Origin of the sequence: Rhodococcus sp. KBW08, assembly GCF_003852455.1 — a bacterium.
Taxonomy (GTDB): domain Bacteria; phylum Actinomycetota; class Actinomycetes; order Mycobacteriales; family Mycobacteriaceae; genus Rhodococcus_F; species Rhodococcus_F baikonurensis.
In genome coordinates this window covers 55835-233237 of record NZ_QAJJ01000008.1, presented here as the reverse complement: position 1 = coordinate 233237, position 177403 = coordinate 55835, and the positions used below count along the sequence as shown (strand labels likewise).

Here is a 177403-nt window from a genome sequence, read left to right as displayed (position 1 = left end):
GCTCCCGCAACAATCACAGTGGTCGTGTCGGTCATGCCAGTTCAACTTTCAGTTCGGTGCCGGTTGCGGCGACTACGTCTTCGACGCTGACATCGGGGGCGAGTTCACGCAGGACGAGTGGGCCGTCCTCACTCACGTCGATGACGGCGAGGTTGGTGATGATCCGATTCACCACGCCCTGGCCGGTGAGCGGCAGTGTGCAGGCGTCGACGATCTTCGGGTTACCGTCGCGGTCGTTGTGCTCCATGACGACGATGACACGACGGGCACCGTGGACCAGGTCCATCGCGCCGCCCATGCCCTTGACCATCTTGCCGGGGACCATCCAGTTGGCGAGGTCACCGGTCTTCGATACCTGCATGCCGCCGAGGACCGCGGTGTCGATGTGTCCGCCGCGAATCATCCCGAACGAGAGGGCCGAATCAAAATATGCCGCACCGGGATTGACGGTGACCGTCTCCTTGCCGGCATTGATGAGGTCAGGATCGACGTTGTCCTCGGTGGGATACGGTCCCGTTCCGAGAATTCCGTTCTCGGAGTGCAGGACCACGCGAACGTCCGAGCCCAGGTATCCGGGAATCAGTGTGGGAAGACCGATTCCGAGGTTGACGTACTCGCCGTCGATCATCTCGGCAGCCGCCCGTGCTGCCATCTGCTGGCGCGTCCAACCCGTCACTGTCACTGGTGCGGTCATCGTGTGGTTCCTTCCGAAGCGCTGACGGTTCGCTTTTCGATTCGCTTGTTCTGAGGTCCGGTGTGGACAACGCGCTGGACGAACACCCCAGGTAGATGCACTGACGCCGGGTCGATTTCACCGGGTTCGACGAGGCGTTCCACCTGCGCGATGGTGATGCGACCGGCCATGGCAGCGAGAGGGTTGAAGTTCATTGCGGTCTTGTCGAACACGAGGTTGCCGTCGGTGTCACCGAGAACAGCGTGCACGAGTGCGTAGTCGGCGTTGATCGCCTCTTCCATCACGTAGCGCTTGGTTCCGAAGACGCGAGTCTCCTTCGGAGGCGATGCAATAGCGATCGAGCCGTCGGCGTCGTAGCGCCATGGCATTCCGCCGTCGGAGATGGGGCTACCCACGCCGGCCGGTGTGAAGAACGCCGGGATTCCGGTTCCGCCGGCGCGCAGACGCTCGGCGAGCGTGCCCTGCGGCGTCAGTTCCACTTCGAGTTCGCCGGCCAGGTACTGCCGTGCGAACTCCTTGTTCTCACCGACGTACGACGCGGTCACCCGCCGGATACGTCCCGCGCTCAGCAAGATTCCGAGACCGTGATCGTCGACGCCGCAGTTGTTGGAGAACACTTCGAGGTCGGTTGCGCTCGTTGCTGCGATCGCGTCGATCAGTACGTCGGGTATGCCGCACAAACCGAATCCGCCGACGGCCAGCGTTGCGCCGTCGACGATGTCGGCGACTGCGTCCGCTGCGGACTCGTACACCTTTGCTGTCATGTTCTCTCCCTACCAGGCGTTCATTGAGTAGACACTCACTCACTTCGGTATCCAGTGAACTATCTCCAGTTCACAGGTTCAAGGATTCTCGACTATCGACACAGATCTGATCGGCTACTGATCATCTGAAGACATTTCGTTCACTCAATGAACGCTAGGATTGCTGCATGCCAACTCGTGAGCAATCGCCGGCAATGGTCGCACGGGTGGCGGCACTTCTGCGAGCTCTCGGCGCGTCCGAGCCAACGGGTGCTTCCACCACGGAATTGGGCAAGGCCACCGGCCTCGCTCGCCCCACCGCGCATCGGCTCCTCACGTCTCTGGCTGCCGAAGGACTGGTCGACCGTGATGCGAGAACCGGTCGGTGGTCTCTCGGTCCGGAGTTGTACCTGTTGGGGGCGGCGGCGGGAAACAGGTACGACATCACCGACCGCGCTCGCGACGTCGTCGACGAACTTGCCCGGGTCACGGGGGAGAGCGCATTCCTGTCGGCACGTCGAGGTGACGAGACAGTCTGCGTCCTGAGTCAGGAAGGCAGTTTTCCGCTGCGATCCCACGTGTTGCACGAGGGGAAGCGATTCCCGTTGGGAGTCGCGTCGGCCGGCCTTGCCATCTTGAGTCACCTACCGACGCGGGACGTCGACGACTATTTCGTCCGAGTGAATCTGGAACCGGAATGGGGCGAGATCCACAGTGAGACGTCAATCCGCGAGCGAATCGAGTCGACGCGTGTCACCGGCTACGCCGTCAATCCGGCCCTCATCGTCGAAGGAAGCTGGGGGATGGGTGCCGCGGTGTTCGACCGCAACGGTCGCCCGGCCTGGGCGCTGAGCCTGACCGGAGTGGAAACTCGCTTCCGGCCCGCACGCCATGCCGAGTTGGGAACGCTACTCCTCGAGCACGCTCATACACTGTCGAACCGACTGAAAACACATGCAGTGAACTAGCTTTCGTGAACCAGGTCTTGTGTAGTAGTCGTTTTCGCCTTCGTGCGCACATGCGCCTTCTCGCCTTGCGGGCCGAACAGATGCAAGATTTCCACCACCTGTTCATCGGCGGGCCCGAACCAATGGGGCTCGGCAGTGTCGAACTCCGCGACCTCACCGGGGTGCAGGACAACCTCGTTCGTACCCAGAATGAGACGCAGATTCCCGGCGAGGACGTAGAGCCATTCGTAGCCGGCGTGGGTGACGAGCTTCGGCGGACGTGGACCGATCACCTGCTTGAACACCTGCACGCGTCCGGGATAACGCGTCAACGGAACGACGGCACTGCCGTTCTTGCGTCGACTCGGAGTGAGGTGAACCCGGGGATCGCCCGTAGCGGGAGCGCCGACGAGTTGGTCCAGTGCAACCCGATGAGCCCGCGCGAGCGGTAACAGCAGATCGAGGGTCGGACGACGGTTACCCGATTCGAGGCGTGAGAGTGCGCTGACGGAGATACCGGTGGCCTCGGACAGCACCTCGAGAGTCAACCCGCGATCGCGTCGAAGCGTGCGCAGCCTCGGTCCGATATCGGCGATCAACTGCTCGAATTCAGCATCCATGCTGTCCATCTTTGCAGTTTCTGCAAGTTTTCTAACGGGTTCGCAGGTGTGCGGGTGACGATCCTCGCGGCAGTCGAGCACGGCAGAACACTTCGAGAGATGGAGTCCGACCATGAAACCTTCGAGCGGGACCGACGAAACGCAAGTGATCGGACTTGATGCAGGGCGGCGATGGGGAGTCCTGGCGATCTGCTGCACGAGTCTGTTCGTCGTCGGGTTGGACACGACCATCGTGAACGTGGCCCTGCCGACGATCGGGGAGGGATTTCGTGTCGGAACCCGTGGTCTCGAATGGGTCGTCAACGCGTACACACTTGTGTTGGCGAGCTTGCTGATTTCGTCCGGAGCGGTGGCCGATCGTTTCGGCAGGAGACGAGTTTTTCAGATCGGCCTCGTTGTCTTCGGGGTGGCGTCGATCGCCTGCGCACTCGCTCCGTCCGTCGGGGTGCTGATCGTTGCGCGGATCTTCCAAGGCGTCGGCGGGTCGATGCTCAGCCCGGTTGCCCTCGCGATCGTGGTCAACGTGATGACCGACCCGAAGGAGCGTGCCAAGGCGATCGGGGTGTGGGCTGCCGTCTTCGGCCTGAGTATGGCGGCAGGTCCGATCGTCGGCGGGGTGCTCATCGAAAGTTTCGGTTGGCGATCGGTCTTCTGGATCAACGTGCCCGTGATCTTGGCCGTGCTCGCCCTGACTGCTGCGTTCGTACCGGAGTCCCGAGCGCAGCAGTCGCGACGTCTCGATCTTCCCGGTCAGCTGTTGCTGGTGATTCTTGTCGGCGGTGCGGTTGCCCTTCTGATCGAGGGTCCGCGAATCGGTTGGTTCTCTGCCGCGGCGACGGCCGGGTACGTCGTCGTCGCTGCAGCGTTGGTCGCGTTCATTCGCGTCGAATCACGAAAGCACGAGCCACTCATGGATCTCGCACTGTTTCGCCGACGGCCGTTTTCGTCGGCCGTGATCGGCGCGGTCGTGGTGTTCGTCGCCTTGAACGCGACGCTGCTGCTCGGCACGTTCTATCTCCAACACTCCCGCGGTATGAGTCCGGCCCTGGCCGGTGCGATCACCCTCCCGATGGCTGTTGCAGCAACGGTCTGCGCGCCGTTGTCCGGAATTCTCGTCGGGCGCTTCGGTCCGCGGCGGCCGCTACTGATCGCCGGTAGCTTCACGACACTCGGCGGGCTGTGCCTGGTCGCGCTCGACAACAACACGGCGATTCCGACGCTGTTGGCCGCCTACCTGTTCCTCGGTATCGGATTCGGGTTCTCGAATGCCCCCATCACCAACACTGCCGTCAACGGGCTGCCGAGATCGCAGGCCGGGCTTGCCGGTGGAATAACCTCCAGTGCACGCCAATTCGGCGCCGCTCTCGGTGTGGCGCTGGCGGGAGGGATCATCGGTGGCAGCGCCCCGGTGGATGTCGCGCAAGCATCGAGGCCGGGATGGATCCTGGTTGCCGGGTGTGGGCTCGCGGTCCTGGCGATTGCACTTGCATCTCGAAATTCCGAGGAACCGAACGGATAACCACCGAGCGTCCGCTCGAGCTTCACCCTGCGCGGGTGATTCCAAGTGTGTTCGCACCCGATACAGATGATGGGGTATCTGATCGACTCGTATCCGAGCGGGGAGTGCCATGTGCCAGACACCTAAGGACGCAACACCGGCCACGGTCACGGCGAATCGCGAAGCGCTTTCGCGGTATGCCATGGAGGACCGGCAAGATTTTGCCGATGCCGATCGCGGTCTGATCGCCCCGTTGCCGGGCAAGGTGGTGGCCGACGACGGGCACGTTGTCTTCGACCCCGAGGCAATGGCGTACATCGGTGACGACGTTCCGGCACCCGACACCGTCAATCCGAGCCTGTGGCGCCAGGGTCAACTGATGCGTCGCGGAGGGCTCTACCAGGTAACGGATCGTCTCTATCAGGTGCGAAACAACGATCTGGCCAATTTGACGGTTGTCGAAGGTGACGAGGGGCTGATCGTCATCGACTGCATGGCAGGGGTCGAATCGGCACGGCAGGGCATGAAGATGATTCGCGAGCACGTCAGCGACAAGCCTGTCGCGGCAATCATTTACACGCACACACATATCGATCACTACGGCGGCGTCAAAGGGATCGTCGACCTCGACGACGTGACGTCGGGGCGAGTGCCGATCATCGCGCCGGGCACGATCGCGTCGTTCGACAAGTTTGCAATCGGTGAAAACGTCGTCGCGGGAAATGCCATGGCGAGACGGTCTTTCTACGCATTCGGCGGGTTGCTCGACCTCGATGCCAAGGGGATGGTCACGTGCGGCATCGGCACGATCAGTACTCGAGGTCCACTGATTTCGTATATTTCTCCCACTGACAGCATCACGGAGACCGGAACCAAGCGCGAGATCGCCGGTCTGGAGTTCGAGTTCCTGTACGCCCCTGATACCGAGGCGCCGGAGGAGATGCACATCTGGATTCCGGAACTCGCGGCCCTGACGTGCGCCGAGAACGCCAACCACTCACTCCACAATATTCAGACGTTGCGTGGCGCGCGCACCCGCGACGCTCGGAACTTCGCTCGCTATCTGGACGAGACTCTCGAACGGTGGGGCGACGAAGCTGCGGTTCACTACGGACCGCACACCTGGCCGGTGTGGGGCAACGAGAACCTGGTTCCGTTCATCGAATCTCAAAGGGACACTTACAAGTACATTCACGATCAGGCGCTCCGCCTCGCGAACAAGGGGTACACGCCGCTCGAAGCCGCCGAGGTGATCGAACTGCCGGACGAGCTCGCGCGCAAGTGGTACAACCGCGGATACCACGGAACTCTGCACCACGACGTGCGCGCCGTGTACACCAAGGAACTGGGAATGTGGGACGGCGATCCGGTGACGCTTCATCCACATCCGCCGGTTGAATCGGCGAAGAGGTTCGTCGATCTCCTTGGCGCGCAGAAGATCCTGGACGAGGGTAAACGGGCCTTCGAGGCTGCGGACTACCGATGGGCGGCGGAGATTCTGCACAAGTTGGTTTTCGCGCAACCGGAGAACACCGAAGCGAGGAATCTCCAAGCCGACGTCTACGAGCAGATGGGTTATCAAGCCGAAGGGCCTCAGTGGCGTGGAATCTATCTCTCGGCCGCCCTGGAACTACGCGAAGGTGCCCAGCCTGCCCCGTATGTCACGGCGAGTCAGGACAGTGTCCTCGCGATGCCCATCGACATCCTCTTCGACTTCGTCGCAATACATCTCATCGGCGAGAAGGCAGCCGACGCGGACCTGCGCATCGATTTCGTGTTCACCGATCACAGCGACGAGGCATGGACCGTGTGGGTCAAGCGCGGCGTTCTCAACGCACGTAAGGGCGCGTCACCGAACACACCACTGACCGTCTCCGGTCCGAAAGCCGCACTGGTAGGTGCACTTCTACAGCCGGGTGCCGCCGCCCAACTGGCCAAGGTGGGGAAGATTTCGCTCGACGGAGACGGATCGGCGCTGGAGACGCTGGGAGGGTTACTGGACACTTTCGATCCCAGTTTCAATATCGTCACACCGTAACGAAGGGAGAGCTCTCGATGTGCACACGCTTGGTCTACCTGGGGCCCAACGACACTGTGATCACGGCTCGATCGATGGATTGGAAGGTCGACCTCGGAACGAACCTCTGGGCGTTCCCACGCGGCATGACCAGAGAGGGTTGCGCGGGTCCGAACTCGATCCAGTGGACGTCGAAATACGGAAGTGTTGTCGCGACGGCCTACGACATGTGCACGACCGACGGCGTCAACGAGGCTGGGTTGTCGGCCAATCTCTTGTGGTTGGTCGAGTCCGAGTATCCGACGTACGACGGTTCGAGCCCGGGATTGTCGATCGCGGCGTGGGCGCAGTACGTCCTGGACAGCTTTGCGACAGTTCGGGAAGCGGTCGAAGTGCTGTCGTCGGAACCGTTCACGGTGGTGACCGCTGCCGTTCCGGGCGAAGACCGCCTCGCCACGCTGCACATGTCGCTTTCGGACGCTGGGGGAGACAGCGCGATCATCGAGTACATCGGTGGACGTCCGACGATTCACCACAGCCGCGAGTACCAGGTGATGACCAATTCACCCATCTTCGATCAGCAACTCGCCGTCAACGAGTACTGGAAGCAGATCAACGGAACCGTCATGCTGCCCGGAACCAACCGTGCCGCTGACAGATTCGCCCGGGCGTCGTTCTACGTGGATGCGATACCGCAGACGGACGATCCCCGATCGGCCTTGGCATCCACTTTCAGCGTCATCCGGAATGTTTCGGTACCCCTGGGTATTTCGACTCCCGACGAGCCCAACATCTCGTCGACCCGATGGCGCACGGTCGTCGACCACAAACGTGCGCTCTATTTCTTCGAATCCGCGATGACGCCGAATACCTTCTGGGTGGACGTGGCGTCGATGGATCTCGGCGAAGGGACTGCCGTTCGAAAGCTCGGGTTGGGTCCGAACGAGAGCACCGTCTACTCCGGCGACTCCACTGACCGGTTCGAACGGGCGGAGGCATTCACCTTCGCAGGTGCATAGGGATTCGGGACCCACAAAAACCCAGTTGTGAAACTTCTTGACATTTCTACTCCGTTAAGATGAAACTTTGTTGCATATTCGGGTTTCGTCAACGGAGGACGGCATGGGCATCACAGTGCAGACACGGAACGATGGTGCGCAGCTCAAACGGCGCAGGGCGCTCGTCGCCGGCTCCGTCGGAAATTTCATCGAGTGGTACGAGTTCGGTGTGTACGGGTTCTTCGCGACGATCATCGCGTCGAACTTCTTCAGCGCAGACGGCTCCGGCGACCTCGAAAGCCTGATCAAGACCTATGCGTCGTTTGCGCTGGCGTTCTTCTTCCGCCCAGTGGGTGCCGCACTGTTCGGTCGACTCGGTGACCGCATCGGCCGACGCCCCACCTTGGTGATCGTCCTTCTGTTGATGTCGGGTGCGACGACTCTGATCGGCGTGCTGCCCACCTACGAGAGCGTCGGAATTCTGGCACCGCTGCTCTTGACGGTCCTTCGAATCCTCCAGGGATTGTCGGCGGGCGGTGAGTTCGGTGGTGCTGTATCGGTGATGACCGAGTTCGCTCCGCCCGGGCGACGTGGGCTGTACGGCTCGTGGCAGTCGTTCACCGTCGCACTCGGACTGCTCGCCGGTGCGGGTATCGCGGCACTCCTCGCCACCGTGCTCGACTCGGGACAGCTCAGTGACTGGGGCTGGCGCATCCCGTTCCTCCTTGCACTTCCGATGGGTCTGGTTGCCCTGTGGCTCCGGCTCCGGCTCGAGGAAACGCCGTCGTTCGAGCGTGCTCGATCGGTCCAGTCAGAACCGACAGCTGAAACAGCGGTGCCGGTAGTGCAACCGTCTGTCGGGGAGACTGCCAGAGCGATCCTGCTCGGAATCGGGCGGTTGATGGGGTGGTCTGCTGCCGGTTACACCTTCCTCGTGGTGATGCCTACCTATCTTCAGAGTTCGCTCAACGCGACCTTCCATCAGGCGCTGGTTGCTTCCGTGCTCGCCAATGCGGGCTTCGCGGTGACCATTCCGATCGCGGGTGGACTCAGCGATCGCATCGGACGACGCGCGGTCATGCTCACCGGCACCGTGATAATTCTGGTCTTGGCTCTGCCGCTGCTCAACGTCCTGCAGAACGAGCAGACGTCTCTGACCGCCAAGGGATTTGCAGTCTTTGCCGCCGGCGCCGCAGTGGGACTCGTTGCCGGACCCGGACCTGCGATGCTCTCCGAGATGTTTCCCACCTCGGTGCGGTACACCGGATTGGGACTCGCGTACTCCCTGTCCAACGCAGTCTTTTCGGGCTGTGCCGGTCTGATCATCACGTGGTTGATCAAGGAAACCTCCAATCTCGATATTCCGGCCTACTTCGTGATGGCGACATGCGCCGTCAGCGCGATCGCCTTGAGTACCTTGCGAGGTAATGCCCACAAGCGGGCACTCGTCGACTGACCGCAACTTTCCCGAATGCCGAAACAATCCGAGTAAGGGATATTTCATGAGAGTCATCGGCCTGATGTCCGGTACTTCGTACGACGCTATCGATGCTGCCGCAGCAGACATCCGGATCGACGGGGACACTCTTGTGCTGACCCCACTGGGGATGGTCAGCGAACCATATTCCGGTGAGTTGCGGGCAGCGGTGGCTGCTGCGGTACCGCCTGCGTCCACCACTGTCGGTCAGATCTGCCAACTCGATACCGAGATCGGACAGGCATTCGCGGCGGTGGCCGCACGGGCGAACGCGGAATTGTGCGGTGGCAGTGCGGAATTAATCTCCTCACATGGTCAGACGATGTTCCACTGGGTCGAAGGATCGCAAGTAAGGGGCACTCTTCAACTCGGGCAGCCGGCCTGGATAGCCGAGGAGACCGGGTGCACAGTCGTGTCGGATCTGCGCTCTCGTGACGTGGCGACGGGTGGTCAGGGCGCACCACTTGTCAGCGCCTTCGACGTATTGTGGCTCAACGGAAGAACTTCGGGCTCCGTCGCGCTCAATCTCGGTGGCATCGCGAACGTCACTGCTCCAGGTGGCACCCCGACGTCGACGGCAGACGGTGCCGCGGAACCGATTGCCTTCGACACCGGCCCGGCCAATGCGCTGATCGACGCTGCGGTAAGCGAATTCACGGCGGGGGAGCAGTGGTTCGACCTCGGTGGTGCTCTGGGTGCAGCAGGCACCCCGAACGTCGATCTGCTCGCGCATCTACTGAGCGAGCCGTATTACGCGCAGCCCGCTCCCAAGAGCACCGGCAAGGAATTGTTCCATCGAGATTATCTACTCGCCGCTCTGCGTGGTTACGAATCCTTGTCCCTGGCCGACATCGTCGCGACACTGACTGCACTGACCGCCCGAACCGTCGCCGATTCCGTCAAAGGGCTTGCTGCGACCGAAGTGGTGGTATCAGGTGGTGGTACTAAGAATCCGACGTTGATGGCGATGCTTCGCGACGAACTCGGCGACATTGCGCTCGTCTCCTCGGACGAACTCGGGGTCACCTCCGACATCAAGGAAGCATTGGCTTTCGCGGTACTCGGCTTTCTCACCGCGCACGGATTGCCTGGCAGCATTGCTTCGTGCACCGGTGCGTGTCACGCCAGTGTGCTCGGATCCTTGACGCCGGGAAGCCGTGGGCTGCCTAGAATCACATCGGTGCCGTCAGCTCCGAAAACGATGCGAATCGAGGCGTTATGACTTTGGACCGGAGTGTTCCGGCGTCCGTCGACCTGCTTGCCCGTATTCGCGCATCGTTGAGCAGCCTCTCGCCTGCCGAGCTGCGGATCGCGGAAATCATCGAAGCCGACCCCAGCCTGGCCTCCACGCTGACGGTCAACGATCTCGCCGAGCGAGCGTCGACAAGCACGGCGACAGTGGTCCGCACAGCCAAAAGGCTCGGCTTCGAGGGCTATCCACAGCTTCGTCTCGCGCTGGCGGCGATCAGCGGGTCCAGCGCCGGCGACACGATCCCACTCGGTGTGGACATCGTTGCTGCTGACTCGGCCGGCGAGGTGATGGCCAAGCTTGCCGAGTTCGAGTCCGAACAACTCAAGGGCACGGCGCAATTGACAGATCCTGCCGCGCTCGAAGAAGTTGTCTCCCGGATTCGATCCGCCCGCCGGGTCGAGGTGTACGGTATCGGCGCGTCAGGCATCGTCGCGCAAGACCTCACATTGAAGCTTTCGCGTATCGACGTCAACTGCCGGGTTCATCTCGACCGAGACGCGGCGATGGTGAGCGCCAGCTTGCTCGGACCGGACGACATCGCAGTGGGGATCTCACATTCAGGTGAGACGTCCGATGTCGTCGAACCACTCGCCCTTGCCCGTCGTACCGGGGCATCGACGGCTGCGATCACCGGTGGAGCGCGTTCGACGCTCGCCGTGCAGTCAGACCACGTACTGCTCACTGCCGGTAGAGAATTCGGTTTCCGTTCGGCTGCGATGGCAAGCCGAACCGGCCAGCTGTTGGTAGTGGACACAATTTTCGCGATGGTGGCGCACTCGCTGCCCAGCGCACTCTCTGCTCTGCAACGAAGCCATGACGCCATTGCTTCGAAGCGGCACTGACGAGGAGTCGTCGCTGTGAATCTGACGAGGAGTCGTCGCTGTGAATCCGACGAGGAGTCGTCTAATGGAACTTGATCGAGGAGGACTCGCCACAATGCACTTGGAAATGCTCTCCACCGAGAGACCCAACCCTCTCACCCGCGATCTCGACGTCATGTCGGTGTCGGATCTGCTGACGGTGATGAATCAACAGGACGCGATCGTGGCCGACGCGGTCGCGGCGGTACTACCTGCCATCGAAGCCGCAGTCGACTTGATCGTCGCGGCACGGGCGCGAGGTGGTCGACTGATCTACCTGGGAGCGGGGACAAGTGGCCGTCTGGGGGTTCTCGACGCAGTGGAATGCCCTCCGACCTTCGGGACAGATCCGGGCGAGGTGATCGGCATCATCGCCGGTGGTCCGGGAGCGTTTCTGAACGCCGTCGAGGGTGCAGAAGACGATCCGCGAGCGGCTGGGGTCGACCTCGACGCAATTTCGTTGAACGCCACGGACGTCGTGGTGGGTTTGGCGGCCAGCGGTCGTACTCCCTACGTCATCGGGGGACTTGACCATGCCCGCGCACTCGGCGCCGCAACAGTGGCAGTCTCGTGCAACCGAAATGCGGCAATGAGTTCGCACGCCGGAGTGGCCATCGAAGTGGAGACCGGCCCCGAGATCCTCACCGGATCGACCAGGCTCAAGGCCGGGACTGCGCAGAAGATGGTGTGCAACATGCTCTCCACGGCCAGTATGGTCCGCTCCGGGAAGGCATTCCACAATCTGATGGTCGATCTTCGGCCGACCAATGCCAAACTTGTCGATCGTGCAAACCGCATCGTCGCGGCAGCCACCGGAGTCGATACCGAGATCGCTGCGGAGACCATCGAAAATGCCGACGGTCACGTGAAGGCAGCGGTCGTCATGTTGTTGGCCGAATGCGACTTCGCCGAAGCGGCCGAATTGTTGGACCGCGCCTCGGGTTCGGTACGTGAGGCCATCGTCGGAGCCGGCAAGAGCAGTGAGGAAGTCTGAATGGAAATCGTCATAGTTCCAAGTCCGGAAGACGGCGGACGAATCGCTGCCGATATCGTGTGCGGCGCCATCGAAAACGGAGCGCGGACGCTCGGCCTCGCGACGGGATCGTCACCGCTGCATACGTATCGGGAGCTGATCAAGCGGCATCGAGAATCTGGAGTGTCGTTCGCGGCGATGAGTGCGTATCTTCTCGACGAGTACGTAGGTCTCACGCCCGATCAGCCGCAGTCCTACGCGCACACCATCCGCACGGAACTCGTGGATCATCTCGACATCGACAATGCGCGAGTGTTCAGCCCCGACGGCGGAGCCGCCGATCCCAGTGAAGCTGCCCGACGCTACGACGCAGCCATTGCCGAAAACGGTCCCATCGACCTGCAGATCCTCGGAATCGGCCTCAACGGGCACATCGGTTTCAACGAGCCCTCCTCCTCGCTCGCCTCGCGCACCCGAGTGAAGACCTTGACCGAGAGGACCCGCGCCGACAACGCACGGTTCTTCGCTGACCCGGCTGACGTGCCGCATCATGTGATCACGCAGGGGCTCGGAACCATCAGTGATGCACGGCATCTCGTTCTGATCGCGGACGGCGCCCGTAAAGCGCCCGCGGTCCGGGCGGCGGTCGAGGGTCCGGTCTCGGCATTCTGCCCGGCATCAGTGTTGCAACTGCATCCACACGTGACCGTCATTGTCGACGAGGCAGCTGCCGGCGAACTCCAACTAGCTGACTTCTACCGCTACACAACCGAGCACAAGCCGGCTGCGCAGGGCTACTGAACGGCGTGTTACTGAAAGCGTGTTCGTGTTACTGAAAAGCGAATTTGATCTCTAGTGCAGTTGAGCCCCTAGCCTCGGGGCATGATCAGTGCGAGAGGTTCAGAGGTACCCCCGCTTGCGTCGCCCCGGTTTTTCTCACCACCGCTCAGTGTTGCGATCGTCGGGGCGGGTCCGGCGGGAATCCACGCCGCGGGCGCTCTTGCTGAACTGGCACCAGGCACCAAGACAGACGTGTTCGAGCGTCTACCCACGCCGTACGGACTGGTGCGCTACGGTCTCGCGCCGGGGCATCCCGAATCCGAAAAGTTCGTCCACTCTCTGCACGCCACGCTGGCCGCCAGTGACTTCCGGTTGTTCAGCAACGTCGAGATCGGCAAGGACCTTTCCGTCGAGGACCTACGCTCTTCCTACGATGCCGTGATCATTGCAACGGGTGCGCCACGGGATGCGCTTCTCGACATTCCCGGCGTCGAGCTTCCAGGTTCCTTCGGCAGCGCCGAGTTTGTCGCCTGGTACAACGATCACCCGGACAGTTCGCTGCAGTGGCCGCTGAACGCCGAATCGGTTGCGGTGATCGGAGGTGGCAACGTCGCACTCGATGTCACCCGAATGCTTCTCGCCGAGGCGAAATCGCTGCAGGCCACGGACGTATCGGCCGAAGTTCGGGAAGGGATGGCAGGCAGTCGTGTTCGCGAAGTGCACATCTTTGTCCGGCGCGGACCAGCCGACGCTCGCTTCTCCCCGAACGAGTTGCGCGCTCTCGGTGAACTGCCAGGCGTCGATGTCGTCGTCGACGCTGCCGATGTCGCACCGGACCGGCATATCGAGCGGATGGCAAAGCAGTCGGTGCACACCCGACTGGCAGTCGAGGCACTCCGCACCTTCGCGGACCCGTCTGCCGACCGAACTTCTCACCGCCGCGTTCACCTGCACTTCTACCGACAGCCGACGGAGATTCTCGGCAGTGGGAAAGTCGAAGCACTCCGCGTCGAGCGGACAGTCCCGGACGGCTACGGTCACGTCACCGCTTCGGGCACCTGTACCGACTATCCGGTTCACGCTGTGTACCGGGCAATCGGATTCCTCGGAACGCCACTTGCCGGGGTGCCTTTCGATCACGGGCGCGGCACCGCTGCGCACCGGGGCGGCGCTGTGGTCGACGAGAGCGGCTCACCGGTTGCGGGCTTGTTCGTGACCGGGTGGATGAAGCGAGGTGCCGCCGGGCTGATCGGCGCGGCGCGGCCTGATGCTCGCCAGACCGTCGAAACGATGCTGCACCAGCTGGATTCGGTAGGCGAGCGGCGAGCAGACCGAAGCGGGATCGCGAGGCTCCTCGGGGCCGGCAACGTCGTGTCCGTCGATTGGGACGGATGGCTTCGCATCGATGCCGCCGAACGTGATCTCGGTGTGAAGTATGGGCGTGATCGCGTCAAGATCAAAGATCGCGAAGTACTTGTCGGTATCGGCACGAATCTGCCGGTTCACCCCCAATAGTTTCGCTGGGGTCTGGGGTACCGCCGGGGTTACGCTGAAGTGAGTCACCCCGATTCATCGTGATCGAGGTGCGGAACAGAAGTGTCATGAATGAACGTGGTGCGCAGGCCGTTGACGCGACAATCGCGAGCGGGCCCCTGACCGAACGGGGCACCGTCACCGAGTTGCGCCCGTCCGCACCGCCGGTGGTGCGTGACCGACAGAACGGTGCCGACGGCCTCGGGCGACTTGTCGGGGATTGGGAGGAGGGACGAACCCCGTCCGACCTGAGCGACTATCTGCCCGATCCGGCCAAGATTCGTCGGGCGGCGTTGATCGAATTGGTCGGGATCGACATGGAGTATCGCTGGCTGAAAAATGATCGCCCGAAACGACTCACGGACTACTGTGCCGAGTATCCCGAACTACTCGAAGAACCACTTCCGGCCGAGCTCCTGTACGAGGAGTTCCGGCTGCGGAAGCAGAGTGGGGAGAACGTCGTAGCAGCCGACTATCTCAGCGAGTTCCCCTTGCAGGCAGAGAGTTTCGAGCGGTTGTTCGACCGTGATTCGATGGCCGGACGCGAAGATGTCATGATGTTGGGACTCTCGGGTTTCGACGAGTTCGAGATCGGGCAGCACCTCGACGATTTCGAACTGGTGTTGGAACTCGGGCACGGAGCGTTTGCCCGAGTGTTCCTTGCTCGGCAACTTTCGATGCAGCGGTGGGTCGCATTGAAGATCTCGCGCAACGTCGGGGTCGAACCGCAGACTCTCGCCCAACTCGACCATCCCAACATCGTTCGCGTCTTCGACCAACGACTGCTCGAAGAACGTGCACTGCGAGTTCTGTTCATGGAATACGTGCCAGGCGGGACCCTGCTCGACGTGGTCAAACTTGTCCGCGTGACACCGCAGGCGCAGCGGTCCGGACAACTACTTCTCGACGCCATCGATCACACCCTGGCGAAGAAGGGAGAGATGAAGCCGAGCGAGACGAGCCTACGGAGCGAGATCGCGGCGATGTCGTGGCCGGAGACCGTGGCCTGGATGGGAATGAGACTGGCCGACGCCCTCGAATACGCGCGTGAGCACGGCGTACTACATCGGGACATCAAGCCGGCGAACGTACTTCTCAGTGTCGAAGGCATTCCCAAACTCGCCGACTTCAACGTCAGTTCGAGCGAGGAGGTGTCGACCGAGGATGCAGCATGTTTTGTCGGAGGCTCGCTTGCCTACATGTCTCCGGAGCAGTTGGAGGCCTGTTCTGTGGGGGCGCCCGGCACACTCGACACCCGTAGCGACATCTATGCGCTCGGCGTGATGCTGTGGGAACTCCTCACCGGGAGTAGGCCTTTCTTGGGCGACGGCACGGGAGAGAACCCGCCGTCGCCCAAGAAGGCGCTCGAGACCCGCCGGCGTGGAGTGGATCCTGCGGCCGAGGCTCGGTTACCGGACGACTGTCCGCCGGCGCTGCGCCGAGTGCTGGTGAAGTCTCTCTCGCCCGAGCGAGACGGACGGTGGTCTGGCGGACGAAAGCTGGCTCGTCAGTTCGCTCTGTGCCTGGACCGGTCGGCCCGCAATCTGGTGGACCCACCGGAAGGGAGCCCACGGTCGACGCTGTGGAAGTGGGCACTGCCGATTCTTCTGGCCGCGATCGGAATTCCGAATCTCCTGGCGGCGGGCTACAACTACTACTACAACAAGATGCTGATCATCTCGGGACTCTCGCCGCAGGCCCAGCAGCACCTCGAGCAGGTTCATCTGGTCATCGGGGTGGCTGCGTTCTCTCTCGGCGCCGCAGCGATCCTGTATTGGTGTCGGCTCGCCCTCACCGTGCCTCACGGACTGCGCAACGGTCAGACGTACAGCGCGGATGTCTTGAACAAAGCGCGTACCGCGACGCTGAACGTCGGACACCGCGCGGTGGTGATCGCATTCGGTCTGTGGGTTCTGGCCGGTATCGCATATCCGGTTGCATTGCAGATTGCCGCCGGCGGAATTCCGCAGCGAGCCTACGTGCACTTGATGTCGTCGCTGGCGGTGTGCGGCGCCGTCGCAGTCGCGTATCCGTTCTTCATCCTGACGTATTACTCGGTTCGATGTCTGTATCCGATCTTGTTGTCACACGGGGAGTTACGGAGCGACGACGGACGCGATATTCGCTCGCTGGGCCGGAGCAGCACGCGTTACCTCGCGGTGGCGGCATCGGTTCCACTGGTGGGAATCGCGGGGCTCAGTTTTGTCGGTTCCGGCGCCGGCGAGGAACTCAACGCAACAGTTCGTGCGTTGTGTCTGGGCGGGATCGCCGGATTCATCGTTGTGTATCAACTGTTTCGACGGATCGAAAGTGATCTCCGAGCACTGCTGCGCGTTGTGTCTCTCGAGGTGTCGGCGTCTCCGTAACCACCTGACAACCGTGTTCGCGACGAGTTACTTCGCAGTGCTCTTGCGCGGTCGGCTGCGACGAACTGCTTTGGCGGGCGTCGGAGACTTCACTTCTGATTCTTCCTGAGGGTCGTCGCGCCAGTGAATCTCGATTTCTATCTCGACTTCGTTGCCGTCGACTTCGATCTCGAGTTCCCACCGAACCTGTTCCGGAACACTGATTTCGATCGAGTCCCCACCCGACCCCAGCTCCACTTCGGATCCGCTGGCGAGGGCTTGGCCGAGGGCGATGAGTCGGTCGGCGACTTCCTGCCGTGAGAGTTCTGACTTCCTCTTGATCTCCAGTTTGGGCACGATCACTCCTGACCTCGGCGGATTCTCTCTTTCACGGTAGTTGGACGAAGGGGAGATTGTCGTAGTTTGTGGAACCACGCAGCAGGACGCGCCGACGCGCAACACGCCTGAAGGCGCTGTGGGGGCGCCAGAAAAAGCGAGGAATCCGGCTCACTCCTAGTACGGACGAATCGGTCGGGAGGGCCCTGTCAGCGATGATTTTCGCGAAAGTCTGGGTTCAGTCCAGAAGATTGCGCAATAGTGGAAAGGTGCCTTCGACGCCGGATTATGCAGCCCAACTGCGTAACGCTGAGCTTCGCGTGACTCGTCCCAGAGTCACGGTGCTCGAGGTTGTGCATGCACGCCCACATGCAGCCACCGAGACGATTTTCGATGGTGTGCGGGCAGTTCTGCCGGGGGTATCTCGGCAGGCGGTCTACGACGTGTTGCACGCTCTCACCGACGCCGGGCTGATACGGCGGATCCAACCGTCCGGATCGGTGGCGCTGTACGAATCCCGCGTCGGCGACAACCACCATCACGTCGTCTGCCGGTCCTGCGGGGTCGTTGCCGATGTCGACTGCGCAGTCGGAGAGGCACCGTGTTTGACGCCGTCGGCGCGCAACGGCTTCGTCCTCGATGAAGCCGAGGTCATTTACTGGGGCCTGTGTGCCGACTGTTCGACAACTCAGAGTTTGCGATCACACCCGTGATCGAAGTCCGTTCTACTCGCTCATGGAGGGATTACCGTGTCCGATAGTTGCCCGGTTGCTCACGATGGAAACACCGAGAGCACCAGCGAAAGTGAAAACCCCGCAATCCCGTCTCCGACACCTACCGGGAATCGTCCGAGAACGAACAGTGACTGGTGGCCCAATCAGCCGGATCTCTCTGTCCTGCATTCGCATTCGTCGAAATCCAATCCCATGGGTGCCGACTTCGATTACGCCCAGGAATTCGCCAAACTCGATGTCGAGGCACTCAAGCGCGACGTCATCGCGTTGATGACGGCGTCGCAGGATTGGTGGCCGGCCGACTACGGGCACTACGGCGGACTCTTCGTGCGTATGAGCTGGCATGCTGCCGGCACCTATCGCATCGCCGACGGTCGCGGCGGCGGAGGTCAGGGCGCTCAGCGTTTCGCCCCGCTCAACAGTTGGCCGGACAACGCCAGCCTCGACAAGGCGCGGCGCCTGCTCTGGCCCGTGAAGCAGAAGTACGGAAAGCAGGTTTCCTGGGCCGACCTCCTGGTGTTCGCGGGCAACTGCGCCTTGGAGTCGATGGGGTTCAAGACGTTCGGCTTCGGCTTCGGTCGAGAAGACATCTGGGAGCCGGAGGAGATCTACTGGGGTCCTGAGGACACCTGGCTCGGCGACGAGCGCTACAGCGGAGACCGCGAGCTGTCCGGGCCGCTGGGCGCAGTTCAGATGGGCCTGATCTACGTCAATCCCGAAGGGCCCAACGGCCAACCGGACCCGGTAGCGGCCGCCCGCGACATTCGCGAAACCTTCGCTCGCATGGCGATGAACGACGTGGAAACGGCCGCACTGATCGCCGGCGGCCACACCTTCGGCAAGACGCACGGCGCCGGCCCGGCCGACCTCGTCGGACCGGAACCGGAAGGCGCACCCATCGAGCAGCAGGGATTGGGCTGGAAGAGTGCCTTCGGTACAGGAGTGGGCAAGGACGCGATCACCAGTGGTCTCGAGGTCGTATGGACGCCCACTCCGACGAAGTGGGACAACACTTTCCTGGAGATCCTGTACGGCTACGACTGGGAGCTGACCAAGAGCCCGGCGGGTGCCTGGCAGTGGATTCCGAAGGACGGCGCGGGGGCGGGCACGATCCCGGATCCGTTCGATTCGTCGGCCGGACGCACTCCGACGATGCTGACGACCGACCTCTCCCTACGCCTGGATCCGACGTACGAGAAGATCACCCGGCGCTGGCTCGATCATCCGGAAGAATTCGCCGAAGAGTTCGCCAAGGCTTGGTACAAGCTCCTGCACCGTGACATGGGACCGGTCACGCGCTACTTGGGGCCGTGGGTTCCCGAGCCGCAGCTGTGGCAGGACCCTGTTCCCTCGGCGGAGGATCAGCTGATCGGGGACGCAGACATCGCGATCCTCAAGAGTCGACTTCTCGACTCCGGGCTGTCCATTTCGCAGTTGGTATCGACGGCGTGGGCGTCGGCTGCGAGCTTCCGCAGCACCGACATGCGCGGCGGCGCCAACGGTGCGCGAATCCGCTTGGAACCGCAGAAGAATTGGGAAGTCAACGAGCCCGCAGCTCTCTCCGCGGTGCTTCAGACTCTCGAGCGGGTTCAGCAAGACTTCAACCAGGCAGGTGGAGCCAAGGTTTCGCTCGCCGACCTGATCGTTCTGGGTGGTACAGCGGCCGTTGAACAGGCTGCGAAGAACGCCGGACAGGACATCACGGTCTCGTTCACTCCGGGACGTACGGACGCAACGCAGGAGCAGACAGACGTCGACTCGTTCGAGGTACTCGAACCCCGGGCCGACGGATTCCGGAACTATCTCAAGGGTGGGGAGAAGATTCCGGCCGAGATTCTGCTGGTCGACCGCGCGTACATGCTGTCGCTGACCCCGCCCGAGGTGACAGTGCTGGTCGGTGGACTTCGCGCGCTGAACGCGAACTTCGGCAAGACCGGTCACGGAGTGTTCACCGACCGCCCAGAGACGTTGACCAACGATTTCTTCGTCAACCTTCTCGACATGGGTACCGAGTGGAAGCCGTCGAAGACGGACGAGAACGTCTACGACGGCGTTGATCGTGCGACGGGCGATCCGAAATACACGGCAACTGCGGTCGATCTCGTTTTCGGATCGAATTCGCAACTGCGTGCACTCGCCGAGGTGTACGCCAGCGAAGACGCCAAGCAGAAGTTCGCCGAGGACTTCGCCGCTGCCTGGACCAAGGTGATGGACCTCGACCGGTTCGACGCCCGCTGATCCAGCAGATCAACCGACGGCGCCCCGCGAGCTTTGTTCTCGCGGGGCGCCGTCGCTTCTGCACACGATAGCGTGGTCGTGTGGCCGATCAATTTGCGCTGGTACCAGCGGTGTACGGTCAGCTCGCACCCATCCACAGCTACGGCTTCTGACCGGTTGAGGATCTGATTCAGACTTCGCTCGCAACGATGACCGGGCAATGAGCTTTTCGAATCATCGTGCTGCTGGTCGTGCCGAGACCGGCGTCGTCGAACGAACCTCGCCCACGCCGACCCACGACGAGAAGCCGTGCCTCGGTAGAGAGTTGTTCAAGAATGGCAACCGAGGGGCCGTCGAACTCGATCTGACGGATGGCGACGCCAGGGTAGAGCGTGGCCCAACCCGATAGTTGCCACGTCAGCGGCGTCGAGTGCTGGGGCGCGTGCCCGGATGCGAAGTCTCGACGCAGTTCGCCCTCTGGCGGGGAGGCGTGCACGACGACCAGTTCGGTGTTCGCTGCCTCTGCTTCTTTGAATGCAATAGCCAAAGCGCTTTCACTGTGGGCGCTTCCGTCCAAACCGACGACAACGGGCAAGGCTGCCGCAGCGATGCTTTCACGCGGTCTTCCGACTTTTGCGAACGAACACCTCGGGGCAGGGGCAGCGAGATCGTCCTGTGGTGTGACGATCAAGGCGGCCTCAGCGGTCAGCGCGGTGAGAATTGCGGTGTTCTCCCCGGATATCAGATCGGTCCGGATCCGAAGATCTGGCGACACCGACTCGGCGATCTGAATGGCTTTCATGAACAGGGCGGTCGGTGACGCCGAGGTGTTCGGATCGGCGGTGATCGGAGCTGCGAAAACAATTCGCATCCAGAGACTGTGGCGATGCGCGAACTCGGCCGCCCACGTGATCACGTCAGGGCGCAGAGGGGATTCGTCGATGCACACGACGACCGCTCCGTCCGCGGACCACTCAGAGGTGACGAGGTCAGTCGATAGTTCGGGCTTCATCGTGAACTCCTCGAGCTGCGTCTGTCGAATGCGAACTGGCTTGCAGGACAGTGCCGAACAGCAATCCTGCGACGACTATCGAGCATGCGGCAGTCGTCAAGGGCAACCACACGAGCGTCGTGACCGCGAACATGAGCACGAGCAACGGCGCGAGAAGATGACGGGGTTTCGCTCGGCGTTCGTGTTGCTGATCTTCTGCCCAGGCTCGGTACTTCGTCCCGTCATTCATGTTGTTTCACCTCAGTTCTTACGTCGGAAACCGACTTGTGGCCAAGCAGTCCGACATGCGCCTCGTCGCGCATTCGTTCGACCATGTGGGGGTAGTGCAGTTCGAATGCCGGCCGCTCACTGCGGATTCGGGGGAGTTCGGTGAAGTTGTGCCGTGGTGGTGGGCAGGACGTCGCCCATTCGAGCGAGTTTCCGAAGCCCCAAGGATCGTCGACTGTCACAATTCGGCCGTACCGGTAGCTCTTGAAAACGTTACAGATGAACGGAATCGTCGAGGCTCCGAGCACAAACGCGCCGACGGTCGAGATCGTGTTGAGAAGAGTGAAATTGTCCGACGGCAGGTAGTCCGCGTACCGCCGAGGCATACCCTGAGCGCCGAGCCAATGCTGGACGAGAAATGTCGCGTGAAAGCCGATCAGAGTCAACCAGAAGTGGATCTTGGCGAGCTTCTCGTCCAACATCCGGCCGGTCATTTTCGGGAACCAGAAATAGATTCCGGCGTATGTCGCGAACGCGATTGTTCCGAAGAGGACGTAATGGAAATGCGCGACAACAAAGTACGAGTCGGTGACATGAAAGTCCAAGGGCGGGCTGGCAAGGATGACGCCGGAGAGTCCGCCGAACAAGAATGTGACCAGGAAGCCGACGGAGAACAACATCGGGGACTTGAAGGTCAACTGTCCCTTCCACATCGTGCCGAGCCAGTTGAAGAACTTGACGCCGGTCGGAACTGCGATCAGGAAGGTCATGAACGAGAAGTACGGGAGGAGAACGGCGCCGGTTGCATACATGTGGTGCGCCCACACAGCGATCGACAGTGCTGCAATTCCCAGTGTTGCGTAGACCAATCCGGTGTATCCGAAGATCGGCTTGCGGCTGAAGACGGGGAAGATCTCGGAGACTATGCCGAAGAACGGCAGTGCAAGAATGTAGACCTCGGGATGGCCGAAGAACCAGAACAGATGCTGCCACAACATGACTCCACCTGTAGCGGGGTCGAACAGGTGCGCTCCCAGGTGGCGGTCCACCCACAATCCGATCAAGGCAGCAGCGAGCAGCGGGAAAACGAGAAGGATCAGCATGCTGGCGACCAGCGCATTCCACGTGAAGATCGGCATGCGGAACATCGTCATACCCGGGGCGCGCAGGCAGACGATCGTCGAAACGATGTTGACTGCGCCGAGGATGGTGCCGACGCCGCCGAGAGCGAGACCGATGATCCACAGGTCGGCGCCCATTCCGGGGGAGTGGAGTTCGCTGGTGAGCGGCACGTAGGCGGTCCAGCCGAAATCTGCCGCACCACCGGGTGTTACGAATCCGGCGGAGGCGATCAGGCCGCCGAAGAGGTACAACCAGTAGCTGAAGGCATTGAGTCGCGGGAAACACACGTCCGGCGAGCCGATCTGCAGTGGCATGAGGTAGTTGGCGAATCCGAAAAAGACCGGCGTCGCGTACAGCAGGAGCATGATCGTGCCGTGCATGGTGAACAACTGGTTGTACTGCTCGTTGGACAGGAATTGCATTCCCGGAACGGTCAATTCCATCCGCATGAGCAGCGCCATCAACCCGCCGATCAGGAAGAACGCGAACGATGTCACGATGTACATCAGGCCGATCATCTTGTGATCGGTGGTCCTGAGGATCTCGACCAGTTTCGAACCCTTCGGAGCGGTTCGGGGAGTTGCGCCGACGTGGATATCAACCTCGTCGACCGGCCGGGGTGCGAGATCAACCACGACGGCCGCCTACGCGCATCGACGTGACGAAATACCGAGAATGCTTGGGACTGTGGAACATAAACGCAATGATCGTGGCGGTTACGACCTCGGGCGAGGGGAAAAGGTCCCGAGGACCGGACAGGGCGGCATGGCGTAGATCACGTGGTCCGGTACGGTCGAGAGAGTTGTCTTCACGAGCGGAAAGAAAGCGAGATGGTCATGGCATGTCGTATCAGTGAACTGGTGCTCGGTTGCCGGGAACCCGAGGTGCTGGGCCGGTTCTGGTGCGAGGTCCTGGACTTCGTCGTGCTCGATCGAATGGACGACGGTTCGCTGGAGATCGGCCCACGCGAAGGGTTCGGCGGTCCACAGCCCACGATCATCCTCAGTCGTAGAGACGAGCCGGAGAAGGGTAAGCCCCGCCTGCATATCGATGTCAACGCCACCGACCGCGATCAGGAAGCCGAACTCGAACGCCTACTGGCTCTTGGTGCGCGCCCGGCCGACATCGGCCAGACAGGTCAGGAACAGTGGCATGTCCTGGCCGATCCCGAAGGGAACGAGTTCTGCCTGCTCAAGGCCCAACTGGATCCGCTCTGACGCTCAACGGCCAGAGCTTGGTATCGGACTTCGCCTGGGGCTCAGCGGAACCCGCCACACCAGTTCGGTGACACCGTTCTCGCTGGTGATGTTGCTCGAGCCTCCGCACTGACGGGCGCGGGTCGACAGGTTGTCGAGACCGTGGATTCTGGTTGCCTGGTCGATACCCACGCCGTCGTCGACGATGCTGATGACGAGTTCCTCGGTGGCCCGGATGGTGACGTCGATGGCATCGGCATGAGCATGTCGCAGCGCGTTGCTCAAACCTTCGCGCACAACGGCTTCGGCGTGCAGGGCGAGTCGAGCCGGGACGGAACTGTCGATGGTTCCTTCGAAGGTGACGCTGGGAGTGATCGACGAGTGGCCGGACAGACCGTTGACCGCGTCGAGTAGGCGGCGCCGCAGGCTTGTGGGAGTAGACATCTCGCTCGTGTGAAGGTCGAAGACTGCGGTGCGGATTTCACGGACTGTTCGATCGAGTTGATCGACAGAGGTGTCCAATACGGTTCGAACGGTGTTCTCGTCACCTGGATGTTGCAGTACCCCTTGTAGGCTCAATCCAGTGGCGAACAGCTGTTGAATGACGTGGTCGTGGAGATCGCGCGCGATTCGGTCGCGATCTTCGAGGACGTCGACCAGTCTTTCTTTCCGTTGCTGTTCGGCGAATTCGACAGTGACAGAAGCGATGTCTGCCATTGCCGTCAGTTGCTCGATCTCCTCGGCGCCCCACGGGCGGTCGCTGCGGCGGGACGCGAACAGAACGCCGCCGCCGAACGAGGTTCCGGAGAGGGGGAGCGCGACCACCGAATCGTCGCCGGAAACATTCAGCGCCGGAACGGAACTGCCACGTAAGGCAGAGATCGGCCGACGACTGCGCGCAGCGTCGTCGATCACGGTCCCGGACAGATCGACGGCTGAGCCGGTCGCCGTGAAAGGCTGGGAATCGGCAGCGTCCGCGACGTGAACTACTGGCTCTCTGCCCAAGTCGTAGCGAATTATGCACACCAGATTGCCGTCGGTGAGATGGCGCGTCGTGCGTACGAGTTCGGCCAGCGTCTCGTCGCGCGATCCGCCGCTGAGCAGACGCGCGTTGACGGCGGCGACGGCTTTGAGCCAGGCTTCTCGCGTCCGGGATTCCTCGAACAGGCGCGCATTGTCGATGGCGATGCTCGCAGCGTTTGCCAAGATCTGGAGTACGGCCTCGTCGCGGTCGTCGAATGCAGTCCGGTCCGAACTGTCCGCGAGGTAGATGCTTCCGAATACTTCGCCCCTGACGAAGATCGGAACTCCGAGAAACGTATCCATCGGCGGGTGATTGGCTGGAAACCCCGCCGAGGACGGATGCGAGGAAATGCGCTCGGTTCGAACGGGACACGGTTCTTGAACGACCAGGCCCAGTAGTCCGTGACCTTCTGGAAGATGCCCGATCTCGGCGACCTGCCCCTGATCCAAACCGGAGTGGATGAATCGCGACAAGCGTCCGTCGGGGGACTTCACGCCGAGCGCACCGTAGTCCGCTTCGAGGAGGTGGCGCGCGACGTCGACAATTTGTTGCAGGGTTTCGTCGAGCTCGAGGGTGGACCCGACAGTCAATACGGCACTGAGCAGCTTGGGAATCGCGGTCGGGTTGAGGGCAGTCGCCTCGGCGCTTCCGGCGATATCGCCGAAAAGGCTGAGCATGAGCGCGTCGCGGCTACCTGGCATGGTGTGTGCCCGTAGTGGCGGAGAATGGCGAACCTGACGGAGTCAGCAAGTGAGTGGTCGCCTGTCCGGAAGGATCCGGGTGAGCAGTGCCCGCACGAAGCTTTGTCGCCAGAACTGCGGCCTGAGTTCGACGCTCGAGACCCAGTTTTTCGAGGATGCGGGAGACGTAGTTCTTGACTGTTTTCTCCGAGAGCTCCGCGTGCGTGCTGATCTCTCGATTGCTCAGCCCCTTGCCGATCAACTCGAAGATCAACAGTTCCTGATCGGTCAACAGTGCTGCCGCAGTGCCGGACTCCTGCTCGGATCGGATGCGCCGAACCAAACCGATGACTGCCTGAGTGTTCAACAGGGATTTGCCGGTGGCGACCGTACGGATCGCCGAAACCAGGTCGTGGCCGCGGATGTTCTTGAGGACGAATCCGCGTGCGCCCGCGATCATGGCGTCGAGGAGGGCGTCGTCGTCGGAATACGACGTGAGCATCAAGGTGGCCGCTTCCGGATAGGTCGACGCCAGTTCTCGGCACAGTTCCACACCGTTGCCGTCGGGAAGCCTGACGTCCATGACAACCACGTCGGGTCGGCATGCGGGTATGCCGGTCGAGGCTTCGCGAACGCACGACGCCTCGCCCACGACATTGAATCCCGATACCCGATTCAACAGGTCTGCCAATCCACGACGAACGATCTCGTGGTCGTCGACCAGATAGATGCCGATCGTCACGGTGGTCACCTCTTCCAGCTCACGCCTGCCATCGATGTTACCGGACGGTAATGTCCCGACAGGATCGGGTTGTCCGACCGATGGTCGACAAGAAACCCGCGTCGAAGGGTGCGAGACCGGGTGTCGATTGCACAGAGTCAAAGGTCCCGACCGTCACGAGATCTGAATCACCCCGATGCCACCACGTGGTGGGTGTGAGCTGAATGTGATTGCGCCGGTGGCGGTTCGATTCGTTCAGTCGACGGGAGCGAGTTCGACCGAGACGTAGACGCCCTTTCCTTTTCGGTGTGCGAGTGCCTCACCCGGGCGATCGATACCGTCCAGTTGGAGAATGATCGGTCCTTGTTCCGGATAGAAATTGCGCCACCAACTCTTCTTGTCGGGCATGGCAACGCCGATCGTCACATGGTCGCCCTTGCGCTTGTAGGAGACGGGCGCGCTGAAGGTGCGTCCCGACTTGCGACCGACATAGGTGATGACGGTCATCGAACGGCCGAGAAGCTTGCCCACGATCGGGGCACCGATCAGTGGTTGGACCACTACGTTCACGGCGGCGGACATACGTTGGAAAGTGTTCACAAGAAGCCCTTTCACATCGACTACTGCACGAAATCGAATCCTGCACGGAAATTGCTGCGTGCAGTAGTTCTATCCTGCTCGACGGGGATTGTCGCGCGGGCAGAAATTGGTACAAACCGGTGCGCCGAAGCGAGTAGCGTTGGGTAGGTCGAGGGTCATTCGAATATGCGCGGTCAAGCCATGTCGTCCTCGACGCCAACCCGGTCCGTGGTCGAACGGCCGAGAACTGGAGCGCCTGTATGGCGTCGAACCCGTCCGACGTGTCGAATGCACCAGGGCAAGCCGAGTCGACTGACGCGGATGAGAAAGCATTGTCCATCTGTCCGGCATGTCAGCACAGTATGGAATCCCACGATCCGCTCGGAGTTCGGTTCTGCGCGGTGACTGCCGACCGCGGTCTCGACCGAAAGTGCATCTGTGCCGCCGATCGCGAGGAAATGCAGCACTACTCGCGATATTGATCCGCCTGGACGTCACGTCCATTCCTTCGTCAGGATTCGACTACCACCCGCGTGATGCTGTCGTCGCCGCTGAATCGCGCCGCGGGGGCTATGTACTGAGGGCAGGATTCAGCGTCGTCGCGACCATCTGTCGCGCAGAAGCATCAGTGCGGTAAGGGTTAGCCCCCATCCGATTGCAGACAGCGCAACGCCTACGCCCGCTTGGCCGGTGACATCAGTACTAGCGCCGATGCTGAAAGCTGTGGTGAATCCTGCAGCCGTGCCGGCAGCTGCAGTCAGACCTCCCGACTTGATCCATCGCGCGCAATGTGCGGAAACGAAACACGCGAGAATTACCGTTAATCCGCAGGCGAGGACCTGCCAGGTCGGAAACTGCGTTGGGGCAGGCAGGCCGGGGCCGCGGAATCCGCCTTTGTAGTCGGCTGACCAGCTGAGCCAGCCCACGCAAGACAGAACGCCCAGCGCAAAAGCCAACAGGCCAGTGCGCCACAGTCCGAGTGAGCCCGACCCTGTGAGCCCGGAACCGGGGGCGGTTGTGGAATGCTCCAGGTCAAGTCGTTCCGAACGCCAAATCGTCCAGATGAAGCTCGCACCGACAGCCGTGGGCACGCCGACGAAGATGAATACGATCCAGAGAAACTGCGGCCAGGAAAACTCGAGATCGACGGTCATGAATGGAGTATGCGCGTACTACCAACCCTGCGTGGCCACCGTTCACTGTGCCGAGTCGTCGCTCAACCTTCAACGACCTTCTCGACGTGTGTGTTGGTCGGGTTCAGGTCGATTTTCCGTGCATTGACCAGTCGGAGTCCGGGTACCGGGTCTCCCGTGGTGTCGTCTATCAACGTCGAATGGGGTTCACCGTCATCGAACGCATGGCGTTCACCCCACTGTCGCAGGCTCGTGATCACGACGAACAGATCCATGCCACGTTCAGTCAATACGTACTCGTTGCGGGTCCCTTGCACGTTTGATCGAACCTCGAAGATCCCTTGCTCGACAAGGGCTTTGAGTCTGTCCGTGAGAATGTTCTTTGCGATGCCCAGGTTTCGTTGAAACTGACTGAATCTGGATGCCCCGTCGAAGGCGTCTCGCACGATCAACAACGACCATCGATCGCCGATGATGTCGGCCGCTCGGGCCGTCGGGCAGTGCGAGTCCGTCCACTGTGCGCGATCAGGCATTGAATTCCTCATTGGTTGCGTTTTGAAACCGAATTGACGTAGCCTTCAAATGGTATCAAAATGCAACCAAGTTGAGGTGGAAGTGTCCGAACGTCATGCACTCACGATCGCACCGGTAGGGCCGAAAATGCCTCGTGGACTTCGCCTGTTGCTCGCCGTGCTCTGCGGTGTCTCGGTGGCGAACATCTACTACGCGCAACCGCTACTCGGACAGATCGGCTCGGATCTTTCCCTTCCTCCGGCCGGCCTCGGCTTCGTCGTGGCACTCGCCCAACTCGGTTACGTGGTCGGGTTGATCGTGTTGGTGCCACTGAGCGATCTCGTGAATCGCAAGAGATTGATCGCACTCCAGATCGTCGCTGCTGCAATGGGAACGATGATTGTCGCTCTGGCCACCACGAGCGCGCAACTGCTGATCGGGATGACCGTCGCCGGCACGTTCTCCGTTGTCGTTCAAGTCGTAGTCGCCTACGCTGCGGCAATCAGCGACCCGGACGAGCGGGGCGCAAACATCGGTGTAATCACCAGTGGTGTTGTCGTCGGCATCATCCTCGCTCGAACTGTCGCCGGCGCAGTTGCGGATCGGGCAGGCTGGCGTGCGGTCTACTCGGGATCTACTTTCATTTCGGTACTGGTCGCGGCAGTCGCGTTGACGATGCTGCCGAAAGACATTCGCTCGCACTCGGATCGGTCTTCTTATGTGCATGCCATGGGATCGGTCGTGACATTGGCGATTACGAACCGACTATTTCGGACGAGGGCTCTGATCACCTTGTTCTTGTTCGCGTCCTTTGGCGCCTTGTGGAGTGGAATGGCCCTGCCATTGAGCGAAGAACCATGGCGGTTGTCGACCACACAGATCGGGCTCTTCGGAATCGCCGGATTGGTCGGAGCATTGGGCGCGATCGGTGCCGGACGTTGGGCCGATCAAGGGAAGGCGCAACGTGTTACCGGGGCGTCTTTGGTTGTTCTCTTGCTGTCGTGGGTATTGAACGCGCAGGCGACGCATTCGCTTGTCCTGCTCGTAGTCGGTGTTGTCGCGTTGGACTTCGCCGTACAGGCTGTTCACGTCACGAGCCAGAATCTGATCGTCGCGGACCAACCGGAATCGGCCGGACGGATCATCGGCGGTTACATGGTGTTCTATTCGTTGGGCAGCGCCGCTGGAGCAGTAACCACCACAATGGTTTTCGACGCGGCAGGGTGGGGTGCTGCAAGCATTCTCGGCGGTGCCTACGCGTTTGCAGCATTGGCGGTGTGGACGATCGATCGATTGCGGATCGGTCCCGCACTAGGGAGTTGGGAGCCACGTCCTGGCCGCGACGACCAAGGCGTTCACACCGATGGTCAGGGTCGGCTCGATCACTGGAGCGTAGTGCGGAGAGTGGTTCGACGGAACGGTTCGCAGGGCCGGATCAGTCATGTCACCCGTAGTGAACAGTGAAGGGTCGGTCCCGCCCAACAGCCAGTACGACAGTGGCGCACCGGCACTGGTGGCGAGGATTCCGACGTCTTCACTACCTGCGCCCGCACCGGGGTCGAGAATCTTGTTCGTTCCCAGCCATTCGGCAAAAGCATCGAGGGTCTTGTCGAGCGCTGCCGGGTCATTGACGACGATCGGAAAGCGCTCCGTCTCGGTGATGGTCGGTGGGGTGGGTGCGCCGGCGGTGGCCGCTTCGCCCTGGACGATGCGGTCGACGCTGTCCAGGATGCGCTGACGCACACCTGCGTCGTAGCTGCGGATGTTGAGTTGCAGTTCTGCTTCGCCGGGAATGACGTTGGCGGCATCTCCAGCATGGATGGAGCCGACGGTGAGGACAGCTGTCGCAGTACTCGGGACCTCGCGTGAGATGACAGTTTGCAAACGCAACACGGTTTCGGCTGCCATGACCACGGGATCGACCGAGTTCTCCGGCATAGATCCGTGGGCGCCCTTTCCGACCAGTCTCACACGAAGTGAGTCCGATCCCGCATACGAGGGGCCGGCGTGCCCGGCGATCGTGCCTGCCGGTAGCGGCGATACGTGTTGGCCGAGAACGATGTCGGGCTTCGGGAATCGCTCGAACAGTCCGTCGTCGACCATGGCTTGCGCACCCGCGCCAAGTTCCTCGGCCGGTTGGAATACGAGGACAAGAGTGCCGGACCACGTCGTCGTGTCCTGCGAGAGGATCCGGGCTGCACCGAGTAAGCAGGTCGTGTGCAGGTCATGGCCGCACGCGTGGCTGACCGGGACGGACTTCCCCTGATCGTCGGTCGTTGTCACGGTGCTGGCGTAGTCCAATCCCGTTTCTTCCCGAACCGGGAGGGCGTCCATGTCCGCACGCAGCAGCGCAGTGGGTCCTGCTCCGTTCTTCAGGACTCCGACGACTCCGGTAGTCCCGACTCCGGTTGTGATGTCGAATCCCAATGCATGCAAATGTTTTTCGACGATCTTGGACGTGCGATCTTCGTGAAACCCCAGTTCAGGGTGACTGTGGAGATCCTTGTACACGTCGATCAAATCCAGATCGACTGCGATTGTTTCGTGCACTGACGAGGTCATGGGCGTCCTCTCGGTAGCGTCTTTTCAGGCTAACCGGGATGACAGGTCGGTAAACAGGACCTTAGGTCCCACCGTGCCGGTGATGCGGAGTCCGGTGCTACGGCACGTAAAACGATGTGACACCTGGGGTGATGATGGATCCGGCCACAGACAGCACGGCGACAGCGACTTGACCGGTCCCGGTCTGCACGATCGCCTCGGCCGGGACTCCGTTCAGACCGTCCGAGAGCCGAGCGGAGCCGGAAGCCCCGGTCGAAAGGTTCAGCCAGCGCACTTCGGACGAGAGCAGGCATCCCCAGCGGTCTTCCTTGCCGCCGGTGATCGTCACCGTGCCGGGTTGTTCGCCGACTACAGCTACGCAGCGGACGGCGGGCGCGTCGAAGCTGCCGTTCGGGTTGCCGTACGGCGCAGGGTTGATCTGAAACGGAATGGTCACCGAAGCGGATGCGAGGGCTACCGGCGTCAGAGCCGAAACGATCACGACGGATGCGCAGACGCTGAGTCGGCGAACGAGATTCATCACGAGAGACCTCCAGTGTTCGGCAATGTCGCCTGCGGTTACCACTTTCCACCACGGTCGTGATCGAAGGGACAGCCTCACCATATCCGCTCGAATAGGAGAAATTCGTGGATCGAGGACACGCTGGCGTGATGGTGGACCGATCTGCGAATTGGTCGACAATGTCGAGGAACGATCAAACGCACCCACGATTCTTCCCGACTCCCGGCATCAACCGCCGCGAATATGTCACTCAGGGACCGGGCTGTTTGCCGTGACGGCCGAACTGCGCCCACTCTGACCGGATGCTGTCCGAGCCAACCCGCTCGCAGTGTCCCGCTGAATGGGCATCCGGACCCTACTCCGCTGCGACTGCCCTAGCGTTTGCGTCGATAAACCACGTGAAGGGATTCGTTCAATGGCTAAGAATCAGGCACCCCCCGCGACACGAGCCCATGACATCGCTGTCGACCTGCTTGTGATCGGGTCCGGTACCGGCATGGCAGCGGCCCTCACCGCGAACGAGCTCGGCTTGTCCACGCTGATCGTGGAGAAGACGCAGTACGTTGGCGGTTCGACGGCGCGGTCCGGTGGGGCGTTTTGGATGCCTGCCAACCCGGTACTGGCAGAAGCCGGTGCGGGCGACACCATTGCGCGCGCGAAGACGTATGTGCATGCAGCGGTGGGTGATACGGCACCCGCCGCGCGTGGTGAGGCGTTCGTCGACAACAGTGCCGCCACGGTCGACATGCTCCATCGCACGACGCCCATGAAGTTCTTCTGGGCCAAGGAATACTCCGATTACCACCCCGAACTGCCGGGCGGTAGCGCTGCCGGCCGCACCTGTGAGTGCCTGCCGTTCGATGCGTCGGTGCTCGGTGCGGAACGCGGTCGCCTGCGCCCCGGCTTGATGGAAGCCGGGCTGCCGATGCCCGTGACCGGCGCGGACTACAAATGGATGAACCTGATGGTGAAGAAGCCGACCAAGGCTTTTCCGCGCATCATCCGCCGCTTGGCGCAGGGCGTCTACGGCAAGTACGTCCTCAAGCGTGAATACATCGCCGGTGGTCAGGCGCTCGCAGCTGGCCTGTTCGCCGGTGTGGTGCAAGCCGGTATCCCAGTGTGGACGGAGACGTCGTTGGTTCGGCTCGTCACCGAGGGCGACCGCGTGACCGGTGCAGTTGTCGTGCAAGACGGCCGCGAGGTGACGGTGACGGCCCGGCGCGGCGTAGTTCTGGCCGCCGGCGGGTTCGACCACAACATGGAGTGGCGCCACAAGTACCAGTCGGAGAGCCTCGGAGAGCACGAGAGCCTCGGTGCCGAGGGCAACATTGGCGAGGCGATCGAGGCCGCGCAGGAGTTGGGCGCCGGTATCGGTTCCATGGACCAGTCGTGGTGGTTCCCGGCGGTCGCGAGCATCAAGGGACGGCCGCCGATGGTGATGCTCGCGGAGCGTGCCCTGCCTGGCTCGTTCATCGTCGACCACACCGGCCGGCGATTCGTGAACGAGGCAACCGACTACATGACCTTCGGTCAGCGCGTGCTCGAGAGGGAGAAGGCGGGCGACCCGGCTGAGTCCATGTGGTTCGTCTTCGACCAGGAGTACCGCAACAGCTACGTGTTCGCCGGCGGCATCTTCCCGCGTCAGCCCCTTCCACCGGCCTTCTTCGAGTCCGGTAACGCACACAAAGCGAGCAACCCGGCAGAGCTCGCTCGCAAGGTCGGACTGCCGGAGGACGCCTTCACCGAGACCTTCCGGACGTACAACGAGGCCGCAGCAGCAGGTAGCGACGCGGAATTCGGTCGTGGAGGAAGTGCGTACGACCGCTACTACGGTGACCCGACAGTGTCTCCCAACCCCAACCTGAGGCCGGTCGACGGTCGTTCCCTCTACGCGGTGAAGATGACATTGAGTGACCTCGGTACCTGCGGTGGCGTACAAGCCGACGCGCGTGCCCGCGTGCTTCGTGAGGACGGCAGCATCATCGACGGTCTCTATGCGATCGGCAATACCGCGGCCAACGCATTCGGTCACTCCTATCCAGGTGCCGGCGCGACGATTGGCCAGGGCCTGGTTTACGGCTACATCGCTGCCCATCACGCCGCGGAGCGGTAGCTCGACAAAACACAGAGCGGTGGCTCGACCGAGCACAGAGCGGTAGCTCGACAAACACAGAGCGCTAGCTCGACCACATAAATAGATCTACCCGACGGGAGATCAGCGCGCGTTTCCGACACCGGAACGTGCGCTGGTCTCCCGTTCGGCATTTTTCCTGGTGGGGGCGTTGTCAGGCGCGGGATTATGTCACGACCGGTCGGGACGAACGTGCAAAAACAGGTACGTACCCAGGTAGTTCAACCGTCGCGTGCAGCGCCGTGAAGCGACAGCGTATGAGGTGATTCGTCATCCGCAACGCAAGGATCTGCATGTTCCACCCCTTTCTCGACCGTCCGGGTAGACACCCGCCTCGATTGGTCTGCGATCGAAGAAATTGAAGTTCGGTGCGCCTGCATTCACAGTGCACGGCAGAGCGAACCGCCACGAAGTCAGAACTCGTCAGAGTCTGATCGGTCCGTTTGATCGCCAGGTGCCCTCGATCGCGAGCTTCGTCTTTTACACGCCCCGTATTGGGCGCATTCGAAAAGTTCTACACAACGGAGTCGGTGCTGCTCGCCATGAGCTCAGCACATTTCGAGTGCTGTCAGCCGGTAGAGGCTGCACCTTCACCGTCCACATCCAGTCAGGAAATAATGAGTAAGCACAGAAAACACAAGCCCTCCAACACAAAACGATTCATCGCCCTGACCGCGGGAGTGAGCGCCCTCGTCGGTGCCGGAGCAGTAGCCAACGCAGGTATCGCCGGTGCGCAAGGCTGGTCGGCCAGTTGCGGTTGGGAGTGGCCGGTAGGTGGATCACTCTCGCAGGGGTACCACGCGGGCCACGACGGCGTCGACTTCGCCGTAAGCGTCGGTACCACGCTCTACGCGCCGACGTCGGGAACGATTTCTGTTGCAGGGCCCAATGATCCAGGAGGATACGGAACTTACATCCAATTGGAAGCGGACACCGGCGAGCAGATCCAGATGGGACACCTCTCCGACACCTGGGTCGGAGTGGGTCAGCACGTCGAGGTCGGCGATGAGATCGGGGCAACCGGCAACACCGGTAGCTCGACCGGTCCCCACTTGCATCTGCGGATTCACAGTGGTGGGACCGTCGATCCGATGGCCTTCCTGAGTTCGGTCGGCGCATGCGATACCGGTTCGAGCATTGTTCCTGCCGCTGCACCTGCACCTGCACCTGAGGCGGCAATCGAATCCGCACCGGAGCCCGCTTCCGCTCCGGTTGTCGAACCCGTGTCATCTGAATCTGCACCGGCAGAAAGTATTCCGGAGACTGATTCCCGTGTGTCGGGCGAAGAGGTGATCGTTGCGGCTGGCGATACGTTGTCCGGTCTCGGTGCAGAACGTGGGCTTTCCTGGCAGCAGGTCTGGGACATGAACCCGCACATCGTCGATCCCGACCAGATCTTTGTCGGTGACGTCATCAACCTGTAAGAGTGGAGAATCCAACTCCGGTACGATGCCTTCCGCCCGGTCGCCCGGACGGAAGGCATCGTTTCATGTGCTGGACAACATATTTGGCGAAATTTGTGTCGCCTTGTCAGGGCTGAAACTCTTCGTTGTGGGGATTCTCCGGCGGACTGGTTGCTAGTATGCGCTTCCACCACTTTTGCCGCTGCGGGTCTTCGTTCCAGAGCACCGGTTCAGCGAGAGTGGGTACGGGGGCCACGGTTGTCGCGGACATAGGAGACCTCCTGGGATGAAAGGTTCTTGGGCATGCGATTTCGCGCCAGGACTGCAGAATTTTGCAGCGTGATCCAGGCGTGTGGGTAGCGCTACAGATCCGATCAGGTCAGGCTTCGATCTGTCCCCTAGCTTCCGTCTCGGAATGTGCAGATCGGACAGGAGTCGCCGACGAGATTTCGATTCGCCTCGGTTTTGCCTTCTCGGCGATCGGCAAGCTCACGGTCAATACGCCGTTGTCGTACGAGGCGACGATCCGCTCGGAATCGATGTCCTCGCTGATGGACAACTGCCTTCTGTACGTTCCTGTGAAACGCTCACCGGCCAGCCACGTCACGCCCTCTTCGGAGAGGGCACTACGGTGCGCGGTCAAGGTCAGAGTCGAGCCGTCTACCCTTACGTCCACCGATCCCGGGTCGACGCCGGGGAGATCGGCATGCAGGACGTAGTGGTCATCGACCTTGTAGAGGTCCATCGGCATAAAGCGTGGACTTCGGTTACTACCGGTTCCGGTAGCAAGCAAGGATTTGGTGATCGCGTCGATGTCGGTGAAAGGATCGAAACGAAGCACAGCAACACACCTCCCGTATCGTCGAAGAAAGGTCACCGTCACCTCGACGGCGACCGAACTCACTGTGCGAGAACATGATAACCAAAAAATCTGGCACTCTGCAACCTCGAGTGCCAGATTTTTCGGTTGAGACTTCGGACCGAGATTCGGGAGGATGTGTGCCGAACTCGGGTCGCTGATTACTCGACCTTTGTGGCCTCTACGGGATCAGAACGCGCGGGTTCAAGATGTTGTTGGGGTCGACGGCGTTCTTGATTGCCCTGTTCAGCTTGACCACGACCGGGTCCAAGGCATTCGACAGGTTTCCTCGTTTGTGTTGTCCCACGCCGTATTCTGTTGTCACGGTCCCTCCCAGTGCCCTCACGAGGTCATAGATCTCTCGTCTCGCCGCGACTGCAGATGCTGCGGCCCCTTCGTCGCCGACCGGATAGTTGAGGACGGGGTGTGTGAGCTCGTCCGCGGCGTGGGTGTAGCTGACGACAGTGGTGTTGTTGCGATTTGCTATGTCGGCTATACCGTCGGTGAGCTCAGGGAGCTTGTCGATCGAGACGGCAACATCGTCGCCGGTGACCACGCCTTTCTGCTCGAAGGCTTCGTAGACGGCGTAGCGCGGACGGATGAACAGCTCACCTTCGTGATGGTCGTCGGTGACGAATACAGCTGAGGCTCCCCGTTTTTCGCAGTGCGTGCGCATCAGTTCCATCTCGGCCTCTGCGGCGTTGCCGGCGTCGGAGCGCCCGATGAGGAGTGCCCCGGCGTCGGTGTCGAGTTCCATGCGAAGGAACTCTTCAGCCACCTTGATGGCGGCATTGTCGAGGATTTCGAGTTCTGAGGGGCGTGTGCGGTTTGTGATGTCCCGTGCGGCGGTGACGGCCCCGGACATCAGCGGGAAGAAGGCCACCAATGTGTGAGGAGTCGGGGGCTGAGGGATGAGCCGAAGTGTCAGTTCGGTTATCACTCCCAGTGTGCCTTCGCTGCCCACGAACAACTTCGTCAACGAGAGCCCGGGGGTGTCCTTGATGCGGTCCCCGCCGAGTTCAGCGATGGACCCATCCGCTAGCACAACGGTCATTCCCAGAATGTAGTCGCTGGTAACGCCGTATTTCACGCAACAAGGACCACCCGCGTTGGTTGCGGCGTTGCCGCCGATCGAGCAGATCTCGAATGACGACGGGTCTGGTGGATAGTACAAACCTTCTTTTGCGGCAGCGGCTTTCACATCGTTGGTGAGTGCGCCCGGTTCGACGATTGCCGTGCGTGACGATGCGTCGATCCGGATCGATCTCATTCGTTCGAGGCTGAGGGTTATCGCGCCGTCGATGGCCGTGGATCCGCCGACGACACCGGTTCCGGCGCCCCGTGGGACAACTGAAATACTTCGGCTGTCGGCGAAGCGAAGGGTCTCCTGCACGTCTGATGCTGTCGATGCACGAACAACGGCTACCGGTGTGCCTGCTGCGGGGTCGAAACTCCAGTCCTGTCGATAGGATTGGAGGAGATCTGGATCGGTGGTCATCGCGCCCGGTGACAGTCGCTGGGTGAGTAGATCCAAGTCGTCGACAGTGTCCATGATTCGAGTTCCAGCCTTCCGATCCGTGATGTTCTACCGAAACCGGTTGAACCTGAGGAATACCGATGGTCGGTCACCCACAAACCGCGTAAACATCAGTCGATGACGCAAGAAGTCTTGCCTCATCCGGGGTATGGGCGTGGACCAGGTAGTTGAAAGCTAATGTCTCGAGTGCGGTTGAGATCCACTGAATGTGGCGTACGGCACAGTTCGTCCGCCGCGGCAATCCCCAGCAATGAGCCAGCGATGGAGGAACCACACCATGACGGCACCGCTGTGTCAGATACTGCTGAGGTCCGATATCACCTGATCGAATGCTCCGGTACGGCCGGGAGTCACTACTTTCTGGAATAGCGTCAGCACGCACTCGTCGAGTGCGTCCGTTACCGACACGGTTTTCCGAGTGACGGTACTTCGGTTTGACCAGCGTCCGCGGGCCATGTGCGCCAAGGCGGATCCGTCGCGCAGAGCCGTCGCTTTCCGACTCGATGAATGCGCGAAGACATATGTCCGGTCGGAGATGACCACTTCGCATCGCTTGTTCTTTCGACGCATTGCCTTGGGTTGTTGATCTGTCACAGTTCCGGTCATCCCTCCGGACAATCGAAGTGTTGCGGGATGGCCTTTGCGGAAGGTGAGAGCCTGTCGATCTCGAGCGGCGCGCGACGAATCCCGCTTCCTTCTACCTGGCGTCTGATCGCCCTCGTCCGTGTGTGTGGGGGACAGTGCGCCGTAGATGCTTCCCGATGGATCGAAAATCGTTACGGCTGAACCGTCTTCGGCAAGATTGACAAACCATCCGGTACCTGTGGAACTGTTCCAATTCATGCCGAAGATTATGCTACGAGTGATCGTCGAGCGGCAGGTTGCCTACTCCAACGTCAGAGGACACGACGGTACGTCTTGTCTGCGACTGTGATGACGGCGCCGGATGCGATAAGTCGTTCGAGGTGAAGTTGCGCTGTTCGCCGTTCGGCGGCGTCGACGTACGGCGCACTGACGTGGGGCCGGTAGACGAGGCGGTGGGCGACGATGTCTTCCAAGCGTTGTGGTTCATCGAGGAAGTTGACGAGTCGTTCTTCGCGGCTGAGGAGTTTGTCCCGGTAGGCGGTCAAGCGTCGACGGAATTCGTCGCTGCCCTCGATCACGCCTTTCTGGTGGAAAGTTCCGTACCAACGCGCGTCGATCGTTGCGACGTGGTCGATGGAGTCGAGAAAGTCGTTGACGCTGCTGCCAAGATCGCCGTACATCGGGCCGAAGGAGGTGAGGTCGATGTCGGCGACGTAGAAGAAGCCGTCGGGCTCGACAAGGACGCCGCAGTGTCCGCGAGTATGACCAGGCAAATGAATGACTGTCGCGGTGCGGTCGCCGAGGTCGAAGACGTGACCGTCATCGATCCCCGCCACATTCTCGTGCGTCGAGGGGATGCCGTACTGAGTTGCTATCGATTGCTGGACCTCGGCTCGTTGGCCTGGGGGAAGGCCGTAGTTGGTGAGCAGCGTGTCGAGGGATGCAACCGCGGGTGCGTCGAGGTGGTGCGCGTAAACCGGTGTGTCGAAGTGACGTAGTCCGGCGATGTGGTCTTCGTGGCCGTGGCTGACGAATACGAGATCCGCGCCGACTGGGTCGCGGTCGAGAGAAAGGGAAGGGTCCATGACGAGGGTGCCTTCGGATCCGCGCACCACCACGGTGTTTCCGTAGGGGACGGCTCCACCGTTCTCCGGAATCAACACCGAGACCTTGCCGAATTCCACGGGTGTGAACATCTTTCGCCTCCCAGTGCGACGACAGTGTCGAGATGACACCGGCTTGCAGGCTCGAATCAGTCAGGACCTCTCGACAATATGCGTTGGCCCGACGACGGGATGAATCGGATAGTGAGCCGGCTACAGGTGACCCGCCTCTTGGCAGGCACACACCGATTTTCGGTGCTCGATACGATCGATCTGTGAAGAAGGCCGAGATCACCGCACTGCGCCGCCGCTGGGCGGATGAGGATGTCGAGAATCTGCGCGCGCAATTGGTCGTCCAGTCGCGGATTGTCAAGCCCCCTCACACTCTCACTTCTCGTTGGACAGAGACCGATGACGGTTTCGTGGATCTGCGCGGTCTAGTCGTCGGTAGCGATGGTCTCGACATCAGATTCCTCGCACTCGAACGTGTTGACCTGAGCTACGTACGGGGCGCGCTCACCGCCTTCGAGGCTGAGATGTTCAACTGCCGTTTCGATTTCGCTGCGCTGACGAGTCAGCAACGACTCAATCGCCGATTCGAGCGATGCAGTTTCCGGGGAGTCACTGCTTCGCGTCTGACGATCGGACCGAAGGTCGTCGATTGCGATTTCACCGGGATGAAAGCACACAGGCTCCGCTCTGTGCCCAATACCTTGTTCGAGCGGTGCGCATTCGACGACTCGGACCTGGCAGGCGCGGAGTTCGCCGATACCGCCTTTGTCGATTGCACCTTCCAAAGCGCGCGATTCTCCGCGTCCACCAACTTCGAGCGGTGCACCTTCACTCGCACTGACATCGAGTTCTCGACGGCGAGGGTTTCGCGATCGACGAGTAACGGATCTACTCTGCGGGACCAGTGGGAAGGGGAGGCCCAAGCAGCCGTGGCGTTGGAGCGCCACGCAGTGCATTACGCGTCCGCAGTCGAGATGGGGGAGGAGGACGACGTGTCCCTCGATCCATTCTGAAAGACCGCAAGACGTCTGTCAGTTGCGGTCACTGCCGATTGTCAATGGCGAGAGTCTCGTACCCGAAGGGTAATTGGCGCCGAACACAGCTGGGCCGTCGGCGGTCACCTGTACTTCGGCTCGCAGGACAGACGCTGAGCTCTCGATACCATCGAGGGTCGCAATCACGGCGCGTCCAGAGCGGTCCTCACGCTCAGTTGCCCCTGCGTCTCGTTCACACGAACTTCCGGATCGGCAATGACGATATCGAGAAGCCCGTCGTGAGCACGAAGATGGATCGCGCCACCGAACTCGGCAATCCGAACCCCGTCTGCGTCATGATGATCGGACGCTAGTGGCCAGACCAATTCGTCACCCAGCTCAACGAGGCCAGACGCATACGAAATCTCACCCAGCACGCGAATATACTGCAGCAGAGACTCTTTCACAGACCAACTCAAGATTGTGGGATTACGGTTCTCTGTCATTCCCAAGCCTCCTTCTCGTGCGCCGAAATGTGAACGGGACGTGATCCGCTCGGATGCTGACCGACCGGGCTCAGCGTCGACGACCTCGAGTCCCGTTCCAACGCCACGCGCAATATCGTTCCATGGTTCGCCCGGCTATCCGTCGGGGTCGAACTACCGGCAACAGTGTTGGTTATTCGTCGTTGGATCCGGGTTGGGATTTGAGGCCCGCGAGAACGAGGTCGACGACCAACTCGACGTACGTGTCGGATCCGGCTTCGAACTCTTTGATTTTGGACATCGGGGTCATCAAATAGTGGTGCTCAATTGTTCCTGCCACGGCGTCGAGAATCAAGGCCGGTGACGTTCCTTTGCTGATCTCTCCGCGTTCGATTGCCCGAAAGATAATTTCGCGACCGCCGGCAATGCTCTCACTGCGAAAGTCGGCAATTTCTCCCTCGAATAGTTCGGGATAGATTTTTGCATCGATCATGGCTCGTATTCGTACTGAGCCGTGCTTACCGAGTAACTGCTCTACCGTGACGTGACCGATCGCAATCAAGTCTCCTCGAAGCGTTCCGGTATCGAAGTCGAGGACGGTTCTCTTGCTCGATCGCAATGCATCCGACATTATCTGCTCTTTGGTCGTCCATCGCCGGTAGAGTGCTGCTTTTCCAACTTTGGCGTGTCGGGCGATGATATCGAGGTTCAATCTCGCCCAACCAAGTTCTCCGTACAAATCCAACGCAGAGGAAAGAATGCGTGTCTCTATGTCCGGGTCGCTGGGTCGCCCACGACCAGATGGTTGTGGCATGGCACGCGACATGGACCCATCATGCCACGCGCCATCGTCGGGTCTGTGTCGAGTCGTTTGTTCGGGTCAATCTCGACGGTGCAGCGAAGTGAAGCCGCTTTCTCGTTCGAAGCGGGAGGAATCGAGGCAAAGACTCCTCCCGCACAACGTCAGGATGATTCTCGGACCGGAATGTCGACCAATTGCTCAATCGGTTCGGGTCGATACGCTTTACCGCCTAGCTTGCTGAGGAAGGGGGCCAAGACGAAAATCAGAACACCCACTCCGATGCACACGGTCCAGATAGTGACGAACGCACTCTCAGTTGGTAGTTTCGACCCGCTGATCAGCATGCCGGACATAATTGCGGTAAAGGCGGCTCCGGCGACTGCACCCGCAACCGTTCGCGATGTGTTGTACAGAGCACCCGCTATCGCGGAATCCTCCGGGCGTGCGCGCGAAATTACCAGAGCGGGAAGGAGTGCGACGAACAAACCGATTCCGGTACCGCCGACCAATCCCATTGCAATGAAGCCAGACAGAGTGTCTCGAAATACGATCAATCCAGCAAACCATGTGGAAATCAGAATCGCCGACATCTGCAGTGTCGTTCGGGTGCCGAATCTTTGCGCAACGCTGTCGGCGAGTGACGACGCAATCATGACGGCGATGGGTACTGGAGTGATTGCAAGGGCAATGCCCATCGAATCGAGACCGAACCCGTACCCGGCGACTTCGGGTTTGGAAGCGAAATACAGTGCTGAGACAGTGGCAGCTCCGTAGAATTGCAAGCCGAACAGGCTGGTCAATCCCAACAGGAATCCCACGCCACCCTTCGTCAACAAGGTCAAGTCGACCAGCGGGGTGCTGATTTTCTTTTCGAGTGCGACGAAAGCAACAAGCAACGCCAAGCCGCCACCGATTGCCATGAGCGTTGTTGTGGAAGTCCACCCCAATTTGCTTCCGTTGCCGATCCCGACAAGGAAGATCGCGAGGCCGATGCCAAGAAGTGCTGCACCTGTCCAGTCGATGGAACCAGTTGCACGGGTGGATGTTTCGGGAACGAACAGTGCAATAGTGGCAAGGCTTGCCAGTGCGAGCGCAGCGGGCACGAAGAGGACCAGAGTCAGGCTTGCGTTGGTTCCGAGTAGTCCGACCAAAAGGGTTCCTGCGGCTCCTCCGGCGCCAAGGCACCCCACGAGAATTCCGATCGCGCGTCCGGAACCGGCACCGGCTCGTTCTCGGAGAATTGCAAGCTCGAGTGGAAGTAGTGCGCCCAGTGTTCCTTGGATGACCCTGCCCAACAAGAAGATTCCGAAGGACGGAGCTACAGCTGTCAGGATCGTTCCGAGGGCTACGGAGCCGAGCACAACCATCACCATGCGACGATGACCGTATTTGTCGCCCAGTTTGGCCAGTAATGGGACGCAGATGACGGTGGAAAGTAGGTATGCCGCCAAGACCCAGTTGAGTTGTGCGGGGTTGACGTCGAGCCTCTGTCCGATTTTCGGTATGAGTGGTATGTACCACGACTGCAACATTCCGCTGGTGACTTCGGAAAATGCGAGGAAGCCAACGGCGGCGAGCCCTCCGGCCTGGCGCGGAGAAATCACAGAACTCGACTGGACGTTCGGTTCGGTCACTGGATCCCCTCGGCGGAGTATTCACTGTGGGTTCGGTTGTTGCGCATCAGTTCTCGGTTCCTTGTCTTCGGGAGATTCGGAGTCGACCGAATTAGAGACGACTATCGTCCGCTGAACAGTATTGAGTGCCTTACTGATGTGTCAAGGCTCACAAAATTACTACTGGGTGGTAGCTATATCGGGTGCTTGAACTCCTGCACTCGGCGGGTGTGGTCGAGTGTGCGAACCCGCGATGAGCGGAGTGGGTCTGACATCAAGACATCACCTGCGGGGCACAGTCAGATTGCAGTGCTTGCTATTTCGTCGAGAGCTCGCTCGACGGCGTGCGCGATCTTGGAAGCTGGAGGCAGATGCTCTGCATCCGCCTGGATTCCGATCCAGAAGTATTCGTTGTAGGACACCGCTGTGAAACCGACTCGAACATTGCCGGCCAACGGGCCAAGCGGCCAGAGTTCGACGAGCGCTGCCCCGTCGAGCGCGAGCGGGCCGTGCGGGCCGTGAATCGCGTCGACGGGCGATATCGGCACGTCGCGTGTGGTTTCGGCCATCTACAGAGCGTAATGGACGAACGGGCCTGGGCGACGCTGGTTTCAGCTAGCGGATCACCAAGTCGTGGTCGGTGGCGCTGAGGGTGATTGCCGCAATGTGGTTGCCGTGCATCCAGTCCCGCACGAACGTATCCAAGGCCGGATTGGATGCCCGATCTGCGTACGCGGTCGCCGGGATCTCGATTGCCCCGACGAGGTGGCGCGGATTGCTGTCGAGGCCGGACTCTCGGGGAGACATCCTCAACCCGTCGGCGGTGTGCAGGACGACTGGTAGCGCCGTGCCATCAGGTGCAGTCACGGTCGCGGTCCGGGTAGTGGCGGCCGGGTCGAAGTGGTCCACCTTCAGCTGGTATCCCGACGGCTGGGCGTGCTGGCCGATGGCGTCGAGCAGGCGCGGATCCACGACAGAGTACGGAAACCCGATGTCGATCAATGTTTGGCCGTCGATGGCGCCATTGCGAGCGGGCAGGGATGCGGACAAGTGCCAGGGGGCGGCGGGGGTGAGAGTGTCTGCCGAGCGGTCTGTCGGCGTGTTCTCGATCGCTGTGCCGAGGATGGGAGCGCCTGTCGGTGTGAACTCCCAGACGCCACCGACGAGATCCTTGTGCCAGAAGCCGGATTCAGCGTCGCGGCGGCCCTCGACGCGCAATTCGCGCCGGTTCGGGCCGGGACCGAGTGAGTGCACACTGATCGCGGATGTGACTTCACCCGGAATCTTGGGCTGGTGCACCCAGTCCGGCGCCGGAAGTTGGATCGCTGCGGTGTTGCGGTCGAGCGTTTCTGCAACGAGGTTGGGTGCGGTGGGCTTACCCGACTGGTCTTCCCAGCTGTATCGGAAGAAGATCGAGTCGGAGCCCGAAGAGTCGAAATCAAATGTGCGGGTGTACATGTCGCCGTACTTGTTCATCACGAAGGTGGTCGATCCAGCCGCCGACAGCGAGTCGGCCCGGAACCGACCACCAAGCGGGCCGCCGATCTCGTAGCTGTCGTCGTTGGGCAGCCACGGGTCCGCATAGGTGATCCGGCTACCGTCCCCGGTCAAGGTGGGGATCATCGTCATCTTGGCCAGTCCGACGTAGTGGATTCGTCCCGCGACGTCGGTGAAGGTTCGGTTGTCCCACGGCGACGAGACGCTCAGCGCCCACCCGTTCGGCCGGTCGCCTGGGAGTTGTCTGCCTGGGCCACTCCACAGAGGCGCACCCCACGCTGAGGTCCAGTTCCACACCAGCGGATCCTGCGACGCGTTGTCCATCGTGTAGATCCAGCCGTTGTCGTCGACTGCGACCAGTTCGTCGTCGTCCAGCGATATCCCGACCAGTCGTCCACGCAGGCACTCGGGCATCGGCACGAAATGCCAGGCTTCCGTGGTCGGTACGCCAGGCTCCCGCGGACGGGCGAGCAGGTCGTGGTCGACGAGCGCGAAGTCCCAGAAGCGATTGAATTGAGTTATCGGCGTGCGAATCTCGACGGAGGTAGGGGCCGTCGAACCGGTGAAGGTCGGTAGGTGCGCCAGCCCGACTCGGCCACCGCCGGAGGGCACACCTGGCGGCAGTTGGGCGGTTCCGAATGGTACGCAACTTGCCGGCCCGGATACGGCGGGTGCTGCCGCGGCCAGGGGAGTGGACCACAGTAAACCGGCAGAGAGGAGGATGCCGACGCTCAGCAGTCGCGATCGGTGCGGATGCGAAACTCCACTGTCGGTGTCGTTCACGGTCCGATTGTCGCATGATCGGCACGTTGAATCGGCAGAATGTGAGGATTGTCCATCTGTGTCGGTTGCAGCGCAGAGTCCCGACTGCTGTGGTGCGGAATTTCGGTGACTATTGGAGAGATTGTCCTGCAAGTGCTTTCGTAATAGTCGGTAGACCGCTCCGCGACCAGGCAAGAATACCGATAGCAGGCGAACCGAGTGTCTTATCCGAAGTCTCACGAATTCCTCATGTCCAGTGCGTTATTCGTCTCTTCTGATACCCCGCCCTTGCAGGTGTGACGCTAAATAGAGTGGCCCGTGACGCAGGCTTGTGGCTACCATCGCGGTGTGGACACGGTGAAGCCCTATGGGTGTGAGGGGGTTGTCGGCGTCGCTTACGCCGACAGCAGATAGCGCATTCGGACCCGACAGCACTTGGTGCTGATCGGGCCATGAGCTGTACCCACCTTCACCGAGCCACGATTGGTAAACACCCATGATCATTTTGACCGATACATCTATCCGTTCCAGCTTGGTCAACGCGAGCCGCAAGGAGAAGTCCGATCTCACCCTGCCGGACGGCTTCGACGCCATCGACTTCGACGTTCTCGACTATTTGGGCTGGCGAGATCCCAAAATGGGCCGACGCGCCTACGCGATTGTCCCGACACTCGACGGGGAGACCATCGGAGTTTTGCTCGTTCAAGCGGAGGCCACTCCGCGGTCGCGCGCCCAGTGCTCCTGGTGCCGTGACACGCGACTTCCCAACGAGGTCGTCTTCTACGGCGCCAAGTTGGCCGGGCCCGCTGGTCGCCGCGGCAGCACAGTCGGAACACTGATCTGCCGAGACTTCCAATGCTCAGCCAATGTTCGTAACGACCCCCCGCTCCCGTATGCCGGATACGATGCCGCCGCTGCGCGCCAGGACCGGAAAGATGAACTGGTGCTGCGTGCTTCGAGTTTTGTCGAGCGAGTGGCTCGGCAGTAGCGAGGGCCATCCAATCGGGAGCGAGTCGCGTACTGTTGCGAAGTTCGACCCCCTTCCTGCCATAGGGAGGGGGTCGAACTGCCTGGACGGTGTCGATCCGAGGGGCACTCGGAGACCGTGCGACATCTGGCGTCGCACATGATTACTCGGTCAGGGCGTTGCTCGACGTAACGTGACCCAGGCTCCGGCTATGCAGGCGATGGCCAGGGCCAATGGAAGTAGTGCCATCGGCACCACTCGGGAAGCATCGGCAAACCACGAACCGATCGCCGGCCACCAGCTGGCCCAGGTGATTACGATCGCTGACAGGCCGAGCACACCGAAGAGGCCGGTGAGGGAGGCGAGCAAACCGGTGGTCCTCCACCGCTGGTAGATCGCACCTGTCAGCATTGCGATCGAACTGGTCAGCAGCAGTGTCGCGAACAGCGCGAGCAACTGCACGGCTGCGCTGTCGGTGAAATAGCGTGCGATGCCGAACATGCGCATGTGCACACCCCAGCCGTTGGTGGCGGACTCCACCACTGACAGCAGTTGTAGCGCGATTGCGAAGATTGCGGACTGTGCCAGCGCCATTACCGTGGTGGCCGTGAAGAACTCGCGGCGAGTCACGCTGAGTCCGAGCGCGAACGGGAACGTCTGGGTCATCGACTGGAGGTAGAACGCCAGCACGAAACCGTAAACGGAGAACACACTGCCGGTGAATCCCTCACCCTCATCGTTCCGGACGATCGCGTAGATGGTGAAGCTGATGAGGAAAGAGATCAACAGGATGCCCACCGGCCAGGCGATCAGCAACGGCCACGCGACCGTGTGCAGTTGGAGGACGGAACCGATCCTGGACCGGGTGGGCGCCTTCGGGACCGTCCGTGGCGCTGTCGTTGCGATGCTCATGCGGTGATCTCCTTGCGCTGCGTCGAAGTCGCGATGACAAGTTCCTGCAAAGATGCCGGTTCTACTTGGACTCCGGCCTCCCGCAGTCGGATTCGCTCGGTCTCGGTCACATCGGCCTGCAACATGATTCGGCTGTGGGCGCCTAGTGTCTCCCGGCGCAGGACCCTGCCGGAGGTGGCAACGGCATCCACCGCATCAATGGGGCCGGATACCACTACGGCGCGACCTCGCAGTGCATCTGCGTCCTCGTCGACGACAATCCGGCCGCTGTCTACGACGATCACGTGCTCGAGCAGATTGGCTACCTCGTCGATAAGGTGAGTCGAAAGCACCACAGTGCGAGGATGTTCGGCGTAATCCGCAAGCAGACGATCGTAGAAGAGTTGGCGCGCAACGGCATCGAGTCCGAGGTACGGTTCGTCGAACAGCGTCAGCGGCGCGCGAGAGGCAAGTCCGATGATTACCCCCAACGCTGACCTCATGCCGCGCGAAAGCTTCTTCACCTTGCGGCACAGGGGAAGTTGGAAATCGTCGAGCAATGCTTCGGCGAACGCGTGGTCCCAATGCGGGAGAAGATGGCCGGCGGCGACGAGTACATGCTTGACCTTGAGGTCTTCGGGGTACGTCTGGCTTTCCTTGACGAAGCACACGTTCGCCAGGACGTCGGCATTTTCGAAAGGGGCAGCGCCGAATACCTCGACGTCGCCGCTGGTGTGCAGGTCCTGTCCGGTCAGTATCTGCATGATCGTGGTCTTGCCTGCGCCGTTACGGCCGAGCAGGCCGTAGATCTTGTTCTGGCTGATCTCGAACGAGACGTCCGAGAGCGCATCGACGTCCCCGTAGCTTCTGTTCACTGCTCGCATCGAGGCGACGAGTTCAGTTTCGTCGAAACGCCTGACGTGCGACTTGGTCGTTGTCGTGCTCGAGTTCATCGGTCCGCCTTCCTGTCGTCCAGCATGGATTTGAGTTCGTCGAGGGAAATCTGAAGGCGGTCGGCCTCCATGACCAGCGGCTCGATGTATTGGCGCGCGAACGCTTCTCGTCGTCTGAACCTGAGTGCATCGCGGGCGCCGACGGTGACGAACATTCCGATTCCCCGTTTCTTGTAGAGGAGCCCCTCGCCTACGAGTTGATTGAGGCCCTTGGCTGCCGTCGCCGGATTGATTCGGTGGAACGCCGCCAGTTCGTTGGTCGAGGGCACCTGTCCGTCTTCCGGCAGTGAGCCGTCGATGATCGAGCCTTCGATCTGCTCGGCGATCTGCTGGAACAGTGGTCGTCCGTCGTCGATCACGATGATCGATGCCCGGTGTTCACTGGTTCATTACTCATGTAATGAACCATAGAACGTCGTGGGGCATGTTGGCAATGAGATCGCGGAATCTGGCACCGATGACTTGGGTCTCCGAGCGCTACCCATCGGGAAATTCATCGCAGAGGCTGATGGAACAGCTTGGATGCAGACCAGCTACGACTTCCAGATCCCCGGGGCGCTGCGCACAGGCATTGAGCTTCTGCGGAACCGTGGAACCGCCGTTCTAGGTGGTCGACCACGGGACAGGGTTGACCGAAACACCCGTCAGCATCGGCAATTCGCCACCCAACGTGAACAGACGAAACCCGCGGCCTCGGCTTCGGGGCGTAACCCGCAGTCGTAGAACAGAAGCCGGACCGCACGCCGCGGTCGGGCTGTTTTTCGTCAACCCAAAGACGGAATCGCATCCACCGCAAGTAGGGACTTAGCGCCTCGTTTTGGTGTTTCTGTACTGATTCGCGATCCCGATACGTACGCTTCCGGCCAGGGAATCGGACACTCGACCAACAGGGGTATCAATGCCGAATGTGACAGTGAAGTTCGGGGGTTCAGACCCGGAAACAGCAGACCTCGCACGCCGGGCACTGCAACCAGTACTCGACAGCATCTACCGCACATACCGCAGGAAACCGCTCCCATTCGTCGAAGCCGCACTGAAACGCGCAGGCCGAGGGAGCTTCTCACAAGCAGGAATTGAGCGATTCGCCAATTACATTTCAAGAGGCGACCGACCGATTCTCACCAAATAGTGCGGCCGCCCGTGATCAGGCCGAAGACCGAAGCGCTTCCACCGGCTACCTGGTCGACGACTTGAAGTGGTCTGTGCCAACTAGGTTCTGTGCCAACTAGGTACAGGTCCATCGTGGTCAACCTCGGAGACAGCTCCCGCTCGCGTCCGAGATCGGTAGCTGCCTCACCGTGGCATGGGACCTGTCAAACACAATCTCCCCTTCCTGGACAGGTAGGGGAGATTGTGTTTGTGACCACCGCACGATCCACGCATCTGCTGATATGCAGGTTTCAGGCAGAGCTGAAACTGTCATTCACATGCGGTCGGCCGATCTTCCTACAAGTCGGGGGCGGTTAGTGGCCCTGCGCCTTCTAATGAGAAGGGGATCGTGGAACCGTTCGCCATCGCCACGATCACATTTACGATAGCAAAGAGAACGCTATTCATTTCAAATTCACCTCCTCTCTCCGTCGAGAGCCCGGCAGCATTCGCTACTGCATACAGGGCAGAGGCCCTGCTATCGAAATTGGGACCTGCAATGTAAGCGGGCGAGCCTGGACCGAATGAGGTGACGTCCTGATATCCGAGGCCATTCGAGGAGTTTTAGTCCACCAACCAAGGTCCACCAAAATTGCCTCCGCCTAAGTTGCCCGGTTTGGGAGTTGTGTGAGAAGCCGTAGCTCCGAACGTCATAACCAGGGAAGACGCTGCAATGCTTGCGAGTAATAAGGTTTCGACTCTGGACACCTACGGCCTTCTATCGAATTGGGGCCAACCTGCCGGTTTTTTAAGATCTTCGGGAAGGTAGCGCGACGCTAATGTGACAGTCCTCCAAACTGGGGTATTTCTTCGAGATTTATCCGGCTCTTCCGGATCCGGAGTGTATGAGTCGATCCACGGATGATCCGAGCAGGCACAAGATGTAGGTTGGTGAGGGTTTTTAATGTGCAGACCGATGGTCGTGCATTGGGACTTACGGTTAGGGCTGTCCGGTACTGAGGAAGAATACGTACTTGATGCTTTTCGAAGGTGATTTTTGACGGACTTGGGTATTTTCACAGTTGTGATTGTGAGAAGACCTGCATTCTTGCGTGAGTTGTGGTCCCCGGTGTCCGGGTGCGCTACGGCAGATCGGTTTTAAAAACTGATAAGCGCGCGGTGCCCGAGCAGAAACAGTTTCCAACCCCATCGGTTGGTAGTCGCGCTCGAATCACTGATGGACGGCAAACGAACCGAGGTACCGGCGACCATCGGCTTCGAGGTCGACAGCACTCTCCTGACAGTGCGCGCAATGGACACCGATTGAGGCCGGGGCACGACCAGTCGGACGGCATCGATGAACTGCAGAATTCCGAGATCCGGTCCTCTAGCGCTTGGTGGCTCGTACCCGTTGAGTAGGGACGACGCTGTGGACGCGCTCGCGACTGTGGAACGCACAGTGATTGCAATCAACGCTTGCGTCTGAAGCCCGCCGCGCGGCGTATTCGCGGCGTCAGCGTGAAAGCAAGAGGGCGTTTCCGTGAACGGAAACGCCCTCCACCTGCGTTGAATCTGTGGAGCCGATGACGGGAATCGAACCCGCGTATTCAGCTTGGGAAGCTGATGTTCTACCATTGAACTACATCGGCGTCGCAGCCGACCGGACGTGTTTTCACCGCCGACCAACATGCTTTCCGAACATTATCAGACGAGCTTTCAAGCAGCCGTGTCCCCGGGCGCCATTGATCAACACAGGCGTGTCCAGGTCGGCGCCATTGGTAAATGATTTGCCCACAAGTTCTGCGCGGGAAAGCCTTTCGGTATGGATGGCTCGAGGTATGTGGGGCAGGGGCACGGCGGGGGAGTCCCGAACTCACCCATCGCGCTTCGTCACCGCAATGTGATCGCCCCCGGCGATGGGTCGGCACTGCTCGCAGAACCGGTAACCTCTACCTGTGCTGCTCTCCGATCGTGACATCCGTGCCGAAATCTCCGTTGGACGTCTGGGTATCGACCCTTTCGACGATTCCATGGTGCAACCGTCGAGCGTCGACGTGCGCCTGGACGGTCTTTTTCGGGTTTTCAACAACACGCGGTACACGCACATCGACCCGGCACTGCGCCAGGACGAGCTGACCAGCCTGGTCGAACCGGCAGAGGGCGAGCCGTTTGTACTGCATCCCGGCGAGTTCGTTCTCGGTTCGACTCTCGAAGTGTGCTCACTGCCGAACGACCTGGCCGGGCGCCTCGAAGGTAAGTCGAGCCTCGGGCGCCTGGGCCTTTTGACGCACTCCACCGCCGGCTTCATCGACCCGGGTTTCAGCGGCCACATCACACTGGAGCTGTCCAACGTCGCAAACCTGCCGATCACGCTGTGGCCGGGAATGAAGATCGGGCAGCTCTGCCTGCTCAAGCTCTCGAGCGCTGCAGAGTTCCCCTACGGAAGCTCCGAGGCAGGATCCAAGTACCAGGGTCAGCGCGGCCCGACTCCGTCGAAGGCGTACCTGAACTTCAACCGCAGCTGAACGAACCAACTTCGGGGGGGAGTCGCATGATCGGAATTTTCTACGGTCTGGTTTTCATGAACTTGTTGTTCGTGACCAGCACCGTGTGCTTGATGAAGCCGTCGAAGGCCAGTGTTGTTGCGACCGTCTGCGCAGGAGTGGCGTGGCTCTTCTTCAACGGCCCGCTGGAAGGTCAGGTCTTGTGGTCGTTGAATCGAGAACACGGTCTGACGGTCTCGGATCTGATGTCGCTTGTTGCCTTCGGCATCGCCGCTCGTGGTTGGAATCAGGTCCGTAAGGTCCGCGAAACTGTCGACGCCGATCGCTACTGACCTGCGAGCTCACCTCAATTGAACGCCACGATTCGGACAGAAGTTTCGACCTGGAGCACAACGGTCGGCGAATCGGGCACAATTACTGAGTATGTGGTGGATTGTCGGAGGCGTACTACTCGTATGGGTCGTGTGTTCCATTCCGATTGCCATCCTGGTCGGACGCGGTATCGCGCGCCGGGACCGCGCAGAATTCGACGGCCGAAATCAACAGTGGGCCGACGAGGTTGTCAGGTCGATCGAGAAGCAATCGGATCAGGACAATGCCGATCGGCGTAAGCCACCACTGATCAGCTGACCAGCTGGACTTTTCCGGAGGTGAGTGGGCGTGGAACTTCCATCCGATACTCCCGACGACGTCGTGGCCGCGGCAGCCGGAGGGCCCAGGGTTCCGCAGTTCGATCCCACCCTGGGTATTCCGGTTATTCCGCCTGGGGGCGATGCTCCCCACAGGTTGGTGGTCATCGGCGATTCGCTGTCGCAGGGATTTCAGAGCGGGGCGGTCTTCAATACCGAGCTGTCGTATCCGTCGATCATTGCTCACCAGTTGGGCTGGCTCGATCAGTTCCGCTTTCCCCGATACGGCGGCCCGGGCGGGCTCCCACTCAACATCGAACTGCTGCTCCGCACCCTCGAAGAGCGCTTCGGCCCACGGCTCGACCTCTGGGAGGTTCCGCTCGCACTCTTTGCTGCACGCGGGTTCATGGACCAGGTGGAGGACTACTGGGAACGCGGACCGGGCAGCGAAGCGCCGACGTTCTCGGCGATCAACCACAACCTTTCGGTCTACGGGTGGGACCTTCGTGATGCTCTGACCAAGACCGCGCAGGGGTGTGAAGCGGCCCTTCACCAACCACACGACGACCTGATCAGCCAGATCGTCGAGAACAACGGCGAGCGTGCCGCACTGAGAGTTCTGCCGCGAGGCTCCGAGGCAGAGAAGCGCATGACGGCGTTCGACGCAGCAGCGGAGCTGGGCAAGGAAGGCATCGAAACTCTGATCGTCTTCCTCGGTGCCAACAATGCGCTCCGCACCGTCACCGAACTTCGGGTCGAGTGGAGTGGCAACAACTTCCGCGACCCGGATGGTAAGCGCGATTACACGGTGTGGCAGCCGGAGCACTTCGCGTCGGAGTACGCCGAGGTGCTGGCTGCGATCCGCAAGATCAACGCCCAGCACGTCATTCTTTGCACGGTCCCGCATGTGACCATCGCGCCGATCGCCCACGGGCTCGGCGGCAAGATCGAAATCGGATCACGATATTTCCCGTATTACGCGCGACCATGGGTGCGCGACACCGACTTCGACCCTCAGCGCGATCAACACATCACCGGCGCGCAGGCGTGGGCCGTCGATACCGCAATCGACATGTACAACGACGGAATCGAGCAAGCCGTGGCGAATGCCCGTCGGGTGGGGAAGGACTGGTACCTCTGCGATATTGCCGGGTTGCTCGAGCGCGTGGCCTCACGGCGCTACGTCACCGATGTCAATGCGCGGCCGTCATGGTGGACGCCGTACCCCCTCCCCAAGGCACTGACCGACTTGCAACCCGTGCCGGACTCGCTGTTCCTCTCCGCCGGTCGCGGCGGCCGCGCTTCGGGCGGCCTCTTCTCGCTCGACGGCGTTCATCCCACAACAGTCGCGTACGGGGTGATGGCGCAAGAGTTGGCGAACATCATGGTCACAGCCGGGGTCCAGTTCGACCGAGCGCAGGTCGATTTCGACCGACTCGTCCGACGCGACACCTTGGTACGCACGCCGCCGCAGAATCTCGACTCCACTCTGGGCGTCATCGGCTGGGCCGACGAGCATCTCGGCTTTGCCAAACGCGTTTTCGGTCTGTGATTTCAGCTTGCTTTCGACATCGTCGGAGCAACGATGCGCTCCGCGTACTCCCGCAAGAGCGCCACCAGGTCTGCGTCGTTCACGGAAAGTCTGCCGGTCGGACCTATCGCAGCCAAGGCTCCGACTACACACCTTTCGACGTTGTGGATCGGGACGGCGACGGCAGAGCGTCCGACACGAATCTCGTCGACCTCACGGGCGGGCTCACCGCGCCGGATCCGCGAGAGTTCGAGTTCCAACGCGTCGCCGTCGGTGATGGTGTGTGCGGTGACCTTTCGCAATGGGGTCTCGGCCAATTCGGGTCGGCTGGCGAGGAGCAGCTTCCCGATAGCTGATGCGTGAACGGCTGTGACCAGTGTTCGTTCACCGCTGAGCTCGTGGTCGGGATCGCGATCCACAAGTCGAATTCTGTTCTCTGCAAACGACGCGAGATAGACGCCGAACCTCAGCTGTTCGCGGAGTTCTTCGAGGAGCACCGAGTTGTCGACGGGTGTGGGTTCGGCGGCAGCCCCGGCCAATTCGCGGGTGCGTCGGCCCAGCGCGAAGCCGGAGAGGTCGGCGATCCGAACCAGGTAGCCGTCGGCGACAAGGATGTTGAGCAACCGATACGCGGTGGCAGGTGGGATGTCGGCCAGGGCTGCAATGTCTTTGGCGGTGGCTCCCGATCCGAGCCTGGCTGCCGACTCGAGCAGGGCAAGGGCGCGCTGAACGGCTCGGGGTTCGTGCCCACCGAGATCGCGGGGTCGGCCCACCATCAGCGGGCGCCGGCAGTCGGCTCGCCCACCAGCACGATGTTTCCGGCTGCGTCGGTGGCGAACACCCCAGCTCCGGGTAGTACGTCCTCGGTTTCGGGGCTGTCGAAAGCTCCGACGTGCAGCAGACTTTTGGGGCTTCGGCGTCGCAGGTAGAACTGCCAGAGTGTGCCCGAGGTCAGGATCACGAGCACAGCGATCGGTGCAACGTACGCGTGGTCGATCGTGTTGGCGTAAACCAGGTATCCGAGGACTATCGCGCCGGCGCCACTTCCACACGACGCGGCCGCGAGAACGCCGGGAGTGTGCTCACCGATCCGTGTCAGGAAGACCACGGATGCGATCGCCACCAGTGCATACGCCACGATGACGGCGCCGCGAACCGTCAGCCGGACATCGTCGAAAATCTCTCCGCGTCCGAGAACGGCAAAAGTTCCACCGCCTACCAGGACTGTGCAGACGACGGCGGTCAAGGCAAAGTACGGCGTGCGGAAGGCACGGTGAACCGAGGCGAACCGGCGGGGGAGTAGCCGCTCGACGCCGAACGAATAGACCAGGCGTGACGCAGCATTGGACGACGCCATCGACGACGCCAGCCACGAGCACCCCAGACCGACGTTGAGCGCGATCACGACGGCGGGGCTCACACCTGTCGCCGTTCCGTGAAGATAGGCGTTGACCAGAGTGTCACTGCGTCCGGACCAAGCGGCCCAGCCCGCGAAGATGAAGAGCGATCCACAGATGATCGGGGTGAGAAGAACTGTGCGGGTGACGGTTACCAGCGGACGACGAGCTTCGGGGCCGAAGAAGGCCGCGCTCTCGAATCCGGCGAGAGCGAACACGGCAGCCAGGGCGGTGAGCAGTAATCCGTGGCCGGAGCTGGGCGGAACGATCTGTGCCTGTTGGCTTCCGGAACCGCCCAGGACGATGAGCCCGACGATGAACAGCAGTGAACAGCTTTCGACGACGAGGATCGCGAGAGCGGCAAATCTGACACCCCGAACGAGGGCACCGAGAATCAGCAGGGCTATCCCCAGATAGAGCGCGATGACGTGAAAAGTCTTGTCCACGTGCACACCCGCGAAGCCGAGCAATGCGATTGCGGCCTGTCCTCCGTGGTAGAGCGTCATCACCGCGCTTCCGACGTATTTGACCAACATGGCGATGCCGGTGGTCAATGCTGCCCGGGTGCCCAGTCCACGAAAGACGAAGCTGTGCAGCCCACCTGATGCTGCCATTCGGCGCGTGAACTGTGAAACGCAGAACGCTATGAGCGTCACCAGCACGGTGGCCGCGATGATGGTGATCATCCCGCTCAACAATCGGCCGTGTGTCAGCATGGTGACGGGCAGAACGACCATCGACACCGCGGGAGCAGTGGTTGCCACCGACTGGGCCAGTACCTCGGCGCCGGAGAGTTGCCGACGGCCCAACGCGCGCAGCGGCGATCGCGCCGGGGGCTGCTTCTCGCGCGTGGTGAAGGACCGCGCGATGGCTTCGGTGAGAGCGGACATGTCGCGTCACGCTAGTCCGGTTCTGTAACGCGGATATTGCGGACATGCTTCCGCTGATCGCACTCGGGTGAGAGAGCCCGATGCGGATGCTCGCAGGTTTCTCACTCGGTCCCCACTGACTGTTTCCTGCGCGTCAAGTTCCGGACCCAACGCTCCTGAAGTCTGTGTTCAACACCAACCACCCGGGTCACCGGGAGCACACTGGGGAGCTCGAATGCCATACACACGTAGATCTTTCATGCGCAGTCTGGGAATCACCGGCGGCGCCGGCCTGGCACTCGGTGCTATGTCGTCCATCGGCCTGGCGCCGGCGGTGGCGTCGACGCCGAGGCGATTTCAGGCGCCTGCCGCGGGTGACCTGATCGGAAAGGTCAAGGGAAATCACTCCGTCGTGATCCTCGGCGGCGGACCGTCCGGTCTGTGCTCCGCCTACGAACTGCAGAAGGCCGGATACAAGGTCACTGTCCTCGAAGCGCGTAACCGGCCGGGTGGTCGGGTGTGGTCGATCCGCAACGGCACCGAAGAAACCGATCTGAACGGTGAGACACAGACCTGTACGTTCTCCGAGGGGCACTTTTACAACCTCGGTGCGACGCGTATTCCGCAAAATCACAACACCATCGACTACTGCCGCGAGCTGGGCGTCGAACTGCAGATGTTCGGGAACCAGAATGCGAACACCTTCGTCAACTACACCGGCAACAAGCCGCTCGCGAATCAGTCGATCACCTACCGAGCAGCCAAGGCCGACACCTACGGATACATGTCCGAACTGCTGCAGAAGGCTACCAATCAGGGCGCTCTCGACCAGGTCTTGAGCAAGGAAGACAAGGAAGCACTCTCGTCTTTCCTCACCGACTTCGGTGATCTCTCCAGCGACGGGCGCTACGTCGGATCCTCGCGTCGAGGGCACTCCGCGGAGCCGGGCGCCGGCCTCAACTTCGGAACCGAGATCGAACCCTTCGGGATGAGCGATGTCATCCAGGGCGGCATCGGGCGTGCGTTCTCCTTCGAGTTCGGTTACGACCAGGCCATGACGATGATGACCCCCGTCGGCGGCATGGACCGGATCTACTACAAGTTCCAGGACGCGATCGGCATGGACAACATCGAGTTCGGCGCCGAGGTCAGCGGCATGAAGAACGTGCCGGAAGGCGTCACCGTCGACTACGTCGTCGACGGCAAAACCAAGTCGATCACCGCCGACTACGCGATCTGCACGATCCCACCGCACCTGATCAAGCGGCTGAACAACAACCTGCCCTCCGACATCTTGCTCGCGTTGGATGCAGCCAAGCCGTCGTCGTCGGGCAAGCTCGGTATCGAATACTCGCGTCGGTGGTGGGAGACCGAGGACCGCATCTACGGCGGCGCGTCCAACACCGACCGCGACATCTCCCAGATCATGTTCCCCTACGACCACTACAACTCCGACCGTGGCGTCGTCGTCGCGTATTACAGCTCGGGTAAGCGTCAACAGGCTTTCGAATCGCTCACGCACCGTCAGCGCCTGGCCAAGGCCATCGCCGAAGGCGCAGAGATCCACGGCGACAAATACACTCGCGACATCTCGTCGTCCTTCTCCGGAAGCTGGCGTCGTACCAAGTATTCGGAATCCGCCTGGGCGTCGTGGGCCGGCGCGGGAGATTCCCACGGCGGCATGGCAACTCCCGAGTACACCAAGCTGCTCGAACCCGTCGACCGGATCTACTTCGCCGGCGATCACCTCTCCAATGCCATCGCCTGGCAGCACGGGGCCTTCACGTCCGCGCAGGACGTCGTCACCCATCTGCATCAGCGTGTTGCGCAAACTGCCTGACGTGCTTCATTTTCCATAACATTTCTGGAGGTCACATCATGAAATCTCGCAGCACCAAAGTTCTTGCAGCGGCATTCGCCGCCACCGCGCTACTGGGGTTCGCCACTGCCTGCTCGTCTGACGAGGCGGACGCCGAGACCACATCGAGTTCGTTCGTCTCCACATCGATTCTCGAAGCGGGGCAGGCCAACCCGATGATCGCTCAGGGCGTCGCGATTGGCGGCGACACCGCGATCTACAAGACCAGCGGCATCGGCCCGTCGGCAGGAAACAAGGCGGCGCCGGAAGGATCGCCGGAGTCGTACATCGACGGTCAGTTCTCCGGCGGTGTTCTGCCGGCCGGGGTCACCGTCACCGAGGCGCAGGGCATCAACGTACTCAAGAAGATCCGCGACAACCTCGAAGCACAGGGATTGAGTCTCGAAGACGTCGTGACGATGCGCGTTTTCCTCGACAATGCGCCGGGGTCGGACAAGGCCGACTACGCCGGATGGAATCGTGCGTACCGCCAGTTCTTCGCCAACACCAATCTCGACACCGGTGATACGGAGCTGGTTCCGATGGGCACTGCCGAGCCGATCGCTCCGATCGAGCGCAACAGCGCCCGGCCCACCCGCTTCGCGCTCGAGGTTGCCGGACTGCCGGTTGCCGGTTGGCTCGTCGAGGTAGAGGTCGATGCGGTGTACCCCGAGGGCAAGGAACCCGCCTGATGGGCGCGCTCAGCCCGACCCACTGGGCGATCGTCGCAGTAGTGCTCGTGGTGCTGTTCGGTTCGAAGAAGCTGCCCGACGCTGCCCGCGGCCTCGGCCGGTCGATGCGGATCCTGAAGTCCGAAGTCGGTGAACTGCACTCGGATACGGACCTCGCGTTGGAGAAGCGAGACTGACCCCGTGCGCGGTTGAGGAGTCCCCACACTCCTCAACCGCGCACAGGGGTTCTAGATCAAACCTTCGGAACGAGCTACCGATGGTGGTGACGGTGGACCTTTCACGAAGACATCGATCAGCACGTCCTCGTCCTGGTACGACGCGAACTGCGCCAACCCCGGCGTCTGGCGCACAGCCGAATGAACGGCGTCACCGTTTTGCGGATACTCCGGTACGACGTGACGCCAATGGGCGCACAGCAGCGTTCCGCCAGGCTCGAGGTGCTCGACGACGTGCAGCATTGCCTCGGTGAGCTTTTCGAAGGTGAGGTAGTAGCCGACCTCGCTGACGACGACGAGGTCGAAGGTCTCGTCGGGCCAGTCGTCACCCAAAGCCCAGAGACGAAATTCGGCGTCACGACCGGAAAGCCGCGCGCGAGCATTCTCCAGTGCGACGGGGACGATGTCGGTGGCGAGAACGCTGTCGCAGCGCTCGGCCAACTTCTCGGTGAGAACCCCGATCGAGCACCCAGGTTCGAACGCGCGGCGGTATCGAGGTTTCGGGAGCATGGCGACACTGAGCGCGTACTTTCGCTGCTCGTACCAGCGGGATTCGAAATCCCATGGGTCGGACTGTGCGGCATACATCTTGGCGAAGTAATCCGCGGGCAGTTCACGATCGCTCATACGAACACCGTCTCGTACGGTCGCAGTAGTCGTTCCATCGCGTGTCGGGGGAGGATGGGCGCATCCGCGGGGTGATCGGAAAGCGGGGCGATCTGTGAAGTGAACTCATTGGTGGCAGCAGATTTTGCAGCCTGCACGTCGGAGGGCAAGGTCACTCTTCTTGCTCTGTCCCACGGGACTGCCGCATGATCCGGCGCGGCCCAATGCCACGCCCAGATGGGGTACTCGATCAATCGTGCTCCAGTATCCGCGCACGCCCTTGCCGCAGCGTCACCGGTGGCTTCATGATCCGGGTGGCCGTCCCCTCGCCACGTCGAGGCGCACCAGGTATCGGCCGAGGAATCACCGAGAATCGAGCTGAGGCGGTCGGTCAACTCTCGCCGGTTCTCGCCGATCTTCCCGTCCGGGATGCTCAATCGAACCGGCGCGGGAATCCCGAGCACACGCGCCGCTCGATCCGACTCGGACCGTCGAAGTTGTTCCATCTCGGGCTGAGTCACCGTCGGTGAGTCGGGATGTGAAGCGCCGCCGTCGGTAACGGACACCACGTGGACATTGATTCCGGAAAGTGTTGCCAGGAGTGCGGTTCCACCCAGGCCGAGGATTTCGTCGTCGGGATGAGGTGCGACGACGATCAATCGCGAGCACCCGCTCAGGTCCAGTTCCGGAAACCTGCGTCCCCACTCCCGCCACGTCGATTCGGGGGTGCCGCCATCGTCGACGGGCTTCTGCGCGAACAGTTTCGAGTTCACCACGGCCGTTTCCCCTTGGCCGCAATCCGGCCCAGTTCTGCGAGATCTTTCTCGGCGTGGCTCTGCCGCAAGTAGACGGTGAGGTCGGCGACGCGGGCGGCATGCTCGGCGTCCATGCAGAGCGGTGCAGCCCCGAGAGCGCGTCCCACCCGATCCAGGGTCTCGGTGGCAGCGCGCTCGACGATTGCCCGCACACGCAGTGCCCGTTGCATGGCCTCGGCATTTTCGTCGAAAGGGTCGGCGTCGATCTCCGCCGCCGCGACTGCGAGCGCGTTGCGGGCCGCGGCCAGCGCCGCGTCGACCGCACCGAGGTGCGCGAGTACGTAGGGATCTTCGCTGCTTGCGGCCTTGTCGTACAACGGATCTGCGACGCCACAGGCGCCGCCGTACCAGCATGCGGCCACTCCTATCGCGCCGTGCCAGAACCCCGGTCGGCTCAGGTAGTCGCCTGCCGTCCCGACCGGAATTACCGGAACCATGTCGAAATCGACCGCGCTGGAGTCGCTTTCGGCCATGCCAACGGCCTTCCACGAATCGGGAACGGGATGTACCCCAGGTAGCCCGAGCTCGACCGCGAAGAGCGAGGGGACACCGTCGACCAACGCGGTGATCAGTGCATGCGTGCAGGTGTTGGCGCCCGAACACCACAACTTGCGACCGGTGAGCGTCCAGATTCCCACGTGCTCAGATGCATTCACCACTGGTTCGGGTGGCTCGGCTGCCCACACTCCCCACAGCTGACCCGGTTCGGGATCGGGTCCGTCGAGTTCGGTGAGTATCGCGACTGCATCGGTGTGGGCCTCAGCCATTCGGCCGAGGACCACGTTCTCTCGAGTGAGTTCTGCCAGGGAAGTCCATCGTGCGGCCGTCGCGCCGCCGCCGGGCAACGGCAAGTACAGTCCACCTGCGTCCAGGAGTGTGTGTAGTCGTTTCATCGTGCCAGCTCCGCTTCTTCGTTATCGGCGGTCGTACCACCCAGGTTACGGATATGTCCGGCAAAACCGCCCGGAGTTCGGCCGTCGAGACGTGCAGACGTGGTGACCGCAATGTCTTCGGCCCATGCGATACAGGCACCAGCTTCGCTCAACCGCCGGACGAGATCGACGTCCTCGTCTTCTTCGAGATCGGAGAATCCTCCGACGCTCCAGTACATGTCGGCGCGGACACCGAGGTTGGCACCGTGGACGTGACCGTGTCGACCGTACGGATGCTCGTGATACATACGTTCGTATCGTTCTCGGACTGAGTGTGGATGACCTTCCCAGTCGGCGATGCGCACGGTTCCCGCGACGACATCCGCAGTACGCGCATATTCCAATTGGCGCGCAATCCACGTGGGGCCGACCACCGAATCGGCATCGGTGGTGGTGAACCACGCTGAGGCGCCCAAATCTGAGCCGAACGCGGAGAAGCCCGTCGCTCGCGAACGTCCGACGTTCTGATGCTCGACGCGCAGTACTTCCACTCCGTCGGGGACGACCCCCGCGGTTCCGTCCGAACAGTTGTCGAGGACGGCAACCAGTCGGACGGGGACAACGCAAGCCGACGCCGCTGTTGCGAGTGCGCGAAGGCAATTGGGAAGGTCTTCGGCTTCGTTGTGGGCGGGAACTACGACAAGAACCTGGTCGATTGGCACAGTGACGATCCTTTCCTCACCCTGGTACGGTCGGGTCTTCTTTCGTCCCGGTTCTCAACAGATAACCACATTTCGGACGAGTGCCGCCGCGCGACCGCCAGCAGTTACGCAGGTCGAAAACTGTTTCGGTGAAACATCTCTGGATGCGTTTGGGAACTGCACCTTCGGGGTACAAAATGGGGTTTTGCCGCCGGCGTTCTTTCAGAACCGGCGGTGGCGCACCGAATCGACGAGCATCCGGGCAACCTCGTGCAGTTTCACGTTGGTGTGCTGCGATTGCTGCACGAGACGGCTGAATGCTTCGTCGGCGTCGATACCGTGGACGGCGATCAGGACGCCCTTGGCCTGTTCGATCTCGGCCCGAGATTCCATGGCGCAGTGCAGTTGTTCGATGTGTTCGTGCGCCTGACGCCAGCGTCGTGAATCTGCGATCGCTGCGCCCGCACCGGCGGTGAACAATTTCATCAACTCCTCGTCGAAGGGCTTGAACTCTGTCGACGCGAATCCGTAGACGTTGAAAGCGCCGAGTAGTTCGGTGCTGCCTTCTCCCATGGTGATCGGCACGGACAAGTAGGACCGGACGCCTTGTTTGCGGGCCTCGGCGGTGAATTCCGGCCATGTGTCCTCGTGATCACCCACCTTTGCCCGTACCGACGACACAGTGCGCGCGGCGTCAACGCACGGACCACGATCGGCAGAGTGCTGGGCGTCGTCTATTTCGGAAAGGTAGTCCGCGGTGGATGCGGCAGTTCGTGGGCCATCGGCGGACAGCACCGTCACGCTGACAGCATCGGCATCCGGCAGGGCTTTGACAGCAGTCTCGGCCAGACGTTGGAGCATGGAGTCGAGATGCTCGTCCGTGTTCAGAGTGGACCGGAGTCCGGCGATCGCTTCGGCGAGAGTGTCGAGCGAATCTGCTGCGGAAGCAAACGCCGCGGCTCCCTGTGGAGTGTCCGCATTGCCTGTCATGACTCAGGTCTACTCCGCAAACTGCGACGATGTAACCGTTCCAGGCGGTTGATGCTTCGATGTTGCATGAAATCCGAGGTTCCTGGGTAGCCGCACGCAGCGATGTGCGATGTCGCCTGAAAAAGAGGAGCCGATGATGATCCTGCGTCTACCTGGTGTGTATCCACCGCAACACGACACGTCGTTACTGGCGGATGCGCTGCTGTTCGAGCACCTCACTGCTCGCAGTCGGGTGCTGGATCTGTGCACGGGGACCGGCGCCCTTGCCGTCGCGGCATCCGCGGCAGGTGCAGGTCACGTCGTCGCTGTCGACATATCTCGCCGAGCGTGTGCCAACGCTCGTCTCAACGGGATCCTCAACGGAACCTTGATCGACTCCCGTCGTGGGGACCTCACCGGCGCGGTGCACGGGGAACTCTTCGATCTGGTGATCTCCAACCCGCCGTACGTCCCTGCGCTTGCAGATGATCTCCCTACCACTGGAATCGAACGGGCTTGGGACGCAGGCAAGGACGGTCGTGCCCTGATCGACAGGATCGCGGCCACGGTTCACGAAGTGCTCGTCCCCGGTGGCACCCTTCTTCTCCTGCAGTCGGTACTGTGTGGGGTCGACAAGACCGAGGCCATACTCGAGGAACACGGTATGGCCGTGGAGATTTCGGCCCGGAAGTACATTCCCTTCGGGCCCGTGATGCGCGAGCGGCGCACCATGCTCGAGGCGCGAGGGCTGATCACCACCGGTCAGGAAATCGAACAACTCGTGATCATTCGCGCAACGAAGTCTCGCCCTTCTCCCAGCTCGATGTGAGGTGATCGCCGAGAAGGTCGTCGAACGCGAGGCACGCTGCGGCGCCGAACAAGATGTCATCAGTGCGGTGCGGCTGCGAAGAAGCAAGACCGCCGGCAAGTTCGCGAACGGCGATCTGTTCGTGAACCGAATCTGCTTCTACGTGCTCGTCGTAGAACAGTGTCGCGTCCGAACCGAATCCGAGTCGGCGCAGGCCGGCACTGTAGCGCTTGCTCGGCAGCGCCGACGTGGTCTCGACGGCGCACAGGTGCCCGACCAGGGTTCCGAGATGTCGACGATGAAAACCGAAGAGCGAGAGAGCATTCAACGACGCCAAGGTGACCGCGGGAACAGCATCGATGTAATGGCCGTAGCGGTCCGAAAGACCGACAGCCCGCATGGTGTCGGCAAAAAGACGCGAATGCATACGCTCGGCGCGGCCGCCTCCGTACTCGTCGCTCTGCACTTCGACGAGTGCCGCCTTGACGGCCCCGGAGAGCCGCGAAATTCCGAGGGTGTGCACATCCGCTTCACGGAGCTGATTGAGCGAACGGTGAATCAGCACCTCCGCGAACTGATCGACCGTGGCGTCCTTCGCCATGAAGGACGCAAGACCGGGGCCGGCGTTGGGAGCGGTCATCGCCCACAGGTCGGCCACCACGTCGCCGGACGACGGAACCTCTCCCACAAGTTCCGCGATGCCGGACTCGAAGCGCGCTTCGAGCCGAGAGCGCACGGCGAGCAGATCCGGATTCCACTCCCACTCGTCCGAGACGTTCTCGATTCCCTGCAAATGAAGCTCGTAGAGGAGCGTCAGGGTCAACTGAGCGTCGTCGTCTCGAAGAATGTCGTAGGTGGGGTCGATGGACCGTGCATCCTCGTAGGCGTCGGTGGCAGCCGTAAGCTCCCTCGGATCGGCCGAGGAGCGCAGAATGGAAACAAGAGTGGCGCTCAGTGGGCCGCGCGCCTGTGGAACAGGCATGGAAGTGGGCACGCCAGTGGCCGAATCGAGAAGTGAAGAGGACATATGACCGCGTTTCCCGAATCGTCATCTGCCGAAACACCGAGTGTTCCCGGTAACAACACCACCATAACCGCCTGCTCGGACGGCCCGCTGCTGGTGCGTGGTGACTTCGAGTTGCTCCGTGACGACGGCACTCCGATCGAGAACAAGCGCTCCACGGTTGCTTTGTGTCGATGCGGACGAACCGGTATCGCGCCGTTCTGCGACAGCTCACACAAGAAGAAGCGAGCGCGAGCGACCTAGCCGAGCCGGTACCAGACTCGGAGTCCAAGAAGGCCAGGAAGACCAGGAAGACTCGGAAACCAAGAAAAGGCTGGATGCCGGCACCGTGCGGTGCAGCGTCCAGCCTTTTCAGTCTGAAGTCAGACTGGGATCGAACTCAGATGGCGCGAACGTTCTGAGCCTGGGGGCCCTTCTGGCCCTGTCCGATCTCGAACTCGACCTTCTGGCCCTCGTCGAGGGACTTGTAGCCGCTGCCCTGGATCTCCGAGTAGTGAACGAACACATCCGGTCCGCCACCTTCCTGCTCGATGAATCCGAAGCCCTTTTCACCGTTGAACCACTTGACACTGCCCTGAGCCATAACCAAATTCTCCTGGATCCATCGAGCCGAGCCCTCCCATCGAGAGTCCGGTCTCACACCTGATCCTGCCATGCTCTTCTTTTTCTGTCTCCAATTACATGCATGGCGAGTTGCAGTATTTGACGGCTTTGTCCCGTTCCGGGACCGCGTCGGAAGCAGGTGATTGTTCAACTATGCGCGTTTACCTGCTGTGATGTATTCGTCGCTTCGATGCAGCGCGAAATGACAACACTTGTGTTAAATCTGGATTCGCGGCGCAGAATGCCACCCCGATACCCAGGAGGGGACCAAATACCCAACTCGATCGGGGTCGAGATCAGTCCGAATCGTCGGGTTTGGTGCGCCCGTCGAACGTCACATGGATGTTCTCGTGAGGAACCGCGCGTTGCGCCTTTGCTTGATCGGCGAAGGTGCGCCGATCGCCTTCGATGAGCTCGGTGTTGTCGGTGAACGGAGCCAACAACGCCCGCGGATGGAGTTTGTCGACTCGCACGACGTTGATTTCCGCGCACATGACGATCGAGGCGGCGGCGAGGAACAAGAAGGCCAACAAACCCAGAACGATGGCGAAGACGCCATTGGTGGTGGAGGCGCCTCGCACCACGGATGTCACGTAAAGGGCACCGAAGGACTGAAGTGCTTGCCAGAGAACAGCAGCGGCGATCGCTCCGGGTGCCACATCGGCCACCGAGAGCGGGCGGGCGCAGGTGAGCCGGAAAGCGACGATGAAGATGCCCGCGTTCAATACGACTACCGCAAGGGTCAGCAGGAAGCTGAACGAACCGCCCAGATGAAGCGCACCGCCGATGTTGGAGACAGCGGTGGTCCCCACGATCGCGAGACCGATCGTGCCGAGGAGCAGTAACCCTTGAAGACGACCGCGGATGGGATCCGGTCGCATGTTTCGGGGCACCGACCACACCGTGTTCATTGCATTCTGGCAAGCCAGAGCGACGCCGAGGCCACCGTAGAGACCACCGACGATTCCGATCACCAGCCCTGTGACACCGCCGCCGATCTGTTGCGCATTGCCCAGGTCGTCACCGATTACCGGAAACTGATGCAGCGCGGAGTCCAAGATCTGTTGCTGAAGCACGGGGTTGCCCGAGAGCACGAAGCCGAGAATGGTCGAGAGCAACAGAAGAAGAGGAAAGAGCGAGACGAAACCGTAGTAAGCGATCAGCGCGGCGAGATAAACACCTTGATCGTCGAGGAACTTGTAGAGGACCGCTATCGGGAACCCCAGTGCCGGATGCTTCTGTTGCAAGGCATCGAGGCGCTTGGCGATTGTCATTCTCGGTCTCTCTCAGCTCGTCGGACAGCCCGACGAACCTTAGTCGCTGCGAGCGTGCGGCGCTCGACGCCGGTGCAGGCGTGGCGTCAGGAGGCTTCGAGCGACTGCTCGGCTTCGTCGAGTGCGCGCATGGCTCCCTCGACAGAGTTGGTGACCGGGAATTCCTCGTCCGCCCGCGCAGCCCGAAGCAAGCGTCGAAGCGGGTGTGACCCGATGACGGACCACTGGAAATCGTGGGCTCGCGAACGGGAGTTCAGTTCGGCGAACAGTTCGAGGCAGACCGCACCGACGAACAGTGAATTGGACAGGTCGAGAATGACGCGAGACCACTCCGCTGCGTACGAGTCGAGAAGTTCTCGTAGTTCTGGCGCGGACAGTTTGTCGAGGTCGACGTCGACCTGGATCAGGACTGTCGAGGGTGTTATCCGCCAGGCCGCGAAGCCTTGTGTGTCCACGATCGGCCCCAATTGTGTTGAGGGATCGACGAAATCGATCGGTGCATGGTCGAGATCATTCAGATTCATGGCAGATCCGGTCTGTGTGCTTTTCATCGAAAGGCTGACGACCGACCTGGCGGCACGGAAAGTGAAAGAGTCCAGGTGTGGAAAGCATTGAGCCCAATGGATGTACGCAGGAAAATGTGACCTGATCCAGAGCCTTGATGCGAACCGAGCGCCAGCGGCTTCAGCCCCGGCTGTATTCTCAACCTCGGTACCGTTCAGTGTAGCTCGAGGGCTTGGATCGGTCCAGGCTTGTAGTCGAACATTAAGCGGTGCAATGTTTTTGGACAGGCACTTCGGTATGGTGGGGGATCAGCGTCACCTGACGAAGGGATTCAGATGAACGACCGCGATGCACTCACGGCCATCTCGACCAAGCTGGACACATTGATCGGCGCGCAGACCAACGGACTGAGGGACGAGGTTCCGCCCGGTTCCAGTGTTCAGCGCGCCGAGCAGGACGGCGAGCACGGTCGTTGGGGGCACGATTATCGCCTCGCCAACAAATATCTCGAGGCTCTCGACATCGGCCAGCCCGGCCTCATCGATCGAGACGAATTGGAACGTCTTGCACAGGAATACATTTGATCCGCGAGACGTACCTTCAGAAGATTTCACCCATCTCGGTCCGTAGCTGCTTCAGAGTCTGAGTGAGAATTCTCGATACATGCATCTGAGAGATGCCGACCTTGTCGGCGATCTGGGATTGGGTGAGATGACCGAAGAATCTGAGAACGACGATCGTGCGCTCGCGCTCCGGTAGTGCCAGGAGCGCGGGCCGCAGGGTTTCGTGATTGTCGATCCGACTGATCGCTTCGTCGTACTGTCCCAAAGTATCGATCAGGGTCAGTCCGCTCCCGTCGCCGGCGGACGCCGTGTCGAGCGGGGTCGTTCGATACGAATTTCCGGCGGTCAAACCCTGCTCGACCTCGTCCGGCTCTATGTCGAGCTCCTTGGCGAGTTCCGCGACTGTCGGTGCACGGCCGAGCGTCTGCGACAACGACGTGAGCGCCCGGTTGAGGGCAAGGTGTCGTTCCTGAAGGCTGCGAGGCACGCGCACGGACCAGCCGTGATCGCGAAAGTGCTTGCGTACCTCACCCATTACGGTGGGGACTGCGAACGACAGGAAATCTGACCCTTTGTCTACGTCGAATCGCTGCACAGCCTGTACCAAACCCACGCGCGCAACTTGTTCCAAGTCCTCGAATGGCTGGCCGCGTCCCTGGTAGCGGCGAGCGACGTGGGTGGCCAGTGGTAGGCACAGTTCGATGATCGAGTTGGTGATCTTTTCTCGGGTCGGATCGTCAGGCGGAAGCGAAGCCATCGAGACGAACAGTTCGACAGCTAGTTCGTACTGGTCCTTCTTGTCCGGTGGGACAGCGGTCACGCACGCTCCTGGAGCAAGCCCTTTTCAAGCGTCATCGTCAGGGTGATGTGACCGTCCGCGTCGATTTCCGATTGTTCCAAACGGACCGAGTCGACCAGTGCTTCGAGAACGAACCATCCGAAGCTGTGGGACTTGTCGGGTATTTCGGAGTGCGCAATCACCGATACGACGATCCGCAGTGTGCGACCGTAGGTCTCGAATCGGCAGGTCAAGTCGCTGGACGGTATCGCATGGCCGATGAGGATGCTCGCGACTTCGTCCATCGCCAGAGCAAGATCGGCTGTTCCGTCGACATCCAACCCGGTGTTGTTGGCAACAGTGCGAGTGATCCCACGCAGAGTCGGCAGTTGGGAGTAGGACGCTCGGACGCGGAGCGAGGCGATGGAGTCGTGAGTAAGTTCGGCTTCGGTCGGACTCGACAGAGGGATCAAGGGGCTTCCTGTAGGTAGATGTGGCGTAATTCCGGCGGACCGAGGCAAGGAACGGTACCGGCCATGCGTGCCAGCCATCTCTACCCCGGAAGTATTCATGGCCTTCGATTACCCTTCGCGCGGCGAAGTAATCCTCTTTACTCGAACTAGAGGATGAATTGTGAGACACATCACCTGTGGTGCGCTCGTACCGATTGCCATCTTTCATTTGTGACCCGTTCGGGTACGTCCGTTTCATGGGCACTCAGGCGGACAGGCAGATCCCCGTACACACACGACCGGAAGGCGTCACGGACGACGAGGTGAAGGCAGCGGGGGTGTTGTCGAACGCCCTCGAAACGGTGGAGCGGGCGCGCGGCGCTCTGTACGACTTCCATCAGCTGATCGGACATGCGGATCTCATGCTCGACGAGGTCGTCGAGTTACTGCGATCCAGCGGTAACGACGAGCTGGCCGATCAGATCGAGGGCGAGTTGATGGGCCGGAACGTGGTCGAAGGGCGCTGGACCTTCCAGCTCGTCGAAGAGTTCGACGAGAACTACTGGTCCTTCTTTCGCGAATGCGAGCAGGTGGTGCGTGACAAGCTGGCCGGTGGAGTACCGCACCTCTTCGAAGCCGAGATGAAGGAGCGACGCCGCACGCACGGTTTGCGACACCACGAGGCCAGACCTTGAGGTTGCTACCTATTCCGGTGAGCTCGCCGCGGCACTGATCAGTGGTTCAGTTCGACTTTTACGCAACGATTCTCGTTCGGTCGCCGTCATGCCGCCCCAAATGCCGTGGGGTTCCCCGGTCTGGATGGCGTGCACGAGGCATCTCTGCACGACAGGACATCTGGCGCACACCAGCTTCGCCGAACTCTCGCGCTTCGCTCGCCGGGAGCCGCGCTCGTTCGTGTCGTCGTAGAACAGGGCGGGATCGGTGTCGCGGCAGGTGCCGGACAGCTGCCAATCCCACTCGTCGGCAAGGGGCCTGGGAGATGTGTAGGAGCGCATGAACATGGACGTTCCCTTCGCTGCGTGACGAACTCGACTCGGATCGAGGATCCAGGTCGGGTGTTGAGGCAAAGCTCGGTCCCGCCGGCCTGAACCGGCGGGACCTTCGAGGCTCCTCCCTCGCGGGGAAGATTTCGGGGGTACCTCTGGTCGGTCATTACCCAGCCGTACAACTTTTGAATCCCGGTCGTCAGGAATTCTTTTGATCCACGGCACGTCTTTCTGCTGCGGCGACAAGACCACCGGCGATGTCGCGCACCTTGACGTTCCATTCCTGCGACATCTGAACCAGAAAGTCGAAGGCGTGGTCGGCAGAGCACTCGCGCTCTGCCATCAGTAATCCCTTGGCCTGCTCGATCACTGGCCGAGAGTCCAAAGCTCTTCTCAGTTCGTCGTTCTCCGCGCGAAGGCGGGCAAGTACGTCTGACGCCGAACTGGACTGCTGAGCCCGCGGTCGTAGAACCTCGTACACACGATGAAGCACTCCGATAACCCTGCCGTCATCATCGGTGACAGAGGAATTGACCGTATTCCAATAGCGCGTGACAAACAGCCCGCTGCCTCGCTCGTCGCGCACATCGTAACGCTGAGTCGGCAGTGCGTCCCGAGTTCTGGAGTGCATCGTGCGCTCGAATGACGCTGTCAACGAGAAGATTCCGTCGGCAAACGAGTCGTCGGGATTGTCGGGGAAGGCTTCGAACACTTCCACTCCGTGTAACTGATCGAGGCTGCGGCCGGATACGGCAAGGTACTCGTCGTTTGCGCCCTGGATGCGAAAATCGCTGTCCACGAGCAGAAGAGAAGAAGTGCTTGCCGCAAAGCGATCGCTACGAACGATCGAGCGGAGAGTGCTCGAACTCATGATTGTGTCGTTTCTGTCCTGTCTTCGACGGCTGCGGCCCCTGATATTTCAGAAGTAGTTGATCGCGAGAACTCCAAGAGCGGTGCCTGCCACGATCGATCCGAACAACAAACGCTGCTGCAACACGAACATCTGATACTCGCGACGTGTCTGTGCCGACGTGCCGCGCGAGTCCGCAGACATGCTCTTGCCCTTTCCTGTTGTGGGGGGTGCGATTTCGGCCGACCCCCGATCGGCCGAAATCGCGGACGGTGCATCAGCTCTGGCGTGCCTCATTTGCGGCATCCTGCTCGGTGGACGCGCCTTCGTGTACGAGGCTGCCACCCGAGTTCTCGAGGTGAGCACGAACGAACCACTGGAACTTTTCCAACTGTGCCGTCTGGCCGATCAACATGTCTTCGGTGATCGGATCGATTTTGCCGACGCTGTCAATTGCTGTGCGACTGTCGGTGATGACCCCGGTGTAGACGAGGTCGAGCGCAGCGAGGTGCGCGCGAGCGTCGTCTCGGCCGACGGAGTAGTCGTCCCACGTGCGGTCCCGCTCGATCGCTCCCGCGGTGCCCTTGGGCGAGTTACCCAGTGCCGCGATACGTTCGGCCACATCGTCGGCGTAGCCGCGGACCAACTCCACCTGGGGGTCGATCATCTCGTGGACGCCGATGAAGTTGGGGCCCACGACGTTCCAGTGAACGTGCTTGAGCGTGAGGTGAAGATCGTTGTAGGCGCTGAGGCGTTCCTGCAGAATATCGGCGACGGACGAACCGTCTGCGCTGCTCAGTCCCGGTACGGTGAACTCGGACATATGTTTTCCTCTCGTCGTGATGGGGATCGCCCGCAAACGGGGCGATCTCGCGCCATCGTCAATCGGATCGCGTGTCGGACAGGTTCAGTGCGCGAGTGCTACCGGCTCCTCTGTCACCGGGTCGCCGTACATCATCGCGATTCGGCGCTTGACCTCTTCGGTTGTCAAAGTCGCGCTTGCGACAGTGAATCCGATGCCGGTGTTGCTCTCGCCCTGTGTGGGCGGGATGTCGATCGTCGTCATCTTGCTCCCGGTGAAGAGTGTGCCGTGAGGGAGTCGGCTGAACCACCGACTCCGACGTCTGGGTGTTCTGCACCATCGAGCTCCGGTTATGGCGCTTTCAGGTGCTACAAAATCTATATCAGCCGATGTAGATAATTGGCAAGGCTGCTTCGGCTCGGTGGCGAAGGGGAGCTAGCTCTGCGATCTCGTTGAAATGGGACTTGAGCTGCATTTACATGCATTTCTGGCACTCCAATTTTTGCCGTCAGTGGCCCTGGACACGCTTGAATCTATGTTCCCCGCGTCAGATTCACTGCGTGATGATGCTAAGGTCGGATAACGCCGATTGAGACAGCCGACACCGAACTAGGAGGTTCCAGTGACGTCGGAATCCCAGACCCGGGCGCTGCGCGGCGTATACGGGATCTCAGTGATGTCAGAGCTGTCCGGGGTAGGACCTCAGACGCTGCGCCTTTACGAGCGAAGGGGTCTACTCACCCCTACCCGCACGGACGGTGGTACGCGTCGGTACAGCGAGGCCGACCTGGATACGCTCGGACGCATCACCGCGCTGATCGACGATGGGGTCAATCTTGTCGGAATTCGTCTGATTCTGTCCCTGGAGGCAGAGAATGCAGTCTTAGCGGCTCGAATCAGCCAGTTGACCGCCGAGAACGACTAGTGACGCCCGCGGGAGACGATGCTGTTCAGGATGGAGTTTCGGTGCGGGTAGGGTCGCCGAAGTCCGCGTCGGCGGAGATCTTGTTGCCCGCCGCTTCGATCTGGTCGAACGCGGCGTCCAGAGCATCGACCAACCATTGGTGCGACGCCTCCGCGAGAAGGCGATCCGCAGTGTCGGTGTTCTCGGATTGGAAGAACCGCACCAGCCACGATTCCCCGTTGTCGGGTCGATCGGAGAGTCCGGCCGCGGTGTTTGTCGCCAGCAGATAACGGTTGTACTCGAGATCGACACGAATGGCGTACTCGCCGAACAGATTCACCACGTTGGCCGGCCGATGAGTAGCGGCAGCGAGCGCGATGAGTGCGTCGTTGTAGGTCTCGGAGTACTTCATCGTGAGGGGCATGGTCGGCCTGTCTTTCTGGGCCGATGCAGCATTGCACGGCTATGTCGAGGAGATCAGTTCGCAGCCGCTGCTTGACGATGAACTGAAACCAATCCTAGCTCGAGTCTCCGAGCGCCCTTGACGCAAGCCCGCGAGGGTCAGTTGTTGCGCGCAAAGTCCGACTCACGCTCCGTGACGAACTGATCGTCCGGAAGCGGTCCGGGTGGGGCAAGCGCGGTCAGGAACGACTCGGCCCACTGATGCACATCGTGCGTCATGACCTGCCGATGTAGCGCAGCCATCCGGCGACGGCCCTCTTTCGGATCCTGATGAACCGCGGTCAGAATCGTATTCTTCACGCCGTCCAAATCGTGCGGGTTGACCAGATACGACTGTCGTAATTCCATTGCAGCGCCGGTGAACTCGCTGAGAACGAGAGCGCCTCCCAGGTCGCTTCGGCAGGCTACGTACTCCTTGGCCACCAGATTCATCCCGTCGCGCATCGGCGTCACGAGCATGACGTCGGCAGCGACGAACAACGCGATCAGTTCTTCACGGTCGACCGGTTGATACAGGTAGTGAACTACGGGGCGGCCGATCTGACTGTGGTCGCCGTTGATGCGGCCCACCTGTTCCTCGATGACACTGCGAAGGTCGATATAGTGTTGCACGCGTTCACGACTGGGCGTCGCGAGCTGCACCATCGTGTACTTCTCCGGATCCAAACGGCCCTCGTCGAGGAGTTCCTTGAGGGCTTGCAACCGTAGATCGATGCCCTTGGTGTAGTCCAGGCGGTCGACTCCCAGCAGGATTTTCTCGGGATTTCCGAGCTCTTCCTTCAATTCGCGTGCGCGGCGCAGGACCGATTCGCTCTTCGACTGCCGCTCGAGCTCGGCCGAATCGACGGAGATCGGAAAGGCTCCCACCTTGACGACGCGAGAATCGAAATCCACATGCCCGAGCGCACTTCGAACACCGACGCCTGCGGTCGTTGTCTTGAGGCCGAGTAGTTTGCGGGCCAAGAACAGGAAATTGTTTGCGCCACCAGGTAAGTGGAAGCCGATCAGATCGGCGCCCAGCATGCCCTTGACGATCTCCTTGCGCCACGGAAGCTGCATGAAGAGCTCGACAGGAGGAAACGGAATGTGAAGAAAGAACCCGATCGTCAGGTCCGGGCGCAGCTCGCGCAACATTGCCGGCACGAGTTGCAATTGATAGTCCTGCACCCAGACGGTGGCTCCGTCCGCGGCGCAACGGGCGGTTTCCTCGGCGAACCGCTGGTTGACCGCGACGTACGTGTGCCACCACGACCGTTCGAACGTCGGAGCCACCAGAACGTCGTGGTAGAGCGGCCACAACGTGTCGTTGGAGAATCCCTCGTAGTACTCGGCGAGGTCCTGAGAGGTGAGCTCGACGGGAAACAGGCGAAGGCCGTCAACCACTATCGGATCGACCTTCTCGTCCGCGACCCCCGGCCAGCCGACCCAAGCGCCATCTCGCTGTCGCAGGATGGGTTCGAGCGCAGTGACGAGTCCACCCGGACTTCGCTTCCAGTTCTTGCCTCCGTCTTCGTCGGTTTCGAGATCGACGGGCAGTCGGTTTGCGACGACGACGAATTCGGAGAGCTTTTCGAGATCGGTACTCACGCCGACATCGGCTCCGCCAGGGTCTCGTCCAGGACGGGCGTCGAGGACAGGTACGTGACCGCCTCGGCTGTCGAATCGGTGAACACGATGTCGGCGTCCATTTTCAGAAGAGAGAGCGGGCGCCTGACGGGGTGCGCTGCGACGAGCGTCCAAGGTACGCCGAGCCTTCGTGCCTTGGCCGACAGAGTCTCGATGATGGAAAGACCTCCGACGGAGATGAACTGGACGTCCGAGCAGTCGAGTACGAACGGGTGACGCTCACCGATCAGGTCGTCGACGCAAGCAGCGAAATCAGCTCGGGACCGGACGTCGATCTCACCGCTGACCACGAGCGACTGAATGTTTTCCGCACACGTCGTGGTGAATGTGGGGGGACTGTCCGTACGCTCATCTGTAGTTCTCGAAAACTCGTTCATCGAAACTCCTGACGGATTGCTCGAAACGGTTCGTTCGAACGGTCTGGTTCGAAACGGTTTCGTTCGAAACCGGGAAACGGCACGGGAAGCAACGCACGAACCGTGCTCGTCTTCAACGGCTGGGTACTCAACCGTGCTGAGTGCCTACCTTACCGCATCGCGAAAACCCAGGTGAAAAGCGTTAGATCCGTACGGATTTCAAGGACCCGTGAGCGTCGACCCACGGGACCTTGGTCCCGATGACTAAGTCCCTGCGGGATCAGTCGGTGTCGGTCGCCGGGCCGGTGGTCGTAGCTCCACCCTCGTCGGCCCAGGTTCGCTCGCCCGACGGATCGGTCTGAACGTCTTTGTGCGCTGCATCGGAGCCGGTTCCGGGACCATGATCGGTGTCGGTGGTCTGCGGCTCGTCCGTCTGATCCGCGTGGTCGGTGGAATTCTGTTCAGTCATGGTGTGTGCGTTTCCTTCGGGAAGTCGTTGTTCATGTACTTGTCGTTTCCTGCTCACCCGCGAGGGGTACTCAGTAGGTGGTAGTGCGTCACGTCGAGTCAGTACGCCACGTCGAGCCCGTACCAGCAAAGTCAGCTGTCACCGAAGCAGGAGATTTCACGTGAACCATATGACCGTGACGACCGAACACCTGCGTGCACTGCTCGGCAGCGGCCCCCATTCGGAATTGGTAGCGGTCGGTGGCGAGATCGAGATCTACGTCCCCGACGAAGAAGGGTTCGGCCTCGAGGGTATCTCGCTTGTCACTCGTGAGCAGTTGGCCGAACGCCTACCGTCCTCGCACGACAACCCCGACGAAGGTGAACTGCGTATCGCCGCGGAATCGTTGAGCGAGATGATCGCCGAACTCGGTGGCTGACTACTGAGGCCACTGACTACTGGGGCCACCTGACTACTGAGGCCCCGTGGCTTCAGATTCTCGCTGACTTCAGATCTGGGGGATGGGATCCGGGGGATACGGATTCGGTGGTGTCGGAGTCGGCGGCACAGGTGGTGGATTCAGCGGATCGGGTGGTGTCGGGGCGGGTGGTGTCGGCGGCCCCGGATCGGGGACCGGGCCCGGATCCGGTGGTGGGGGAGTGGTCATGAGTGCCGGGTTCCCAAACACTTGCCGAACAAACACCTAGTGTTCGGAGTGGCTTTTGGTGTTCTCCTCGGCAGGTAGATCATCCACGATGTCGACTACGGCGATGTGGACGCTCTCTGCAGAGACCGGTGGGTCCATGTCGCCGAGGATCAAGTGAACGACGTCGACGACGGTGAACCGTACCCGGTCCGACAGTTCGGCCAGATCCACTCCGTACGGCGCTGTCAGTTCGATACGTAGTGAACGTATTTCGTGGCCGTCGACGAAGAACTCGATACTGCTCGGCGAGCAGTGGTGTCGAGAACGGATCTCGGCGGCCAAATGGGTGCGGAGTACGTGATCGCTCACCGACACCGTGCCGAGACGTGGACCCTCGGACGCATGTGCATCGAGCGGCCAACTGGACGCCGAGGTCGACCGCAGTGCCCGGATCACCTTGTCGCTGATTCGATCCCATCCTGGCTCGGGAGCGTTCCGCAGGACGTCGGATGCGTGCGCCATCAATGCGTCGGTTCGTGATTCAGTCATCGCCACCTCGTCATTCGTTCACTCAGGTTAGCCCGTGCGCGATGGTGATGCCCACGCACCGAATCCGGAGTGAGTCTCAGAATCTTGCCGATTTGAACGAACGTGAGCATCTCCACCTCTCGTAGTGTCCAGGCTGCACGCTGGCGATAAGGCAATTCACCCAAGGCTTCTTCCAGAGCTTCCAGGAACGCGGAGTTCGAGGTCGCGTCGAACGGACCGGCCTCGGGAGACGGCACGAGAGGATCGAGCAGCTTGTCGTCGATCGGTTGAGCCCGCTTGATTCGATAGCTGTCCACGATCTTTCGGGAACAGATAGCGAAAAGCCATGTTCGCATCGACGATTCGCCACGAAATGAATCGAGGCGGCGCCACGCGGCAACGAAGGTGTCCTGGACTACCTCGAGAATGTCGCCTTCGTCCGCGAGCATTCGACGCGCATATCGGTGGAGCGCGGGGCCGTAGTAGTGCACGAGTGACTCGAATGCTTCTCGGTCGCCGAGTATCGCGGCGTCCACCGTTGCGGGGTCCAAGCCGTCAGGTGCTTCGGCGAGCCCCTGTGTGTGCGGTAACGCCACAGTCGCTCCTCTCGCAGAAATGCGGATACTCGGCTGCGTTCGAAGATTGTTCGCGCGGCCGGGGCGTTGAATGTTACGGACAGTAACTAACAAGTGTCAGTGATGCACGTCACCCGGCTGAGGCATTCGGTTTTGCGTTCGAGTCGCGACTACACAGGTAGATCGATCAACAGGAGGAGATGACAATGGTCAGCACGCAGGTTGCGACAGCATCTACGAAGGATGTTGCATCATCGAACGACTCGGCTCTCGTGAGCTCGCAAGGAAAGACGTCGATCGCCGACACCGTTGTCTCGAAGATTGCCGGCATCGCTACGCGAGAGGTGAGCGGCGTGTACGACGTCGGCGGCGGAGCGTCCCGAGTCGTCGGGGCACTGCGTGAGCGGATCCCCGGCGCGAGTGTCAACCACTCCCAGGGAGTATCGGTCGAGGTCGGCGAAAAGCAGGCAGCGGTCGACATCGACATCGTGGCCGAGTACGGCGTATCGCTCGCCGATCTGGCCACCGGCATTCGTCGCAACGTCATCGCGGCGCTCGAACGGATGACCGGTCTCGAGGTGACCGAGGTGAACATCACGGTTCACGACGTCCACCTTGACGAGGGCAGTGACGACGAAACCGGCGAGCCCAAGACTGCACGGGTGCAGTGAGTTCCGAAATCGCTGACACCATCGCGGCGGCTGTGACGCGGGTGCCTGGGGTCGCCTCGCTTCATGCCGGAATGTTCGGCGAGGTTGGCACGTACCTCCCCGGTCGTCGCGTCGTCGGCGTGCGGGTGACGGAGTCGTCGACGGACATCCATGTGTGCATCTTCGTCGACGCCGCCGTTCGCGATACGGCTTTACGTATCCGCCAAGCCGTTTCGGGACTCGTTGCAGGCCCAGTGAACGTGACCGTGGAAGACGTAGTCGGTCGTGCGCACGATGCCTGAGCACTCTCGAGGTTCAGTTCCTGATCGCCGATCCGCACGCCGAGAGGCGATCAGGAACTACCACCCCGACGTGGGCGGATCTGCGGACGCGCTCAATCGAGCGCTCGCACGAGTCGACCGGGACTTCGCATCCCCGATCGGTGTGGTTGTGCGCACGACGCTGCGCGGCACGATGCGACAGATATCCAAACCCGTTCGGGCCCAGTACACGCGGGTGCGCGCTCGGTTTCCGGGTGCCAAGACCTATACCGAAATCTGACCCGCACCATCGAACAACATCCACAACGGAGGATTCACATGACCACCTCGACTGTCGGCCTACTGGCAGGACTACTCCTCGGAGTCGCGGCTGCTGCAGGCGGTTTCACCGGATTCCTCATCGCGTTGGTTCTCGGCGTGATCGGATACCTCGTCGGTGGTCAGCGTGACGGCGAGTTCGATCTCGGTGTGATGTTGAAGGGCCGCGGGCGTGGCTGAGACAGTTGGACCGGAGTTGTCTGCGCTAGGTGAGCCGGGCGATCGCGGAACGCTGACGATTCGAGACAGAGTCGCGCAGAAGTTGGTTCTCGAGGCGACGCGCGGAACCCCGGGGGTGCGTCATCACGCCGGCGGCATGGACAAACTGACCGGGCGCGAATTGCCGAGGGCGCGAGTGCTGGTATCCGGCAAGCGGGTACGGGCCAAGGTCGACATCGCGATCGAGTGGCCCGGATCCTTGTCGGTGATCGGTACCGCGGTGCGAGAGAACGTGACAACGCAGTTGCAGTCCGTATCGGGCCTGGACGTGGACGGCGTGGACGTCGCGATCGTGAGCGTTCTCCCCGCATCGACCAAGAGTGACGAGGGAAGGAAAGTGCGATGACTGCGGAAAAGGTCGCACCACCATCCACGGCCTCGAGGGCTGCTGCTCCTGTTCCCCTTGCGACGCCCGGATCGGCCGTTACTGGATTTCTCATCGCGGCGGCGCTACTTGCACTCGGCGTGGTCGGCGTCCGCGACGCACTGGTGGACACCGGCGTGATCACCGGCTCGCAGTGGATACCAAGGGCTGCCACATATGTGGACGGGCTCACGTACCAGGGTTGGATGTTGCCGGCCGGGATCGCAGCCGTCGTTCTCGGACTGTGGTTCGTGATCGTCGGACTCAAACCGCGACGAAAGACTGCCAATGCCTTGGTCGGAGTCACGAATACATGGATCGATCCCGCCGATGTAGCGGCGATAGCATCGGTTCGCGTCGAGTCACTGGCGCAGGTTCGATCTGCTTCGTCGCACGCGACTCGGCGCAAGCTCGAAGTGAAGGCCTCGGTCACACCCGATGGAGCCGCAACCGCTGAATCGGAAATCCGTGCGGTGCTGGGGGACTTGACCGGGTCACTGTCACCATCGCCGCGAATCAAGGTTCGTATTCAGACGGGATCGATGTCATGACTCGGACGGCGACGGCGATTGATCGCGTGGCGACATGCGTAGTGGGGATGCTCGCGGTAGTGCTGGGAGTCGCAGCGATCCTGTGGAATCTCGACGTGATCAAGGATCTCCCTGCGCGTATCGAGATCCCGTGGGCTGAAGATCTTGTCGATCACTCGTGGTGGCCGTGGGCTGTCGGAGGCGTGGGAGTACTACTTGTCCTCCTCGCATTGCGGTGGTTGATCTCGCATGTGCCGCTGCGGCGGGTGAAGGAGATCACGGTCCCAGGGTCGAACTCGCACAATTCCATCACCGCGGATCTGGGTGCAGTGGCGGAAGGAGCGAGCGCATCACTGGAGGACTTCGACGAAGTATCGCGTGTCCGAGGAAAAGCGTTGGTCGATCGCGGAGTTCGCATTGTCGAGCTACGGGTGATACTGAGACGTAGCGTCGTATCCGGATCGGAAACTCTGTCCGAGTTGATTTCTCGTGTCACCGGTACGGGGGATCAAGTCGCTGTGGTGGTCGGTGATCCCTCCGTGGCGACCAGAACCCACATCGCCGTGGAAAGTGCGAAACGCGATGAGCCGAGAACTCTCTGATCGATCGAGGTTTGAGCCTCCGGACGACCGGGTATTGGTAGACCTCCCGATCGTCCACAGAGTCATGGATGTTGCTGTGGCACTGTGTGTCACGGTGCTCCTCTCGACCGTTACCTCGGTGACGATCGCGATCTTCGTGACGCTGATCATGTGTGCGTCGGTGAGTGTCGTTTCTCGTATGTGGTGAATCGCCAGTCATTTTGGTTCTGTCGTTAACACCTGATAGAAATGTAAGCAGACAATGTGGCTGCTACTGAGTGCACGATCCCCCGCGCGTGCGGCGGAGACTCCGGTTGTGTGCAAACACAACCCGCGATCACGGTCTAGTTGCGCGGGCCGATCGCTCGGAACTCTCCCTTCACCGGCAGTCTCTCATTGCGCCGTCCCTCTTTACTTTAAGGAGTTCAAATGCTTCCTCTCGGTATCATCGCCTGGATCATCATCGGTGGACTGGCGGGTTGGATCGGCAGTAAGATCATGAAAACCGATGCGCAGCAGGGGATCTTCCTCAACATCGTTGTCGGTGTCATCGGCGGCCTGATCGGTGGTTTCCTGCTTCGAGTCTTCGGCGTAGATGTCGAGGGCGCCGGCTGGATCTTCAGCTTCCTCACTTGCCTCCTAGGCGCTGTCATCTTGCTGTTCCTGGTCAAGGCAGTCACCGGAAAACGCTGACACATTTTTCCACGCTGTTCGAGTTCGACTGAATCCACGACCGAATCCCACGGCCGTATGCACGACCGAATCAAAGAAGGAGAAATACATGTCTGACTCCATCGACAAGGCAAAGCACCGCGCTGAGGATCTCATCGGCGAGGCGAAGGAAAAATTCGGAAATGCCACGGGCAACGATGATCTGGCTGCCGAAGGTGTTGCCGATCAGGGCGAGGCGAAGGTCAAGAAGGCCGGAGACACCGTCAGTGACAAGGTCTCGGATATCAAGGACAAGTTCACAAGCTGAGTGAGCTTCGGCGCGGTTGATCGGCAAGTCCGGTCAACCGCGCTTTTGTGTGTCTCCTCGGCCGTTGCGGCTACCGCGATACGCGAACTTGCGCGTTTCTGCGAGCCACTCCGGAAGCATGCGCATGTGGGCCGGCCTGTTCAGAACCGGATCGAAGGACGGCTGGAGGCAATCCGGGTGGTCCTCGACCTCGTCGAGACAGAGATGCCCGATCGGTATCAACTGAAGTTGAATTCTCGCGAGGTACACGGAGAAGTGCAGAGGGGAATGATCGACCGCCGTTTTCAATGCCGACAAAGAAGTGCCGGCCGGGTGGACGCCGCGCGGTGTCACGATCAGCCACGCCGCCGCACCGCCTGCGCGTGAGTAAGGAACCAGTGTGCTGTATCGCGCGCCGTTCCACGAGAAAGCCGGAGCTGGAAACATTTTCGAGAAGGTAGAAAGTCCTGATGTTGCGAGAAGAATGTCCCACGGATTTTCATCGGCGCCGACCTCGTGCAACCGAAGCGCCAGGCCGAGTATGTCGGGTAGGTCTCCCGGTGTTCCGAGGGCTTTCGACATTCGAGCGGTGACGGAAATCGTCGAGGACTCCGATACCGGCCACCAAGGGGTGGCCGGCTTCAACGTTCCCTTCAGTTCGATCCCGTGAGGGTGAAAAACCCTGGCCATACGTAGCGATGATGCGAAGTGGAAAGGCGCGCCGACCAGCTTTCCGATCGCGCTCTTGCCGGTGGGGATGATCGAATTGATCGTCACAGCATCCTTATCTGAGAATTATCCGCCCGCGAAGTGTTCGGACTGGACGGACGTTCAGGCGTATTGACGGGGTTTCGGACGGTTTCTTTCGGCTTCCCAGCGGCAGCGATTGCTAATCATGTGACGCGCCGTAACAAAAGTCTCGCCGGTCGGGATAATTAGCCAAACGCACAAATCGGTCGTTATGGTTCGTTTGTCCGTAATGGTGCGATCGGACCTGCGACCGTCACGAACTGGCGAGATTGCTACTCGTGATTTGTGTTTGGTGATTGCGCGGAAACAAGAAATGTCGAGGAGACACGCTGATGGGCCACTCTCGAACCTGGCTGACGCGCGCGCTGGCAATGCCGGTGGCTGTCGCGGTGACTTTGTTACTTCCGCTCGGCAGTGTTGCCTCGGCCCAGGATTTCGAGGACGACACGGATACGTCGGTGGCCGCCGCAGCCACAACTCCGATCTCCTTCACCGAACTCGGCCGAGGAACGGACATCGTGTTCTCCTCCGATGACGCACCCGTGTTGGTGACCGTGCCGGTACCGGACGGACTCACCGCAACAGCCGTGACCGGAATCCTGACTGCCCCGACCGACTTCAGTAGAGGTTGGCTCGAAGTGACTGCCGACGGGAGATTGGTGAGCCGTGTCGACTTCGACGCCGGGCAAGCCGGAACCGGACTGCCGATTTCGGTTCCCCTGCAAGGTCTCGAAGTGGTCGACCGCAGCGTGACCGTGTCGATGATCGCTCATCTCGTTCCCGTCGACGACCGCTGTTACGACCGAACGAGATACCAGCCCCTTGCACTCCGGGACGCCTTTGTCACCTACGACGGTGCCGAGCAGCAGCCTATGACTGTTGCAACCTTCTTTCCGCCGATTTTGAGGAAGGCGACCATCTACGTCACGGATGGTTCAGCAAGGTCACAGCAGAGTGCGGCTTTGCAACTGAGTGCGGCGATTGTCAACAAGTACGGAAGTCAGCCTGACGCCGTGGTGGTGGAGCAGCTGCCGAACGGCCAGAGCTTACCGTCCGCCGAGCCGGGACTGTTCGAGCGGGCTGTAGTGATCGGCAACAGTGGGGACGCCGGCATCGATCTCGCGGCGACTCCGAATGGATCACCCGTGCTGCGGATTTCGGGGGACGACAAGACACTCGTTCCTCAAGTCAGTCTCTTGGCGGCGAACTTCGACGGCTACTGGGCGGCGAGCAGAGCGCTGGCGTCTCCGGACAACACAGTTGCCCAGATTTCCCAGGACGCCATCACCGTCGGTGAGCTGAAGCTCGGAACGTTGACGGCCTCCGGTCTCAATCACATCGAGGTCGACGTCCCGTTCAGTCAGTCGCAACTTGGCCGTCCGATGAAGGACGTGTCGATCCGGATGATCGGTTCCTATGTGCCGCTGCCGAATTCGCGCAACGGAGAACTGTCGATCTCGCTGGGGGATACACGGCTCGCCTCGCAGACGGTGAACGAGACTGGGCGCTTCGACATCGGCGTCGATGTTCCGAACGAACTCCTGCGTCGCGACTTGACGTTCGAGGTGTCGATGGATGTCACCGGCGACTTCCAGTGCGGCACCAGTAGCCCGTCTTCGCTCACTGTCGATCCGGCCAGCACCATCACGTCCACTACCGGATTCCCGCCGATACCTGGAGGATTCGAGGCATTACCGCAGTCGATGCTGCCCACACTCGATGTCGGTTTGAGTCACGGTGATTTCGCAGATCTCATTCGAGCGCAGCGCCTCGTCGTCACGATGCAGCGGTTGAGCTATCTTCCGTTGCAACCGCGTGTGCTCCCGTTCGGTGACGCGGCGACCAGCTCTCTGCCGGCGTTGTTGATCGCGGCGGACGGGACGCTGCCCACTCCGGTGGCTCTACCCATGGACACCGCAGATCAAGGGCTCCTGCGCTTGCAGGGTCTGGAATTCGGTGGACAGTACGGTGCCTTGCAGGTGGTTTCGGGTTCGCACAACGAAGTGGTGGCGCTGACCTCTGCGAGTGATGCGGCCGATGCCGACGGCCTGCTCAACTGGTTGGAAGGTGGGAAGGACCGGTTCGCAGAACTGACCGGTGATCTCCTGGTCGCACCGCGCGGAGGAGAGCCGTTCGACGTCGGAGTCAACGTCGCCCCGTTGGGCACTGCGACCTCGGCCGAAGAGGAGACCGGACTGAGCGCGGTCACAATCGGCTGGATCGGATTCGGGACCGTGGTTCTGATCGCTGTCGCCGTCGGTGGTGTGCTCGTGGCTCGGCGTCGCGGACAGTGACCGTCATCGATCGCCCGGCCCTGTCCGTCGCGGTCCACGATCTACCGGGCCGGAAGCCCTGGCGGATGTTCGTCGTCCTCTTCGCGATTTACACCGCGTTGGGCGTGTGGATGAACGCGGGTATCGGGTTCATCTTCACCGATTCGCTCAGTCGCGTCGCCGCGGTATCGGCGATGTTGCTCAGCCGTGATCCGCACTTCGCGGCGATCGGATTCGTGTTCACCCCGTTGACGGCGGCAGTCCAGATTCCGATGGGCCTGATGGGTCATTGGTGGCCGGATCTGCTGCGGTGGAACATCACTGCGGTCGTGATGTCCGCGGCCTTCATGGCTGGTGCTGTGATTCAGATCCGCGGGATCAGTCGTGACCGTGGGTGTACGCGATGGGTCACCGTCATCTTGACCGTGCTGTTCGCTGCCAATCCGATGATCGTCATGTACGCGGCGAGCGGAATGAGCGAAGCTCCGTTCCTCTTCTTCGTTCTGTGGGCGACACGTCGACTGATTCGGTGGATGCGAAGCGACGACGTCCACGACCTCATCGGTGCCGGCCTCGCGTTCGCTCTGGCGTACCTGACCCGCTACGACGCATTGGCACCGCTGTTTGTCGCAGTGGTGCTGGTGACCGTGGTGAGTTGGCTTCGTTTCCGCCCGACCGCGGAGGAGCGGGGCGAGGGCGCGGGACCTGGCTTGCGGCTCTGGGCAGCAGCGCTCGACGGTGCCGTCGTGATGATGCCGGGATTCCTTGCCTTCGCGTTGTGGTCGTTTGCCAGTTGGCTCATCACCGGTCAAGCGTTCCAACAGTTCTCGTCGGTGTACGGGAACAGTTCCATCCTGGAGCAGGCTGGTGCCGGAACCGACTCACCGATTGCCCGCCTCGGGTTCTCGATTACCGAAATGGCCGTCCTCGGGCCGGCGCTCCCGGTGTTCGCGGTCCTGGCCGTCATCTACGCACTTCGGCGGCGGGACACCGAAGTGATCGTGCCTCTTGTGTTGTTCGGCGCCATCCTCGGCGCCCAAACCTTGCTGTACGTGATGGGATCGACGTTTCCCCTTCTGCGCTTCTACATTTCGATCATTCCGCTGTGTTTCGTGTTGGTCGTCTTGATCGCTCCTCGCGGAGCGCCGGTCGTCACGCGTCGACCGGGGGCTGCTGCGTCGCGCTCGGTGTCGACGTACCCCGAGCAGGCGGGACCGTCGCTACCTCTTGTGATCTCCCTGTGCTTGCTGGTCGGCTCGACGCTGGTCACGTTTGTCGCGATGGGTAATGCGCGGATCGCAGTGCTCGAGCATTCCATTGCCAGCGCGATCATTCCGGGCCGGCAGAACCTCGAGGAGCAGACGAATCTGCGCACGTTTGCGGCCGAGCGTCGCATTGCCAGGTACCTGGACGACTTGGCTCTGCCGGAGGGATCGGTTCTGCTCGACACCGTGCAGAGCTATGCCGTCGTGGCGTCGTCGAACAACCCTCGGCAATTCGTCGTGCCCTCCGATGCGGACTTCGTGCGCGTACTGAACAACCCGGCCGAACATCACGTCGAATACATCCTGTCGGTTCCGAATACCGGTCGCGGTGTGTCGGACGCGGTCAATCGGCGCTATCCGACGATGTACGACACCGGTGCCGGCGGTGTGGGAGCGCTCGTGCTCGAGGTGCCCAACGACGGCGGGATGGACCCTTCGGCCTGGCGTTTGTATCGCGTCACCGGTGAACGTCAAACGGGTCGATGAGGCAATTCGTGTGGGAGGATTGTCCGTATGACGTGGATGGTTGTAGATGTCTTCTGAAGAAGCGCGTCCGCGTGTGCGACGCACAGTGCGTCGCCGTATCGCTGCCGCTGTAGTCGGCTTCGCAACCGTCGCGGTGGTGACAGGAATGTTCACGACGCCGGTGGTTGCCGATTCGCCCAAGCCGGTTCGGGTCGGAGCGTCGTCGAGCGGACTGACGCTCGACGGACAGCCGTGGTGGCCTACCGGGCTGAATGCCTATCAACTGGCCACCGATTGGTCGGTGAACTTCGGCTGTGGCGCGATGGTCGACCTCGACGCGTACTTCGGTTCACTGCCGCCGAACTCCGTCACGCGTTTCAACGCCTTCCAGGCGCTCGCGGTGAACAAGGTGTCCGGAGAGATGGATTTCGGACCGATGGATGCCGTGTTCGACGCTGCCGCGCGACACAACCAGTTCACGATTCCGGTGCTCTCACCCCAGGACAGCGGGTGCGATGACGGGCTGTTCAAATCCAGGGACTGGTACACCGACGACTGGAAGGTCGCGAACCTGATCCCAGGTCGAGCCACCATGAGCTTCCAGGACTGGATGCACACCGCCGTCGACCGCTGGAAGAACGAGCCTTCCGTCGCGGCGTGGGAATTGGTGGGGGAGCCGGAACCGAGCCTGTGCACCGATGCCGCCTGCAACTGGTGGACAAGAACGTGCCCGTCTGATTCCGCGCAGATGTTGCGGGACTTCTTCGACACGGCAGGCGCCGAACTTCGAGCGATCGATCCGAACACTCTGATCACGGCCGGATACGTCGGGGGCGGTCAGTGCGGCACTGCGGGTGACGACTACCAATACGTGAGCGAGTCCGACTTCGTCGACGTTCTGCAGTATCACGACTACGGAGCCGACGGGGTGCCGCTTCCGGGCGACCAGTGGAACGGACTGGCACGACGTATCGAACAGGCGACGAACGTCGGGAAGCCGTTGTTGGTCGCCGAGACAGGCGAATTGGCGGGTAGTTGTGAATCACTGGCGACCAGAGCCACGAATATCGAGACGAAGCTGACGGGGCAGAAGGCGGCCGGCACGGCCGGAGCTCTCCTGTGGGCATTCGTACCGGATCCACGGCCGAACGAATGCACGATGGACATCGGGCCTGACGATCCACTCTTCGACGTGATCGCTTCACTGGCAAGTTAGGACACTGCGAGTAGTCCACTGGGAGTTCCGCCCAGTGGGAGTATGGTCACGATTTGATAACAACCTGAACCTGGCATTGTTACTCGATACCCGTATTTCGTTCGTATTCAATGGTATTCAGAGGCATTCACCTGCGGATAACCGAACTTGAAGGCCGGTGCAGTCGCACGGGACCATTTACGCGGCGCCTCCAGGACCTACGTCCGGGTCGACTGGGGACGGTCCGGTCGGGGTGCTGAGCTCGTAAGTTGTGTCGTACCTGTCTCTTTGGCAAGTAGCTACGTCCCGCCGTGGTCAACGTCGAAAAAGGGCCACAACCGTTCGCCGCGGTAACGGGTAGTGAGCGGAGCGCGGTGTGCACCTCGTAGAAGTGACAACGAGGGGTGGTGTGCAGCTCTCGCGCGCAACGAATTCCGAGTTCGGGTCAACTTGCGACGGCATCGGTCGCCCGGTAGACCTTGTGCGCAGGCTGTACATGCGGTGTGAGCTTCGGTCGTCGAAATGAGGGGACGACCGCTGCATGCGCGTAACGGTAAGTGTGTGAAACATCGCGTGAGCGGAGAGGTGAACGATGACAGGGTGCGCTGAACGGTCTTTCAAGACTGCTGTGGTGCCGGCCGCCGGGATGGGGACTCGCTTCCTCCCGGCCACCAAGACGGTTCCGAAAGAGTTGCTCCCCGTGGTCGATACACCCGGGATCGAGCTGGTCGCAAGCGAAGCGGCCCAGGCAGGCGCGGAACGTCTGGTGATCGTGACTGCGCCGGGCAAGGCATCGGTCGTCGGGCATTTCGTCGAGGACCTGGTGCTCGAGGGCAAGCTCGCCGCCAGCGGAAAGCATCATCTGCTCGAGCGCGTGCGGCGTGCTCCAGGCCTCATCTCCGTTCAACCGGTCGTACAGGAATCCCCGTTGGGCTTGGGACACGCTGTTGGACTGGTCGAATCGGTGCTGGACGCAGACGAGGACTCGTTCGCGGTACTGCTGCCCGACGACCTGGTACACCCCTGCGGTGTTCTCGACACGATGGCGAAGGTGCGTGCCGAGCACGGTGGCTCAGTGCTGTGCGCGTTCGACGTCGCACCGGATCTTGTTGGCGCATACGGAGTGTTCGACGTCCGAGCGCCGGAAGAAGGCGATGACCCCGACGTGCTCGCAGTCGTCGGCATGGTCGAGAAGCCGGACCCTGCGGATGCCCCGTCGACACTCGCAGCGGCCGGACGCTATCTCCTCGATCGCGCGGTTTTCGACGCGCTCAGAAGAATTTCACCCGGACAAGGTGGCGAGCTGCAACTGACGGATGCGATTGCGCTGTTGATAGCGGAGGGACATCCGGTTCACGTCGTCGTGCATCACGGAACCCGCCATGATCTGGGTAACCCGGGTGGCTTTCTGCGGGCTTCTCTCGACCATGCGCTCAGCCGCACCGAGTACGGACCGGAATTACGAGTCTGGCTCAAGGAAAGGTTGGATCAACCGGATCCGCAGTTGACTTACTGATCTTCGGGGCTGTGTGACGCGGAGCGTCTCGCCAGTTCGTCGACGAGTTCTCGGGTGCTGAGGGCGGACAGCGAAATCGGTTTGTCGTCCAGCCCTGATTCGTCGGGTGTCATGTATCCCGCGGCGACGAGAATTTCCTGTACGTGGACGTCGAAGACGCGGCACGCAGTTCTGATCGTGTCCTGCGTGGGAGGGCGTTTCGCGGACAGCCACCGACCGAGCTCCGATGGTCGTATTCCCAGCGCACGCGCAGCATCGGCCACGTCTGTTTCTTGGCGAAGTTCCAGTTGATGCTTCACCCATTCCGAAAAACCGCTCATACCGGTCATAGTGCCTGAGTGCTGCGCGGTAAGCCAGCGCCGCCCCGGCGCATAAGCCACTGAACGTCGATTCTGTGATCGTTCGGCAACCTTTCACTGCCATTCTCGCGTATCGGTAGTTAAGTTCTGTGACTGAAATGAGTGTTTACCGCAACCGTCTAGCTGTGTGTTTTCCGTGGAAATCCGGATTCGGGTGAAATTGCGGGTGAGATTGATCAGTAGACATAACTCACACCTGTGTAAAACGCGAGGCTCACGCTCTCAGGTGTTCAGACCGTGAAAAGTTTTCTCCCAGTACGACGGGTTGCGAATCAATTGATAGGTTCCCTTGATTGCCGCGATGCTCATGAGTACCCAGTACAGCGGAGCAGTCAGACAGGCAACGAGGAGCATCGCGTTTCGCGTTTCGCGGCACGCCACGAGGTTCATGTAGAGAACGGCGGCATTTCCGAATGCCAGAGAGATCAGCGCGGGGAAATAGACGTAGTTGGGGAAGATCTGGTGGATGACTTCAGGTTGTCCGAGAATCCAGTCCAGGCTGATGAGCCAGAACACCATGTTCAAAGTGGCGACCACGGGTGTGCCGGCCATGAGAATTGTGAATCTGAGAAAGCCGATCGGGCCCAAACCACGCCACAATTTCACCGGCTGACGCATGTGAACGAGCCACGTCTGCAAATATCCCTTGTACCAACGCGATCGCTGCCTTATCCAGTTGATCGTGTCGCTGTTGGCTTCTTCGAGTGTGGTGGAATTCAAGACCGCGGTGCGATATCCGCTCTCGGCTATCCGCACCCCGAGGTCTGCGTCCTCGGTGACGTTGAAAGGATCCCATGCACCGATCTCGTCGAGAACGCTGCGTCGTAGATGATTAGAGGTTCCGCCGAGAGGGATCGGTGAATTGCTCCGCATCAATCCAGGAAGGATGAAGCTGAACCACAGCGCGTAATCGGCGGTGAACCATGCGGTCAACAGGTTCTGAGTTCCGTTGTGGAATGCAAGTTTGGCCTGAACGCAAGCAGTGTTCTCGGGAAGCTTCGCGAAAGTTGCGACTACTCGACGTAATTGGAGTGGGTCGGGGGAATCTTCGGCGTCGTAGATCGTGACGATCTCGCCCGTCGAGAAATGCAGCCCGTAGTTGCATGCTTTCGGTTTGGTTCGTGGATCGGCCGCGGGCACCTTCAGAATGCTGACGACCTCGTCCACACCGGCGGCAAGCGCCGCTTCGATCGTGATGGCATCATCCTCCTCGAGTAGGAGCAGGACTTGCATCTTGTCTGCCGGATAATCGATCGCTCGCATGGCTGCGATGAGGTCGCCGACGACCTCCGGCTCGTTGTATGCGGGGACCAGAATGGTGTAGGTGGGAAGGTCGTCGTATGAAAGAGCAAGTGCCTCTTCGTCACTGATCGTCATGATCGAGGACGCATCAAGACCCCTCGTGAACAAGATCAAGCGGTCGACCATCGCCCAGATATATCCGATGGTGCAGATCAATGTCAGAGCGATGAGAGTTGGCGCGAGGAAGAAGACGAGGCTGACGGCAACCAACGCGAAGCCCACCAATAACACGTTTCGTTGCCACGGGTAGAAGGCAACCGAAGCAGATGAGATCGGATGGCGCTCGCGTAGTCCGTTCACTGCATCGTGCAGGGCAGCCTCGCGGTACTCCGGTGTATCCGGGTCGCCGTTGACCACGACACTGTTCTGCCGGCTTCGGTTTTCGTTCACCACGTCTGAGCCTCCACGAGTAGTCGAGCGAGCGCTTCGAGCATGTCCAGATCCTTGTACTCGGATTCGGTGTCTTCGGTCGAGGTTTCACCACGAAGCAGGACGGCGAGCGTATTGCTACCGTTGGACGCCATCGACGGCTTCGGTTCGGGGAAGTAGGCATCGGGTTCGTGATTGTCGACGCTGATCAGGCTGACTCGCTGCGCGGCTCCGTCGCCCCGCGTCCAGACGAAATTGAGATTGCTCCATGTGAGAAGGAGAGCGTCGTCGACGATCGTGTACATCTCGGCGACGATCCCGCGTGGTAACTCCACCGTGACCGTCGGGCTGACTCTCGCATTCTCCAGGTCGTATGTGGTCTTGCTGGGATACACGGCGAGCGTGGATGGCCGACGGACCTGGACGACGTCAATCTGTACCGTGCGAGGCCGCATCTGTGAGTCCCAGGCAGGATTCGGGGTGTCGGCCCGAATGGTCTGGCGGCTCAGTTCGGAGGTGCTGCCGAAGTAGCGACGGGGCCAGTCGTATTCGGATGCTGCAATCTGATGCCAGCCCAGTGGAACGACAAGTCGAGGATCGGCAGTAGCCGGGGGCGGACCGACGTTAACGGTCAGGCTTGTCGGTGGCAGCGGTGTGAAGAACATCAGCACGGCGGCGGCAAATACCGCGAGGATGGTCCAGTTGCTCGTGGCGGTCGAGGGCTTTCGGAGTGGTCGGTCGAACGGCTTGAGCGACTTTCCCCGGCGTTCGTACAGATAGAAGGCGGCACCGACGACAATTGCGGTACCGAGCGCCGGAAACAACTGCACGACGAAAAGCGGAGCAGTGGGGTACTTCTGAATCGTGATGTAGAGGACCACCACGCCGAGTACCGTTGCGGCGACGAACGCGATCGCCCCTCGCCTCCACGTTCTGCTGACGGCGATCGTGGTCGCGGCAGACGCGACCAGCACCATGAGGACGCTGTAGTCGAAACGGGTCCCGCCCATTTCGGTCGCGATGGCTCGGTAATGCAGGGGCGCCAGGATGATCGGGACCACCCAGATCGCCCAGTACCGATTGACCGGACGGAGCCCGAACATCAGAACCGCTGCGCTCCAAACGAATATCCAGGCTGCGATCACGTCGATATGCATCAATTCGTACGTCTCGGCAAAGCGAGGTAGCAGGAGTGCCTGGAGTCCCAACGCGACGAAGAGACCGATGCAACCGACTATCTTGTCTGTCTCGCGATCGTGAATAGGAAGTTCCGGACCGCGCCTCAAGTCTGTTCCGACGGCCGCAACAAGGCACAACAGCGGTAGGGCGAAGACATAGCCGATGGCCGTGCCGCTGGCCGTGCTCTGCCATAGCTTGGTCCAGGTAGGCCAGAAGGCAAAGATCGTGGCGAGCACTATCATCAACCATCGCACGGCGAGTCGAGGAACGATCCCGGACTCGGAGCGGATCTCACGAATCTTCAACATTTTCAGTTCCATTCGCTTGTACCCGATATGTCTACGTGCGATTCGAGGCTGCGCACTCGCTGGAGACCGCCGATCACCGCCCTCGGTTCGGCGCCACGTGCTGACATTACTTGATCAAGACATAACGCCCACGACGCGTCGAGGACCCGCCCCCGAGCGGTTCGGCCCTCGCGCTTTCATGTTTTACATCTCACATAGTGGGAAGCATGAAATCTTTTTTTCGACGCTTCGCGAAGGGCTTGGTCATCCGTGTGGCAATGCGAGATTTTCGATCTGCCGAATTACTGGACGTCGAAGGCTAATTCACCTTCGGATTGCAGAAAGTTCAATCAGGTCGAGCCGATTCGACCTTCGGGGACATAGGTCCCCGGAATGCAGGGACGGTTCTCGATTGTGTTGTTTCGGGTCCAGTTACCCAAGCGAAAGAACTGTGGTCTGCACTGACTAGGAATGTCCGCTTTGTGAGCTATTGCGATCGTTGGGACCTAAGGCCTGAGTGATTTCTGGAATCGGACGGATAGCTGAGTTATAGCTACCAGTTGGTAACTGGAGCGAGAATGATGGACTGACATCGCGGCCACCGAATATGAACAATCGTCCAGGAGCCTTCGGGTGTCTGAGTCGAGACGAGATTGCTGCTTAGAGTCTTGACCTGCAACATTATTCGAATTGAACTCGGGCCTTCGAGATGTTCTCATAGTATCCACACGGCACGTGCAACGCCCCCGGATTATCAAGTTGCAATGTTGCCGACACCTAAGCGGAACATTTGCTCTACTCCATATTTTTGGTGTGTCTGCGGCTTTTGGATGCAAACCGGAAATTCCGAAGAACGGTCGGGGCCTGGCGGCTCGCAAACGGGAAGGTTGGTCAGATGTCGGCATTGGACATGCCCATGGCGCCGTCGCTCGGGTATCAGCGTCCGCGCATCGTGCCGGACTCCCGTGCGGAGTTTTCCTCGCGTGCTGCGTGGCAGCAGCGTTACATACGCGCTCTGACAGTGACGGATTCGCTGATTGTCATCGGGGCGGTGTCGGCTGCTCAGTGGCTTCGATTCGGCGCCGCGCCGACTGCCGTCGACGCCCGTGAGCTCGGGCAGTTCAGCTACACCGGATTGTCCGTCGGTGTCGTGGTCGCATGGCTGGCGACGTTGCAGATATTCCGGACGAGATCCGCGAGTGTGATCGGGAGCGGTCCGGAAGAGTATCGGCGAATCCTCGTGTCCGCGATGAGATTGTTCGGGGTCATCGCGATCGTGAGCCTTCTGCTTCGACTCGACATCGCCCGGCTGTACCTCGCTTTCGCATTTCCCGTCGGGCTTCTCGCACTACTTGTCAGCCGCTGGCTGTGGCGTGGGGTGATCGTACGACGTCGTACGCGCGGAGAGTGCCTCACATCTGTACTGGTGGTGGGCAGCAAGGACGCCGGCGCTGAACTGGCACGAAACTTCGAGCGAGGTAGTGCTGACGGTTTCCGCGTGGTCGGAGTGTGTGTGCCAGGTTTCCTTCGGCGCGCAGACGAATCCATTGCGGTCGACGGACGTGACATACCGCTTCTCGGCGGTGAGACGTCGGTTGTCGAAGCATTGGAACTGGTCGGCGCAGACACCGTTGCCGTGACGGCAACCGAGCATCTCGGCTCGGACGGTATCCGCGCGCTTGCCTGGGATCTGGAATCGCGGGACGTGGACCTGGTCGTTGCGCCCAGCATCGTCGATGTGTCGGGCCCACGATTGTCGATGCGCCCGGTAGCAGGTCAGCCTCTGATTCGCGTCGAGCGACCGAAATATCATGGTGCGCAACGCTTTGCGAAATCATCGTTCGATGTGATCTTTGCGTCGCTGATCTTGGTCGCGATCGCACCTGTTCTTCTGGTGGCGGCGATGGCGGTCAAGATCTCGAGTCCGGGACCGGTGTTGTACCGAGCAGAGCGAATGGGACTGGACGGCAAACCGTTCCCGATGCTCAAGTTCCGTTCGATGGTCCAGAATGCGGACTCGCAGGTGTCGTCGTTGATGGCCCAGAACGACGGCGCCGGTGTGCTCTTCAAGATGCGCGACGACCCGCGCGTTACACCGGTCGGGCGCTTCCTGCGCAGATACTCGATCGATGAACTGCCTCAGTTCGTGAACGTTCTTCGTCGCGAGATGAGCGTTGTAGGCCCCAGGCCGCCGCTGCGTCGCGAGGTCGAGGCATACGACGGAACAGTCAGTCGCAGACTTCTCGTCAAGCCAGGCATCACAGGGTTGTGGCAGGTCAGCGGACGATCGGATCTTTCCTGGGAAGAGACTGTACGACTTGATCTTTCGTACGTCGACAACTGGTCGCTCATGGGGGATGTCTTGATCGTCGGCAAAACACTGAAAGCGGTATTGGCCAGTGACGGCGCATATTGAGATGTGAATGCCCGCAGCAGGTGAGCAGTCGATCGAATCTAGTGGAAAGACGCAGCTCGCCTTGGTCTTTCGTATGTCGACGACTGGTTGATGACGAGCGACATCATGATCGTCGCGAAGACGCTCGAGGCGGTGTTGGGAAGTGATGGAGCAAATTGACCAGGAGAAGTTTGTGTCGGAACCGCCAAAGTTGAAGTCTTTGCTCGTCGTGGCACCCTGGTTGGAAGGTGGGGGTGCACAAAAGTCACTGTGCGGATTACTACGCGGCCTTGCCGACACACATACGACCGTCGTCACTTTGTTTGCAGGCTGCCGAGACTTCAACGAGGTTTCCGACCTTGCCGACGAGTTCGTCATGCTCGACTATCCAAGGAGTCCTCGCGGACTGGTCGGAGCCAGTCGTGCAATAACAACACATCTTCAGCGTTCGGATGTGGTCTATTCACTGATGAGGGGCAGCCATGTCGCACTCGGCGTCGCGAGTGTCTTCAAACGCCTTCCGAGTGAGCTGATTGCGACCTTCCATCAGTTGCCGAGTGCGGATGAAACTGGCGTTGTCTCCCTGATCGAGAACGTGCTCGTTCGTAATGCACTTCGGAACGCAAAGCTGATCACTGCACCTTCGGAATTAGCCGTGAGTCAGATTCGCCAACGACGTTACGGACCGCATGCTCGCCTTGTATACGAGCCGAACTTGATCCGAGTTGACTCGAGAGAAACCACTCGTCGTGAACGTGCGGGGGCACCCCTACGGCTCTTGGCTTGTGGTCGTCTATCCAAGCAGAAGGGTTTCGATCGAATTCCCGAACTTCTGTCAGATATCGAGATTCCTTGTGAAGTCAAAATCTTGGGATCAGGGCCGGAAGAGGAAGATCTGAAACGGCGGTTCGACGATGCGAAGCCTTCTGCGCATACGGTGGAACTAGTCGGACGCGTCGATGATGTTGTGCCCTACCTGGATTGGTCAGATGCGGCATTCATGCCCAGTCGAAACGAACTCAATCCTGTGTTCGTATGGGAGGCGTGGGCACGCGGCCGGCCGGTTGTTGCCACCGATCTACCTGCATTCGAGGATCTGCGTACCTCCGGGCCAGTGCTCACATTTACCGGCGCGGCCAGCCTGCGGTCCGCCCTCGGCATCGTATCGAGTGACGGGTACCGAGATTCTGCCTATTCAATGGGTTTGCAGGCGTCCCGCACCATGACGACCAGGAGTGAGATCGTTGCCCGAATACAATCGTGACCGCCCGCGCATCCTGGTCATTCATGCATACAGTGCTCAAAACTCTGGCGACCGGTTGCTGGTGGAGGAAACACTCGAATTGCTGAGATCGGTGTGGCCGGACTCTGTCGTCGACGTGATTGCCACTGATGCAGAATCATTCCGCCACCATCCGATGGCGAACCATGTCAAGTTCCATCAGTGGACATCGGCATGGATTCCGAACCCGAAAAAGAAGGCGTCCGTACGCGTTTCCATGCTGGCCAGTTCACTCACCGGCGGGCCGGCATCTGTCAAGATGCTGTTCGAGCAAGCAGATTTGGTTGTCGCCGTCGGGGGCGGATACCTACGAGGTTCGTCTGTTTCTGAAGCCCTGAAAACTGCAGGGGCGCATTTCGGTCAACTCGATCTTGCCGCACGAAGTCGTGCGCGCAAGATCTATCTCCCGCAGAGTATCGGCCCGTTCCCGAGCCTTCTCCGTCGCCGCATCGCAGGTTCGCTGAAGGCGATGGACCAGGTGCTCGTTCGAGACGATCGATCACACGAATTGTTCGCCGACCTCGGCAATGTCGAACGAATCTCGGATCTGGCGGTTCTCAAGATGGCGGAGGTCCGTGCACCTCGCAATATCGAGATCACGCATGGCCCGGTAGTCGTGGCCCGTGAGCTCTCCCGCCCTGGATCCTACGAGAACACTTTGTCCGACTTGGCTCGGTCAGATCATGTCGTATGGGCGATTCAGTCCACGGGTGGCGGAAACAATGACACGCCCCTCACCGCCAAATACTCTCCGGAAACCCCAAAGCCATTGCAGCACTATCTGGAAAGCGCGGAGAATCGCGTTGTTGTCAGTACACGCCTCCACGGATCGTTGTCTGCATTGCTCGCTGGAAAGCCGAGTGTGCACCTAGGCTACGAACGAAAATCATGGGGAGCTTTTCATGATCTGGGGCTGGAACAATACGTTCTCGATGCCCGACGGACTTCGGCAACGCGCGTTCTCGACGCGGTGGAATCGATTCGAGACGATCCAGCCACTTACTGGAGTCTGATCGATTCACGCATCGAGGCCGTCGCGTCCCAGAGGGAACGCCTGCTCGACTCCCTGGCTGTGCCATGCCAGTCGCCGACGGTCGGCCAATGACATGAATCTCTCGATCCTGTTGTTTGCCAGTGTTTTTCTCTTGCTGATCGCACGTGCAAGTGTGGTTACGGTGTTGCAAACCCGACCTCAAACCTCGACAAATGGTCGCTGCGATCTGGGCGCTGCTGACCACGGACGACGAAGATCGATACCTGGCATCGGCGCTTATCGTGACCACGGCTGCTTGGGTTTCGCGGAGGCGCCGATCCAACCCTATCGAACCGGTCTGCTTCCGTTCTTGTGCCCTCTCCTCCTTCTCTTGTGCTCCTCAGGCATGCGGAAACGATCATTTGATACTTCGGAGACGGAAGACGTTGAGATGAAAACGATTCGAGATGCACCGGTTGGTGCCGGTCCGACGAGAGATGGTGCGCGATGAAAGTTCTGCATGTCACGGAAGCACTCGGAGGGGGTGTAAGCACCGCGATCTTGAATTATCAGGCGTTGACCCCGGAAATGCATCACTGCGTGATCGCTCGCGAACGGGTCGGGCAGAGCACGTACAATTTTCCCTCCGAACTCAGCGTGACATTGGTACCTGGAAGTTTGGCCGCACTGTTACTGTCCGCGATTCGTATGGTGCGCCGAGGAGATTTCGATATTCTGCACCTGCATTCCAGTCTTGCCGGTCTCGCCCGGATCATCCCAGGACACCGGGCTGGGATCGTATACACCCCACACTGCTATGCGTTCGAGCGCACCGACGTCAGCCCTCTCGCGCGGGTACTCTACAAGTCTGTTGAGCGTGGGCTACTTTCGATTCGGCGCCAGTGCGTTGTCGCGGTGAGTGGACGAGAAGCCGAGTTGACTACGGAGTTGTCGAACTCCTCCACCTCGATCGTGGTCGGCAACGTATCACCGACCGATCACGGCGGGTATTTGCGCGCAAGCAGCCATGGGGCAACGGAAACATCGGCTGAAAGAAGCCGAGTAGTGATGGTGGGAAGAATATTTCCCCAAAAAGATCCCCAATTGTTCGCCGATATTGCATCAAGGCTGTCGAGCAGGTTCGAGTTCGTGTGGGTAGGAGATGGTGAAGCCGTCTTGAAAGAAAGTCTCGTGGAATCAGGGGTTCGGGTGACGGGCTGGATTCCAGCTGAACAGGTGCTGGATGAAGTGCGCGCCAGTTCGCTGTATCTCCATACTGCAGCCTGGGAGGGCGCTCCGATATCCGCGGCGGAGGCTGCCGCTGTAGGTGTCTCCGTAATCAGTCGAGATATCAAAAGTATGGTCTCGCTTGGTTATCCAGTCGCCGGCAATACCGCCGAGTCGCTTTCGACGGCCGTCACACACTATTTCGACTGCCTGGACTACCGAACCGCAGTTCAGGCCAAGACACAAAGTTTCAACCGAACTGTCGACGTCGTGAGTGCGCGGACAGCACTCAATGACGCCTATGCACTCGCGAGAGGGGTTTCTCGATGAACTCATCGGTCACCGTCATTACCATCACCAGGAACGATCTATCTGGGCTGGTCCGCACGATCGAGAGTGTCCGGACTCAGAGTGCACGAGGAGTCGAACACATCGTGATCGACGGTGGCTCGACCGATGGGACTGTGGAATACCTTGATTCACTGGGTGATTCGTTGGTGTGGAACACAGGTCTCGACAGCGGTCGTTATGACGCAATGAACATCGGTGCAGAGTTGGCGAGTGGCGAATTGCTGTGGTTCATGCACTCGTCGGACGTATTCCATTCAGGTGACGTTCTGGAACGAGTTTCTCGGGAGTATCAAAGAGGGGACGTCTCTTGGCGGTGGGGTTACGGGCTGAGCAACATTCATGACTCCGGAAGTTCCATCGGAATCGGTGGCCGGATCCCGTTCAGTCTGTCCCGATTCTCCCTGGGTGGAAACATCATTCCCCATCAAGCATGTGTGATCGAGAAGTCTCTGCATGTTGAGATCGGCGGTTACGATACCGAATTCGGGCTCAGTGCCGATCAGCTGTATCTGTTGAAGATGGCAGTCCGATCAGAACCGCGGGTGTGGACCGAGTTCTTCTGTGATTTCGATTCGGCCGGCGCTGGTTCGGTGCGGGGCATGATGGATCACTATCGGGACATGCGGCGATCGCGCGCCCTGACCGGTGTCACAGTCTTCAGGTCGCACCGGCTCGATTATGCAGTGTCCTTGGGAGTTGCGCTTCTTGCAAAAACTGATCGTGTCCAAAGACGAGTACTAGCGGGGGTGACTCCTCGTGTCCGGTGAATCTTCAGAACCCACAACGGAATTGAAGTCGGACTTCGCAGTTGTCATACCAGCTTTCAACGCGGAAGCCACACTTATGGCGTCAATCGAGAGCGCGCACAATGCGGGCGCTTCGGAAGTCATCGTGGTGGACGACGGATCCACAGACGGTACCGCCGCGCTATGTCGCGCCCACGACATCCGTGTCCTGACGCAGCCCAATGCGGGTGCATACCTTGCGAGACGACGGGGGGCCGCGCTTGTCACGGCACCGTACATCGTGTTCCTGGACGCGGATGATCTTCTGGTCACATCCGGCGTTCACGAGTCCTTGCGTATTCTCTCCGCGCAGGCGGACTGCGCAGTCGTCGCTGGACGTGTGATGGCGAGCCTCCCGCGTGGGCGTAGTCGGTTGAACAAACAGTCGTACTCCGAGATCAATACTCGAACCCTGTTGACGCAAGGTTATGGTCCGTTTCCACCGGGAGCGGCGCTGGTTCGGCGTGCCGATTACGAAGCGGCGATCGCTCTCGACGTACCTGAGATCGTCGAGCGTTATGCCGACGACTACGAATTGTTCATTCGGCTATCCGTCGTCGGCCGAATCGTTCAACACAACACTGTGTCCCTCGTGTATTCGATGTACGCAGGGAAATCCATTGGTTCTCCCGAGAAATCGCTATTGTGCAAGGAGTCGATCAGGGGGCACTACGCGCGACATCTGGGGATCACCGTTCGGCTGATGAGCGCATCGGCGGTTGCCGCAGCTGCGAACGCACGTATGGGACGAGCGTCGTTCGCGCGTGGGTTTTACCTGCGGGGCTGCACGAAGGTAGCAGTTGCCGCGTGCTACAAGGTACTTTCTCGGCTCGATAACAGCGGTCTGAAGCAGTCCACAATCGTGTCTGGTGCGGGAACCTCGGAGGCGCGAGGGTGAACACAGTGGTCAGCTCTTACCTGAGGTCGGCGAAGTCGATCGACCTGGGTGGGACCGGGTTCTTTCGACTGGTAGGTCTGCTGGCCGGAGCTTGTGCGAACTTCGCCGTAATAGCAATTCTGTCTCGCGACTACGGCGTTGAGTACTACGCCTTCTATGCGCTGATGGCGTCCATGTTGAACCTACTTCCCTTCGCGGACTTCGGTATCGGCGCGACCATGGTTAATGCAACAGCAGATTACCGAAGTGGTGCACTCGATCGGATGTCGTTCCAATCCCATTTTCGGCGGGCGAGTCTGGTTACCGTTCTGGTGTCCCTCGCTGTCGCAAGCCTCGCTTTCCTGTTCTACCAGTTGGGGCTGTGGGTGCCGATGCTAGGCGCAGTCGGTGAGATGAGTCATGCGTCAGCGCTGGCCACAGTGGTGATTATATCTGCGGCAGTTGGTATTCCGTTGGGTTTGGGATCCCGCATCCTGCAGGGTTGCGGAAAGATGCGCGTTGTCGTTACCGCAGCGTTGATCGGTCCGATCATTCAACTGATCGTGATAGTGGTCTGTTGGACTACTCACGCGCCGGCCTACCTGTTTGTTCTGGCACCGTGCGCAGGCTACCTCGCCGTCGGATTTCTGACCCTTGCTCTCGCGCTTCGGTCGATTTCCGGCGACGTGGGTTCGTTGGTCGGCTGGAGTCTTACAAGCCCGGTGCGAGTTCGCATGGCTGAAACTGCGGTTCCGTTTTTTCTCATATCGATCGGCATGGTCGTCGGCTTTCAGAGCCATAGGTTGCTGATCTCCACTTTCGGGACGGTGGAAGACGTCGCACAATATTCGGTGGTGGCGCAATTCGCTGGACCGCTACTGGCGATTTTGGGAGTGATGGGTCAGAACTTGTGGTCGAGATATCGCCAACGCTACCGACTCGGGACACTTCGGGTACGCGAATTTTCCCAGCATATAGTGCTTCTCGGCACTGTAGGCGCCGTATTTGCGCTCGCCCTGATCGTCATCAGCTATCCGGGAATACGGTTTGTCTCGGGTGGAAGCCTTGCCGTGCCACTGGCAACCGTTTTGGCCGGAAGTGTTTACATCCTTGTTGTTTCGGTGCATCAACCGGCGGCAATGTTCCTCATGGACCCGCGAGGGCTGTGGTTGCAAGTCCTGTGCGTCTGGCTGAGCGGCCTCGCCGGGATGGCATTGGCAATATCTTTGATTCCTGATCTCGGACCCGCCGCGCTGTACCTGGGGTTATCCGCAGGAATGGTTGTACTCCAAGTCATTCCGTGCATCTGTATTTCGGTGCGGCGAATTTCGAGCATGGAGAAGACGGGCGTGACCGTGTGAATAGATGCCCGAAAATCTTGAAATCGTACATACAGATGGTCGTACATACACATGAAGGAGAGAAATGAAGAAGGCACTGATCACCGGAATTACAGGCCAAGACGGTTCATACCTGGCCGAGCTGTTGTTGAGCAAGGGGTACGAGGTCCACGGACTTATTCGTAGATCGTCCACGTTCAATACAGCTCGAATCGATCACATGTATGTGGATCCCCACACGCCGGATGCAAAACTGTTCCTTCATTACGGCGATCTCAGCGACGGGGCGCGTTTGGTCACTCTTCTCGCACAGATACGCCCGGACGAGGTCTACAACCTCGCAGCGCAGTCCCATGTGCGGGTGAGTTTCGACGAGCCGGAACACACCGGTGACACGACGGGAATCGGGTCGATCAGGTTGCTCGAAGCAGTCCGGATGGCTGGTCTCGAATGCAGGTTCTACCAGGCGTCCAGTTCCGAGATGTTCGGTGCGACACCGCCTCCGCAGGACGAGCAGACTCCCTTCTACCCGCGATCGCCGTACGGTGCTGCGAAGGTGTACTCGTACTGGATCACCAAGAACTACCGCGAGGCGTACGGGATCTTTGCCGTGAACGGAATTCTGTTCAACCACGAATCTCCCCGGCGAGGCGAAACATTCGTCACTCGTAAGATCACGCGAGCGGTGGCACGGATCAAGGCCGGTCTGGAAAGCCATTTGTACATGGGCAATCTCGATGCAATCCGCGACTGGGGCTATGCGCCGGAGTACGTGGAGGGAATGTGGAGAATGCTGCAGGCCGACGAACCGGACGATTACGTGCTCGCGACAGGCGGCAACTACTCGGTCAAGGATTTCCTGACGGTGGCCTTCGAGCACGCCGGCCTGAACTGGGAAGATCACGTGCGCTTCGACGAGCGCTATCTGCGGCCGACGGAAGTAGATGCGTTGATCGGAGATGCCGGTAAGGCGGAGCAGAAGCTTGGCTGGAAGGCGACTGTGCATACCCCTGAGCTGGCTCGAATCATGGTCGATGCGGACATCGAGGCTCTGACGTGTGAGGGCAAGCCCTGGATCGACCGTCCGAACCTGGTGGATTGGGAGCACGCTCGATGACGGGGGAGTACGCGCAGAAGCCCCTCGATCGGAGCGACGCGGTGTACGTCGCGGGTCATCGTGGCCTCGTGGGTTCAGCGATTTGGCGTCGGTTGGAAGCCGACGGTTTCAGTCGCCTTGTCGGTCGCACGTCTGCCGAACTAGATCTTCGCGACCGCGGTGCAGTGTTCGAATTCTTCGCTGCTGAGAGGCCGAAGAACGTGGTTCTCGCGGCAGCCAGAGTCGGCGGGATCCTGGCGAACAGCACACTGCCGGTGGACTTCATCTCCGACAACCTTCGCATCCAGGTGAACGTGATGGACGCGGCGGCCGAATTCGACGTAGATCGCCTGCTGTTCCTCGGATCATCGTGCATCTACCCGAAATTCGCTCCTCAACCGATTCGCGAAGAATATCTTCTGACCGGTCATTTGGAACCGACGAACGATGCATATGCCATCGCAAAGATCGCGGGAATCCTGCAGGTACAGGCCGTTCGAAAGCAGTTCGGGCGTCCGTGGATCTCCGCGATGCCGACCAATCTCTACGGCCCGGGTGACAACTTCTCCGCCAAGGGCTCTCATGTGCTGCCGGCCCTCATCAGGCGCTTTGACGACGCGCGCCGTGATGGAGTTGCGTCAGTCGTGAACTGGGGCAGCGGGACGCCGAGACGCGAGTTTCTCCACGTCGACGACATGGCGGATGCCTGCCTTCACTTGCTCGACCACTATGACGGAGCAGAACACGTCAATGTCGGTACGGGCGAGGACCAGAGTATCGCGGAGATCTCCGCGATCGTGGCGGACGAGATCGGGTTCGACGGCGAGATCGAATGGGATCATTCGAAACCTGACGGGACGCCGCGGAAGTTGCTCGACATCGGGAAGCTTCGAGATTTGGGGTGGCAGCCCAGGATTGACCTTCGTGCGGGGATCGCATCGACCGTGGAGTGGTATCGACAGAATGTCGATTCGATCAGGACATGAAGTACTACAGCATTATTCGACGTAAACCCGACTTCGACAGGCAGACATCGTTATGACTTCTCGTATTGCGGTATTCGGCACCGGCTACCTCGGGGCGACACATGCTGCGTGCATGGCCGAGTTGGGCCACGAGGTTCTCGGGGTGGATGTTGATCCGAACAAGCTCGCCATGCTCGAAGCTGGGGAGGTTCCTTTCTACGAACCAGGACTCGAGGAAGTGCTGCGCCGCAACATAGCCGCGGGACGTCTTCGATTCACCGCCTCCTACGAGGAAGCCGCAGAGTTCGCCGACATCCATTTCCTCGGCGTCGGCACGCCGCAGAAGAAGGGGGAGTTCGCGGCCGACATGCGTTTTGTCGATTCGGTGATCGAGACGCTCGCGCCCCTCTTGACCAGGCCGACCGTTATTTTCGGGAAATCAACTGTGCCAGTGGGCACAGCAGAGCGACTGGGTGCGCGGGCACGCGAACTGGCGCCTGCCGGACAAGACGTCGAGGTGGCGTGGAATCCGGAATTTCTCCGGGAAGGCTACGCGGTGAAAGACACGCTTCACCCGGACCGGCTTGTGCTCGGGGTCGACCGCCATCGACCCGGACGTGCGGAATCGGTTGCGCGTGAAGTGTACGAGCAGCTCTTGAACGAAGGTATTCCCTTTGTCGTGACCGACCTTGCGACTTCGGAGTTGGTCAAAGCATCAGCCAATGCATTTCTGGCGACGAAGATCTCGTTCATCAATGCGATCTCGGAGGTCTGTGAGGCGTCGGGTGCAGATGTGACCGTTCTTGCCGATGCCATCGGCCACGACGCGAGAATCGGTAGGCGATTCCTCAACGCCGGAATCGGTTTCGGTGGTGGCTGCCTACCGAAGGACATCCGTGCTTTCATGGCACGTGCGGGTGAGCTGGGAGCAGATCAAGCACTCACTTTCCTACGCGAAGTCGACAATATCAACATGCGTCGCCGCACTCGGATGGTCGAACTGGCTCGAGAAGCGTGTGGTTCGCTGCTAGGAGCCAACGTTGCGGTTCTCGGTGCCGCCTTCAAGCCTGACTCCGACGACGTGCGTGACTCACCTGCGCTGAACGTTGCCGGCCAGATTCAGCTGCAAGGCGCTGCCGTCAATGTCTATGACCCGAAAGCAATGGGAAACTCGAAGGCGTTGTTCCCCACCCTCACTTACACTTCGAGCGCACTTGACGCGTGCGCAGGCGCTGACGTCGTCTTGGTTCTGACCGAGTGGACCGAGTTTCGAAAGCTGTTGCCGTCGGACCTCGAAGCTGTCGTCCGCAAGAAGGTCATCATCGACGGACGTAACTGCCTGGAACCGACCACCTGGCGCGACGCAGGGTGGACCTACCGAGGTCTCGGAAGGCCGTAAACCGGTGAAACCTTCACGGAGGCTGGGTTGTTGTAGGCATCGAGGGGAAGTGGCCGTGCGCCCGGGACCAAAGTCTGTCAGCGAGCGAGCTGTGACCGGGGGAGATGCTGGGATCGCAGCTCGTGCGTCGCATGGTGAGGGGCATGTTGCCTTGTTCGGTTGGTGTGCATCAACTTCCGGCGGCAAGTTACGTAGTTGGTCGACGACGGACGTTGGTCCTACGGCTCGCCATGGTATGTGACCCTTTCGCGGTCGGCGCGGTCGATTGACGATACCGAGGGCGTTCCGAGGCTCCGTTGCGGTGGTGAAAAGACCAATGACGCAGTAGAGTTCAGCCTGGCTGCACGTTGTGTCTGCTCTGCGCGATGTGCGAGTGGACCCGATGTCAGTGTCGCGGGTTTGTCAGTGTCGCGTGTTCGCCGCTTCCCGATCATGTATCGGCCAGGAAGTGAGATGTGTGAGATGCCGTGAAGGCTTCTCCCCCCTGGCTGTTTCGGCAAATACCTCGCGCTGGGACGCAGGGACGCGCGATAGAAGATTGGCTGCCTCGTTCAGCCTGCATTGAGTGCAGCGGCTCGACAGCGGCTGTCGATTACTACTCGAAGACGTGATACGTGTTCGAGCCGAAGGAGATTCGACGATGGATGTACGGGACTACCTGAAGATTTTGCAGGCACGGTGGAAGATAGTCGCTGTCGTCACTGTGGTCGTGATCTTGGGCGCATTGGGCGCCTCGTTGATTGCGACGCCGGTCTACCAGGCTTCCACGCGCCTGTTCGTGTCGACCTCTACCGGAACAACCGTGAACGAGGCTTACCAAGGTAACCAGCTCTCGCAGCAGTTGGTCACTTCCTACGCCAAGCTCCTTACCGGCGAGACACTGGCACAAAGAACGATCGATTCAGTCGGGCCCGATCGGCTCGGCGGGCTTTCCGCTGCGGAGATTTCGTCCAAGGTGACCGCGACATCGGCGCCGGACACGGTACTTCTCGATTTGAGTGTGCAAGATGCGTCGCCTGAACTGGCACGTGAAATCGCAAATGCGCTGTCGGACGAGTTTGTCGTCATGGTCAAAGATCTGGGTACGCCTGCGAATGGTGGCACAGCGCCGGCGCGCGTCGTTGTCGAGCAGCGAGCACAAACTCCCGCGGAACCGGTATCGCCGAAGACATCGCGGAACGTGGCGCTCGGTGCCGCGATCGGGCTTCTGCTGGGGATCGGGTTGGCTGTGGTGCGTGATCGCCTGGACAACACCGTCAAAGAGCGCAAGGTGGTCGAAGACATCGCCGGCGCGGCGATGGTGGGAACAATTCCGTTCGACAAGGAACGCGAAGTTCATCAAGCGATCAACTTCCACGAGGGCAATTCCGCAAGTGCCGAGGCGTACCGCGAGCTCCGAACCAATCTGCAGTTCCTGGCCGTGGATCGCCCACCGAGTGTCATCGTCGTCACGAGTTCTCTTCCCTCCGAGGGAAAGACCACGACTGCGGTCAACATCGCACTCGTGTTGGCCGAGGCAGGCAAGAAGGTGTGTCTCGTCGAAGGTGACCTTCGTAAGCCTCGCGTTTCGAAGTACCTTGGACTTATCGGAAGCGTCGGTCTGAGTTCGGTCCTGGCCGGGCAAGCAGACCTGGACGACGTACTTCAAGTTACGAGCAATGCCGACCTGACGGTTCTTGCCTCGGGTCCGATTCCTCCGAACCCGAGCGAATTGCTGGGGACTGACACTGCTCATGCAGTCTTTGCCGACCTCCGCAGAAGGTTCGACTACGTCATCATCGACGCCTCGCCGTTGCTTCCTGTTACGGATGCTGCAGTTCTTTCAGCTCTGGCGGACGGTGCGCTCGTGATTGCGCGTCACGGCTCGACGAAGAGGGAACAGCTGAGCAGGGCGGTCGGCAATCTCCACAGTGTGGGTGCGACGATTCTCGGCACCGTCATCACGATGACCCCGCTGAACGGCCGTGGATCCTACGAATACAAGTACTACTACGATTCCGATCCGGTTGTCGCTGACGTGGCCGTGGGAGGTTCCGTGGACAGCAATCCAGTTGGCGAACGAAAGGTCACGTCGACAGTCATCTGACTTGGTCGTACTTTAAAACCCGACGCCTCACAGGGCCCCCGAGCAATGCTCGGGGGCCCTTCTCTATGTGGTGAATCGGACGCAATCTCTAGTCGGGTCCTCTGAGTCTGCACGCGCATTGCCGGAATGCAGGTTCATCGGTCGTCGCAGTAGTTGGGTAGATCGATCTGGTTGCATCCCGCGATGGATTTGGACAGAGGATGCAGGAGCTGTTGGCGCAGCCGGCGGCGTTGCCGGGCCCGACATTGTCCCGGCAACCAGCTGGCGGATCGCTCGAGACGGTAAGAAGGGGTCCGGCCGTCGGAACACCGGAAGGGAGAGCGTCGACTGCTCTGCGGGAGTTGCTCACGTATGCCACGCAACCGGTGGGCCTCGGTCGTGTCTTGATCACCTGCAACGAAACGAACGCGGGTTCGCGTAAGGTCATTGAAGCGTGCGGGAGTCTACTCGATAGCCTGCGCACAGCTGATCAGTTGTCCCGCAACGTCGATTATTCGACAGACACGCTCCGCTACTGGGTGCCAACAAGCGCGTCGAGCATCAGCTGACCCTATACGGCCACACACGCTTGCCATGGCCATCGGTAGCGATCGCCCCGCTTTGCAGCCGGGCGGATGTGCAATTCCGCACCTCTCGAATCTAGCTGTGCTGCAGCTATTTTAGGGCCTCGCAGACGGTCGTTGACGGCCCAGGCTCCTCCTTTCGCATGTCCGAATTCTCGGTGTCGCCCGATCGCAGGTTTGCGCATTGTCGGCCCGTCGTAGGTAAGACGCCCATAGGCGAAGTATCGGACAATTGTCCAGGGTTGAGGCGACGCTGAACGCATCAAAGCATGGTTTGCAGAGCGATTACCAACTGCGTGCTTGTTTCCGTCCAAACGTGGAGTCCAATTGACCACGGAAATGAAAACTATAGGTACGCAACGGTAATTGTGGGGAATGTTCGTACCTTCCTGCTTGGAGGGTAAGTAACTGAGTTCAATGCCGGAGTCCGGAAGAAGTTCGGAAAGCGCTATTGCCACGCTGTCCGGAATGTGGCAAACTCCTCACTGGTACTGACCAGCTAGCCGAATAATTGCCGAGTCCTGAGTCCCGGCAATATCGAGGCTGGCGACGTCAGCGGGCGAGGAGAAATCGCCGATCGTCCTGTGTTTGGGTCGTTAGTGGACTCTGCTTCAATCATGGGGTGTGAGCTGCGGCAATGCCGCATCAATCGACCGTTGGGCCGAGGCCTGACAATAGTCGCCGGGCTAACTACAAGGCGCACGTAATGCGACCATTCGCACTGAACGCAGTGATGCGGAGCAGTTGCTTCGCAGTCGAAGTATCGGGATTCGGCACGGCGGTCCGCTGGACCTCGGCCGGTGAACAGCTTCAGGCCGAATTCTGTGCATGGGGAAAGGTATCTGAACACATGACGGTTCTCGAGATGGCCGCGCCTACGAACGAACGGCCACAACAACACCGACGAGTAGCGCCGGAGCGGGCTGGTGGAGTGTCCGCACGCAGGAAATGGCAATCTGCGTACCTTCGTCGCCTGGCGATCACCGACACGATCATCGTTGCGGCAGTTGTGTTTCTGGCTCAATGGTGGCGATTCGGTAGCGACGCGGATGTCGTCGACGGTGAAGCGTTCGGCCATTTGAGCTACACCGCACTGTCTTTCGCCCTGATCATCGGCTGGTTCGCCGTACTAAGAGTGTTTCGCACCAGATCTCCTCGGGTGATCGGAAGCGGCCCTGAAGAGTACCGATTGATCGCTGTCGGAACGCTCCGCCTGTTCGGACTGATTGCGATCGCCAGCCTTCTCCTTCACCTGGAGATCGCGCGCCTGTACCTCGCAGTTGCGTTTCCGATGGGATTGACCGCCTTGATCGCGAGTCGTTGGATCTGGCGACGGGTGATTGCTCGTGAGCGGGCCCAAGGTGAATTTCGAACTGCAGTTCTCGTGGTCGGTGTGCGAGGGGCGGTTGTCGATCTTGCACGCAACCTCGAGCGCGACGATGCCCATGGATACCGAGTCGTCGGCGTCTGCGTACCTGGCTACGGCGGAGACGTGGTCGAAGTTGTCACAGTGAACGGCCGGGACATTCCGGTGCTCGGGGACGAGCACAGTGTCGCCGACGCACTCGAACAGGTCGGGGCCGACACGGTGGCGGTGACGGCATCGGAGCGACTCGGACCGGAAGGGCTGCGCAAACTGGCCTGGGAACTCGAGCGTGATCATGTGGACCTTGTTGTCGCACCGGGGATTCTGGACGTGTCCGGACCGAGGCTGTCGATGCGCCCGGTCGCTGGATTTCCGCTGATCCATGTCGAGCGTCCGCGCTATCACGGCGCACAGAAGTTCACGAAGACGACCTTCGACATCGTCTTCGCAACCGTGGTACTCGTCGTGATCAGTCCGGTGCTTCTGGCGGCTGCGATCGCAGTCAAGCTCACGAGCAAGGGGCCGGTTCTTTACAAGTCCGAGCGGATGGGGTTGGACGGGCAGCCGTTCCCGATGCTCAAGTTCCGCTCGATGGTCCAGAATGCGGATTCTCAGGTCACGGCGCTGATGAAGGAGAACGAAGGCGCCGGAGTGCTTTTCAAGATGCGAGACGATCCGCGGGTGACGACTGTCGGTCGCTTCATGCGTCGGTACTCGATCGACGAGTTGCCCCAGTTCGTCAACGTCCTTCGGCGAGAGATGAGCGTCGTCGGACCGCGGCCACCGCTTCGGCGCGAGGTCGAGATGTACGACGGTGCGGTCAGTCGCCGACTGCTGGTCAAGCCCGGTGTCACCGGCCTGTGGCAAGTCAGTGGACGTTCGGATCTTTCGTGGGAAGACACTGTCCGCCTTGACCTTTCCTACGTCGACAACTGGTCGATGATGGGTGACGTCATGATCGTCGCGAAGACGCTCAAGGCGGTGGTGGGAAGTGATGGCGCCTACTGACCAAAAGGCGGCACCGGTGCCGTGCGAAAATGAGGCTCCGAACAATCCGCTGATCTTGCGAACGGCATTGGTGATCGCGGTCATCGGCGCGAGCGGAGCCTTTCAGGCGTACACGCAGAAGACAGCTCTCGGATCGTTGCTCGTACACGGTTCGGCCGTTCTCGCGGCGACACTGGCGTTGGTCTACTTCCTCGATCGGCGATACTCACGGAATGCGACCTGGCCCGTCTTCGCGCTTCTGATCGCGGCCTGCGTTCCGGCGACCAGCTGGTACTGGTCGACGCTACCCCGGAACTCCGCAGTCGCCGGCATCGTCATCGTGTGCCTGGCGATCACGGGAATCATCGTCGCCCGGGAGTTGACCTTCGCGGTGCGAGTGCGGACTGTGGCCATCACCTTGCTGGTACTACTCGTCCTGTCTCTGATCGTCGTGATTCTCGATCCTTCGACTGGCATCGACGTGGACACCCGCGCCGTTGCCTATCGCGGAATCTTCACCCACAAGAACACTTTGGGCCGAATGGCTGCGATCGAAGTTGTTCTCGTTGCTGTCATACTCATGCTTCCCGACGTCAAGCGGATACCGTGGGTGGCGGCGCTTGCTGTCGCGGGCATCGTGTTGTTCGAAGCCCGGAGCCAGACCAGTCTCGTCGCTGCTGGGATTGCACTGGCGACAGTGCTTGCTCTGAAGTGTTTTCGACGGACACCGAACGCTCACCTCGCCTCGACGGTGATCATCGGGCTCTACATCGGGGTGTCCGGCGCGATGAAGGTGCTCGGACCCGATGTCGCAGCGATACTCTCGCGAGATGTCACGTTGACCGGCCGGCTACATCTCTGGACGGTATCCGGCTACTACGCCGAACAGCGGCCTCTGCTCGGCTGGGGTTTCGGCTCGGTCTGGGCACCAGACAGCGCCGTTGGACAGATGATCCGGTCCAAGCTGTCCTTTCCGGCGACCAGCGCGCACAACGGAATGCTCGACATTCGTCTGCAGATCGGTTGGATCGGATTCCTGCTGCTGTTGGCCGGCTTTTACCTGCTTCTGAGCACGGCGCTCGGGCGAGCCCGCAGCAGAACGGAGTACATCGCCGTCGTCGCGATCATGGTTCTCGTCTTCTCGATGGACTTGACGGAATCGACGCTCTTCTTCGGCGCCATGTGGTTGATCGTATGGGTCTTCCTGGCACCGTACGGACCCTCGACGCACCGCTCTCACAGTGCGCGGCGTGCCGACACGAACGATGTGTACAGCCTCGCTACGCAGCAAAGAGGAGGTCGGTGAGATGTACAAGACGTTCGATGTAGCGCGTTCGAAGCCTGATGTGACTCTAACGCCCGCCGGTGGATCCACGCAGCCGAAAGCCTTGATGTTCCATGCGATCTATCGGAACCCGGGTGGCGAGGAACAGAGCTTTGCGAACGAATCCAAGCTCCTCGAATCGATCGGATACGAGACGGTTCGGTGCACCACGGACAACTCCGAGATCGCCGGGGGACCGTGGGCGGCAGTCACAGCAGTATTCAGCCCGCGGGTACTTGTCGACGCGTTTCGTATTATCCGTTCGGAGCGGCCTGACGTCGTCTACGTCAACAATCTCTGGCCTGCGTTTTCGGCCTCGTTGCTCGTGGCTGCGCGAGCAGCCGGAATTCCTACGCTGCAGGCGGTTCGGAACTACCGCCTGGCCACACCGTCAGCCAAGTTGCGCGGGGATGGCACGTGCACCGAATGTGGTTCCACGAACTACTTCTCGAGCTGTGTCCGCAACGGATGCTACGGCAACAGCCGACTTCAGAGCCTTGTCTGCTACTTGAGTGCTGCGGCAGTCAAGCTGAGCGTCTTGGGATGGAAGCAGCACAGGTTCGTGGCAACGAGCGCGATGACAGCGCGGCTGATCGAGGGGCCACTGATCGATTCCGATCGCGTCGTGGTTCGTCCGAACTTCGGATTCGAAGAAAACGAACCCGCGTTTCGGAGCACTGATTCGGTTGTCTGCGTGAGCCGACTGACACCGGAGAAGGGTGTCCTGGACCTGGTGCGCAACTGGCCACAGGACGAGGGAAGTCCCTCGCTCACAGTGCTCGGTGACGGACCGCAGTACGCCGAGATCTCCAGCATCAGCGCAGCTCGCGACAACGTCACGCTGGCCGGATTCACTTCACACGAAGATGTGATCGAGATACTCCGCGACAGTGCGGCGTCCGTGGTGCCGTCTCAATGGGCAGAGCCGTTCGGACGCGTTGCGATCGAATCGATGTCGGTTGGCACCCCGGTCATCTACGCAACCAGCGGCGCTCTCGCGGACATTGTCGGACCTGGCGGAACGCCTCTCCATTCCTTGGATGAGTCGTCGATTCGCGAGGCCCTCGACCGGATCTTCGGAGCGGGCGACCGATCGGCGATACGTAAATCCGCATATCGTCACTACTCGAATCGCTTCACATCGGGCAAGGCATCGACGTCGATGCGTGAGCTCATCAACGAGGTGAGATCGTGAACGATCGCACTCGACATGTGACATTCATGGCGGATCAGGCGCTTTCGAGCATCCTCACTTTTGTCGTCCTCACCTCGGTGGCACGACTCGGCGGTCCGATCGAAGTCGGACAGATTGCCGTGATTCAATCGGCGGGTCTGTTGGCACTGGCACTGGGGCGAGCGATCGGCGTCGACGTCTGGCTGTCACGAGGGGCGAGGACCGACGAGCGCGGACCGGCGTTGGCACCCACGATCGCGCTGGCGGCGGTATCAGTGACATCGGTGTGGGCTCTGTTCCTGATTGCCGGCTCGGACTCGATGAATCTCACGGTATACGCCTTGGCTGCAGCTGGTTTCGTGGTGTTCGACGTGATACGCACGATGCTGATGCACGACGGTGCGAGTTGGATCTCTGCGTCGATACAGATCGTGACACTCTCGTTCGTCCTTATAGCAGCTTTCCTGGTCGAGAATCTGACACTTGCACTCGTGACCTATACGGTCGGTGTCTTCGTCGCGCTCGTTCTCGGTCACGCAACCATGCGTCTGATACCGCCGGTGCCGTCAATCAGGTACTCACGCACTCACCGGTACAGATCCGTGCCGTTTGCGATCGAGATATTGATGGGATCAGCTGCGCAGCAGGCGATGTTCTTGATACTGACCGTGGTGGCGTCGATCTCGATGATCGGTGAGATCAGAACTGCCCAGACACTGCTCGGTCCACTGTCCTTGATGTTCGCGGGCATCTCGCCAATTCTGATGCGCAAGTTCGGCAGTGGTGTCGAAGCGATGAGCCCGGCCGAGTGCATGGCACTCGGTCGCCGAGTGGGCTTGCAGGTCTTCTGGGTTTCGATCATCTGCGTTTCGCTGATCTGTCTCACGCTCGAGATTCGACTCTCGGGAGTGCGATTGATGGATCATCTGGTCGGGACGCACTTTCCGAACTTGATACCGGTCATTCTGATGTGCGGGCTGGCGGTGGCGTTCAACGGGATTCTTCTGGGCGTCGGCACGTCGATCCGCGTCCTGGACAAGACCGGAACCCTCAACACATTCCGCGCAGTGCTGCTGCCGGTGCAGTTTCTGATCGTTCTCGGGGCCGGACTGTCCGACGATGCCGTCTATGTCGCTGGAGCCTTGGCGCTGTCGGCGTGTGTCAGCGCGAGCGTCGCACTCCTGGTCTCGATGAATCACACCTCTCGACCGAAAGTTGATCTCTCATGAAGAACCTGAGCGGCGTCATGGTCGCGATTCTGACGTTCCGTCGAGAAGCCTCACTTGCTGTGTGCGTCGAGAGTGTCAAGGCGTCGATCGAGGGCGCCGGCGTCGAGGCCGAAATCGTGGTGGGCGAAAACGATCCGGAATCCACGACGCCGACATATGTCGCAGACGGGATCGAACGATTGCATCTCGGATTCGGCAGGGTATCTCCGGCACGACGTGCGCTGGTCGATCTCGCCCGTGCACGAGATCGTCGATACATCATCTTCGTCGACGACGACGAGTACGTCGACGTCGACTGGCTGTCGAATCTCCTCACCTGCGCCGCAGATTTCGACGCAGGTGCTGTGGCCGGTCCCGTGATTCCGGTGGGCCTGCCCGCCTCGGAACTTCCATTGCACACTCGCGTTCGACATTCGACCGGGACGCCGGTTGCGTCGGCAGGTGCTGGAAATCTGTTGTGGGACCTGAAGGCTTTGAACGGCTTGAACTTCAGTGACGACTGGGATCTATCTGGCGGCGAAGACACCGAGTTCACGCTCCGGATGAGTGCCGGCGGTGTCCGGCTGTTGTGGTGCGACGAGGCGCTTGCGTACGAACCCGTCGACGAGGAACGGCGTCGGGACTCCTGGCTCTTCGCCCGGTACGTCAACAACGGACGAATCCTCGCGGTCTGTCAGGGACAGCTCGGACTGCCACTGCTGACGGTTCAGATTGCCAAACGCGCTTTGCTCGTACTCGCGTCGGCGACGTTGATCCCCGCTGCCCTGATCAGCCCACGGATCAAACGCGTGGTTCTCGACAACGGTGCACGAAACATCGGTTGGTTCTCAGAGCAATTCGGCCACCGCGGTTCACGGATGCCGCGCGCACAGAGGCTCGAGGTAGCGCGATGACACGGTTGTTGATGACGGCATACGCCTGCGATCCGAATCAGGGGAGTGAATCCGGGGCGGGTTGGGCGCTTCTCTCGGCGGCTTCCGAACTGTGTGAGTCGATCACGGTGGTGACTCGCTCCGGTGAGGCTCCCACATTGGAATCAGAATGTGAACAGCTCGGTTGCGAAGTTCGTGTCGTACGAATAGCGACTTTGACCGCGGAAGAAGCCGGATCGTACGGTCGATATCTCCGATGGCTCTGGCACACTTCACTGTTCGTTCGTCGTGAAGCGGCACACTTCGACGTCCTGCACCATGCAACGTTCGCGTCCGACTGGCTGCCCCCACCGGTGCTGTTCGGTGGAGCCGGCGGCGCACGACTCGTATGGGGGCCTGCCGGGGGCAACACCTACCCGCCGATGCCACTCGCCAAGCGCATCGGTTTGCGGTATCTGGCAACCACGGCAGTTCGGACCTGCTCGACGAAAGCCGCTCGGTCACTGACACACATCTTCATGTCAGGACGAGTCGACACTTTCATCGCGATGAACTCCGACAGCGGACGTGGCGCACCGCGGGCACGCAACGTCGTCGTCCAACCCAATTGTGTCCTGGACTACGACGGAATCGAGAAGCAAACGGTACCCAGGCCGAAACGAAGACTCTTGTTCGTAGGGAGACTGTTGCAGTACAAAGGAATCGATCTGATTCTGGATGCGCTCGAGCAGCTGGGCACCGAGTGGTCCATGACCTTTGTCGGGGAGGGACCCGCCCGCGGGCGGATTGAGATGTCGCTTCCGTATCGCCGCGGTCAGATCACGCTTCGCGGGTGGCGCGACAGATCGGAAGTGGTGGGCGAGATGGGGGCCTCCTCCGTTCTGCTCTTCCCGAGCATGCACGATTCGGGCGGCTGGGTGGCGGCCGAAGCAGCGGCCGTGGGCCTGCCGGTGGTCTGTTTGGATCTCGGCGGTGTACCGACACTGGCCGGTAGGAACGCCGTGGCGATCCCGGTTGCGCCGGCGTCGACTCTCGTCTCGCGTATCGCTCGATCGGTTGTCGAGACAGAGCTTTCTCTCTTTGAACCGCAGCGTGATTGGACTCGATCTCGGTTGAAATCGGTCTTGTCGCGCAGCTACGGCCAGTGCAATGAACGTCAACAAAGGAACGCTGAAAAGTGGTGAGACAGATGAGCAGTCCGTTCGAGGTCATCGAGGTGGGTGGCATTCCGTTTGCCGCGACCAACCTCGAGGGAGCTACTGATTGGGTAGTCAACGACAGACGAGAGGGAGCGGGAACCGGAGTCTCCGTGAGGTTGTCGAATTCCTACTGCGTGTCGGCGGCGCACAACGATCGTGACTACTCCGCGATTTTGAAGGGTCCCGGTGTGAACTTCGCAGACGGAACCCCGGTCAGTTGGGTGATGCGCCTTATCGGCGCCACCGCTTCCGATCACGTCGGTGTTCGACCAGTCCGGGGTCCATCGTTCTTCGAGGCCACCTTGGACAAGGGGCGCCGCTACGGCCTTCGTCACCATTTTGTCGGCACGACAGAAGAGACGTTGAGTCTTTTGACGGATCGAGTGGAAGAGTTGTACCCGGGCATCACGGTGGCTGGCACTTACGCCCCGCCGTTTGCCGCGTTCAGCAAGGAGTTCGTCGATGACATCATCACGAAGGTCGGTCCGTCGGCGCCGGACATCGTGTGGGTCGGCTTGGGAGCGCCGAAACAGGATTTTGTCACGAAGGCGATAGCGGATCGAACCGACTACGTGGCCGTCGGTGTCGGCGCGGCCTTCGACTTCTTGGCCGGAACCGTTTCTGAGGCACCGTCTTTCGTACGAAATTCGGGATTCGAGTGGTTGTATCGACTTGCATCGGAACCCAAACGTCTGTGGCGGCGCTACCTGTTCGGTAACTCGACATTCGTCCGGTTGGCATCGCGCGACATTCGAAAGTTCCTCGGCCGTTCGAGAGGACACGCATGAGCGAGATCAAGACTGCCGGTCGATTCGGAGGAATACGGACCACAACCGTGGTTTCGCAACTATCAGGCGGGCTGTCCCGCAACGGAAGGAACGCAGGATGAAACGCGCACTGATTACCGGAATCACGGGGCAGGACGGCTCGTACCTCGCCGAGTTGCTGCTCTCCAAAGGCTACGAGGTTCACGGACTGATCCGTAGATCGTCGACGTTCAACACTTCGAGGATCAACCACATTTATGTGGACCCCCACCATGTGGATGCGCGGCTTTTCCTTCACTACGGTGACCTCAGTGACGGAGCGCGCCTGGTGACGCTGCTCGCGCAGATCAAGCCGGACGAGGTGTACAACCTTGCTGCGCAGTCTCACGTCCGGGTCAGCTTCGACGAACCCGAACACACGGGGAACACGACGGGTGTGGGGTCGATCCGTCTTCTCGAGGCGGTTCGGATGGCGGGGCTCGACTGCCGGTTCTACCAGGCGTCGAGCTCTGAGATGTTCGGTGCGACGCCACCGCCGCAGAACGAGGAGACGCCGTTTTATCCACGCTCTCCCTACGGTGCGGCGAAGGTGTACTCGTACTGGATTACGAAGAACTACCGTGAGGCGTACGGGATCTTCGCGGTGAACGGGATTCTGTTCAATCACGAGTCTCCCAGGCGCGGTGAGACGTTCGTGACGCGCAAGATCACGCGTGCGGTGGCGCGTATCAAGGCAGGGATCGAGGATCATCTGTACATGGGTAATCTCGACGCGATTCGTGATTGGGGATATGCGCCGGAGTATGTCGAGGGTATGTGGCGCATGTTGCAGGTCGACGAGCCTGAGGATTTTGTGCTCGCCACCGGTGGCAACTATTCGGTGCGCGACTTCCTGACAGTCGCTTTCGAACATGCGGGTCTGAACTGGGAAGATCACGTGCGATTCGACGAGCGGTACCTTCGTCCGACTGAGGTCGACGCCTTGATCGGGGATCCGAGCCACGCCGAGCGCAAACTCGGGTGGAAGGCCGGAGTGCACACCCCCGAACTGGCCCGGATCATGGTCGACGCAGACATCGAAGCGCTCGAACATGAGGGGCGCCCGTGGATCGACACTCCGGCACTTCCCGACTGGTTGGCGACGCGATGAGAGATTCGTTCGCAGCGCGAGCGCTCGATCGAGGCGCACCGTTCTACGTAGCCGGACATCGAGGATTGGTCGGCTCCTCGGTGTTGCGGCACCTGGAATCCGAAGGCTTCACGAACCTTCTCGGAAAGTCGTCCGCCGAACTCGATTTGCGTGACCGGGACGCTGTCTTCGATTTCTTTGCCCGCGAAAAGCCGACCAATGTGATCCTCGCAGCAGCAAAAGTTGGTGGAATTGCGGCGAACAGCGCGTTCCTCGTCGACTTCCTGTCGGAGAATCTTCGGATCCAGGTGAACGTGCTCGACGCTGCGCTTGCACACGGCGTCGAGCGTCTCCTGTTCCTCGGATCATCGTGCATTTACCCGAAATTGGCGCCGCAGCCGATCAAGGAGGAGTACCTGCTCACCGGGCATCTCGAGCCGACCAACGATGCCTATGCAATTGCAAAGATTGCAGGAATACTCCATGTCCAAGCTGCCAGACGACAGCATGGTCGATCCTGGATCTCGGCGATGCCCACCAACCTGTACGGCCCGGGCGACAATTTCTCGCCGCGCGGATCGCATGTACTTCCCGCCCTCGTTCGGCGTTACGACGAGGCGCAGTCGTCGGCAGTGCCGTTGGTTGTCAACTGGGGGAGTGGCAATCCTCGCCGTGAATTTCTGCATGTCGACGATCTCGCGTCGGCGTGTCTGCATCTGCTCGACAACTACGACGGTTCATCGCATGTCAATGTCGGAACCGGTGAGGATCACACAATTCGTGAGATCGCTTCGATGGTTGCCGACGAGGTCGGATACACCGGCGAGACGCGATGGGACACCTCGAAGCCTGACGGAACGATGCAGAAACTTCTGGACGTGAGCATGATTCGAGAGCTTGGATGGCGGCCGACCATCGGATTGTGCGAAGGGATCGCGTCGACGGTCTCGTGGTACCGCGACAACATCGGTGCCCTACGTACGTGAATTTCCCATCCCATCAACACTTCACACACTCTCGAGAAAGTAGATCGAGCATCATGAGCACTCGCATAGCAGTTTTCGGCACGGGATACCTGGGCGCGACACACGCGGCCTGTATGGCCGAACTCGGTCACGAGGTCCTCGGAGTGGATGTCGACGCGGCAAAGCTGGAGAAACTGGCAGCAGGGGAAGTTCCTTTCTACGAGCCAGGTTTGCGTGAGGTTCTACGAAGAAATATCGATCGAGGAAGACTGAAGTTCACGTCGTCTTACGAGGAAGCCGCTGAATTTGCGGACGTGTTCTTCCTCGGGGTCGGTACGCCGCAGAAAAAGGGCGAGTTCGCTGCGGACATGATCTACGTGGATGCCGTGATCGAGACTCTGGCACCGCTACTCACCAAGCCCTCGGTCATCTTCGGGAAGTCCACGGTACCGGTGGGCACCGCAGAACGGCTCGGTAAGCGCGCGCGGGAACTGGCACCGAGTGGCGACGCCGTCGAAGTGGCGTGGAATCCCGAGTTTCTCCGTGAGGGATTTGCCGTCCAGGACACATTGCATCCCGATCGTCTGGTGCTCGGGGTCGACCGCAATCGACACGGACGCGCGGAATCTGTTGCGCGCGAGGTATATGCAGACCTTGTCGATGAGGGGATTCCCTTTCTCGTCACGGACCTGGCTACGGCGGAGTTGGTCAAAGCATCAGCGAACGCATTCCTGGCCACGAAGATCTCGTTCATCAACGCCATTTCCGAAGTGTGCGAGGCTGCTGGTGCCGACGTCACAGTGCTCGCCGACGCGATCGGATACGACGTTCGGATCGGACGTCGATTTCTCAACGCGGGAATTGGTTTCGGGGGAGGCTGCTTACCGAAGGACATCCGTGCATTCATGGCTCGCGCCGGTGAACTAGGTGCCGACCAAGCACTGACGTTCCTTCGCGAGGTCGACAACATCAACATGCGCAGACGTACACGCATGGTCGAATTGGCACGGGAGGCATGCGGATCGCTGCTCGGCGCGAGAGTTGCAATTCTGGGTGCCGCGTTCAAGCCGGACTCGGACGACGTTCGTGACTCGCCGGCGCTCAATGTCGCGGGCCAGATTCAGCTCCAAGGTGCTGCGGTGAACGTGTACGACCCGAAGGCCATGGACAATTCGCGTGCGCTGTTCCCGACGTTGACCTATTCGGCAAATGCGTTGGAGGCCTGCGAAGGTGCTGATGTCGTCCTGGTGTTGACCGAGTGGCCCCAATTCTTGAAGTTGCAGCCGTCCGATCTTGATTCGGTGGTTCGCAAGAAGGTGATCGTCGACGGGCGCAATTGCCTTTCCCCCGAAGACTGGCGCGGCGCTGGTTGGACTTACCGCGGATTGGGACGTCCGTAAGTACCAGGCATCGTGCCTGCTGCAGTTGATCGATATCGAAGTTGAGAAAGCCCGGTTCGCCCTCGCGGTCTGACCGGCAAGAACCGCTCAGACCCGCAGTGGGCATGCGTGAGCCGAAGGAGACATCAAGATGGAAATTGTCGACTACCTGAAGATATTGCAAGCCAGATGGCGAATCGTCGCTGCTGTAACGGTGCTCGGAATCCTGGGAGCCCTTGGCGCTTCTCTTCTTTCGACGCCCGTCTACCAGGCCTCGACGAGGCTTTTCGTTTCGACGTCGGCGGGTACCTCGGTCAACGAGGCACTTCAAGGTAGCCAGCTGTCACAGCAGCGTGTTCTGTCCTATACAAAACTCCTGACCGGCCGAACTCTCGCGCAGCGGACGATCGACGTACTGGGGCCGAGAGTGGTCGGCGGGATGTCGGCTGACGAGTTGGCGTCCAAGGTTACTGCGACGTCGGCGCCCGACACTGTGCTGATCGACCTCGGAGTCAAGGATCCTTCACCGGAACTCGCGCGGGAGATTGCAGATACTCTGTCGTCCGAATTCGTCTCACTGGCAAAGGAACTGGAGACGCCTGAGAACGGCGGAACGCCGCCTGCGCGTGTGGTCGTCGAGCAGCAGGCCCAAGAGCCGACTGTTCCCGTGTCACCTAAGACTTCACGCAACCTCGCTCTAGGAGCCGTGGCGGGGCTGGTGTCGGGAATCGCGCTTGCGTTGATTCGTGATCGGCTCGACAACACGGTGAAGGATCGTCGAACGGTGGAAGAGATTGCGGGTTCGGCGATGGTGGGCACGATCCCGTTCGACAAGGAGGTCGAGGTCAATCACGCGATCGCTTTCAGTGACGGAAATTCCGTGAGTGCCGAAGCCTTCCGTGAATTGCGCACCAACCTTCAGTTCCTCGAGGTGGACCATCCACCGCGTGTCATCGTCGTCACGAGTTCGCTTCCCTCCGAGGGTAAGACGACCACGGCCGTGAACATCGCTCTCGTCTTGGCGGAGGCCGGCAAATCGGTGTGCCTGATGGAAGGCGACCTCCGCAAGCCGCGAGTATCGAAGTACTTGGGATTGATCGGAAGTGTCGGCGTCAGTTCGGTGCTCTCCGGTCGAGCGACGCTGGACGATGTGCTTCAGCCGACCGAGTTCGACGGACTGACTGTGCTCGCCTCCGGACCGATCCCCCCGAACCCGAGCGAACTACTCGGTACGGACACGGCCAAACATGTTCTCGGGGAACTGCGGGCGCGCTACGACTACGTCATCATCGACGCCTCGCCGTTGCTCCCCGTCACGGATGCCGCGGTTTTGGCCGCGATGTCGGACGGCGCTCTGGTGATCGCCCGACACGGCTCCACGAAGCGCGATCAACTGGCGCGCGCGGTCGGAAACCTACAGAGTGTGGGTGCGCACGTCCTCGGCACTGTCATCACGATGACGCCGTCTCGCGGACGCAATGCGTACGAGTACAGCTATTACTACGAGTCGGACAAATCGCTACCGCAGTTGACCGCGGTGACCTCGCTCAGCGCTCACCGAAGCGAAGTCGGCTGAGCAGTGGGCCGACGAGATCGGCGATCTGAAGTCCGATCTCGTGAAACACATTCTCTTCCTTACCCATCGGATCCAGGACGTCCTCGGGTTCGGTGGCACGAAATCGGGGCCTGGCGGCGGCGAGGTCGTCGACCGTTCCTGCATCCGCGAGCGAGCCCAACCGTGCGGCTTCTCGAAGGGTGAACGTGCGCTTCAGCCGCGCCGGAGCCATCGCCAGGACTTTGTCTCGCTGACTTTCGGTCATCGTGAGAATGAGGTCGGCGTCCGAGGCCAGCGCTGTTGTCATGCGTCGAGCTTGAAACTCCGTGGGGTCGCCGCCGAGTCCCGCGAGAACCCTCGCGGCCGTCGGCTCGATCGGGTGCCCGACCATCGCCCGGGTTCCAGCACTCGACGCGGTGAATCCGATGATCCCGGCTTCGGCGGCATATGCACGTGCGAGGCGTTCGCCCGTGGGTGATCGGCAGATGTTTCCCGTACAAACGAAGAGAACGTGCATGGCAGAAGCATAGGTTGCACGCGCGACGCACTCGTCGTACGCCCGATGTTGGTTTCGCGCCCATCTGGCGTACGCGTTTCGGAAAGTTCGGACGCATACCAACAACACATGAAGATGACCGTGTTCGGAACGGGATACCTGGGCGCGACCCACGCTGTGTGTATGGCCGAATTGGGTCACGACGTGCTGGGGGTCGACATCGACCAGTCCAAGGTCGACAAGTTGTCCCGTGGGGAGGTCCCGTTCTTCGAGCCGGGTCTGACCGACATGCTGGAAAAGAATCTGGAGTCGGGTCGGCTCCGGTTCACGACGTCCTATGCCGATGCCGCAGATTTTGCCGACATTCATTTTGTCGGTGTGGGGACTCCGCAGAAGAAAGGGGAGTACGGCGCGGATCTGAGCCACGTTCATTCGGTGATCGATCTGCTGGCGCCGTTGTTGCGACGGCCATCTCTGATCGTCGGCAAGTCGACGGTTCCGGTAGGTACGGCTGCCGCTCTCGGCGAGCGACTACGTGCCGGCGCGCCGGCGGGCGCAGCAGTAGAGGTGGCCTGGAATCCGGAGTTCCTGCGTGAGGGGCACGCCATCGCGGACACTTTGAGACCTGATCGGTTGGTTCTGGGGATCGATCGTGATCGACCGGGAAACGCCGAAGGTGTTCTTCGTGAGGTGTATGCCGCGATATTGGGCGCGGGGGTGCCGTTTCTCGTGACCGACCTGGCGACATCCGAGTTGGTCAAGGGATCGGCGAATGCATTTCTCGCCACCAAGGTGTCCTTCATCAATGCGATTGCGGAGGTGTGCGAGGCCACCGGGGCCGACGTGACGATGTTGGCTGACGCTCTCGGATACGACGATCGGATCGGCAGACGGTTTCTGAATGCGGGGTTGGGGTTCGGCGGGGGATGTCTGCCGAAGGACATCCGGGCTTTCATGGCGCGGGCCGGAGAACTGGGTGTGGACCAAGCGTTGTACTTCCTTCGCGAGGTCGACAGCATCAACATGCGACGACGGACGAAAGCCGTCGAGCTGGTGACGGCGGCCTGTGATGATGGTTTGCTGGGAGCTAACGTGTCGGTGCTGGGGGCTGCATTCAAGCCGGAATCCGACGATGTGCGCGATTCGCCTGCGCTCAACGTCGCAGGAATGATGCAGTTGCACGGGGCGGCAGTCACCGTCTTCGATCCGAAGGCAATGGACAATTCTCGCCGACTCTTTCCCACCCTTCACTACGCAACCTCCACGTCAGACGCCTGCAAGAACGCTGATGTCGTCTTGATTGCGACCGAATGGGACGAGTTTGCCTCGCTCGTGCCCGCCGATCTGGATCCGCTCGTTCGTCGACGCGTCATCGTCGACGCCAGAAATTGCCTCGATCCGGAGGTCTGGCGTGCTGCTGGATGGAACTATCGCGGATTGGGGCGGTAGGTCGAACGTCCAGGTAGCGAAAAAGTAGCTGCGATTAGGCGTTAGATGCGATGCGCGAACCTTGTAGACCACCCCTAGTGGGTAGACTTCCGGCCGGGGAATGACGGGGTCTGCTGACAGGACCCGTCCACGGTCGACGAAGGTGGATCATGAACTTGGTATTGGGTGTGACGGTGGGAGCCAGCGCTGTGCGTTTGGCGCGCCCGGGGACGCCCGACCACCGTGGTCCGGTATTTCGATCGAGAGCGGTCGATCGCGGACGCGACGTTCCCGAGGAAATCGCCGCAGAAGCAACGAAGGTGGCATTGGCCGAGAATGTCGGCGTTGGCAGTCAAACGGTCGTCGCCTACCGCGATCAAGCGCAAGCCGGTGCACTCCAGGCCGCGTTCGAGCAGAAAGGCATCGGCAACTTCGAGTTGATTCCCGAAGTTACAGCCACGCTTCGGATGCTCGAGGAACCCGGTGCGCTGACCGACCAGAGCACGCTTGTCGTCGTCGACATGGGTAGCTCGGGATCGACGATCAGCGTTGTGGACAGGCATTCGAGGTCTACCGTCGTGACTGCTCGGTCGACTCGGATCAGCGGCGACCACTTCGACGACCTCGTTTACTCCGACCAGACCGTACGCCGCCGAATCTCGACGCCGGCCGACCCGGGCGGCGACTCCGAACTGCAGTCGCGATGCCGACTTGCCAAGGAACAACTGTCCACACGGAGCGCGGTGTGCCTGCCCGGTCCCGGTGGGCTTCTCCTGCTGTCGCGGGAAGTTTTCGATTCGTTGGTCATCACGTCGGTGGAGGCCTTTGCCCGAGAAATACGGGAGGTCATCGCAACGTCCGGCCGTAACCCGGACGCGATTGTCCTCATCGGTGGCGGTGCGCGCATCCCGATCGTGCGGGCGACGCTCGCTGCGTGGCTGGATTGCCCCGTCATCGCGCCAGAACAGCCTGAACTGGTGGCTGCGCAAGGCGCTGCACTGATCGCGGAGTCGTCCCTGGCGCCGTCGTCACGACCTGTCGCTGCACCGGTCCAGGTCCCTGCGGTGGCACCGATCTTCGCGCCCTATCCGATTCACACACCGGCAGAGGTGCCTGTCCCGGTACAGGCGTTCAGTCATGGAGGAGTCGCTACGCTCCCCGAATCGGAACGGCCGGAGGTCGCTGCCGAGACGAAGTCTGTTCCACAGGAACAGATGTCGAGTCCGTATGCTGCGGATCTGCCGCAGCCGCGACCGAACCGACACGAGCAACGATTCGATCCGGCCGCAGATCTCGCGGTCGCCGTCAGCGACCCGGCCACGGACGGATTCGGCACAGAACGTGACGCCGACACCGAGGCCGTGATGGTTGACGCCCAGGCGTACTCGGCGGTGCGCGAAGACGAGGGAGTAGGAGCAGGAACCGCGCACCCGTCGTGGCTTGCCGGTACACAGACTGCGGAAACCACGTCCACGGAACCGAGGAATCCGCTGCGTTTCGCCGGCCTGGGCGCCGGTGTGATCGCGGCAGTCGTCATCGTCGGGTTGGGGTTGGGCTATGGCGGAAAGGTCTTCGGTGATTCCGACGAAGCCGGACCTGTGGCAACCGAGGTGACCACGACGGCACCGACAACCACGACGACTCCGCCGCCCCCGCCCACGACGACTCCGCCCCCGCCCACGACGGAGGAAGCGCCACCGGTGGTCGAGGCCCCGCCGGTTGTGCAGGACACCTATGTGCCGCCGGCGCCTGCACCCGCACCTCCGCCGCCCGCGATCTACATTCCGGGGCTGCCGCCGATTCTGTTGCCGGTCCTCCCGCCGATCCCCGGACTCTGAGACCCTTTGTCAGCGTTTGGAGTGGCGTCCACCTGACGTGGGGCCGGTCTTGACCGCACTACCGGGCGGGCGCGCGAGAATGACGGCGATTGCGGTGGTGAGCGGAACCGAAAGAGCCAGAGCAATTCCGCCGACCGCGGACCGGACGATTTCGATCGCGACGGCGTCACCGACCAACACGTCTTGAAGTGGGCGCCCGCTGACACTGAAAAGCAACAGCAGTGGCAGCGCCCCGCCGGCGTACGCGAGGACCAAGGTATAGACAGTGCTGGCGATGTGATCGCGTCCGACCCGCATCGCCCCACTGAACACCTTTCGGCGAGGAGCGTGCTTGTCGAGTTCGGCCAACTCGAATGCCGAAGATGCCTGGGTGATGGTGACGTCGTTGAGAACACCGAGCGATCCGATGATGAAGCCCGCCAGCAGCAGGCCCGTGATGTCGATGTGTTCGATGTATGTCTGCACATTGGTGTTCTGCTCTTCGGACAACCCGGTGAGATGGGTCAGTTCGATACAGAGATAGGAGAGAACCGCCGCGAGCACCATCGCGGCGAGGGTGCCGAGCAATGCCGAACTGGTTTTGAGTGAGACACCGTGCGCCAGATAGAGAACCGCGTACAAGATCACCGCGCCGGCGACCAGTGCAACCGGTATCGCAGGCTTGCCGTCGAGCAAGGCGGGCAGGAGGAATCCGACGACAACGCCGAATGCGATCACCAGTCCGACGAGAGCGCGCAATCCGCGCCACCGCGCAACAGCGATGATGACTACGGCAAACGCCAAAGCGATCAGTGCCAGCGGGAGTCCACGCGAATAGTCCTCGAAGGAGTACTGAGTATTGCCGTTCGGGTCCGTCTGACGCACGAGACGAATGTGGTCACCGACTCGTAGATCCGGTTGACCGGCGCCCGGGATGACCTCGAGCAGTGTCTTGGTTCCGGCATTCGGCCCGGATTCGATGTCGACGATGCTCCGCTGGCATTGATAGGCCGACGTGGGCGGCGGTTGCGGGGCGCCGACGAATACCCTTCCAGCGGAGGAACTCCCGCAGTCGCCGAGGTCTTGCATGGTGACCGTGCCCGCCTCGGTTTCCACCGAGCTGCCGTCGGCATTCTGAAAAGGGAGTGGGACGGGGATGGTGTTCTTGTCCGGCCACAGTGCGATTGCTGCCGCGACGACGATCATGCCGATGACGACGAGCAAGCCGATGACGACGCGTGAGGCGGTGGGGCCGATCTGAATGGGTCCACCGTGGCCGTGGCCGTGACTCATCGGAAACTGAGTGTCGGACTGGGGATTTGCACCGGTGCAATGTTATCGGCTCCGAAGCGAATGGTCAGCTTCTGAAGGCAGTGTTGAAAGGCAGTGTCGGTGAAAGGCAGTGCCGACGAAAGGCAGTGCCCGTGAAAACCGGTGCTACCGATGAGGGGGTGTGAAACGGGGATTGGTCGAGCTGGGTGGCGGGGAACAGGGGGGGTTGTCCCCGCCACCAACCTGGTATCCACAGGGGGGGGAGGGATACCAGGTGCTCGCGGCACCGAAGTGCTGATAACTAATGTACCCAATTTCAAACCGATTTGGCGCGTTGTCCAACTACCAATTCCGCAACGAATCACGTACCGGTTGGACCGTTTTCACATCAGGGCAGGTCACTAAATAGTTAAAGTGTCAATCAAACCGTGTGGTTTGCGAAAAATGTGACCAAGGTCGCACAAATGCCCCGTCGTTTTACGTTTACGGGGCATTTGTACAACGAATTGTTTACTCGATTTCAGCCGGATTCAGCCGGAGAATCTACTGTTTGTAACTGGTGAGGAAGTTGCCGAATCGCTCGATGGCGACGGCAAGATCTCGGGCCCACGGGAGCGTGACGATCCGAAGGTGATCGTGATTGGGCCAATTGAACCCGGTGCCCTGAACCATCAGGATCTTCTCCTGGAGTAGCAGGTCTTGCACCAATTTCTCGTCGTCGTGGATCTCGTAGACGTTCGGATCCAGACGAGGGAAGGCGTAGAGCGCGCCGCGTGGTTTGACACACGAAACGCCCGGAATCATGTTCAGTCTCTCCCAGGCGACGTCGCGCTGCTCGAGAAGACGACCGCCGGGCAGGATCAGGTCTTCGATGCTCTGGTGCCCACCGAGGGCCACCTGAATGGCGTGCTGTCCGGGGACGTTGGGGCACAGCCGCGTCGACGCCAAGAGATCGAGACCCTCGAGGAAGCCGGCCGCATGATCCTTCGGCCCGGTGATCGCGACCCAGCCGGAGCGGTAGCCCGCGACACGGTAGGCCTTCGAGAGGCCGTTGAACGTCAGGCACAGCAGATCAGGGGCGAGCGTCGCCAGCGAGATGTGCTTTGCGTCGTCGTAGAGGATCTTGTCGTAGATCTCGTCGGCGAGGAGCAGAAGCTGATGCTTGCGCGCCAGATCGACCAACTGCTGCAGAACCTCCATCGAGTACACCGCACCCGTGGGGTTGTTCGGGTTGATGACGAGGAGAGCCTTGGTCTTGTCGGTGATCTTGGATTCGATATCGGCGATATCGGGATTCCAGTCGTTCGCCTCGTCGCAGAGGTAGTGGACGGGTGTACCGCCGGACAGGCTCGTCATCGCGGTCCACAACGGATAGTCCGGTGCCGGGATCAGCACCTCGTCGCCGTTGTTGAGGAGGGCCTGCATGGTCATCGTGATCAGCTCTGAGACACCGTTGCCGAGGTAGATGTCGTCTACGTCGAGCTCGGGGAAGCCGGGAACCAGTTCGTAGCGCGTCACGATTGCGCGCCGCGCCGACAGAATGCCCTTCGACTCCGAATAGCCCTGCGCATAGGGCAGCGCAGCGATCATGTCCCGCATGATCACGTCGGGGGCATCGAATCCGAACGGTGCCGGGTTGCCGATGTTGAGCTTGAGGATCCGGTGCCCTTCCGCCTCCAGCCGGGCGGCATGCGCGTGCACCGGTCCACGGATTTCGTACAGGACGTTCTGGAGCTTCGACGACTGCTCCAGCTCGCGCTGCGGCTGACGGTGGCGGACGGGTTCTGGTGTGCTCACGAGTTACATGATTCCACCACTGTGCAAGTGCATTGTCGGGGACCGTGTCGCGCGACCAGTTGGCTATTGTCGAGCGATGACCCCCAGCGAGCAGATTGCAGCCCCGTACGGATCGTGGACTTCTCCGATCGGAGCAGCTGATCTGGCTGCAGGTGGCCACCCTGTCGAGGGCGGACGATACGTCGGCGACGAGATCTGGTGGGCTGAAATTCGTCCGACCGAGAGTGGTCGGACGTCGATTCGTCGATCCGGTCTCGACAACCAACCAGTCGACATCCTCCCGGCGCCGTGGAACGCGCGGACGAGGGTTCACGAGTACGGCGGTGGCGCCTGGACTGTCACGGAGTCCGGAAAACTGGTCTTCAGTGAATTCTCCGATCAACGGGTGTACATCCTCGAAGGAGTCACTCCGCGGGCTCTGACGCCCGAACCGGCGTCGCCGGCCGCGTTGCGATACGCAGACCTGCAGATCGTGAACGGTGAGGTGTGGGCGGTTCGGGAAGCGCACGCGGAGGACGGGGCGATCACTCGCGATATCTGCTCGATTCCGCTGGACGGTTCCGGCGAGATCCGCTCGATCGTCGGCGGCTCGGACTTCCTTTCGTCACCGAGGCTTTCGCCGAGTGGAACCAAGATCGCCTGGATCGCGTGGAACCATCCGCAAATGCCCTGGGACGGTACCGAACTGCGCGTAGCTCCACTAGTCGACGGCGTCGCTCAGGACTACTCCGTACTGATCGGCGGACCCGAAGAGTCGGTCCTGCAACCGGAGTGGATCACCGACGACGAACTTTTCGCAATCAGCGATCGCAGCGGCTGGTGGAACATCTATCGCGTCGGCGCCGAGATCACCCCGATCTGCCCGGTGGAGGCGGATTTCGGTGGGCCACAGTGGCGTTTCGGTGCGCGCTGGTTCGTCGAACTCGACAACGGCCACCTTCTCACCGCGCGCACCGTGGGAACCGACACCCTGGGGGTGCTCGATCCCGCGTCGGGAGAACTACGCGACATCGAGATCCCCGGGGTCACCAGTATCGGCCTCATGCAGGTTCGCGGCGACCGGTTGCTGCTCGTCTCGGGAGGCGCGAAACTGGCGGGCGCGCTACGTGAACTGGACCTCGGTACCGGAAAACTGACCGAAATCCGTTCGTCGGTCGAAGAATTGCCCGAGTCTGCATATCTTCCGGAAGCGCGAGCAGTCGTGGCTCACGGACACGGGCGAGAAGTTCACGCCGTTGCGTATCCGCCGCGCAGTCCGCGATACAAAGGACTCGACGGCGAACTGCCGCCGTACGTCGCGTTTGTTCACGGCGGCCCGACGGCGCACGTCGCACCGGCCCTCAACCTCGTCTACGCCTTCTTCACCAGCCGCGGAATCGGAGTGGTGGATGTGAATTACGGCGGGTCGACCGGATACGGACGTGAGTACCGTAATCGATTGCGCGGTCAGTGGGGTGTCGTCGACGTGCAGGATGTCGTCACCGCCGTCACCGGATTGGCCGAGCAGGGGCTCGCAGATCCGGCCCGCCTCGCCGTCGAGGGTGGATCTGCCGGCGGATGGACTGTTCTGGCCGCACTGACCACGTCCGACGTGTTCGCCTGTGGTGCTTCCTATTTCGGGGTGGCAGAACTGGACCTGTTCGTGCAGGAAACTCACGATTTCGAGTCGCGCTACGTCGACGGGTTGATCGGTCCACTGCCGGAATCTGCCGACCTGTACGCCGAACGTGCTCCGCTCAACAACGTCGACGGGTTGAACTGCCCGGTGTTGTTGCTCCAGGGCCTCGACGATCCGATCGTGCCGCCCTCGCAGGCGGAACGATTCCGGGATGCATTGGTAGCCAAGGGTATTCCGCATGCCTACCTGGCCTACGAGGGTGAATCGCACGGATTCCGTAAGCAGTCGACCATCATCAGCTCACGCAACGCCGAGTTGTCCTTCTACGGGCAGGTACTCGGGTTCACCCCACCAGACATCCCGACGCTGGAGCTGTGGAAGCCTGCGATCGGTAGCTGACGACCCCGCGGCTGCGTGCGAAGCCCGCAATGACCGACCCGCCACCCCGCGTCACCGAGCTGGTCTTCGCGGAGCTTCTCGTTCCAGCGCACGTCCTCGGCGGTGCGACCGGTGGGTACCGGTCGGCCGTGTGTGACGCGGCCGGCGAACCCACGAACGTCGTGGATTTCGAACCGGTTTCGCGGCGCTGGAGAGGATGTTCGGTGTGGGGATCGGTGGCCGGTTCTCGGCGTCACACTCAAGGAACCCTTGCGTCCGTAGCATTTGCGTGCCACGCTGTAGAACTATGACTACAGGAAAGGCGGACACCGCCACCGTCGCGTGAGCGCCGCACCGTTTCGCTCGTCGACGTCACGTCGAGCGACATCGACCGAGAACATCGATATCTTCGATGTAGACAATCAGGCCTTGGAAGCAGTCCGCGATGTATGGCTCGAACGCGGCTTGTGTACACGTCCGGCCGATCGATCCACTGCAGAATCTGCTGTCGCGCAACTATATCGGCGATCCGGACTCCCGAAACCGGAGTTTGTCTGGGTTCCGTCTCCCCGTGCCGGTTCGGATCTGATCGCCGCCGAAGGTTTGTCGACCACGATGTCCTTCGACGGCGCCGGACTCGACTGCCCGTCCGGACATATCGCGAGCATGTTCGCGTCATCGCGCCGACGTATGAACGCGAGTATCCAAGGTCGGAAAGCTGACTGGCAGATAGAACGCCGGCAGAGGCAGCGCCTGATCAGGGCGTCCGTTTGGGAATCGTTGCACACCACGCTGTTCGACGGAGTCGCGGTCGCGATACGAACGATGTCGACCCCGATGGCAGGCGGAGTGACCTGGTACGGACAGCAGGAAGCCCATCGAATCGCGTACTACGACACGTTCCGTCGATACGGTCTCGCGACCTTCGATTCGGAAGATCGTGAACTCCTGGACGTGCAGACCGCACTCGCTGACTCGACCGGGTGGTGGTGGGCGTTCGACAACCTGTGCATCATGGCTGAACGACCCGGCGCCGTGCATAGCGAACCGATACCGGGCAGCACGCTGGGAGAGCGACGACTGCACCATTCTGATGGCCCTGCAATTGAATTCGGAGACGGCGCACATACATTCGTTCTGCATGGGGCGATCGTTCCCGACTGGGTGGTGCTCGACCCGTCCGCCGAACGGATCGCACTGGAGCGCAATGTCGAGATCCGTCGGTGCGCGATCGAACGCATCGGCTGGGATACCTACATCGAGAGCGCCGGACTGACACTGGTCGACGAAACCGATGATCCGGGCAATGTCGGTTGCCTGCTACAGCTCTACGCGTCGCCGGAAGGCTGGGGCCGAAGTGGGCGAATCCTGCTCGCGGTCAACGGCTCTCTGGAACGCGACGGGCATCGGCGGCGATACGGACTGCATGTGCCCGGATGGTTCACGTCCGCGCTGGATGCAGCCGGCTGGACCTACGGCATCACCGGTGCCGACTATGCACGCCTCGTTCGTCGAACCTGAACCTCACACACACAACCTCGAACCCTCTAACCCCTTGGTGATACTTATGAACTCGAACATGACCTTGTCCGCTCTCACCACCCTCACCGGCCTCGACGTCTTCGACTATCTCGACAAGGAAGTGTCCATTCCTGTCGTCGACGGTCTTCAAGCGCAGGGCGATCTCATCGTGATCCCGTTTTCGCTGCTCGCAAATATCGTCACGCCGTTACCGTGGACTCGATCCGTGAACGTTCCACTCTCGGGAGTGGAACTGCTGCGAAGCGCGGCGGGCGGGAACCCTCACAGTCTGGTTGCAGACGTAGGGGAGTGCGCGTGGTCGACACCGGTGAAAGACGCTCGGGGCCTTGCACTCGGCGTGCTCGACACCCAGGTGACCGCTTACCTCATCCATCCGGAGCACGGCGCGACCGGAATCGCTCCGGGGCGCTACGTCATCGGACGGCAGCAGGAAAGGGGCGTCGGGCGTGCGCGTGGTGCGCGTGGTGCGGTGATGCTTGTCGCAGATTGACAGGCCGACCTCGGGCTCCAGACAAAGCGAATGCCCCCACCATGACGGTGAGGGCATTCGCGAGTGGTGCGCTTACTTCTTGCGGCCGGGAGCCTTTGCACCGGCCTTGAAGCCGAGTCCGCCTGCTTTGGGGGCGGGCGGCGCCGCAGCGGGTGCCGCAGCTTCCGCGGGTGCAGACGCCTCGGCAGGTGCGTCTGCAGCGGGTTCTGCCTTCACGGGTTCGGTCTTCGTTGCCGGTGCCTCCGCAGCAGGTGCGGGAGCTGCAGCCGGAGCTGCCTTCCGGGCACCGGGCGCCTTTGCGCCCGATTTGAATCCGAGCCCGCCTGCCTTGGCGACCGGTGGAGCCTTCGGGGCTTCCGCCTGGGCGGCGGGAGCCTCGGCAGCCGGAGCCTCCGTCGGCGCCTCAGGCGCAGCCGCAGCAGCAGGTGCTTCAGGCGCAGCGGCAGCCGGAGCAGCCTTCGCGCCAGGAGCCTTGGCTCCGCCCTTCATCTGCAGTCCCTTGCCACCCGGAGCCTTGGCGCCGGACGCCAGGCCCAGACCCTTCGGCTTGGCGACGGGTGCAGCAGCCTCAGCAGCTTCCGCTGCCGGAGCTTCCGCTGCCGGTGCTGCAGCGGCCTTTGCTCCGGGTGCCTTGGCGGCGCCCTTCATCTGCAGTCCCTTGCCGCCGGGAGCCTTGGCTCCGCCCGCAAGACCGAGCCCCTTGGGCTTTGCCGCGGGTGCGGCCGGTGCAGCATCTTCGGCAGCGGGAGCTTCCGCGCTTGCGGCGGGAGCTGCCTTCTTGGCGCCGGGAGCCTTTGCCCCGCCGGCCATTCCGAGGCCCTTGCCTGGTGCCTTGGCGCCGGGAGCTTTTGCACCTGGTGCTTTGGCGAGGCCCTTCATGGCCAGACCCTTGCCTGCCGGTGCAGCCTTGGCTTCCGGAGTCGCGGCGGCTTCCTCGACTTCGGCGACCCGATCCTGCTCGACGGTCTCAGCCTTTGCCTCGGCAGCGACCGGTGCCTTCTCACGCGGGATCACCTTGATGTTCTCGCCGAGCTGGGCGGGATCGAGGCGGGTGACGGAGTTCAGCATCAGCTGCGCGACGTCGACGACCTCGACGCCTTCGCCCTGGCCCTGCTCCTGGCGGGCAGTGACGCCGTCGGTGAGCATGACGCGGCAGAACGGGCAACCCGTGGCGATCTTCTTGGGGTTGGTGGAGAGCGCTTCGTCGACTCGGTCGACGTTGATGCGCTTGCCGATGTTCTCTTCCATCCACATGCGAGCACCACCGGCACCACAGCACATGGAACGTTCGCCGTGACGCGGCATTTCGACGAGCTTGGAGCCTGAGGCTTCCATGAGTTCACGGGGAGCGTCGTAGACCTTGTTGTGGCGTCCGAGGAAGCACGGGTCGTGGTAGGTGACGTCTTCGCTCACGGATGCAACGGGGATCAGCTTCTTCTGACGCACCAGACGGTTGAGCAGCTGGGTGTGGTGCACGACCTCGTAGTCGCCGCCCACCTCCGGGTACTCGTTGCCGAGAGCGTTGAAGCAGTGCGCACAGGTGACGACGATCTTGCGCTTCTTCTGTTCGATACCGTCGAAGACCGAGTTGAGCATCTCGATGTTCTGCATTGCGAGCTGCTGGAACAAGAACTCGTTGCCGGCACGACGTGCGGAGTCGCCGGTGCAGGTTTCGTCGGCGCCGAGGACCATGAACTTCACTCCCGCGGTGGCAAGGAGTTCGGCGACGGCCTTGGTGGTCTTCTTGGCACGGTCTTCGTAGGCGCCGGCGCAGCCGACCCAGAAGAGGTACTCGTAGTCCTCGAAGCTGTCGGCGTCCTTGCCGAAGACGGGGATCTCGAAGTCCATCTCGTTGATCCAGTTGAGACGGTCCTTGGAGTTCTGGCCCCAGGGGTTGCCCTTGTTCTCGAGGTTCTTGAACAGGCCGGCGAGTTCGGAGGGGAACTCCGATTCGATCAGGACCTGGTAGCGACGCATGTCGATGATGTGGTCGACGTGTTCGATGTCGACGGGGCACTGTTCGACGCAGGCGCCGCAGTTGGTGCAGCTCCACAAGGTTTCGGCGTCGATGACCGGGGCCATCTCACCTTCGACGGTTTCACCGACGAGCTTGCGGTCTGCCTCGAGGCGTGCTGCCTCGGGGATGGCTGCGAGTGCGGCTTCCTTGACGTTGCCTTCGGCGTCGACGAGACCGATCTCGTCGCCGCCCATGTCCTTGCGTCCACCAGCGAGCAGGTACGGGGCCTTGGCGTAGCCGTGGTCACGCAGCGACATGATGAGCAGCTTGGGGGAGAGCGGCTTTCCGGTGTTCCAAGCGGGGCACTGGGACTGGCAACGCCCGCACTCGGTGCAGGTGGTGAAGTCGAGCCAGCCCTTCCAGGAGAAGTCCTCGATGTTTCCGGCGCCGAGAGTGTCGGTGTCGGGGTCGACGTTCTCCATCGTCAGGACTTTGCCCTTGGACATCATGGGCTTTGCCGCGCCGAGCGCGACGGTGCCGTCGTCTTCACGCTTGAAGTAGATGTTGAAGAACGCCGAGAAGCGGTGCCACGCGACGCCCCACGTGATGTTGCGGCCCACGATGGCGAGCCAGATCATGCCGGTCATCAGCTTGACGAACGCGAACACCGAGATCATGACGGGGCTGGCGGGAAGCAGCTTTGCGACCTGCATGGTGAAGAAGTCGGTCCACGGGTTGGCGTGACCGTAGGTGGCGATCTTGCCGGCCTTGACCATGATCATGCCCAGGCCCTCGAGCAGGACGATGCCTTCGATGACGTAAGCGGCCTTGAAGTTGGAGCCGCCGAAACGGGACAGGCGTGCGGGCAGGCGCGGGTGGTTGAGCTGACGGATCACGATCAGCGTGGTGATACCGATGACGGTGCCCAGGCCGAGGATCTCGTCCCACAGGTGCCACGCCCACGTGTTACCGAAGATGGGCCAGTGGAACTCGGGGTTGAACGTCTGTCCGTAGGCCTCGAACCACAGAAGGAATCCGCCGAGGAAGCCGACCATGACGAGCCAGTGGGCCCAGCCGACGCTGCGGAACTTGTTCATGCGCGTGTGCGCGATGAACTCGATGATCATCTGCTTGAAGCGAGGGAAGAACGGGCGCCATCGATCGGGTGCCGACTGGCCGATGCGCACGGTGTTGAACATCCTCAGCGCGCCTGAGAGGAAGATGTACCAACACACCAAGCTCAGCAGAGCACCAATCGTGCCCAACGTAATCGTCAGGGCATTCATGTCGCGGCCTTTCGTTTCAGGGCGACGCGTCGGCCACCTCGGGACAGCCCACTGATACTAACCTGCGTTATGTTACCCGCCAGTAACTAGCATTACCAGCCTGTAGGTACCGGCTGGTAACCGCTCGTGGCCTGGAGAGATCAATCTTCTGCGTCGGACGGGCTTGGTCAGACGCAGACATGTCTGGTCGTCACGTTAGGCGGTGCCCGTCAGGTGTCCATCTGTCAGGCAGCCCTAACTCGGGTTCCGAGCAGGTGAGGACAACCGACCGGCTGTTATCGTTACGCCCGTCACGCACAGGGGAAACGGGTGGTGTGAGTCATCGACTGACGCCCGCCCGATCCCGGGGAGGATTGAAAATGTTCATTCGTAAAGCTGCGGCCGTCGCAGCGATGACCATTGCCGCTACGGGCATCGCTGCAGGTACTTCTTACGCAGCTCCGGAGACGTCACCCGACGTTTCGTACACCGCCGATGTCGTGGACCAGGCTGTTGTCACCACCATCGATGCCGGGGCATTCCGGGTATCGGGTGACGGAACACACGTCGACCTGCAGAACAGCCAGGGCGCGACTCTCGTGAGTCTGCCGCTCGCGTTCAACCTCGGGGACGTTCAGTTCCCGTTCGACGAGACCGTCAGTGAGGACGGCAAGACCCTCACCCTCAAGCCGAACCTGGACCCGGCCAGCTCCAAGCCGAAGCCGGTCGCTGCCGAGTTCACCCCGGTTGCTTCGCCTGACGAGGATCAGAAGGCAATCGAGAAGTTTCAGTCACAGCTCGGGCTTGCCACGCAGATCGGTAGCCTCACCGGCACGATCGTCGGTGCAGTCATCGGTTGCATCGTGGGTCTGCCCGGCCTGGTTATCGGCTGCCTCCCCGGCATGGTCACCGGTGCCGGTATCGGTGGAGTCGCCGGTACCATCCTCGCCGGCGGCGGAACCGCAATCGTTGCGGGCATGGATCTGATCAAGGTCCTGAACGCTCCGGCCGGAACAACGCTCTTCCAGTAAGCAGCTCTTCCGGTAAGACGTCACGAACGTCGAAACGGGCGCCACACCTTCAGAAGGTGTGGCGCCCGTTTTGCTGTCTCGGGGAATGCGGGCGATCAGTAGTCGCGAACCTTCAGGCCCGGATTGGCGGCGAGGATGTCGTTGATCGGCGTCGCATACTGCGTCGGTGCTTCTTGCCCGAACAATGTCTCGGCCTGCGCGATCTCGCACAGGGGAGAGGTGGCGACATTGGACGCACTCGTGATGCCCACGGCCAACGTTCCGGAGACGATGGGACCACCGCTGTCACCCTGCAGGACGCAGATGTTGGTGGTGAAGCCGTTGTCGAGGGTGTGATCCAAAACCTTGGCGACGCGGTTGACGCCGGTGACGACGCCGCAGCTGAAGCCCGTGGTCGATCCGGCCTTGCAGACCGGGGCGCCCACTACCGGATCGGCGGTACCGGTGATGTTGACCGAACGGTTGAACGGAACCCGAACGCTGTTGTTCTCGAAGCGGTACTTCGCGTTGTCGTCGATGTTGATGATCGAGTAGTCGCGCCCGTCGAAGCTGCTCTTGGCGAAGTATCCGACACGGGGCCCGGTCTGGTTGTTCACCATCGGGAAGACCTGGCTCGAGTTCGAGGTACCGGCAGCGGCGCGGTTGGGGTCGCAGTGGCCGGCGCTGATGTTGACCGTGCGTCCGGAACCGTCGGTGCCGTTGAAGCCGAATGAACAACGCAGTCCGGTGTTGCCTGAGGTCGCGCCGAAGGCGTCTCCGCCCAGTGCGGCGTCGCCGGTTGCGGATCCGGTTGCGGGGACGAGGTCCGCGACGATCGGGGGAACCAGCAGCGGAGCAGCGGTGTGCACAACGGTCCGCTTCAGGAACTCAGGCAATTCGATGCCGGCGGCCGGATCGGCCGTGAGGGCAACTCCGTTGCCGACCACGTCGACGGCGATGCCACGCACGAGGTCCGCGACCTCGGCAGGCTGCGAATCGAGCCACGAGTTGAGTGCCGAGAGCTGACTCTGCAGAGCCTGCTCGCTCTGCGCGACGTCCTTGACCTCGAAGCCGGCCTTTTCGGCGGCCTCGCGGGCGGCGTCCTTGTCGCGACCGTCAGCGAGAGCGACGACGCCCTTGCCGAGGTCGTCGAGCCACACGCCGGCAAAGGAGTCGGGGAACTGGACGCGCGCGATGGCGGCGAACTCCGCGAGCTTCTGTGCGAGTTCGGAACGCGAGACGAACTGGTCGGGCGTCAGCGCCAAGTCGTGCTGTAGAGCGTCGGCGAGTTCGACGGGCAGATGGGCTGCCTGGTCGGATACTCCGGATTCGTTCGGTTCTGCGTTCGCGACCGCGGTAATCGGTCCGAGGAGCAGCAGCGCGGCCGAACCGAACACTGCGGCACGACGTGCGATGGAGCTTCGCATGAGGGCCTTTCCACTTCGTTGACCGCGTACCACCCCCCTGGGAGCACACGGATACGGCTCACGGACTTGTGGTGAGCCGATCACAGTCGACCATGACTATATGGGTTCGAACGCGCTATTCCCACCCGTTACATGAGCACACAGCGCTGATCCCGACCGATAACAGCACTGTGCCCGCCGATCGAGAACAGATCGGCGGGCACAGAGCGTGAATCAGGGGTTGGTCAACCGGCAGTGCGAACGCGGATACCGGAACCGACACCGCCACCGGATGCGCGATCTGCCGCATCGAGGATGTCTCCGACCGGAATACCCAGGTTCGAGGTTCCACCGGAGGTTGCCAGTACCAGGTTCGCCTCGTTGCAACTCGGTGCGCCGCTGCTGTTGGAGCCGCTGGTGATACCCAGCGCCAAGGTTCCGGAGACGATGGCGCCGCCGCTGTCCCCGGCGAGGGTGCACGCGGTACCGGCGAATCCGCGGACGGTTCGTGAATCACCGTCGGCCATGACCAGTTGTGTTTCGACGCGATCGGCTGCCACGACGCCACAGGTGAACGAGGACGTCTGACCGGACTTGCAGATGGGAGCGCCGATCACGGGACGTGCTGTTCCGGTGATCGCGAGGGTGGTCCCGTTGGCGCCGCGGACGGCAGCGCGGTCGAGGCCTGCGTCGATGCCCGACTGGTCGAACTTGATGACCGAGTAATCGAGATCGCCGGAGTTGTTGCCGACGGAAGACTGTGAGAACGCGCCGATCAACTGACTGTCGTCGACGTTCGCGTGGTTCGGCAGGTAGACCGGAGACTTCGAGCCCTCGGCCGGATTGCAGTGTCCGGCACTGATATTGAGTGCATTGTTCTGATCGTCGACGGCGTTGAACCCGAACGAGCAGACCGAGATGTTCTCGGTCGGCGTCTCACGAATGGGGCCAGTCGACGTGATGTAGGTGTCGCCGCCGAGTGCTCCGGGCTCGACCGATCCGCCACCGTCCGGGCTGAGAACGATCTTGGTGTTCTCGAGCAGGGTCGGAAGATTGAGCGCCTGCCCGACGGGGCTGTTCGCGACGTCGATGACGACCTGGTTGTTCAAGACGTCGATCGTCGCCGAATTGACTGCGCGTGAGATTTCCTTGGGCAGCCCGGCAATCCAACCGTTGACGTCGGCCAGCGTCTTCTCGAGGGTGTCGGCGGAGACAGGGGCGACGTGCGTGCGGTAACCGTCGTCGGCGGCGATGCGAGCAGCTTCGGTGGTGGTGACGGCTACGACGGGCTGACCGTCGAGTCCCATCCACGAGCCGGCATAGTCGCCAGGGCGCTCGGACTTGAACTCCTGGGCGTATGCGCCGAGTTCCTGAGCCTTGGCGGCGCGGTCCAGATACTCCTGTGGGGAGATCTTCAGATCGCGTGCGATCGCCTCGACCAACTCGGCCGGAAGCTGATCGGCTTCGAGCTGTTCGACCTGCGTATCGGAGGCGGGCTCTGCCGATGCCGTCGTGATGAATGGAGCTGCGAGCAGTAGTGCCGAGGCGCCGACCACAGCGGTGCGGATCGCCAACGAGTTACGCATGAAATCCCTTCAAGTCCCCGGCACCGAGCCGGTAGGTACCGCACCCACCATAGGGGAAAAGTTCCGACAACGAATGTGCGCCTCCGCTCGGACAGCTGAATTATTCTGGCTGACTTGGCATTCCGGGTCTCGGGGCCACGGGCATGACGGGCATGTCGGGATTCGGAGCCGCCGGATCGGTTGTGTCGGTCGGGTTGGAGGGCTGTGTCGGCGTCGACTGTGTATTCGTGGGGTCGGTCGCGGTGGGGTTGTCCGGGGTAACCGGATCCAGCGGTCCGACGGCCGGCGGTAGATTCTCGATCCGAAGTGGGGGGATCTGCACGGTGATCGGCGAACCTTGCTGCACGGTCGCGGTGCCCGTCGGCGATTTTTCGACGCCGACGCTCGGAATCTCGGATGTCGGCAAGGGGTCGGGCGAGAGCGATTCCGGTTCGGGTGACCACGGCGTCGTCGGTCGTAATCCGAGCGCGGGTACCTGAGATGGGAGCGAGGTCGCTGTCTGCGATGCCCCGCCGGACGGGCTCGGTGCGGTGTCAGGCGTGGTGCCGGGGGACAAGGGAGATTGTGCGTCGAGAATCCGAGGCGCCGGAACCGTCGACGTGTGCGCGATGACGAGCGCTGCCGCGCAACCCGACAGCGTCAGAAAAACTGCGGCGACTGCTGCGACGATGATCGGTCGGCGCTCCGACTGCCACTGACGATTCAGCCAGCCGTCGACGCTCGGTGCTTTCGCGACCGGGACCTTTGCGTCACTTTCCGGCTCCGGCTCGATCAGGACGAACGGTGGAAACTCCTCGGGGACTCCCTCCGGCTCGGCCAGGTCGGTTGGTTCGGGTTCGGGTTGGGTAGGGGCGATCGCGAAAGGCGCGGCCAACGCTGCTGCTCCGCGAGCTGCTCTGTCGGCGGCCTCCGGATCCGCGAGCCAAGCCGCGGAGGCTTCCTCTTCCGGAATCAGGTCGACGCCGTCGAGATCCATACTGTCGAGTGCGTCACGGAGCGCGGCGACAGAATCGTTCGACCAACCAGCCGGGATCACCGCGGAGATGTTCGGACTCTGGTCAGTGAGTGTCCGGACCTCCTTGACCAGGCAATACATCGCTGTCGCTACGAGTTCCTCTCCTCGGGTCATGTGCTCGGAGAAGTTGTCGGTATCGTCAGTTCCGACCCTGTCGAGGAACCCCCGCAAGCCGGCGGATCCTGTCGCGGTTCCACCTAGCTGCACGGTGCCGTCAGGAGCGTGGTGCAGCACCGATTCGCGTTCGAGGATCACTGGTGCCGAGTCGGGTTTCGCGATCGCGGCAATGCTTTGTTTGTTGCCGACGACGAGTCCGACTCCCCACTTCATAGCGATCCCCGTTTCACAGTTACCGAACTTTGCTCGGTATGTATGCCCTGATTCCTGTGAAAACTATCACTCGAACGGATAAATGCAACCGTTCGGACAATATTCAGCTAACTATTTGTTCGCCGGTGTCATGCTACGAAGGATGGTGAGCAGTTCCGAACGAGACTGCGCGCCGACGCGACGCTTGATGCGTGCGACATGGTGCTCGACGGTTTTGGCGGAGATGTAGAGACGTTCGCCGATTTCCCGGTACGTCAGGCCGACGACGACGAGTTCGGCAACTTCTTGTTCGCGCTCGGTCAGTACCGACGGTGGCGCCGCATTGTCGGCCGAATCGGTTCCGTTCGTCTCGGCCGTCGACGCTGTGCGTAGCGAGCGCGCGACGTGGAGCAATGCCGTCGCCGATTTGGTGTCCGGTGTGCGGAGCGCTGCTTCGCCGGCGAGGCGGGCTGCGTCCCAGGGGAGTCCGATCCGACTCAGCGTCCGCGCCGCGGCTTCGACATCGTCGGCGTCGATGCTGCCCTGGAGGAGGAGGAGCCACTGGCGGCCTGCGGTCGCCAAACCGGCTGCGTACGTGTGGGTTTTGGCTGATTCCGCGAGTGCGCGCGCATGTGGAAGGAGGTCGGCGGGTGACTGCGCGAGGATCGATGCCTGGACGCCGTACCAATGAAGCGGCGAAGACCACAGTGGCGGCTCACCGAGTGCGCGCAGGAGCGAGCGCGCGTCGTCGACCAGATGCTCGACCTGCTCGGTCTCGTCGAGTCGCACTGCGGCAAGCCACAGTTCGCCGACGGGGAGGAGATTGAAGAGATCTACGCTGCACGAAGAGAGGGCGCCGGCCGCGCCCGACCAAGCTCGACGTAACTGAGCGAGATCGCCGGTGCGACGAGCGAGGCCGACGATCAGCGCGTGTAGAAACAGTGAGTCGCGCTCGCGGAGGGGGCCGCGGACCACCTCGTCCGGAAGGCCCTCGAGGACCGCGTCCTGCCCGCGGACCATCGCGATCCAGGCGCGAAGGATGTGGAGCCGTGCCCACGTGTGGCTGCTTGCGTCGACGGCGGCGATCGCGGCCGAGACGACAGTGGCGGCCCGTTCGTGGGCGCCGTTGTGCAGGAGTGCAAGAGCTACCAGTGCCGGGGCGGAATCCGGCTGGAATGCAGATGTGTCTGCTCCGCCGGGGAGCGAGAGCGCGCGCGACATCGTGTTGAGCGCAGTCGGTGCGACTCCCGTCACCGACTGCATCAGTCCGTTGGCCAGGGTCGCAGCGCCGACCGTGGAACTCGACGGTGATCCGGTGATTCCGGTCAGTGCTGCGTTCGCGTCGTCGACCTTGCCGATGCCGAGGAAGGTGATTGCGGCGAAGGGGGATTCGGTTCCGGTGCGCTCCGGACCGAGCCAGGTGTAGAGATCTGCAGCGGCGCCGAGTTGGCCGCACGCCGCGGATGAAGCTGCGCGGATTCGTACCGCCGCCGCCAGTTGCGCGTTGCCGGGATCGGGTTCGGCGATGACGGAATCGGCCAGGCGGCAAGCGGTGTCGAGGTCACCACTTCGAGCCGAGACCTGGGCGTACAGAAGCGTGTCGGCCAGGCCGAGAGCCTCGATCGAATTCACGCGACGGAGGAGATCTGCCGCGACCGCCGGTGTGCTGCCGTCGACTGCGTCTCGTAGTACGGCCGTGAGGTCGCGGTGGCGGATGCCGGAGTCGAAAAGTTTTCGCGCGGTGTCGACGTCGAGAGTTCGCGCGTTCGCGCGTGATTCGACGATTCTGATCAGCTCGCTGCGGATTCGCGCGGTGCTGGTCGACTCGGCCAGCACGCTTGCGACGAGAGGTGATCGGGAACCGAAAAGGCCGGTCGCCAGTGCTCGGTCGAATGCCGCTGTGAGGCTGAACTTCTCCTGTCCCAGATCGAGTTCGAAGGCGTCGATGTCCGGGACGGCGAGTGAAACCTCGAGGATCTCCCGCTCGATCGGATGCAGAGCTGTGACCTGATGGAGGATGTGTGTGCGTACGGCTGTCGCCATTTCCGGGCGGCCCGCCGAGGCAGCGGCGAAATACGCTTCGACGGCCCCGAAGGAACCACCGGCAAGGTGCTCGAGCGCCAGCACGGCACGGTCGTCGAGCGGAACTCTTCGCTCTGCGGCGATCTTCCGAATGTCGGATCGGTTCAACGGGTTCAGATGAAGGACGGTGCCGAAACTCGAGATGTTCGAATAGATCGGTGCGAGTGGAGGATCGATCCGATCGGAGGCGATGACAACTCCGAGGTCGTCACGGTGAACCAGTTCGTTCAGGGCGCGGATTTCGTCGGAGGTCAGAGCCTGCGCGTCCGCGATCACCACGATCGCATCGACCGGGGCGTCAAGCGTGACTGCGGTGACCACGGGCTTGTCACCCGATTCGATTCTCTTCCGCACCGCTCTCGTCACTTGGGGTCGAGCGCTGGCGTCGGTCCCGGTGACGAACAGGCGCAGTGGCGATGCAGTCAGGTTGATGCCGCGCAAAAGTCCCGCGATGTAGGACGATTCGGCGCCGCTGTCACGGTTCATCGAAAGCCGTCCGGTCAGCGGATCGGCGCGGTGACGCCGCCGACGACACCACCGACCACGTTGCCGACACCACCGACGACGTTACCGAGGCCTCCGACCACGCCGCCGACTCCGTTCCCGACGCCGTCGACCAGACCGCCGACTCCGTTGCCGATGCCGGTCGCAGCATCACCGATACCGGTTCCGACGCCTGCTCCCGGGGCGGGCGCGGGTGCCGGGCCGGGGGCGGGGGCTGGTGCGGGAGCCGGGGCGCCGGGTGCGGCAGGTGCAGGCGCCGACTGGGCGGTCTCGCTCGGTGCGGGCGCGGATCCAGCCGGTGCGCCGGCAACCGGCACTGCCCCTGGCGCCGTTGTCGAACCCGCTGCGGCAGCAGGAGATCCGGGCTGATTGTTCTGAGTACCGTTGTTCGCAGTCGTGGATCCGGTGCCTGCTGCTTCGGCTGCCGTGGTGCTGCCGGGAGTAGAGCCCGGTGTGGTCGAAGCGGTGGACGAGGTGGACTCGTTGGTGGTGTTCGCCGAACTGGACGGAATGTTGATCTTGTCCATGGCTGTTCCGATTCCGAGTCCGCCTGCGGCGAGCACGATGAATGCTCCCACCACTGCAGCAACGACACCCACTCTCGACGAGCGTCGAGTCGCCGTGTTCTCTTCTTCAGTCGGCTCGGCAATCAACGGCGTGGAGAAGGTGGGAACCGGTGCGGGCTTGCGCGACGGCTCGACGGGAATCACTGCAGTGGCGGCGGCCGGCACGTGCGAGTCTCTGGCGTCGAGTGCGAGGGCCGCGGCGCCGGACGCCGCGCACGACGCTGGATCGGCGTCGGCGATCACCGGGACACGAAGCTCCGCAGACAACAGTTCGGCGACTAGGGGAATGGACGAGCTTCCTCCGGCCAGAACAACCTGATTTACGTCACTGGACTCGACGCCGGCAGATCGCAGGCTTTCACGCACCAAAGCCACCGATTCGGTGAGGGCGGGCCGGATCAGATCCTCGAGCTCGGAACGGACGAGTCGGATGTCGCTCAGGGCGCCGGGAAGCGCCACTCGGGCAACGGTTTCCGTCTCGGTGGAAAGCTCCTCCTTGGCTGCGCGGGCATTCTCGCGCAGAGTTTCCAGCGCGGCAATCGTCTCGGGAGCAAAGGGATCAAGGGTTGCGAAGTGGTCGGAAACCGCATCGAGCAGGTGCACGGTGACGAGGTGATCGAATTCGTCGCCGCCGATGTCCTCGCTGCGCAGTGGCTTTCCGAAGATTTCGCTCCGTCCGCCGGTCGTGGACATCATCGTGACGTCGAGCGAGCGAGCGCCGAGGTCGTAGACGACGGTCAGACCGTCGTTGACAGCGGTTCCGGAAGCGGCGAGCCACGCCATGACGGCCGCAGGTTCGGCGACGAGAGTAGCCCCGTGAACGCCGGCATCGTCCAGCGCGGACTCCATGGTGCGTGTTGTGTGGCGGTTCCACGCCACCGGGTGAGCCAGGACAACGGTTGTCCCTTCATCGCCGTCCGCCTGGCCCACGAGCGCGCCTACCGCTGTTGCCGCGAGAGCCTCGCCACGGTACTCGGTACCGTCGGCGGCAAGTATCGGAATCGGGTCGCCGACGCGCTCGACAAATCCGGTGATGACGGATCCGTCGTCCAATTGCAGTGCACTGGGTAAGCGGACCTGTTGCGTTTCACCGGTCGAGCCGTCGGTGACAGCTACGAGAGTGGCCGAACCGATGCTGATGCCGAGCCCTGCCGCCATGAACGAACTCCCCTGGTCGTGGGCGACAGAAGGACTGTCGCGGTTGTCTGCGATGTCGGTTTCAGGACCAAGATCGTTACCGGATCGGAGGCGTCGCGAAGAAGTAGGGGGCCGATCCCCTAATCGGGGCATATCCCCTAATCCGACCGGGCGTAGCCCATAGGGGACTTCCCCGTCCGCCCCTGCAGATGAGGGGGGTGCACCCCGTTGGCCCCCACCGCAAAAGTTCTTAGCGTTGATTCCACTCGCTACCTCTGGCAGCGCACCAGTTTCCGGATCACCGGCAACAACCCACCGGCAACAACCCGGTCAACGAACTTCAGGAGAACCCGCCATGGCAACGAACGCCGTACTCGAATTCATCCTCGGGCTACTTCGTGACGACGAGGCAGCTGCCAACTACTGCGCCAACCCGACTGCGGCCCTCAATGCTGCCGGTCTGTGCGACGTCAGCCCCGCCGACATCGTCGCGGTCGCTCCGCTGGTCGCCGAGTCCGGCCTCTTTGCCGGTGGCGGCGCCGACCTGTCCGCGATCGTCAACGCCGGCGCGTCCGCTGCCGGTGCGATCGGCGGCGGACTCGGAATCGGCGGCGGCCTCACCGGTGGTCTCGGTGGCGGTCTGGGCGGCAGCCTGGGTCTCGGCGCCGGCGCGGGCCTCGGAGTCGGAGGAGCCCTCGGCGGCCAGTTCGACCTGGTCGGCGACTTCGCAGCAGCCCTCAGTGCTGCGCTTGCCATCGGCGGCGAGATCAGTGCCGACCTCGGTGCAGCCTTCGGCGCTGTCATCGAAGCCGGTCTCGGTCTGGGCGGTGCACTCGATCTCGAGGGAGCTCTCGATCTGGGCGCACAGCTCAGCGCGGCTCTGAGCGGTGCCCTCGGGGTGACCGGCGGCCTGACCGCGGAACTGGGAGCAGCCCTCGACGCCGCGATCGGCGCGGTCGGCGGACTCGACCTGACGGCAGGGCTCAGCGGAGCTCTTGCACCCGTCTTCGCCATCGGTGGCGATCTCGGAGCCGATCTCGGACTGGCTCTCGGTGGACTCCTCGGCGGCGCAGCAGACCTCAGTGGTCTTCTCGACATCGGCGGCGAACTGGGGGCGAGCCTGACCGGCGCTCTGGAATCCGCCCTTGCCCTCGGCGGCGGCCTGGATCTGGCCGGCGCTCTGACGGGCGACCTCAGCACGGCATTGTCCGGCGCGCTCTCCGGTGTCCTGGGAGCCGGCGGCACGATCGGCGCCGATCTGGGTGCATCGCTCGGCGGCGTCCTCGGAGCGATCACGGATGTCGGCGTCCTCACCGATATCGCAGGCGGCCTCGACCTCGGTGCTGCCCTGAGCGGCGCACTCGGCGGCGCACTCGGCGTCGGTGGCGGATTGGAAACTGCACTCGGCGGCGCACTCGACGCAGCACTGGGCCTCGGCGGAGGACTCGACCTTGACGCCGTACTCGGCGGCGGCGCGGACCTCGGCGCCCAGCTCAGCGCAGCACTCTCCGGTGCCCTCGGCGCCGGCGGAACGGTCGGAGCCGACCTGGGCGGCGCACTGGGCGGATTGCTCGGGGGAGCACTCGACATCGAAGGCGGTCTCGGCGCAGACCTCGCAGCGGCTCTGGGCGGCGGCGCGAATCTGTCGACGGCTCTCGAAGGCGTCCTCGGTTCGGCGCTCGGCGTCGATGCCGGGCTCGCAGGTGGACTCGGCGGCGCCCTCGACGCGGCGCTGGGCGCAGGTGGACTTACCGGAATCGACCTCGGTGGTGCACTCGGCCTGGGCGGCGAAGCAGGCTTGGCCGCCGGTGTGGCTGCGGCTCTCGACACCGCTCTCGCAGGTGCAGGTGGCTTGGGTGCTGTCGGTTCCGTGGGCACGGACCTCACCGGCGCGCTGGACGGTGCGCTGGGCGCCGGCCTCGGACTGGGGGGCTCACTCGACAGCGTTCTCGGTGCCGAAGGTGCACTCGGTGGAGCGCTGGACACGGCACTGAACCTCGGCGGAATCGACACCGGTTCGATCGGCGCCGACCTGCCTTCCGTCGACCTCGGCGCAGTGAACCTTGGCCCGATCTCCGCTGAACTGCCTTCCGTCGACCTCGGAGGTATCGCGGCGGACGGACTGAACCTCGGCGCTGTGACCGGCGATCTCGGAGCGACGGTGGGCGGTGCTCTGGACGCAACAGCAGGGCTCGACGCAACCGCAGGTCTCGACGCAGCCACGAACGCGGCAGCAGGTTTGGGAGGGTCGCTCGGCGCAGCACTGAACGGCGTCACCGACCTCGGTGGATCGCTCGGCGGGGCTGTCGGAGCAGCTACCGACGTGACGGGTTCGATCGGTGCCGACGCAGCCGCGGCTGCTGGTGGCACCTTCGACGGTGGCGGTACCGTTGGCGGCGGCGGCGTCGCTGACCTGGGTGGATCACTCGGTGGAGCAGTCAGCGGAGTGTCCGACCTGACGAGTTCGTTGACCGGTGCGCTGAACCCGTGGTCGTCGATCGATGCGACCGATGCTTTCGGTTCGGGCTCCGATTCGGGACTGAGCGCCGCTACCGGGCACTCGCTCTTCGCCGAGGATTCGGTTGCAGCGCCGGTCGATCACATCGACCCGGTTGCGGTTGTCGATCACCTGCATCCCTGATCTGCTGACGCAGGAACTGAAATCGGTCAAAATGACCTGATGTAACAAATCCGGCCCTGCGCGCGCTATGCGTTCGCAGGGCCGGATATTCGAGTCGGGAAGAATTGCGGGTCAACGAAGCTCATGAGTGATTCAGCGAGTCAGGTAAGCAGTCGGAAGGCGCGCGTCGCGTCGTCGACGGCGTCGTTGCTCGAACGAACAGCAGTCGTGGCGAAGGATTTCGGGCGAACGGATCTGGTGCGCCGACTCGAGAATGCTCAGGTCAGAGTCAATGATCCGCGTATTCGTATCGTGGTGGTCGGACCCCTCAAGCAGGGCAAGAGCCAGTTCGTCAATTCTCTGCTCGGCATCGACGTGTGCTCGGTCGGTGACGACGAGACCACTGCCGTGGCGACGGTCGTTCAGCACGCGGAGACCGCGGTCGCCGAACTGATTCTCGCCGATCCGGGTGCGGCGCCCATTCGGGTGCCCCTCCCACTCGAAGAACTGATGGGGATCACGCCGGCCACGCCTCGCGCCGAAGGGCGTGAAGTTCTGCGTGTGGAAGTGGGTGTTCCCAGTCCTCTGTTGGCCGACGGTTTGGTTCTGATCGACACCCCCGGTGTCGGTGGTCATGGAAATCCTCATGCTGCAGGAACATTGGGATTGATCACTGCGGCCGATGCAGTGTTGGTTCTGTCGGACTCCAGCCAGGAGTTCACCGAACCGGAGCTGGGATTCATCCGCCAGGTCGTCAATCTGTGTCCTGCGGTAGCCGGGTTGATCAGCAAGACCGATCTGTACCCGCACTGGCGGCAGATCCTCGACGCCGATCGCGGACATCTCCAGCGAGCCGGGTTGGACCTGCCGCTCATTCCGATCTCCTCGGTACTGCGGTCGCACGCTCTGAGGCTGGGGGACAAGGAACTCGAAGCGGAATCCGGATTTTTGGACCTCTATCAGTTTCTGCGGGACAACGTCGTTGCGCGTGCCGAGTCGAACACTCGACGCGCCGTTGCGATGGACGTCCGTTCCGCGGCAGCGCATCTGACGTTGGAGATGGGCAGTGAGCTTGCGGCGTTGAAGGATCCGTCGACAGCTCAGGCAGCGGTCGCCGGCCTGCAGCGTGCTCGGGCAGCGGCCGAGGAACTGCACAAGAAGACCTCACTCTGGCAACAGAGCCTCGGCGACGGCATCGCAGACCTCGCCGCCGACATCGATCACGACCTCCGGGACCGGTTGCGCCGGGTCACCCGCCAGGCCGAGGAGACTGTCGACGAAGGCGATCCCGGTAAGGACTGGGACGTTGTAGGGGAGTGGCTCGAACAGGAGATTGCCACCGCCATCGGAGACAACTTCGTGTGGGCTCACGATCGAGCTCAATGGTTGGCAGAGGTTGTGGCGCAGCACTTTGCGGAGACCGGCGACGTCGCGCTCCCGCATCTCGACGTTGCCGACACCGACGGTTTCCTGGAACCGGTTGGCGCGTTGTCGGACCTCGAATCCGGCCGAATCGGGATCACTCAGAAGGTCCTGGTCGGCATGCGCGGCTCGTACGGCGGCGTCCTGATGTTCGGCTTGATCACCACGATGATGGGCATGGCACTGGTCAACCCGATCTCGATCGGAGCCGGGGTTCTGCTGGGAACCAAGGCTTATCGCGAAGACAAGCAAGCGCAGGTGCTCAAGCGTCGGGCCGAGGCGAAAGCGGCTATCCGACGGTTTGCCGACGACGTCAGCTTCCAGGTGGGCAAGGAGTCGAAGGATCGCCTCCGCCTGGTGCAGCGGCTTCTGCGGGATCATTTCACCGACATCGCCGAGCAGGCGCTGCGCTCGATCAACGAATCCCTCCGCGCCACGCAGGAAGCCGCGCAGTTGGAGTCGAGTGAACATGCAGCTCGTATCAAGCGTCTGGAGACCGACATGCGCGTCGTCGCAGAGCTTGATGCCGTTGCCGGAACGCTGATCGGCGAAACTCCCGCTCCTGCTTCGGCAAAGGTGACCAACGCATGAATGCCGCGACTGCTCTGACCGCCGTGGAGTCGGCACACGCACTGATCGACCACGCCAGACGGGTCTACGCGGACCAACCGCAGACGCGAGCCCAGTTGGAAGAATGTGCGGCCAGGCTCGACGAGCCACTCCGAGTGGCGCTCGCCGGCTCCCTCAAGGCGGGTAAGTCGACGCTGCTCAATTCGCTTGTCGGACAGGATATAGCGCCGACCGACGCGACGGAGTGCACGCGCGTCGTCACCTGGTATCGGAACGGGACAACGCCGCAGGTGACCGCGACGGCCGAGAACGGTGCCGAGTTCAACGTGCCGGTGACGCGCCGCGACGGCAGGCTCACGTTCGATCTGGGGGAGTACACCGCAGACTCGGTGGACCGCATCGACGTCGACTGGCCGTCTTCGGCATTGGCTCGCACGACGATCATCGACACCCCTGGTACCTCGTCGCTCTCGACCGAGGTTTCGGCCAGAACGTGGGACATGCTTGTTCCCGACGGCGGGGCACCGGGCGCGGATGCAGTGGTCTATCTGCTGCGCGCCCTGAACGCCAGCGACATGCAGTTCCTCGGGAAGATCGCTGATCATGTCGGCGGAGAATCCGGCCCGCTCGGAGTGATCGGTGTTCTCTCGCGCGCTGACGAGGTCGGTGCAGGCAGACTCGACGCATTGTCCTCGGCGAAGGACGTCGCGGCACGATTTGCCGAGGAGTTGGAGCGAACCGGCCTGTGCCAGTCGGTGGTTCCGGTGGCAGGTTTGCTCGCCCTCGCTGCTCGGACGATGCGGCAGAGTGAGTTCGCGGCCTTCTCGGCGCTCGCGCAGGTTCCGGCCGAGGATCTGAGCCTTGCGCTGCTCTCCGCGGACCGTTTTGCCAGGCAGGACAGTCCGCTTCCGGTCGACGCGGCCATGCGCGCGCAGTTGGCCGATCGGTTCGGGCTCTTCGGAATTCGTCTCGCCGTGACGTCGATCAAGCTGGGCGCCACTGATTCCCCGTCCCTGGCCGCGGAATTGTTGGAGCGAAGCGGATTGGACGAACTGCGTCAGGTGATCGACGTTCAATTCGGGCAGCGCGCGGATCAACTGAAATCGCACACCGCTCTGGTGACGTTGGGCCGGATCCTCGAAGCCGATCCGAGTGAGGAAGGCGATCAGATCGCGGCAGAGGCACAACGGTTGCTCGCCGACGTTCACGGTTTCCACGAACTTCGACTGCTCGGGCGACTTCGTTCGGTACACACGGATCTGCCACCCGACGACCTGGCACAACTGCAAAGACTGATCGGTGGCTACGGAATCCGGGCCAGTGACCGTCTGGGCTGCGAACCGGAAGAATCGCCGGAGGTGCAGCGTGCGCGGGCTACGGCGGCTGTCCGGCGATGGCGCGAGTTGTCCAGGCATCCGCTCTTCGACAGGTTTACCTCGCGCGCGTGCCTGGTTGCTGCCCGCAGCGCCGAGGGCGTCTTGGCTGAAATTGTGCCCGAATAGGGACCCGTTCACTGTGCGAGCGCTTGGAGAGGGTTCTATCTTGAGTTCGGGATGATCCGGGCATAACTCCCAGGTCCGGGTCCCACCTCGATGGGAGCACGCGCATGGCGAGTGACATCAAGTCCGCTTCACCGGATCGAGCCACCCTCGTCCTGGGGACGCTCATCCTGGTCGCTGCGGTCGCGAACCTCAACCTCTCGGTCGCGAATGTCGCGCTGCCGGACATCGGGCGGGCCTTCGACGCCAGCCAGACGCAACTGAACCTGATCGCGGTAGGGTACTCGCTCGGCTTGGCCGGAACGGTGCTCTACCTGGGGGCCTTGGGAGACCGATACGGCCGCAAGATGTTGCTGGTCACCGGTATGGCGCTGTCCATTCCGGCGTCGATCGTGGCGGGATTCGCCGGGAACTTCGAAGTGCTGTTCCTCGCTCGGATAGTCGGGGGCGTGTCGGCAGGTCTGGCATTCCCGACGACGCTGGCGATCATCACGGCGCTGTGGGCCGGACCGGCACGAACCAAGGCGATTGCCATGTGGTCGGCAATAGGTGGCGCGATTTCAGCACTCGGTCCGATCGTCTCGGGGGCGCTGCTCGAGCAGTTTCACTGGGGTTCGGTCTTCTTCGTCACCCTTCCGTTGGCCCTTGTGGCCCTGATCTGTTCGCTGGTGTTGGTGCCCGCTCACGTCAACGAGACGACCGAGCGGGTCGATCACCTCGGCGGCACAGTGTCGATCGTCTTCATCGGGGCGCTGGTGTTGTCCATCAACTTCGCGCCGGTGAAGGGTTCGGGCACGTTGGCTCTGGTGCTCGGGGCAATAGCGGTCGTCGCGGGTATCGGGTTCTTCCTGCAACAGCGACGCGCGGTCAATCCGCTGTTCGATCTTCACGTAGCCGCGCGCCCGACCTTCTGGGTCGCGGCGGTGGGCGGTTTGGTCGTGTTCGGTTCGCTCATGGGTGCGATGTTCATCGGCCAGCAGTTCCTGCAGAACGTCCTCGGCTACTCGACGCTGGCAGCCGGTGCGGCGATCATTCCGGCTGCGCTGGCGATGGTGATCGTTGCGCCGCGCTCGGCGACCATGATCGAAAAGTACGGCGCCCGCGTCACGCTGCTCTCCGGCTACTTGTTCGTCGTTCTGGGGTTGTTCGTCGCGCTGTTCCTGTGGAACGAAAGCACGCAGTACTGGCAGGTCGCGCTGGCCTACGCACTGGTCGGCATCGGCGTCGGCCTGGCCGGCACACCGGCATCTCGTTCGCTGACCGGATCCGTTCCCGTGCATCGCGCGGGTATGGCGTCGGGAACGTCGGACCTGCAACGCGACCTGGGCGGGGCCATCATGCAGTCGATTCTCGGCGGAATACTCACGGCCGGGTACGCAAAATCGTTGGGTAATGCGATCTCGTCATCACCGAACGCATCGGAGGTGACTCCCGAAACTCAGGCCGCGCTCACCAAATCTTTCTCCAGCGCCGAAGTTCTGGCGGAACGCTACCCGCAATACGCGGACCAAATCATGACCGCCGCCAAAAACGCCTTCCTGGACGGGGATACAAACGCCTACATCGCGGCGATCATCATCGTGTGCGCCGGGGCCGCGGTGGTGACGTTCTTCTATCCGCATCGCGAGCGCGAACGTGTTCTGCTGGCGCAGTACGCGGCAGAATCCGATCTCGCCGCGGAGAAGAGTTGAGCGCGCTCTGGTAGTGATGAGGAATGCCACAGCTACTTCACATCGATTCGTCTGCCGAACTCCACAACTCGACCTCGCGTGATCTGACTGCCCTGTTCGCTCAGCAGTGGTCGAAGAACAGCCCGGATCACACGACGGTGACGGTGGACCTGCATCGGGATCCGTTGCCGCACCTCGCGGATGCGGCCCTGCACTACGCACCACGCTTGCGAGTCGATGGGGAGATTCCGGATCCCGCCGCGGAAGCACTGCAGGCTCGGATCATCGAGCAACTCATCGCTGCGGACGCAGTCGTGATCGGTGCACCGATGTACAACTGGTCGATCCCGTCCACGTTGAAGGCATGGATCGATTACGTACACGTCCTGGGGACGACGGTGCCTTTCGACACGCGCACTCAGCCGCTGGCCGGTAAGCCGGTGGTGATCGTGTCCAGCCGTGGGAACACCTATGGGCCGGGTTCGGGGAACGAGGCCAACGATCACACCGTCCCGCCACTCGTGCAGGTGCTCGGGGTGTCGATGGGAATGGATGTCTCCGTCATCACCGCGGAACTGACGTTGGCGCACCGTATTCCGGCGATGGCACCTCTGATCGAGCAGGGTGACGAAAGCCTGCGCGCTGCCCGGGAATCGCTCGTCGAGTTGGCACGCACTCTGCGAGCCTGAGCAGTTCAGTCGAGAGACGAGATCAGCGACGCCACGTCGGCCGGTTCTGCGTCGTAACCGGGGAAGTAGCAGCACACCTCGTCGGCATGCTCGCCGAACCGCCGCCGAATCTCGGCCGCACACTCTTCGGGGGTGCCGACGACGGCGAGTGTGGTCAGCATCGGATCGGTGATCAGTGACGCCATGTCGGCGTAGCCGCCTCGCTTGGACAGGGCATTGAGTTCCGGTTGGACCTCGCCCCACCCTTCGACGTCGAGCACCGGACGGTATGCGGGCGTCGAACCGTAGAACGAGAGCAGGGCTCGGACGCCTCGTGCAGCCGCGGCGAGTTGTTCGTCGCCGCGGCCGACGCCGACGATGACCTGCGGGATGATCGTGAATTCTTCTCGGGTGCGGCCGGATTCACGAAGACCGGCATCGACGGCCGGAAGTGTTCGTTCGAGGAAATGGCGGTGCGTGTGGAACGGCATGACCAGTAGTCCGTCGGCCACCTCCGCCGCCGTTCGGGTCATCACCGGCCCGAGTGCCCCCATCAGGATGGGCGGCGGCCCATAGGGATTGGGGCCGGGATCGAAAGTCGGTGGCATCAGAGTGTGGGTGTAGAACTCGCCGCGGAAGTTCAGCGTCGAGGTGTTCTCCCATGCCGTGAAGATCGCCTTGACCGCGGCGACCGTCTCCTTCATGCGGGCCGCTGGACGCGACCACGTTGCGCTGTAGCGTTTTTCGATGTGCGGTTTGATCTGCGATCCGAGACCCAGGCGAAAGTGCCCGCGACTGAGCAACTGCAGGTCGTTGGCCGAATGTGCCAGATGCATGGGACTACGGGGGAACGCGATGGCGACGTTGGTCATCAGGTCGAGGTCGACGGCCGATGCCGCTTCGACGAGTGGGAAGAACACGTCGTGTGGTCCTTCGAAGGTGAACAGGCCACCGGCGCCGGTCTCCGCGAGTTCACGGCTGCGAGCAGCCCCCGCGCCCGGCGCGGAGTCGAGTTGTACGTGAACCTTCATCGGCGTACTCGCAACCAAGTGCTGACACCGGGAGCGAACGGAGCGATCGCCGCCACTGCGACAAGGACACAGTAGAGAATCGGACCCCATCTCAGAACTCCAGCGCCGATATCCGCAGCGCCGTCGACCAGAGACATGAAGCCGAGTCCGGCCGCGATGCTCACGACTCCCACGATCGCCGTCATCGCCCGCCCGGCGTTCTTGCGGGCACGGAGGAGTTGAAGGCTCATGAGTGCGAGCAGGACCAGGACGAGAGCGCCGCCGCCGCTGCCCACCAGGACGACCGTCACGGCATCGGAGATGTCGGTGGACGAGTATCCGGGATTGTCGCGCGCAGTCGATTCCTCGAGGGCTGACCGGACGTCGTCGAGACTGGTGACTACCACTCCGGCGATACCGGCCAGGACTACGAACGAGCCGATCCAGGCGGAAGTAGACAACGTCACGGCTTTGGGCGTCTCGTCGTTCGCTGCAGGTCGGAGCGGCCGAACCGAGACGTCGGGTCGCTCGGGGGCTGGGCGCGCCGGCGCCGGTCGAGCAGGTCGAACGGGAGGATTGTCGGGATCGGTCACCGGCCGATCGTAGCCATTCGTACAGATCTGGAAGTGATGTGGCACACTTTTTCGGCTTTTCGGGGAAGGCGGGAACAAATCTACGTGGGCTGTAGTTGACCATTTCGACAAGCTTGAGCGCCCTCGGCTCAACTTCGAGTTGACTCCCGGCTACGGTCGGAGGCAAACTTGAGCGGAGGACGCTCACCAAGCGAAAAACTCGCGGTCATGTTCGAGATCAACCACTCGGGCAGAGAACCGCAGAACGAAAGGTAGGAACACTATGGCTCGTGCAGTCGGTATCGATCTCGGTACGACCAACTCGGTAGTTGCAGTGCTGGAGGGCGGCGAGCCCGTAGTGGTCGCCAACGCCGAAGGCTCACGTACCACCCCCTCGGTGGTCGCATTTGCCAAGAACGGCGAGGTTCTCGTCGGTCAGCCCGCGAAGAACCAGGCAGTCACGAACGTCGACCGCACCCTCCGCTCCGTCAAGCGCCACATCGGCACTGACTGGAACGTGGAAATCGACGGCAAGAAGTACACGCCGCAGGAAATCAGCGCCCGCACGCTCATGAAGCTCAAGCGTGACGCGGAGGCTTACCTCGGCGAAGACATCACCGACGCCGTCATCACCGTCCCCGCGTACTTCGAGGACGCACAGCGTCAGGCAACCAAGGAAGCCGGCCAGATCGCCGGCCTCAACGTCCTTCGTATTGTCAACGAGCCCACCGCGGCTGCACTGGCATACGGACTGGACAAGGGTGACACCGAGCAGACCATTCTGGTCTTCGACCTCGGTGGCGGCACCTTCGACGTCTCCTTGCTCGAAATCGGCGACGGCGTCGTCGAGGTTCGCGCAACCTCCGGTGACAACCACCTCGGTGGCGACGACTGGGACGAGCGCGTCGTCGCTTGGCTGGTCGACAAGTTCAAGGCTCAGAACGGCATCGATCTGACCAAGGACAAGATGGCGCTGCAGCGTCTGCGTGAGGCTGCGGAGAAGGCGAAGATCGAGCTCTCCAGCTCGCAGAGCACCTCCATCAACCTCCCGTACATCACGGTCGACGCGGACAAGAACCCGCTCTTCCTGGACGAGCAGCTCACCCGCAGCGAGTTCCAGAAGATCACTTCGGACCTGCTCGATCGCACTCGTGCGCCGTTCCAGGCAGTGATCAAGGACAGCGGAATCGCCGTCAAGGACATCGACCATGTCGTGCTCGTCGGTGGCTCCACCCGTATGCCGGCCGTCTCCGATCTGGTTCGTGAACTGACCGGTGGCCGTGAGCCCAACAAGGGCGTCAACCCGGACGAGGTCGTCGCAGTCGGCGCCGCACTCCAGGCCGGCGTGCTCAAGGGTGAGGTCAAGGACGTTCTGCTCCTCGACGTCACGCCGCTTTCCCTCGGTATCGAAACCAAGGGTGGCGTGATGACCAAGCTCATCGAGCGCAACACCACGATCCCCACGAAGCGTTCCGAAACCTTCACCACCGCTGACGACAATCAGCCTTCGGTGCAGATCCAGGTCTTCCAGGGTGAGCGCGAAATCGCTTCGCACAACAAGCTGCTCGGTTCCTTCGAGCTCACCGATCTGCCGCCCGCCCCGCGTGGCGTTCCGCAGATCGAGGTCACCTTCGACATCGACGCCAACGGCATCGTGCACGTGACGGCGAAGGACAAGGGCACCGGCAAGGAAAACACGATCAAGATCCAGGACGGCTCCGGTCTGTCCAAAGAAGAGATCGAGCGCATGGTCAAGGACGCCGAGGCTCACGCCGAGGAAGACAAGGCCCGTCGCGAAGAGGCAGAGGTTCGCAACCAGGCCGAGTCGCTGGTCCACCAGACGGAGAAGTTCGTCAAGGAGCAGCGTGAAGGTGAGAACGCGGGCAAGGTCTCCGAGGAGATCCTGACCAAGGTCGAGGCAGCGGTCAAGGACGTCAACGACGCCCTGGCAGGCACCGACATCGCTGCAGTGAAGACCGCAGTGGAGAAGCTGGGCACCGAGTCGCAGGCTCTGGGCCAGGCCATCTACGAGGCTTCCGCTGCAAACGAGGCCGGAAACACCGACGGCGCAGGCAATGACGACGACGTCGTCGACGCCGAGGTTGTCGACGAGCCCACCGACTCGGACAAGAAGTGACCTCGGACAACCCCGAGAACAACCCGGTCGACCCCGAGACCGGTGCACAGGGAGAGGCGGCGGGGGAATCCCTGCCGCCGCTCGACTCGGAAGACACAGGGGTAGTTCAGGAAGCAGAGTCGATCGTGGAGGAAGCATCCGCCACCGATCAGCTCGCCGAACGAACTGCGGATCTGCAGCGACTTCAGGCGGAGTTCACCAACTACCGTCGTCGCGTCGAGCGTGACAAGCAGGTCATCAAGGAAACCGCGCGGGCTTCGGTCATCACCGAGCTCATCGGAATCCTCGACGACCTGGATCGCGCTCGGGCACACGGTGACCTCGAATCGGGTCCACTGCGTGCACTCGCGGACAAGCTCAACACGACCCTGACGGGTCTGGGTTTGACCGACTTCGGTAACGAGGGTGACGATTTCGATCCCGCACTCCACGAAGCGGTGCAGCATGAAGGCGAAGGCCACGACCCCGTACTCGGGACGGTCATGCGCAAGGGTTACAAGCTCGGCGACCGGGTCCTTCGGACCGCGATGGTGGCCGTGACGGACCGGGTAGGCGACAAGCCTGCAGACGGTTCAGAACAAGAAGCGAAGTAAGAGTGAGAGGAGGAGACGCCCAGTGAGTCAACGGGAGTGGATCGAGAAGGACTTCTACAAGGAGCTGGGCGTCTCGTCCACCGCGACGGCCGACGAAATCAAGAAGGCGTATCGCAAGCTGGCTCGGGATCTTCATCCCGACGCCAACCCTGACGATGCGAAGGCCGAAGAGCGTTTCAAGTCCGTCAGTGAAGCTCATGCCGTTCTGTCCGATCCGGACAAGCGCAAGGAGTACGACGAGGCCAGGCGCCTCTTTGCCAGCGGAGGCTTCGGCCCCCGCGCCCAAGGCGGCGGCGGATTCAACCCCGGCGCCGGCGGTTTCGACATCAACGATCTGTTCGGCGGCGGTGCCGGCGCGCAGGACTCGGGTCTCGGCGACATCTTCGGCGGATTGTTCAACCGCGGGGGAGCGGGCCAGCGCACAGCCGCACCCAACCGCCCGCGTCGAGGCAAGGATCTCGAGACCGAGACGACGCTCGCCTTCCGTGAAGCAGCGCTCGGTGTCACCGTCCCACTTCGTCTGACAAGTCCGACGTCGTGCACCACGTGCCACGGCAGCGGCGCGAAGCCAGGCACCAGCCCGCGAGTGTGCCCGCATTGCAACGGAACCGGCGTTGTCAGCCGGAACCAGGGCGCCTTCGGATTCAGTGAGCCGTGCGACGATTGCCGGGGAACCGGCTCGATCATCGACTCGCCGTGCGAGGACTGCCACGGTAGCGGCGTCACCAACCGGACACGGACCATCACGGTTCGCGTGCCCGCCGGCGTGAGTGACGGTCAGAAGATCAGGCTCAAGGGCAAGGGCGAAGCGGGCCTCCGCGGAGCACCGGCCGGTGACCTGTTCGTCAACATCCGCGTCAAGCCCGACAGCGTCTTCGGCCGCAACGGTGACGACCTGACTCTGACGGTTCCGGTGAGCTACGGCGAACTGGTGCTCGGCACGACACTGTCCGTGCCGACCCTGGAGGGCCGTGTCGGAGTGAAGGTTCCGGCCGGGACGGTGGACGGACGCATTCTGCGAGTTCGCGGACGCGGTATCCCCAAGCGTCCCGATGGTGCCGGTGATCTCCTGGTCACCGTCAAGGTATCCGTCCCGCAGAAGTTGGACGACCCGGCGATCGAAGCGCTGAAGACCTATCTCGAAGCCGAGAAGGCGAGCGGGTTCGATCCACGGGCCGGGTGGGCCGGTGCATGATGACCGAACGACCGCAGAATCAATGGGATGCGACGGTCGATCCTGACGCCCAGATCTTCGTGATCTCGGTGGCAGCCGAGTTGGCCGGAATGCATGCGCAGACCTTGCGCAACTACGATCGACTCGGTTTGGTCACCCCTCACCGAACCACTGGTGGAGGACGACGCTACTCCCCGCGTGATGTTGCGCTTCTTCGTGAGGTGCAACGGCTTTCGCAGGACGAGGGCGTCAACCTTGCCGGAATCAAACGGATCATCGAACTGACCAACCAGGTCGAGGCTTTGCAGCATCGCGTCCGCGAATTGGCCGAGGAAATCGCGAAAGTCCATGCGGGCTACCGCCGGGACCTCGTTCCGATTCCGCGCAACAACGCGTTGGTGGTCTGGAAACCCCGCAACCAGCGGTAGTCGGACCTAGTCACAAACGGCTCCACGCCCTGTCGGATTCATTTCATCGAATCCCGCAGGGCGTGGGGCCGTTTTGGCGTTTCCACCCAGCGGGAATCGGTCTGTCGAGGCGACCTGAATGTGCATAGCGTCCGCTTCCATGAATCCTCTTTTACGCGTTTGACGTTATCCAGATCACATTCTATGCTCCAACCCAAGCAACTGCTTGCTAGATCATCAAGCGGGTGCTTGGTCGGCTGGTGCTCCAAATCAGGCGCGTCCACCGGTCGACCCTTCTTTCGTCAGGTATTCGCCTGACGTTCGGTGCATACATGTGTTCTAGGAGTGCAGACATGAATCGTCGGCCCATTCTTGTTGCGGCAGTAGCCGTGACGGCTCTGGCTCTCGCGGGGTGTAGTGGTTCTTCGGAGTCCGAAGGTGGCGCGGATTCGCCGTACCGAGTGCTGTTGACCGGCGGGATCAGTGCACAGGGCGTTCTCGCGGCGAACTCGCAGACCTCGCTGCTGGCCACCAAGGCCGGCGTTCAGGTCCAGAACGAGGCCGGGGGAATCGGTGGCCGTCAGATCGAGCTCACCACTGTCGACGACGCGGGTGATGCAACCATCGCCGTCACCAAGCTGCGCGAAGCCATCAACTCGGGGAACAAGCCTGACCTCTACCTCAACTCGGGTCCTTCGTCGATTGCGGCTGCGGTTCTCCCGATCCTCAAGCAGAACAACATCCTCTCGCTGAGCATGGCGCCTTCTCCCGATTCGACGGACCCCTCGAAGTTCCCGCTGAACTTCGACCTGGCTCCGGGTGCGACCGACACCGCTCGCGGCATCTCCGAGTATGCAAAGACCAAGAGCTACAGCAGCGTCGGAGTCCTGCACGGCAGTACCGCCTACGGTGAACTTTTCGGCGAGGAGATGACCAGTGCGCTCGAGAAGGTCGGCTTGAAGGCTGCGGGCAACGAGGAGTACGACGCCGCCGCGCTGGACATGACGGCTCAGTTGCAGTCGCTGAAGAATGCCGGTGCAACGGCAATCGCGTTGGACGCGTACGGCGCCCCGCTCGGATACGTGTTGCAGAGCCTGGAGCGACTCGGCTGGGACGTGCCGTTGATCGGCAACACGTCGGTCTCTGCCACCAACCTGATCGCCAACGATCCGCCCGCCGGTGTGCTCGGCACCCCACAGGTGAAGAACCTCGTGACGCAGGTGTTCACCAGCACGGTGTTCGATCCGAACAACGCGCTCGTCACCACGATGGTGGACACGATGGCGTCGCTGGGCTCGATCCCGTCGACGCTGATCCTCGCGGACAACTACGACGCATTCCCCCTCGTCGCGGCCGCAGCGGAGAAGGTCGGCAGTTCGACCGATCCGAAGAAGCTCGCCGAAGCACTGGAAACCGCAGAGGTCCAGGAGAATGCCAAGACCGCATTCCTCTCGCGCTACAACTTCAGCTCCGACAACCACGGCCCGAACCCGGATACCAGTGAGCTGAAGTTCATCAGCCCGACGAAGATCCTCAACGGTCAGTTCGGAAACCCGGCTGCGTCATGACCATTCTGTGGTCCGGATTGGCGCTCGGCGCGGTCTACGTGCTGGTTGCCATCGGGTACAACATCGTTTTCGTTTCGTCCAACACTTTCAACTTCGCTCAAGCTCAACTGATGATGGTGGGCACCTTCGTCGCCTACACGGGTCTGGTGACCCTGAAACTCCCCGTTCTCGTGGTGGCCGTCATGGCAACCGTGACCGTGATGCTCCTCGCCTCGGTCGAGGAGATCGTCGCGATCAGACCGGTGGCCGATCACCAGAACCAGTTGGTCACGACGTTGGGCGTCGCCACCCTGCTCAACGGTGCAACCCAATTGATCTGGGGTAGTGAACCTCTCACGGTTCCTTTCTTCGGATCGAACGAACCGATCACCCTACTCGGCGGCCGTACCTACCCGGTCGAGATCGCTCTGCTTGTTGCGGCGATCGCACTGGTCATCGGGTTGAGTTACGTCTCGAAGAAAACGATGACGGGTCTGGCTCTGATCGGTATCTCCGAGGATCGTGAAGCGGCGATGCTGCGCGGAGTCAACGTCCGACGTTTGGCGCTGGGTGCGTTTGCCTTCTCGGGTGCATTGGCCGGTGTCCTCGGACTGCTGGTCGGTCCCAAGACGTTTGCAGTTGCAACGTTGGGGGCCGCGCTGGCCCTCAAGGGATTCGTGGCGTTGGCGATCGGCGGGTTCGGCTCTCTGCCAGGCGCTTTGATCGGCGGACTGACCGTCGGCCTGGTGGAATCGTTCACCGCCCTGTGGGCGGGAAGTCAGTACAGCAATATCGCCGTCTTCACGGTGCTGATCGTCATCTTGATGGTCAAACCTGCCGGCTTGTTCGGCAACGTCCGAGAACGGGTGGTGTGAGATGGTAAGCGCGTGGCGGACTTTCCGTTCCCTTCCGAGCTGGATCATCCCGTTGGTCCTGGCGGTAGTGATCTTGCTGCTCCCGGTCCTCGGGCTGGATCTGTCGACATCACGGCAGATTCAATTGGCCTGCATCCTGGCACTGGTGGTCAGTGGCCTGAACCTGAGCCTCGGCTTCGCCGGTGAACTGGCGCTCGGCCAGGCCGCGATGTACGCGGCCGGTGCTTACACCGCGGGTCTGATGTCCCAGGCCGGTCACACCGACATTCTGCTCCAGCTCGCTGCCTCCGGAGCTGTGGCGCTGGCGGTCGGTATCTTGACCGGTGTTCCCGGTCTGCGCCTGGGCAACTGGTCCCTGGCGATGACGTCGTTCTTCCTGGTCCTGCTGGTACCGGACGTACTGGCGATCTTCGGCGGTAAGACCGGCGGCCGAAACGGCCTCACCGGTATGGAACCGCCGACGCTCTTCGGTTCCGAACTCGATACTCAGCAGTACTACATGGTGGTCGTCGTCGTGACCGTCCTCTGGTTCGCGGTGATGCGCAACCTCGTGGTCTCACGCCACGGCATCGCGTTCCGCACGCTCAAGCAGTCGCCGGTTCTGGCGTCGTCGCAGGGTGTGTCGGTGTTCCGGATGAAGCTGCTCGGGTATGCGATCGGTGCGTTCCCGGCGGGTCTGGCGGGTGCGCTGTTCGCCAACACCGATCTGTTCATCTCGCCTGAGGCCTTCGGGTTCACCTTTGCCACAGCAGTTCTGGCGGCGTCGATCCTGGGCGGGGCGGCAAGTGTGTACGGCGCGGTTGTCGGTGCCGCGATCATGCAGCTCGGCCCCAACCAGTCGACGGCGTTCCAGGAATACTCGCTGATCTTCTACGGCGGCTTCCTGATCATCGGCGGCGTGCTGCTCTCCGGTGGTTTGACCAAGGTCGGACGAGCGATCGTCTCGAAACTCGATCGCAAGGCCGGCATGGGCGTAGTCACTGCAAAGGAAAACGGCGGTGGGACACCGGAACTTGCGGCGATCAACGGCGCTCGGTTGGTGGTCGACGGAGTGTCCAAGGCATTCGGTGGTAACCAGGCACTCAATGCGGCAACGTTGACGGCCGAGGCCGGTAAGGTCACCGCGTTGATCGGACCCAACGGTTCAGGCAAGACGACCATGCTCAACATGATCTGCGGGTTCTACACCGCCGATGCGGGTGTGATCACGATCGGTGACACGGTGGTCTCGCAGTCGTCGCCGCACAAGGTGGCCCGTGTGGGTGTGGCGCGGACATTCCAGACTCCGACGATTCCGGAGAACATCACGGTTCTGGAAGCTGTTGCATCCGGACGCTATTCGGTGCACCGCGCGTCGATGGCGTCGGCCGTGCTTCGTCTGCCCAGCTTCCGCAGGATCGCAAAGGCCGACATCGTCGAGGCCGAACGTGTCCTCGAACTCGTGGGGATGTCGCACCTACGCAACGAGATCGCGACGTCGCTGCCCCTGGGGATGCGACGCATGCTCGAGGTTGCTCGCGCCGTCATCGCCGAGCCGAGGGTCGTCCTCTTCGACGAGGTGGCATCCGGACTCGACGAGGACGAACTCGAACGCCTGGCAGACCTGATCCGGGTGCTGCGTGATGCCGGGGCCACAGTGGTGTTGGTGGAGCACAACTTCCGCCTCGTCCTCTCGTTGGCCGACGAGATCGTGGTACTGGCTCAGGGACAGGTGATCGCTACCGGTGACGCCGCGACGATCGAACATCACCCACGCGTGTTGAGCGAGTACCTCGGAGTGAAGTCCGGCGATGAGGAAGCGCTTCTCGAAGAAATCGGCGCGGTGGACCATCAGACCAGTGAGGTGAAGTGATGGAACCGATTCTGAAGGTCCGCAACCTGCAGACCGGGTACGGCGATCTGCGCGTCGTCTGGGATGTCTCGTTCGACGTCTATCCCGGTCAGGTGACAGCCCTGCTCGGACGCAACGGAGCCGGCAAGACGAGCACGCTGCGTGCTCTGTCCGGCCTCAACAAGGTGGCCTCTGGAACCGTCGAAATGGATGGCGCCGACATCACCGGAGTTCCCGCGCACAAGCGGGTGCGGCAGGGAATGGCATACGTGCAGGAGGGCAAGCGGGTCTTTCACAAGCAGACCGTCGAACAAAACCTCCTGCTCGGTGGCTATACCCGCAAGGTGAAGCGGAGCGAACTCATGGAGTCCGTCGAGTCCATGTACGAGATGTTCCCGATCCTGGGGGAGAAGCGTTCGCTTCCCGCCGGTTCCATGTCGGGCGGTCAGCAGCAGATGCTCGCGATCGGCGCAGCGCTGATGGCGCAGCCGAGGTTACTCCTTCTCGACGAACCTTCGGGCGGTCTCGCTCCCGTGATCGTCGGTGAGGTGATGGACCGCGTCCAACAACTCAAGGAAACCGGCCTGGCTGTTCTGCTGGTCGAGCAGGCAGTCGAGGCTGCGATGAGCGTCGCCGATCACGTGACGGTCCTCGACATCGGCAAGGTGGTTCTCGACGCCGACGCCAAGGACATCGACGACCTGGCAGTGCTCAAGGATGCGTACTTCGGACGAGTCTGAACGGCACTGACGACTTCAGCCCGGCCACCTCGGCCGGGCTGAAGTCGTTTCCCGCTCCGTGGCACGGGCGCTGGCCATCTCTCGGCCGTGGATTTACCGTCCTGGACACAACTCCCGCGAGAGGCAAACTTGATGACCGCTGCTCCCGACGTACTCGCCCCGGCAAAGCTCGGCCCGGTGACCCTTCGAAATCGAATCATCAAGTCCGCGACATTCGAAGGCAAAACTCCCGACGCCCTGGTCACGGATGAGCTGATCGAATTCCATCGACGCCCGGCAGCCGGTGGGGTCGGGATGTCCACCGTCGCGTACTGCGCCGTCGCACCGGAAGGACGCACCGAATACGGTCAGCTGTGGATGCGGCCCGATGCCCTCCCCGGGCTACGGCGGCTCACCGATGCCATTCACGCCGAAGGTGCTGCTGCGTCGGCGCAGCTCGGGCATGCCGGTCCCGTGGCGAACCAGAAGTCGACCGGACTGCCCGCGCTGGCACCGTCGAGTTCGTTCAATCCGTTGAGCATGAGGATGATTCGCAGCGCCACCACAGCGGACATCACCAGAATTGCGGCGGCGCACGGGAGCGCTGCGCGACTTGCCGTCGAGGCAGGATTCGACGCCGTCGAGATCCACTTCGGTCACAACTATTTCGCGAGCTCGTTCCTGAGCCCGAAACTCAACCGTCGTAAGGACTCCTACGGCGGATCACTGGAGAACCGGGCTCGCGTCGTACTCGACACCGCGCGCAGTGTGCGCGATGCCGTCGGCGACAAGATCGCCATCCTGGCCAAGCTGAACATGGACGACGGTGTGCCAGGCGGATTCTGGGTCGACGAAGCAATCCAGGTGGCGCAGTGGCTCGAAGCATCCGGAAGCGTCGATGCGCTCGAGTTGACGATGGGTAGCTCACTGCTCAACCCGATGTACCTGTTCAAGGGCGATGCGCCGATCCGCGAGTTTGCCGCCGCGATGCCGCAACCTGTGCGACTCGGTGTGCAGTTGGTGGGTAAGAGCATGTTGCATACCTATCCGTACAAGCCCCTGTTCATGTTGGAAGAGGCTCGGCAGATCCGTGCTGCGGTGAAGCTGCCGCTCGTGCTGCTCGGCGGTGTCACGGACAAGGCGGGAATGGATACGGCAATGGCGGAGGGATTCGAGTTCGTCGCCATGGCACGGGCGCTGCTCAGAGAACCGGATCTGATCAATCGGATCGCAGCCGAATCCGATACCCATTCACTGTGCATCCACTGCAACAAGTGCATGCCCACTATCTTCAGTGGTGCCCGCTGCGTGTTGGTCGAACGCGTCTGAGCTGGTCAGCGCACACCACGTCCCGACATCCATGCGGATACCGGGTCGTGGGCCGTAGCGGATCAAGTTCGTGGGTGCTTCGACGCTTGGTTCAGTTCTGCGTGAAGACGTCGTAGGAGGCGTTCATCGTGGGGTAGCCGGTGGCCATGTAGTCGGTGAGGATGACGTGCGTCGGGTCGCCGATGATGCGGGTCCCGTCGAGGGTGGGGTTGCCGGCGTAGTTGTTGGCCGCCATCACGGTCTGGACGCCGTCGGCCACGTTGTAGGTGACGTCGACACCGATGCCTCGGGGATCGCTGCTGTACGCGGTGACGATCTCGGTGGTGTGCGGGGCGAGGTAGGAGCGGGGGCCGTTGATCCACTGTCCGTAGGGGTTGGACGCGCTGTCCAGCAGCATCGGGTTGTCGGTGTTGTTGGTGATGGTCATGGCAACCGTCGGGCCGTCGGTCGGCATGGTGCCGGCGTTGGCGATCGCTGCGGTTCCCAGAGCGGTTCCGCCGAGAGCGAGGGCAATTGCGGTGACTGCTACGAAGCGAGTGGTGTTGGTACGCATGATGTCTGCTCCTGGGATGGTGTGTGGTTGCCGTTCTCGGCGATGAATCAATCTTGTCGCGAATGAGTGCTGCTGTATGTCCGCCGACGGGGCCGCGGCGGGGTTGAATCGTCTGTCCCCCGATCGGGGGAGGCGCAAGTGCTCGCATTGCTGATACGGGCGTGAGAAAGTGAGCAATGCGAGAAGGCACGAAGCCGGTGGTCGGCAAGATTTCCGTGGTGGTCGGCGACGATCACCCGCTGTTCCGTGAGGGCGTGGTTCGGGCTCTGACCGGCAGTGACAGCATCGACGTCCTGGGCGAGGCCGACGACGGCGCAGCAGCGCTCGCAATGATCCGCGAACTACGCCCGAAGGTGGCGCTGCTCGATTTCCGGATGCCGCACCTGGACGGAACTCAGGTCGCCGCCGCAGTGGTCAGAGACGAGCTTCCGACCAGGGTGCTACTGCTCAGCGCTCACGACGAGTCGTCCGTCGTCTATCAGGCTCTGCAAGCCGGCGCTGCCGGGTTCCTGCCGAAGGAATCCACTCGCGCCGAGATCGTGAGCGCCGTACTCGACTGTGCCGCGGGCCGAGATGTGTTGCCTCCCAGCATCGCCGCCGGATTGGTGGGGGAGGTCCGGCGTCGCAGTGAACCTTCCGGTCCGACGCTCAGTGCCCGCGAACGTGAGGTTCTCGGATTGATCGCGCAGGGCGCAAGCATCCCGGCCATCGCCGCACAGCTCTTTCTCGCGCCCTCCACTGTCAAGACCCACGTACAGCGCCTCTACGAGAAACTCGGAGTCAACGATCGAGGCGCCGCCGTCGCCGCTGCGATGCGACAGGGTCTGTTGGAGTGAGCAAGCGTCACCGGATCACGTAGGTGACATTCATGGCCGGGTAACCCGAGGTCATCGTCACCGTGACGTCGTGGTCGTCGGTGGCGTACGTACCGCCGACATCTGCCCTGGTCTTCGAATTGGTGGCACTGAAGACGAACACTCCACCGTCGTCGGAGCGGTACGTGAGCACGATGGGGAAGTCGTTCTGGTTCTTACTGGTGGCGACTACGTTGACGTTCGTGTTGGGGAGGATGTAATCCGCCGGCGGGACGACCCAGTCGCCGTTCGGATTGGACGCGTCGACCAGATACAGGGCCCCGCGACCCGAATTGCTGATCATCGCCGTCGTGACGGATGTGTCGGTTATCGACTTCACCGTGTTCGCACCGGCGGCGCGGGCAACCAGAGCTGCCATGCTGAGGCCGGAGAAGGAAATTGCTTCGGGTCGAATTGTGTTGGTGCTCATCATGTTCTCCTCGATTTGTCGGTCTCGGTGACCGTGTGTTTCGGTGATGAGACAACTATGGCCCCCAATTCCCTTCAGGTCTGTCCGCCTACAGGTCCCAGTGCCGGACGACATCGGTGTCCTCCGATCGGTGGACAAACCCGCCTCGCCCGACCGCCCGCCCACCCAGTGTCATGGGGTGGAGGCTCCGCCCACCCAGCGGGAGAACCCGTTCCTCTACCAACCAACCCACTCGTAGCGTGACCACCATGACCGATCCTGACTTCTCCACCGCACCACTCGACGTCGTAGTCATCGGCGCCGGCGTCGCCGGCATGTACGCCATGCACCGACTTCGCGAGCAGGGGTTGCGTGTCCACGGCTTCGAAGCGGGCTCCGGAGTGGGCGGCACGTGGTATTTCAACCGCTACCCGGGCGCACGCTGCGACGTCGAGAGTTTCGACTACTCCTACTCGTTCTCCGAAGAGCTGCAACAGGAGTGGGACTGGAGCGAGAAGTACGCCGCGCAACCGGAGATCCTGTCCTACCTCGATCACGTTGCCGATCGTTTCGACCTACGCAGTGGGTTCACCTTCGATACCCGTGTTCAGAGCGCACAGTTCGACGAGGCTTCGTCGACGTGGCGAGTGCGCACCGACCGTGGTCATGACGTCACCTCACGCTTCGTGGTGTGCGCCACTGGCAGCCTCTCGACCGCGAACGTTCCGAACATTGCAGGTCGGGAGACTTTCGGCGGTGAGGTCTTCCACACCGGCTTCTGGCCGCACGAGGGCGTCGATTTCACCGGCAAGCGAGTGGGAGTGATTGGTACCGGATCGTCGGGCATCCAGTCCGTTCCTTTGATCGCCGAGCAAGCCGAGCACCTCTTCGTGTTCCAGCGGTCCGCGAATTACAGTGTGCCGGCGGGAAACACACCGCTCGACGACAAGCGGCGCGCCGAGATCAAGGCCGACTACGCCGAGCGTCGAGCACTGTCCAAGCGCAGCGGCGGTGGATCACCGTTCGTCTCGGACCCTCGCAGTGCGCTCGAGGTATCCGAGGCCGAGAGAAACGCGGCCTACGAAGAGCGGTGGAAGCTCGGCGGTGTCCTGTTCGCCAAAACCTTCGCCGACCAGACCAGCAACATCGACGCCAACGCAACGGCAGCAGCGTTTGCCGAGGCCAAGATCAGATCGGTGGTCGAAGATCAGGCCATCGCAGACTTGCTGATCCCGAACGATCATCCCATCGGGACCAAGCGGATCGTGACGGACACCGACTACTACCAGAGCTACAACCGCGACAACGTGAGCCTGGTCGATCTCAAGAGCGCACCGATCGAGGCAATCGACGAGGCCGGGATCAAGACGGCCGACGCCCACTACGAACTCGACGCATTGGTGTTCGCCACCGGTTTCGATGCGATGACCGGGGCACTCGATCGCATCGAGATCCGTGGCCGCAGCGGCGAGACCTTGCGAGAGAACTGGCATGCGGGTCCGCGAACCTATCTCGGCCTGGGAGTGCACGGCTTCCCGAACCTGTTCATCGTCACCGGACCCGGTAGCCCGAGTGTGCTGTCGAACATGATCCTCGCTGCCGAGCAGCACGTCGACTGGATCGCCGACGCGATCGAGCATCTCGATTCCAACGGCATCGACACCATCGAGCCGAGCGCCGAAGCCGTGGACACCTGGCTCGAGGAGTGCTCGCGTCGGGCGTCGGCAACATTGTTTCCATCCGCGAACTCCTGGTACATGGGAGCCAACATCCCGGGAAAGCCGAGGATCTTCATGCCCTTCATCGGAGGCTTCGGTGTCTACTCCGACATCTGTGCAGACGTGGCAGCAGCGGGATACCGAGGCTTCGAGCTGAACAGCGCGGTGCACGCATGAGTCGTCTCGAAGGCAAGCGGGTGCTCGTAACGGGTGCTGCCGGCGGAATGGGACGCTCACACTGCGAGCGGCTCGCCGAAGAAGGCGCGTCCGTGATCGCGTTGGACGTCGAACAAGCACAATCGGGGTTGGCGGAAACCGCTCAGGCAGTGCGTGATCGAGGCGGTGCCGCGGTCACCGGTGTGGCGGACATTCGGGACTTCGACGGCTTGGCCGCAGTAGTGGCCGAGTGCGTTACCGAACTCGGGGGTCTGGACGTCGTGGTCGCCAACGCCGGCGTCTACGACACACCGGGGCCGTCGTGGACCATCGAACCGGCAGTGTGGAACCGATCGCTGGACGTCAATCTCACCGGGGCGTGGCACACTGTCAAGGCCTGTGTTCCGCACTTCGGCGACGGTGGATCCGTCGTTCTGGTCAGCTCGACCGCCGGAATCAAAGGTATTGCCGGAGCGGGTCATTACAGCGCCGCCAAGCACGCTGTGGTGGGTCTGGCCAGAACGCTGGCCAACGAGTTGGGGGCGGGGGGCATTCGCGTCAACTCCGTGCATCCGGGTTCGGTACGTACCCCGATGATCATCAACGAGCGAGTGTTCGCGAACCTGTGCCCGGACATCGAGAATCCCACCGAAGCAGATGCTGCTGCAGTACTGAGCGCACGCAACCTGTTGCCCGTTCCCTGGGTCGATCCGGTGGATGTCAGCAATGCCGTCCTGTTTCTCGCATCCGCGGAGTCCCGTTACATGACCGGCTGTCAGTTGGTCGTCGACGCCGGCCTGACCCAGAAAGTGTGAATTGATGACTTCTCGATTGGAAGGCAAGATCGCGCTGATCACGGGTGCGGCTCGAGGAATCGGGCGGGCACAGGCCGTGCGTTTTGCCGAAGAAGGCGCGGACATCATCGCGGTCGACGTGTGCACGTCGGTGGAAACGACAGTCACGCCGCCCGCAACAGAGGCCGATCTCGACGAGACCGTTGCGCAGATCCGGGCGATGGGGCGAAAGGTCGAATCTGCGGTAGTGGACGTTCGGGATCTCGAGGCACTACGCAGTGCGGTCGACGCGGGGGTCGAAGCGCTCGGCGGACTCGACATCGTGTGCGCTACAGCCGGTATCACGTCCTCCGACGCGGCACTGACCATGTCGGAAACGATGTGGCAGACCATGCTGGACGTGAACCTGACCGGGGTGTGGCACACCACGACGGTCGCGGCTCCGCACTTGATCGAGCGAGGTGGGGGATCGATGACTCTCACGAGCTCCATCGCCGGACTTCGGGGGCTGGTCGGGGTTGCGCATTACACCGCAGCCAAGCACGGTGTAGTCGGTCTGATGCGTTCGCTGGCAAAGGAACTGGCGCCCTACAACGTGCGGGTCAACACGGTCCATCCCACCAACGTCGACACCCCGATGATTCAGAACCCGTTGGTGCGCGGCAAGTTCCGCCCCGATCTCGAGAACCCGACGCGGGAGGAATTCGCTGCAGCCGCGATGACGATGAACATGCTCGCCATTCCGTGGATCGAACCGGTGGACGTAGCGAACGCTGCTCTGTTCCTGTCTTCCGACGAGGCCCGCTACATCACGTCGGTCGCCCTGCCGGTGGATGCGGGTAGTTCATCCCGCTGAAGTTCTGAACAACAGAAGTTCTGAACAGCTGAAGTTTTGAATAGCGGAGTTATGTCACGCTGAGATCTGCCACGGTGTGTAGCGTCGGGTTCAACTGACCGAAAGGCGCACACCGTGGCGGAACGACGCTATCTGGAAGTTACCGTCGGGACCAACATCGTCATGGTCCTCGACCACCGCACGGTGGAGGTCTTCGACCGCACCGCTGCGAGCACGAGCGAAGTGGCTCGCTGGCATGTCGAACACATTGCGGTGAAGGCGAAACCGTCGAAGTCGGGACTGAAGCTCACCATCGGAAACCGGCTCGCCGACGACTCCATCGCGGTAGCGGGTCCACGGGCGTCAATGACGGTCCCGCCGGAAAATGAAGCCGCCGTCATCGCGTTCTTCGACGAGGTCAAGGCCGCTCGGGTGTGAATCGGCAGAAGACCTTCGGCGCGGATGATTCGGGTTCTCTTGTCGAGCACGTCGTACGGTGCCACGAAGTACGCTTCGGACGCACTGTCGTCGGGCTCTCGGGAATCGAGGCGTCCGGAAAATCGACGATCGCAGACGAGTTGGCTGACGGTATCTTGACGGCGGGCCATGACGTCGTCACGATCCGTGGCGACGAGTTCTCGACTGCGAAAGCCGTACGAAACAACAATCCCGACACGGTGCGTGGGTATCTCGAGGATGCGTACGACTATTCGATCCTCAGCAGTCGTGTGCTGGTGCCGCTACGGTCGGCCGAAGTTTCCGACATTTCCTACGTCTCGACTGATCCGGAGACGGACGAATCGGTGGTAATGAAGTCCAGGGTTCCAGATCGTGCCATCGTGCTCGTCGAGGGAGTTCTGCTCTTTCGGGGACTGACGCGAGATCAGTTCGACCTACGAATCTGGGTTGAAGCCAGCTTCGACGAGTCCTTGCGGCGCGCGAAGGTTCGTCCGCGCGATGTGAGCTATTACGGGACCGCCGAGGCGATAGTGTCCCGGTACGAATCCCGGTTTCATCCGGCGCAGAGGATTCATCTGCGTGACGATCGACCACAACTGACGAGCCACGTGATTGTGCGCAGCTAGTCAGTCGAAAGGCCGACGGTATCAAGCTTGGCGCGCGGCAGCGTGGGCCCCGGCGACACGGCCGAATGCGAAGGCGTCGGCAATGTGGAATCCACCGTCCTTTGCCGCGCTGTAGGTGGAACTCACCGCGCCCGCCGCATACAGTCCCGGAATCGGGCTACCGGCGGTGTCGAGTACGCGGGAATGACCGTCGCGGCGCGGCCCACCGCTACTCCATCCCAGCAGCGGTGGCCCGGAGACGGCGTAGAACGGAGCGGTCGCTATCGGAGCCAAAGTCTCGGGCTTGCGACCGAACGAGTGGTCTACGCCGTCTGTGCACGCCTCGTTGTAGCGGCGCACGCTCGTTTCCACGACTGTGGGGTCCAGTCCGAGCTTCTCGGCGAGCTCGGCAAGCGTGTCCGCCTTGACGATCCAACCCTTGTCGATCTCGGCTTGATTGTCCGAACTCCACTCGTACCCTTCGTCGAGGACTCTGTGTCCGACGGGCAGTGCGTCACGGCTGGGGCTCAATTGTCCGGCCAACCGCATCGTCTCGTCGAAGACGATGTTCATCGGTTGCACTGGAAAGTGTTGGTAAGAGCCCTCTCTGAACACATGACCGTGCCGCATTTCGGCTGACTCGTCGGTGAAACGTCGACCTTCCCGGCTGAGGAACACGTAATTATGTGCATTCCACAGCGCGAGAAAGAAACCCGTGGGATTCTCGGGATCACCGGGGATTCCCGTAATGGTCATCATGTTGTTCATATGCCACAGATCTGCGCCCACTGCCTGCGCCATGCGGTGGCCGTCGCCGGTTGCCGACGGTGAGCCCCAGATCTTCGGATTCTCCAGACGCAAGTAGTCGCGGACCATGGCCGGATTCGCTTCGAATCCTCCGGTGGCAAGAATGACGCCCCGGCGCGCTTGGATCTCCGAAGTTTGTTCACTCGAACGGACCTCGACTCCGGTTACCGATCCGGATTCATCCGTCAAGAGTCTGGTGGCTTCGGTGTCGAAAAGAGTGGTGATGCCGCGTTCAGCGAGAGCGGAAACGAGGAAGCGGTAGAGAAGTTCATTGCCCATCTTCCCTTCGATGGTGTCCATCCCTGCGTAACAAGAACTTCCGTCGAGTTCGCCGTACTCCGCCGTGGAATGGAAATCGCCGGTCATCGCTACAGATGCACCCAGACTGCGGAGCCAGTCGGACAGTCCTTGCGTATTCTCTGCCCAGGCGTCGATGACATCGTCGGCAACGGTGAACGATCCGTTCAACGAACGCAGGAAGGTGCGGGCGGCAGCAGGGTCCTGGTTGACGAACCATCCACTGCCGGACAGTCGAGTATTGCCGCCCGCGGCATCGCGTCCACTCTTCTCCAGAATCACCACCGAGGCGCCGTCAGCGTGTGCTTGGAGTGCTGCGGCGGACCCGGCAGCACCCGATCCGATGACGATGACATCGACGTTGTTGTCCATGTCACAAAGCTATGGTCAGATGGTGGCGCCCCATACGTGCCTTCCCGGTGAGCGAGAGAAGGCCTGTTCCGGACAGTCGTCCGAGGATCAGAGGGTGCACATCAAGTACTCAGCTGTTGGGCCTCGACTTGAAAAACTGGACCGCACTGAGTGTTGCGACAATCGGCCAACAGGCCACGGCGATCCAACGCTCCAGATTCTTGCTTCGGCGTGCCGAGCGGGGAACGATTCGGGGCGGACCAATTCGAATTGCCGGGTCGAAATCACCGCACCCGGCTGCACCGTCACGCATCATGGATGTGTGTCCGGCGATCACCGCGCTAGATCGACAGCAGGCCGCACGCTCGAGGTCATCCCTCCGGGCGCGGGAGCGGCCGCGATGTCCTCTGGAATCGTGTCCGTAGCGTTGCATCTGACCGGGCTCGAGGCGTTTTCGCTGGTGTGGCTGGTGATCGGGACGGCAATCTGGCTCGTTCTCGCTGTGGTGTTCGCATCGAGGTTGGTTGATGATCGAGCACGGTGGATCGACGAGGCGGATACCCCTCCGGCACTCACGGGTGTAGCGGCGACGACAGTCCTGGGCACGCGATTCGCCCTGTTCGATTGGAGTCTGGTCGGATTCACTGCGCTCGCGATCGCAGTTCTCGCGTGGATCGTGCTCATACCGGCGGTGATTCGACACTGGACTTCGCCGACCGTCGGCGTGCATTTTCTGCTGTGTGTGGCCACCCAGGGCCTGGCTGTGTTGGGAGCAACGCTGGCGGCCACAACCACGGCGCATTGGATCGCGATTCCGTCGGCCGTTGCTTTCGTTCTCGGCCTGGCGTTCTACGTCCTGGTGCTCGTCAGGTTCTCGTTCAACCAGCTCCGCATCGGTGCCGGAGATCATTGGGTCTTCGGTGGGGCGCTGGCGATTTCGACGCTTGCGGCCGGAAAACTGTCCGCAGCAGCGCAGGCTGTCGGTTGGCCGCAAGGACTGCATCATTTCTGCCAACGGTTGAGCGTGGGGCTCATGGTCATCGTGCTCGGATGTTACGCAGTGTTGCTTGTCTGCGAATTGGTCTGGCCGCGAATCGACTACGACGTCAGACGCTGGTCGACCGCATTCCCGATGGGCATGACCTCGGCCGCGTCACTGACCGTCGCAGCGACGGCGTCAGCTACCTGGTTGAAGCTGGTAGGTGAAGTGTTGGTGTGGCCGGCGGTAGCGCTGTGCACAGTCCTGCTGATCGCTTCGCTGCGACGATTGCGGGCGGTGAGTTCACCAACCCCGACGGTGGGGACGTGAGCCGACCAGCTCGTTCTTACGAGCGTCGTCGCGGCTGCGGTAGACGATGTACGGCCGGAACAGGTACGCGACCGGTGCACTGAAGACATGCACGAGGCGCGTGAACGGCCACAATGCGAACAACACCATGGCAATCGAGACGTGGATGTGGAAATCGAGCGAGGCCTGAGCCATCAGGTCACCTCGGGGCTGCAGGATCCAGATCGAACGAAACCATGGGGAAACGGTTGTGCGGTAGTTGGTTTCCTCGCCGAACGCACCGGAGCCGAGCACTGTTGTTGCCAGACCGGCGACGATTGCGGCGATCAGCACCACGTACATCAATTTGTCGTTCCACGTCGTTGCCATGAAGACGGGTCCGCGGGTGCGCCTGCGGTACACGAGAATCCCGGCTCCGACCAATGTGGAAACACCCGCAATCGAGCCCAGTACAAGGGCTTGCACGTGATAAACGTGCTCGCTCATCCCGATCGCGTCGGTCCACGACTGCGGTATCACCAACCCGATGAAGTGCCCGACGATCACGACCAGGATCCCGAAATGGAACAGTGGGCTGCCGATGCGGAGCAATCGGTGTTCGTACAATTGGGATGATCGTGTCGTCCAACCGAACTTGTCGTAGCGATAGCGCCACCACGTACCGATCACGAAGATCGCCAAGACCACGTACGGAACTACATCCCAATAGATTTCACCGGCAGACATCTCACGTCACTCCTTCACGGCGGGGTGGGACGGTCAAGGTGAAGAGTTCGAGTCCGACTGCTTCGGCCGGCGGACCCGACGCCGCTAGATGCTGGGCTCGAAGGACGTCCTGATTCGACACGGACGGCAGTGTTCCGCACACCGCCGCGAGAACCGGCGCGTACGGTGAGTTCGAGTCGGTCAGTGCAGACCAGATGGTCTCCAGCGGAACACGATGCGCTGAGAGCAGTTTCGATCCGGCTTCGGGATCGACGCATGCGGCGAACTCGAGTACGACGGTCAGGTGGTCTGCCGATTCGCTCTTCGGAGGCTCGACTCCGGCCCCGCGGTACGCGTCGGCGAACGACAATATCTCGCGCCCTCGATTGCGTGTATCGCCCGCAGTCCAGTACGTCAGGTAAAGGGTGCTGCGCCGCCGGAGGTCGAACGTTTCGACGTACTGTGTTGCCGCGACGTATTCGTCGCAGCCACGCAGAAAGCGACAGGTCTCGGCGAGCTGATCTCGCGAATTCGGCGGCAGATGGCCGAGGATGTCCTCGACGACGCCGAGTCGCTCGCCTTGACCCGCGTCGGGATAGGCCAACAGCAATCCGGCGGCATGCCACACCAGTCGGTGTTGCGCGACCGCGCTGCGGCGACCGCTTCCGCGATTGCCTCGGCCGAACCCGATCATCGACGCGCACCCCGATCGGGAAAGAGCCCAGTGGGTTTGCCCTTGCCGTCCCAGTTCAGGAGATTGACCCGGGACGGGTCAGCGGAGTTGGCGGACAATTCCTCCGTCGTCTGACGCTCACGCAAGGCGTGAAAGGTCTCGACTGCCACCGGGACCGGGCCACCGCTGGCCTCGCCGAACGGTCCGGACTCGTGCATACCGGGGCCGCCGTCGAAATCCAGAGCGCACTCGGTTGCCGTCTCCTCGAGTCTGTGCCCGTCGACCGCGTAGGCAGTGGGAATGATGTAGCGCTCCTCGTACTTGGCCAAAGCCAGAAGGCGGTACATCTCGTAGATGTCTTCCTCCGTCATTCCTACCGCCTCGGGGATATGGGGCTGAGGTTCACGTCCGAGGTTGATGTCGCGCATGTACGAACGCATCGCGGCCAGTCGTCGCAGAACTCCGTCGACGATGTCGGTATCGCCGGCCGTGAACAGTCCGGCCAGATATTCGATCGGAATCCGCAACGAGTCGAGAGCACCGAAAAGATTGCCGACGTCCTCCCCGTCGTGGCCGTCGCGGCTCACGGCATCGACCACGGGAGACAGGGGCGGGACGTACCAGACCATCGGCATGGTGCGAAACTCCGGATGAAGGGGCAGTGCGACGCGATAGTCCTTGATCAAAGCGTGGATGGGTGACCTCTGCGCCGCCTCGATCCACTCGTCCGAGATACCCTCTGCACGAGCACCTTCGACGACCTCGGGATCATTCGGATCCAGCAGGACATCGAGTTGAGCCTCGTACAGATCCTTCTCGTCGGGTACGGTCGCCGCCTCGAGTACCTTGTCGACGTCGTAGAAGATGAGGCCGATGTATCGCAAGCGGCCGACGCAGGTCTCCGCACACACGGTCGGCAGCCCCACCTCGACGCGCGGGTAGCAGAACGTGCATTTCTCGGCCTTGCCCGTCTTGTGGTTGAAATACACCTTCTTGTAAGGACATCCGGAGACACACATCCGCCAGCCGCGGCACTTGTCCTGGTCGACGAGAACGATCCCGTCTTCGGTTCGCTTGTACATCGCCCCTGACGGGCAGGATGCGACACACGACGGATTCAGGCAATGCTCACAGATCCGCGGTAGATAGAACATGAAGGTGTCTTCGAGTTGGAGTTTGACCTCCTCGTTGATCTTCTTCAGCACGGGGTCGTTCGGCACGATCTCAGGCGAACCGGCCAGATCGTCGTCCCAGTTCGCCGACCACTCCACCTTCATCGGTTTGCCGCTGATCAGGCTTCGTGGTGCTGCCACCGGCATGTGCTCGCCCAAGGGCGCCTGCGTGAGATTTTCGTAGTCGTACGTCCAGGGTTCGTAATAGTCTTCGATGGACGGCATTTTCGGATTCGCAAAGATGCGTGAGAGCTTCTTCAGTCGGCCACCGTCACGCAGGCGGAGTCGGCCGTTCTTGTCGCGGACCCAACCGCCGTTCCATTTCTCCTGATCCTCGTAGGTTCGCGGATAACCCTGCCCTGGTCGCGTTTCCACGTTGTTGAACCACACGTACTCTGTGCCGGATCGGTTGGTCCACGCCTGTTTACACGTCACCGAACAGGTGTGACAGCCGATG

166 protein-coding genes, 1 tRNA gene and 3 pseudogenes (1 of these 170 only partly in view) are annotated in these 177403 nt (G+C 61.5%); 96 read left to right on the top strand and 74 right to left on the bottom strand.

The genetic code is table 11. From position 1 onward, the window contains the following. Positions 1-31 precede the first annotated feature (31 nt). A complete protein-coding gene (locus tag DBV08_RS10735) occupies positions 32-694 on the bottom strand; it encodes a 3-oxoacid CoA-transferase subunit B (protein ID WP_003941451.1) in 663 nt (220 codons plus the stop codon). After that, a complete protein-coding gene (locus DBV08_RS10730) occupies positions 691-1458 on the bottom strand; it encodes a CoA transferase subunit A (RefSeq protein ID WP_172436629.1) in 768 nt (255 codons plus the stop codon). Before DBV08_RS10730 ends, DBV08_RS10735 begins: the two co-directional genes overlap by 4 nt. 167 nt (positions 1459-1625) lie before the next feature. Between DBV08_RS10730 and DBV08_RS10725 the strand changes: the two genes are divergently transcribed. Then, positions 1626-2405: an IclR family transcriptional regulator gene (locus DBV08_RS10725; RefSeq protein ID WP_124567422.1), complete on the top strand. Its 780-nt coding sequence runs from the start codon at positions 1626-1628 to the stop codon at positions 2403-2405. On the opposite strand, the gene DBV08_RS10720 is transcribed toward DBV08_RS10725, so the two are convergent. Next, on the bottom strand, positions 2402-3004 hold the full coding sequence (locus DBV08_RS10720; RefSeq protein WP_124567426.1) for a helix-turn-helix domain-containing protein: 603 nt from the start codon (positions 3002-3004) through the stop codon (positions 2402-2404). The two genes, DBV08_RS10725 and DBV08_RS10720, sit on opposite strands and share 4 nt — an antisense overlap. A gap of 112 nt (positions 3005-3116) precedes the next feature. Between DBV08_RS10720 and DBV08_RS10715 the strand changes: the two genes are divergently transcribed. The 10 genes from DBV08_RS10715 to DBV08_RS10670 all read left to right on the top strand — a co-directional run bounded on the left by DBV08_RS10715 (position 3117) and on the right by DBV08_RS10670 (position 16758). Continuing rightward, positions 3117-4523, top strand: a complete 1407-nt coding sequence (locus DBV08_RS10715) for an MFS transporter (RefSeq protein WP_124567421.1) — start codon at positions 3117-3119, stop codon at positions 4521-4523. Positions 4524-4632: 109 nt separating this feature from the next. Then, positions 4633-6540 (top strand): alkyl/aryl-sulfatase, encoded by a 1908-nt coding sequence (locus tag DBV08_RS10710; protein ID WP_124567420.1) that lies wholly within the window; start codon positions 4633-4635, stop codon positions 6538-6540. Positions 6541-6557: 17 nt separating this feature from the next. After that, entirely contained in the window at positions 6558-7538 is a 981-nt protein-coding gene (locus DBV08_RS10705) for a linear amide C-N hydrolase (protein ID WP_095971796.1), read from the top strand. Positions 7539-7641: 103 nt separating this feature from the next. Then, positions 7642-8973 (top strand): MFS transporter, encoded by a 1332-nt coding sequence (locus tag DBV08_RS10700; RefSeq protein ID WP_095971797.1) that lies wholly within the window; start codon positions 7642-7644, stop codon positions 8971-8973. A 46-nt stretch (positions 8974-9019) separates the two neighbouring features. Further along, a complete protein-coding gene (locus tag DBV08_RS10695) occupies positions 9020-10216 on the top strand; it encodes an anhydro-N-acetylmuramic acid kinase (protein WP_124567419.1) in 1197 nt (398 codons plus the stop codon). Next, a complete protein-coding gene (locus DBV08_RS10690) occupies positions 10213-11088 on the top strand; it encodes a MurR/RpiR family transcriptional regulator (RefSeq protein ID WP_095971799.1) in 876 nt (291 codons plus the stop codon). The genes DBV08_RS10695 and DBV08_RS10690 overlap by 4 nt, the downstream gene beginning before the upstream one ends. Before the next feature lie 94 nt (positions 11089-11182). Beyond that, positions 11183-12100 (top strand): N-acetylmuramic acid 6-phosphate etherase, encoded by a 918-nt coding sequence (gene murQ, locus DBV08_RS10685; RefSeq protein WP_185564577.1) that lies wholly within the window; start codon positions 11183-11185, stop codon positions 12098-12100. Then, a complete protein-coding gene (gene nagB, locus DBV08_RS10680; RefSeq protein ID WP_124567417.1) occupies positions 12101-12880 on the top strand; it encodes a glucosamine-6-phosphate deaminase in 780 nt (259 codons plus the stop codon). Positions 12881-12961: 81 nt separating this feature from the next. Beyond that, positions 12962-14374: an FAD-dependent oxidoreductase gene (locus DBV08_RS10675; protein ID WP_124567416.1), complete on the top strand. Its 1413-nt coding sequence runs from the start codon at positions 12962-12964 to the stop codon at positions 14372-14374. Between the two features lie 86 nt (positions 14375-14460). Continuing rightward, positions 14461-16758, top strand: a complete 2298-nt coding sequence (locus DBV08_RS10670; protein WP_124567415.1) for a serine/threonine-protein kinase — start codon at positions 14461-14463, stop codon at positions 16756-16758. Positions 16759-16785: 27 nt separating this feature from the next. Here the strand turns inward: DBV08_RS10670 and DBV08_RS10665 are convergent, their stop codons facing one another. After that, positions 16786-17094 carry an amphi-Trp domain-containing protein gene (locus DBV08_RS10665; RefSeq protein ID WP_095971946.1) on the bottom strand — a complete coding sequence of 103 codons (309 nt, stop codon included), beginning with the start codon at positions 17092-17094 and terminating at the stop codon, positions 16786-16788. Between the two features lie 248 nt (positions 17095-17342). Between DBV08_RS10665 and DBV08_RS10660 the strand changes: the two genes are divergently transcribed. Next, the gene (locus DBV08_RS10660; protein ID WP_124567414.1) at positions 17343-17786 is read left to right on the top strand and encodes a Fur family transcriptional regulator; all 444 of its coding nucleotides are present in this window, start codon (positions 17343-17345) and stop codon (positions 17784-17786) included. A 36-nt stretch (positions 17787-17822) separates the two neighbouring features. Further along, on the top strand, positions 17823-20045 hold the full coding sequence (katG, locus tag DBV08_RS10655; protein WP_124567413.1) for a catalase/peroxidase HPI: 2223 nt from the start codon (positions 17823-17825) through the stop codon (positions 20043-20045). A 169-nt stretch (positions 20046-20214) separates the two neighbouring features. Here katG and DBV08_RS10650 read toward each other — a convergent pair whose 3' ends face one another. From DBV08_RS10650 to ctaD, 3 genes are read right to left on the bottom strand one after another with little or no spacing between them, the layout of a single operon-like run. After that, positions 20215-21036: a universal stress protein gene (locus DBV08_RS10650; protein WP_124567412.1), complete on the bottom strand. Its 822-nt coding sequence runs from the start codon at positions 21034-21036 to the stop codon at positions 20215-20217. Beyond that, the gene (locus tag DBV08_RS10645) at positions 21014-21265 is read right to left on the bottom strand and encodes a hypothetical protein (RefSeq protein ID WP_124567411.1); all 252 of its coding nucleotides are present in this window, start codon (positions 21263-21265) and stop codon (positions 21014-21016) included. The genes DBV08_RS10650 and DBV08_RS10645 overlap by 23 nt, the downstream gene beginning before the upstream one ends. Further along, positions 21258-23000 carry a cytochrome c oxidase subunit I gene (gene ctaD, locus DBV08_RS10640; RefSeq protein WP_124567410.1) on the bottom strand — a complete coding sequence of 581 codons (1743 nt, stop codon included), beginning with the start codon at positions 22998-23000 and terminating at the stop codon, positions 21258-21260. Before ctaD ends, DBV08_RS10645 begins: the two co-directional genes overlap by 8 nt. Before the next feature lie 201 nt (positions 23001-23201). Between ctaD and DBV08_RS10635 the strand changes: the two genes are divergently transcribed. Beyond that, positions 23202-23582, top strand: coding sequence for a VOC family protein (locus tag DBV08_RS10635; RefSeq protein WP_095971948.1), 381 nt, complete (start codon positions 23202-23204; stop codon positions 23580-23582). A 3-nt stretch (positions 23583-23585) separates the two neighbouring features. Here DBV08_RS10635 and DBV08_RS10630 read toward each other — a convergent pair whose 3' ends face one another. The 3 genes from DBV08_RS10630 to DBV08_RS10620 all read right to left on the bottom strand — a co-directional run bounded on the left by DBV08_RS10630 (position 23586) and on the right by DBV08_RS10620 (position 26586). Next, on the bottom strand, positions 23586-25286 hold the full coding sequence (locus tag DBV08_RS10630; protein WP_124567409.1) for a GAF domain-containing sensor histidine kinase: 1701 nt from the start codon (positions 25284-25286) through the stop codon (positions 23586-23588). Continuing rightward, positions 25276-26007, bottom strand: a complete 732-nt coding sequence (locus tag DBV08_RS10625; protein ID WP_095971949.1) for a response regulator transcription factor — start codon at positions 26005-26007, stop codon at positions 25276-25278. The genes DBV08_RS10630 and DBV08_RS10625 overlap by 11 nt, the downstream gene beginning before the upstream one ends. Before the next feature lie 234 nt (positions 26008-26241). Further along, positions 26242-26586 carry a nitroreductase/quinone reductase family protein gene (locus DBV08_RS10620; protein ID WP_124567408.1) on the bottom strand — a complete coding sequence of 115 codons (345 nt, stop codon included), beginning with the start codon at positions 26584-26586 and terminating at the stop codon, positions 26242-26244. Between the two features lie 239 nt (positions 26587-26825). Between DBV08_RS10620 and DBV08_RS32560 the strand changes: the two genes are divergently transcribed. Continuing rightward, a complete protein-coding gene (locus tag DBV08_RS32560) occupies positions 26826-27047 on the top strand; it encodes an RGCVC family protein (RefSeq protein ID WP_095971810.1) in 222 nt (73 codons plus the stop codon). A gap of 108 nt (positions 27048-27155) precedes the next feature. Here DBV08_RS32560 and DBV08_RS10610 read toward each other — a convergent pair whose 3' ends face one another. Both DBV08_RS10610 and DBV08_RS10605 read right to left on the bottom strand, forming a co-directional pair. After that, positions 27156-27719, bottom strand: a complete 564-nt coding sequence (locus DBV08_RS10610; protein ID WP_095971811.1) for a hypothetical protein — start codon at positions 27717-27719, stop codon at positions 27156-27158. 62 nt (positions 27720-27781) lie between these two features. Continuing rightward, positions 27782-28231: a helix-turn-helix domain-containing protein gene (locus DBV08_RS10605; protein WP_124567407.1), complete on the bottom strand. Its 450-nt coding sequence runs from the start codon at positions 28229-28231 to the stop codon at positions 27782-27784. 49 nt (positions 28232-28280) lie between these two features. On the opposite strand from DBV08_RS10605, the pseudogene DBV08_RS10600 reads away from it, so the two are divergent. Next, positions 28281-29555 (top strand): annotated as a pseudogene (locus DBV08_RS10600) (MFS transporter); the annotation flags it as partial. On the opposite strand, the gene DBV08_RS10595 reads toward DBV08_RS10600, so the two are convergent. Continuing rightward, the gene (locus DBV08_RS10595; protein WP_124567406.1) at positions 29523-30773 is read right to left on the bottom strand and encodes an amidohydrolase; all 1251 of its coding nucleotides are present in this window, start codon (positions 30771-30773) and stop codon (positions 29523-29525) included. The pseudogene DBV08_RS10600 and the gene DBV08_RS10595 overlap by 33 nt on opposite strands. A gap of 97 nt (positions 30774-30870) precedes the next feature. Then, a complete protein-coding gene (locus DBV08_RS10590) occupies positions 30871-31293 on the bottom strand; it encodes a hypothetical protein (RefSeq protein WP_124567405.1) in 423 nt (140 codons plus the stop codon). Positions 31294-31690: 397 nt separating this feature from the next. Here DBV08_RS10590 and DBV08_RS10585 point away from each other — a divergent pair, with 397 nt between their 5' ends. Together DBV08_RS10585 and DBV08_RS10580 are read left to right on the top strand one after the other, a co-directional pair. Then, positions 31691-33388: a 3-ketosteroid-delta-1-dehydrogenase gene (locus DBV08_RS10585; protein ID WP_124567404.1), complete on the top strand. Its 1698-nt coding sequence runs from the start codon at positions 31691-31693 to the stop codon at positions 33386-33388. A 635-nt stretch (positions 33389-34023) separates the two neighbouring features. Then, positions 34024-34830 (top strand): M23 family metallopeptidase, encoded by an 807-nt coding sequence (locus DBV08_RS10580; protein WP_124567403.1) that lies wholly within the window; start codon positions 34024-34026, stop codon positions 34828-34830. Between the two features lie 358 nt (positions 34831-35188). Here the strand turns inward: DBV08_RS10580 and DBV08_RS10575 are convergent, their stop codons facing one another. From DBV08_RS10575 to DBV08_RS10560, 4 genes are all read right to left on the bottom strand, one after another. Next, positions 35189-35650 carry an Hsp20/alpha crystallin family protein gene (locus DBV08_RS10575; protein ID WP_124567402.1) on the bottom strand — a complete coding sequence of 154 codons (462 nt, stop codon included), beginning with the start codon at positions 35648-35650 and terminating at the stop codon, positions 35189-35191. A gap of 199 nt (positions 35651-35849) precedes the next feature. Continuing rightward, positions 35850-37220 (bottom strand): FAD-binding oxidoreductase, encoded by a 1371-nt coding sequence (locus DBV08_RS10570; protein ID WP_124567401.1) that lies wholly within the window; start codon positions 37218-37220, stop codon positions 35850-35852. 279 nt (positions 37221-37499) lie between these two features. After that, on the bottom strand, positions 37500-38048 hold the full coding sequence (locus tag DBV08_RS10565; protein ID WP_124567400.1) for a hypothetical protein: 549 nt from the start codon (positions 38046-38048) through the stop codon (positions 37500-37502). A gap of 53 nt (positions 38049-38101) precedes the next feature. Next, positions 38102-38986, bottom strand: coding sequence for an MBL fold metallo-hydrolase (locus tag DBV08_RS10560; RefSeq protein ID WP_124567399.1), 885 nt, complete (start codon positions 38984-38986; stop codon positions 38102-38104). A 182-nt stretch (positions 38987-39168) separates the two neighbouring features. Here DBV08_RS10560 and DBV08_RS10555 point away from each other — a divergent pair, with 182 nt between their 5' ends. Next, positions 39169-39918: a pentapeptide repeat-containing protein gene (locus tag DBV08_RS10555; RefSeq protein WP_124567398.1), complete on the top strand. Its 750-nt coding sequence runs from the start codon at positions 39169-39171 to the stop codon at positions 39916-39918. 164 nt (positions 39919-40082) lie between these two features. On the opposite strand, the gene DBV08_RS10550 is transcribed toward DBV08_RS10555, so the two are convergent. The 6 genes and pseudogenes from DBV08_RS10550 to DBV08_RS10530 all read right to left on the bottom strand — a co-directional run bounded on the left by DBV08_RS10550 (position 40083) and on the right by DBV08_RS10530 (position 45059). Continuing rightward, complete coding sequence (locus tag DBV08_RS10550) at positions 40083-40385, bottom strand: HtaA domain-containing protein (RefSeq protein WP_124567397.1); 303 nt, start codon at positions 40383-40385, stop codon at positions 40083-40085. A gap of 172 nt (positions 40386-40557) precedes the next feature. Then, entirely contained in the window at positions 40558-40995 is a 438-nt protein-coding gene (locus DBV08_RS10545; RefSeq protein ID WP_240952729.1) for a TetR-like C-terminal domain-containing protein, read from the bottom strand. 9 nt (positions 40996-41004) lie between these two features. Continuing rightward, positions 41005-41178 (bottom strand): annotated as a pseudogene (locus tag DBV08_RS33255) (helix-turn-helix domain-containing protein); the annotation flags it as partial. Positions 41179-41327: 149 nt separating this feature from the next. Then, a complete protein-coding gene (locus DBV08_RS10540; protein ID WP_124567395.1) occupies positions 41328-42800 on the bottom strand; it encodes an MFS transporter in 1473 nt (490 codons plus the stop codon). Positions 42801-43078: 278 nt separating this feature from the next. Continuing rightward, positions 43079-43348 carry a WS/DGAT domain-containing protein gene (locus tag DBV08_RS10535; RefSeq protein ID WP_234036717.1) on the bottom strand — a complete coding sequence of 90 codons (270 nt, stop codon included), beginning with the start codon at positions 43346-43348 and terminating at the stop codon, positions 43079-43081. Positions 43349-43394: 46 nt separating this feature from the next. Further along, positions 43395-45059, bottom strand: coding sequence for a hypothetical protein (locus DBV08_RS10530; RefSeq protein WP_260395509.1), 1665 nt, complete (start codon positions 45057-45059; stop codon positions 43395-43397). A gap of 475 nt (positions 45060-45534) precedes the next feature. On the opposite strand from DBV08_RS10530, the gene DBV08_RS10525 reads away from it, so the two are divergent. Then, positions 45535-46026 (top strand): FBP domain-containing protein, encoded by a 492-nt coding sequence (locus DBV08_RS10525; protein WP_124567394.1) that lies wholly within the window; start codon positions 45535-45537, stop codon positions 46024-46026. 150 nt (positions 46027-46176) lie between these two features. On the opposite strand, the gene DBV08_RS10520 is transcribed toward DBV08_RS10525, so the two are convergent. The 4 genes from DBV08_RS10520 to DBV08_RS10505 all read right to left on the bottom strand — a co-directional run bounded on the left by DBV08_RS10520 (position 46177) and on the right by DBV08_RS10505 (position 50587). Next, positions 46177-46917 carry an ABC transporter permease gene (locus DBV08_RS10520; protein ID WP_124567393.1) on the bottom strand — a complete coding sequence of 247 codons (741 nt, stop codon included), beginning with the start codon at positions 46915-46917 and terminating at the stop codon, positions 46177-46179. Continuing rightward, positions 46914-47849 (bottom strand): ABC transporter ATP-binding protein, encoded by a 936-nt coding sequence (locus tag DBV08_RS10515; protein ID WP_124567392.1) that lies wholly within the window; start codon positions 47847-47849, stop codon positions 46914-46916. Before DBV08_RS10515 ends, DBV08_RS10520 begins: the two co-directional genes overlap by 4 nt. Then, positions 47846-48208: a GntR family transcriptional regulator gene (locus DBV08_RS10510; RefSeq protein ID WP_019747490.1), complete on the bottom strand. Its 363-nt coding sequence runs from the start codon at positions 48206-48208 to the stop codon at positions 47846-47848. Before DBV08_RS10510 ends, DBV08_RS10515 begins: the two co-directional genes overlap by 4 nt. Positions 48209-50513: 2305 nt before the next feature. After that, positions 50514-50587, bottom strand: a tRNA-Gly gene (locus DBV08_RS10505). 306 nt (positions 50588-50893) lie between these two features. Between DBV08_RS10505 and dcd the strand changes: the two genes are divergently transcribed. The 3 genes from dcd (at position 50894) to DBV08_RS10490 (ending at position 52072) form a co-directional block, all read left to right on the top strand. Continuing rightward, on the top strand, positions 50894-51463 hold the full coding sequence (dcd, locus tag DBV08_RS10500; RefSeq protein WP_019747488.1) for a dCTP deaminase: 570 nt from the start codon (positions 50894-50896) through the stop codon (positions 51461-51463). Positions 51464-51489: 26 nt separating this feature from the next. Next, a complete protein-coding gene (locus DBV08_RS10495) occupies positions 51490-51774 on the top strand; it encodes a hypothetical protein (RefSeq protein WP_019747487.1) in 285 nt (94 codons plus the stop codon). 91 nt (positions 51775-51865) lie between these two features. After that, on the top strand, positions 51866-52072 hold the full coding sequence (locus tag DBV08_RS10490) for a hypothetical protein (protein WP_019747486.1): 207 nt from the start codon (positions 51866-51868) through the stop codon (positions 52070-52072). A 201-nt stretch (positions 52073-52273) separates the two neighbouring features. Here the strand turns inward: DBV08_RS10490 and DBV08_RS33250 are convergent. The 3 genes and pseudogenes from DBV08_RS33250 to DBV08_RS10475 form a co-directional block, all read right to left on the bottom strand. Then, positions 52274-52978: pseudogene (locus tag DBV08_RS33250) on the bottom strand (hypothetical protein); the annotation flags it as partial. 647 nt (positions 52979-53625) lie between these two features. After that, complete coding sequence (locus DBV08_RS10480; RefSeq protein WP_095971888.1) at positions 53626-54378, bottom strand: IclR family transcriptional regulator; 753 nt, start codon at positions 54376-54378, stop codon at positions 53626-53628. Next, positions 54378-55889: an APC family permease gene (locus DBV08_RS10475; protein ID WP_124567391.1), complete on the bottom strand. Its 1512-nt coding sequence runs from the start codon at positions 55887-55889 to the stop codon at positions 54378-54380. Before DBV08_RS10475 ends, DBV08_RS10480 begins: the two co-directional genes overlap by 1 nt. A 238-nt stretch (positions 55890-56127) precedes the next feature. On the opposite strand from DBV08_RS10475, the gene DBV08_RS10470 reads away from it, so the two are divergent. Genes DBV08_RS10470 through tatA form a run of 3 tightly spaced genes read left to right on the top strand, consistent with a single transcriptional unit; the run spans position 56128 to position 58594 of the window. Next, on the top strand, positions 56128-57708 hold the full coding sequence (locus DBV08_RS10470; RefSeq protein WP_041814722.1) for an FAD-dependent oxidoreductase: 1581 nt from the start codon (positions 56128-56130) through the stop codon (positions 57706-57708). Between the two features lie 38 nt (positions 57709-57746). Beyond that, positions 57747-58418: a Rid family hydrolase gene (locus DBV08_RS10465; RefSeq protein ID WP_124567390.1), complete on the top strand. Its 672-nt coding sequence runs from the start codon at positions 57747-57749 to the stop codon at positions 58416-58418. Further along, the gene (gene tatA / locus DBV08_RS10460; protein WP_050655684.1) at positions 58418-58594 is read left to right on the top strand and encodes a Sec-independent protein translocase subunit TatA; all 177 of its coding nucleotides are present in this window, start codon (positions 58418-58420) and stop codon (positions 58592-58594) included. The genes DBV08_RS10465 and tatA overlap by 1 nt, the downstream gene beginning before the upstream one ends. Positions 58595-58645: 51 nt before the next feature. Here the strand turns inward: tatA and DBV08_RS10455 are convergent, their stop codons facing one another. The 5 genes from DBV08_RS10455 to DBV08_RS10435 form a co-directional block, all read right to left on the bottom strand. Further along, positions 58646-59260 carry a class I SAM-dependent methyltransferase gene (locus DBV08_RS10455; protein WP_124567389.1) on the bottom strand — a complete coding sequence of 205 codons (615 nt, stop codon included), beginning with the start codon at positions 59258-59260 and terminating at the stop codon, positions 58646-58648. Continuing rightward, positions 59257-60015 (bottom strand): PIG-L deacetylase family protein, encoded by a 759-nt coding sequence (locus tag DBV08_RS10450; RefSeq protein WP_124567388.1) that lies wholly within the window; start codon positions 60013-60015, stop codon positions 59257-59259. Before DBV08_RS10450 ends, DBV08_RS10455 begins: the two co-directional genes overlap by 4 nt. After that, positions 60009-60947, bottom strand: coding sequence for an acyl-CoA dehydrogenase (locus DBV08_RS10445; RefSeq protein WP_124567387.1), 939 nt, complete (start codon positions 60945-60947; stop codon positions 60009-60011). Before DBV08_RS10445 ends, DBV08_RS10450 begins: the two co-directional genes overlap by 7 nt. Next, entirely contained in the window at positions 60944-61648 is a 705-nt protein-coding gene (locus DBV08_RS10440) for a glycosyltransferase family 2 protein (RefSeq protein ID WP_124567386.1), read from the bottom strand. Before DBV08_RS10440 ends, DBV08_RS10445 begins: the two co-directional genes overlap by 4 nt. 201 nt (positions 61649-61849) lie before the next feature. Then, positions 61850-62617 carry a GAF and ANTAR domain-containing protein gene (locus DBV08_RS10435; RefSeq protein ID WP_124567385.1) on the bottom strand — a complete coding sequence of 256 codons (768 nt, stop codon included), beginning with the start codon at positions 62615-62617 and terminating at the stop codon, positions 61850-61852. 109 nt (positions 62618-62726) lie between these two features. Between DBV08_RS10435 and DBV08_RS10430 the strand changes: the two genes are divergently transcribed. Beyond that, positions 62727-63425, top strand: coding sequence for a HemK2/MTQ2 family protein methyltransferase (locus DBV08_RS10430; protein WP_172436642.1), 699 nt, complete (start codon positions 62727-62729; stop codon positions 63423-63425). Here DBV08_RS10430 and DBV08_RS10425 read toward each other — a convergent pair. Then, the gene (locus tag DBV08_RS10425) at positions 63382-64431 is read right to left on the bottom strand and encodes an iron-containing redox enzyme family protein (protein ID WP_124567384.1); all 1050 of its coding nucleotides are present in this window, start codon (positions 64429-64431) and stop codon (positions 63382-63384) included. The genes DBV08_RS10430 and DBV08_RS10425 overlap by 44 nt on opposite strands. On the opposite strand from DBV08_RS10425, the gene DBV08_RS10420 reads away from it, so the two are divergent. After that, positions 64432-64671, top strand: a complete 240-nt coding sequence (locus DBV08_RS10420; RefSeq protein WP_095971897.1) for a CDGSH iron-sulfur domain-containing protein — start codon at positions 64432-64434, stop codon at positions 64669-64671. Between the two features lie 136 nt (positions 64672-64807). Here DBV08_RS10420 and DBV08_RS10415 read toward each other — a convergent pair whose 3' ends face one another. The 3 genes from DBV08_RS10415 to DBV08_RS10405 all read right to left on the bottom strand — a co-directional run bounded on the left by DBV08_RS10415 (position 64808) and on the right by DBV08_RS10405 (position 66829). Beyond that, positions 64808-65011, bottom strand: coding sequence for a cold-shock protein (locus DBV08_RS10415; RefSeq protein WP_003943666.1), 204 nt, complete (start codon positions 65009-65011; stop codon positions 64808-64810). Between the two features lie 316 nt (positions 65012-65327). Further along, on the bottom strand, positions 65328-66305 hold the full coding sequence (locus DBV08_RS10410) for a YihY/virulence factor BrkB family protein (RefSeq protein WP_124567383.1): 978 nt from the start codon (positions 66303-66305) through the stop codon (positions 65328-65330). Between the two features lie 86 nt (positions 66306-66391). Further along, positions 66392-66829, bottom strand: coding sequence for an STAS domain-containing protein (locus tag DBV08_RS10405; protein ID WP_124567382.1), 438 nt, complete (start codon positions 66827-66829; stop codon positions 66392-66394). A gap of 315 nt (positions 66830-67144) precedes the next feature. On the opposite strand from DBV08_RS10405, the gene DBV08_RS10400 reads away from it, so the two are divergent. Continuing rightward, the gene (locus tag DBV08_RS10400) at positions 67145-67393 is read left to right on the top strand and encodes a modification methylase HgiDII (protein ID WP_124567381.1); all 249 of its coding nucleotides are present in this window, start codon (positions 67145-67147) and stop codon (positions 67391-67393) included. Between the two features lie 16 nt (positions 67394-67409). Here DBV08_RS10400 and DBV08_RS10395 read toward each other — a convergent pair whose 3' ends face one another. Continuing rightward, positions 67410-68192, bottom strand: a complete 783-nt coding sequence (locus tag DBV08_RS10395) for a SigB/SigF/SigG family RNA polymerase sigma factor (protein WP_095971901.1) — start codon at positions 68190-68192, stop codon at positions 67410-67412. Then, on the bottom strand, positions 68189-68623 hold the full coding sequence (locus tag DBV08_RS10390; RefSeq protein ID WP_019747468.1) for an anti-sigma factor: 435 nt from the start codon (positions 68621-68623) through the stop codon (positions 68189-68191). Before DBV08_RS10390 ends, DBV08_RS10395 begins: the two co-directional genes overlap by 4 nt. A 236-nt stretch (positions 68624-68859) precedes the next feature. On the opposite strand from DBV08_RS10390, the gene DBV08_RS10385 reads away from it, so the two are divergent. Beyond that, positions 68860-69297: a hypothetical protein gene (locus DBV08_RS10385; protein WP_095971958.1), complete on the top strand. Its 438-nt coding sequence runs from the start codon at positions 68860-68862 to the stop codon at positions 69295-69297. Positions 69298-69306: 9 nt separating this feature from the next. Here DBV08_RS10385 and DBV08_RS10380 read toward each other — a convergent pair whose 3' ends face one another. From DBV08_RS10380 to DBV08_RS32275, 5 genes are all read right to left on the bottom strand, one after another. Continuing rightward, entirely contained in the window at positions 69307-69618 is a 312-nt protein-coding gene (locus DBV08_RS10380; RefSeq protein ID WP_283376884.1) for a WhiB family transcriptional regulator, read from the bottom strand. Positions 69619-69808: 190 nt separating this feature from the next. Then, complete coding sequence (locus DBV08_RS10375) at positions 69809-70480, bottom strand: ANTAR domain-containing protein (protein WP_095971902.1); 672 nt, start codon at positions 70478-70480, stop codon at positions 69809-69811. Positions 70481-70528: 48 nt separating this feature from the next. Continuing rightward, positions 70529-70663 (bottom strand): hypothetical protein, encoded by a 135-nt coding sequence (locus tag DBV08_RS32830; RefSeq protein WP_020968725.1) that lies wholly within the window; start codon positions 70661-70663, stop codon positions 70529-70531. A gap of 73 nt (positions 70664-70736) precedes the next feature. Next, positions 70737-71282, bottom strand: coding sequence for a Dps family protein (locus DBV08_RS10365; protein ID WP_095971904.1), 546 nt, complete (start codon positions 71280-71282; stop codon positions 70737-70739). Positions 71283-71366: 84 nt separating this feature from the next. Beyond that, a complete protein-coding gene (locus DBV08_RS32275) occupies positions 71367-71525 on the bottom strand; it encodes a hypothetical protein (protein ID WP_166812223.1) in 159 nt (52 codons plus the stop codon). Between the two features lie 358 nt (positions 71526-71883). Here DBV08_RS32275 and DBV08_RS10360 point away from each other — a divergent pair, with 358 nt between their 5' ends. Further along, the gene (locus tag DBV08_RS10360; protein WP_124567380.1) at positions 71884-72186 is read left to right on the top strand and encodes a MerR family transcriptional regulator; all 303 of its coding nucleotides are present in this window, start codon (positions 71884-71886) and stop codon (positions 72184-72186) included. A 25-nt stretch (positions 72187-72211) separates the two neighbouring features. Here DBV08_RS10360 and DBV08_RS10355 read toward each other — a convergent pair whose 3' ends face one another. The 4 genes from DBV08_RS10355 to DBV08_RS10340 all read right to left on the bottom strand — a co-directional run bounded on the left by DBV08_RS10355 (position 72212) and on the right by DBV08_RS10340 (position 75078). After that, positions 72212-72589, bottom strand: coding sequence for a hypothetical protein (locus DBV08_RS10355; protein WP_124567379.1), 378 nt, complete (start codon positions 72587-72589; stop codon positions 72212-72214). A gap of 137 nt (positions 72590-72726) precedes the next feature. Continuing rightward, complete coding sequence (locus DBV08_RS10350; protein ID WP_095971907.1) at positions 72727-74214, bottom strand: trehalose-6-phosphate synthase; 1488 nt, start codon at positions 74212-74214, stop codon at positions 72727-72729. Further along, positions 74211-74630: an STAS domain-containing protein gene (locus DBV08_RS10345; protein WP_095971908.1), complete on the bottom strand. Its 420-nt coding sequence runs from the start codon at positions 74628-74630 to the stop codon at positions 74211-74213. Before DBV08_RS10345 ends, DBV08_RS10350 begins: the two co-directional genes overlap by 4 nt. A 259-nt stretch (positions 74631-74889) precedes the next feature. Then, positions 74890-75078: a PI-type proteinase gene (locus DBV08_RS10340; protein WP_124567378.1), complete on the bottom strand. Its 189-nt coding sequence runs from the start codon at positions 75076-75078 to the stop codon at positions 74890-74892. 169 nt (positions 75079-75247) lie between these two features. Here DBV08_RS10340 and DBV08_RS10335 point away from each other — a divergent pair, with 169 nt between their 5' ends. Continuing rightward, positions 75248-75496, top strand: coding sequence for a hypothetical protein (locus DBV08_RS10335; protein ID WP_095971909.1), 249 nt, complete (start codon positions 75248-75250; stop codon positions 75494-75496). Positions 75497-75760: 264 nt separating this feature from the next. Here the strand turns inward: DBV08_RS10335 and DBV08_RS10325 are convergent, their stop codons facing one another. Beyond that, positions 75761-76252, bottom strand: coding sequence for a hypothetical protein (locus tag DBV08_RS10325; protein ID WP_234036715.1), 492 nt, complete (start codon positions 76250-76252; stop codon positions 75761-75763). Next, a complete protein-coding gene (locus tag DBV08_RS10320) occupies positions 76249-76827 on the bottom strand; it encodes an RNA polymerase sigma factor (protein ID WP_029537811.1) in 579 nt (192 codons plus the stop codon). Before DBV08_RS10320 ends, DBV08_RS10325 begins: the two co-directional genes overlap by 4 nt. Before the next feature lie 185 nt (positions 76828-77012). Between DBV08_RS10320 and DBV08_RS10315 the strand changes: the two genes are divergently transcribed. From DBV08_RS10315 to DBV08_RS10275, 10 genes are all read left to right on the top strand, one after another. Further along, positions 77013-77477: an Asp23/Gls24 family envelope stress response protein gene (locus tag DBV08_RS10315; RefSeq protein ID WP_003943699.1), complete on the top strand. Its 465-nt coding sequence runs from the start codon at positions 77013-77015 to the stop codon at positions 77475-77477. Further along, positions 77474-77758, top strand: coding sequence for a hypothetical protein (locus tag DBV08_RS10310; protein ID WP_095971912.1), 285 nt, complete (start codon positions 77474-77476; stop codon positions 77756-77758). Before DBV08_RS10315 ends, DBV08_RS10310 begins: the two co-directional genes overlap by 4 nt. Positions 77759-77828: 70 nt before the next feature. Further along, a complete protein-coding gene (locus tag DBV08_RS10305; protein ID WP_235171495.1) occupies positions 77829-78017 on the top strand; it encodes a hypothetical protein in 189 nt (62 codons plus the stop codon). 38 nt (positions 78018-78055) lie between these two features. After that, positions 78056-78235 carry a hypothetical protein gene (locus DBV08_RS10300; protein WP_003943629.1) on the top strand — a complete coding sequence of 60 codons (180 nt, stop codon included), beginning with the start codon at positions 78056-78058 and terminating at the stop codon, positions 78233-78235. Then, positions 78228-78620 (top strand): Asp23/Gls24 family envelope stress response protein, encoded by a 393-nt coding sequence (locus DBV08_RS10295; RefSeq protein WP_095971914.1) that lies wholly within the window; start codon positions 78228-78230, stop codon positions 78618-78620. Before DBV08_RS10300 ends, DBV08_RS10295 begins: the two co-directional genes overlap by 8 nt. Beyond that, the gene (locus tag DBV08_RS10290) at positions 78617-79189 is read left to right on the top strand and encodes a DUF6286 domain-containing protein (RefSeq protein ID WP_095971915.1); all 573 of its coding nucleotides are present in this window, start codon (positions 78617-78619) and stop codon (positions 79187-79189) included. Before DBV08_RS10295 ends, DBV08_RS10290 begins: the two co-directional genes overlap by 4 nt. Next, positions 79186-79770, top strand: a complete 585-nt coding sequence (locus DBV08_RS10285; protein ID WP_095971916.1) for a hypothetical protein — start codon at positions 79186-79188, stop codon at positions 79768-79770. Before DBV08_RS10290 ends, DBV08_RS10285 begins: the two co-directional genes overlap by 4 nt. 64 nt (positions 79771-79834) lie before the next feature. After that, positions 79835-79957 carry a hypothetical protein gene (locus DBV08_RS32825; RefSeq protein ID WP_260395499.1) on the top strand — a complete coding sequence of 41 codons (123 nt, stop codon included), beginning with the start codon at positions 79835-79837 and terminating at the stop codon, positions 79955-79957. 221 nt (positions 79958-80178) lie between these two features. After that, a complete protein-coding gene (locus DBV08_RS10280; RefSeq protein ID WP_003943661.1) occupies positions 80179-80442 on the top strand; it encodes a GlsB/YeaQ/YmgE family stress response membrane protein in 264 nt (87 codons plus the stop codon). An 88-nt stretch (positions 80443-80530) separates the two neighbouring features. Next, positions 80531-80728, top strand: a complete 198-nt coding sequence (locus tag DBV08_RS10275; RefSeq protein WP_124567376.1) for a CsbD family protein — start codon at positions 80531-80533, stop codon at positions 80726-80728. A gap of 33 nt (positions 80729-80761) precedes the next feature. Here DBV08_RS10275 and DBV08_RS10270 read toward each other — a convergent pair whose 3' ends face one another. Continuing rightward, positions 80762-81484 (bottom strand): hypothetical protein, encoded by a 723-nt coding sequence (locus tag DBV08_RS10270; RefSeq protein WP_124567375.1) that lies wholly within the window; start codon positions 81482-81484, stop codon positions 80762-80764. Positions 81485-81789: 305 nt separating this feature from the next. On the opposite strand from DBV08_RS10270, the gene DBV08_RS10265 reads away from it, so the two are divergent. The 4 genes from DBV08_RS10265 to DBV08_RS10250 all read left to right on the top strand — a co-directional run bounded on the left by DBV08_RS10265 (position 81790) and on the right by DBV08_RS10250 (position 88171). Beyond that, entirely contained in the window at positions 81790-83751 is a 1962-nt protein-coding gene (locus DBV08_RS10265; RefSeq protein ID WP_124567374.1) for a hypothetical protein, read from the top strand. Next, complete coding sequence (locus tag DBV08_RS10260; protein WP_124567373.1) at positions 83748-85481, top strand: glycosyltransferase family 39 protein; 1734 nt, start codon at positions 83748-83750, stop codon at positions 85479-85481. Before DBV08_RS10265 ends, DBV08_RS10260 begins: the two co-directional genes overlap by 4 nt. 46 nt (positions 85482-85527) lie before the next feature. Further along, complete coding sequence (locus tag DBV08_RS10255) at positions 85528-86676, top strand: cellulase family glycosylhydrolase (RefSeq protein ID WP_095971920.1); 1149 nt, start codon at positions 85528-85530, stop codon at positions 86674-86676. Between the two features lie 571 nt (positions 86677-87247). Beyond that, on the top strand, positions 87248-88171 hold the full coding sequence (locus tag DBV08_RS10250; RefSeq protein WP_124567372.1) for a UTP--glucose-1-phosphate uridylyltransferase: 924 nt from the start codon (positions 87248-87250) through the stop codon (positions 88169-88171). On the opposite strand, the gene DBV08_RS10245 is transcribed toward DBV08_RS10250, so the two are convergent. From DBV08_RS10245 to DBV08_RS10235, 3 genes are all read right to left on the bottom strand, one after another. Further along, on the bottom strand, positions 88165-88491 hold the full coding sequence (locus tag DBV08_RS10245) for a helix-turn-helix transcriptional regulator (protein ID WP_235171503.1): 327 nt from the start codon (positions 88489-88491) through the stop codon (positions 88165-88167). The two genes, DBV08_RS10250 and DBV08_RS10245, sit on opposite strands and share 7 nt — an antisense overlap. Before the next feature lie 261 nt (positions 88492-88752). Then, positions 88753-90222 (bottom strand): glycosyltransferase, encoded by a 1470-nt coding sequence (locus DBV08_RS10240; RefSeq protein WP_397487149.1) that lies wholly within the window; start codon positions 90220-90222, stop codon positions 88753-88755. Continuing rightward, complete coding sequence (locus tag DBV08_RS10235) at positions 90219-91688, bottom strand: hypothetical protein (RefSeq protein WP_185564570.1); 1470 nt, start codon at positions 91686-91688, stop codon at positions 90219-90221. The genes DBV08_RS10240 and DBV08_RS10235 overlap by 4 nt, the downstream gene beginning before the upstream one ends. 874 nt (positions 91689-92562) lie before the next feature. Here DBV08_RS10235 and DBV08_RS10230 point away from each other — a divergent pair. The 22 genes from DBV08_RS10230 (at position 92563) to DBV08_RS10115 (ending at position 120973) form a co-directional block, all read left to right on the top strand. Further along, complete coding sequence (locus tag DBV08_RS10230) at positions 92563-94083, top strand: sugar transferase (RefSeq protein WP_124567370.1); 1521 nt, start codon at positions 92563-92565, stop codon at positions 94081-94083. 145 nt (positions 94084-94228) lie between these two features. Beyond that, complete coding sequence (locus DBV08_RS10225; RefSeq protein ID WP_124567369.1) at positions 94229-95326, top strand: glycosyltransferase; 1098 nt, start codon at positions 94229-94231, stop codon at positions 95324-95326. Further along, positions 95307-96449, top strand: a complete 1143-nt coding sequence (locus tag DBV08_RS10220; RefSeq protein ID WP_095971960.1) for a polysaccharide pyruvyl transferase family protein — start codon at positions 95307-95309, stop codon at positions 96447-96449. Before DBV08_RS10225 ends, DBV08_RS10220 begins: the two co-directional genes overlap by 20 nt. A 375-nt stretch (positions 96450-96824) precedes the next feature. Then, complete coding sequence (locus DBV08_RS10210) at positions 96825-97874, top strand: glycosyltransferase (protein ID WP_095971927.1); 1050 nt, start codon at positions 96825-96827, stop codon at positions 97872-97874. After that, positions 97871-98662 (top strand): glycosyltransferase, encoded by a 792-nt coding sequence (locus DBV08_RS10205; RefSeq protein WP_095971928.1) that lies wholly within the window; start codon positions 97871-97873, stop codon positions 98660-98662. Before DBV08_RS10210 ends, DBV08_RS10205 begins: the two co-directional genes overlap by 4 nt. Beyond that, entirely contained in the window at positions 98652-99578 is a 927-nt protein-coding gene (locus DBV08_RS10200) for a glycosyltransferase family 2 protein (RefSeq protein WP_124567368.1), read from the top strand. Before DBV08_RS10205 ends, DBV08_RS10200 begins: the two co-directional genes overlap by 11 nt. Before the next feature lie 5 nt (positions 99579-99583). Then, positions 99584-100918 carry a lipopolysaccharide biosynthesis protein gene (locus DBV08_RS10195; RefSeq protein WP_260395490.1) on the top strand — a complete coding sequence of 445 codons (1335 nt, stop codon included), beginning with the start codon at positions 99584-99586 and terminating at the stop codon, positions 100916-100918. Positions 100919-100982: 64 nt separating this feature from the next. Further along, a complete protein-coding gene (gene gmd, locus DBV08_RS10190; RefSeq protein WP_019747432.1) occupies positions 100983-102014 on the top strand; it encodes a GDP-mannose 4,6-dehydratase in 1032 nt (343 codons plus the stop codon). Then, positions 102011-102979, top strand: coding sequence for a GDP-L-fucose synthase (locus DBV08_RS10185; protein ID WP_124567367.1), 969 nt, complete (start codon positions 102011-102013; stop codon positions 102977-102979). The genes gmd (DBV08_RS10190) and DBV08_RS10185 overlap by 4 nt, the downstream gene beginning before the upstream one ends. A 52-nt stretch (positions 102980-103031) precedes the next feature. Continuing rightward, positions 103032-104357 carry a UDP-glucose/GDP-mannose dehydrogenase family protein gene (locus DBV08_RS10180; protein ID WP_095971932.1) on the top strand — a complete coding sequence of 442 codons (1326 nt, stop codon included), beginning with the start codon at positions 103032-103034 and terminating at the stop codon, positions 104355-104357. A gap of 640 nt (positions 104358-104997) precedes the next feature. Then, positions 104998-106443, top strand: coding sequence for a polysaccharide biosynthesis tyrosine autokinase (locus DBV08_RS10175; RefSeq protein WP_095971961.1), 1446 nt, complete (start codon positions 104998-105000; stop codon positions 106441-106443). A gap of 1413 nt (positions 106444-107856) precedes the next feature. Next, positions 107857-109380 carry a sugar transferase gene (locus tag DBV08_RS10165; protein WP_185564568.1) on the top strand — a complete coding sequence of 508 codons (1524 nt, stop codon included), beginning with the start codon at positions 107857-107859 and terminating at the stop codon, positions 109378-109380. A gap of 16 nt (positions 109381-109396) precedes the next feature. Beyond that, positions 109397-110665, top strand: coding sequence for an O-antigen ligase (locus DBV08_RS10160; protein ID WP_260395483.1), 1269 nt, complete (start codon positions 109397-109399; stop codon positions 110663-110665). A 1-nt stretch (position 110666) separates the two neighbouring features. Continuing rightward, positions 110667-111878, top strand: coding sequence for a glycosyltransferase family 4 protein (locus DBV08_RS10155; RefSeq protein ID WP_124567364.1), 1212 nt, complete (start codon positions 110667-110669; stop codon positions 111876-111878). Beyond that, positions 111875-113086: a hypothetical protein gene (locus DBV08_RS10150; protein WP_124567363.1), complete on the top strand. Its 1212-nt coding sequence runs from the start codon at positions 111875-111877 to the stop codon at positions 113084-113086. Before DBV08_RS10155 ends, DBV08_RS10150 begins: the two co-directional genes overlap by 4 nt. After that, positions 113083-113979: a glycosyltransferase family 2 protein gene (locus tag DBV08_RS10145; protein ID WP_124567362.1), complete on the top strand. Its 897-nt coding sequence runs from the start codon at positions 113083-113085 to the stop codon at positions 113977-113979. Before DBV08_RS10150 ends, DBV08_RS10145 begins: the two co-directional genes overlap by 4 nt. Further along, entirely contained in the window at positions 113976-115142 is a 1167-nt protein-coding gene (locus tag DBV08_RS10140) for a glycosyltransferase family 4 protein (RefSeq protein WP_124567361.1), read from the top strand. The genes DBV08_RS10145 and DBV08_RS10140 overlap by 4 nt, the downstream gene beginning before the upstream one ends. 5 nt (positions 115143-115147) lie before the next feature. Then, complete coding sequence (locus DBV08_RS10135; protein ID WP_124567360.1) at positions 115148-115945, top strand: WecB/TagA/CpsF family glycosyltransferase; 798 nt, start codon at positions 115148-115150, stop codon at positions 115943-115945. Between the two features lie 97 nt (positions 115946-116042). Then, on the top strand, positions 116043-117074 hold the full coding sequence (gmd, locus tag DBV08_RS10130; RefSeq protein ID WP_095971940.1) for a GDP-mannose 4,6-dehydratase: 1032 nt from the start codon (positions 116043-116045) through the stop codon (positions 117072-117074). Further along, on the top strand, positions 117071-118039 hold the full coding sequence (locus DBV08_RS10125) for a GDP-L-fucose synthase (RefSeq protein WP_185564566.1): 969 nt from the start codon (positions 117071-117073) through the stop codon (positions 118037-118039). The genes gmd (DBV08_RS10130) and DBV08_RS10125 overlap by 4 nt, the downstream gene beginning before the upstream one ends. A 53-nt stretch (positions 118040-118092) precedes the next feature. Next, positions 118093-119418: a UDP-glucose/GDP-mannose dehydrogenase family protein gene (locus DBV08_RS10120; protein WP_124567358.1), complete on the top strand. Its 1326-nt coding sequence runs from the start codon at positions 118093-118095 to the stop codon at positions 119416-119418. 130 nt (positions 119419-119548) lie between these two features. Next, the gene (locus tag DBV08_RS10115) at positions 119549-120973 is read left to right on the top strand and encodes a polysaccharide biosynthesis tyrosine autokinase (protein ID WP_124567357.1); all 1425 of its coding nucleotides are present in this window, start codon (positions 119549-119551) and stop codon (positions 120971-120973) included. Here DBV08_RS10115 and DBV08_RS10110 read toward each other — a convergent pair. Then, positions 120945-121469 carry a low molecular weight phosphatase family protein gene (locus DBV08_RS10110; protein ID WP_124567356.1) on the bottom strand — a complete coding sequence of 175 codons (525 nt, stop codon included), beginning with the start codon at positions 121467-121469 and terminating at the stop codon, positions 120945-120947. The genes DBV08_RS10115 and DBV08_RS10110 overlap by 29 nt on opposite strands. 108 nt (positions 121470-121577) lie before the next feature. Here DBV08_RS10110 and DBV08_RS10105 point away from each other — a divergent pair, with 108 nt between their 5' ends. Next, positions 121578-122897 (top strand): UDP-glucose/GDP-mannose dehydrogenase family protein, encoded by a 1320-nt coding sequence (locus tag DBV08_RS10105; protein WP_124567355.1) that lies wholly within the window; start codon positions 121578-121580, stop codon positions 122895-122897. 149 nt (positions 122898-123046) lie between these two features. Then, positions 123047-124714: an Hsp70 family protein gene (locus DBV08_RS10100; RefSeq protein ID WP_260395482.1), complete on the top strand. Its 1668-nt coding sequence runs from the start codon at positions 123047-123049 to the stop codon at positions 124712-124714. Positions 124715-124723: 9 nt separating this feature from the next. Here DBV08_RS10100 and DBV08_RS10095 read toward each other — a convergent pair whose 3' ends face one another. Both DBV08_RS10095 and DBV08_RS10090 read right to left on the bottom strand, forming a co-directional pair. After that, positions 124724-125986: a YibE/F family protein gene (locus tag DBV08_RS10095; protein ID WP_124567353.1), complete on the bottom strand. Its 1263-nt coding sequence runs from the start codon at positions 125984-125986 to the stop codon at positions 124724-124726. Positions 125987-126508: 522 nt separating this feature from the next. Continuing rightward, the gene (locus DBV08_RS10090; protein ID WP_003943683.1) at positions 126509-127762 is read right to left on the bottom strand and encodes a pyridoxal phosphate-dependent aminotransferase; all 1254 of its coding nucleotides are present in this window, start codon (positions 127760-127762) and stop codon (positions 126509-126511) included. A 76-nt stretch (positions 127763-127838) separates the two neighbouring features. On the opposite strand from DBV08_RS10090, the gene DBV08_RS10085 reads away from it, so the two are divergent. The 4 genes from DBV08_RS10085 to DBV08_RS10070 are packed head-to-tail and all read left to right on the top strand — an operon-like array spanning position 127839 to position 131790. Next, on the top strand, positions 127839-129779 hold the full coding sequence (locus DBV08_RS10085) for a prolyl oligopeptidase family serine peptidase (RefSeq protein ID WP_124567352.1): 1941 nt from the start codon (positions 127839-127841) through the stop codon (positions 129777-129779). A gap of 29 nt (positions 129780-129808) precedes the next feature. Further along, positions 129809-130069 (top strand): hypothetical protein, encoded by a 261-nt coding sequence (locus tag DBV08_RS10080; RefSeq protein ID WP_124567351.1) that lies wholly within the window; start codon positions 129809-129811, stop codon positions 130067-130069. 31 nt (positions 130070-130100) lie between these two features. Then, positions 130101-131279, top strand: coding sequence for a DUF6745 domain-containing protein (locus DBV08_RS10075; RefSeq protein WP_124567350.1), 1179 nt, complete (start codon positions 130101-130103; stop codon positions 131277-131279). Between the two features lie 46 nt (positions 131280-131325). Then, positions 131326-131790 (top strand): hypothetical protein, encoded by a 465-nt coding sequence (locus tag DBV08_RS10070; protein ID WP_124567349.1) that lies wholly within the window; start codon positions 131326-131328, stop codon positions 131788-131790. A 72-nt stretch (positions 131791-131862) separates the two neighbouring features. Here DBV08_RS10070 and DBV08_RS10065 read toward each other — a convergent pair whose 3' ends face one another. Next, positions 131863-135033 carry a (Fe-S)-binding protein gene (locus tag DBV08_RS10065; protein ID WP_124567348.1) on the bottom strand — a complete coding sequence of 1057 codons (3171 nt, stop codon included), beginning with the start codon at positions 135031-135033 and terminating at the stop codon, positions 131863-131865. 359 nt (positions 135034-135392) lie between these two features. On the opposite strand from DBV08_RS10065, the gene DBV08_RS10060 reads away from it, so the two are divergent. Next, the gene (locus DBV08_RS10060; protein WP_124567347.1) at positions 135393-136043 is read left to right on the top strand and encodes an ammonium transporter; all 651 of its coding nucleotides are present in this window, start codon (positions 135393-135395) and stop codon (positions 136041-136043) included. 95 nt (positions 136044-136138) lie between these two features. Here DBV08_RS10060 and DBV08_RS10055 read toward each other — a convergent pair whose 3' ends face one another. The 5 genes from DBV08_RS10055 to DBV08_RS10035 form a co-directional block, all read right to left on the bottom strand. After that, positions 136139-137449 carry a S1 family peptidase gene (locus DBV08_RS10055; protein WP_124567346.1) on the bottom strand — a complete coding sequence of 437 codons (1311 nt, stop codon included), beginning with the start codon at positions 137447-137449 and terminating at the stop codon, positions 136139-136141. A gap of 224 nt (positions 137450-137673) precedes the next feature. Further along, complete coding sequence (locus DBV08_RS10050) at positions 137674-139014, bottom strand: S1 family peptidase (RefSeq protein WP_124567345.1); 1341 nt, start codon at positions 139012-139014, stop codon at positions 137674-137676. A 100-nt stretch (positions 139015-139114) separates the two neighbouring features. Next, positions 139115-140359, bottom strand: a complete 1245-nt coding sequence (locus DBV08_RS10045; protein ID WP_124567344.1) for a hypothetical protein — start codon at positions 140357-140359, stop codon at positions 139115-139117. Between the two features lie 111 nt (positions 140360-140470). After that, positions 140471-142906, bottom strand: a complete 2436-nt coding sequence (locus tag DBV08_RS10040) for a LuxR C-terminal-related transcriptional regulator (protein ID WP_124567343.1) — start codon at positions 142904-142906, stop codon at positions 140471-140473. Between the two features lie 14 nt (positions 142907-142920). After that, complete coding sequence (locus DBV08_RS10035; protein WP_124567342.1) at positions 142921-144648, bottom strand: Hsp70 family protein; 1728 nt, start codon at positions 144646-144648, stop codon at positions 142921-142923. A gap of 334 nt (positions 144649-144982) precedes the next feature. Here DBV08_RS10035 and DBV08_RS10030 point away from each other — a divergent pair, with 334 nt between their 5' ends. From DBV08_RS10030 to DBV08_RS10010, 5 genes are all read left to right on the top strand, one after another. Continuing rightward, positions 144983-147268 (top strand): IniB N-terminal domain-containing protein, encoded by a 2286-nt coding sequence (locus DBV08_RS10030; RefSeq protein ID WP_124567341.1) that lies wholly within the window; start codon positions 144983-144985, stop codon positions 147266-147268. 123 nt (positions 147269-147391) lie between these two features. Next, a complete protein-coding gene (locus tag DBV08_RS10025) occupies positions 147392-149260 on the top strand; it encodes a dynamin family protein (protein WP_124567340.1) in 1869 nt (622 codons plus the stop codon). Further along, positions 149257-150741 (top strand): dynamin family protein, encoded by a 1485-nt coding sequence (locus tag DBV08_RS10020; protein ID WP_095972479.1) that lies wholly within the window; start codon positions 149257-149259, stop codon positions 150739-150741. The genes DBV08_RS10025 and DBV08_RS10020 overlap by 4 nt, the downstream gene beginning before the upstream one ends. Before the next feature lie 104 nt (positions 150742-150845). Next, positions 150846-152429 (top strand): MFS transporter, encoded by a 1584-nt coding sequence (locus DBV08_RS10015; RefSeq protein ID WP_124567339.1) that lies wholly within the window; start codon positions 150846-150848, stop codon positions 152427-152429. 23 nt (positions 152430-152452) lie between these two features. Next, positions 152453-153097 (top strand): FMN-dependent NADH-azoreductase, encoded by a 645-nt coding sequence (locus DBV08_RS10010; RefSeq protein WP_124567338.1) that lies wholly within the window; start codon positions 152453-152455, stop codon positions 153095-153097. A gap of 5 nt (positions 153098-153102) precedes the next feature. Here DBV08_RS10010 and DBV08_RS10005 read toward each other — a convergent pair whose 3' ends face one another. Both DBV08_RS10005 and DBV08_RS10000 read right to left on the bottom strand, forming a co-directional pair. Next, complete coding sequence (locus DBV08_RS10005) at positions 153103-154107, bottom strand: TIGR03617 family F420-dependent LLM class oxidoreductase (RefSeq protein ID WP_095972476.1); 1005 nt, start codon at positions 154105-154107, stop codon at positions 153103-153105. Continuing rightward, on the bottom strand, positions 154104-154679 hold the full coding sequence (locus tag DBV08_RS10000; RefSeq protein ID WP_260395473.1) for a hypothetical protein: 576 nt from the start codon (positions 154677-154679) through the stop codon (positions 154104-154106). Before DBV08_RS10000 ends, DBV08_RS10005 begins: the two co-directional genes overlap by 4 nt. 262 nt (positions 154680-154941) lie before the next feature. Between DBV08_RS10000 and dnaK the strand changes: the two genes are divergently transcribed. The 9 genes from dnaK (at position 154942) to DBV08_RS09955 (ending at position 165270) form a co-directional block, all read left to right on the top strand. Continuing rightward, entirely contained in the window at positions 154942-156795 is a 1854-nt protein-coding gene (gene dnaK, locus DBV08_RS09995; RefSeq protein WP_003944365.1) for a molecular chaperone DnaK, read from the top strand. Then, entirely contained in the window at positions 156792-157388 is a 597-nt protein-coding gene (gene grpE / locus DBV08_RS09990; RefSeq protein WP_095972475.1) for a nucleotide exchange factor GrpE, read from the top strand. The genes dnaK and grpE overlap by 4 nt, the downstream gene beginning before the upstream one ends. 22 nt (positions 157389-157410) lie before the next feature. Beyond that, positions 157411-158583, top strand: coding sequence for a molecular chaperone DnaJ (dnaJ, locus tag DBV08_RS09985; RefSeq protein WP_095972474.1), 1173 nt, complete (start codon positions 157411-157413; stop codon positions 158581-158583). Beyond that, the gene (locus DBV08_RS09980) at positions 158580-158990 is read left to right on the top strand and encodes a heat shock protein transcriptional repressor HspR (RefSeq protein WP_003944355.1); all 411 of its coding nucleotides are present in this window, start codon (positions 158580-158582) and stop codon (positions 158988-158990) included. The genes dnaJ and DBV08_RS09980 overlap by 4 nt, the downstream gene beginning before the upstream one ends. Positions 158991-159322: 332 nt before the next feature. Next, on the top strand, positions 159323-160537 hold the full coding sequence (locus DBV08_RS09975; RefSeq protein ID WP_124567337.1) for an ABC transporter substrate-binding protein: 1215 nt from the start codon (positions 159323-159325) through the stop codon (positions 160535-160537). Then, positions 160534-161391 (top strand): branched-chain amino acid ABC transporter permease, encoded by an 858-nt coding sequence (locus DBV08_RS09970; RefSeq protein ID WP_020906602.1) that lies wholly within the window; start codon positions 160534-160536, stop codon positions 161389-161391. The genes DBV08_RS09975 and DBV08_RS09970 overlap by 4 nt, the downstream gene beginning before the upstream one ends. 1 nt (position 161392) lies before the next feature. Beyond that, positions 161393-163243: an ABC transporter permease subunit gene (locus tag DBV08_RS09965; RefSeq protein ID WP_124567336.1), complete on the top strand. Its 1851-nt coding sequence runs from the start codon at positions 161393-161395 to the stop codon at positions 163241-163243. Beyond that, the gene (locus DBV08_RS09960; RefSeq protein ID WP_050656301.1) at positions 163243-163962 is read left to right on the top strand and encodes an ABC transporter ATP-binding protein; all 720 of its coding nucleotides are present in this window, start codon (positions 163243-163245) and stop codon (positions 163960-163962) included. Before DBV08_RS09965 ends, DBV08_RS09960 begins: the two co-directional genes overlap by 1 nt. A gap of 132 nt (positions 163963-164094) precedes the next feature. Next, the gene (locus tag DBV08_RS09955; RefSeq protein WP_124567335.1) at positions 164095-165270 is read left to right on the top strand and encodes an NADH:flavin oxidoreductase; all 1176 of its coding nucleotides are present in this window, start codon (positions 164095-164097) and stop codon (positions 165268-165270) included. A 91-nt stretch (positions 165271-165361) separates the two neighbouring features. On the opposite strand, the gene DBV08_RS09950 is transcribed toward DBV08_RS09955, so the two are convergent. Next, positions 165362-165823: a hypothetical protein gene (locus DBV08_RS09950; RefSeq protein WP_095972469.1), complete on the bottom strand. Its 462-nt coding sequence runs from the start codon at positions 165821-165823 to the stop codon at positions 165362-165364. Between the two features lie 176 nt (positions 165824-165999). On the opposite strand from DBV08_RS09950, the gene DBV08_RS09945 reads away from it, so the two are divergent. Further along, positions 166000-166659 carry a response regulator transcription factor gene (locus DBV08_RS09945; RefSeq protein ID WP_095972468.1) on the top strand — a complete coding sequence of 220 codons (660 nt, stop codon included), beginning with the start codon at positions 166000-166002 and terminating at the stop codon, positions 166657-166659. Positions 166660-166666: 7 nt separating this feature from the next. Here DBV08_RS09945 and DBV08_RS09940 read toward each other — a convergent pair whose 3' ends face one another. After that, positions 166667-167107, bottom strand: a complete 441-nt coding sequence (locus DBV08_RS09940; RefSeq protein WP_124567334.1) for a hypothetical protein — start codon at positions 167105-167107, stop codon at positions 166667-166669. Positions 167108-167355: 248 nt separating this feature from the next. Between DBV08_RS09940 and DBV08_RS09935 the strand changes: the two genes are divergently transcribed. The 5 genes from DBV08_RS09935 (at position 167356) to DBV08_RS09915 (ending at position 171674) form a co-directional block, all read left to right on the top strand. Next, on the top strand, positions 167356-168981 hold the full coding sequence (locus DBV08_RS09935; protein ID WP_124567333.1) for an NAD(P)/FAD-dependent oxidoreductase: 1626 nt from the start codon (positions 167356-167358) through the stop codon (positions 168979-168981). After that, entirely contained in the window at positions 168978-169775 is a 798-nt protein-coding gene (locus DBV08_RS09930; protein WP_124567332.1) for a mycofactocin-coupled SDR family oxidoreductase, read from the top strand. Before DBV08_RS09935 ends, DBV08_RS09930 begins: the two co-directional genes overlap by 4 nt. Before the next feature lie 4 nt (positions 169776-169779). After that, complete coding sequence (locus DBV08_RS09925) at positions 169780-170610, top strand: mycofactocin-coupled SDR family oxidoreductase (RefSeq protein ID WP_029538560.1); 831 nt, start codon at positions 169780-169782, stop codon at positions 170608-170610. A gap of 114 nt (positions 170611-170724) precedes the next feature. Then, positions 170725-171027: a hypothetical protein gene (locus DBV08_RS09920; protein WP_019749398.1), complete on the top strand. Its 303-nt coding sequence runs from the start codon at positions 170725-170727 to the stop codon at positions 171025-171027. Continuing rightward, positions 171024-171674: a uridine kinase gene (locus tag DBV08_RS09915; protein WP_124567331.1), complete on the top strand. Its 651-nt coding sequence runs from the start codon at positions 171024-171026 to the stop codon at positions 171672-171674. Before DBV08_RS09920 ends, DBV08_RS09915 begins: the two co-directional genes overlap by 4 nt. A 21-nt stretch (positions 171675-171695) precedes the next feature. Here the strand turns inward: DBV08_RS09915 and DBV08_RS09910 are convergent, their stop codons facing one another. Then, entirely contained in the window at positions 171696-173129 is a 1434-nt protein-coding gene (locus DBV08_RS09910; RefSeq protein WP_095972466.1) for an FAD-dependent oxidoreductase, read from the bottom strand. Positions 173130-173430: 301 nt separating this feature from the next. Here DBV08_RS09910 and DBV08_RS09905 point away from each other — a divergent pair, with 301 nt between their 5' ends. Next, entirely contained in the window at positions 173431-174417 is a 987-nt protein-coding gene (locus tag DBV08_RS09905; protein WP_124567330.1) for a tellurite resistance/C4-dicarboxylate transporter family protein, read from the top strand. Here the strand turns inward: DBV08_RS09905 and narI are convergent. The 3 genes in view from narI to narH are tightly spaced (at most 1 nt apart) and all read right to left on the bottom strand, a layout consistent with a single transcriptional unit that may run on beyond the window. Beyond that, the gene (narI, locus tag DBV08_RS09900) at positions 174391-175122 is read right to left on the bottom strand and encodes a respiratory nitrate reductase subunit gamma (protein ID WP_019749403.1); all 732 of its coding nucleotides are present in this window, start codon (positions 175120-175122) and stop codon (positions 174391-174393) included. The genes DBV08_RS09905 and narI overlap by 27 nt on opposite strands. Position 175123: 1 nt before the next feature. Next, positions 175124-175795 carry a nitrate reductase molybdenum cofactor assembly chaperone gene (gene narJ, locus DBV08_RS09895; RefSeq protein WP_095972463.1) on the bottom strand — a complete coding sequence of 224 codons (672 nt, stop codon included), beginning with the start codon at positions 175793-175795 and terminating at the stop codon, positions 175124-175126. Next, on the bottom strand, positions 175792-177403 hold the 3' portion of the coding sequence (gene narH, locus DBV08_RS09890; RefSeq protein WP_019749405.1) for a nitrate reductase subunit beta. Its footprint extends 47 nt past the window's final position; only the last 1612 of its 1659 coding nucleotides appear in the window; its start codon lies beyond the right edge, outside the window — the gene reads right to left on this strand; it ends in the stop codon at positions 175792-175794. Before narH ends, narJ begins: the two co-directional genes overlap by 4 nt.

Coding starts and splice junctions, on each gene's coding strand:
- DBV08_RS10040 (WP_124567343.1), bottom strand. CDS start 142,906: ATGAACCGTGACAGCGGCGCCGAATCGTCCTACATCGCGGGACTTTTG.
- DBV08_RS10560 (WP_124567399.1), bottom strand. CDS start 38,986: ATGTTCACACCCGTGGAATTCGGCAAGGTCTCGGTGTTGATTCCGGAG.
- DBV08_RS10720 (WP_124567426.1), bottom strand. CDS start 3,004: ATGGATGCTGAATTCGAGCAGTTGATCGCCGATATCGGACCGAGGCTG.
- DBV08_RS10245 (WP_235171503.1), bottom strand. CDS start 88,491: ATGAGCGGTTTTTCGGAATGGGTGAAGCATCAACTGGAACTTCGCCAA.
- DBV08_RS10285 (WP_095971916.1), top strand. CDS start 79,186: ATGACTCGGACGGCGACGGCGATTGATCGCGTGGCGACATGCGTAGTG.
- DBV08_RS10120 (WP_124567358.1), top strand. CDS start 118,093: ATGAGCACTCGCATAGCAGTTTTCGGCACGGGATACCTGGGCGCGACA.
- DBV08_RS10380 (WP_283376884.1), bottom strand. CDS start 69,618: ATGCGCTCCTACACATCTCCCAGGCCCCTTGCCGACGAGTGGGATTGG.
- DBV08_RS10650 (WP_124567412.1), bottom strand. CDS start 21,036: ATGAAGCCCGAACTATCGACTGACCTCGTCACCTCTGAGTGGTCCGCG.
- DBV08_RS10375 (WP_095971902.1), bottom strand. CDS start 70,480: ATGAGTTCGAGCACTCTCCGCTCGATCGTTCGTAGCGATCGCTTTGCG.
- DBV08_RS09960 (WP_050656301.1), top strand. CDS start 163,243: ATGGAACCGATTCTGAAGGTCCGCAACCTGCAGACCGGGTACGGCGAT.
- DBV08_RS10180 (WP_095971932.1), top strand. CDS start 103,032: ATGACTTCTCGTATTGCGGTATTCGGCACCGGCTACCTCGGGGCGACA.
- DBV08_RS10545 (WP_240952729.1), bottom strand. CDS start 40,995: ATGTCGGATGCATTGCGATCGAGCAAGAGAACCGTCCTCGACTTCGAT.
- nagB (WP_124567417.1), top strand. CDS start 12,101: ATGGAAATCGTCATAGTTCCAAGTCCGGAAGACGGCGGACGAATCGCT.
- DBV08_RS10700 (WP_095971797.1), top strand. CDS start 7,642: ATGGGCATCACAGTGCAGACACGGAACGATGGTGCGCAGCTCAAACGG.
- DBV08_RS09940 (WP_124567334.1), bottom strand. CDS start 167,107: ATGAGCACCAACACAATTCGACCCGAAGCAATTTCCTTCTCCGGCCTC.
- DBV08_RS10425 (WP_124567384.1), bottom strand. CDS start 64,431: ATGTCCTCTTCACTTCTCGATTCGGCCACTGGCGTGCCCACTTCCATG.
- DBV08_RS10535 (WP_234036717.1), bottom strand. CDS start 43,348: ATGGCCGAAACCACACGCGACGTGCCGATATCGCCCGTCGACGCGATT.
- DBV08_RS10670 (WP_124567415.1), top strand. CDS start 14,461: ATGAATGAACGTGGTGCGCAGGCCGTTGACGCGACAATCGCGAGCGGG.
- DBV08_RS10695 (WP_124567419.1), top strand. CDS start 9,020: ATGAGAGTCATCGGCCTGATGTCCGGTACTTCGTACGACGCTATCGAT.
- DBV08_RS10250 (WP_124567372.1), top strand. CDS start 87,248: ATGACAGGGTGCGCTGAACGGTCTTTCAAGACTGCTGTGGTGCCGGCC.
- DBV08_RS10205 (WP_095971928.1), top strand. CDS start 97,871: ATGAACTCATCGGTCACCGTCATTACCATCACCAGGAACGATCTATCT.
- DBV08_RS10420 (WP_095971897.1), top strand. CDS start 64,432: ATGACCGCGTTTCCCGAATCGTCATCTGCCGAAACACCGAGTGTTCCC.
- DBV08_RS10035 (WP_124567342.1), bottom strand. CDS start 144,648: ATGGCGGCAGGGCTCGGCATCAGCATCGGTTCGGCCACTCTCGTAGCT.
- DBV08_RS10610 (WP_095971811.1), bottom strand. CDS start 27,719: ATGACCGTCGATCTCGAGTTTTCCTGGCCGCAGTTTCTCTGGATCGTA.
- DBV08_RS10675 (WP_124567416.1), top strand. CDS start 12,962: ATGATCAGTGCGAGAGGTTCAGAGGTACCCCCGCTTGCGTCGCCCCGG.
- DBV08_RS10630 (WP_124567409.1), bottom strand. CDS start 25,286: ATGCCAGGTAGCCGCGACGCGCTCATGCTCAGCCTTTTCGGCGATATC.
- DBV08_RS10400 (WP_124567381.1), top strand. CDS start 67,145: ATGAACGACCGCGATGCACTCACGGCCATCTCGACCAAGCTGGACACA.
- DBV08_RS10340 (WP_124567378.1), bottom strand. CDS start 75,078: ATGACTGAACAGAATTCCACCGACCACGCGGATCAGACGGACGAGCCG.
- DBV08_RS09955 (WP_124567335.1), top strand. CDS start 164,095: ATGACCGCTGCTCCCGACGTACTCGCCCCGGCAAAGCTCGGCCCGGTG.
- DBV08_RS10515 (WP_124567392.1), bottom strand. CDS start 47,849: ATGAACTCGAGCACGACAACGACCAAGTCGCACGTCAGGCGTTTCGAC.
- DBV08_RS10455 (WP_124567389.1), bottom strand. CDS start 59,260: ATGAGCGATCGTGAACTGCCCGCGGATTACTTCGCCAAGATGTATGCC.
- DBV08_RS09945 (WP_095972468.1), top strand. CDS start 166,000: ATGCGAGAAGGCACGAAGCCGGTGGTCGGCAAGATTTCCGTGGTGGTC.
- DBV08_RS32560 (WP_095971810.1), top strand. CDS start 26,826: ATGGCGTCGAACCCGTCCGACGTGTCGAATGCACCAGGGCAAGCCGAG.
- DBV08_RS10605 (WP_124567407.1), bottom strand. CDS start 28,231: ATGCCTGATCGCGCACAGTGGACGGACTCGCACTGCCCGACGGCCCGA.
- DBV08_RS10015 (WP_124567339.1), top strand. CDS start 150,846: ATGGCGAGTGACATCAAGTCCGCTTCACCGGATCGAGCCACCCTCGTC.
- DBV08_RS10355 (WP_124567379.1), bottom strand. CDS start 72,589: ATGCCCCTCACGATGAAGTACTCCGAGACCTACAACGACGCACTCATC.
- DBV08_RS10070 (WP_124567349.1), top strand. CDS start 131,326: ATGAACTCGAACATGACCTTGTCCGCTCTCACCACCCTCACCGGCCTC.
- DBV08_RS10050 (WP_124567345.1), bottom strand. CDS start 139,014: ATGCGTAACTCGTTGGCGATCCGCACCGCTGTGGTCGGCGCCTCGGCA.
- DBV08_RS10635 (WP_095971948.1), top strand. CDS start 23,202: ATGGCATGTCGTATCAGTGAACTGGTGCTCGGTTGCCGGGAACCCGAG.
- DBV08_RS10645 (WP_124567411.1), bottom strand. CDS start 21,265: ATGAATGACGGGACGAAGTACCGAGCCTGGGCAGAAGATCAGCAACAC.
- gmd (WP_019747432.1), top strand. CDS start 100,983: ATGAAGAAGGCACTGATCACCGGAATTACAGGCCAAGACGGTTCATAC.
- DBV08_RS10410 (WP_124567383.1), bottom strand. CDS start 66,305: ATGACAATCGCCAAGCGCCTCGATGCCTTGCAACAGAAGCATCCGGCA.
- DBV08_RS10165 (WP_185564568.1), top strand. CDS start 107,857: ATGACGGTTCTCGAGATGGCCGCGCCTACGAACGAACGGCCACAACAA.
- DBV08_RS10100 (WP_260395482.1), top strand. CDS start 123,047: ATGAACTTGGTATTGGGTGTGACGGTGGGAGCCAGCGCTGTGCGTTTG.
- DBV08_RS10085 (WP_124567352.1), top strand. CDS start 127,839: ATGACCCCCAGCGAGCAGATTGCAGCCCCGTACGGATCGTGGACTTCT.
- DBV08_RS10345 (WP_095971908.1), bottom strand. CDS start 74,630: ATGAACGAGTTTTCGAGAACTACAGATGAGCGTACGGACAGTCCCCCC.
- DBV08_RS10045 (WP_124567344.1), bottom strand. CDS start 140,359: ATGAAGTGGGGAGTCGGACTCGTCGTCGGCAACAAACAAAGCATTGCC.
- DBV08_RS10495 (WP_019747487.1), top strand. CDS start 51,490: ATGATCGGAATTTTCTACGGTCTGGTTTTCATGAACTTGTTGTTCGTG.
- murQ (WP_185564577.1), top strand. CDS start 11,183: ATGCACTTGGAAATGCTCTCCACCGAGAGACCCAACCCTCTCACCCGC.
- dnaK (WP_003944365.1), top strand. CDS start 154,942: ATGGCTCGTGCAGTCGGTATCGATCTCGGTACGACCAACTCGGTAGTT.
- DBV08_RS09980 (WP_003944355.1), top strand. CDS start 158,580: ATGATGACCGAACGACCGCAGAATCAATGGGATGCGACGGTCGATCCT.
- DBV08_RS10475 (WP_124567391.1), bottom strand. CDS start 55,889: ATGTCCGCTCTCACCGAAGCCATCGCGCGGTCCTTCACCACGCGCGAG.
- DBV08_RS10315 (WP_003943699.1), top strand. CDS start 77,013: ATGGTCAGCACGCAGGTTGCGACAGCATCTACGAAGGATGTTGCATCA.
- DBV08_RS10520 (WP_124567393.1), bottom strand. CDS start 46,917: ATGAGCATCGCAACGACAGCGCCACGGACGGTCCCGAAGGCGCCCACC.
- DBV08_RS09970 (WP_020906602.1), top strand. CDS start 160,534: ATGACCATTCTGTGGTCCGGATTGGCGCTCGGCGCGGTCTACGTGCTG.
- DBV08_RS09965 (WP_124567336.1), top strand. CDS start 161,393: ATGGTAAGCGCGTGGCGGACTTTCCGTTCCCTTCCGAGCTGGATCATC.
- DBV08_RS10055 (WP_124567346.1), bottom strand. CDS start 137,449: ATGCGAAGCTCCATCGCACGTCGTGCCGCAGTGTTCGGTTCGGCCGCG.
- DBV08_RS10725 (WP_124567422.1), top strand. CDS start 1,626: ATGCCAACTCGTGAGCAATCGCCGGCAATGGTCGCACGGGTGGCGGCA.
- DBV08_RS32275 (WP_166812223.1), bottom strand. CDS start 71,525: ATGACGACGATCGACATCCCGCCCACACAGGGCGAGAGCAACACCGGC.
- DBV08_RS10470 (WP_041814722.1), top strand. CDS start 56,128: ATGCGCAGTCTGGGAATCACCGGCGGCGCCGGCCTGGCACTCGGTGCT.
- DBV08_RS10010 (WP_124567338.1), top strand. CDS start 152,453: ATGCCACAGCTACTTCACATCGATTCGTCTGCCGAACTCCACAACTCG.
- DBV08_RS10185 (WP_124567367.1), top strand. CDS start 102,011: ATGACGGGGGAGTACGCGCAGAAGCCCCTCGATCGGAGCGACGCGGTG.
- DBV08_RS10570 (WP_124567401.1), bottom strand. CDS start 37,220: ATGGACACTGTCGACGACTTGGATCTACTCACCCAGCGACTGTCACCG.
- DBV08_RS10155 (WP_124567364.1), top strand. CDS start 110,667: ATGTACAAGACGTTCGATGTAGCGCGTTCGAAGCCTGATGTGACTCTA.
- narI (WP_019749403.1), bottom strand. CDS start 175,122: ATGTCTGCCGGTGAAATCTATTGGGATGTAGTTCCGTACGTGGTCTTG.
- DBV08_RS10590 (WP_124567405.1), bottom strand. CDS start 31,293: ATGAATCTCGTTCGCCGACTCAGCGTCTGCGCATCCGTCGTGATCGTT.
- DBV08_RS10490 (WP_019747486.1), top strand. CDS start 51,866: ATGTGGTGGATTGTCGGAGGCGTACTACTCGTATGGGTCGTGTGTTCC.
- DBV08_RS10480 (WP_095971888.1), bottom strand. CDS start 54,378: ATGGTGGGCCGACCCCGCGATCTCGGTGGGCACGAACCCCGAGCCGTT.
- DBV08_RS10255 (WP_095971920.1), top strand. CDS start 85,528: ATGTCTTCTGAAGAAGCGCGTCCGCGTGTGCGACGCACAGTGCGTCGC.
- DBV08_RS10005 (WP_095972476.1), bottom strand. CDS start 154,107: ATGAAGGTTCACGTACAACTCGACTCCGCGCCGGGCGCGGGGGCTGCT.
- DBV08_RS10465 (WP_124567390.1), top strand. CDS start 57,747: ATGAAATCTCGCAGCACCAAAGTTCTTGCAGCGGCATTCGCCGCCACC.
- DBV08_RS10585 (WP_124567404.1), top strand. CDS start 31,691: ATGGCTAAGAATCAGGCACCCCCCGCGACACGAGCCCATGACATCGCT.
- DBV08_RS10235 (WP_185564570.1), bottom strand. CDS start 91,688: ATGTTGAAGATTCGTGAGATCCGCTCCGAGTCCGGGATCGTTCCTCGA.
- DBV08_RS10225 (WP_124567369.1), top strand. CDS start 94,229: ATGGAGCAAATTGACCAGGAGAAGTTTGTGTCGGAACCGCCAAAGTTG.
- DBV08_RS10445 (WP_124567387.1), bottom strand. CDS start 60,947: ATGAAACGACTACACACACTCCTGGACGCAGGTGGACTGTACTTGCCG.
- DBV08_RS09935 (WP_124567333.1), top strand. CDS start 167,356: ATGACCGATCCTGACTTCTCCACCGCACCACTCGACGTCGTAGTCATC.
- DBV08_RS10210 (WP_095971927.1), top strand. CDS start 96,825: ATGAAAGTTCTGCATGTCACGGAAGCACTCGGAGGGGGTGTAAGCACC.
- DBV08_RS10710 (WP_124567420.1), top strand. CDS start 4,633: ATGTGCCAGACACCTAAGGACGCAACACCGGCCACGGTCACGGCGAAT.
- DBV08_RS10115 (WP_124567357.1), top strand. CDS start 119,549: ATGGAAATTGTCGACTACCTGAAGATATTGCAAGCCAGATGGCGAATC.
- DBV08_RS10025 (WP_124567340.1), top strand. CDS start 147,392: ATGAGTGATTCAGCGAGTCAGGTAAGCAGTCGGAAGGCGCGCGTCGCG.
- gmd (WP_095971940.1), top strand. CDS start 116,043: ATGAAACGCGCACTGATTACCGGAATCACGGGGCAGGACGGCTCGTAC.
- DBV08_RS10280 (WP_003943661.1), top strand. CDS start 80,179: ATGCTTCCTCTCGGTATCATCGCCTGGATCATCATCGGTGGACTGGCG.
- DBV08_RS10550 (WP_124567397.1), bottom strand. CDS start 40,385: ATGACAGAGAACCGTAATCCCACAATCTTGAGTTGGTCTGTGAAAGAG.
- DBV08_RS10175 (WP_095971961.1), top strand. CDS start 104,998: ATGGATGTACGGGACTACCTGAAGATTTTGCAGGCACGGTGGAAGATA.
- DBV08_RS10525 (WP_124567394.1), top strand. CDS start 45,535: ATGATCATTTTGACCGATACATCTATCCGTTCCAGCTTGGTCAACGCG.
- DBV08_RS10325 (WP_234036715.1), bottom strand. CDS start 76,252: ATGACTGAATCACGAACCGACGCATTGATGGCGCACGCATCCGACGTC.
- DBV08_RS09910 (WP_095972466.1), bottom strand. CDS start 173,129: ATGGACAACAACGTCGATGTCATCGTCATCGGATCGGGTGCTGCCGGG.
- DBV08_RS10275 (WP_124567376.1), top strand. CDS start 80,531: ATGTCTGACTCCATCGACAAGGCAAAGCACCGCGCTGAGGATCTCATC.
- DBV08_RS10580 (WP_124567403.1), top strand. CDS start 34,024: ATGAGTAAGCACAGAAAACACAAGCCCTCCAACACAAAACGATTCATC.
- DBV08_RS10105 (WP_124567355.1), top strand. CDS start 121,578: ATGAAGATGACCGTGTTCGGAACGGGATACCTGGGCGCGACCCACGCT.
- DBV08_RS10705 (WP_095971796.1), top strand. CDS start 6,558: ATGTGCACACGCTTGGTCTACCTGGGGCCCAACGACACTGTGATCACG.
- DBV08_RS10145 (WP_124567362.1), top strand. CDS start 113,083: ATGAAGAACCTGAGCGGCGTCATGGTCGCGATTCTGACGTTCCGTCGA.
- DBV08_RS09950 (WP_095972469.1), bottom strand. CDS start 165,823: ATGCGTACCAACACCACTCGCTTCGTAGCAGTCACCGCAATTGCCCTC.
- DBV08_RS10690 (WP_095971799.1), top strand. CDS start 10,213: ATGACTTTGGACCGGAGTGTTCCGGCGTCCGTCGACCTGCTTGCCCGT.
- DBV08_RS10030 (WP_124567341.1), top strand. CDS start 144,983: ATGGCAACGAACGCCGTACTCGAATTCATCCTCGGGCTACTTCGTGAC.
- DBV08_RS09930 (WP_124567332.1), top strand. CDS start 168,978: ATGAGTCGTCTCGAAGGCAAGCGGGTGCTCGTAACGGGTGCTGCCGGC.
- DBV08_RS09925 (WP_029538560.1), top strand. CDS start 169,780: ATGACTTCTCGATTGGAAGGCAAGATCGCGCTGATCACGGGTGCGGCT.
- DBV08_RS10095 (WP_124567353.1), bottom strand. CDS start 125,986: ATGAGTCACGGCCACGGCCACGGTGGACCCATTCAGATCGGCCCCACC.
- DBV08_RS10060 (WP_124567347.1), top strand. CDS start 135,393: ATGTTCATTCGTAAAGCTGCGGCCGTCGCAGCGATGACCATTGCCGCT.
- DBV08_RS10730 (WP_172436629.1), bottom strand. CDS start 1,458: ATGACAGCAAAGGTGTACGAGTCCGCAGCGGACGCAGTCGCCGACATC.
- DBV08_RS10435 (WP_124567385.1), bottom strand. CDS start 62,617: ATGACAGGCAATGCGGACACTCCACAGGGAGCCGCGGCGTTTGCTTCC.
- DBV08_RS10365 (WP_095971904.1), bottom strand. CDS start 71,282: ATGTCCGAGTTCACCGTACCGGGACTGAGCAGCGCAGACGGTTCGTCC.
- DBV08_RS10080 (WP_124567351.1), top strand. CDS start 129,809: ATGACCGACCCGCCACCCCGCGTCACCGAGCTGGTCTTCGCGGAGCTT.
- DBV08_RS10135 (WP_124567360.1), top strand. CDS start 115,148: ATGAGCAGTCCGTTCGAGGTCATCGAGGTGGGTGGCATTCCGTTTGCC.
- DBV08_RS10715 (WP_124567421.1), top strand. CDS start 3,117: ATGAAACCTTCGAGCGGGACCGACGAAACGCAAGTGATCGGACTTGAT.
- DBV08_RS10230 (WP_124567370.1), top strand. CDS start 92,563: ATGTCGGCATTGGACATGCCCATGGCGCCGTCGCTCGGGTATCAGCGT.
- DBV08_RS10140 (WP_124567361.1), top strand. CDS start 113,976: ATGACACGGTTGTTGATGACGGCATACGCCTGCGATCCGAATCAGGGG.
- DBV08_RS09975 (WP_124567337.1), top strand. CDS start 159,323: ATGAATCGTCGGCCCATTCTTGTTGCGGCAGTAGCCGTGACGGCTCTG.
- DBV08_RS10735 (WP_003941451.1), bottom strand. CDS start 694: ATGACCGCACCAGTGACAGTGACGGGTTGGACGCGCCAGCAGATGGCA.
- tatA (WP_050655684.1), top strand. CDS start 58,418: ATGGGCGCGCTCAGCCCGACCCACTGGGCGATCGTCGCAGTAGTGCTC.
- DBV08_RS10300 (WP_003943629.1), top strand. CDS start 78,056: ATGACCACCTCGACTGTCGGCCTACTGGCAGGACTACTCCTCGGAGTC.
- DBV08_RS10020 (WP_095972479.1), top strand. CDS start 149,257: ATGAATGCCGCGACTGCTCTGACCGCCGTGGAGTCGGCACACGCACTG.
- DBV08_RS10565 (WP_124567400.1), bottom strand. CDS start 38,048: ATGAATTGGAACAGTTCCACAGGTACCGGATGGTTTGTCAATCTTGCC.
- DBV08_RS10125 (WP_185564566.1), top strand. CDS start 117,071: ATGAGAGATTCGTTCGCAGCGCGAGCGCTCGATCGAGGCGCACCGTTC.
- DBV08_RS10430 (WP_172436642.1), top strand. CDS start 62,727: ATGTCGCCTGAAAAAGAGGAGCCGATGATGATCCTGCGTCTACCTGGT.
- DBV08_RS10595 (WP_124567406.1), bottom strand. CDS start 30,773: ATGACCTCGTCAGTGCACGAAACAATCGCAGTCGATCTGGATTTGATC.
- DBV08_RS10110 (WP_124567356.1), bottom strand. CDS start 121,469: ATGCACGTTCTCTTCGTTTGTACGGGAAACATCTGCCGATCACCCACG.
- DBV08_RS10385 (WP_095971958.1), top strand. CDS start 68,860: ATGGGCACTCAGGCGGACAGGCAGATCCCCGTACACACACGACCGGAA.
- narJ (WP_095972463.1), bottom strand. CDS start 175,795: ATGATCGGGTTCGGCCGAGGCAATCGCGGAAGCGGTCGCCGCAGCGCG.
- DBV08_RS10335 (WP_095971909.1), top strand. CDS start 75,248: ATGACCGTGACGACCGAACACCTGCGTGCACTGCTCGGCAGCGGCCCC.
- DBV08_RS32830 (WP_020968725.1), bottom strand. CDS start 70,663: ATGTCTGCGGACTCGCGCGGCACGTCGGCACAGACACGTCGCGAGTAT.
- DBV08_RS10290 (WP_095971915.1), top strand. CDS start 78,617: ATGACTGCGGAAAAGGTCGCACCACCATCCACGGCCTCGAGGGCTGCT.
- DBV08_RS32825 (WP_260395499.1), top strand. CDS start 79,835: ATGGATGTTGCTGTGGCACTGTGTGTCACGGTGCTCCTCTCGACCGTT.
- DBV08_RS10405 (WP_124567382.1), bottom strand. CDS start 66,829: ATGAATCTGAATGATCTCGACCATGCACCGATCGATTTCGTCGATCCC.
- DBV08_RS10415 (WP_003943666.1), bottom strand. CDS start 65,011: ATGGCTCAGGGCAGTGTCAAGTGGTTCAACGGTGAAAAGGGCTTCGGA.
- DBV08_RS10065 (WP_124567348.1), bottom strand. CDS start 135,033: ATGAATGCCCTGACGATTACGTTGGGCACGATTGGTGCTCTGCTGAGC.
- DBV08_RS10265 (WP_124567374.1), top strand. CDS start 81,790: ATGGGCCACTCTCGAACCTGGCTGACGCGCGCGCTGGCAATGCCGGTG.